Annotated in this window: 223 protein-coding genes, 1 tRNA gene and 2 pseudogenes (2 of these 226 cut by a window edge); 126 read left to right on the top strand and 100 right to left on the bottom strand. The window is 67.0% G+C overall.

Annotated features, from left to right (window positions below; genetic code table 11):
- The 6 genes from OU998_RS03300 to OU998_RS03325 form a co-directional block, all read left to right on the top strand.
- Positions 1–1,091, top strand: partial view of a type II and III secretion system protein family protein gene (locus OU998_RS03300; RefSeq protein WP_267515424.1) — the 3' portion only. 322 nt of this gene lie to the left of the window's left edge; 1,091 of the gene's 1,413 nt are visible here — the last part of the coding sequence; the start codon falls outside the window, past its left edge; it ends in the stop codon at positions 1,089–1,091.
- 8 nt (positions 1,092–1,099) lie between these two features.
- Positions 1,100–1,759 carry a CpaD family pilus assembly protein gene (locus OU998_RS03305; RefSeq protein WP_267515425.1) on the top strand — a complete coding sequence of 220 codons (660 nt, stop codon included), beginning with the start codon at positions 1,100–1,102 and terminating at the stop codon, positions 1,757–1,759.
- Positions 1,760–1,762: 3 nt separating this feature from the next.
- A complete protein-coding gene (locus OU998_RS03310) occupies positions 1,763–3,388 on the top strand; it encodes an AAA family ATPase (RefSeq protein WP_267515426.1) in 1,626 nt (541 codons plus the stop codon).
- A 171-nt stretch (positions 3,389–3,559) separates the two neighbouring features.
- Complete coding sequence (locus OU998_RS03315; RefSeq protein ID WP_420709827.1) at positions 3,560–5,047, top strand: CpaF family protein; 1,488 nt, start codon at positions 3,560–3,562, stop codon at positions 5,045–5,047.
- Positions 5,048–5,051: 4 nt separating this feature from the next.
- The gene (locus OU998_RS03320) at positions 5,052–6,032 is read left to right on the top strand and encodes a type II secretion system F family protein (protein WP_267515428.1); all 981 of its coding nucleotides are present in this window, start codon (positions 5,052–5,054) and stop codon (positions 6,030–6,032) included.
- Positions 6,033–6,042: 10 nt separating this feature from the next.
- On the top strand, positions 6,043–7,023 hold the full coding sequence (locus OU998_RS03325) for a type II secretion system F family protein (protein WP_267515429.1): 981 nt from the start codon (positions 6,043–6,045) through the stop codon (positions 7,021–7,023).
- A 12-nt stretch (positions 7,024–7,035) separates the two neighbouring features.
- Here OU998_RS03325 and OU998_RS03330 read toward each other — a convergent pair whose 3' ends face one another.
- Both OU998_RS03330 and OU998_RS03335 read right to left on the bottom strand, forming a co-directional pair.
- Entirely contained in the window at positions 7,036–7,467 is a 432-nt protein-coding gene (locus tag OU998_RS03330; RefSeq protein ID WP_267515430.1) for an SRPBCC domain-containing protein, read from the bottom strand.
- 41 nt (positions 7,468–7,508) lie between these two features.
- Complete coding sequence (locus OU998_RS03335) at positions 7,509–7,859, bottom strand: hypothetical protein (RefSeq protein ID WP_267515431.1); 351 nt, start codon at positions 7,857–7,859, stop codon at positions 7,509–7,511.
- A gap of 87 nt (positions 7,860–7,946) precedes the next feature.
- Between OU998_RS03335 and OU998_RS03340 the strand changes: the two genes are divergently transcribed.
- Positions 7,947–9,260, top strand: coding sequence for an amidohydrolase (locus OU998_RS03340; protein WP_267515432.1), 1,314 nt, complete (start codon positions 7,947–7,949; stop codon positions 9,258–9,260).
- A gap of 12 nt (positions 9,261–9,272) precedes the next feature.
- Here the strand turns inward: OU998_RS03340 and OU998_RS03345 are convergent, their stop codons facing one another.
- The 3 genes from OU998_RS03345 to dapE all read right to left on the bottom strand — a co-directional run bounded on the left by OU998_RS03345 (position 9,273) and on the right by dapE (position 12,329).
- Positions 9,273–9,728 carry a MarR family winged helix-turn-helix transcriptional regulator gene (locus OU998_RS03345; RefSeq protein WP_267515433.1) on the bottom strand — a complete coding sequence of 152 codons (456 nt, stop codon included), beginning with the start codon at positions 9,726–9,728 and terminating at the stop codon, positions 9,273–9,275.
- 14 nt (positions 9,729–9,742) lie between these two features.
- Positions 9,743–11,038, bottom strand: a complete 1,296-nt coding sequence (locus OU998_RS03350; RefSeq protein WP_267515434.1) for a S41 family peptidase — start codon at positions 11,036–11,038, stop codon at positions 9,743–9,745.
- 103 nt (positions 11,039–11,141) lie between these two features.
- The gene (dapE, locus tag OU998_RS03355) at positions 11,142–12,329 is read right to left on the bottom strand and encodes a succinyl-diaminopimelate desuccinylase (RefSeq protein WP_267515435.1); all 1,188 of its coding nucleotides are present in this window, start codon (positions 12,327–12,329) and stop codon (positions 11,142–11,144) included.
- A gap of 83 nt (positions 12,330–12,412) precedes the next feature.
- Here dapE and OU998_RS03360 point away from each other — a divergent pair, with 83 nt between their 5' ends.
- Positions 12,413–13,678: an MFS transporter gene (locus tag OU998_RS03360; protein ID WP_267515436.1), complete on the top strand. Its 1,266-nt coding sequence runs from the start codon at positions 12,413–12,415 to the stop codon at positions 13,676–13,678.
- A 109-nt stretch (positions 13,679–13,787) separates the two neighbouring features.
- On the opposite strand, the gene OU998_RS03365 is transcribed toward OU998_RS03360, so the two are convergent.
- Positions 13,788–14,813: a 2'-deoxycytidine 5'-triphosphate deaminase gene (locus OU998_RS03365; protein ID WP_267515437.1), complete on the bottom strand. Its 1,026-nt coding sequence runs from the start codon at positions 14,811–14,813 to the stop codon at positions 13,788–13,790.
- A gap of 81 nt (positions 14,814–14,894) precedes the next feature.
- Here OU998_RS03365 and apaG point away from each other — a divergent pair, with 81 nt between their 5' ends.
- Positions 14,895–15,302, top strand: a complete 408-nt coding sequence (apaG, locus tag OU998_RS03370; protein WP_267515438.1) for a Co2+/Mg2+ efflux protein ApaG — start codon at positions 14,895–14,897, stop codon at positions 15,300–15,302.
- Positions 15,303–15,717: 415 nt separating this feature from the next.
- Here the strand turns inward: apaG and OU998_RS03375 are convergent.
- Positions 15,718–16,255, bottom strand: a pseudogene (locus OU998_RS03375) (GcrA family cell cycle regulator).
- 340 nt (positions 16,256–16,595) lie between these two features.
- On the opposite strand from OU998_RS03375, the gene OU998_RS03380 reads away from it, so the two are divergent.
- The 5 genes from OU998_RS03380 (at position 16,596) to OU998_RS03400 (ending at position 21,721) form a co-directional block, all read left to right on the top strand.
- Positions 16,596–17,429: an ABC transporter permease gene (locus tag OU998_RS03380; protein WP_267515439.1), complete on the top strand. Its 834-nt coding sequence runs from the start codon at positions 16,596–16,598 to the stop codon at positions 17,427–17,429.
- 38 nt (positions 17,430–17,467) lie between these two features.
- Positions 17,468–18,397 (top strand): M28 family metallopeptidase, encoded by a 930-nt coding sequence (locus OU998_RS03385; protein WP_267515440.1) that lies wholly within the window; start codon positions 17,468–17,470, stop codon positions 18,395–18,397.
- A 99-nt stretch (positions 18,398–18,496) separates the two neighbouring features.
- Positions 18,497–19,714, top strand: coding sequence for an aspartate aminotransferase family protein (locus tag OU998_RS03390; RefSeq protein ID WP_267516695.1), 1,218 nt, complete (start codon positions 18,497–18,499; stop codon positions 19,712–19,714).
- 181 nt (positions 19,715–19,895) lie between these two features.
- On the top strand, positions 19,896–20,810 hold the full coding sequence (gene argF, locus OU998_RS03395) for an ornithine carbamoyltransferase (protein WP_267515441.1): 915 nt from the start codon (positions 19,896–19,898) through the stop codon (positions 20,808–20,810).
- A 92-nt stretch (positions 20,811–20,902) separates the two neighbouring features.
- The gene (locus OU998_RS03400) at positions 20,903–21,721 is read left to right on the top strand and encodes an EF-hand domain-containing protein (RefSeq protein ID WP_267515442.1); all 819 of its coding nucleotides are present in this window, start codon (positions 20,903–20,905) and stop codon (positions 21,719–21,721) included.
- Here OU998_RS03400 and OU998_RS03405 read toward each other — a convergent pair whose 3' ends face one another.
- Together OU998_RS03405 and OU998_RS03410 are read right to left on the bottom strand one after the other, a co-directional pair.
- The gene (locus tag OU998_RS03405) at positions 21,722–22,519 is read right to left on the bottom strand and encodes a hypothetical protein (protein WP_267515443.1); all 798 of its coding nucleotides are present in this window, start codon (positions 22,517–22,519) and stop codon (positions 21,722–21,724) included.
- Positions 22,520–22,943: 424 nt separating this feature from the next.
- Entirely contained in the window at positions 22,944–23,198 is a 255-nt protein-coding gene (locus tag OU998_RS03410) for a hypothetical protein (protein ID WP_420709790.1), read from the bottom strand.
- Between the two features lie 182 nt (positions 23,199–23,380).
- Between OU998_RS03410 and OU998_RS03415 the strand changes: the two genes are divergently transcribed.
- The 3 genes from OU998_RS03415 to OU998_RS03425 all read left to right on the top strand — a co-directional run bounded on the left by OU998_RS03415 (position 23,381) and on the right by OU998_RS03425 (position 28,168).
- A complete protein-coding gene (locus tag OU998_RS03415; protein ID WP_267515444.1) occupies positions 23,381–26,305 on the top strand; it encodes a hypothetical protein in 2,925 nt (974 codons plus the stop codon).
- Between the two features lie 130 nt (positions 26,306–26,435).
- Entirely contained in the window at positions 26,436–27,359 is a 924-nt protein-coding gene (locus OU998_RS03420) for a sulfite exporter TauE/SafE family protein (protein ID WP_267515445.1), read from the top strand.
- Entirely contained in the window at positions 27,359–28,168 is an 810-nt protein-coding gene (locus OU998_RS03425) for a TIGR02186 family protein (RefSeq protein ID WP_267515446.1), read from the top strand. Before OU998_RS03420 ends, OU998_RS03425 begins: the two co-directional genes overlap by 1 nt.
- Here OU998_RS03425 and gluQRS read toward each other — a convergent pair.
- The 3 genes from gluQRS to OU998_RS03440 are packed head-to-tail and all read right to left on the bottom strand — an operon-like array spanning position 28,152 to position 29,548.
- Positions 28,152–29,012 carry a tRNA glutamyl-Q(34) synthetase GluQRS gene (gene gluQRS, locus OU998_RS03430; protein WP_267515447.1) on the bottom strand — a complete coding sequence of 287 codons (861 nt, stop codon included), beginning with the start codon at positions 29,010–29,012 and terminating at the stop codon, positions 28,152–28,154. The two genes, OU998_RS03425 and gluQRS, sit on opposite strands and share 17 nt — an antisense overlap.
- Entirely contained in the window at positions 29,013–29,303 is a 291-nt protein-coding gene (locus tag OU998_RS03435; RefSeq protein WP_267515448.1) for a type II toxin-antitoxin system RelE/ParE family toxin, read from the bottom strand.
- Positions 29,300–29,548, bottom strand: a complete 249-nt coding sequence (locus OU998_RS03440; protein WP_267515449.1) for a type II toxin-antitoxin system ParD family antitoxin — start codon at positions 29,546–29,548, stop codon at positions 29,300–29,302. Before OU998_RS03440 ends, OU998_RS03435 begins: the two co-directional genes overlap by 4 nt.
- Before the next feature lie 107 nt (positions 29,549–29,655).
- On the opposite strand from OU998_RS03440, the gene OU998_RS03445 reads away from it, so the two are divergent.
- The 3 genes from OU998_RS03445 to OU998_RS03455 all read left to right on the top strand — a co-directional run bounded on the left by OU998_RS03445 (position 29,656) and on the right by OU998_RS03455 (position 31,652).
- Positions 29,656–30,312 carry a DNA-3-methyladenine glycosylase family protein gene (locus OU998_RS03445; protein WP_267515450.1) on the top strand — a complete coding sequence of 219 codons (657 nt, stop codon included), beginning with the start codon at positions 29,656–29,658 and terminating at the stop codon, positions 30,310–30,312.
- Positions 30,309–30,959 carry a trimeric intracellular cation channel family protein gene (locus OU998_RS03450; RefSeq protein ID WP_420709792.1) on the top strand — a complete coding sequence of 217 codons (651 nt, stop codon included), beginning with the start codon at positions 30,309–30,311 and terminating at the stop codon, positions 30,957–30,959. Before OU998_RS03445 ends, OU998_RS03450 begins: the two co-directional genes overlap by 4 nt.
- A 132-nt stretch (positions 30,960–31,091) precedes the next feature.
- Positions 31,092–31,652, top strand: a complete 561-nt coding sequence (locus OU998_RS03455) for an HNH endonuclease (protein ID WP_267515451.1) — start codon at positions 31,092–31,094, stop codon at positions 31,650–31,652.
- Positions 31,653–31,665: 13 nt separating this feature from the next.
- Here the strand turns inward: OU998_RS03455 and OU998_RS03460 are convergent, their stop codons facing one another.
- Positions 31,666–33,279, bottom strand: a complete 1,614-nt coding sequence (locus OU998_RS03460; RefSeq protein WP_267515452.1) for a carboxylesterase/lipase family protein — start codon at positions 33,277–33,279, stop codon at positions 31,666–31,668.
- 259 nt (positions 33,280–33,538) lie between these two features.
- Here OU998_RS03460 and OU998_RS03465 point away from each other — a divergent pair, with 259 nt between their 5' ends.
- From OU998_RS03465 to OU998_RS03500, 8 genes and pseudogenes are all read left to right on the top strand, one after another.
- The gene (locus OU998_RS03465) at positions 33,539–36,397 is read left to right on the top strand and encodes a TonB-dependent receptor (RefSeq protein ID WP_267515453.1); all 2,859 of its coding nucleotides are present in this window, start codon (positions 33,539–33,541) and stop codon (positions 36,395–36,397) included.
- Between the two features lie 54 nt (positions 36,398–36,451).
- Entirely contained in the window at positions 36,452–37,168 is a 717-nt protein-coding gene (locus tag OU998_RS03470; RefSeq protein WP_267515454.1) for a LamG-like jellyroll fold domain-containing protein, read from the top strand.
- A 69-nt stretch (positions 37,169–37,237) separates the two neighbouring features.
- Positions 37,238–38,722, top strand: a pseudogene (uxaC, locus tag OU998_RS03475) (glucuronate isomerase); the annotation flags it as partial.
- On the top strand, positions 38,659–39,639 hold the full coding sequence (locus tag OU998_RS03480; RefSeq protein WP_420709828.1) for a TRAP transporter substrate-binding protein: 981 nt from the start codon (positions 38,659–38,661) through the stop codon (positions 39,637–39,639). The pseudogene uxaC and the gene OU998_RS03480, both read left to right, overlap by 64 nt.
- Before the next feature lie 4 nt (positions 39,640–39,643).
- The gene (locus OU998_RS03485; RefSeq protein ID WP_267515457.1) at positions 39,644–40,141 is read left to right on the top strand and encodes a TRAP transporter small permease; all 498 of its coding nucleotides are present in this window, start codon (positions 39,644–39,646) and stop codon (positions 40,139–40,141) included.
- Positions 40,132–41,412 (top strand): TRAP transporter large permease, encoded by a 1,281-nt coding sequence (locus OU998_RS03490; protein ID WP_267515458.1) that lies wholly within the window; start codon positions 40,132–40,134, stop codon positions 41,410–41,412. Before OU998_RS03485 ends, OU998_RS03490 begins: the two co-directional genes overlap by 10 nt.
- The gene (locus OU998_RS03495) at positions 41,409–42,881 is read left to right on the top strand and encodes a mannitol dehydrogenase family protein (protein WP_267515459.1); all 1,473 of its coding nucleotides are present in this window, start codon (positions 41,409–41,411) and stop codon (positions 42,879–42,881) included. Before OU998_RS03490 ends, OU998_RS03495 begins: the two co-directional genes overlap by 4 nt.
- Positions 42,882–42,884: 3 nt before the next feature.
- Positions 42,885–44,384 carry a UxaA family hydrolase gene (locus tag OU998_RS03500; RefSeq protein ID WP_267515460.1) on the top strand — a complete coding sequence of 500 codons (1,500 nt, stop codon included), beginning with the start codon at positions 42,885–42,887 and terminating at the stop codon, positions 44,382–44,384.
- 2 nt (positions 44,385–44,386) lie between these two features.
- Here OU998_RS03500 and OU998_RS03505 read toward each other — a convergent pair whose 3' ends face one another.
- The 3 genes from OU998_RS03505 to kduD all read right to left on the bottom strand — a co-directional run bounded on the left by OU998_RS03505 (position 44,387) and on the right by kduD (position 48,108).
- On the bottom strand, positions 44,387–46,039 hold the full coding sequence (locus tag OU998_RS03505) for a pectate lyase (protein ID WP_267515461.1): 1,653 nt from the start codon (positions 46,037–46,039) through the stop codon (positions 44,387–44,389).
- A gap of 191 nt (positions 46,040–46,230) precedes the next feature.
- On the bottom strand, positions 46,231–47,328 hold the full coding sequence (locus tag OU998_RS03510) for a sugar kinase (RefSeq protein WP_267515462.1): 1,098 nt from the start codon (positions 47,326–47,328) through the stop codon (positions 46,231–46,233).
- A gap of 21 nt (positions 47,329–47,349) precedes the next feature.
- A complete protein-coding gene (kduD, locus tag OU998_RS03515; protein ID WP_267515463.1) occupies positions 47,350–48,108 on the bottom strand; it encodes a 2-dehydro-3-deoxy-D-gluconate 5-dehydrogenase KduD in 759 nt (252 codons plus the stop codon).
- Positions 48,109–48,313: 205 nt separating this feature from the next.
- On the opposite strand from kduD, the gene OU998_RS03520 reads away from it, so the two are divergent.
- Complete coding sequence (locus OU998_RS03520; protein ID WP_267515464.1) at positions 48,314–48,976, top strand: RpiB/LacA/LacB family sugar-phosphate isomerase; 663 nt, start codon at positions 48,314–48,316, stop codon at positions 48,974–48,976.
- A gap of 66 nt (positions 48,977–49,042) precedes the next feature.
- Here OU998_RS03520 and OU998_RS03525 read toward each other — a convergent pair whose 3' ends face one another.
- The gene (locus OU998_RS03525) at positions 49,043–50,095 is read right to left on the bottom strand and encodes a LacI family DNA-binding transcriptional regulator (RefSeq protein ID WP_267515465.1); all 1,053 of its coding nucleotides are present in this window, start codon (positions 50,093–50,095) and stop codon (positions 49,043–49,045) included.
- 170 nt (positions 50,096–50,265) lie between these two features.
- Here OU998_RS03525 and OU998_RS03530 point away from each other — a divergent pair, with 170 nt between their 5' ends.
- The 3 genes from OU998_RS03530 (at position 50,266) to OU998_RS03540 (ending at position 53,543) form a co-directional block, all read left to right on the top strand.
- Positions 50,266–51,099 carry a 2-keto-4-pentenoate hydratase gene (locus tag OU998_RS03530; protein ID WP_267515466.1) on the top strand — a complete coding sequence of 278 codons (834 nt, stop codon included), beginning with the start codon at positions 50,266–50,268 and terminating at the stop codon, positions 51,097–51,099.
- A gap of 86 nt (positions 51,100–51,185) precedes the next feature.
- Positions 51,186–52,493, top strand: coding sequence for an MFS transporter (locus OU998_RS03535; RefSeq protein WP_267515467.1), 1,308 nt, complete (start codon positions 51,186–51,188; stop codon positions 52,491–52,493).
- Between the two features lie 51 nt (positions 52,494–52,544).
- Positions 52,545–53,543, top strand: coding sequence for an alpha/beta hydrolase (locus tag OU998_RS03540; RefSeq protein ID WP_267515468.1), 999 nt, complete (start codon positions 52,545–52,547; stop codon positions 53,541–53,543).
- Between the two features lie 4 nt (positions 53,544–53,547).
- Here OU998_RS03540 and OU998_RS03545 read toward each other — a convergent pair whose 3' ends face one another.
- The gene (locus tag OU998_RS03545; RefSeq protein ID WP_267515469.1) at positions 53,548–55,497 is read right to left on the bottom strand and encodes a PAS domain-containing hybrid sensor histidine kinase/response regulator; all 1,950 of its coding nucleotides are present in this window, start codon (positions 55,495–55,497) and stop codon (positions 53,548–53,550) included.
- A 208-nt stretch (positions 55,498–55,705) separates the two neighbouring features.
- Here OU998_RS03545 and OU998_RS03550 point away from each other — a divergent pair, with 208 nt between their 5' ends.
- Genes OU998_RS03550 through OU998_RS03595 form a run of 10 tightly spaced genes read left to right on the top strand, consistent with a single transcriptional unit; the run spans position 55,706 to position 65,675 of the window.
- Positions 55,706–56,014, top strand: a complete 309-nt coding sequence (locus OU998_RS03550; protein WP_267515470.1) for an STAS domain-containing protein — start codon at positions 55,706–55,708, stop codon at positions 56,012–56,014.
- Positions 56,011–56,379, top strand: coding sequence for a response regulator (locus OU998_RS03555; protein ID WP_267515471.1), 369 nt, complete (start codon positions 56,011–56,013; stop codon positions 56,377–56,379). Before OU998_RS03550 ends, OU998_RS03555 begins: the two co-directional genes overlap by 4 nt.
- Positions 56,376–58,400, top strand: coding sequence for a chemotaxis protein CheA (locus OU998_RS03560; RefSeq protein ID WP_267515472.1), 2,025 nt, complete (start codon positions 56,376–56,378; stop codon positions 58,398–58,400). Before OU998_RS03555 ends, OU998_RS03560 begins: the two co-directional genes overlap by 4 nt.
- Positions 58,397–58,918 carry a chemotaxis protein CheW gene (locus tag OU998_RS03565; RefSeq protein ID WP_267515473.1) on the top strand — a complete coding sequence of 174 codons (522 nt, stop codon included), beginning with the start codon at positions 58,397–58,399 and terminating at the stop codon, positions 58,916–58,918. Before OU998_RS03560 ends, OU998_RS03565 begins: the two co-directional genes overlap by 4 nt.
- A gap of 24 nt (positions 58,919–58,942) precedes the next feature.
- On the top strand, positions 58,943–60,763 hold the full coding sequence (locus OU998_RS03570) for a methyl-accepting chemotaxis protein (protein ID WP_267515474.1): 1,821 nt from the start codon (positions 58,943–58,945) through the stop codon (positions 60,761–60,763).
- Positions 60,763–61,254: a chemotaxis protein CheW gene (locus OU998_RS03575; RefSeq protein ID WP_267515475.1), complete on the top strand. Its 492-nt coding sequence runs from the start codon at positions 60,763–60,765 to the stop codon at positions 61,252–61,254. The genes OU998_RS03570 and OU998_RS03575 overlap by 1 nt, the downstream gene beginning before the upstream one ends.
- 33 nt (positions 61,255–61,287) lie before the next feature.
- Entirely contained in the window at positions 61,288–63,213 is a 1,926-nt protein-coding gene (locus tag OU998_RS03580) for a methyl-accepting chemotaxis protein (protein ID WP_267515476.1), read from the top strand.
- Complete coding sequence (locus OU998_RS03585; protein WP_267515477.1) at positions 63,213–63,704, top strand: chemotaxis protein CheW; 492 nt, start codon at positions 63,213–63,215, stop codon at positions 63,702–63,704. The genes OU998_RS03580 and OU998_RS03585 overlap by 1 nt, the downstream gene beginning before the upstream one ends.
- Before the next feature lie 35 nt (positions 63,705–63,739).
- Positions 63,740–64,594 (top strand): CheR family methyltransferase, encoded by an 855-nt coding sequence (locus tag OU998_RS03590; protein ID WP_267515478.1) that lies wholly within the window; start codon positions 63,740–63,742, stop codon positions 64,592–64,594.
- A gap of 4 nt (positions 64,595–64,598) precedes the next feature.
- The gene (locus tag OU998_RS03595; protein WP_267515479.1) at positions 64,599–65,675 is read left to right on the top strand and encodes a protein-glutamate methylesterase/protein-glutamine glutaminase; all 1,077 of its coding nucleotides are present in this window, start codon (positions 64,599–64,601) and stop codon (positions 65,673–65,675) included.
- A 51-nt stretch (positions 65,676–65,726) separates the two neighbouring features.
- On the opposite strand, the gene OU998_RS03600 is transcribed toward OU998_RS03595, so the two are convergent.
- From OU998_RS03600 to OU998_RS03625, 6 genes are all read right to left on the bottom strand, one after another.
- Complete coding sequence (locus OU998_RS03600) at positions 65,727–67,505, bottom strand: hypothetical protein (protein ID WP_267515480.1); 1,779 nt, start codon at positions 67,503–67,505, stop codon at positions 65,727–65,729.
- A gap of 103 nt (positions 67,506–67,608) precedes the next feature.
- Positions 67,609–68,076 (bottom strand): hypothetical protein, encoded by a 468-nt coding sequence (locus OU998_RS03605; RefSeq protein WP_267515481.1) that lies wholly within the window; start codon positions 68,074–68,076, stop codon positions 67,609–67,611.
- Between the two features lie 112 nt (positions 68,077–68,188).
- Positions 68,189–68,941: a ligase-associated DNA damage response endonuclease PdeM gene (gene pdeM / locus OU998_RS03610; protein ID WP_267515482.1), complete on the bottom strand. Its 753-nt coding sequence runs from the start codon at positions 68,939–68,941 to the stop codon at positions 68,189–68,191.
- Positions 68,938–71,571 (bottom strand): ligase-associated DNA damage response DEXH box helicase, encoded by a 2,634-nt coding sequence (locus OU998_RS03615; protein WP_267515483.1) that lies wholly within the window; start codon positions 71,569–71,571, stop codon positions 68,938–68,940. Before OU998_RS03615 ends, pdeM begins: the two co-directional genes overlap by 4 nt.
- 145 nt (positions 71,572–71,716) lie before the next feature.
- Complete coding sequence (locus OU998_RS03620; protein ID WP_267515484.1) at positions 71,717–72,133, bottom strand: type II toxin-antitoxin system VapC family toxin; 417 nt, start codon at positions 72,131–72,133, stop codon at positions 71,717–71,719.
- On the bottom strand, positions 72,133–72,372 hold the full coding sequence (locus OU998_RS03625) for a type II toxin-antitoxin system Phd/YefM family antitoxin (protein ID WP_267515485.1): 240 nt from the start codon (positions 72,370–72,372) through the stop codon (positions 72,133–72,135). The genes OU998_RS03620 and OU998_RS03625 overlap by 1 nt, the downstream gene beginning before the upstream one ends.
- Positions 72,373–72,526: 154 nt before the next feature.
- Between OU998_RS03625 and OU998_RS03630 the strand changes: the two genes are divergently transcribed.
- The 4 genes from OU998_RS03630 (at position 72,527) to hisC (ending at position 78,278) form a co-directional block, all read left to right on the top strand.
- Positions 72,527–75,355, top strand: coding sequence for an ATP-dependent DNA helicase (locus OU998_RS03630; protein WP_267515486.1), 2,829 nt, complete (start codon positions 72,527–72,529; stop codon positions 75,353–75,355).
- Positions 75,356–75,421: 66 nt separating this feature from the next.
- Positions 75,422–76,474, top strand: coding sequence for a DUF2125 domain-containing protein (locus OU998_RS03635; protein ID WP_267515487.1), 1,053 nt, complete (start codon positions 75,422–75,424; stop codon positions 76,472–76,474).
- A complete protein-coding gene (locus tag OU998_RS03640; RefSeq protein WP_267515488.1) occupies positions 76,474–77,160 on the top strand; it encodes a hypothetical protein in 687 nt (228 codons plus the stop codon). The genes OU998_RS03635 and OU998_RS03640 overlap by 1 nt, the downstream gene beginning before the upstream one ends.
- Before the next feature lie 14 nt (positions 77,161–77,174).
- Positions 77,175–78,278 carry a histidinol-phosphate transaminase gene (gene hisC / locus OU998_RS03645; protein ID WP_267515489.1) on the top strand — a complete coding sequence of 368 codons (1,104 nt, stop codon included), beginning with the start codon at positions 77,175–77,177 and terminating at the stop codon, positions 78,276–78,278.
- Between the two features lie 21 nt (positions 78,279–78,299).
- Here hisC and OU998_RS03650 read toward each other — a convergent pair whose 3' ends face one another.
- From OU998_RS03650 to OU998_RS03670, 5 genes are read right to left on the bottom strand one after another with little or no spacing between them, the layout of a single operon-like run.
- On the bottom strand, positions 78,300–79,085 hold the full coding sequence (locus tag OU998_RS03650) for a MipA/OmpV family protein (protein ID WP_267515490.1): 786 nt from the start codon (positions 79,083–79,085) through the stop codon (positions 78,300–78,302).
- Between the two features lie 24 nt (positions 79,086–79,109).
- Positions 79,110–79,841 (bottom strand): lysophospholipid acyltransferase family protein, encoded by a 732-nt coding sequence (locus OU998_RS03655; protein WP_267515491.1) that lies wholly within the window; start codon positions 79,839–79,841, stop codon positions 79,110–79,112.
- Positions 79,842–80,495: a YdcF family protein gene (locus OU998_RS03660; RefSeq protein WP_267515492.1), complete on the bottom strand. Its 654-nt coding sequence runs from the start codon at positions 80,493–80,495 to the stop codon at positions 79,842–79,844.
- On the bottom strand, positions 80,492–81,394 hold the full coding sequence (locus OU998_RS03665; protein WP_267515493.1) for a cell division protein FtsX: 903 nt from the start codon (positions 81,392–81,394) through the stop codon (positions 80,492–80,494). Before OU998_RS03665 ends, OU998_RS03660 begins: the two co-directional genes overlap by 4 nt.
- Positions 81,391–82,110, bottom strand: coding sequence for a cell division ATP-binding protein FtsE (locus tag OU998_RS03670; protein WP_267515494.1), 720 nt, complete (start codon positions 82,108–82,110; stop codon positions 81,391–81,393). The genes OU998_RS03665 and OU998_RS03670 overlap by 4 nt, the downstream gene beginning before the upstream one ends.
- Positions 82,111–82,181: 71 nt before the next feature.
- On the opposite strand from OU998_RS03670, the gene OU998_RS03675 reads away from it, so the two are divergent.
- The gene (locus OU998_RS03675; protein WP_267515495.1) at positions 82,182–83,231 is read left to right on the top strand and encodes an MJ0042-type zinc finger domain-containing protein; all 1,050 of its coding nucleotides are present in this window, start codon (positions 82,182–82,184) and stop codon (positions 83,229–83,231) included.
- On the top strand, positions 83,224–83,757 hold the full coding sequence (locus OU998_RS03680; protein ID WP_267515496.1) for a phosphoribosyltransferase: 534 nt from the start codon (positions 83,224–83,226) through the stop codon (positions 83,755–83,757). The genes OU998_RS03675 and OU998_RS03680 overlap by 8 nt, the downstream gene beginning before the upstream one ends.
- A 6-nt stretch (positions 83,758–83,763) precedes the next feature.
- Here OU998_RS03680 and OU998_RS03685 read toward each other — a convergent pair whose 3' ends face one another.
- The gene (locus tag OU998_RS03685) at positions 83,764–85,098 is read right to left on the bottom strand and encodes an SAM-dependent methyltransferase (RefSeq protein ID WP_267515497.1); all 1,335 of its coding nucleotides are present in this window, start codon (positions 85,096–85,098) and stop codon (positions 83,764–83,766) included.
- 209 nt (positions 85,099–85,307) lie between these two features.
- Between OU998_RS03685 and rplU the strand changes: the two genes are divergently transcribed.
- From rplU to OU998_RS03700, 3 genes are all read left to right on the top strand, one after another.
- Complete coding sequence (rplU, locus tag OU998_RS03690) at positions 85,308–85,862, top strand: 50S ribosomal protein L21 (protein WP_267515498.1); 555 nt, start codon at positions 85,308–85,310, stop codon at positions 85,860–85,862.
- A gap of 101 nt (positions 85,863–85,963) precedes the next feature.
- On the top strand, positions 85,964–86,251 hold the full coding sequence (gene rpmA / locus OU998_RS03695; protein WP_267515499.1) for a 50S ribosomal protein L27: 288 nt from the start codon (positions 85,964–85,966) through the stop codon (positions 86,249–86,251).
- A gap of 167 nt (positions 86,252–86,418) precedes the next feature.
- On the top strand, positions 86,419–86,952 hold the full coding sequence (locus OU998_RS03700; protein WP_267515500.1) for a GNAT family N-acetyltransferase: 534 nt from the start codon (positions 86,419–86,421) through the stop codon (positions 86,950–86,952).
- A 1-nt stretch (position 86,953) separates the two neighbouring features.
- On the opposite strand, the gene OU998_RS03705 is transcribed toward OU998_RS03700, so the two are convergent.
- The 3 genes from OU998_RS03705 to OU998_RS03715 all read right to left on the bottom strand — a co-directional run bounded on the left by OU998_RS03705 (position 86,954) and on the right by OU998_RS03715 (position 88,286).
- Positions 86,954–87,151, bottom strand: a complete 198-nt coding sequence (locus tag OU998_RS03705; protein WP_267515501.1) for a hypothetical protein — start codon at positions 87,149–87,151, stop codon at positions 86,954–86,956.
- Positions 87,152–87,253: 102 nt separating this feature from the next.
- A complete protein-coding gene (locus tag OU998_RS03710; RefSeq protein WP_267515502.1) occupies positions 87,254–87,670 on the bottom strand; it encodes a BA14K family protein in 417 nt (138 codons plus the stop codon).
- Between the two features lie 91 nt (positions 87,671–87,761).
- A complete protein-coding gene (locus tag OU998_RS03715; protein WP_267515503.1) occupies positions 87,762–88,286 on the bottom strand; it encodes a hypothetical protein in 525 nt (174 codons plus the stop codon).
- Between the two features lie 214 nt (positions 88,287–88,500).
- On the opposite strand from OU998_RS03715, the gene OU998_RS03720 reads away from it, so the two are divergent.
- Positions 88,501–89,703, top strand: a complete 1,203-nt coding sequence (locus tag OU998_RS03720; protein ID WP_267515504.1) for a threonine ammonia-lyase — start codon at positions 88,501–88,503, stop codon at positions 89,701–89,703.
- Positions 89,684–90,202: an FKBP-type peptidyl-prolyl cis-trans isomerase gene (locus OU998_RS03725; protein WP_267515505.1), complete on the top strand. Its 519-nt coding sequence runs from the start codon at positions 89,684–89,686 to the stop codon at positions 90,200–90,202. The genes OU998_RS03720 and OU998_RS03725 overlap by 20 nt, the downstream gene beginning before the upstream one ends.
- A 273-nt stretch (positions 90,203–90,475) precedes the next feature.
- Here the strand turns inward: OU998_RS03725 and queG are convergent, their stop codons facing one another.
- Both queG and OU998_RS03735 read right to left on the bottom strand, forming a co-directional pair.
- Positions 90,476–91,591: a tRNA epoxyqueuosine(34) reductase QueG gene (gene queG, locus OU998_RS03730; RefSeq protein ID WP_267515506.1), complete on the bottom strand. Its 1,116-nt coding sequence runs from the start codon at positions 91,589–91,591 to the stop codon at positions 90,476–90,478.
- Positions 91,592–91,785: 194 nt separating this feature from the next.
- A complete protein-coding gene (locus OU998_RS03735; RefSeq protein ID WP_267515507.1) occupies positions 91,786–92,325 on the bottom strand; it encodes a DUF2239 family protein in 540 nt (179 codons plus the stop codon).
- A 58-nt stretch (positions 92,326–92,383) separates the two neighbouring features.
- Between OU998_RS03735 and OU998_RS03740 the strand changes: the two genes are divergently transcribed.
- Positions 92,384–92,719, top strand: a complete 336-nt coding sequence (locus OU998_RS03740; RefSeq protein WP_267515508.1) for a GIY-YIG nuclease family protein — start codon at positions 92,384–92,386, stop codon at positions 92,717–92,719.
- Positions 92,720–92,731: 12 nt separating this feature from the next.
- Here the strand turns inward: OU998_RS03740 and OU998_RS03745 are convergent, their stop codons facing one another.
- Together OU998_RS03745 and OU998_RS03750 are read right to left on the bottom strand one after the other, a co-directional pair.
- The gene (locus tag OU998_RS03745; protein WP_267516699.1) at positions 92,732–93,418 is read right to left on the bottom strand and encodes a glutathione S-transferase family protein; all 687 of its coding nucleotides are present in this window, start codon (positions 93,416–93,418) and stop codon (positions 92,732–92,734) included.
- Between the two features lie 43 nt (positions 93,419–93,461).
- Complete coding sequence (locus tag OU998_RS03750) at positions 93,462–94,496, bottom strand: cation diffusion facilitator family transporter (RefSeq protein WP_267515509.1); 1,035 nt, start codon at positions 94,494–94,496, stop codon at positions 93,462–93,464.
- A gap of 164 nt (positions 94,497–94,660) precedes the next feature.
- Between OU998_RS03750 and OU998_RS03755 the strand changes: the two genes are divergently transcribed.
- The 12 genes from OU998_RS03755 (at position 94,661) to OU998_RS03810 (ending at position 104,800) form a co-directional block, all read left to right on the top strand.
- Positions 94,661–95,830 carry a citrate/2-methylcitrate synthase gene (locus OU998_RS03755; RefSeq protein ID WP_267515510.1) on the top strand — a complete coding sequence of 390 codons (1,170 nt, stop codon included), beginning with the start codon at positions 94,661–94,663 and terminating at the stop codon, positions 95,828–95,830.
- Between the two features lie 21 nt (positions 95,831–95,851).
- Positions 95,852–96,652 carry an undecaprenyl-diphosphate phosphatase gene (locus tag OU998_RS03760; RefSeq protein ID WP_267515511.1) on the top strand — a complete coding sequence of 267 codons (801 nt, stop codon included), beginning with the start codon at positions 95,852–95,854 and terminating at the stop codon, positions 96,650–96,652.
- A 200-nt stretch (positions 96,653–96,852) separates the two neighbouring features.
- Complete coding sequence (locus OU998_RS03765) at positions 96,853–97,764, top strand: class I SAM-dependent methyltransferase (protein WP_267515512.1); 912 nt, start codon at positions 96,853–96,855, stop codon at positions 97,762–97,764.
- A 38-nt stretch (positions 97,765–97,802) separates the two neighbouring features.
- A complete protein-coding gene (locus OU998_RS03770; RefSeq protein ID WP_267516700.1) occupies positions 97,803–98,492 on the top strand; it encodes a pseudouridine synthase in 690 nt (229 codons plus the stop codon).
- A 115-nt stretch (positions 98,493–98,607) separates the two neighbouring features.
- Positions 98,608–98,856: a type II toxin-antitoxin system Phd/YefM family antitoxin gene (locus tag OU998_RS03775; protein ID WP_267515513.1), complete on the top strand. Its 249-nt coding sequence runs from the start codon at positions 98,608–98,610 to the stop codon at positions 98,854–98,856.
- Complete coding sequence (locus tag OU998_RS03780) at positions 98,853–99,269, top strand: type II toxin-antitoxin system VapC family toxin (protein ID WP_267515514.1); 417 nt, start codon at positions 98,853–98,855, stop codon at positions 99,267–99,269. The genes OU998_RS03775 and OU998_RS03780 overlap by 4 nt, the downstream gene beginning before the upstream one ends.
- On the top strand, positions 99,266–99,904 hold the full coding sequence (locus tag OU998_RS03785; RefSeq protein ID WP_267515515.1) for a phosphoribosylanthranilate isomerase: 639 nt from the start codon (positions 99,266–99,268) through the stop codon (positions 99,902–99,904). Before OU998_RS03780 ends, OU998_RS03785 begins: the two co-directional genes overlap by 4 nt.
- A 77-nt stretch (positions 99,905–99,981) precedes the next feature.
- On the top strand, positions 99,982–101,184 hold the full coding sequence (trpB, locus tag OU998_RS03790; RefSeq protein ID WP_420709829.1) for a tryptophan synthase subunit beta: 1,203 nt from the start codon (positions 99,982–99,984) through the stop codon (positions 101,182–101,184).
- Entirely contained in the window at positions 101,181–101,639 is a 459-nt protein-coding gene (locus OU998_RS03795; RefSeq protein ID WP_267515517.1) for a hypothetical protein, read from the top strand. The genes trpB and OU998_RS03795 overlap by 4 nt, the downstream gene beginning before the upstream one ends.
- Positions 101,636–102,478 (top strand): tryptophan synthase subunit alpha, encoded by an 843-nt coding sequence (gene trpA / locus OU998_RS03800; RefSeq protein WP_267515518.1) that lies wholly within the window; start codon positions 101,636–101,638, stop codon positions 102,476–102,478. Before OU998_RS03795 ends, trpA begins: the two co-directional genes overlap by 4 nt.
- Positions 102,479–102,488: 10 nt before the next feature.
- Complete coding sequence (locus tag OU998_RS03805; protein ID WP_267515519.1) at positions 102,489–103,379, top strand: acetyl-CoA carboxylase carboxyltransferase subunit beta; 891 nt, start codon at positions 102,489–102,491, stop codon at positions 103,377–103,379.
- 146 nt (positions 103,380–103,525) lie between these two features.
- The gene (locus tag OU998_RS03810) at positions 103,526–104,800 is read left to right on the top strand and encodes a bifunctional folylpolyglutamate synthase/dihydrofolate synthase (protein ID WP_267515520.1); all 1,275 of its coding nucleotides are present in this window, start codon (positions 103,526–103,528) and stop codon (positions 104,798–104,800) included.
- Positions 104,801–104,944: 144 nt separating this feature from the next.
- Here OU998_RS03810 and OU998_RS03815 read toward each other — a convergent pair whose 3' ends face one another.
- Positions 104,945–105,142: a hypothetical protein gene (locus OU998_RS03815; RefSeq protein ID WP_267515521.1), complete on the bottom strand. Its 198-nt coding sequence runs from the start codon at positions 105,140–105,142 to the stop codon at positions 104,945–104,947.
- A 123-nt stretch (positions 105,143–105,265) separates the two neighbouring features.
- On the opposite strand from OU998_RS03815, the gene OU998_RS03820 reads away from it, so the two are divergent.
- Positions 105,266–106,840 carry a GH39 family glycosyl hydrolase gene (locus OU998_RS03820; protein WP_267515522.1) on the top strand — a complete coding sequence of 525 codons (1,575 nt, stop codon included), beginning with the start codon at positions 105,266–105,268 and terminating at the stop codon, positions 106,838–106,840.
- Positions 106,841–106,901: 61 nt separating this feature from the next.
- On the opposite strand, the gene trxA is transcribed toward OU998_RS03820, so the two are convergent.
- From trxA to OU998_RS03835, 3 genes are all read right to left on the bottom strand, one after another.
- The gene (gene trxA, locus OU998_RS03825) at positions 106,902–107,237 is read right to left on the bottom strand and encodes a thioredoxin (protein ID WP_054764133.1); all 336 of its coding nucleotides are present in this window, start codon (positions 107,235–107,237) and stop codon (positions 106,902–106,904) included.
- A 187-nt stretch (positions 107,238–107,424) separates the two neighbouring features.
- Positions 107,425–108,102 carry a bifunctional 4-hydroxy-2-oxoglutarate aldolase/2-dehydro-3-deoxy-phosphogluconate aldolase gene (locus OU998_RS03830; RefSeq protein ID WP_267515523.1) on the bottom strand — a complete coding sequence of 226 codons (678 nt, stop codon included), beginning with the start codon at positions 108,100–108,102 and terminating at the stop codon, positions 107,425–107,427.
- Between the two features lie 163 nt (positions 108,103–108,265).
- Entirely contained in the window at positions 108,266–108,787 is a 522-nt protein-coding gene (locus OU998_RS03835; protein WP_267515524.1) for a hypothetical protein, read from the bottom strand.
- A gap of 170 nt (positions 108,788–108,957) precedes the next feature.
- Between OU998_RS03835 and OU998_RS03840 the strand changes: the two genes are divergently transcribed.
- The 3 genes from OU998_RS03840 (at position 108,958) to OU998_RS03850 (ending at position 110,935) form a co-directional block, all read left to right on the top strand.
- The gene (locus OU998_RS03840) at positions 108,958–109,215 is read left to right on the top strand and encodes an Lrp/AsnC ligand binding domain-containing protein (protein WP_267515525.1); all 258 of its coding nucleotides are present in this window, start codon (positions 108,958–108,960) and stop codon (positions 109,213–109,215) included.
- Between the two features lie 68 nt (positions 109,216–109,283).
- The gene (gene hmgA / locus OU998_RS03845) at positions 109,284–110,579 is read left to right on the top strand and encodes a homogentisate 1,2-dioxygenase (protein WP_267515526.1); all 1,296 of its coding nucleotides are present in this window, start codon (positions 109,284–109,286) and stop codon (positions 110,577–110,579) included.
- Positions 110,576–110,935, top strand: a complete 360-nt coding sequence (locus tag OU998_RS03850) for a hypothetical protein (RefSeq protein ID WP_267515527.1) — start codon at positions 110,576–110,578, stop codon at positions 110,933–110,935. The genes hmgA and OU998_RS03850 overlap by 4 nt, the downstream gene beginning before the upstream one ends.
- Positions 110,936–111,143: 208 nt before the next feature.
- On the opposite strand, the gene OU998_RS03855 is transcribed toward OU998_RS03850, so the two are convergent.
- Positions 111,144–111,530: a DUF983 domain-containing protein gene (locus OU998_RS03855; RefSeq protein ID WP_267515528.1), complete on the bottom strand. Its 387-nt coding sequence runs from the start codon at positions 111,528–111,530 to the stop codon at positions 111,144–111,146.
- A 119-nt stretch (positions 111,531–111,649) separates the two neighbouring features.
- On the opposite strand from OU998_RS03855, the gene OU998_RS03860 reads away from it, so the two are divergent.
- The gene (locus tag OU998_RS03860) at positions 111,650–114,508 is read left to right on the top strand and encodes a tetratricopeptide repeat protein (protein WP_267515529.1); all 2,859 of its coding nucleotides are present in this window, start codon (positions 111,650–111,652) and stop codon (positions 114,506–114,508) included.
- Between the two features lie 34 nt (positions 114,509–114,542).
- On the opposite strand, the gene OU998_RS03865 is transcribed toward OU998_RS03860, so the two are convergent.
- From OU998_RS03865 to OU998_RS03875, 3 genes are all read right to left on the bottom strand, one after another.
- The gene (locus OU998_RS03865) at positions 114,543–114,821 is read right to left on the bottom strand and encodes an HU family DNA-binding protein (RefSeq protein WP_008263548.1); all 279 of its coding nucleotides are present in this window, start codon (positions 114,819–114,821) and stop codon (positions 114,543–114,545) included.
- Between the two features lie 113 nt (positions 114,822–114,934).
- Positions 114,935–115,753, bottom strand: coding sequence for a flagellar type III secretion system pore protein FliP (gene fliP / locus OU998_RS03870; RefSeq protein WP_420709830.1), 819 nt, complete (start codon positions 115,751–115,753; stop codon positions 114,935–114,937).
- A gap of 131 nt (positions 115,754–115,884) precedes the next feature.
- Entirely contained in the window at positions 115,885–116,160 is a 276-nt protein-coding gene (locus OU998_RS03875; RefSeq protein ID WP_267515531.1) for a flagellar biosynthetic protein FliO, read from the bottom strand.
- A gap of 140 nt (positions 116,161–116,300) precedes the next feature.
- On the opposite strand from OU998_RS03875, the gene flgB reads away from it, so the two are divergent.
- The 3 genes from flgB to fliE are packed head-to-tail and all read left to right on the top strand — an operon-like array spanning position 116,301 to position 117,457.
- A complete protein-coding gene (flgB, locus tag OU998_RS03880; protein ID WP_267515532.1) occupies positions 116,301–116,708 on the top strand; it encodes a flagellar basal body rod protein FlgB in 408 nt (135 codons plus the stop codon).
- A gap of 16 nt (positions 116,709–116,724) precedes the next feature.
- Entirely contained in the window at positions 116,725–117,144 is a 420-nt protein-coding gene (gene flgC / locus OU998_RS03885) for a flagellar basal body rod protein FlgC (RefSeq protein ID WP_420709795.1), read from the top strand.
- 10 nt (positions 117,145–117,154) lie between these two features.
- Positions 117,155–117,457 (top strand): flagellar hook-basal body complex protein FliE, encoded by a 303-nt coding sequence (gene fliE, locus OU998_RS03890; protein ID WP_267515533.1) that lies wholly within the window; start codon positions 117,155–117,157, stop codon positions 117,455–117,457.
- 30 nt (positions 117,458–117,487) lie between these two features.
- On the opposite strand, the gene OU998_RS03895 is transcribed toward fliE, so the two are convergent.
- Complete coding sequence (locus OU998_RS03895) at positions 117,488–118,297, bottom strand: metallophosphoesterase family protein (protein WP_267515534.1); 810 nt, start codon at positions 118,295–118,297, stop codon at positions 117,488–117,490.
- A 45-nt stretch (positions 118,298–118,342) separates the two neighbouring features.
- The gene (locus tag OU998_RS03900) at positions 118,343–118,933 is read right to left on the bottom strand and encodes a polysaccharide biosynthesis/export family protein (protein ID WP_267515535.1); all 591 of its coding nucleotides are present in this window, start codon (positions 118,931–118,933) and stop codon (positions 118,343–118,345) included.
- A gap of 208 nt (positions 118,934–119,141) precedes the next feature.
- On the opposite strand from OU998_RS03900, the gene OU998_RS03905 reads away from it, so the two are divergent.
- Together OU998_RS03905 and OU998_RS03910 are read left to right on the top strand one after the other, a co-directional pair.
- Positions 119,142–120,104, top strand: coding sequence for a transglutaminase-like cysteine peptidase (locus OU998_RS03905; RefSeq protein ID WP_267515536.1), 963 nt, complete (start codon positions 119,142–119,144; stop codon positions 120,102–120,104).
- 192 nt (positions 120,105–120,296) lie between these two features.
- Complete coding sequence (locus OU998_RS03910) at positions 120,297–121,439, top strand: cell wall hydrolase (RefSeq protein WP_267515537.1); 1,143 nt, start codon at positions 120,297–120,299, stop codon at positions 121,437–121,439.
- Here the strand turns inward: OU998_RS03910 and OU998_RS03915 are convergent.
- From OU998_RS03915 to OU998_RS03925, 3 genes are all read right to left on the bottom strand, one after another.
- Positions 121,436–122,785, bottom strand: a complete 1,350-nt coding sequence (locus tag OU998_RS03915) for an FAD/NAD(P)-binding protein (RefSeq protein WP_267515538.1) — start codon at positions 122,783–122,785, stop codon at positions 121,436–121,438. The genes OU998_RS03910 and OU998_RS03915 overlap by 4 nt on opposite strands.
- Positions 122,786–122,896: 111 nt before the next feature.
- Positions 122,897–123,808, bottom strand: coding sequence for a WecB/TagA/CpsF family glycosyltransferase (locus OU998_RS03920; protein ID WP_267515539.1), 912 nt, complete (start codon positions 123,806–123,808; stop codon positions 122,897–122,899).
- A gap of 47 nt (positions 123,809–123,855) precedes the next feature.
- A complete protein-coding gene (locus OU998_RS03925) occupies positions 123,856–124,212 on the bottom strand; it encodes a hypothetical protein (RefSeq protein ID WP_267515540.1) in 357 nt (118 codons plus the stop codon).
- A 208-nt stretch (positions 124,213–124,420) separates the two neighbouring features.
- Here OU998_RS03925 and OU998_RS03930 point away from each other — a divergent pair.
- The 8 genes from OU998_RS03930 (at position 124,421) to OU998_RS03965 (ending at position 131,121) form a co-directional block, all read left to right on the top strand.
- Positions 124,421–124,507 (top strand) — tRNA-Leu (locus OU998_RS03930).
- A 232-nt stretch (positions 124,508–124,739) separates the two neighbouring features.
- Positions 124,740–125,354, top strand: a complete 615-nt coding sequence (locus OU998_RS03935; protein WP_267515541.1) for a ribonuclease D — start codon at positions 124,740–124,742, stop codon at positions 125,352–125,354.
- Positions 125,355–125,358: 4 nt separating this feature from the next.
- Entirely contained in the window at positions 125,359–126,027 is a 669-nt protein-coding gene (gene lptC / locus OU998_RS03940; RefSeq protein ID WP_267515542.1) for an LPS export ABC transporter periplasmic protein LptC, read from the top strand.
- Positions 126,024–126,542 (top strand): LptA/OstA family protein, encoded by a 519-nt coding sequence (locus tag OU998_RS03945; protein ID WP_267515543.1) that lies wholly within the window; start codon positions 126,024–126,026, stop codon positions 126,540–126,542. Before lptC ends, OU998_RS03945 begins: the two co-directional genes overlap by 4 nt.
- 37 nt (positions 126,543–126,579) lie before the next feature.
- Positions 126,580–127,374 (top strand): LPS export ABC transporter ATP-binding protein, encoded by a 795-nt coding sequence (gene lptB, locus OU998_RS03950; RefSeq protein ID WP_267515544.1) that lies wholly within the window; start codon positions 126,580–126,582, stop codon positions 127,372–127,374.
- Between the two features lie 991 nt (positions 127,375–128,365).
- Positions 128,366–129,868 (top strand): RNA polymerase factor sigma-54, encoded by a 1,503-nt coding sequence (rpoN, locus tag OU998_RS03955; protein ID WP_267515545.1) that lies wholly within the window; start codon positions 128,366–128,368, stop codon positions 129,866–129,868.
- A 62-nt stretch (positions 129,869–129,930) separates the two neighbouring features.
- Positions 129,931–130,569 (top strand): ribosome hibernation-promoting factor, HPF/YfiA family, encoded by a 639-nt coding sequence (hpf, locus tag OU998_RS03960; protein ID WP_267515546.1) that lies wholly within the window; start codon positions 129,931–129,933, stop codon positions 130,567–130,569.
- 84 nt (positions 130,570–130,653) lie between these two features.
- Entirely contained in the window at positions 130,654–131,121 is a 468-nt protein-coding gene (locus OU998_RS03965) for a PTS sugar transporter subunit IIA (RefSeq protein WP_267515547.1), read from the top strand.
- 9 nt (positions 131,122–131,130) lie between these two features.
- On the opposite strand, the gene OU998_RS03970 is transcribed toward OU998_RS03965, so the two are convergent.
- Positions 131,131–131,379, bottom strand: coding sequence for a DUF1150 family protein (locus tag OU998_RS03970; RefSeq protein ID WP_267515548.1), 249 nt, complete (start codon positions 131,377–131,379; stop codon positions 131,131–131,133).
- Positions 131,380–131,442: 63 nt separating this feature from the next.
- A complete protein-coding gene (locus tag OU998_RS03975) occupies positions 131,443–131,865 on the bottom strand; it encodes an Hsp20 family protein (RefSeq protein WP_267515549.1) in 423 nt (140 codons plus the stop codon).
- A gap of 172 nt (positions 131,866–132,037) precedes the next feature.
- Here OU998_RS03975 and OU998_RS03980 point away from each other — a divergent pair, with 172 nt between their 5' ends.
- Positions 132,038–132,361 carry a YnfA family protein gene (locus tag OU998_RS03980; protein ID WP_267515550.1) on the top strand — a complete coding sequence of 108 codons (324 nt, stop codon included), beginning with the start codon at positions 132,038–132,040 and terminating at the stop codon, positions 132,359–132,361.
- A gap of 67 nt (positions 132,362–132,428) precedes the next feature.
- On the opposite strand, the gene OU998_RS03985 is transcribed toward OU998_RS03980, so the two are convergent.
- From OU998_RS03985 to OU998_RS16995, 3 genes are all read right to left on the bottom strand, one after another.
- The gene (locus OU998_RS03985; RefSeq protein ID WP_267515551.1) at positions 132,429–133,976 is read right to left on the bottom strand and encodes a DEAD/DEAH box helicase; all 1,548 of its coding nucleotides are present in this window, start codon (positions 133,974–133,976) and stop codon (positions 132,429–132,431) included.
- Positions 133,977–134,234: 258 nt separating this feature from the next.
- Complete coding sequence (pgm, locus tag OU998_RS03990; RefSeq protein ID WP_267515552.1) at positions 134,235–135,872, bottom strand: phosphoglucomutase (alpha-D-glucose-1,6-bisphosphate-dependent); 1,638 nt, start codon at positions 135,870–135,872, stop codon at positions 134,235–134,237.
- 116 nt (positions 135,873–135,988) lie between these two features.
- Positions 135,989–136,438 carry a neutral zinc metallopeptidase gene (locus tag OU998_RS16995; protein ID WP_324287975.1) on the bottom strand — a complete coding sequence of 150 codons (450 nt, stop codon included), beginning with the start codon at positions 136,436–136,438 and terminating at the stop codon, positions 135,989–135,991.
- Positions 136,439–136,626: 188 nt separating this feature from the next.
- Between OU998_RS16995 and OU998_RS04000 the strand changes: the two genes are divergently transcribed.
- Complete coding sequence (locus OU998_RS04000) at positions 136,627–137,175, top strand: EF-hand domain-containing protein (RefSeq protein ID WP_267515554.1); 549 nt, start codon at positions 136,627–136,629, stop codon at positions 137,173–137,175.
- Between the two features lie 52 nt (positions 137,176–137,227).
- On the opposite strand, the gene OU998_RS04005 is transcribed toward OU998_RS04000, so the two are convergent.
- Positions 137,228–137,878, bottom strand: a complete 651-nt coding sequence (locus tag OU998_RS04005; RefSeq protein ID WP_267515555.1) for a class I SAM-dependent methyltransferase — start codon at positions 137,876–137,878, stop codon at positions 137,228–137,230.
- Between the two features lie 126 nt (positions 137,879–138,004).
- Between OU998_RS04005 and OU998_RS04010 the strand changes: the two genes are divergently transcribed.
- The 3 genes from OU998_RS04010 to OU998_RS04020 are packed head-to-tail and all read left to right on the top strand — an operon-like array spanning position 138,005 to position 138,798.
- A complete protein-coding gene (locus OU998_RS04010) occupies positions 138,005–138,412 on the top strand; it encodes a hypothetical protein (RefSeq protein ID WP_267515556.1) in 408 nt (135 codons plus the stop codon).
- Entirely contained in the window at positions 138,409–138,606 is a 198-nt protein-coding gene (locus tag OU998_RS04015; protein ID WP_008264044.1) for a helix-turn-helix transcriptional regulator, read from the top strand. Before OU998_RS04010 ends, OU998_RS04015 begins: the two co-directional genes overlap by 4 nt.
- Positions 138,607–138,645: 39 nt before the next feature.
- Positions 138,646–138,798, top strand: coding sequence for a hypothetical protein (locus OU998_RS04020; RefSeq protein WP_267515557.1), 153 nt, complete (start codon positions 138,646–138,648; stop codon positions 138,796–138,798).
- Here the strand turns inward: OU998_RS04020 and OU998_RS04025 are convergent, their stop codons facing one another.
- From OU998_RS04025 to OU998_RS04045, 5 genes are all read right to left on the bottom strand, one after another.
- A complete protein-coding gene (locus OU998_RS04025) occupies positions 138,799–139,644 on the bottom strand; it encodes a DUF3298 and DUF4163 domain-containing protein (RefSeq protein WP_267515558.1) in 846 nt (281 codons plus the stop codon).
- Between the two features lie 11 nt (positions 139,645–139,655).
- A complete protein-coding gene (locus tag OU998_RS04030) occupies positions 139,656–140,654 on the bottom strand; it encodes a UbiA family prenyltransferase (RefSeq protein ID WP_267515559.1) in 999 nt (332 codons plus the stop codon).
- A gap of 733 nt (positions 140,655–141,387) precedes the next feature.
- Positions 141,388–142,170: a GIN domain-containing protein gene (locus tag OU998_RS04035; RefSeq protein ID WP_267515560.1), complete on the bottom strand. Its 783-nt coding sequence runs from the start codon at positions 142,168–142,170 to the stop codon at positions 141,388–141,390.
- Positions 142,167–142,772: a DUF1700 domain-containing protein gene (locus OU998_RS04040; RefSeq protein WP_267515561.1), complete on the bottom strand. Its 606-nt coding sequence runs from the start codon at positions 142,770–142,772 to the stop codon at positions 142,167–142,169. The genes OU998_RS04035 and OU998_RS04040 overlap by 4 nt, the downstream gene beginning before the upstream one ends.
- A complete protein-coding gene (locus OU998_RS04045) occupies positions 142,769–143,155 on the bottom strand; it encodes a PadR family transcriptional regulator (RefSeq protein WP_267515562.1) in 387 nt (128 codons plus the stop codon). The genes OU998_RS04040 and OU998_RS04045 overlap by 4 nt, the downstream gene beginning before the upstream one ends.
- 276 nt (positions 143,156–143,431) lie before the next feature.
- Between OU998_RS04045 and coxB the strand changes: the two genes are divergently transcribed.
- The 7 genes from coxB (at position 143,432) to OU998_RS04080 (ending at position 149,009) form a co-directional block, all read left to right on the top strand.
- A complete protein-coding gene (coxB, locus tag OU998_RS04050; RefSeq protein WP_267515563.1) occupies positions 143,432–144,400 on the top strand; it encodes a cytochrome c oxidase subunit II in 969 nt (322 codons plus the stop codon).
- Between the two features lie 15 nt (positions 144,401–144,415).
- Entirely contained in the window at positions 144,416–146,095 is a 1,680-nt protein-coding gene (gene ctaD, locus OU998_RS04055; protein WP_267515564.1) for a cytochrome c oxidase subunit I, read from the top strand.
- Positions 146,096–146,240: 145 nt separating this feature from the next.
- Complete coding sequence (cyoE, locus tag OU998_RS04060) at positions 146,241–147,218, top strand: heme o synthase (RefSeq protein ID WP_267515565.1); 978 nt, start codon at positions 146,241–146,243, stop codon at positions 147,216–147,218.
- Between the two features lie 3 nt (positions 147,219–147,221).
- On the top strand, positions 147,222–147,401 hold the full coding sequence (locus OU998_RS04065) for a hypothetical protein (protein WP_267515566.1): 180 nt from the start codon (positions 147,222–147,224) through the stop codon (positions 147,399–147,401).
- Positions 147,398–147,949, top strand: a complete 552-nt coding sequence (locus tag OU998_RS04070) for a cytochrome c oxidase assembly protein (protein ID WP_267515567.1) — start codon at positions 147,398–147,400, stop codon at positions 147,947–147,949. Before OU998_RS04065 ends, OU998_RS04070 begins: the two co-directional genes overlap by 4 nt.
- Positions 147,949–148,368 carry an NUDIX domain-containing protein gene (locus tag OU998_RS04075; RefSeq protein WP_267515568.1) on the top strand — a complete coding sequence of 140 codons (420 nt, stop codon included), beginning with the start codon at positions 147,949–147,951 and terminating at the stop codon, positions 148,366–148,368. Before OU998_RS04070 ends, OU998_RS04075 begins: the two co-directional genes overlap by 1 nt.
- A gap of 86 nt (positions 148,369–148,454) precedes the next feature.
- Positions 148,455–149,009 carry an NADPH-dependent FMN reductase gene (locus OU998_RS04080; RefSeq protein ID WP_267515569.1) on the top strand — a complete coding sequence of 185 codons (555 nt, stop codon included), beginning with the start codon at positions 148,455–148,457 and terminating at the stop codon, positions 149,007–149,009.
- A 777-nt stretch (positions 149,010–149,786) separates the two neighbouring features.
- Here OU998_RS04080 and OU998_RS04085 read toward each other — a convergent pair.
- Together OU998_RS04085 and OU998_RS04090 are read right to left on the bottom strand one after the other, a co-directional pair.
- Positions 149,787–150,155, bottom strand: coding sequence for a hypothetical protein (locus OU998_RS04085; RefSeq protein WP_267515570.1), 369 nt, complete (start codon positions 150,153–150,155; stop codon positions 149,787–149,789).
- Positions 150,156–150,642: 487 nt separating this feature from the next.
- Positions 150,643–150,855 (bottom strand): cold-shock protein, encoded by a 213-nt coding sequence (locus OU998_RS04090; RefSeq protein ID WP_008260410.1) that lies wholly within the window; start codon positions 150,853–150,855, stop codon positions 150,643–150,645.
- A 239-nt stretch (positions 150,856–151,094) separates the two neighbouring features.
- Between OU998_RS04090 and OU998_RS04095 the strand changes: the two genes are divergently transcribed.
- The 3 genes from OU998_RS04095 (at position 151,095) to OU998_RS04105 (ending at position 153,681) form a co-directional block, all read left to right on the top strand.
- Positions 151,095–151,289, top strand: a complete 195-nt coding sequence (locus tag OU998_RS04095) for a hypothetical protein (RefSeq protein WP_267515571.1) — start codon at positions 151,095–151,097, stop codon at positions 151,287–151,289.
- A gap of 108 nt (positions 151,290–151,397) precedes the next feature.
- Positions 151,398–152,000 (top strand): GNAT family N-acetyltransferase, encoded by a 603-nt coding sequence (locus OU998_RS04100; RefSeq protein ID WP_267515572.1) that lies wholly within the window; start codon positions 151,398–151,400, stop codon positions 151,998–152,000.
- Between the two features lie 13 nt (positions 152,001–152,013).
- Positions 152,014–153,681, top strand: coding sequence for a putative bifunctional diguanylate cyclase/phosphodiesterase (locus OU998_RS04105; protein WP_267515573.1), 1,668 nt, complete (start codon positions 152,014–152,016; stop codon positions 153,679–153,681).
- Between the two features lie 3 nt (positions 153,682–153,684).
- Here the strand turns inward: OU998_RS04105 and OU998_RS04110 are convergent, their stop codons facing one another.
- Entirely contained in the window at positions 153,685–154,551 is an 867-nt protein-coding gene (locus tag OU998_RS04110) for an MBL fold metallo-hydrolase (RefSeq protein ID WP_267515574.1), read from the bottom strand.
- A 71-nt stretch (positions 154,552–154,622) separates the two neighbouring features.
- On the opposite strand from OU998_RS04110, the gene OU998_RS04115 reads away from it, so the two are divergent.
- The 4 genes from OU998_RS04115 to OU998_RS04130 all read left to right on the top strand — a co-directional run bounded on the left by OU998_RS04115 (position 154,623) and on the right by OU998_RS04130 (position 158,050).
- Positions 154,623–154,955, top strand: coding sequence for an ArsR/SmtB family transcription factor (locus OU998_RS04115; protein ID WP_267515575.1), 333 nt, complete (start codon positions 154,623–154,625; stop codon positions 154,953–154,955).
- A gap of 5 nt (positions 154,956–154,960) precedes the next feature.
- Positions 154,961–155,497 (top strand): rhodanese family protein, encoded by a 537-nt coding sequence (locus tag OU998_RS04120; protein WP_267515576.1) that lies wholly within the window; start codon positions 154,961–154,963, stop codon positions 155,495–155,497.
- Positions 155,498–155,501: 4 nt separating this feature from the next.
- The gene (locus OU998_RS04125; protein ID WP_267515577.1) at positions 155,502–156,284 is read left to right on the top strand and encodes a sulfite exporter TauE/SafE family protein; all 783 of its coding nucleotides are present in this window, start codon (positions 155,502–155,504) and stop codon (positions 156,282–156,284) included.
- 62 nt (positions 156,285–156,346) lie between these two features.
- Entirely contained in the window at positions 156,347–158,050 is a 1,704-nt protein-coding gene (locus tag OU998_RS04130) for a bifunctional protein-serine/threonine kinase/phosphatase (protein WP_267515578.1), read from the top strand.
- 24 nt (positions 158,051–158,074) lie between these two features.
- Here the strand turns inward: OU998_RS04130 and OU998_RS04135 are convergent, their stop codons facing one another.
- Entirely contained in the window at positions 158,075–158,530 is a 456-nt protein-coding gene (locus OU998_RS04135; protein ID WP_267515579.1) for a chemotaxis protein CheW, read from the bottom strand.
- A 385-nt stretch (positions 158,531–158,915) separates the two neighbouring features.
- Here OU998_RS04135 and OU998_RS04140 point away from each other — a divergent pair, with 385 nt between their 5' ends.
- Positions 158,916–159,464, top strand: coding sequence for a MarR family winged helix-turn-helix transcriptional regulator (locus OU998_RS04140; protein WP_267516703.1), 549 nt, complete (start codon positions 158,916–158,918; stop codon positions 159,462–159,464).
- A gap of 27 nt (positions 159,465–159,491) precedes the next feature.
- On the opposite strand, the gene OU998_RS04145 is transcribed toward OU998_RS04140, so the two are convergent.
- Entirely contained in the window at positions 159,492–160,061 is a 570-nt protein-coding gene (locus tag OU998_RS04145) for a YqgE/AlgH family protein (protein WP_267515580.1), read from the bottom strand.
- 118 nt (positions 160,062–160,179) lie between these two features.
- On the opposite strand from OU998_RS04145, the gene OU998_RS04150 reads away from it, so the two are divergent.
- Together OU998_RS04150 and OU998_RS04155 are read left to right on the top strand one after the other, a co-directional pair.
- Positions 160,180–160,665 carry a peroxiredoxin gene (locus tag OU998_RS04150; protein WP_267515581.1) on the top strand — a complete coding sequence of 162 codons (486 nt, stop codon included), beginning with the start codon at positions 160,180–160,182 and terminating at the stop codon, positions 160,663–160,665.
- Between the two features lie 12 nt (positions 160,666–160,677).
- Complete coding sequence (locus OU998_RS04155; RefSeq protein ID WP_267515582.1) at positions 160,678–161,181, top strand: very short patch repair endonuclease; 504 nt, start codon at positions 160,678–160,680, stop codon at positions 161,179–161,181.
- Here the strand turns inward: OU998_RS04155 and OU998_RS04160 are convergent.
- The 5 genes from OU998_RS04160 to OU998_RS04180 all read right to left on the bottom strand — a co-directional run bounded on the left by OU998_RS04160 (position 161,082) and on the right by OU998_RS04180 (position 165,712).
- Entirely contained in the window at positions 161,082–162,935 is a 1,854-nt protein-coding gene (locus tag OU998_RS04160; protein ID WP_267515583.1) for an ATP-binding protein, read from the bottom strand. The two genes, OU998_RS04155 and OU998_RS04160, sit on opposite strands and share 100 nt — an antisense overlap.
- 71 nt (positions 162,936–163,006) lie before the next feature.
- A complete protein-coding gene (locus OU998_RS04165; RefSeq protein ID WP_267515584.1) occupies positions 163,007–164,053 on the bottom strand; it encodes a quinone-dependent dihydroorotate dehydrogenase in 1,047 nt (348 codons plus the stop codon).
- A complete protein-coding gene (locus OU998_RS04170; protein ID WP_267515585.1) occupies positions 164,050–164,394 on the bottom strand; it encodes a DUF952 domain-containing protein in 345 nt (114 codons plus the stop codon). Before OU998_RS04170 ends, OU998_RS04165 begins: the two co-directional genes overlap by 4 nt.
- Positions 164,391–164,912 (bottom strand): SixA phosphatase family protein, encoded by a 522-nt coding sequence (locus OU998_RS04175; RefSeq protein WP_267515586.1) that lies wholly within the window; start codon positions 164,910–164,912, stop codon positions 164,391–164,393. Before OU998_RS04175 ends, OU998_RS04170 begins: the two co-directional genes overlap by 4 nt.
- A 59-nt stretch (positions 164,913–164,971) precedes the next feature.
- Entirely contained in the window at positions 164,972–165,712 is a 741-nt protein-coding gene (locus tag OU998_RS04180; protein ID WP_267515587.1) for a class I SAM-dependent methyltransferase, read from the bottom strand.
- 45 nt (positions 165,713–165,757) lie between these two features.
- Between OU998_RS04180 and gloB the strand changes: the two genes are divergently transcribed.
- Complete coding sequence (gene gloB, locus OU998_RS04185) at positions 165,758–166,486, top strand: hydroxyacylglutathione hydrolase (protein WP_267515588.1); 729 nt, start codon at positions 165,758–165,760, stop codon at positions 166,484–166,486.
- Here the strand turns inward: gloB and OU998_RS04190 are convergent.
- From OU998_RS04190 to OU998_RS04230, 9 genes are all read right to left on the bottom strand, one after another.
- Positions 166,476–167,195 (bottom strand): DUF4908 domain-containing protein, encoded by a 720-nt coding sequence (locus OU998_RS04190; RefSeq protein ID WP_267516705.1) that lies wholly within the window; start codon positions 167,193–167,195, stop codon positions 166,476–166,478. The genes gloB and OU998_RS04190 overlap by 11 nt on opposite strands.
- Before the next feature lie 99 nt (positions 167,196–167,294).
- Positions 167,295–168,020: an acetoacetyl-CoA reductase gene (gene phbB / locus OU998_RS04195; RefSeq protein WP_267515589.1), complete on the bottom strand. Its 726-nt coding sequence runs from the start codon at positions 168,018–168,020 to the stop codon at positions 167,295–167,297.
- 121 nt (positions 168,021–168,141) lie between these two features.
- Positions 168,142–169,203 carry an NAD(P)-dependent alcohol dehydrogenase gene (locus tag OU998_RS04200; RefSeq protein ID WP_267515590.1) on the bottom strand — a complete coding sequence of 354 codons (1,062 nt, stop codon included), beginning with the start codon at positions 169,201–169,203 and terminating at the stop codon, positions 168,142–168,144.
- Positions 169,204–169,278: 75 nt separating this feature from the next.
- Positions 169,279–170,028: a DUF72 domain-containing protein gene (locus tag OU998_RS04205; protein WP_267515591.1), complete on the bottom strand. Its 750-nt coding sequence runs from the start codon at positions 170,026–170,028 to the stop codon at positions 169,279–169,281.
- The gene (locus OU998_RS04210; RefSeq protein ID WP_267515592.1) at positions 170,025–170,333 is read right to left on the bottom strand and encodes a type II toxin-antitoxin system RelE/ParE family toxin; all 309 of its coding nucleotides are present in this window, start codon (positions 170,331–170,333) and stop codon (positions 170,025–170,027) included. The genes OU998_RS04205 and OU998_RS04210 overlap by 4 nt, the downstream gene beginning before the upstream one ends.
- Positions 170,330–170,584 carry a type II toxin-antitoxin system ParD family antitoxin gene (locus tag OU998_RS04215; protein WP_267515593.1) on the bottom strand — a complete coding sequence of 85 codons (255 nt, stop codon included), beginning with the start codon at positions 170,582–170,584 and terminating at the stop codon, positions 170,330–170,332. Before OU998_RS04215 ends, OU998_RS04210 begins: the two co-directional genes overlap by 4 nt.
- Positions 170,585–170,895: 311 nt before the next feature.
- Positions 170,896–171,636, bottom strand: coding sequence for a prephenate dehydrogenase (locus tag OU998_RS04220; protein ID WP_267515594.1), 741 nt, complete (start codon positions 171,634–171,636; stop codon positions 170,896–170,898).
- Positions 171,637–171,772: 136 nt separating this feature from the next.
- On the bottom strand, positions 171,773–173,104 hold the full coding sequence (locus OU998_RS04225; protein WP_267515595.1) for a dihydroorotase: 1,332 nt from the start codon (positions 173,102–173,104) through the stop codon (positions 171,773–171,775).
- A 189-nt stretch (positions 173,105–173,293) separates the two neighbouring features.
- Complete coding sequence (locus OU998_RS04230) at positions 173,294–174,259, bottom strand: glycosyltransferase family 9 protein (protein WP_267515596.1); 966 nt, start codon at positions 174,257–174,259, stop codon at positions 173,294–173,296.
- 100 nt (positions 174,260–174,359) lie between these two features.
- Between OU998_RS04230 and OU998_RS04235 the strand changes: the two genes are divergently transcribed.
- From OU998_RS04235 to OU998_RS04245, 3 genes are all read left to right on the top strand, one after another.
- Entirely contained in the window at positions 174,360–174,590 is a 231-nt protein-coding gene (locus OU998_RS04235) for a hypothetical protein (protein ID WP_267515597.1), read from the top strand.
- On the top strand, positions 174,587–175,132 hold the full coding sequence (locus OU998_RS04240) for a hypothetical protein (protein WP_267515598.1): 546 nt from the start codon (positions 174,587–174,589) through the stop codon (positions 175,130–175,132). The genes OU998_RS04235 and OU998_RS04240 overlap by 4 nt, the downstream gene beginning before the upstream one ends.
- A gap of 89 nt (positions 175,133–175,221) precedes the next feature.
- On the top strand, positions 175,222–176,688 hold the full coding sequence (locus tag OU998_RS04245; protein ID WP_267515599.1) for a response regulator: 1,467 nt from the start codon (positions 175,222–175,224) through the stop codon (positions 176,686–176,688).
- 21 nt (positions 176,689–176,709) lie between these two features.
- On the opposite strand, the gene OU998_RS04250 is transcribed toward OU998_RS04245, so the two are convergent.
- Positions 176,710–178,287, bottom strand: coding sequence for a PAS domain-containing hybrid sensor histidine kinase/response regulator (locus OU998_RS04250; RefSeq protein ID WP_267515600.1), 1,578 nt, complete (start codon positions 178,285–178,287; stop codon positions 176,710–176,712).
- Between the two features lie 58 nt (positions 178,288–178,345).
- Entirely contained in the window at positions 178,346–179,707 is a 1,362-nt protein-coding gene (locus OU998_RS04255) for a glutamate--cysteine ligase (RefSeq protein ID WP_267515601.1), read from the bottom strand.
- Between the two features lie 337 nt (positions 179,708–180,044).
- Between OU998_RS04255 and OU998_RS04260 the strand changes: the two genes are divergently transcribed.
- Positions 180,045–181,004: an IS5 family transposase gene (locus tag OU998_RS04260; RefSeq protein ID WP_267513141.1), complete on the top strand. Its 960-nt coding sequence runs from the start codon at positions 180,045–180,047 to the stop codon at positions 181,002–181,004.
- A 150-nt stretch (positions 181,005–181,154) separates the two neighbouring features.
- Here OU998_RS04260 and OU998_RS04265 read toward each other — a convergent pair whose 3' ends face one another.
- From OU998_RS04265 to OU998_RS04310, 10 genes are all read right to left on the bottom strand, one after another.
- On the bottom strand, positions 181,155–181,898 hold the full coding sequence (locus OU998_RS04265; RefSeq protein ID WP_267515602.1) for a 16S rRNA (uracil(1498)-N(3))-methyltransferase: 744 nt from the start codon (positions 181,896–181,898) through the stop codon (positions 181,155–181,157).
- Between the two features lie 45 nt (positions 181,899–181,943).
- A complete protein-coding gene (locus tag OU998_RS04270; RefSeq protein WP_267515603.1) occupies positions 181,944–182,228 on the bottom strand; it encodes a GIY-YIG nuclease family protein in 285 nt (94 codons plus the stop codon).
- Positions 182,229–182,467: 239 nt separating this feature from the next.
- Positions 182,468–183,631 carry an acyl-CoA dehydrogenase family protein gene (locus OU998_RS04275; RefSeq protein WP_267515604.1) on the bottom strand — a complete coding sequence of 388 codons (1,164 nt, stop codon included), beginning with the start codon at positions 183,629–183,631 and terminating at the stop codon, positions 182,468–182,470.
- A 308-nt stretch (positions 183,632–183,939) separates the two neighbouring features.
- Complete coding sequence (locus OU998_RS04280; RefSeq protein ID WP_267513802.1) at positions 183,940–184,902, bottom strand: IS5 family transposase; 963 nt, start codon at positions 184,900–184,902, stop codon at positions 183,940–183,942.
- Positions 184,903–184,978: 76 nt separating this feature from the next.
- Positions 184,979–186,763, bottom strand: a complete 1,785-nt coding sequence (locus tag OU998_RS04285; RefSeq protein WP_267515605.1) for an acyl-CoA dehydrogenase C-terminal domain-containing protein — start codon at positions 186,761–186,763, stop codon at positions 184,979–184,981.
- Between the two features lie 5 nt (positions 186,764–186,768).
- On the bottom strand, positions 186,769–187,251 hold the full coding sequence (locus OU998_RS04290; protein WP_267515606.1) for a MerR family transcriptional regulator: 483 nt from the start codon (positions 187,249–187,251) through the stop codon (positions 186,769–186,771).
- A gap of 225 nt (positions 187,252–187,476) precedes the next feature.
- A complete protein-coding gene (locus OU998_RS04295) occupies positions 187,477–187,893 on the bottom strand; it encodes a DoxX family protein (RefSeq protein ID WP_267515607.1) in 417 nt (138 codons plus the stop codon).
- Between the two features lie 202 nt (positions 187,894–188,095).
- Positions 188,096–188,317 (bottom strand): helix-turn-helix domain-containing protein, encoded by a 222-nt coding sequence (locus OU998_RS04300; protein WP_267515608.1) that lies wholly within the window; start codon positions 188,315–188,317, stop codon positions 188,096–188,098.
- A gap of 8 nt (positions 188,318–188,325) precedes the next feature.
- Positions 188,326–188,853, bottom strand: coding sequence for a DUF2975 domain-containing protein (locus tag OU998_RS04305; protein WP_267515609.1), 528 nt, complete (start codon positions 188,851–188,853; stop codon positions 188,326–188,328).
- Between the two features lie 119 nt (positions 188,854–188,972).
- Entirely contained in the window at positions 188,973–190,433 is a 1,461-nt protein-coding gene (locus tag OU998_RS04310; protein WP_267516707.1) for a protein adenylyltransferase SelO, read from the bottom strand.
- A gap of 214 nt (positions 190,434–190,647) precedes the next feature.
- Here OU998_RS04310 and nhaA point away from each other — a divergent pair, with 214 nt between their 5' ends.
- From nhaA to OU998_RS04325, 3 genes are all read left to right on the top strand, one after another.
- On the top strand, positions 190,648–191,856 hold the full coding sequence (gene nhaA / locus OU998_RS04315; RefSeq protein ID WP_267515610.1) for a Na+/H+ antiporter NhaA: 1,209 nt from the start codon (positions 190,648–190,650) through the stop codon (positions 191,854–191,856).
- Positions 191,857–192,117: 261 nt separating this feature from the next.
- Positions 192,118–194,766: a TonB-dependent receptor gene (locus tag OU998_RS04320; RefSeq protein WP_267515611.1), complete on the top strand. Its 2,649-nt coding sequence runs from the start codon at positions 192,118–192,120 to the stop codon at positions 194,764–194,766.
- A gap of 288 nt (positions 194,767–195,054) precedes the next feature.
- Entirely contained in the window at positions 195,055–196,329 is a 1,275-nt protein-coding gene (locus OU998_RS04325) for a sugar MFS transporter (RefSeq protein ID WP_267515612.1), read from the top strand.
- Positions 196,330–196,397: 68 nt separating this feature from the next.
- Here the strand turns inward: OU998_RS04325 and OU998_RS04330 are convergent, their stop codons facing one another.
- Complete coding sequence (locus OU998_RS04330; RefSeq protein ID WP_267515613.1) at positions 196,398–196,967, bottom strand: TetR/AcrR family transcriptional regulator; 570 nt, start codon at positions 196,965–196,967, stop codon at positions 196,398–196,400.
- Positions 196,968–197,137: 170 nt separating this feature from the next.
- Here OU998_RS04330 and OU998_RS04335 point away from each other — a divergent pair, with 170 nt between their 5' ends.
- From OU998_RS04335 to OU998_RS04350, 4 genes are all read left to right on the top strand, one after another.
- Positions 197,138–198,346, top strand: coding sequence for an efflux RND transporter periplasmic adaptor subunit (locus tag OU998_RS04335; protein WP_267515614.1), 1,209 nt, complete (start codon positions 197,138–197,140; stop codon positions 198,344–198,346).
- A gap of 3 nt (positions 198,347–198,349) precedes the next feature.
- A complete protein-coding gene (locus tag OU998_RS04340; protein WP_267515615.1) occupies positions 198,350–201,622 on the top strand; it encodes an efflux RND transporter permease subunit in 3,273 nt (1,090 codons plus the stop codon).
- Entirely contained in the window at positions 201,622–203,055 is a 1,434-nt protein-coding gene (locus OU998_RS04345) for an efflux transporter outer membrane subunit (protein ID WP_267515616.1), read from the top strand. The genes OU998_RS04340 and OU998_RS04345 overlap by 1 nt, the downstream gene beginning before the upstream one ends.
- 318 nt (positions 203,056–203,373) lie before the next feature.
- Positions 203,374–204,078: an acyl carrier protein gene (locus OU998_RS04350; protein WP_267515617.1), complete on the top strand. Its 705-nt coding sequence runs from the start codon at positions 203,374–203,376 to the stop codon at positions 204,076–204,078.
- Between the two features lie 187 nt (positions 204,079–204,265).
- Here the strand turns inward: OU998_RS04350 and OU998_RS04355 are convergent, their stop codons facing one another.
- The 7 genes from OU998_RS04355 to OU998_RS04385 all read right to left on the bottom strand — a co-directional run bounded on the left by OU998_RS04355 (position 204,266) and on the right by OU998_RS04385 (position 212,712).
- On the bottom strand, positions 204,266–204,814 hold the full coding sequence (locus tag OU998_RS04355; protein WP_267515618.1) for a hypothetical protein: 549 nt from the start codon (positions 204,812–204,814) through the stop codon (positions 204,266–204,268).
- A 461-nt stretch (positions 204,815–205,275) separates the two neighbouring features.
- Positions 205,276–208,683, bottom strand: a complete 3,408-nt coding sequence (locus OU998_RS04360) for an autotransporter outer membrane beta-barrel domain-containing protein (RefSeq protein ID WP_267515619.1) — start codon at positions 208,681–208,683, stop codon at positions 205,276–205,278.
- A 142-nt stretch (positions 208,684–208,825) separates the two neighbouring features.
- Positions 208,826–209,032, bottom strand: a complete 207-nt coding sequence (locus tag OU998_RS04365) for a hypothetical protein (protein ID WP_267515620.1) — start codon at positions 209,030–209,032, stop codon at positions 208,826–208,828.
- Positions 209,001–209,663, bottom strand: a complete 663-nt coding sequence (locus tag OU998_RS04370) for an RNA polymerase sigma factor (RefSeq protein WP_267515621.1) — start codon at positions 209,661–209,663, stop codon at positions 209,001–209,003. Before OU998_RS04370 ends, OU998_RS04365 begins: the two co-directional genes overlap by 32 nt.
- A gap of 59 nt (positions 209,664–209,722) precedes the next feature.
- Positions 209,723–210,136 (bottom strand): flagellar protein FliS, encoded by a 414-nt coding sequence (locus OU998_RS04375; RefSeq protein WP_267515622.1) that lies wholly within the window; start codon positions 210,134–210,136, stop codon positions 209,723–209,725.
- Positions 210,129–211,820, bottom strand: a complete 1,692-nt coding sequence (gene fliD, locus OU998_RS04380; protein WP_267515623.1) for a flagellar filament capping protein FliD — start codon at positions 211,818–211,820, stop codon at positions 210,129–210,131. The genes OU998_RS04375 and fliD overlap by 8 nt, the downstream gene beginning before the upstream one ends.
- Before the next feature lie 67 nt (positions 211,821–211,887).
- A complete protein-coding gene (locus OU998_RS04385; RefSeq protein WP_267515624.1) occupies positions 211,888–212,712 on the bottom strand; it encodes a flagellin in 825 nt (274 codons plus the stop codon).
- A 191-nt stretch (positions 212,713–212,903) separates the two neighbouring features.
- Between OU998_RS04385 and OU998_RS04390 the strand changes: the two genes are divergently transcribed.
- The 8 genes from OU998_RS04390 to OU998_RS04425 all read left to right on the top strand — a co-directional run.
- Positions 212,904–213,566, top strand: coding sequence for a flagellar hook assembly protein FlgD (locus tag OU998_RS04390; protein ID WP_267515625.1), 663 nt, complete (start codon positions 212,904–212,906; stop codon positions 213,564–213,566).
- Positions 213,567–213,576: 10 nt separating this feature from the next.
- Positions 213,577–214,842, top strand: a complete 1,266-nt coding sequence (gene flgE / locus OU998_RS04395) for a flagellar hook protein FlgE (RefSeq protein WP_267515626.1) — start codon at positions 213,577–213,579, stop codon at positions 214,840–214,842.
- Positions 214,842–215,162, top strand: a complete 321-nt coding sequence (locus tag OU998_RS04400) for a hypothetical protein (RefSeq protein ID WP_267515627.1) — start codon at positions 214,842–214,844, stop codon at positions 215,160–215,162. Before flgE ends, OU998_RS04400 begins: the two co-directional genes overlap by 1 nt.
- Positions 215,159–216,850: a flagellar hook-associated protein FlgK gene (flgK, locus tag OU998_RS04405; protein ID WP_267515628.1), complete on the top strand. Its 1,692-nt coding sequence runs from the start codon at positions 215,159–215,161 to the stop codon at positions 216,848–216,850. Before OU998_RS04400 ends, flgK begins: the two co-directional genes overlap by 4 nt.
- Positions 216,850–217,716, top strand: coding sequence for a flagellin (locus OU998_RS04410; RefSeq protein ID WP_267515629.1), 867 nt, complete (start codon positions 216,850–216,852; stop codon positions 217,714–217,716). Before flgK ends, OU998_RS04410 begins: the two co-directional genes overlap by 1 nt.
- A gap of 281 nt (positions 217,717–217,997) precedes the next feature.
- Positions 217,998–220,958: a TonB-dependent receptor domain-containing protein gene (locus tag OU998_RS04415; RefSeq protein WP_267515630.1), complete on the top strand. Its 2,961-nt coding sequence runs from the start codon at positions 217,998–218,000 to the stop codon at positions 220,956–220,958.
- 208 nt (positions 220,959–221,166) lie between these two features.
- On the top strand, positions 221,167–221,847 hold the full coding sequence (locus tag OU998_RS04420) for a response regulator transcription factor (RefSeq protein WP_324287976.1): 681 nt from the start codon (positions 221,167–221,169) through the stop codon (positions 221,845–221,847).
- 4 nt (positions 221,848–221,851) lie between these two features.
- Positions 221,852–222,360, top strand: partial view of a sensor histidine kinase gene (locus tag OU998_RS04425; protein WP_267515632.1) — the beginning only. It continues 886 nt past the right edge of the window; only the first 509 of its 1,395 coding nucleotides appear in the window; its start codon is at positions 221,852–221,854; its stop codon lies beyond the right edge, outside the window.

Here is a 222,360-nt window from a genome sequence, read left to right on the forward strand (position 1 = left end):
GCACCAGCGCCTTGCAGGACACCCTGACCCGCCTGATCCCGGGCGGTTCCATCCAGGCCGAGGCGGTCAACGACACCATCATTCTGACGGGCACGGTCACCAGCCCGTCCCAGGCCGACCAGGCGCGCCGCGTCGCCGGCGCTTTCGTCAGCGCGCCCGAGAAGGTCATCAATCTGATCGGGGTCACCGGATCCGACCAGGTCACGGTCAAGGCTCGGATCGTCGAGGTTCAGCGTTCTGCGGTCAAACAGTTGGGCATGGACGTCAGCGCCGTGCTGAACACCGTCGGCGACGGCCTGTCGCTGAGCCAGACCTCGACCTTCGCCGTCAACGGCAGCCTGCTGGGCGGCGGCGGCGTCGGCTATTCCGACAGTAGCGGAAACGGCAACAGCTTGTCGGCCACTGTAAAGGCGTTCGAACGCGCCGGCCTGATGCGCACCCTGGCCGAACCCAATCTGACCTCGGTCAATGGCGAGAACGCCGAGTTTTTGGCCGGTGGCGAATACCCGATCCCGGTCGGCCTGTCCGACAACAACGGCACGGCGCAGGTCGGGGTCGAGTTCAAACCCTATGGCGTGCGCCTGGCCGTTCGCCCCATCGTTCAGTCTGAAGGTCGGATCTCGCTGCAACTGTCCACCGAGGTTTCGGAACTCAGCAGCGAGGGCGCCTTCACTCTGGGAGCGGGCTCCTCCACCCTGGTCATTCCGGCCCTGACCGTTCGCCGGGCCTCGACCACGGTCGAGCTGCCGTCCGGCGGTTCGCTGATGATCGCCGGCCTGCTGAGCGAGTCGACGCGCCAGAACGTCGACAAACTGCCGGCCCTCGGCGATGTGCCGGTGCTGGGATCCCTGTTCCGGTCGCGCGACTATCTGTCGGGCGAGACCGAACTGGTCATCATCATCGAGGCCTATCTGGCCTCGCCGACCTCGCCGGGCCGATTGCAGACCCCGGCTGATGGTCTGCATATCGCCAATGACGCCCAGACGCTGCTGTTCGGACAGCTGAGCCGGACCTACGGCACGCCCCAGACCGCAACCGGAGCCGCCACTGGCCCCGGTTGGTCCGGCCCCGTGGGCTATGTGATCGAATGAGCCGTCCCATGATCAGATTCGCCGCCGTCGCCGCCGTCTCGGCCCTGCTGTCGGCCTGCGCCGCAACCGGGTCTACCGGCGCTCCGCCCCTGACCTCTACGTCCCGTTATGTGCTGCAAGTCGAGCCCGGCGTCGATCGCATCGCCCTGGCGGTGCACGCCGACGGCCTATCGACCACACAGCAGGCGGCCTTGGCGGATCTGGCCGTCCGGTTCGCCCAGGCGCGCGCCGATATCATCCGTATCGAGACCCCGACCGGAGACGATCCGGTCGCGCATCAGGTCGCCTGGAACACACGCGACGCCTTGATCGCACGCGGCGTCCCGGCCGAACGGCTCCGTGTCGTCTCCTATGAGGCGCCTGCGGCGCGAGCGCCGATCCTCGCCGGTTTCGAGACCGTTCAGGCGTTCATTCCCAACTGCGCCGCCGCCCAGTCCGTGATGCGGTCGAGCTTCTCCAACCAGCCGTCCTCCGCCTTCGGCTGCGCTGTGACCGCCAATCTGGCCGCCCAGATCGCCAATCCGCGTGACATCGTCGCCCCGGCCGACCTCGCGCCTTCCGACATGGGCCGTCGCGGCAAGGTGTTCGACACCTATCGCGGGGGTGTGAAGACCTCGGCCCCGCAAGAGCCCTTGATCGACGGCGAAATCTCGAAGGCGGTCGACTAGTTCATGACCATCCCTGCATCACGACCGCCTGAACCCTTCGACGATCCCTATGACGTCGACATGGATTTCTCGGAGGCCGCGGCCTTTCCGAGCGAGCCTGTCCGCTCGCCGCTCCAGTTCACGCCCCCGGCGCCTTCGCCGGCGTCCGCTCCGATTGCGGGAGGCGTGGCGCCTCTGACCGCGCCCGTGCCCGGGGCCGTCTTCAATCCCGTCGGCGACATGCTCGCACAGGCCCAGTCGCACCTGGCGCCCGCGCCGCAAGCGGCGCCGGTTCCGTCAGGCCCGGCCGCCTCCGATCTCGCGGCTCCCGATCTTGCTCCCGATCTGGCGCCGTCCAGTTCGGCGCCTTCAAGCCTGGCTCCCGTCGGTCTGGCCCCTGCCGCCAACATCGGCGAAGTGTCGGTGCCGCGCATCGCCATCCACGTCTTCGCCGAACGTCAGGACACCCTGGCGGCGGCCGAGCGCGCCGCCCAGGACCGCCGGCTGTCGCGCGCCACGACCCAGATTCGCATCGGCGGGATCATGGCCGCCGTGGCGGCCTATCAGCATGAGCCGACGCCGCCGCTGATCATCGTCGAATGCCTGAAGGACCCCCAGACCCTGTTGTGGGAAGTTGATCAGCTGGCCGAGGTCTGTGATGCGGGCACCAAGGTGGTGGTCGTCGGCCCGACCAACGACATCCTGCTGTTCCGCGAGCTGATGCGTCGCGGCGTCAGCGAATATCTGGTGGGGCCGCTCCAGCCCCTGCAACTGATCGCGGCCATCGGCGGCCTGTTCAACGACCCGGCCCAGCCCTTCGTCGGCCGCTCCATCGCCTTCGTCGGCGCGCGGGGCGGGGCCGGGGCCTCGGCCGTGGCGCACAATACCGCCTATGCGATCTCGGAACGGATCGGCGCCAACACGGTCATCGTCGACTATGACCTGCCGTTCGGCACCGCCGGCCTGGACTTCAACCAGGATCCGCTCAGCGGCGTCGCCGACGCCCTGGGTCAGCCGGACCGCCTGGATTCGACCCTGCTGGACCGGATGATGGTCCGCTGCACCGACAAGCTCAGCCTGTTCGCCGCGCCCGCCACCCTGGACACCGACTGGGACATCTCGACCGAGGCCTTCGAAGAGGTGACGACGCGCATCCGCTCGACGGCGCCCTTCGTGGTTCTGGACCTGCCGCACCTGTGGTCGCCCTGGATGCGCCGCACCCTGATCAGCGCCGACGAGGTGGTGATCGTGGCCACCCCCGACCTGGCCTCGCTGCGCAACGCCAAGAACATGATGGACCTGATCCGCTCGGGTCGGCCCAATGACGCCCCGCCGCGCCTGGTGCTGAACCAGGTCGGCGTGCCGGCCCGTCCCGAGATCCCGGCCAAGGATTTCGGCGCGGCCCTGGGCGTCCATCCCAGCCTGATCATCCCCTTCGACGCCAAGACCTTCGGCGCGGCCGCCAACAACGGCCAGATGATCCTGGACGCCGGGGCCAAGACCAAGGCGGCCGAGGCCTTCCAGACCCTGGCCCAGATCGTCTCCCAGCGCGAAATCCCGGCCCTGGCCGGCCCCAGGGCCAAGTCGGGCAAGACGGGCGGCGCGACCGAGTCGAAGTCGCTGTTCGCCGGCATGTTCAAGAAGCGCTGACGGGTGTTCGGAAAACGTACAGGTCAGCCCGGCGCCGCGACGGTCCCCTTGCGTCCCGCGGGCGGCGCGACCGATGCGTCCAGCGCCCCGCGCCAGCCGGCACCCGGCGTGCAGACCGAGGCCTTCGCCTTCGGGGGGGCTGACGTCGAGCCGGTGGCCGAGGCGTTCGCCATGGCCGACGCCCCTGCCCAGTTCGGCGGCGCATCTTCCGAGGCGACCGCAGCCGCCAAAGCTGACCGCCTCGACGCCCTGGCCTCGCGCCCAGCGTCGGAAGCGCCCCAACCCGCCGCCGCGCAGGGCGGAAAGCCGGGCGCCGGTCCCAAGGCCACCGCCGGCTTCGAACAGCTGAAGAAGGCCCAGGCGGTCGCCGAGATCGTCCGGGAACAGAGCGACTATTACCACGCCACGAAGACCACCATCTTCAACGCGCTGATGAACACCATCGACCTGGCCCAGCTGGCCCAGCTGGACACCAAGGCCGCATCGGAAGAGATCCGCGACATCGTCGCCGAACTGGTGGCGATCAAGAACGTCTCCATGTCGGTCGCCGAGCAGGAGCATCTGGTTCAGGACATCGTCAACGACGTCCTGGGTTACGGCCCGCTGGAGCCGCTGCTGGCCCGCGACGACATCGCCGACATCATGGTCAATGGCGCCGGCCGGGTCTTCATCGAGGTCGCGGGCAAGGTCCAACTGACCAATGTCCGGTTCCGCGACAACAACCAGCTGATGAATATCTGCCAGCGGATCGTGTCCCAGGTGGGCCGCCGCGTGGACGAGTCGAGCCCGATCTGCGACGCCCGACTGCCCGACGGATCGCGCGTCAACGTCATCGCCCCGCCCCTGGCGCTGGACGGCCCGACCCTGACGATCCGGAAGTTCAAGAAAGACAAGCTGACGATGAAGAATCTGGTGGACTACAAGTCCATCAGTCCCGAGGGCGCGCGCGTCCTGGGCGTCATCGGCGCCTCGCGCTGCAATATCGTCATCTCGGGCGGTACCGGCTCGGGCAAGACGACCCTGCTCAACACCCTGACGGCCTTTATCGACCCGACCGAGCGCGTCATCACCTGCGAGGACGCCGCCGAGCTTCAGCTGCAACAGCCGCATGTGGTGCGTCTGGAGACCCGGCCGCCGAACCTGGAGGGCCAGGGCACCATCACCATGCGCGACCTGGTGAAGAACTGTCTGCGGATGCGTCCCGAACGGATCATCGTCGGCGAGGTGCGCGGCCCCGAGGCCTTCGACCTGTTGCAGGCCATGAACACCGGCCACGACGGCTCCATGGGCACGCTGCACGCCAACTCCCCGCGCGAGGCCATCAGCCGGATGGAATCGATGATCACCATGGGCGGCTACGGCCTGCCGTCCAAGACCATCCGTGAAATGATCGTCGGCTCGGTCGACGTCATCATCCAGGCCGCGCGCCTGCGCGACGGCTCGCGCCGCATCACCCACATCACCGAGGTGGTTGGGCTGGAAGGCGACGTGATCGTGACCCAGGATCTGTTCGTCTACGACATCACCGGCGAAGACGAGCACGGCAAGGTCATCGGCCGCCACCGCTCGACCGGCATCGCCCGTCCCCGCTTCTGGGACCGCGCGCGCTACTATGGGCTGGAGCGCGAACTGGCCGACGCCCTCGACGCGGCGGAGTAGGGACATGTTGCCGATCCTCGCGGCGGTCCTCGCCTTCATCACCATCGGCGGTCTGGGTTGGGTCTTCGTCGGCGGAGACGATTCCTCGGGCCAGGCCGTCAAACGCGCCAAGAGCCTGGGCGAGAACAAGCGCGAGGCCGCCACCGCTCGCAAGGCCGCCGCCGCCGCCAATACGCCCGAGGCGCGGCGCAAACAGATCATGGTCCAGCTTCAGGAAGCCGAGCGGCGCGAGCGCAAGGCGCGCGCCAATATGGCCGCCAAGCTGAAACAGGCCGGCCTGACGATCAGCATCCGGACCTTCTATATCGCCAGCGCCGTCGTCGGCCTGATCGCCGGCTTCGCCGCCCTTCTGGGCGGGCTGAATATCCTGATGGCGCTCGGCGTTGGGGTGATCGCCGGCCTGGGCCTGCCGCGCTGGGTCGTCGGATTCCTGGCCAAGCGGCGGATGAAGAAATTCTCGCTCGAGTTTCCCAATGCGGTGGACGTCATCGTTCGCGGCATCAAGTCGGGTCTGCCGGTCCACGAGTGTTTCAAGATCATCGCCCGCGAGAGCCCCGCGCCCCTGGGGCCGGCGTTCAAGAAACTGGTCGAGGCCCTGGGCGTCGGCATGACGCTGGAACAGGCGCTGGACAAGATGTTCGAACAGATGCCCACGCCCGAGCTGCGCTTCTTCACCATCGTCATCGCCATCCAGCAGAAGACTGGCGGCAATCTGGCCGAGGCCCTGGGCAATCTGTCGACCGTGCTGCGCGCCCGCCGGATGATGGCCGAGAAGGTCAAGGCCCTGTCGTCCGAGGCCCTGGCCTCGGCCGGCATCATCGCCGCCCTGCCGCCGGCGGTCATGACCATGGTCATGTTCTCGAGCCCCAGCTACATGATGATCCTGTTCACCGACATGCGCGGCAACTTCCTGTTGCTGGTCGCGGCCGCCCTGATGAGCCTGGGCGTCTTCGTGATGAAGCGCATGATCTCGTTCAAGATCTGAGGCGGGGACCATGAACGGCTTCATCCGCTTCATCACCGATCCGCAGAACCTGCTCAGCCTCGGCGTGGGCGTGCTGGTCTTCGCCACCGTCCTGACCCTGCTGTCGTCGATGACCGGCGGGGTCAAGCTGGACAAGCGGATGAAGGCCGTGTCCGAACGCCGCGACGAGCTGAAGCGTCGGTCGCGCGCCGCCATCCACAGCGGTCCGGGCGGCCTGCGTCACACCGACGACGGCGGCTTCAAGAAGCGGGTCGTGGACCGGCTGAACCTGACCCAGCTGCTGGAAGATCCCAAGGTCGCCGACCAGATGGCCCAGGCCGGCTATCGCGGGCCGCGCCCCCTGACCACCTTCTACTTCTTCCGCTTCGCCTCGCCCTTCCTCTTCCTGGTGGTGGCGGCCTTCTACATGTTCGTGATCAAGATCGTGGACTGGCCCACGATGCAGAAGATCACCGCCTGTATGGCCGCCGCCGTGGCCGGCTTCTATGCGCCCAACCTGTTCTTGCAGAACCGGATCACCAAGCGCCGCACCTCGATCATGCAGGCCTTCCCTGACGCCCTCGACCTGCTGCTGATCTGCGTCGAGGCGGGTATGTCGATCGAGGCGGCCATCGCCAAGGTCAGCCAGGAGATCGGCACGTCGTCCATCGACCTGGCCGAGGAACTGTCCCTGCTGTCGGCCGAGCTGTCCTATCTGCCCGACCGTCGCATGGCCTATGAGAACCTGGGCAAGCGGACCAATCATCCCGGCGTCAAATCCGTCGCCGTCGCCATGACCCAGGCCGAGACCTATGGCACGCCCCTGTCCTCGGCCCTGCGGGTCATGGCCAAGGAGAACCGCGATCTGCGCCTGTCCACGGCCGAGAAGAAGGCCTCGGCCCTGCCGGCCCAGCTGACCGTGCCGATGATCCTGTTCTTCCTGCCGGTGCTGTTCATCGTCATCCTGGGCCCGGCGATCCTGAACATCATGGACACCATGGCCAAGGGCTGACCAGCCTCTGGATCAGGCTTCCGCCGCCGCCTTCAGCCGATCAACGATGTCCTGGTGGGCGTCGCGCAGGGCGATCCGGTGCTTGTCGTGGAACAGTTCGCCCCTCAGCCCCGCGAACTTGTGCGCCGACGAGATGATGCAGCTGCCCTTGTCCAGCTCCTCGATGTCGATGTAGCGCAGGGTGCGGAACAGGAAGCCCCGGTTCTCGGTCCAGACCAGCCGCACATAGGGCCGCCAGTCGGCCACGCGGGCCGTCGCGGCTCGCTCGGGCTGGCCTGGAAAGGCCTCGCTCAGGCTCAGTTGGCCGCCGAAGGCGATGGCGCCCTCGACCCCCGTCTCATACGGATTCCATTCGCTCCAGCGCGACAGGTCGCTGACCAACGCCCAGATCCGGTCGGAGGTCGCTCGCACGCCGGCGCGTTTCTCGATCTTCGTGTCGTCCATTCCGCCGATCTGGCACGGCTCGGCGGCGGAGGAAAGGCGTCTCAGTCGGGAACGACCACCTTCAGCCGCCGCCCGTCGTCCAGCCCCAGACGCGTCTTGACCTCGAACAGGTCGGCGCCGGCCGGGATGATCAGCAGTTTCTTGGGATGGGCGGCGTTCACCGCCACCACCCCGCCCTTGGGACAGAGGTCGAAACAGTCGGTTCCCGCCACCGTCAGCGCGCCCTTGCGCCCCTTCTTGCCCTTCTTCAGGTGCAGATATTTGCGCAGGGCCTTCTTCAGCGTCAGGTCGCCGTCCGGCCCGAAGCCGCCGTCCAGCTTCTTCGAACACTTGCGACACACCAGCACGACGTCGCGCCACTCGGTCGTCGTGCTCTTGATCGGCTTGGCCATGATTCCAGTGTCGCCGAGCGATGGTCGTTGCACAAGCGGCCCCGGCGCCCCCATCCTGCGACGGTCACGATTTCACAGGATCTTCACATGCGCCGCCTGTTCGCCGTCTCCACCCTGACGCTGCTGCTCGCGGCGGGGGCCGCCCCTGCCCAGGCTCAGGCTCAGGTCGATGCGGCGACCGTGGACGCCGCCGTCCAGCGGGTGACGCCCCAGGTGACGGCATGGCGCCGCGACTTCCACCAGCATCCCGAACTGGGCTTCGCCGAGACCCGCTCGGCCGCCGTCATCGCCGACCATCTGCGCGCCCTGGGGCTTGAGGTCCGCACCGGGGTCGGCAAGACCGGGGTCGTCGGGGTTCTGCACGGCGCCCGTCCGGGCCGGGTCGTGGCCCTGCGCGCCGACATGGACGCCCTGCCTGTGCAGGAGGCGACGGGACTGGACTTCGCCTCCACCGCCACCGGAACCTATATGGGCAATACGGTTCCCGTGGCCCACGCCTGCGGCCACGACATGCACATGGCCATGTTGATGGGGGCGGCGGAAGTCCTGGCCGGGATGAAGGACCAGATCGCCGGCACGGTGGTCTTCATCTTCCAGCCGGCGGAGGAGGGCGCACCTCCCGGCGAACCCAAGGGCGGCGCCGCCCTGATGATCGCCGAGGGCGCGCTGAACAATCCCAAGCCCGAGGCCATCTTCGGCCTGCACGTCGTGCCCGGCCGTCCGGGCAGCGTCTTCTATCGGCCCGAAGGCTTCATGGCCGCCTCGGACCGGGTCGATATCGTGCTGAAGGGCAAACAGACCCACGGCGCCTGGCCCTGGCGCGGCGTGGACGTGATCGCGGTGGCCGGCCAGGTGATCGAAACGGTCAACACCCTGACCGCCCGCACGGTCGATCCGACCACCACCCCGACCGTCTTCACCATCGCCACCCTGAACGCCGGCGTCCGCTATAACATCATCCCCGACAGCGCGACCCTGTCGGGCACGCTTCGCACCTTCGACGTCGCCCAGCGCGACGCCCTGGTCGCCCGCGCCGAGACCGCCATCGACCATGTCGCCGCCGCCTACGGCGCGACCGCCGAGTTCGGCGTCAAACAGAACGCCGCCCTGGTCTTCAACGACCCCGGCCTGTCCGCCTGGCTGGCCCCGGTCCTGACCGAAGCGGCGGGCCCCGGCAACGTCAACCCCGCCACGCCCCCAACCACGGTGGCCGAGGACTTCAGCTATTTCCAGCAGGCCATCCCCGGCGTCTTCTACCACCTTGGGGCCAGTCCTGACGGCGTGGACCCGTCACAGTCCGCCCCGAACCACTCGCCGGAGTTCTCACCGAACGAGAAGGTCTTGCCGCTGGGCGTGAAGACGCACGTCCTGACGGCGCTACGGTTTTTGGAGCGGAGTTAGGCTCTCCATTTTTCAACCCGCCATCCGCTCGCTCAACGGCCGCGCCTTCAGGGATTTGATCGCGCGGCCGATGGTGTCGAACACCGGGCCGGCGTCGGCTTCCATTTCGGCGTAGGCGCGATCGAATTGGTCATCGAGGGCGTCCAGCAGGGCCAGTTGTTCGCGCCCCTTGTCGGTGAGCTCGATCAGCATGACGCGCTGGTCGTCGGGATTGGGACGGCGGCTGACCAGGCCCAGCGTCAGCAATTTCGGCATCTTCTGCTGAATGAGCTGGTGCGAGCGGTCCAGCGCCCGCACCAGATCGGCGATGGAGACGGGGCCCAGGGTCTCGATGGCGGCCATCAAGGACGATGACTTGACCGGAATGACGATGCCGGCGCGCTGAAACACCTCGGCCGACTGTTGCTCGATCAGTTCGCTCAACTGCTCGCTGAGACGGCCCAGGAAGGTTCGGTTCAGCTCGATCATTCGTCCAACAGCTCTCAATCCAGACGGCGATAGACAGCCTTCTCGCCGGATTTCCACACGCGCTCCAGGCTGGAGACGACGCCGTTTTTGCGTACCACCCGGAACCGGTAATCGTCCGTCCCCTGTACCGCAAACAGATCCTCGCCGATCGGATCCAGCGCGAGAACGGAGTGGTCGCGCCAGTGGTAGGCCAGGCCGGTCCGGGTGCGAACGAGGGTTCGACCTTCATAGGCTCCGGCCGCAGCGTCCAAGTCCGTAGAATTGATGGCCTCGCCCGAGAGCGCGAAGGCGACCGGGACCAGAGACCATTGCGCGTCCTTGTCGCCTGCGTCCGCCCGGTTCTGAAGCAGGAACTTCTGCGCCGTCAGCAGGGCGTCCGAAGCCGGTACGGCGAGGTCGGGGATCACGCCGACGCCCTCGAAATCCTGCCCCTTGATCGGATCGCGGATCTGGCCGATCGGCACCTGAAGCATAAAGCGATCGTTCACCGGCACGCGGGTTACTGGATGGGCGCCGCCCGCCGTTCGTTCACCGATCACGGTAGCGCGGCCCAGGCGTTGCAGCGAGAACGCCATCCATTCGGCCGCAGAGAACGAAGTCGATCCCGTCAGCACCACGACCGGAACCGTCCCCGACCTCTGGCCCTGCACGGCGGCCAGGCTCCACTGGCCGCGTTCCACGCGCGTGCCGCTGTCGTTGTAATTATAGTCGAAGAATTCCTGTTCCTTGCCGGCGGGGTAGAGGTAGCTCATCAGGAACTGGGCCATCTCCAGCACGCCGCCGTTGTTGTAGCGAAGGTCGAAGATGATCCCCTTGGCCCCCTCGGCAAAGCGCATGGCTCCGACGGCCGTATCCTGGGCGTACTGAGGGTCGGCGAAGAAGTCGAAGCGGATATAGGCGATATCTCCGTCCAGCCGCCGGGCGTCGCGAAATCCGAAATTGGCCGCCTGTTCGAAGTCGCGCCGGGCCTGGGTCGTCGCGTCGCCTTCGGCTTTCGAAAGGCGGGCGGCGACGACCTCGTCGGGATCGAAGGCGATGGAGAAATGCTGGTCGTTGCTGGCCTTGACCAGCCCCTGCGAGAGGCTTTCCGCGAACGCCTTGCTCTCGACCGGCTCGGCACGAACCCGTGTGGCCAGTTCGGCGGAAAGCGCGGGGACACGGTCGGGATAGACGTAGTTCTGCCGCAGCGTGGTTTCGAGTTGGGACACGACCTCACGCTGCGCCCCTTGATCCAGCGTCTGGGCGGAGACTGAGGTCGGGGCCAGAGCGGCGACGGCGAACAAGGAGAGAGCAAACCGTGAGAACATCATCGACCCATCATGAAACATATTGCGCAATATGTTTCATGATGGGTCGATGTCAATCCGCATTGGCCGGTTGTGGTGCATTTGGGGGCGATGACCGCCGTGTGGACTATAGCCGCTCGAACACCGTCTCGATCACCCGGCGATAGACCGCCGTCAGGGTCTCCAGCTCCGCCGTCGGCACTCGTTCGTCGATCTGGTGCATGGTCTGGCCGACCAGGCCCAGTTCCAGCACCGGGCACAGGGCGCGGATGAAGCGGGCGTCGGAGGTGCCGCCGGTGGTCGAGGCCTCGGGCCGGCGGCCGGCGACGGCCTCGACCGCGTCCTGCACCGCCGCGACGAAGACGCCGGGCTCGGTCAGGAAGGCCTCGCCCGAACACAGGTGCTCCAGGGTGATCTGCAGCCCGGTCTCGGCCTGCATGGCGCCGGCCTCGCGGTTCAGCCAGTCGATCAGGCCGTCCCCCGTATGGCTGGGGTTGAAGCGGATGTTCAGCCGCGCCTTGGCCTCGGCCGGAATGATGTTGGTCGCCGGATTGCCGATGTCGATGCTGGTGATCTCCAGGTTCGACGGCGGGAAACCCTCATAGCCGTCGTCCAGCACATGGTCGTTCAGCCGGCTCATCAGCCGGGCGATCACCGGCGCCGGATTGGCCGCCCGTTCGGGATAGGCGACGTGGCCCTGTTTGCCCGTGACCGTGATCCAGGTGTTCAGCGAGCCGCGCCGCCCGACCTTGATCATGTCGCCCAGATGCTGCGACGACGAGGGTTCGCCGACCACGCAGGCGTCGATCACCTCGCCCTCGGCCATCAGCGTCTCGACCACCCGTTTGGTGCCGTGAAGCGCCGGACCTTCCTCGTCCCCGGTGATCAGGAAGGAGAGGGAGCCTTCGACCTCTCCCTCGGCGAGGATCTGGGACACGGCGGCGACCCAGGCGGCGATCCCGCCCTTCATGTCCACCGCGCCCCGGCCGTACAGGACGCCGTCCTTGACCTCGGCGGTGAAGGGTTGCGACGACCACTGTTCCGACGGCCCGGTCGGCACCACGTCCGTATGGCCGGCGAAACACAGATTGGGCGAGGCGGTCCCGCGCCGCGCATACAGGTTCTCGATCCGCGCATGGACCCCTTCGCCCCCCGGACCTTCGAAGGCCAGCCGGCGGCAGGTGAAGCCCAGGGTCGTCAGATGGCGTTCCAGCACATCCATGGCCCCCTCGTCGGCGGGGGTGACGGACGGAATACGGATCAGATCGCGGGTCAGTTCGACAGGATCGATCACAGGAGTTGATGCGCGGCTCATGCGCCTATGCTTTAGGGACATCGCACGAAGATCGCTACGTCCACCGTGACGGTTCGCCCTATACGAAGGCCTCCCCGAAGACCGTGACCTCAGACTCCACCGACACCGCCCCCTCCAGTCCCCCCTCCAGTCCGTGGGGCATCCGCGATTTCCGCCTGCTGTGGTTCGGCCGCGTGGTCGCCGTGCTGGCGATCCAGATCCAGTCCTCGGCCCTGTTGTGGCAGGTCTATGAGATCGCCCGGCGCGACCATCCGATTGAGCAGGCCAGCCTGTATCTGGGCCTGGTCGGCCTGTGTCAGTTCCTGCCGCTGCTGGCCTTCACCCTGCCGGCCGGGGCCATGGCCGATCGGCGTGATCGCAAGCAGACGGTATGGATCTCCATCCTGGTCGAGGCGGCCTGCGCCGGGTCGTTCCTGGCCATGGCCCTGCACGGAAACCCGCCCCTGTGGGGCCTGTTGGCGGTCGCGGCCCTGTTCGGCGCGGCGCGGGCCTTCCTGGCGCCGGCCAGCCAGGCCTTCCTGCCGATGGTGGTGGGTCGCAAGGCCCTCCCGCCCGCCATCGCGGCCCAGTCCATCGCCTTCCAGACCGGGGCCATCGCCGGCCCGGCCCTGGGCGGGGTGATCGTCGGGGTCAATGTGCCCCTGGCCTATGCGGTGTCGCTGGGCATGTTCCTTTTGGCGGTCGCGGCCTTCATCCTGATCCGCACCAGCGGCAAGCCCGCGCCCCAGGCCAATCCCCTGTCGCCCATCGACTCGGTCAAGGAGGGCCTGGCCTATGTGTGGAAGACCAAGATCGTCCTGGGCGCCATATCCCTGGACCTGGTCGTGGTCCTGTTCGCCGGCGTGGCCCTGCTGACGCCGATCTTCGCGCGCGACATCCTCCACGTCGGGCCCCAGGGGTTCGGCCTGTTGCGGGCCTCGTTCGGGGTCGGCGCCATGGCGGTGGCCATCTATCTGAGCCGTTACCCCATCGTGCGGCACGGCGGCCGGTGGATGTTCGCGGCGGTGGCGGTGTTCGGCCTGTGCACCCTGACCTTCGGCCTGTCCAAGATCGTCTGGCTCAGCGCCCTGGCCCTGCTGATCGGCGGCGGCGCGGACATGATCAGCGTCAATATCCGCCAGACCCTGATCCAGCTGGCCACGCCCGACCATATGCGCGGCCGGGTCTCGTCGGTGTCGATGCTGTTCATCGGCGCCTCGAACGAGCTGGGCGAGGCCTATTCCGGGGTCATGGTGCGGATGCTGGGCGCGGTCGGGGCGGCGGTGTTCGGCGGCTTCGGCGCCCTGGCGGCGACCGGCGCCTGGTCGGCGATGTTCCCCGGGCTGCGGAAGGCGGATCGGCTGACGTGAGTGGGGAGTGAGCGAGGGGTGCTAGTGAGCAAGGGGTGAGCGAAGAGGAGTGCGGCGTCTGCCACATCGGCTCACCTCTTGCTCACTAGCACCCCTCGCTCACCCGACCTCACCACACCCTGAAATGCTTCGACAGTTTCAGGCCCTGGTTCTGATAGTGGCTGCCGCTTTCGCCATACAGGCGGCTGGGGCGTTCGGTCAGGGGTTCGTAGACCAGGCGGGCGACGATCTGGCCGTGTTCCAGCAGGAAGGGGGTGTCGTGGGTGCGGACCTCCAGCACCCCCTTAGACCCCGCGCCATGCGCCTCGTCCGTGCCGAAGCCAGGGTCGAAGAAGCCGGCGTAGTGGACGCGGAACTCGCCCACCGACGGATCGATGGGGGTCATTTCGGCGGCCTGATCGACCGGGATCTCGACATCGTCGGACGAGGCCAGGATATAGAACTCGCCCGGATCCAGCAGCAGCTCGCCACGGCGCAGCGTCAGCGGCTCCCAGAAGTCGCGCGGGTCATGGCCGTCGATATGGTCCAGATCGACCACCCCCGCATGACGACGCCCGCGGAAGCCGACGATGTCGCCGCCTTGCAGATCGACGCCGACCGAGCGGGTCTCCAGCTTGGGCGGATCGCCGGCCTTGAGGCGCAGCTGGTTCAGCCGGGTGCCGGGCCGCACCAGGATGGAGAAGGTCTGGGGCGCGACCTCCATATAGAGCGGCCCGTTATAGCCCTCGGCCACATCGTCGAAACTGGCGCCCTGGTCGGTCAGCAGCCGCACGAAGACGTCGACGCGCCCGGTCGAGCTTTTCGGATTGGCGCGCGCGATCAGGCCCTGGGGCAGTTTCAGCCGCTCTTGCAGGCGCACGATATAGACGCAGCCTTTTTCCAGCACGACGCCCGCATCGGTTATCTCGATGGCGTGCATGGCCACGTCGGCGATCCGCTCCTCGACCTTGCGGCGGCCGGGCAGGAAGGAGGCGCGCACGCGCCAGGCCTGGTCGGACAGGCGCAGGTCCAGGCTGGCGGGTTGGACCTGGTCGGGATCGAACGGGGTGTCGGACGTGATGGCGCCGGTGGCGATCAGCGTCTCGATGGACTGGGCGGGCAGGATGCCGGGACGGGGCGCTTGGAAGGAACTCATGGCGTCTGTCTCACACGGTTTTCTCGACTTGTCTCCAAGTCGCGCTTGCAGCCCGCGCGCGGCGGGGCGAGCATATAGCCCATGCACGATGGTCCTGCCTATACCGCCGAATCGAACGGCATCCTGATCCGGGTCCGGCCCTCCTATCTGGCGGGCCAGTCCGACCCCGACGAAGGCCGCTGGGTCTGGGCCTATCAGATCGAGATCGTGAACCTGACCGGATCGACGGTGCAACTGATGGCGCGCCGCTGGACCATCACCGACGGTCACGGCCATGTCGAAGAGGTGCGCGGCCCCGGCGTGGTCGGCGAACAGCCGGTGATCGAACCGGGCGGCAGCTACGCCTACGCCTCGGGCTGCCCGCTGAGCACGGACAGCGGGTCGATGGTCGGGGCCTATTATATGACGGATGCAGACGGCCGCAGTTTCGAGGCGGAGATTCCGGCCTTCTCGCTGGATACGCCCGATGCGCGGCGGGTGTTGAACTAGGTTCGGCTCCTCATCTTTCGTCATTCTCCGGCGAGCGCAGCGAGACCGGGGAACCCAGCGGCGCGCGTGAGCGCGACCCTGTCGCGGACTCCCTTGTCAGACATTTGTGCGGCGGGCGTATCGCCTTCGGCGCCGCTGGGTCCCCCGATCTGCGCCGCTGAGAGGCGGCTTGTCGTAGGATGACGAAAGTGAAGAACGCTGTAGGCGGATGGGGCTGCGTCAACCCGGATGAACCGCAGCCCCGCCCCCTGGAGTCTCGCCGGCCGCTTGCGCGAACCGGCGAGGGGGAGGTCGGCTCCATAAGGAGCATCTCTTTGTGGCGCTATGTTCGCGACGCGGTCGCTCACGACTTGAGCGCGTTCGTGCGCCCTGCGCGAAGCGCCGCGCTCAAGTAGCGCGAAGCGCGATAGCGCCCTTAGATATAACGCCTAAGGCTGCGGGCCAGGTCGGAGCCGCTTTCCTTGGAGCCACGGCGGACTTGCGGCTGGTAGGCGACGCGGGCGTGTTCGACGCAATAGACGCCTTCCGAGGCGCGGCGGCCGCAGAAGCTGAACTCGCGTGACGACGGGTCGCCGATCGGCCATTTGCACATGTGTGCGCCCAGGGTCATCACCGTGGCCGTGCCCGGCAGATCCGGGATCGGAGCGGGCGCCGGGGCGGCCGGCTGAACCGGCTTGGGCTGGACGGCCTCAAGGCGGCGCGGGGCCGAGGGCTGGGGGCGCCTGGGCGGTGGTCACGGCCGGACGCGGGCGGGTGGTCCGGAAGGTCGTGGCGGTGCGCGCCGGCTGCGACGGGGCGGCCCGGCCCGACAGGCCCAGACGGTGCACCTTGCCGATCACGGCGTTGCGGGTGACCCCGCCGCCCAGTTGTTTGGCGATCTGGCTCGCGGACTGGCCCTCAAGCCAGAGTTTCTTCAGCGCGCCTACGCGGTCGTCGGTCCAGCCTGCGGTCATGCCACCCTCAGCGAGTTTGGATTCAATATCTAGGTTCAGGTTCCCCCTCCGGGGTCTTGACCTACCACTAATCGTAAACCAGCCGTTAAGAGACGCAAGATGTGCGAATCAACCGTCCACAGAAACCAGATATTGAATCTTCGTTAAGGTTAAGGCTGCGGGGGCCGAAAGTGAGCGAGGGGTGAGCGAAGTGAGCAAGCGGTGAGCCAAAGGGGCTGGCGCCGGGCGTAGCCTTCGCTCACCTCTCGCTCACCCCTTCGCTCACTTTTCACTCAGGCCGCGCCGGCTCCATCGCCGCCCGCCCTTGCGAAGACCTGCCCCAAAGCGCATCTGGCGGCCCATGACCGAGACCGCGCCGAACCTGATCTCCACCCGCCCCGCCGGCCTGCCGCAACCGCGTCGCTATCCGGGCGTCAACTGGATTGGGGTTCAGACCCTGTACCTGCGCGAGGTGCGGCGGTTCTGGAAGGTGGGGGCCCAGACGGTGGCGGCGCCGGTGGTGACGACCCTGCTCTATATGCTGGTCTTCGTGGTCGCGCTTCAGGACGCCCGGCCGCCGCTGCACGGCACGCCCTTCGCCCTGTTCGTGGCGCCCGGCCTGATCATGATGGCGGTGCTGAACAACGCCTTCGCCAACGCCTCGTCCAGCCTGATCCAGGCCAAGATCATGGGCACCGCCACCGACTTCCTGACCCCGCCGCTCAGCCCGCTGGAGCTGACCCTGGGCTTTACGCTGGGCGCGGCGACGCGCGGCGCGGTGGTCGGCCTGGTCACAGCCGTGTGCGTCCTGCCGTTCGCGCCCCTGGGCGTGGCCAATGTCTTCGCCATCGTCTGGTTCGCCCTGGCGGCCAGTTTCATCATGGGCATGACCGGCGTGCTGGCCGGCCTGTGGAGCGAGAAGTTCGACCATCTGTCGGCGGTCCAGAACTTCATCGTCATGCCCATGACCTTCCTGTCGGGCACCTTCTATCTGGTCGACAACCTGCCCGAACCGTTCCGGTCGATCAGCCGCTACAACCCCTTCTTCTATCTGATCGACGGCTTCCGCTACGGCTTCATCGGCCATGCCGAGAGCAATCTGACCGTCGGCGTGATCGGCTCGGCCGTGCTGATGGTCGTGATGGGCGTCGTCTGCTGGCTGGTGTTCCGCTCTGGCTGGCGTCTGAAGAGCTAGGCGGCTAACGCTGGCGGATTGTTCCGGGGGATTTCGCCATGCTGTTCCGTTCGCTCGTCGCCGCTGCGGCGCTTTTCACTGCCGCGCCGGTTGGGGCGCAGGACGGCGCCCTTCCCGTTGTCGCCATCCCCGGCCCCAGCGAGGGGCAACTGATCCAGAACGCCGCCTCCGTCTTTGCGGGAAAGACCAACGAGGAACGCCGCGACGCTCTTGTGCGCCTGCTTCGGGTTCACGGCTTGGATCCTGCTGTCCAGACCTTCGAGGGCGGCAACACCCGCACCGGCCCCATGGCCGGGTCGAACGTCGTCGTCACCCTGGGCGACGGCCCCAAGGACATCGTCCTGACCGCCCATTATGACGCGGTGAAGCTGCGCGACGGGTCGATGTCGCAAGGGATCGTCGACAACGTCGGCTCGGTCCTGGCCATGATCGAGGCGATGAAGGCGCTGAAGGGCCAGACCACCGGCCACCGGCTGATCTTCGTCCTGACCGACCAGGAGGAACTGGGCCTGATCGGCGCCAAGGCCTGGCTGGACGCCCATGACAAGACCCGCATCCAGGCCGTGATCAACGCCGACGTCGCCGCCTATGGCCGCACCGTCATGTATGGCGAGAACAATGGCGCCCAGTCCGGCTTTGTCCTGACCGCCCTGCGCAGCCAGTGCGCCGAACAGGGCGTCGACTGCCTCGCCTTCCCCGTCTATCCGCCCAGCGATGACCGCGTCTTCTCCGCCGCCGGCGTCCCGGTGGTCTCGCTGGGAACCCAGGACGCCGTCGGCGCGCACCAGATGTGGCTGGCCTTCAACGGCGGCGAGGACAATGGCCTGAAGGAAGGCTTCGTCCCGCCGGTCTTCCAGCGCATCCATTCGACGGAAGACAAGCTGTCCTATCTGAACGGCGACGACGTGGCCCGTTTCGGCCGCTTCATCGCCGACCTGACCCTGCGGCTGGACCGGGCCCCGCAATAGTCGGAAAGCCCATGGCGCCGGTGTTGACTAACACCGTCGCCCGTCCGACAACGCCTGTCCCTATGAAACCGGCTCCGTCGCGCCTCGCGTCGGGGCCGTATCGCTTTTGGAGGTCTTAGTCCCGTGTCCACGAACCATCTGATGGGTGTCTACAATCGCGCGCCGCTGGAAGTGGAACGCGGCCGAGGCGCCCGACTGTGGTCGACCGACGGGACCGAATATCTCGATTGCGTCGCCGGCATCTCGACCAACGGCCTGGGCCACGCCCACCCCGAACTGGTTCAGGCGGTCAAGGACCAGGCCGAGAAGCTTTGGCACGTGTCCAACATCTTCCGCATCCCGGGACAGGAAGCCCTGGCCGACGCCCTGTGCGAGTCGAGCTTCGCCGACGTGGTCTTCTTCACCAACTCGGGCACGGAAGCCGTCGAGTGCGCCTTGAAGACGGCGCGCAAGTACCACGCCGCCAACGGCGCGCCTGAGCGGATCGACATCTACGGCTTCGACGGCTCGTTCCACGGCCGCACCTATGGCGCCATCAACGCCGCCGCCAACCCCAGCTACACCGAGGGTTTCGGCCCGCCGATGCAGGGCTTCCACCAGCTGAAGTGGGGCGACAAGGCCGCGCTTGAGGCCGCCTTCCGCAACCCGACCACGGCCGCGGTCATCCTGGAGCCCGTTCAGGGCGAGGGCGGCTGCCGCGAGACCTCGGTCGAAGAACTGCGCTGGATGCGCGAGATGGCCGACGAGAACGGCGTGCTGATCATCTTCGACGAGGTCCAGTGCGGCATGGGCCGGAGCGGCAAGCTGTGGGCCCACGAATGGGCTGACATGTCGCCCGACATCATGGCGGTGGCCAAGGCCCTGGGCGGCGGCTTCCCCATCGGCGCCTGTCTGGCCACGGCCCGCGCGGCCTCGGGCATGACGGTCGGCGCCCACGGCTCGACCTTCGGCGGCAACCCCCTGGCCATGGCCGTGGGTCTCAAGGCCCTGTCGCTGATCAACACGCCCGAGCTGCTGGCCAACGTCAACGAGATCGCCGGCTATCTGAAGCAGCAGCTGGCCGGGCTTCAGTCCCGCTTCCCGGACGTCATCGTCGATGTGCGCGGCAAGGGGCTGCTGATCGGGGTCAAGCTGGTTCCGAACAATCGCGAGTTCATGGCCCTGGCGCGCGACACGCAACAGCTGCTGATCGCCGGGGGCGGCGACAACTGCGTGCGCCTGCTGCCGCCGCTGAACCTGACGCTGGAAGAAGCCCGCGAACTGGTCACCCGGTTCGAAGCCGCCTGCGAGGCCGCCCGCGAGAAGTGGGCGGCGTGAGCGTGCCTCTCCCGTCGGGAGAGGGCTTGAGCCTCGCAGAGCGCAGCGATGCGCTAAGGCGAAAGGGTGAGGGCCCGACCTCACCGGCTGAAACCCATCCCTCACCCTTTCGCGCAAGTCTGATCGCCTACGGCGCTCAGGCGCTCAAGCCCACTCCCGATGGGAGAGGCAGGAGGATGCAATGACCCGCCACTTCCTCGACATCCATCAGCTGGACGCCGCCGACCTGCGCGCCATCCTGGACGACGCCCACGCCCGAAAGGCCGCCCGCAAGGGCTGGCCCCAGGGGCGTCCCGACGCCGATGCGCCCGGCCGTGACCGCGTCCTGGCCATGATCTTCGAGAAGAACTCGACCCGCACCCGGTTCAGCTTCGACGCGGCCATCCGCCAGCTGGGCGGCGCCTCGATCATCGCCACAGCCTCGGACATGCAGTTGGGCCGGGGCGAGCCGGTCGAGGACACGGCCCGCGTCCTGTCGCGCATGGTCGACGCCGTCATGATCCGCGCCAACAGCCACGAGGACGTCGAACGCTTCGCCCGCGTCTCGACCGTGCCGGTGATCAACGGCCTGACCGACCGGTCGCATCCGTGCCAGATCCTGGCCGACCTGCAAACGATCGAGGAACATTCCGGCCCGGTCTCGGGCAAGACCATCGCCTGGATCGGCGACGGCAATAATGTCTGCCACAGCTTCATGCATGCGGCGCCCAAGTTCGGCTTCCACCTGAACGTCGCCTGCCCGGCCGAGTACCACCCCGACCTGCGCGACCTAGCCAAGGGCGGAAACGCCGTCACCCTGACCAGCGACCCGCGCGAGGCGGTCAAGGGCGCCGATGTCGTCGTCACCGACACCTGGGTCTCCATGGGCGACCAGGACTATGAGGCGCGCCTGGCGGCGTTCGAGGCCTATGGGGTGGACGAGGCCCTGATGGACCTCGCCGACCCGGACGCGGTCTTCCTGCACTGCCTGCCGGCCCACCGGGGCGAAGAAGTCACCGACGCCGTGATCGACGGCCCCCGTTCCCTGGTCTGGGACGAGGCCGAAAACCGCATCCACGCCCAGAAGGCGGTCCTGGCCTGGTGTTTCGCGGGCTGACGCCGATCTGACGATCGCCAGGCCGCTCCGTGAGCGGTCTGGCTCTTGCTTCCTTCCGGTCACGCTTGTCGCGCCCTGGGGAGGCTGAGGCCATGACCACGATTTCCGCTGCGGGTTCCACCCTCACGCAGCAGCTCTATCAGAAGCTGTTCGACCGCCTGAACATCGACGGCGACGACGCCCTGACCCTCGACGAAATCAGCGCCGTCGATGCTGGAAACGCCAAGGTTTCAAAGGCTTTCGAAACCTTCGACGCCGATGCGGACGGTCGCGTCACCCGCGCCGAGATGACCCCCGCCGACACATTCGGCGCCGACACCCTGAACGCCCTGATCCAGGCCCAGTCGGGGTCGGAATCCATTTCCGATCAGGAATATCTTGCCGACTGGTTTGCCGAAACGGACACGGATGGCGACGGTATGGTGTCGAAGTCGGAACGTGAAGCTTCGGCGGATCTGCGCCGGGCGGCCGCCTATGACGCCGGCTATGCGACCGACCGCGTCCTGATGACCCGACGCGGCGTGGATACAGATCAGCCGCTGTCGGTCGATGACTACGTCGTCGCCCGTCACCTCCTGATCGATCCGTCGCAGATTTCCGAGGTTCCTCCTGAGCTTAAGGCAGAGCTAGAGCGGATGCTGGACAGCAGCCGCGAGGAAACCGGCGCCCCGAGCCCGGAAACGGCGCCCGTCCAGACGTCTCGCGAACAGATCACGGCGGATTGGGCTGAGAGGGCTTCCGGCCCCAATGGCAGCGTCACCTTCCTCAGCCGGGAGATCGGGGATTTGAGAACCGCTGAGGCGGCCCGCATCGCCGCCGCCCCGATGAGCGACGCCCTGGCCGCCCGACTGTTTCAGCAGGCGCTGAACAGCTGGACGCCGGCGGCCGCCAGTCGCGAGACGGTCGCCTGATCAGCGACCGGTCTTGGCTTTCATGGGCGGTGACGCTGTCCACGGACCAAGGGCCAGCACCCCGTCATAGCCGCCGTCGTCGAGCGGGCCGAGGATGATTCCGCGCGCCTCGGCGTCGTAACTGGCCATCGACGGATTTACCCCGCAGGCGTCCTGCGAGCAGTTCCAGGCGAACCCGCCCTGTTGCGCGATCTTCAGGCTCAGGGTTTCGCGCGCCGGCAGGTGCCCCGCCGCTGGGACGCCCAAGTCGGGATAGTCCTCGAGGGCGGTCTTGCGGGCGTGGATATTGCCGGCCAGGCCAATGACCCGCGCGTCGGGACGGCCTTGTCGCGCCTGGCTGAGCAGATAGCCCATGTTCAACTCGTACCAAGCCTGATCCAGGCCTTCGCCCCGCGACAGGCTGCTGGGCTGGAACAGGTGCAGGCTGATATCGCGGCCGGATAGTTTCAACTCGCGCACCCGCATCAGTAGATCCAGCAAGGCCTGGCTGGTTCGTCCGTCCTGCACCGCGCGGTTAAGCAGGGTCGATCCGTCCAGCGTCGCCAGGGCGCCGGCCTCGTCTGGCGCGGCGAGGAAGGCGTCCAGTGTCGGCTGAAGCGTGTCTTCCAACTCCAGGGCCACGACGACCGGCCCCTGTTCACTGGCGGCGCAAGCGATCTCGCTGACCGCCTGTGGGGCTTCGGTCGTGCCGTGAAGCTCCCCGATCATGATCACCCGCTCCGGCCGATCCAGCAGGGCCGAAGTCCCTGCGGGCGGAGAACAGGCCGCGATGGCGGCGGCGGTCAGAAAACCCAGCATTGGATGCCCCCTCAATGTCCTGGATTGTAGCTGAAGCAACCAGAGGGGCGGAATTGTGTCTCAGCCCGGATAAGTGGTCGGCGGGCGGCCCCGATAGGGGAGCGAACCGCCGTCAGCCATCCCAATTCTGAAAGCTAAGGTCCGTCTTTTCAGAGGCCTGAAAATAAAAACCGCGATCAACACGGCGTGGCTGGAGGCCGGGTTATGATCCTGGCCTGGTCTTTGACATCGCCATCGCCCCCTGGACTATTCTTTCGGAGTTCGACTGCGTCTGAACCCGCGCTCCGATGGCGCCGTGCCACTTGCGACGTGAAAAAAGGCGCCTGGAAACATCGGCTTGCGCAAATGGCGCCTGGCACATGTCACCCTGTTTTGGGCGCCGTCTTCTCGTTTGGTGTCTGACGGGCGGCGGCGCTCCTCGCCCTCAGGGGGCGGACACCCAGGGCGGCCGTTCCGCGCCGAACAGGGTGGCCATATGGATCAGCAGCAGCATGGCCAGGGCGGCGGCGCCCAGCATGATGAACCGCCACGGCATCATGCGCGGCCCCTTGAACGGATCGGGCGGCCGCGCCCCGCGCCAGCCGGCGAAGACCATGACGGCCAGGGCGGCGCCCAGCAGGATCAGAGTGTGGATCAGGCTCATGGCGCCGCAGGTGGCCCAGCCGACGGTTGGACGCAAGCCGAACCCCTTACCGAGCCGTTAATCTTAAGCGCGCATTAACCACGCCGCGCCCAGAAATCCCCAGCGGGGCAAGATGTCCACAGGCTGAGGAGTCGCCGCAACATCTAGCGGTTAACCATGCGTTTACACCCTCGATATTGGCGTTATAGCCTGCTTCCCATGGGTCGGGAGCCGAATCAGTGAGCGCAGCGGCGCCTTGGAGCGTAAAGGGTATTGATCCGAAGGCCCGCGAGGTCGCCAAGGATCTTGCGCGCCGCTCGGGCATGACCCTGGGCGAATGGCTCAACTCCATGATCATGGAGGACGAGGACGAGGGGTACGCCACCCTGCCGCGTCGTCCGGCCGCCTCCGAAACCTTCGAACGCCGCGGCCGCAGCCGCCGTCTCGACGACGCCTATGACGCCGGCGACGAGAGCTGGCAGCGGATCAGCGCCTCCATCGACGCCATCGCCGCCCGTCTGGAAGCCGCCGAGCGTCGCTCGACCGTCGCCATCCAGGGCGTGGATCAGGCCGTGTCCGGCCTGGTGCGCCGGCTCGACGGCCAGGACGCCCAGACCAAGGGCCAGGCCCGCCGGATCGACGAGATCTCCGAAGAACTGCGCGAGGGCCACCGCCGCCTGCGCACCTTCGAACGCGACACGGGGCCTCAGGTCCAGGAGGGCTTCGGCAAGGTCGAACAGAGCCTCGGCTCCCTGGCCGGCCGTCTGTACGATATCGAGGAGCGCCAGCGCTCCGGGGTGTCCGAGCTGCGCCAGCGGATGGAGGCGGTCGAGAAGGCCGCCGGACCCGGCGTCGGCACGGACCTGCTGGCCCAGGTCGGCGCCCGTCTCGACCAGGCCCAGAGCCGCACCACCGACGCCCTGAAGACGCTCGAGCGTTCGTTCGCCGAACTGGACCAGCGTCTCCGCGCCGCCGAGGGGCGCGTCGAACCCGAGGGCGTGCGCGACTCCGCCCGCTTCGAGAAACTGGCTGAGACTCTCTCTCGCCAGATCGAGACCAACCGCGCCGAGATGATGCAACGTCTCGACGCCGCCGAGACCGGCGCGCGCATCGACCGGATCGAACAGACGGTCCGCAGCGTCGGCGATCAGTTGAACGCGTCCGAGATCAAGGGCGCCCAGGGGCTGGAGGCCATGGGCCGCGAGGTCCTGAAGATCGCCCAGAACCTGAACGCCCGGGTGCAGACCGTCGAACGCGAGGCCGTCGGCCGCGCCGAGGCCATCACCCGTAGCGTCACCGATCTGGTCAGCCGCAAGGTCGAGGCCGATGTGTCGCGCCACGCTGAACGCGTGGACCAGGAGTTCGCCCGCCACGTCGACCGCGTCGACCAGCGCCTGACCGCCAGCGACGACCGCCACGCCCTGGCGCTCGAGAAGCTGGGCGGCGAGATCACCCGTATCTCGGACCAGCTCAGCGACCGCATCTCCCAGTCCGAGCGCCGCTCGCAGCAGGCGCTGGACGACATCGCGCGCCGCCTGTCGGAAAGCTCGGAAAAGATCGAGCAGCGCTACGACCGCGCCTCCGGCGAACTGGCCGAGCGGATGCGCCTCAGTGAGGAACGCACGGCCCGACTGGTGGCCGAGGCGCGCGACACCATGGATGCGCGACGCCAGACCGCATCCCGCGACGACGCCTCGCTGGACATTCCCGACAGCGAACCGGCCGAACCGACGCGGCGCGCCGTCGCCGAACGCGCCATGACGGCCTCGGTCTCCGCCCCGGTCGAGGGCGACTGGCGCTCGACGGTCTTCCCCGAGGACTCGTTCGACGCGGACGACGACTGGTCCGTCGATCCCGTCTCGCCCGAAGCGGCCATGGCCACGCCCTTCCCAGCCACGGCCTTCCCGGCGGGCCCCTCGGCCGCCGTCGCGTTCGAATCCGCCCAGCCGGAGCCGGCGCCGGAAGTCCAACCCGAGCCTTCGACGTTTGCGGCCGCGCCCGAACCCGCGCCTGAGCCCGAGCCCGTCATCCAGCCCTTCGCCGGCTTCGGCGGCGCCGACGTCGATGACGCCCTGGACGCGACGGCAGGCGGCTTCGCCGCTTCGCCCGCAGCGTCTGCGCCGGTGTCCCACGCACCCGCCGCCCCGCCCGCTGCCCTATCGGACGGCGACGACGACTTCCGCGGCGAGACCGAGTTTGTCGATCCACGCCGGATCCGGGCCAGCATGGGCGCCGCCGCCGCCGCCGGTCGCGCCGCCTCCACCCGCAGCACGATCGACGCCGCCCGCGCGGCCATGATCACGCCGGCCCTGCCGGCCGAGGCCCCGCCCCGCCAGGGCTTCGGCCTGGCGCCCAAGCGCGGCGGCAAGTCTAAGCTGCAGGAGCGGCTGGACAAACAGGCCGCCCGGGACGGATCCACGGTCAAGAAGGCCTTCCTGGCCTCGGTGACGGCCGTGGCCCTGACCGGCGGCGGCTACGCCTTCCTGACCATCGCGGACGGTTCGGGGCTGCCCGATATTCAGCTGCCCGGATTGACTAAGGCGGCCGTAGCGCCAGCCATGACGTCGGACACGCCGATCGCCATGGCCGTCATCCCGACCGATGCGGTCCCGACCTCTGACGCCGGCGCCGCCGAGTTCGAGCGCGCCGTGGGTCGGATCGAAGGCGGCGACATGGAAGGCGTCGACGAGCTGAAGCGCGCCGCCAACCTCGGCTACGCCCCCGCCCAGACCTATCTGGGCCAGCTGTATCTGACCGGCGGAAACGGCGTGTCCGCCAATCCCGCCGAAAGCCGCCAGTGGGGCCGTCGCGCGGCCGAGGCCGGCGATCCGGGCGGCATGCACCTGTACGGGATGCAACTGTACGAAGGCGACGGCGGCGTGGCCAACCAGGCCGAGGGGCTGATCTGGCTGCTCCGCGCGGCCGAGCGCGGCCTGACCGACAGCCAGTACAACGTCGCCCGTATCTACGAGACCGGCGCGGACGGGGTGGCCAAGAACCCGACCGAGGCCCTGAAGTGGTACATGATCGCGGCCCGCAACGGCGATAGCGAGGCCCAGACGGCCGTCAATCGCCTGCGTCCCGCCGCCTCCGCGACCGCCCAGCGCGCCGCCCGCACCGCCGCCGACGCCTTCGTGCGCCAACAGAGCCAGGGCCAAGGTTAGGCTCAGGGTTAGTCGCAGGGTTAGATCTTAAACCTTTGCGCGTACGGGTGGCGGGGCGGCGCCCGCGTCGCTAAAGATCAGCTGTCGCCTTTCGGCGTCTCCCGTTCCGCTCCAGCCGAAGGCGCGTCCTTTGGACATCTATCTGCCGATCGCCGAGGTTTCGGTGAACTGGCCGACCCTGGTGATTCTGGGGGCGGTGGTCGGGTTCGTCTCGGGCCTGTTCGGCATCGGCGGCGGCTTCCTGATGGCGCCGATCCTGGTCTTTTTGGGCATCCCCCCCACCGTCGCCGTCGCCAGCCAGGCCAGCCACGTGGTCGCCTCCTCGACCTCGGGCGTCATTCGCTACGCGGGCCAGGGCGCGGTCGATTTCAAGATGGGCGGGGTCATGGCCGCCGGCGGCGCCCTGGGGGCGCTCGCGGGTGTCGAGCTGTTCCGCTATCTGCGGCTGCTGGGCCAGGCCGATCTGGTCGTGGCCCTGTCCTATCTGATCTTCCTCGGCGTCATCGGCTCCCTGATGCTGCACGAGAGCCTGACCGAGATCCTGCGTCGCCGGCGCGGGGTGGCCGCGCCGCACAAGGACCGGCGCCGGCCCCTGTGGCTGTACGGCCTGCCGCTGAAGATGAAGTTCCCCAAGTCCGGCCTCTATATCAGCGCCCTGCCGCCGTTCGGCCTCGGCGTCTTCGCCGGGGTCCTGTCGGCCATCATGGGCGTCGGCGGCGGCTTCATCCTGGTGCCGGCCATGCTCTATGTGCTGCGGATGCGAGCCGGGGCGGTGGTGGGCACCAGCCTGTTCCAGATCATCATCACTACGGCCATCACCACTATTCTCCAGGCCGGGCGCAACCAGACGGTCGATATCCTGCTGTCCACCATTCTGCTGTTGGGCGGGGTGGTCGGGGCCCAGATCGGGGCGCGCTTCGCCGGCCGATTCCGGGCGGAGGAGTTGCGCGCCGCCCTGGGGCTGATCGTGCTGCTGGTCGGCATCCAGATGGGGCTGGACCTGTTCGTCCGGCCAAGCGACATCTTCCTGCTGGCGCCGGGGATCTCGGACTGATGCTGGCGCTTCCACCTCCTCCGCCCGCGATAGAGGCGCCCGCTCCGGATCGGTCCGAGGCCACGACCGGCGAGCTGCGCGTCGCCGCCGCCCTGACCAATGCCCAGGTGCGGGTCGATTCCAGTTTCACGGGCGCTTCCATCGTCCTGTACGGCGCGGTGTTCAATCCGTCGGACCAGCCGGCGGACGTCGTCGTCGTGGTTCGGGGCCCCGACGCCCCCGTTCGTCTGGTCAAGAAGACCCGCAACATGGGCGTCTGGCTGAACAGCCGTCCCGTCCTGTTCGAGGGCGCGCCGGGCTTCTACATGACCGCCTCGACCCGCCCCCTGTCGGACATCGCGGACTTCGGCCAGCTGCGTCGCCTCGGCGTCGGCGTGGATCATCTGCGCATCGACGCCCCGGAAGAGGCCGGGACCGTGACCCGCTACGGGGTGCGCGACGTGGTCGTCAGCCGTCTGGGCGACGACTATCTGGATTGGCGCCGCGCCGTGATCCGGCTGAAAGAGGCGGCGGCCCTCTATGACACCGATCCCGACGGGGTCGAGTTCGTGGATCGCGGCCTGTTCCGGGCCGAGGTCAAACTGCCGACCGTCGCCCCGACCGGCAAATACTATGCCGAGGTCTGGCTGTTTCAGGACGGCGAGCCCCGGTCGGTGTCGAACATGACCCTGACGGTCGAGAAGGTCGGTCTGGAGCGCGACATCTATGAGTTCGCCCATCGCCGCCCCTGGCTGTACGGCCTGTTGTGCGTCGTGCTGGCGGCCCTGACCGGCTACGGCGCCTCGCGTCTGTTCAGCCGGCGCGACTGAAGCCCAGTTCGGCGCGTAAGGCCTCGGCCGTCAGTCCGCCCGTGCGGAGTTCCGCCAGGGTCGCCGATCGGTCCCGCTTGGCGTAGCGCCGCCCGTCCGGTCCGGTCAGCAGCCGGTGGTGGCGATAGACGGGCGCTGGCCAACCCATCAACGCCTGAAGCAGGCTTTGCACATGGGTCGCCTCGAACAGGTCCTCGCCGCGGATAACGTGGTCGACGCCTTGCAGGGCGTCGTCATGGGTCACGGCCAGATGATAGGCGACGCCCGTATCCTTGCGCGCCAGCACCACGTCTCCCGCCGCGTCGGGTCGCACGGGTAGGACGCCGGTCTCGCCATTCGGGCCCGCGCCCAGTTCGATGAAATGAAGCCCGGTCCAGGCCGCCTCGCCCAGGGCGTCACGCGCTCGATCCAGCGACAGTCGCCAGGCGAAGGGCTGTCCCCCTTCCAGAAGTCGGGCTTCCTCGTCTGCCGGATGCGGCCCCGGCCGCACCGCCTCGCTCGCCCCATGCGGCGCATTGCCGATGTGGTCGAGGATCTCTTTCCGGGTACGGAAACATCGATAGAGCAGGTCACGCGCCCTCAGGGCTTCGATCACCGCAGCATAGTCCGCCAGATGATCCGACTGGCGCCGAACCGGCGTCTCCCAGTCCAGCCCCAGCCAGGCGAGGTCTTCCAGGATGGCGGCCTCATGTTCCGGCCGGCAGCGCGTTGGATCGATGTCCTCGATCCTCAGCACGAACTGCCCGCCCGTCGCCTTCGCCGCCGACCATGCGGTCAGGGCCGAAAAGGCATGGCCCTTGTGTAGGCGGCCGGTGGGGGAGGGGGCGAAACGGGTGGTGAACATCTAGTCGGTCGCGGGATCCAGCAGGCGAGCCCAGTCGCGCGCGGCGTGAAGAATACGGACGACCTCCACCGCCTCAGATATGCGATAGAAGATCAGATAATCGTCTAGCGGGCGTTTTCGCAGGTTCTGAACGCCAGCCTCCGGATAGGCGCGTGGTTGATCAACCAGGCCTTCGCAGGCGTCGAGCAGTTTCAGTACGAAACGCCGAGCAGCCCTCGCGCTATCACGGGCGATGAAGGCTTCGATCTCAGCAAGGTCGCGGGCTGCGGCCCGCGTGATGACCAGCCTCATTGGCCGTCGTTTGCCCAGCGCGCTTTCATTTGCGCCCGTACCTCGTCGATCGTGTGAACCCGACCGGCGTCAGCGTCGTCGATGCCTTCCTGGAGCTTGCCCAGCAAGGCCGCCAAACGGGCCTCATGCTCCTGGACCAGCCGCACGCCGGTGCGCAGCACCTCGCTCTTGGAGCCGTAGCGGCCTTGCTTGACCAGGTTGTCCACCACCTGTTCCAAGGCTCCCAGTTCGACGGTCATGGTCATGGCGCGTGCTCCTTTGATCCAATAATAGTTATTGGCGAACCGCTTTGACAGCCGTTTTACGCCAAGCTCGCATTTCCCAACCGGCGAACCCGCGTCATACAGGTGCAATGCTCGTCGCGCCCACAGCCCAGGACATCGCCGCCGCGCGCCAGGCCCTGGCCGACGCCGACCCCGCCTTGGCGCGCGCTCATGCCCAGACGCCGGCGTTCGAATGGCGTCTGCGGCCCGGCGGCTACGAAGGCCTGTTCCGCATGATCGTGGAACAGCAGGTTTCGGTCGCCGCCGCCGCCTCGATCTGGGCGCGTACCGTCCAGGGGCTGGGCGGAACGGTGACGCCCGAGGCGGTTCTGGCCCATGACATAGACACCTTGCGCGCCTTTGGTCTGTCGGGACAGAAGGCCAAATACGGCCGCGAGATCGCCCTGGCCCAGGCCGAGGGCCGCGTCGATCTGGACCATATGCAGAGCCTGTCGGACGACGACGCCATCGCCGCCCTGACCGCCATCAAGGGCGTCGGCAAATGGACGGCCGAGACCTATCTGATGTTCTGCGAGGGGCGGCTGAACGTCTTTCCGGGCGGCGACGTGGCCTTGCAGGAGGCGATACGTTGGGCCGACCGCGCCGATCAGCGTCCGAACGAGAAACAGGCCTATGTCCGCGCCGAGATCTGGCGGCCGCATCGCGGGGTGGCCGCGCATCTGCTGTGGGGATGGTATGGGGGCGTCAAGCGCGGTGAGATCGTGCTGGAGGCCCTGACCCCGTGACGCCGATCGACCCTGCCCTGACCGAGCCCCTGCGCGACCCCCGCACGGTGCTCGCCGCCCTGGACTTCGCCGGGGTGGCGGTGTTCGCGGCCACCGGCGCCCTGGCCGCCGCGCGCGAGAAGCACGACGTCATCACCTTCGCCTTCTTCGCCGCGATTACGGGGGTCGGGGGCGGCACCCTGCGCGACCTGCTGCTCGGCCTGCCGGTCTTCTGGGTGCAGGACTGGCGCTATATGGCCGTCTGTCTGCTGGCGGCGGTGGCTATCTGGCTGATCGGTCAGCGCGACTGGCGGTTCCGCGCCCTCCTGTGGCTCGACGCCGTCGGCCTGGGTGCTTACGGCGTCATGGGGGCGGCCAAGGCCGAGGCCGCCGGCGCTCACCCGCTGATCTGTATCGTCATGGGCACCCTGACGGCCTGTTTCGGCGGGGTGGTGCGCGACATCCTGGCGGGCCAACCGTCGATCCTGCTGCGGCGCGAGATCAATGTGACCGCAGCCATACTGGCGGCGACCCTCTATATCATCCTGCGCATCCCCGAGGCGCCGATCTGGCCCGCCGCCATCGTCGCCGCCCTCGCCGGCTTCATGCTGCGCGCCGGGGCTCTACGCTGGGGCTGGACCCTGCCGGGCTTCCCGGAACGAAATTGAGCCCGTTTCGTCGCCTGTTCGTCATGGCGGCGTCTTCGAATCGGGCGTAGGCTGGACGCCTCGGACTTAGGGAAGGAGACGCGTCTTCAATCCTGTAGCTTCCATACCCCCCGCCGCGAACGGGAGGACCTGATGCAGGTCCTCCACCGACCGCCGTCGGGCTTTCCCGCCCTGGTTCTGAACGCGGACTTCCGGCCGCTGTCCTACTACCCGCTGTCGCTCTGGCCGTGGGAAGAGGCGGTCAAGGCGGTCTATCAGGACCGGGTGGACGTGGTGTCGCTGTATGACAAGGTGGTCCGGTCTCCGTCGATGGAGATGCAACTGCCCAGCGTCATCGCGCTGAAGAACTATGTCGATCAGGATCGAAGCCCGGCCTTTACCCGTTTCAACGTCTTCCTGCGCGACGGCTTCGCCTGCCAGTACTGCGGGGAATCCACCGAGCTGACCTTCGACCATGTCATCCCGCGCTCGCACGGCGGCCGAACGACCTGGGAGAACATCGTCGCCGCCTGCGGCCCCTGCAACCTGGCCAAGGGCGGGCGCACGCCGCGTCAGGCCCTGATGCCGATCCGCCGCGAGCCTTATCGCCCCAACGCCTGGCAGCTTCAGGACGCCGGCCGGCGCTTCCCGCCCCACTATCTGCACCAGAGCTGGCTCGACTACCTCTACTGGGACATCGAGCTCGAACCCTAGGTTTGTCGGCGGCTCAGGTTCCGGGCTGGATATAGGGGATGGCCGAAAAGAACTGACGCTCGTCGCCGCGCGGATCGTCGGCCATCTGCGGGGTCACGTCGAACAGCATCGTCTGGCGGCGCGGCAGCTCGTATCGGTCCCAGTGCGGAAGTCCGGCGTGGTTCGGATCGCCATCCCGCGCCAGGGCGACGAAGGCCTGGCGCATCGCGTCAGACACGGTCTGTGCGCCGGGGCCGTTCACGCGAGACTCAGGCGAGGTCACATTGTCGAACACCAGGGGGATGTCGGCCGTATGGAAGGCGCCCTTGCGGCCTGACGGCATCGTGCCCGGATAGTCCAGTTGGTAGACCCAGGCGGGGGCGCCGGCGCGAGCCCGTTCTTCCGCCTCGATCACCGCGCCGCGCCAGGAGCGTCCGGCTGTGGTGGCGGCGATCAGCACCTGGTCCGGAGACCAGTCGGGCTGCATGGCGCGATAGCCGGCGATCACCGCCTCAGGCGTGATGTCGATCCGCATGACGCCGGGCGTCAGCCGCGTGGCCAAGGTGTCCCAGGTCAGGCCGATGTTCTTGGGATCGTCGCCCATGAAGCCCAGGGTCTCTTCGCGGGTATTGCCGATGATCATGGGGATCAACCGGCCTTGAGGCGCAGCGTCGGGATAGAAGGGGTGACGGGGCAGGGTGCGGAAATCGAGCACCGGGCCGAAATAGAGACCGCCGAAGCCCAGGATCGGGTCTTCGGTGGTCTGGGCCTCCAGCAGTCGTTCGACCGGCAGGGTCGCGGCTTCCGCCGCGCGATCCGGCGTCAGGCCCAGCGCCTTCAGCCAGGTCGTGGCGCGGGTCGTGGCGTTGATGGGGCCGGAGGCGGTGACCTGCTGGCCGCTCATGGTCGCGGCGCGGTGGAACAGGCCCTGAGCGGCGGGCGTCGCCATCAGGGTGGCGATCTTGGCCCCGCCGCCGGACTGGCCGAACAGCATAACTCGGTCGGGGTCGCCGCCGAAGGCTGCGATATTGTTCCTGATCCAGCGCAGGGCGAGGATCAGGTCCAGTTGGCCGACATTCCCCGAATCCTCGAACCCCGGCGCCAATCGCGCCAGATAGGCGTAGCCGAAGACGTTCAGCCGATGGTTCAGCGTCACCACCACCACATCGCCGTGCTCTGACAGGCGAGATCCGTCGTAGAGCGGGTGACTGCCAGAGCCGGTCGCATAGGCGCCGCCGTGGATATAGACCATGACTGGACGTCGCCCGGCGTCGGTCGCCGGGGTCCAGACGTTCAGGAACAGACAGTCCTCGCCCTGGTTCGGCTCGCTGCCGCGCTGGGGACTGGCGGCGCCGAATGTGGCGGCAGGCGCCGGATCGCGCCAGGGCGTCGGCGGCACAGGCGGTTGAAACCGTTTCGTGGGCGCGCCGTATCTCAGGCCTTTGAAGACGCTGATCGCCTGCTGGCGAACCCCGACGACCGGCCCGGCCTTCGTCTGGACGCGGGGATCGCCCGCTCTGGATGCGCCAAGAACGGAGCCGGGCAGGGCGGCCGCCGCCAGACCCGTCGCCAGACCTGTCGCCAGGGCCGTGCGGCGGCTGATGGGCGTGGGGCGGGTTCCGGTGTGGACGTCGTGGGCTTGGGTCATTTCGCTTCCTGTCCTTGGTCGGCGTCTGTCGCGCCGTTCCGTCATGGGCTTTCGTTTCGGTCGACCCGCCGAAGATGTCCAACGCGAGACTGTCCGCCTCCTTCTTGCCATGGGGCGGCAAGTGTGCGTACAACTTCTATGACACCGGTGGCAGCAATCTGGCAAACCAGAAACTGACACCGGTGTCGCCCGCCAGCAGCGGGCGGCGAAACGGGGGCGGAACGATCCCCGAGCGCCAGACCTGGGAGGAGATTTGAAAATGAACCAACGCCACAAATTCGTGCGTCGCGCACTGACGACCACCGCTTCGCTGGGGGCGCTGACCCTGGCTGTCATGGCGCATGACGCCGCCGCGCAGACCGCTCAACCGGCCTCGCCCGCAGCCGACGACGCCACGGAAGTGGGCGAGATCGTCGTCACCGGCTTCCGCGCCAGCCTGCAGAACGCTCTGAACATCAAGCGCCGCGAGGCGGGCGTCGTCGATGCGATTTCCGCGGAAGATATCGCCGACTTCCCCGACACCAACCTGGCTGAGTCGATCCAGCGTATTCCAGGCGTCTCCATCGACCGGGACGCAGGCGAAGGGCGCAGCCTGACGGTGCGCGGGTTGAGCTCGGAGTTTACCCGCACCCGCATCAACGGCATCGAAGCTCAGGCCTCGACCGGCGCGACAGACTCCTCGGGCGGCGTGAACCGGGGCCGGGGCTTTGACTTCAATGTCTTCGCCTCCGAGCTGTTCAACAACATCACTGTGCGCAAGACGTCTTCGGCTGAGGTCGAGGAGGGGTCTCTGGGCGCCACCGTGGACCTGAGAACCAGCCGTCCGTTCGACAAGATGGGCTTCCAGGGCGCGATCTCGGGCCAGTACGGCTATAATGACCTGTCCGAGGACTGGAGCCCGCGCTTCGCCGCCCTGGTCTCCAACACCTGGGCCGACGACCAACTCGGGGCCTTGTTCTCCATCGCCTACAGCGAGCGTGACAGCCTTGAAGAAGGTTTCAGCTCCGTGCGCTGGGGCCCCGCCAGCGCCGACGGCGGCTTCCAGAACGGCAGCGTTCTGACCAGCCCGACGACCACCTACCACCCTCGCATCCCACGCTACGGCAGCCTGGAGCACAGCCAGGAACGCCTGGGCGCGACCCTGTCCTTGCAGGCGCGGCCGGGGAACGGGCCGACCCTGTTCACCATGGACATGCTGTATTCGAAGCTCGACTCGACGCGCACCGAGAACTTCCTCCAGGCCTGGTCGCTCAGCCGCGGCGCCGACCAGGGCGGCAAGCCTCAGGTCGATATCGTCGATTTCGAGATCGATCCGGATACGGGCGAAATGATCTACGCCCGTCTCGATGACATGGACATCCGCAGCGAGTCGCGGTTCGACGTGCTGGAGACCGAGTTCAAGCAGATGACCTTCGCGGTCGAGCATGAGTTTTCGGACCGTATGCGCTTCAGCGGTCTGGTCGGTCGCGCCGAGTCGAGTTTCGGCAATCCGGTGCAGGTGAGCGCCATCATCGACCGCCAGAACGTCGACGGCTATTCCTACGATTTCCGCGAGAACCGCAATCTCCCGGCGATCAACTGGGGCTTCGACGTCACCGACCCGGCCCAGTGGTCGATCGTCGGTCCGACCGGCGCCCAGCCTCGTTCGGAGCTGCGCTCCAGTTCGAACTTCCAGGAGAACGTCTATACGACCGGCGAAGCCAGCCTGGAGTTCGAACTGAGCGATAGCCTGACGCTGAAGGCCGGCGTCAGCCGCAAGGAGTATGAGTCGAGCAGCCGCGCCTTCGCGCGCCTGGCCAACGGGGCCCCGGCCTTGCCGGCGGGCGTATCGATGGCCGATGTGACGAATCTGCTGGAGGGGTTCGGCAATAATCTGGACCTGCCCGCCGGTTCAGCCACCTCATGGATTCGCCCGGATCTGGGCGCGCTCCAAGAGGCGTGGAATTACCAGTGCAACTGCAACACCGGGGTTGCGGGCGGCGACTTCCGACTGATCGGTCTGGACGGCAACACCTCGACCTACGGCAACTGGCGCGACGTGACGGAAAAGGACACCGGCGCATTCGTGCAGGCCGACTGGGACACCGAGATCATGGGGGTGCCGTTCCGCGGCAACGTGGGCGTTCGTCAGGTCAAGACCGAGGTCGAGGCCTTGGGCTATTCGAACGTCGGCGGCGTGGCGACCCCGGTGACGGGCGAGAACGAATATGAAGACACCCTGCCGGCCCTGAACATCGCCATCGAGCCGATGGACGATCTGATCGTTCGCTTCGGTGCGGCCAAGGTGATGTCGCGGCCGCCCGTGACCCAGTTGGTTCCGGTCTTCACGCTGAGCGCCGTGGGCGCCGCCAGCAATACGGCTTCGCTGGGCAATGTCGAACTGGAGCCCTACCGCGCCAAAACCTATGACCTGTCGGTCGAATATTATTTCGCGCCCGAGGCCCTGCTGTCCTTCGCCTATTTCTACAAGGACATCTCGACCTTCGTGCAGACGGCGCAGCAGACTCTGACCTATGCCGATCTGACGGCGCTGAACCCCATCGCCTTCCCCGCGACGACCGCGCGGCCGGCGACCTCGACCTATGTCTTCAGCACGCCCACAAATACCGAGGGCGGGCCGCTGAAGGGCTTCGAGATCAGCTATCAGCAGACCTTCAGCTTCCTGCCCGGTCCGTTCTCGAACCTAGGCACGCTGCTGAACTACACCCATGTCGAGTCGGAGATCGACTACTGCACCACGCCGAGCTGCGCCGTCATCGTGACCGAGGATTTGGTGAACCTGTCGCCTGAGGCCTGGAACGCGACCCTCTATTACGACGATGGCAAGTTGAACGCTCGGATCTCGGCCGCCTATCGCGACGGCTATTATCAGAACGTCCCCGGCTCGAACGGCGGCGCCGGCCTGATCCCCTTCCAGGGCAAGTCGGAAACGACGACGATCGACGCCTCGGCCTCCTATAACCTCACTGAAAATCTGAGTATTTCGGTGGAAGGTCTGAACCTGACGGACGAAGAAAACCGCCAGAACCATGGCGATCTCGGCGAGTCCCGTGACAGCACCTTTGTCTATCACCACACCGGCCGTCAGCTCTACGTGGGCGCGCGCTACCGGTTCTGATTGCGAGGGCGCCGCTCATTCGGCGCCCTCCTTCCCCTGCCTGGGAGAGACGAGATGATCACAAGGCGCGCCGCCGCCGTCGGCCTGGGCCTTGTGGCTGGTGGATGCACGACGATGGGGGGCGCCGCCGTCTCGCAAAACGGCGCCCGAGAGGGGGCGCGGGTCTGGACCTTCGACAATCTGCGCCAGATCGACGGGTTTGCCGTGCATGTCGAGGGCGCGCCGGCCCTGGTGGAAACGCCTTGGGGAAACGGGGTCCGCTTCGACGGTCAGGATGACGCCTTGTTCCTGGACGCTCATCCCCTCGCGGGCGCGGCGGAGTTCACCTTCGAGGCCCTGTTTCGGCCCGAGGGCGGCGCGTTCGAACAGCGGTGGTTCCATCTTCAGGAGATCGGGCCCGATGGAACGCCGACCGACACCCGAATTTTGTTCGAGATCCGGACCCGTGACGGCGAATGGTGGCTGGACGCCTTCGCCAAGGGGCCTGGCTATAACCACACCCTGATCACCGAGGCCAAGCGGTTCCCGGTCGGGCGTTGGTTCCATGTGGCCCAGACCTTCGGCGACGGCCTCTACAGCAGTTTCATCGACGGGGTTTTGCAGGATCAGTCGCCTCTGGCCTTCAAGCCCCAGGGCGAGGGGCGCTGTTCTGTCGGCTGTCGCTACAACCGGGTCAGTCCCTTTCGGGGCTCTGTCCGCGCCGCCGCGTTTGACCGGCGAGCGCGGCCGCCCGCCGCCTTCGTGCTGCCGAGCGCGAGACCTCCGACCTAATCGCCTCGCCTGTATTGGTAACCGGCGGCCAATCTTCCCATAGGTCGCTCGGTTTCGAAGGGTTCCCTTATGCCGCATCCTCTTCGTCTCAACCCGGACCGCCTGTTCCCGGCCGACGCCGACACCCGCACGATGGCGCGGCGTCTGTATGCCGAGATCAGGGGCCTGCCGATCATCAGTCCGCACGGCCATACGGACCCGAGCTGGTTCGCCTTGAACGAGCCCTTCGCCAATCCGGCCGAACTGTTGATCACCCCCGACCACTACGTCTTTCGCATGCTGCACTCGCAGGGGATGGCGATGGAAGACCTGGGCGTGCCCCGCGCCGATGGTGGCCCGGTCGAGTCCGATCCGCGTGCGATCTGGCGCCGGTTCGCCGAGAACTATCACCTGTTCCAAGGCACGCCGTCGCGGATGTGGCATGACTGGGTCTATGCTGAGGCTTTCGGCATAGACGTGCGCCTGTCGGCCGAGACGGCGGACCATTATTACGACGTCATCGACGCCGCGCTGAAGACTGACGCCTTTCGGCCTCGCGCCCTGTTTGATCGCTATAATATCGAGGTCCTGACCACGACCGAGAGTCCGCTCGATACGCTGGATCACCACAAGACCATCAAGGCGTCGGGCTGGAAGGGGCGGGTGCTGACCGCCTATCGCCCCGACCCCGTGCTGGATCCGGATTACGAGGGCTTCCGCGACAATCTGAAGGTCCTGGCCGAACAGACTGGGCGCGATACCCTGTCGTGGGACGGCTATCTCCAGGCGCTGCGCGACCGCCGCGCCTTCTTCATCGCGATGGGCGCCACCTCGACCGACCACGGCCACCCGACCGCGTTTACGGCCGACCTGTCGAGGACCGAGGTCGAGGCCCTGTTCAAGCGCGTCTCGACCGCCCCGGCCTCGGCCGCCGACGCCGAACTGTTCCGCGGACAGATGCTGACCGAGATGGCCGCCATGTCGATCGAGGACGGTCTGGTGATGCAGCTTCACCCCGGCAGCTTCCGCAATCACTCGGCCACCGTCTTCAACCGTTTCGGACGCGACAAGGGTTGCGACATCCCGACCCGGACCGATTACGTCCGGGCGCTGAAGCCGCTGCTGGACCGGTTCGGGTCGGACACCCGCCTGTCGCTGATCCTCTTCACCCTGGACGAGACCGCCTACAGCCGCGAACTGGCGCCCCTGGCCGGCCACTATCCCGCGCTGAAGCTGGGGCCGAGCTGGTGGTTCCACGACAGTCCTGAGGGGATGCGGCGCTTCCGCGAACAGGTCACCGAGACGGCCGGATTTTACAACACCGTCGGCTTCAACGACGACACCCGCGCCTTCCTGTCGATCCCGGCCCGTCACGACGTGGCCCGGCGGATGGATTGCGGCTTCCTGGCCCGGCTCGTCGTCGAGCACCGAATAGAGGAAGACGAGGCGCACGAGGTCGCCCGCGCCTTGACCTATGCTCTTGTGAAGCAGGCGTACAAGCTATGACACCGATCCCGACACGACGCGCCGCCCTGGCCGCGCCCCTGCTGCTGGGTGCTGCGGCCTGCAGCCAAGCGATCGGGGAACGTCCCCTGCGCGGCGCGGACACCCACGCCGCCGGCTATCCCACCGTCCAGGCCGTCGATTATTTCGGCGAACTTCTGTCCAAACGCACCGACGGACGCTTGCGCCTGCGCAACTACCCCGGCGGTCAGCTGGGCGGGGAGGGCGACACCCTTGAGATCACCATGTTCGGAGGCCTGGATCTGAACCGGGTCAATCTGGCGCCGCTCAACGTGATCGAGCCCACGACCTTCGTTCCGGCTCTGCCCTTCCTGTTCCGGTCCACCGACCACATGCGCCGGTCCTTGGACGGTGCGCCGGGCCGCGCCATCCTTCAGACCCTTCGGCCCCACGGTCTGATCGGTCTGTGCTTCTACGATTCCGGCCAGCGGTCCTTCTACAACCGGCTCCGCCCTGTTCGGACGCCCAAGGATCTGGCCGGGATGAAGATTCGGGTGCAGCCCTCGGACCTCTACGTCGCCATGGTGCGGGCCCTGGGCGCCAATCCCACGCCCATTCCCTTCGGCGAGGTCTATCAGGCCCTGGTGCAAGGCGTGGTGGACGGCGCCGAGAACAATATGCCGTCCTACGACGACACGCGGCACCACGAGGTGGCGCGCTATTTCACCGCCACCGGCCACGTCATGGCGCCCGAGGTCTTGGTGATGTCCCAGCGCACATGGGATCGGCTGACGCCGGCCGACCGGGATCTGGTCAGGACCTGCGCCGATGAGAGCGTGCCCTATATGCGCGGCCTCTGGGACGCCCGCGAGGCGACGTCCCGCGCCAAGGTGATCGCCGCCGGCTGCCAGTTGATCGAGGACGTGGACGTCGAACCGTTCCGCGCCCTGATGGCCCCCGTGTGGGAGCGGTTCGTCGTCACAGACCTGCAAAAGCGGCTGGTCCGCGACATCCAGGCCATGGAGTAGGCTGATGCTGTCCATACTCTCCGTCCTTTCCCGCTGGATCAGCCGCCTGACGCTGGCGTTCGCCGCCGCCGGCCTGGTGGTCATGACGGCCGTCATCGGCTGGCAGGTCTTCGCCCGCTATGTGTTGAAGGACTCGCCGGCCTGGGCCGAGGCCGCATCCCTGGCCCTGATGGTCTGGTTCATTCTGCTCGCCGCCGCCGTGGGGGTGCGTGAGCAGTTCCATATCGGCATGACAGCAGTGACCGACGCCCTGCCGCCAGGCCTCGCCAAGCTCACGCGCGCCCTGTCCCTGTTGATCGTGGGTGGCTTCGGCGCCGCCATGGGGGTTTGGGGCGGCGAACTGGTGATGCGCACCTGGCACATCGAGATCGCGACCCTGGGGATTTCTCGCGGATTTAGCTACCTGCCCCTGCCGATCGCGGGCTGGCTCATTGTCTTTTTCTCAATCGAACATCTGATCGCCGAGTCCCGCGGCGGAAAGGTTGAACCGCTATGGAGCTGACGCTTCTCCTCGGAACCTTGCTGGTGCTGCTCCTGTTGGGCGTGCCGGTGGCCTTCGCCCTGGGCGTCGCCTCCCTGGCGACCTTCATCTATATGGACATCGCGCCCCTGGTGGCCTTCCAGCGCATAGCGGCCGGGGTGAACGTCTTCGCCCTGATGGCCATTCCCTTCTTCATCTTCGCCGGCGACCTAATGCAGCAGGCAGGCATCGCGGACCGGCTGGTGCGGGTGGCGAACGCGGCGGTCGGACGTATTCGGGGCGGACTGGGACCGGTCAATGTGGGCGCCTCAATGATGTTCGGCGGCGTGTCCGGTTCGGCGATCGCCAGCGCCTCCGCCCTGGGCTCGACCCTGATCCCCATGATGAAGCAGCGCGGCTACGACGCCGACTACTCGGTCAACGTCACCACCACGGCGGCGATCACCGGCCTGCTGATCCCGCCGTCGCACAATATGATCATCTATGCGGCGGCCGCAGGGGTCTCCATCTCGGTGGCGGACCTGTTCATGGCGGGGCTTGCGCCCGGTCTCGTCACCGGCCTGATCCTGATGGTTGTCGCCTGGCTGGTGGCGGTGAAGCGCGGCTATCCTCGCGGCGAGTTTCCCGGCTGGAGCGCCTTCGTCCGCGCCTTCATCGACGCCATTCCCGGCCTGCTCACCGCCGTGATCATCTTCGGCGGCATCCTGGGCGGGGTCTTCACCCCGACGGAAAGCTCGGCCGTGGCGGTGATCTACACCCTTGTGGTCGGCTTCATGGTCTATCGCACCCTGTCCTTCCGAGGCTTCATCACCGCCGCCGTGAATGCGGTGAAGACCACGGCCATGGTCATGTTGATCATCGGCTCGGCGGCGGCCTTCGGCTGGCTGCTGGCCCTGAACGAAGCCCCTGAGCAGTTGGCGGGCCTGATGCGGATGGTCTCGGACAATCCCATCATCATCCTGCTGATGATCAACATCATCCTGCTCCTGCTCGGCACCTTTATGGACATGGCGCCGCTGATCGTGATCACTTCGCCCATCTTCCTGCCTGTGGCGATGGAGGCAGGCATGGATCCGGTGCAGTTCGGCGTCGTGCTGATGCTGAACCTGGGCATCGGCCTGGTCACTCCGCCCGTCGGTTCAGTGCTCTTCGTCGGCTGCGCCGTCGGTAAGATCCGGGTCGAGGATACGGTCAAGACCATGTGGCCCTTCTATCTGGCCCTGATCTTCTCCCTGATGCTGATCACCTATGTACCCGCCTTCTCCATGGCTTTGCCAAACCTGCTGCGATGATCGAAAGACTGTCTGAGGCCCGCCTCGGCGCCCTGCCGTCGATCGTCGCGCGCCCGGCCTATGACCGCGCGGCGGTCGGGATCGGGGTGGTCCATCTGGGCGTCGGCGCCTTTCACCGGGCGCATCAGGCGGTGGTGTTCGACGACGCTCTCGCGGCCGGCGACCTGCGCTGGGGCGTGCTGGGCGCCTCGCTGCGGTCGTCCGGCGTGCGTGATCAGCTGAACCCGCAGGACGGCCTCTACACCCTGGTGGTCCGTGACGGGGCGGAGGAGCATCTGCGGGTGATCGGGGCCGGTCGCGGCGTTCTGGTCGGGCCGGAAGATCCCGCAGCCCTGGTCGCGGCCATGGCCCGCCCGGACGTCCATATCGTCACCCTGACCGTGACCGAGAAGGGCTATCGACTCGATCCGGCGACGGGCGATTTGCGGTTCGACGACGCGGATGTGGCCGCTGACCTTGCGGATATCGACGCCCCCCGAACGGCGCCCGGCTTCATCGTCGCGGCGCTGCGGGCGCGAAAGGCAGCGGGCCTGAAGCCCTTCACCGTCATCAGTTGCGACAATCTTCCCCACAATGGAAAACGCATCCGCGCCGGGGTCATCGCCATGGCTCGCCGGATCGACCCGTCGCTGGCCCATTGGATCGAGGTCGAGGGCGCCTTCCCTCAGACCATGATTGACCGGATCGTCCCTGCGACCACGGCCGACGACATCGCCGGCCTGGCCGTCCGCCTCGACGTCATCGACCAGGGGATGGTCAAGGCCGAGCCCTTCACCCAGTGGGTGATCGAGGACTGGTTCGCGGGCGAACGGCCGGACTTCCCCTCGCTCGGCGTGCAACTGACCGACGCGGTCGAGCCGTGGGAAAACGCCAAGCTGCGCCTGCTCAACGGCGCTCATTCGGCGATCGCCTATCTGGGCGCCCTGTCGGGCTATGAGCATGTCCACGAGGCCGTCGCCGTCCCGGCCTTCCGCGCCTATGTCGAGGCTCTGTGGGACGAGGCGCAGACCACGCTGAACCCGCCGCAGGGCCTGGATATCCCGACCTATCGCGATGCGCTTATGGCGCGTTTCTCCAACGCGGCCCTGATGCACCGTACGCGCCAGATCGCCATGGACGGGTCGCAGAAACTGCCTCAGCGGCTGCTGGCCGGCGCCGCCGAACGTCTGGCGGCCGGGCAGGGGATCAAGGCGCTGGCTCTGGGCGTCGCCGCCTGGATGAAATGGCAGTCCGGTGTGACCGAAGGCGGCGAGGTCTTCATCGTCGATGATCCGCTGGCGGCCAAGACCGCTGAGCGGCTGGAGGGCGTCGATGACGACCCGAGCCGTGTCCTGGCCCTGCTGGGTTTGTCTGAAGTCTTTCCGACCCGCTTGGCGGACGACAACCGGTTCGCGGTGGCGGTCACAGACGCCTATCTGTCGCTCAGCCGCAACGGCGCGGTCGAAGCCGCGCGTTTGGCGGTGGAGTAAATCATGTCCCGCGTCCTGATCCTCAACCCCGTCGACGACGTCGCCATCGCCCTGGATGACATCGCGACCGGCGATACGCCCGACGGCCTGGACGCCCCCGCGCGGGCCGATATCGCCACGGGGCACAAGATCGCCCGGCATGCGGTGGAGGCGGGCAGTCTGGTCCGCCGCTATGGCCAGGTCATCGGTCGCGCCAAGGCGGCTATCGCGGCCGGAGATCACGTCCACGTCCACAACCTGGCCATGGCTGACGATGGGCGAGAGGCGGAGGTCGGTGCTGACCTGCGTCCACCCACGCCGTTGTCGGGCGCAAGCTTCAACGGCATTGTCCGCCCGGATGGTCGGGTCGGCACCCGCAACTACGTGGGCGTCCTGACCAGCGTGAACTGTTCGGCGACGGTCGCGCGCCGTATCGCCGACGCCTTCCCGGATTCAAGTCTGCCCCAAGGCGTGGACGGCGTCGTCGCCTTTACGCACCAGGGCGGCTGTGGCGGTTCTTCGCTCAGCAGCGACGTGACCCTGTTGCAGCGGACCCTGGCCGGCTACGCCCGTCATCCGAACTTCCACTCCATCCTCATCGTCGGCCTGGGGTGCGAGGCCAATCAGATCCCCGCCTGGCTGACCAGCCAAGGTCTGGAGGCGGGCCCGCATCTGCGCGCTCTGACCATCCAGGAGGCCGGCGGCACCGCTCGCGCCATCGAGGCCGGGGTCGCGATCGTCCGCGATCTGGTCGTCGAGGCGGCCAAGATCGAACGCCGGCCCGTGTCCGCGTCGCACCTGACCGTCGGGTTGCAGTGCGGCGGCTCGGACGGCTGGTCCGGCGTCACGGCCAATCCGGCCTTGGGCGCTGCGGTGGATCTACTGGTCGCCCACGGCGGTTCGGCCATGCTGTCCGAGACGCCCGAGATCTGGGGCGCGGAACATTTGCTGCTGCGGCGCGCGGCGTCTCAGGAGGTGGCGGACAGGCTGAACGCGCGTCTGGACTGGTGGCGCGACTATGCCGAGCGGCATCAGATGGAGCTGAACAATAACCCCTCGCCGGGCAATCTGAAGGGCGGTCTGACGACGATCCTGGAGAAGTCGTTGGGCGCGGTGGCCAAGTCGGGGTCCACCCCCCTGAACGATGTGATCGGCTATGCGCAGCCGCTGCAGGCCAAGGGGCTCAGCTTCATGGACAGCCCCGGCTATGACCCCTGCTCGGCCACGGGCCAGATCGCCTCGGGCGCCAATCTGATCGTCTTCACCACGGGCCGGGGCTCCGTCTTCGGCGCCAAGCCCGCGCCTTCGATCAAGGTCGCCTCCAACGCCAAATTGGCCAACTGGATGGACGAGGATATGGACATCGACGCCTCGCCCGTCCTGACCGGGACCAGCCTGGCCGAGGTCGGCGCGGCCATCTTCCAGAAGATGCTGGACGTGGCTTCGGGCGAACCGTCCAAGTCTGAAGCCCTGGGCATCGGCGACAATGAGTTCGTGCCCTGGCAGGTGGGGGCCTATCTCTAGGCTTACGCGCCCAGAGCCTCGATCAGGTCGCCCATGTTGCGGATGAAGACGGCGGTCGAGACCCCCTCGACCGGGAAGTCGGTCTGATAGGGCGAGGTGTCCCACAGATCCCCGACGCGGGTCATCTGATACTCGCCGCCGGTCACCGCTGTGGGCGACGGACCCTTGTAGGGGTTGGAGGTCGTGGTCAGCGGTGTGGACCAATAGCCGCGCGCATTCAGGCCTGCCATCACCTCGGCGGCGCGGTTGGCGTGCGGACGGCTCAGGCGCCGCGCATCGCTGGACATGTCCCAGACGTCCACGTCCTGAAGCGTGAAATATCTCGGCAGGTTCAGCGAGCCAGGGCGGGCCTTCAGCGGTGAACCGCGCGTCGCCTCCTCGACGGACAGGGCCGACAGGCGTGCATATTCGGCGCGCAGGGCCGGGGTGTCCACGTTGCGGAACGAGCCGTAGTGGACGATCAGATTGGTCGGATTGTCGTCGGCGTAATACTGGCCGTTGGCGATGTTGGAGCCGCGCCGGTGGATGTAGATCGGGGTGTTGGCGCCCTCGAGGACGAACGTCGGATGCGTCCGGCCCGGCGTGTTCAGCGGCGGCTTGGTCGCGACCTGGTCCAGCCAGTCCATGGCCTCGGGCAGGCGGGCCAGATATTTGCGGTCGCCGGTCAGGCGGTAGAAGCCCAGCATCGACTTGATGTTCGTCCCTGTCGCATGGGTGACGAAGGCCTGGGGCTCGATGGTGCGGGCGCCGGCCGGCTTCAGCGTGTCAGGGAAATGTTGCAGGCCCCACGCCGGTTGCGGCTGCGGCTGCTGGGTCTTTACGAAGATGTCCATGCCGCGGTGGATGGCGTCCAGCACCCTGGCGTCGCCGCGACCGTTCCGGGCCAGGCCGTGATAGGCGTAGATCAGGAACTCCAGGTTCTCGCCCGCCACATCGTCGTTGAAGGTGATGTAGGGGGTGTAGTCGGCGTGCCCGTGCAGGCCGCCGTTTTCGACGAAGGGATAGCGCTGGGGCCAGCCGCCGTTGGCGTACTGGCTGTCCAGAACGAAGCGGATCGCCTTGTTCAGCGGCGCCAGATATTTGCGGTCCTTCTTCTCCAGATAGACCCGCAGCAGCAGCTGCGACGCCTCGGCCGTGCCGGCGTCGTCGAAGGTGGCGTTGCCATAGTAGTGGTGGAATTCCTCCAGCCGCCAGGCGTTGGCGGCGACCGTGGCGTACCACTGTTTCAGCGAGTCTTCGCCGGCGGTGTCGATGACATAGTTCCAGCCGCCGGCCGGGTGCTGGCCCCGGATCAGGGCGTCGGCGGCGGACTTGGCGGCCTCGTAATAGAAGGCGTCGCCGGTGGCGTGATAGGCGTCCAGGTAGAGGTGGCCCATGGTGGCCGTACCGGGCGGCTGGACCCAGATCATGGTCGGGCCGGCCTCCAGTTCCCCCCAGCGGCGCGAGAAGTCGGGCAGGTATTGCCAGACGTAGCCGCCTTGCACAGCGGCCTCCTCGACCATGAACCGGGCGGCGCGCTTCATGGCGTCCAGAACGGCGGCGCGGTCGGGCGAGGCCTGGGCGCCGGCGGGCAGGGCGGGGGCCGAGGCGGCGACGAAGGTGGCGGCGGCGCCGGCGGCCAGCAGGGCGCGACGGTTCATGGACGGTGCGGGCATGGGAACTCCTGGGTGACCTCTCGACCGGCTCTTGGCGACCGTTTCGAGGGCGGACTGAAGCATGATTGACACCGGTTTCCTAGTCCCGGCGGCAATTGGTCCGTCAACGACCTTGCCCCGGTTTGAAGGCATGGAGAAGCCGCGCAATACCTGGACAATAGCTGGAGAAACCCTGGAGATAATTTCCAGCTCTATCGTCGGATATCGAACCCATTATCCTGCATTGCGGCGTGGACATCCTCCGCCGAAAACAGGTTGAAGTCGCCGGGGACGGAGTGTTTGAGGCCGGCGGCGGCCAGGCCGAAGTCGAGGGCCTGTTGGTCCGTCCATCCGCTCCACAGGCCGAACAGGACGCCGGAGGCGAAGGCGTCGCCGCCGCCGACGCGGTCGATGACGCCGGCCAGCTGAATGGCCTCGGCCTGGGTCTCGATCACGCCGTCTGGGCTGCGGGTCAGCATGACGGCGGACAGGGCCTGGTCGGCGACGCTGTCCTGGACGCGCAGGGTGCAGGCGATGCGTTGCAGGCGGGGGAAGGCGGCGAAGGCGGCGGCTGCGGCCCGGCGACGGCGCACGGCGGGATCGGGATCGTCGAACCGGGTCTTGAGCACCAGGGCGAAGTCGCGGTCGTCGGCGAAGGCGAGCGTGGCGCCGGCCAGCATCCGGCCCAGGGTGGCGGGCGGATCGCCGTCCCACTGCTCCCACAGCTTGCCGCGGAAATTGCCGTCATAGCTGACCTTGACCCCCTTGCGGACAGCGGTCTCGATCAGGGCGACGGCGGCGGCCGAGCCGTTCGGCCCCGTCGCCGGGGTCACGCCCGAGGCGTGCAGCCATTCGACCCCGTCCAGCAACTGGTCCCAGTCGAAGGCGGTGTTCACATGTTCGACGAAGGCCGAGCCGGCGCGGTCGTACAGAACCTCGGACGGGCGACGCACCGCGCCGGGCGTCAGGAAATACAGCCCCATCCGTCCCGGCTTGAACACCACGGGCGAGGCGTCGACCCCGTGTTTGCGCACCTCGTCCCGCGCCGCGCGGCCCAGGGGGTTGTCGGCCAGGACGGTGGCCAGGCTGGTCGGGGCGCCGAACTGGGCCAGGGACACGGCCACGTTCGCCTCGGCCCCCGCCGGACGGACCGTCAGGGCGGGGGACTGGAGCAAAAGCTCGTTCTGGTTCGGCGAGAACCGCAGCAGCATCTCGCCGAAGCAGAGGATTCGTCCACCCTTTTGGGGGCCTATGCTCGCGACGCGGTCGCTCGCGGCTTGAGGCCCCGCCGGGCTGTCGGTGTGGGTCATGCGTACAGGCTTAGCCGTGTCTCAGCGCGCCTGCCAGCCGCCGTCGACCGGCAGGATGGCGCCCTGGACATAGTCCGAGGCCCGGCTGGCCAGGAAGACGGCGGCGCCCCCCAGATCCGACGGCTCGCCCCAGCGGCCGGCCGGAATCCGGCCCAGGATCTCGGCCGAACGGACCGGATCCTCGCGCAGGGCCTGGGTGTTGGCGGTGGCGAAATAGCCGGGCGCGATGGCGTTGGCGGTGATGCGGTGGGGCGCCCACTCGTTGGCCATCAGCTTGGTCAGGCCGGCGACGCCCGACTTGGAGGCCGTATAGGAGGGCACGCGGATGCCGCCCTGGAATGACAGCATGGAGGCGATATTGATGATCTTGCCGCCGTCGCCCTGTTTGATGAACAGGCGGGCGACCGCCTGGCTCATGAAGAAGACGGTCTTCAGATTGATGTTCATCACCAGGTCCCAGTCGGCCTCGGTGAAGTCCACCGCATCGGCGCGGCGGATCAGGCCGGCGTTGTTCACCAGGATGTCGATCCGGCCCATGGCCGCCAGGGCTTCCTCAACCACCCGTCCGACCGGCTCGATCGAGGTCAGGTCGGCGCTGACGGCATGGGCGCGACGGCCCATGGCCTGAACCAGGGCGACGGTTTCGTCGGAATCGGACAAGGCGACGGAGACGATGTCGGCCCCGGCCTCGGCCAGAGCCAGGGCGATGCCCTGCCCCAGGCCCACATTGCCGCCGGTGACCAGGGCGACCTTGCCGGTCAGGTCGAATGGGTTGCTCATGACAGGTACGTTTCCTCTCAGATCTATTTCAGGCGCCGGAACGGACCCGGCTTGTCTGTGTTGGTAACCGGTGTCATATACCGATGCAAACGCTTAGACCATAATCGAAAACACAGGTTCGCCGCTTCGGCTGCTTCGTCGCACCCGAGGGCCCCGACGTTTGTGATAGGGTCGGTGGCGCTCGTCATACCCAGGAGAATCCCCCATGAAGATCGCGCTCATCATCGAAAACAGCCAGGCCGCCAAGAGCGAGACTGTGCATGCCGCCCTGACCGCCGTCGCCGAGCCGATGGGGCATCAGGTGTTCCACTACGGAATGTACGCCGCCGACGACAAGGCGTCCCTGACCTATGTCATGAACGGCCTGCTGACCGGCATTCTGCTGAACTCGGGCGCCGCCGATTTCGTGGTCACCGGATGCGGGACCGGCATGGGCTCCATGCTGGCCTGCAACAGCATGCCGGGCGTCTTCTGCGGCCTGGTCATCGACCCGACCGACGCCTTCCTGTTCGGCCAGATCAACGACGGCAACGCCATCTCCATGCCCTACGCCAAGGGCTTCGGCTGGGCGGCGGAGCTGAACCTTCAGGACGTCTATCGCAAGCTGTTCGAGGGCGAGCGCGGTCTGGGCTATCCGCGGGAGCGCGCCGAGATCATGCGCAAGAACCGCGGCATCCTGAAGGATCTGAAAGCCGTGACCTGCAAGGACATGCTGACGGTTCTGAAATCCATCGACCAGGATCTGCTCAAGGCGACCGTGGCGGGTGAACGCTTCTCCGAATACTTCTTCGCCAATGCGACGGACCAGGGCATTCGCGACTATCTGAAGAGCGTCGTCAGCACTTCGCCGGTGCTTGAAACGGTCTGATCGACCAGGGGGTGTTCGGTGCGTCGGAGACCGCGCGCCGAACACCCCTCTCATCGACGGGTTCGGTCAGTCGCTCAACGGAATCGCTGACTTGCGCCCAACAAGCGCCGGGCGAACCGGCTGCTGCTGTAGCTCGGCCGGATCGACGCCGCGCAGGGGCGCCAGAAGCTTTTCGGCCGCCATCCGCCCCATGTCGCGAATCGGAAGCCGGACCGAGGTCAGGTTCGGCCAGACACGCGCCGCCATCGGCAGGTCGTCGAAACCCACCACCGAAAGGTCGCGCGGCAGTTCGAGGCCGCGCTCGCGGGCGGCCTGCATGACGCCGATGGCCATGTCGTCGTTCAGGGCGAAAATGGCGCTGGGGGGCTTGGCCAGGGAGAGAAGCGCGTGCCCTGCCTCGACCCCGGATTCGAACGTATAGGCGCCCTTGAAGTCGAGGTCAGGGTCCAGCGGGATGCCGCGTGCGGCCAGGGCGTTGACGAACCCCTTGCTGCGAACGGCCGAGGAACGGAACAGGTCCGGGCCGCGCACCAGGCCGATGCGGCTGTGCCCCAGGTCCGCCAGATGATTGGCCGCTTCGGCGGCGCCGACGCCGTCGTTCGTCACCACCATGACCTCGGGCTCGTCCAGAGCCACAGAGGCGATGCGGACATAGGGGCAGTCCAGTTCGCGCAGCAGGTCGATGACGTGTTCGTCCTCGGACACCGAGGGCGGCATGATGACGCCGTACAGGCGCTGGCGCTCGACGAAGCCGCGAATATCTTCCAGCAGGGTCGGCGAATTGCGGTTGCAGGGATGGACGACCAGCTCCAGGCCCGAACCCTTGAGGGCGTCCAGAACCCCCTGCTGCATGTTCACGACATAGGTCGGACTTGGATTGTCGTAGATCAGACCGATCAGGAACGAGCGGCGGAAGGCGAGGCCGCGCGCCTGGGGATCGGGGGTGAAGCCCAGGTCCTTGATGACGGCGTTGACGCGTTCGCGCGTGTCCTCCTTGACGAAGGGCGACTGGTTGATGACCCGCGAGACTGTCTTCTTGGAGACCCGGGCCTCGCGCGCGACGTCATTGATGGTGGCCCGCTTTCCCGGCTTGCCGGCGCGCGGATCGTCTTGAGCCAAGGTCCGGCTCCTTCCTTCTTGTCGAACCCCAGCCATAGCCGCGACTCGCCTCCGACGCCATGGGCCTGTTCTAAACCGGATTGACACCGGTTTCCTTCGTCGCTCTTATCGAAGCTTGTTCAAGAGGCCACGGTTGTGATTTCCATCCCCCTATCCGCGAGCGGCGCACAATGAGCGCGACTCCCGTCACGATGTCCGGCGACGACTTGACCGCCGAAGCGACGGCCATCGCGCAACAGTTCGTCTCGGCCCGCCTGGCCCGGCGCTGCACGCCGGACTATCCAGGCCGTATTCCGCAGACCATGGCTGAATCCTACGCCATTCAGGACATCGCCATCGGGCTGGCGCCCGATACGGTCGTGGGCTGGAAGGTCGGCGGGGTGCCGCCGGCGCAGCGGCCGAAGCTGGCCGTGCACCGGCTGGCCGGCGCCATCTTCTCCGCCAATGTCTGGCCGGCGAAGGCCGGTGCGGCCACGCCCCTTCCCGAGATCGAAGGCGGATTCGCCGCCGTCGAAGCCGAGTTCATCGCGCGGATCGGGACGGGCGTGGACCCCGCCAAGACCGAATGGACCATCGACGAGGCACGGGCCGTGATCGACAAGGTCTTCGTCGGCGTCGAACTGGCCGGCAGCCCCTTGTCGGCGATCAATGACCTGGGCTCGGCCGTGGTGGCGTCGGACTTCGGCAACAACGGCGGACTGGTCGTGGGCCCCGAGCTGGAGGACTGGCGCGATACGCTGGACGATATTCAGGTCGAGACTGTCATCAACGGCGCCAGCGTCGGCGTGGGCGGTTCGCCGTCGCTCGAGGGCGGGGCGATGGAATCCGTGCGGTTCCTGCTGGAACACTGTGCGCGCTGGGGCCGTCCGCTGACGGCCGGAATGCTGGTCTCGACCGGCGCAGTCACCGGCGTTCACCGGGTCCACGCCGGAGATCAGGCCGTGTGCGTGTTCAAGGGTATCGCTGAACTCCAATGTTCGGTCGTGAGGGCCGAAGCGAAGTAAACATCATCTGGCGCTGAACCCGTTCACCCTCGAGGTCGAACTAGAAGACGGGGCGCGCCGAGGAACATCAGGAACGGGTAAGAGTCATGACTGACGCGTCGAGCACAGGTCCGATCAAGATAAAGGCGCCTTCGCCGGGCAAGTACCGGTGGGTGATCGTGTGGCTGCTGTTCGCCGCCATGGTCATCAACTATGTCGACCGGCAGGCCATCGGCGTGCTGAAGCCGACGCTGATGACCGAGTTCGGCTGGACCGAGACGGACTATGCCGACATCATCTTCTGGTTCCAGGCCTCCTATGCGGTCTCCTATCTGCTGTGGGGCCGGATCGTCGATAAGATCGGGGCGCGTTGGGGCTTCGGTCTGGCCTTCATCATTTGGCAGATCGCCTTCATTTTCCACGCGGGCATCCGCGGCATGGGCGGGGCTATAGCCGCGCGTGTGGCCCTTGGAATCGGCGAGGGCGGCGGCTTCCCCGCCGGCATCAAGGCCGTCACCGAATGGTTCCCCAAGAAGGAACGCGCCTTTGCGGTCGGCATATTCAACGCCGGCACCAATATCGGCGCCATACTGACGCCCATCCTCATTCCGCTGATCGCCACCGTCTGGTTCGGCACGCGTGAGAATCCCGCCTGGGAAATGGCCATCATCATCTTGGGGCTTGCCGGTCTGATCTGGGCCCCGATCTGGTTCTGGCTCTACAAGCGGCCGCGTGAACATCCGCGCATCACGCCGGCTGAACTGGCCTGGATCGAACAGGACACGCCTGATCCCGTCGAGAAAGTGGGTTGGTTGAAGCTGCTGACGGTCAAGGAGACCTGGGCCTATGCGCTGGGCAAGTTCCTGATTGACCCGATCTGGTGGTTCTTCCTGTTCTGGCTGCCGGGCTTCCTCGGCTCGCAATACGACCTGGACCTGCTGACCTTCGGCCCGCCGCTGATCGCCATCTATCTGCTGTCTGATTTCGGTTCGGTGGGCGGCGGCTGGCTGTCGGGGCAGTTTCTGAAGCGGGGCATGAGCCTGGGCGCGGCGCGCAAGCTGACCATGCTGATCTGCGCCCTGGCCGTGGTTCCGGTCGCCTTCGCGGGCATGGCTTCCAGCGTTTGGCTGGCGGTGCTGATCATCGGCGTGGCCACAGCTGCGCACCAAGGCTTTTCGGCCAATCTTTACGCCATGCCGGGCGATGTCTTCCCGCGTTCGGCGGTCGGTTCGGTCGTTGGCATCGGCGGAATGGTCGGCGGTATCGGCGGCATGGCCATGGCCAAGTACGCGGGCTATGTGCTGGATAAGATCGGCAGCTATACGCCGATCTTCGTGGTGGCGGCGTCGGCCTATCTGATCGCCCTGCTGGTCATCCATCTGCTGTCGCCGAAATACGCGCCGGCCAAGGTCTGATCCCGCAAGCGGCCGGGATGTCCCGGCCGCTGCCTTCCTTGGGGCGGTGACATGAAGATAGAACGCAGAAGCCTGCTGGGCTTGGCCGCCGTGGCGGCGGCGGGCGCCGCTCGTCCAGCACTGGCTTGCCAAGCCGTCGGCGCGCCCTCGGCGTCCGCTCTGGCGCCGCCCGACCCTGCCGAAGTCATTCGGCTCTGGCCGAACGGCGCGCCGGGCGGGGAGGGGGTGTCCGTCACTCCCATCGTGCCGGAACGATCGACCGACCCGGCCTTCCATGACCGATACGCCCAGTACACGACGGACCCGATCCTGACGGTGTTCCGTCCAGAGCGACCGAATGGGTCCGCCCTGCTGCTGATCCCCGGCGGCGGCTATCGCTGGGCGGTGCTGGACAAGGAGGGGTACGACGTCGCCCGCGTCTTCGCCGCATCGGGCACGACCTGTTTCGTCCTGCGCTACCGACTGCCGGCCGACGGCTGGGCCGCCGGAGCGGACGCGCCCTTGCAGGACGCCCAACGCGCGCTTCGCCTGATCCGAAGCCGTTCGGCCGACTATGGCGTGAACCCCGCCAAGATCGGCGTGCTGGGGGCCTCCGCCGGCGGCCATCTGGCGGGTCTGGCCAGTGTCAGGACGGATGCGACCTATGATCCGGTGGACGCGTCCGACACGGTTTCGCTGCGGCCCGACCTGACGGTGCTGATGTATCCCGTAGCGACCATGGCCGATCCGTTCGTCCACGCCGGATCCCGCGCCCATCTGCTGGGCGATGCGCCGTCGGCCGAGCGTGTCGCCGCCTATTCCCTAGAGCGGATGGACTGGACCGGCGCGGCGCCGGTGTTTCTGTTGCACGCCATGGATGACGGCGCCGTGCCGGTGGAGAATAGTCTTCTGCTCTTATCTAAGCTGAAGGCCGCCGGCGTTCCGGCCGAGGCGCATCTGTTCCAGGAAGGCGGACACGGGTTCGGCGTCCGCCTGATCAGGGGGCGACCCGCCGAAGTGTGGCCTGACCTGGTCCGGGCGTGGGGCCGGCGGCTCGACTTTGCTCTTTAGCCGGTCAGGCCGCTGAGATGGTCCAGGCGAGATTCGCGTCCGTATCCTGACCGCAAGACGGCAGTAGGGCCTGGATCTCGCTGAGCAGCAAGTCGAGCGTGAACGGTTTGCCCATGTGCCGATCGGCGCCGGCCTTGCGGGCGGCCTCCATGTGTTCAGGCTGGGTGTTGGCGGTCAGCATGATGATGGGGACGGGGGGCTGCGACGCCTCGCGTTCCGCCTGTCGAATACGGGCGACCGCCGTGATGCCGTCCATGCGGGGCATCTGGATATCCATCAGGATGACATCGAAGCGTTCGCGTTGCGCGGCTTCCAACGCCTCGACTCCATCTACGGCGGTGGTGATGTCCGCGACGGTTTCCAGGATCATCTCAAGGATCCTGCGGTTGGTCGGATGATCGTCGGCGACGAGAACGCGCCACCGAGCTGCGGGCAGGGCTGCCGGCAGGGCGGCGGGCCCAGGCATCGCCTCGGTCGGGGGCAGATCCAGCCAGAATAGGGAGCCCCCGGTCTCGCGGGGGGCGGCATCGACCACGCCCCCGAGTCTACGAGCGGCTTCTCGGGCGAGGGACAGGCCCAACCCCATGCCGCCGAACGTGCGGGTGAGGGCTGAGTCTTGCTGGTGGAAGGCCGTGAAAATGGCCTCCTTCATAGCGGGGTCGAAGCCGATCCCCGTGTCTATGCAGGCGAAACGAAGACCTCCGCCGAGGCGCGGCCCAACGGCGAGGCGGATATCGCCGCGGTGAGTGAACTTGACGGCGTTGTCGAGCAGCGGAACCAGAACCCGCTGCAAGGCGGCGGCGTCGCCCGTAAAGACGCGGGGAAGATCCGGAGACATCGCGACGCTGAACTTCAGTCCCTTGGCGACGGCGGCGTCTCGATAGGGATGGGTCAAACGCTCGATCAGTTGCGTGAACTGACAGGTCTCTGAATGGGGGGCGGCCTCGTCGCCATCGAGTTGCGCGACAGCCAATAGATCCTGGAACCGATCCTGGAGGGCGGCGGCGGAGGATCGGATCATGGCCGTCACCTCTTGAACGTCAGGTGTGCTGGATCGGGCGGCGAGCAAATCGGCGCCGGCGATGACGCCGTTCAGCGGGGTGCGGATTTCGTGACTGATGTTGCTGACGAAGGCGCTGCGGGCCTGATTGGCCTGTTCCGCCGCTTTCAGGGCGGAACGCAAGGCGTCCGCGTCGCGGTGCTTCTGGGTGATGTCCTCGGTCAGGCCGATTAGGTGGCGCACGCCCTCATCGTCGTAGGTGGCGACCTTGGTGGCGGAGAGATGACGTAGTCCGGTGGGCGTCGGCACCTCGTGCACCGCTGACTGTGAGCCCAAGCCGGGCGCAGCGTCGGCCGCCCATTTCGCGAAGGCGGGCTGCAGCACTTCGGCGGCCAGCAGGCCGTTGAGGCCGTCGAACTTCCCGAATAGGTTTTCCGCCGCGCGGTTGGCCAGGATATAGCGGCCGGATCGTGCGTCCTTAACCGTAAGGGCCAGAGGCAGAACGTCGATGACGGTGTTCAGAAAGGCGGCGGCTTCCGTTTCGGTCGTTACGTCCTCAGCCTTGACCAGAAGACGTATGATGCGGCCGGTCTCGTCACGCACGGCGCTGACCGTCGTGTCCAGATAGGCGGCGTCCAGGTGATCCTTGGAAAAGCGCGTCCGGAAGGCGAACGCCCGACCGTCCTGCGCCTCCTCCACCCCCCGCTCGATGGAGGAGCGACAGTCGGCGGGCCAGGCGTCAAGCCAAGCCATTGTATGGGGGGGCGGCTCATCCGGCTGAAAGCGGCGGGCCGCCGGATTGATGTGGACGATCCGACCCTGCGGGTCCAGCAGCCAGATATAGGCGGGCGAGGCGTCGGCGATCTGCGCGTGAAACCGGTCGCCTTCGTAAGGCGAGCCGTCCTCAACATCCTTGTGTCGAGCGCCCGCAGCCTGTGCGTTTGAATCGATCAATTCTGAACCCCGTCAGCCCTTCTGGCATTTGGGAGCTTTGGCAGACCAGAGTGAAATCTAGGTTAAGCACATCCTTGCGTTGCCAAAGGTAAGGCTAACGGCAAAGCTAGGTATAATTGCGTATAAGCGCCTTGATGCTGATTTAACCGCGCTCGTCAAACATGTCTCCATTACGCGTGGCAGTAGGCCGCGCTTGTAGGGACGGGGCATGACGAAACGTTTGTCTATCGATGCTGCGCTGGTGGTGAAGAACGCCGCTGTCATCCGGCAGTCGATTCTCGACGCCTTTGAAGAGGACGACACGATCAGCCTCGACCTCGTTGACGATCAGAGCGTCGATTTGTGCGGTTTGCAGCTGATCGAGTCCGCTCGGCGCCAGGCCCGCGCTGTGGGAAAGACCCTGGTTCTTGAACGTCCCGTAACCGGTTTCAGGCCTGTGCTGGAAGCCGCCGGCTTCCTGACGGACGCCGCCTCAGATGATCTTCAGTTCTGGCTTCACGAAGGACCCGCTCAATGACCGCTTCGATTCTCACGGTCGATGACTCGCCCAGCATCCGCGTCGCGCTGAAGATCGCGCTGACGAACGCCGGATATTCGGTGGTCGAGGCCGTCAATGGCGCCGAGGGTATCGAGAAAGCCAAGGCCAGCGCCTTCGACCTGATCATCACCGACCTCAATATGCCGGTTATGGACGGCCTGACCATGATCGAGGAAATGCGTCGCATGCCCGATCAGATGGGCGTGCCGATCGTCTTCCTGACCACAGAATCCGACGAAGGTTTCAAGGCTCGGGCCAAGGCCGCCGGAGCCACGGGGTGGCTGACCAAACCCTTTGACCCCGATCAACTGGTGCGTGTCGCCAAGAAGGTGCTGGGCAGATGAGTGACGAAGCCATTGCCGTCTTCCAAGTGGAAGCGAGAGAAAACCTTGAGTTGATCGAGCAGGGGCTGCTGGATCTGCTGGACCAGCCCGATGATCGCGACCTGGTCGACGCCGTGTTTCGCGGGCTTCACACCCTGAAGGGGTCCGGGTCGATGTTCGGCTTCGACGCCCTGGCCGGTTTCACCCACCACTGCGAGACGGCCTTCGATAGGGTTCGCAAGGGCGAGGTGGCGGCGACGACCGATCTGGTCTCGGCCGTTCTGGCGGCGCGGGATCATATGCGCCAGCTGATGGAGGACCCGTCGGGCGACCACGGCGCGGCGGGCGACCTGCTGTTGGCCGATCTGGAACGGGCCGTCCAAGAGGCTGACGGCGCGGGCCCTCCCGCCGTCGTGACGCCGGCCCTGACGACATGGCGCATCAAGTTCGATCTGCCGACCAACGCCTTCAAGAACGGCTCCAATCCTCTCGCCTTGCTGGCCGAGCTGCGTGAGATGGGCGAGGCCCGCGTCGTGGCCGACGTCTCGCGGGTGCCGCCGCTCGGCGAGATCGACCCCACCGACCACTATCTGGCCTGGGACGTAACCCTGACGACCGATCAGGACCGGGCGGTGATCGAGGACGTCTTCATCTTCGTCATCGACGACATGAATCTTTCGATCGAGGCGCTGGACGAGACGGCGCCGGCCGTGACCGATCTGACTGAAGCCGCGCCGGCTCTGGCCGTGACGGAGGCCGTCAAGCCTTCGGCGCCGGAGGCTGACATGACGCCGCGAGGGCCGGCCAAGGCTCCGACCGCTATCGCCAATGACCAGGCCGACGCCGGCGCCGCCAAGACCGCCAAGGCCGTCGAGAGCGTGCGCGTGCCCGCTGATCGTCTGGACGAACTGATGGATCGGGTCGGCGAACTGGTTATCGCGCAATCGCGCCTGACCCAGATTTCCAACTCCGGAACCGACACCGCCCTGCGCGCCGTGTCGGAAGAGATCGAGCGGCTGTCCGGCGAACTGCGCGACACCATGATGGTGCTGCGCATGGTGCCGGTCGCGACCCTGTTCGGTCGGTTCCGTCGCCTGGTCCACGACCTGGCTCGCGAGACCGGCAAGGTCATCGATCTGTCGACCGACGGCGAGACGACCGAGATCGACAAGACGGTCATCGAACGTCTGGCCGACCCTCTGGTCCACCTGATCCGTAACGCCGCCGACCACGGGCTGGAGACGGCCGAGGAACGGGCCGCCGCCGGCAAGCCGGCGACCGGTCGCATCCGTCTGTCGGCCCATCAGTCCGGCGGCGAGGTGGTGATCACCATCCGCGACGACGGCCGGGGCATCGACCGCGACCGCGTCCGCGCAAAAGCCGAGTCTCATGGCTTGATCGAACCGGGCGCCACGCTCAGCGATCACGACCTGCTGCAGATGATCTTCCACCCCGGCTTCTCCACGGCGGCGGCGGTGACCAATCTGTCCGGTCGCGGTGTCGGCATGGACGTGGTCAAGCGCACCATCGAGGGGCTGCGCGGCTCGATCGACATCACCAGCCGCCTGGGCGAGGGCGCAGAGGTATCGCTGCGTATTCCGCTGACCCTGGCCATTATCGACGGCCTGCTGGTCCGTGTCGGCCAGGGCCGCTACGTCATCCCGCTGGGCGCCGTCGAGGAATGCCTGGAACTGTCGCTGGACGAAGACCTGCGCTCGCGCGGTCGCAGCTTCATCTCGCTGCGCAACAGCCTAGTGCCCTATCTGCGCCTGCGCGAAATGTTCGAGACCGGCACCCCGCCCGAACTGCACCAGAAGGTCGTTGTCGTCTCGACCGGGACCGAGCGGATCGGCCTGGTCGTCGACCAGATCATCGGCGACCACCAGACCGTCATCAAGTCGATGTCCAAGCTCCATTCCGGCCTGCCGACCTTCTCGGGCGCGACCATCCTGGGCGACGGCGGCGTGGCCCTGATCCTGGATGTCGGCCACCTGGTCGCCAAGGGCCAACAGCAGGAGGCGCAGATGCGTGAGGCCATATGAGCACCCAGACCGAACTCGCCACCGCCCCCGGCTGGACCGGCGCCGAACAGGTCGAGGTCCTGACCTTCGAGTTGAACGGCGAACTGTTCGCCCTTCACGCCGTCGGCGTGCAGGAGATCATGGACCTGACGCCCGAGACCGTGGTGCCCGGCGCCGGCGCCTTTGCGGGCGCCGTGATCAACTTCCGCGGCAAGGTCATTCCTCTGGCGGATCTGCGCGTCGCCTTCGGTCTTGAGCGGAACGCGCCGACGATCGACAGCCGCATCGTGGTCATCGAGATCGAACTGTCCGGCGAGCCGACTCTGGTCGGTCTCCGCACCGACAAGGTTCACGAAGTCACCACCCTGGCCCGCGCCGACTCCGAGGCGCCGCCCAGCGTCGGCATGCGCTGGCGGCCCGAGTTCATCCAATGCCTGGTCAAGCGGGGCGGCGAATTCATCGTCGTTCCCGACCTCCAGACCATCTTCAATCAGCAGCAGGACGCCCGCCAGCCGGTCGCGTCCGCCACGCGTCATTGACCGGCTTTTCGAGGGAATTTGAGTATGCGTTTCACCATTAAAGCCAAATTGGCCGTCGGCTTCGGGATGATGATCATCCTGCTCGTCGGCATCGCCGGCCTGGGCATCTATAGCCTGGGCAGCCTGAACCAAGCGATCACCCAGGTGGTCGATGGACCCGCCAAGCGGCTCGAAATTTCGCAACAAGCCAACATACGTCTGCTTGAGGCGATCCGTGCTGAAAAGAACCTGATTCTGTCGACCTCCGCTGAAAACGCGGAACGCCAGATCGCGCAGGAAGCGGAATCTCGCGAGGCCATGGCCGAACTGCTGGCGATGGGCAAGGAAAAGGCGGTTGAGACAGCAAAGCCGGATTGGCAGCGACTGGAAGCTCTGTTGTCGAACATGACGACTCTGCAAGCGCGGATGGCCGAAATGGTCGCAGCCGGCCAGACGGCGGAAGCGGCCGCCCTGTCGTCGGGGGAGGCCCGCAACAACGCCAATGAAATGACCGAGTTGTTCCAGAAGATCGTCAATCGGAACCAGGGCAACATGGTGAAGGCCGCCGAAGACACGGCCAAACAGTATGCCGACACCCGCAACCTGGTAATCGGCCTCACCCTGGCCGCCCTGGCCATCGCCGTGGCCTTCGCCCTGTGGATCGCCCTGGGCATCAGCGCGGGTCTCAGCCGTCTGATGACCGTGGCCGACGCCGTCGCCATCGGCGATCTGGACGAGCGGGTCGAGATCAAGTCGAACGACGAGATCAAGGATCTGGTCAACGCCTTCAACCGCCTGACCGATAATCTGAAGGCCACCGCCACCATGGCCGACGAGATCGCCAACGGCGACCTGACGGTCCAACCCAAGCCGCTGTCGGACAAGGACACCCTGGGTCTTTCGCTTCAGTCCATGGTCGAACGCCTGCGCGGCGTCGTCACTGACGCCCTGTCGGCCGCTGACAATGTCTCGGGGGGCAGCCAGGAGCTGTCGGCCACCTCGGAACAGATGAGCCAGGGTGCGACCGAACAGGCCGCCGCCGCCGAGCAGGCCTCGGCCTCGATGGAAGAAATGGCCGCCAACATCAAACAGAACGCCGACAACGCCGCCCAGACCGAGAAGATCTCGCGCCAGTCGTCCAAGGACGCCGAGGCCAGCGGCGAGGCGGTCAACCGCGCGGTGGACGCCATGCGCACCATCGCCGAGAAGATCGGCATCGTGCAGGAGATCGCCCGCCAGACCGACCTGCTGGCCCTGAACGCGGCGGTCGAGGCCGCGCGCGCCGGGGAACACGGCAAGGGCTTCGCCGTCGTCGCCTCGGAAGTGCGCAAACTGGCCGAACGCAGCCAGACGGCCGCCGCCGAAATCGGCGCGGTCTCGGGCGACACCGTCAAGGCGGCCCAGGAAGCCGGCGAGATGCTGCAACGCCTGGTGCCGGACATCCGCAAGACCGCTGAACTGGTGTCCGAGATCAGCGCCGCCTGCCGCGAACAGGACGTCGGCGCCAGCCAGATCAATGACGCCATCCAGCAACTGGACAAGGTGACCCAGCAGAACGCCGGCGCGTCCGAGCAGATGTCGGCCACCTCCGAGGAACTGGCGGCCCAGGCCGAGGAGCTGCAGACCTCGATCGCCTTCTTCCGCACCGATACGGCGGGCGCTCGCGCCGGTCGCGCCCCGGCCCGTGCTCCGGCCCGCGCCTCGACCTTCAAGCCCGCCGCCAAGCCGGCCGGTCGTCCCGTCGCCAAGGCTGCGCCGGCCAAGCCCAGCGTCCACGCCCAGCAGGCGCGCGCCAAGGGCTTTGCTCTGGACATGACCACCGGCGGCGCGGACGCCGAGGACATGGACTTCCGGGAGAGCGCCTGATGGCTGAAGCCGCAGAGGGCCAGTATGTCGCGTTCGGTCTGGGTGACGAGGTCTTCGCCGCCCCGGTCGGCCTGGTGCGGGAAATCCTGACCTATCAGGCCCCCTCCCGCATCCCCAACGGTCCCGACTATCTGCTGGGCCTGACGGACGTGCGGGGTCGGGGCGTGCCGACGGCGGATCTGCGGATCCGCCTGGGCATGACGCCGGTCGAGCCGACGCTGAACACCCGTATCCTGGTGCTGGACATCCCGCTGGAGGACCGGACCCTGAGCCTGGGTCTGGTCGCCGACCGGGTGTTCGAGGTCACGGCCTTCACCGCCGACCAGATCGAGCCTTCGCCCGACATCGGCGTCAAATGGCGCTCGGACTATATCTCGGGCGTCGTCCGCCGCGACGAGGGGTTCGTCGTCCTGATCGATCTGCCCCGACTGTTGTCCAGTACGGACGCCGTCTCACTGGCGTCCTTCTCCGAAGTCGACCGCGCGGCCTGATGGTCGCCGACAGTACCCTGAAAGAGTAAAACGATGCGCGCTACAATTAAGATGAAGCTAGCCGGCGCCTTCGCCGCTGTTCTGGCGATCTCCCTGATCCTCGGGATCGTGGGCGTCCTGGAGATGGGCCGCGTCAACGATCAGTCGACGATCATCGCCGAGAACTGGATGCCGAGCATTGATGCGATTCACCGTATCAACAAGGAGACGTCCGACTTCAGGGTGGAGCAGTATGCACATATCATATCGACCGATCCGGTCCGTATGGAAGCGGTCGAGAACGACATTGCCGCGACACTGAATGCGATCAAAATCAGCCGAGAAAAATATGAAACTCTGATTTCGTCGGACTCGGAGCGCTCTCTCTACAATCAGTTTGCGGACAGGTATGAAAACTATCTGCGGGATGGAGAGCGGGTGCTCAGCTTGTCCCGCGCGAATGAGAATGCGGCGGCCGCCCAGGCCATGTTGGCCAGCGAGCCTCTCTATGACGACCTGTCGGCGGATCTGGTCAAGCTGGTGAACCTCAATGTCGAAGGCGGCCAGGCCGCCAGCCTCGAAGGCGACGATATCTTCGACAACGCGCGCACCCTGTTCATTGCCCTGGTCATCGTGGGTCTGATCATCGGCGTGGCTGCGGCCTTGTGGATCTCGCGCACTGTCACCCTGGGCCTGCGCAAGATTTCGACGGCGATCGACGCGGTCGCCATCGGCGATCTGAACCAGGACGTCGCGGTGACGACCAATGATGAGATCAAGGATCTGGTCGTGACGGTCAACCGCATGACCGCCAACCTCAAGGCAACGGCCGCCATGGCCGACGAGATCGCTCAAGGCGACCTGAGCGTTCAGCCCAAGCCGTTGTCAGACAAGGACACCCTGGGCATTTCGCTGGAAAGAATGGTCGTCAATCTGAGGATCACCGCTGCCATGGCCGACGAGATCGCCAACGGCGACCTGACGGTCCAACCCAAGCCGCTGTCGGACAAGGACACCCTGGGCATTTCGCTTCAGTCCATGGTCGAGCGTCTGCGCGGCGTCGTCACCGACGCCCTGTCGGCCGCTGACAATGTCTCGGGGGGCAGCCAGGAACTGTCGGCCACCTCGGAACAGATGAGCCAGGGCGCGACCGAACAGGCCGCCGCCGCCGAACAGGCCTCGGCCTCGATGGAAGAAATGGCCGCCAATATCAAACAGAACGCCGACAACGCCGCCCAGACCGAGAAGATCTCGCGCCAGTCGTCCAAGGACGCCGAAGCCAGTGGCGAGGCGGTCAACCGCGCGGTGGACGCCATGCGCACCATCGCCGAGAAGATCGGCATCGTGCAGGAGATCGCCCGCCAGACCGATCTGCTGGCCCTGAACGCGGCGGTCGAGGCCGCGCGCGCCGGGGAACACGGCAAGGGCTTCGCCGTCGTCGCCTCGGAAGTGCGCAAGCTGGCCGAACGCAGCCAGACGGCCGCCGCCGAAATCGGCGCCGTGTCGGGCGACACCGTCAAGGCGGCCCAGGAAGCCGGCGAGATGCTGCAACGCCTGGTGCCGGACATCCGCAAGACCGCTGAACTGGTGTCCGAGATCAGCGCCGCCTGCCGCGAGCAGGACGTCGGCGCCAGCCAGATCAACGAGGCCATCCAACAACTGGACAAGGTGACCCAACAGAACGCCGGCGCGTCCGAGCAGATGTCGGCCACCTCCGAGGAACTGGCGGCCCAGGCCGAGGAACTGCAGACCTCGATCGCCTTCTTCCGCACCGATACGGCGGGCGCTCGCGCCGGTCGCGCCCCGGCCCGCGCCTCGACCTTCAAGCCCGCCGCCAAGCCGGCCGGTCGTCCCGTCGCCAAGGCTGCGCCGGCCAAGCCCAGCGTCCACGCCCAGCAGGCGCGCGCCAAGGGCTTCGCCCTGGACATGACCACCGGCGGCGCGGACGCCGAGGACATGGACTTCCGGGAGAGCGCCTGATGTCCGGGGCCGCCGAGGGCCAGTATGTCACCTTCAGCCTGGGCGACGAGGTCTTCGCCGCCCCGGTCGGCCTGGTGCGGGAAATCCTGACCTATCAGGCCCCCTCCCGCATCCCCAACGGTCCGGACTATCTGCTGGGCCTGACGGACGTGCGGGGTCGGGGCGTGCCGACGGCGGATCTGCGGATCCGCCTGGGCATGACGCCGGTCGAGCCGACGCTGAACACCCGTATCCTGGTGCTGGACATCCCGCTGGAGGACCGGACCCTGAGCCTGGGTCTGGTCGCCGACCGGGTGTTCGAGGTCACAGCCTTCACCGCCGACCAGATCGAGCCCTCGCCCGACATCGGCGTCAAATGGCGTTCGGACTATATCTCGGGCGTGGTGCGTCGCGACGAGGGGTTCGTCGTCCTGATTGATCTGCCCCGACTGTTGTCCAGTACGGACGCCGTCTCAATGGCGTCCTTCTCCGAAGTCGACCGCGCGGCCTGATGGTCGCCCGACGTTTTATCTGAAAGAACACGGCCTTGTCACAAGCGGCGCTAGAACGGACCGCCCCGATCATCGATCAGATCAGCGCTCGGAATTTCGAGCGTCTGGCGCGCTATATCTATGAGTACAGCGGCATCAAGATGCCCTCGACCAAGCGCACCATGCTGGAGGGGCGGCTGCGGCGTCGTCTGCGTGTCACTGGCTACCCCACCTTCGACGACTACTGCGACTATCTGTTCAAGGAGGACGGGCTGGAGGCCGAGTCCGTCTTCCTGATCGATGCGGTGACGACCAACAAGACCGACTTCTTCCGCGAACCGCGGCATTTCGACTATATGGCCAGTCACGTCCTGCCTGAACTCAAGGCCGCCGAGGTGCGTCGGATCCGCGCCTGGAGCGCCGCCTGTTCGATGGGGGCCGAGCCCTACACCATGGCCATGGTCATGCAGAAGTTCGCAGACGAACAGGGCGGGCCGGACTACCAGATCCTGGGCACGGACCTGTCGACCGATGTGCTGGAAACGGCGCTGCGCGGCGTCTATCCGAACGAGATGCTGACGCCGGTGCCGGCCGATATGCGCCGCTGGGTCATGACCTCGCGCGACAGCACGCGCCGCGAGGGCCGGATCCACCCATCCTTGCGGGCGAAACTATCTCTTGCCAGGGTGAACCTGATGGACGAGGCCTATTCGGTCGGCGATCCGTTCGACATCATCATGTGCCGTAACGTCATGATCTATTTTGACAAACAGACTCAGGCCAAGGTGTTGAAACGCCTGTGCGATCGGTTGAAGCGCGGCGGTCATCTGTTCATCGGCCATTCCGAGAGCATCACCGGTATCGAACTGCCGCTGGTCACTGTGGCCAACACCGTTTTCAGAAAGATCTGACCCCATGCCCAAGGTCCGCGTCCTGGTCATCGACGACTCGGCCAGCGTTCGCCAGACCCTGGTCGATATTCTTTCCGCCGATCCCGGCATCGAGGTCATGGGCGTGGCCTCCGACCCCTTCGTCGCCGCCCGCCGTATCGCCGAGGATGTGCCGGACGTCATCACCCTGGACGTCGAGATGCCGCGCATGGACGGCATCACCTTCCTGCGCAAACTGATGGCCCAGCGGCCGATCCCGGTGGTCATGTGTTCGTCCCTGACCGAGGCGGGTTCCGAGACCCTGATGCAGGCGCTGGAAGCCGGCGCCGTCGATATCATCCTGAAGCCCCGCATCGGGGCGGCTGACCATCTGGCCGAGAGCGCCGACCGTATCCGCGACGTGGTCAAGGCGGCGGCGCGCGCGCGCCTGGGCGCGCGGCGCACGACGACGCGCAGCCTGGATCCGGGCACCAAACTGACCGCCGACGCCATGCTGCCGCCGCCGACGGGCGCCGCCATGGCCCGCACCACCGAGATGGTCGCCTGTCTGGGCGCCTCGACAGGCGGGACCGAAGCCCTGCGCGAAGTGTTGCAGGCTCTGCCGGCCAATGCGCCGGGCATCATCATCGTCCAGCACATGCCGGCAGGCTTCACCGCCGCCTTCTCGAAGCGGCTCAACAGCCTGTGCGAGGTTGAGGTCAAGGAGGCCCAACACGGCGACCCCGTACTGCGGGGGCACGTCCTGATCGCGCCGGGTGACAAGCACATGCTGCTGGAACGCCACGGCGCGCGCTATCAGGTGGCGATCAAGGATGGACCGCCGGTGTCGCGCCACCGCCCCTCCGTCGATGTCCTGTTCCGCTCCGCCGCCCGTGCGGCCGGCAAAAACGCCATGGGCGTGATCATGACGGGCATGGGCGATGATGGCGCGCGAGGGCTGCTTGAGCTGAAGGAGGCCGGCGCCATGACCTTGGCTCAGGACGAAGCGACCTCGATCGTCTTCGGCATGCCCAAGGAAGCCATCGCGCGCGGCGCCGCCCAGAAGGTTACGGCGCTGGAGCATATCGCCCGCGAGATCATGGCCGTGGATCGGTCCAGATAGGACCAGGGCCTAGGCCCGCGACCCGGGCGACCGGGACGTCGGGGTTTCATCTCAGAACAGCAGGTCGTCGAACTCGTCGACCGCCTCGGCGGCTTCGGCCGGGACATCCGCCGTCACGCCGTCCTGCCCGGTCTCGGCCCGGTCGGCCTCGCTGAAGACCGCGTGGGCCGCGTGAATGGTCCGTTCGCGCGCCATGGTGTAGCAGCGCCCGATCTCTGTCAGGGCGGCGTCCACCACGCCGGCGATATCCGTCAGGTCGTCCACGACCGGTCCGGCGGCCTCGGCCAGGGCGGTGGCGGCGGTGTGCAGGGCGTCGCCCAGATCTTCCTGAAGTCCCAGCTGGCCCGAGGCCTGGGCCAGGGAGCGTGTGGTCTCTTCGCCCTGGGCGCCCAGGCCGACCAGATCCTGTTCGACAACATCGGCCGCGCGACGCAAGTCCTCGTGGACGCGATTGAGGCGGCTCGCGTCGAGTTGCGGGCCTTCCGGCTCGGTCTCCGACACGCTTTGCGCCAGTTCGGCCAAGGATTTCAGCGAGCCCAGCGTCTCGTCGGCGGCGTCTTCCAGCTGGCTGGCGTGGCTGCTCAACTCGATGGCGATGACGCTCAACGGCTTGCCGATGTCGCCCAGCCTGTTGCAGCGCAGGCTGCTGTTGATCGCCATCTGCTGGATGTCGCGTTTGACCTTCTGGATGGCGTCGACGCGCCGCGCCAGGGCCTCGACGGAGGAGACGGTCTCACCGCTGATCCGCTGGGCGTTGGTCATGGCCGCCGTCACGTCATCGACCAACAGGCCGGCGCGACCCAGGCTGACTTCGAGGTCGCGCAGATCTCCGCCCTTGTCAGACAGGCCGTGTATGACCATCAGCTGGGTCGTGTCCTTGGCCATGCCGGCCAGGTTCTGCGTCACCTTGGCGGCTTCGGCTTCGAAGTCGGTGGCGATATCGGCCATCTGGTCGGCCACCATGTGCAGCAGCCGGCGCTCGGCGCGATCCCGCGCCTCGGGCGAGAGATCCGCTTCGGCCACGGTGCGGGCCGAGACCTGGATGCCCAATTGAACATGTTCGATCCGCTGGCGGGTGATGTCGCCGATCTGCATCGCCATCAAGGCCTTGCCGACCTTCATCTGGATGTCGCGTGCGATGGCCGCAACGGAAGCCGCCACCTCGGCGATGCGGGCGTGATGGACCCGAAGGGTTTCGGCGTCGACCGCCAGCTTGTCCGGCACCGCAGGGATCAGCTGCTTGTACTTCCCGCCCAAACCCTGTTCGAATGTCAGTGCGCCGTCCAACTGGCCGGTCAGTCGCTTCAGTTCGTCGGCCAGTTCGTCCAGTTGCGACACGCCGAAGTCCAGTTGCTGACACATGCGGTCGGCGAAGCCGGCGAACTCGTCGGCAGCGCGTATGGTCGAGCCGGCGGTGATCTTCACGTTCAATGCGAAGGCGCGCAGATAGCGCAGCGTCGTGCGCATCGTGTCGATGTCTTTGTCCAGCAGGGCGCTGGCGGTTTTCAACTGGTCCAGATGCGTAACGCGGCGCTTCTGGGACTGAGGCAGGGCGTTAAGGCCCGCAGCGGTCGCCAGCAGGTCGTTGCTGGTCCGGGAAACGGAATCGATGTTCAGGGTCAGTCCCAGCCGATCAAGCGCCTCGATCAGGCCGCCGATCATCTCCAGCGAGCCGGACAAGCGTTCTCCGGCGGCCGAAAAACGGCTCTCGACTTGCGCGCGGGCCGCCTCAAGCTGGTCCGTCACCTCGGACGCAACGATGGGCGCCCCTTCGGTCGTGACGAAGCTTTCGTCTGAGATCGGGTCGAGAAGTTGCGCATTCGCCTGCATGAACGGTCTCGTTCTGAGAGTCATGACGGGAGATTATCCACGACATGAAAATCTTAGGTAAACGGAGGCGGCGGGTCTGCCGTAACCTCCGGTTGAGTGGCGGTCAGGCCCGGCGAATGCGGCTGGCGGAAGCAGAACTGGGCGCTGTCGAGGGTCTGGCCCGACGGCGACGGCTGAACGCCGAAGCCTGGGCCAGCGTCAGGTTCGGGTGCCGTCGCGCGGCGTGACGCACCTGCTCGACGAAGCCGGGCAGCCAGGCGGCGGCGGCTCCGGCCGCGCCGGCGAGGAAGTCCCCCATCGAAACGCTGCGGCCCGTGAAGAACTGCAGACCCTCGGCGGCCAGTGCGGCGGCGATAACGAAAATGACGAGATCATCGCGGCGACGGCTCGGCGCGATCAGGAACAGCCCGACGGTCACTGCGTAGAAGGCGATGGCGTGGGCGGCCTTGTCGTTCAAGCCGAACGCCTGCTCCAGGCCCTGAAACGGACCGAGCATCAGCACGCACATGCCCGTGGCGGCGAAAATAAACAGCAGGCGAGCGGCGAGGATGATGCGGCGCGACGTAAGCATGAAGGAATGGCGTCCAGGACGTTGATATGACGTCATCCTGCACGGGCCTCCCCAAGATGCGGTGAAGCGACATACTGAACAGTTTACGAACAGCTCCGGCGAGGCCGCAGTCTCAAGGCAGTCTATTCCAGGCGATGGCGTGGACCTTGTCGCGACCGAGGACGGCGGCGAGGGGGGGCGTGGTGAACAGATCCGCGATCGCAGGGTCGCGCACGCTGAGGCCGCCGGTGAAGGCGCCGAAGGCGGGCAGAATGATCCGAGAGCCGTCCGTGACGAAACAGGGCCGGCGCACGCCGCGCCCATAGCCGACGACGCGTGCTGCGGGATGAAGGTGACCCGCCACCTCGCCATGGCGGTCGTCGGCAGCTGTCAGCGCCTCGGGTTCGTGGGTCAGCCGCAGGCCGCCTAGGGGCAGATCGCCGACGATCCGACCGGGCAGCGAAGATGACAGACTGGCTTGGTTCGCTAGGGCTTCGCGGTCGTGATTGCCCTCCAGCCACAGCCAATCTCGCCCGGAAGACAGCCGGTGGAGCCGGTCCAGATCGTCGCCCGCCATCCGCCCGATGGCCTTGGCGTCATGGAAACTGTCGCCGAGCAACACGACCATGGCGGGATCCAGATCGGCGATCTCGGCCTCCAGCCGGTCCAGAGTGGCGCGGCTGTCATAGGGCGGCAGCATCTGGCCGCGCGCGGCGAAGGCCGAACCCTTTTCCAGGTGAAGGTCCGCCACGATCAGGGCGCGGTAGGCTGGAAGCCACAAGGCGCCGGAACAGCGCAACACGCAGGTTTCGCCCGCGATCTGAACCCGCAGCGAACCGCAGGGCTTGCGGGCGGGGGACAGGGTCTGGCGCAGGGCGGCGTTCATGCCGCGTCCTCGTCCATGACTTCGGCGATCAGATGTTCGGCGCTTTCGTCCAAAATCATCTCCGCAGCGTCTCCGCCGACTCGTTCGCGCCCGATCTGCACCAGGACCGGCACGCAGAAGGGCGAGGGACGCGTCAAGGGCTGATGTCGGATCCGGCCCTCGATCCGCGCCAGCATCTGGCCCAGGCGCGCCACGTCCAACAGGCCCGAGGCGGCGTCGGCGCGGGCGGTCTTTAGCAGCAGGTGGTCGGGCTGGTGGCGGCGCAGCACGTCATAAATCAGGTCGGTGGAGAAGGTCACCTGCCGTCCGGTCTTTTCGGCGCCGGGCTGGCGGCGCTCGATCAAGCCGGAGATCAGGGCGCAGTTGCGGAAGGCGCGCTTCATCATGAAGCTTTCTTCCAGCCAGGCCTCCAGGTCGTCGCCCAGCATGTCCGACTGGAACAGGGCGTCCAGGTCGATCCCGTCCATCGGCTTGATCGACCAGATGGCCAGCGAATAGTCGGTGACGACGAAACCCAGCGGCCCGACGCCCAGCCGGTCCAGCCGGCGGGTCAGCAGCATGCACAGGGTGGTGTGGGCCAGATTGCCCTCGAACGGATAGGCGACCAGGAAGTGCCGGCTGCCGCGCGGGAAGGTCTCGACCAGCATGGATTCGGCGTCGGGAATGACCGAGCGCTCGGCCTGAAGCTCCAGCCACTCCTGAACGTCGGGCGGCAGGACGCGCCAGTGGTCGCGGTCCTGGATCATGGAGCGCACCCGGTCGGCCAGCGAGGTGGACAGGGGGAATTTCGACCCGCCCCAGGACGGGATCTTGGGCTCCTTGTCATTGGCGTGGCTGACCAGGGCGTCGGTGCCGACAATGCCCTGAAAGGCCCAGACCTGGCCGGCGAACAGGAAGGTGTCGCCAGGCGTCAGCTGTTCGAAATACCATTCCTCGGCCTCGCCGACCTTGCGGCCCGCAACCAGCTGGCGCGAGGCCCCGCCGCGACGGCCGGCCACCCGCACATTCAGGGTTCCGGCCGAGACGATGGCGCCGACGTTCATCCGGTGCCGCTGGGCGATGTCCTTGGTTCGGGCCTTCCAGCGGCCGTCCGGGGTGCGGACAATCCGGGCGAACCGGTCGTAGGTGCGCAGCGCATAGCCGCCGGTGGCGACGAAATCGACCACCGCCTCGAACTGCTCCCAGGTCAGGTCGCGATAGGGGCCGCAGCCGGTGATCTCGTCGTACAGGGCCGGCATGTCGAAGGCTTCGGAACAGGCGACGCCCATGATGTGCTGGGCCAGGGTGTCCAGGGTGCCGATGTGGATCGGCTCCCAGTCGAAGGCGTTGTCGGCCACCGCCTCGCGCGCCGCCTGGCATTCCAGCATTTCGAACCGGCTGGCCGGCACCAGCAGGGCGCGCGACGGCTCGTCCAGCCGGTGGTTGGCGCGGCCGATCCGTTGGACCAGACGGCTGGAGCCCTTGGGCGCGGCCATCTGGATGACCAGATCGACGTCGCCCCAGTCGATGCCGAGGTCCAGGGTGGAGGTGCAGACGACGGCGCGCAGATCGCCGCGCGCCATGGCCGCCTCGATCTTGCGCCTTTGCTCCGCCGCGAGCGAGCCGTGGTGCAGGCCGATGGGCAGATTGTCGTCGTTGATCGCCCACAGCTGCTGGAAGACAAACTCCGACTGCCAGCGGGTGTTGACGAAGATCAGGGTCAGACCGGCGCGCTGGATGGCGGTGTAGACCTCGGGGATGGCGTGCTGGCCGGTGTGGCCGGCCCAGGGCACCTTGCCCTCGGAGATCAGGACATCGATGACGGCCGGGGCGCCGGGGTCGCCACGGACCAAGATAACCCCTTCTCCCCTTGCGGGAGAAGGTGGGCCCGAAGGGCTCGGATGAGGGGGCGGTTCAGCCTCGACGGCGGGCGCCGGTACGTTCGGAAGCAACCCCTCATCCGTCTCGCTCCGCGAGCCACCTTCTCCCGCAAGGGGAGAAGGAATTCGGGGCGCCAGCCACCCCCGGATCAGGTCCGGGTCTTCGATGGTCGCGCTAAGACCCACACGGCGCATCTGGGGAGCGAAGCTCTGTAGCCGCCCCAGCCCCAGCGACAGCAGATCGCCGCGCTTGCCGCTCCAGATCGCGTGCACCTCGTCCAGCACGACGCATTTCAGATCGGCGAAATAGGATCGAGCCCCCTCCCAGGCGCAGAACAGGGCCAGCTGTTCCGGCGTGGTCAGCAGGATGTCGGGAGGGAAGTCGCGCTGACGCTGGCGTTTGGACTGTTTGGTGTCGCCGGTCCGCGTCTCGACATGGATGTTCAGCCCGATCTCGCGGATCGGCGTCATCAGATTGCGCTCAACGTCGGTGGTCAGGGCCTTCAACGGCGACAGATAAAGGGTGTGGACGCCCGACCCTGGCCCCGTCTGCGGCCTGGGCCCGCGTTCGGCCAGATCGATCAGACTGGGTAGAAACCCGGCCAGGGTCTTGCCCCCGCCGGTCGGGGCGACCAGCAGGGCGTGTGCGCCTGCTTCACCCGCTGCAACCATCTCCAGCTGATGCCGCCGGGGCGACCAGCCGCGCCCGGCGAACCAATCGGCGAAGAGCGGCGGAAGCGTCGTCACTCCGCCGATTGCTCGAACTGACATTGTCCGTCTTCACCCCAGCGACCGCCAGAGTCGAGGCACGCATCTTGAGCAACGAACTCGCTGGTTCCCAGCCGCCACATCAGTATCGTGACGCCAATAAAAGGCGTCAATGCGACTAGCGGTGCGATGCGTCGTGCCCTGCGCATCATTCGCTCCAAGGCGATAGAATGCGGCATCCGCTATGCTCGAAATGCCGAGTGTTACGTGTGACTACTGTCAGGCCGTGGACGTGAGCCGTCGCCGCGATCAACTCGTCCGTCATTTCCGACGGGCGGCCCAAGGTGCGAGCAGTTTCGGCCAAAGACGCCCAACGCTCTGTGACCTCCAGATCGACTGGCAGAATGCGTGCGCCATACCGTAGGATAAGATCCGTCAGCCAGTAGTCTAGATCGTCGCGGCGCCGCCCCGGCTCCAATCGCACGATGCCGCGTCGCAGCTCGCCCACGGTGATGACGCTGAGATGCAGGTCCGACAGCAACTGGTCGGCCAGCCATGCAATAACCCCCGCATCAGGACGCGCGCGCTTGGGTTCGCTGATGACGTTGGTGTCGAGCAGGAACATCAGAAGGGATCGATTTCCCTCGCCGGTCGGCGGTCGCGTTCCAGATCGACGCCCTCGAGAGAGGGGCCGTTCAGCAGCCAGTCCTTGAAGTCGCGCGACGCTCGCGGGTCTTTAAGGCGGCGGAAATCTTCGGCGGAGAGGACGACCGCTGCCGCCTCGCCGTGCAGCGAAATCTCTTGGGGACCTTCAGTCCGAGATCTCCGAATGACCTCGGAAAAGTTGTCTTTGGCCTTCGCCACGCTCCAACTCATTCTCCGCATCTCCAATCTGGCTACCGTGTATGGCCATACTCTTGCTGAGCCTTTTGGTCAATGAAATGTTCTCGTTCCGTTTCGGCTCCGAGATCGCTATCTATCGGTCGTGTCCGACGAATCCGTCATTGCAGAATCCCGCGTGAGCGGCGCTGAGCCCTGGCTCGATCTGCCGCCGGCGCTCGCCACCCCGCCGGGCGCGGGGGCGGTGTGCGATGAGGCGGGATCGAGGAAGATCGGGCGAGGGGCGGCCGAGGGCTTGTTTACCGGCGGGGCCGTGCTGGTGGCCCATGCCTCGCTGACGGCGCGGCGGCTGGGGCTGACGCCGCCGCCTCGATCCGGCGAGCTGATGGATGTGCTGGAGCTGTACGCCTTCGTGCGGCCTGCCCAGTTCTGCGCGCCGTCGCCGACGGGGTTGTCCCTGTCGCTGGGCTTGGCGGAGCCGAAGTCGCCCGAGGCGCAGGCGGCGGCGTTGCGCGAGGCGGCGGCCGTGCTGCTGCGTGAACTGGCGGCGGCCGCCTATCCGGAACGAGAGGCCGCCTATGTTCTGGCCTTGACGCTGCAACGCGCCGGCTGGGCCTGGGGCGAGCGGGCGGTGCAGGCCTTGGAGGCCGGCGGGGTGCGGCCGCGCCAGCATCGCGGGTCGGGCCTGGACGTCTGGAGCCGGCTGTCGGAGTGGGAGGACGAGGCGCCGCGCGGCGAGGCCGGCTCAACCCCCGTCGACAGCGAGAGCGCGCGCATCCGCCTTGCCAAACTGCTTCAGGCCTCGGGTCTGGACGAGACACGGCCGACCCAGTCCGACTACGCCGCAGAGGCCGCCTTCGCCTTTTCGCCGCGCAATGAGGAGGGGCGGCCGCGCGTCCTGCTGGCCGAGGCGGGCACCGGTACGGGCAAGACCCTAGGCTATCTGGCGCCGGCCTCCCTGTGGGCCGAGCGGAACCAGGGGGCGGCGTGGATTTCGACCTATACGCGGGCCTTGCAACGCCAGATCGACCGGGAAAGCCATGCTCTGTGGCCCGACCCGGAAGAGCGCAAGAAGAAGACCGTCATCCGCAAGGGGCGCGAGAACTATCTCTGCGTCCTCAATCTTCAGGACATGGTTCAGGCGGCCCAGTTGGGGAACGGCGACTTGATCGGCCTGGCCCTGGCGGGGCGCTGGGCCTTGCATACGCGCGACGGCGACATGACCGGCGGGGATTTCCCGGGCTGGCTGCCCGGCCTGTTCGCCATGGCGCCCGCCCATGCGGCGGGGGCGGCCAATCTGGTGGACCGGCGGGGCGAGTGCGTCCACGCCGCCTGTCCCCACTATCGCAGCTGTTTCGTCGAAAAGACCATCCGCGCCAGTCGTCGGGCGGACCTGGTCATCGCCAACCACGCCCTGGTCCTGACCCAGGCCGCGTTCGACGGCGCGCGCTCGGCGCGGGGCCAGAAGCAGGACGGCGAGACCGCGGCCCTGAAGCGGATCGTCTTCGACGAGGGCCACCATCTGTTCGACGCGGCCGACAGCGCCTTTTCCGCCTGTCTGTCGGGCCAGGAAGCGGCCGAGCTGCGCCGCTGGATACGCGGTCCTGAGGGGCGAGGCCGCCGCGGTCGCGGTCTGGAACAGCGGCTGGGTGACATGGTCGGGGACAATGAGGCGGCGTTGAAGGCCTTGCAGGACGCCATCCGCGCCTCGGCGGCGCTTCCGGGCGAGGGTGTGTCGGGTCGGGTCGCTCCGGCCTCGGGCGAGGTCAACCCCATCGGTCCTATCGAGGCCTTTCTGGCGGCAGCTCTGGATCAGTTGCGGGCGCGCACGGCCGAGACCAACACATACGGCGGGCCGGAGTTCGGCATGGAGTGCGCGCTGAAGCCGGTGACCGATCCGGTGGCCGAGACCGCCCGCGCGGCGGCCCAGGCCCTGGCCGCGCTGGAGGCGCCGCTGCTGGCCCTGTCGCGGCACCTGGAAGACATTCTCGACGACGAGGCGGCCGAGCTGGACGGAGCGCAACGGTCGCGGATCGAGGGGGCGCTGCGCGGTCTGGACCGGCGGGCGCGGATGACCCTGCCGGGCTGGCGCTCGATGCTGGCGGCGCTGGAGGACGGCGGGGATCAGCCTGATCCGGACTTCGTCGATTGGCTGTCGGCCGAGACCGCCTTCGGCCGCATCCATGACGTGGCCCTGCGCCGCCACTGGATCGATCCGACCGTGCCGCTGGAAGCCGCCGTGATCGTGCCGGCGCACGGGGTGCTGGTGACCTCGGCCACCCTGTCCGACCCGTTGCAGGAAGACCCGTTCGACCTGGCCCGTCTGCGGACCGGATCGGCCCGGCTGATCGAGCCGCCGCGCACCCTGAAGGTTGAAAGTCCGTTCGATTACGCCGCCAACAGCCGGGTCATCGTCGTCAACGACCTGATCAAGGATGATCCGCGCCAGACGGCGGCGGCGATGCGCGAACTGTTCCTGGCGGCCGGGGGCGGGGGGCTGGGCCTGTTCACCGCCATCCGTCGGCTGAAGGCGGTCTATGAGCGGCTGGGTCCGGACCTGGCGAAGGCGGGGGTGCCGCTCTACGCCCAGCACGTCGATCCGCTGGAGGTGGGCGCCTTGGTGGACATGTTCCGGGTCGAGGAGAACGCCTGTCTGCTGGGCACCGACGCGGTGCGGGACGGGGTGGACGTGCCGGGGCGGTCCCTGCGCGTGCTGGCGTTCGACCGCGTACCCTGGCCGCGCCCGGACCTGCTGCACAAGGCGCGGCGCGAACGACTGGGCGGCCAGTTCTCGCAGGGCAAGGGTTATGACGACGCCCTGGCCCGCGCCCGCATAGCCCAGGCCTTCGGGCGGTTGATCCGACGGGGGGACGACAAGGGCGTCTTCCTGATGCTGGACGCCGCCACCCCGACGCGGCTGTTCGCCAGCCTGCCGCCGGGGACCGAGGTGCAGCGGATGGGCCTGGCGGACGCGGTCGAGACGGTGCGGGCCTTTCTTGCGACCTGATCCTTGGACCCGTTGCGACCTTGCTGACAGTAGCGAGCAAGCCGTCGCATCGATTAAGAAGACCGCATGACTGATCTTCCGACCAAGCGACACAGCCGAGCGAGCCTATATGCGCCCTTCATCCTGGCGCTGGTCGCCCTGGCGGCGTGGACGGGCTGGTGGTTCTATCTGACGCGTCAGATCGACGCCGGGCTCGAGGCCCAGGCTGTGGCGTTGCGCGAGCAAGGATGGGAGGTCCGCTACGCCGACAAGCGGATCGTGGGCTGGCCCTTCCGCGCGAATGTCAGATTGACCGATGTGACCATCGCCGCCCCGTCCGGCCACGCCGTCGCGGCGCCCGCGTTGAACGCCGAGGCCAACGCCTATCAGCCGACTAAATGGGTCATCGTCGCACCTGAAGGCCTGACCCTGACCCGCGCGGGCAAGGGCAAGGTGGCGGTCACGGGCGACGCCATCCGCATGAGCGCCAGCGGCATCGATCAACGCTGGCCCAATCTGGCGCTGGAGCTGGTCAATCCGGTCTTTGCCGCCCAGGCCGACGGCGAGCCCTTCCCCATCGCCCGGGCCGCGCGGATCGAATTCTATTCCCGCCCCCATCTGGAGGGCTCGACCGCGCCGAGCGACGACATCGACGTGATGTTCCGCCTGGTGGACGGTCAGGGACGCCGCGACGGCCCGGTCGAGGGCTTCGCCCAGGACGGTCAACTGACCACCCAGCTTGAGGCGACGATCGGTCGGGCGGACCTGCTGAAGGTCGGGGACGCGGCCGGGGTCTTCTCCCAATGGACCAAGGGCGGGGGGACGTTCCGCAAGGTGCGGGGCGACCTACAGGCGGGCGACAGCCGCGCCACCTTGAGCAGCGAGGTGCTGAAGGCCGATGCGAACGGGCGACTGATGGGCCAGGTGGCCCTTCAGTCTCAAAAGCCTCTGCCAGCCCTGTCCGGCCTGCTGGAGTCGCGCCAGGGGTCGGTGAACCGGGGCGGCGCCGCCGGGGCTGCTGCAGTCGCCGGGGCCGATGCCGCCGCCGGGCGCGAAGACATGGCGCTGACGGTCATTTTCCGGGATGGACGCACCTGGCTGGGGCCCTTCCCCCTGGCTCCCGCGCCCAAGCTGTTCTGATGGGACTGCTGGAAGAACCCCAGGACGACGCCGTCCTGTCGGCGCTGGACCGAGCGGTGGTCGAGGCGGTGCGGGCCAGGGTCGCCGCCGGTCCGCGCGATCGGTTTGACGCTGCGGTGCTGGCTTTGCGCGAGCTCTCGGCGGACGTCGGCCCTGTCGAGCGGTCGGCGCTGAAGGCCTTGTGGGGGCGGATCGAGGCGGCGACGGGACCGTCCTTGGTGACATGCGGTGGTCTGGCCCAGGCCTTGGCGACCGATCGATATGGCCTTGGGGCCCGCCCCCTTTCGGCCGACGAGGCCCTGAAGGCGGTGGAAGGCGGCTCTCGCGCCATGCTCGACCTGACGTCGGATCGGCCCTGGTGGGGGCGGCTGCTGGCGCGCCCCGAACTGCGGATCGTCGCCGCCCTGCCGGACGACGGGCGCGCGCGGCCTCAGGCTTTTCTGGTGTCCAGGGAAACCTCGGGCCCGACGGGGGGCGACCGCACCTTCTGGGTCACCGACAGCGGCTGGTCCGAGACCAAGATCGTCGAGGCCCTGGGCGAGGCTGGGCTGGTCGCCGATCCCCTGGCTGCGGCGGGCGGCTTGAAGCTGTTCGTGTTGACGGGCTATGTGCAGGCCGAGGACGGGCGGCTGAACAATGCCCCCGGCCGTCTGACCGGCGTCATCGGCGCCGCCCCCATCTTCTGAGTTCAAGGCTTTCTATGACTGACGCGCGCGCGCCCCAAGCCCCCCAGGCAAAGCCCGGCATCCTCGACATCGCCCCCTATGTCGGCGGCAAGTCGTCCATCGCCGGCGTGGCCGAGCCGATGAAACTGTCCTCGAACGAGAACATGCTGGGCGCGGGTGAAAAGGCGCGCGCGGCCTATGAGGCCGCGATCAAGACCATCCATATCTATCCGGACGGCCGCGCGACCAAGCTGCGGGGCGCGGTGGCGCAAAAGCATGGGCTGGAGCCCGAGCGGCTGATCTTCGGCAACGGCTCGGACGAGGTCTTCGCCCTGCTGAACCAGACCTATCTGACGGCGGGCGACAATATCGTCTGCGGCCAGTACGGCTTTCTGGCCTACCGGATCAGCGCCCTGGGCTGCGAGGCCCAGGTCAAGCTGGCGCCCGAGCCGAACTTCAAGGCCGAGGTCGACGCGCTTCTGGCCCAGGTCGATGACCGGACGAAGATCGTCTATGTCTCCAACCCGTCGAACCCGACCGGCAGCTACAACACCGGCGAGGAGATTCGCCGCCTGCATGCCGGCCTGCCGGCCGACGTCATTCTGGTGATCGACGAGGCCTATGCGGAATATGTCGTCGAGGCCGACTGGGAGACCGCCTTCCCGCTGGCCAAGGACGCGGCCAACATCGTCGTCACCCGCACCTTCTCCAAGATCCATGGCCTGGGCGGCCTGCGCATCGGCTTCGGCTACGCGCCCTTGGCGATGGTCGAGGCGATGGACCGGATCCGCCTGCCGTTCAACGTCTCGGTTCCGGGGCTGGAAGCTGCGGCTGCGGCCGTGGGCGACGAGGCGCACCAGCAGGCGTCGCGCGACCTGATCACGGCCTGGAAGCCGCGCCTGACCCAGGCCCTGCGCGGCTTCGGCTTCGAAGTCCTGCCCAGCGCGGGCAACTTCGTCCTGGTGCTGTTCGACGCCGCCGAACGCGCCGCGGCCGCCAGCGACTATCTGAACGCCAAGGGGATCATCGTCCGGGGCGTCGGCGGTTATGGCCTGCCGCAAGGCCTGCGCATCACCATCGGCACCGAGGATCAGAACCGCGCCGTCATCGACGCGCTGAGCGAGTTCGCGGCGACCTGACCGGTCGCCGCTGTTTCGCCGTCAGCCGCCGAAGCGACGGGCGAAGAAGACGCCCGTGCGGATGGTGTCGTCTTCTTCCGACAGGGGGCTGTCGGCCACGTCGCCCAGGCGGCGCTCATAGTTGATCAGGGCGCCGGCGCCCCATTTGTCGTTGATCGGAACCAGCAGGAACAGGCTGGCGCCGGCGCCTTGCAGGCCGCTGCCCGGCGAATAGGCGTCGATGCCGTTGCGGGCGGCCTCTGCGGCGCTGACGCCGTAATAGGCGTCGGCCAGCTTGGCGTCGCCGCCGCGCGCATAGACCGAGAGGTTCATCAGGCCGATCGGCGTCACGCGCTGGTGGCCGACCGAGGCGTAGTATTCCGTGCCCTCGCTGACGTCCGTCACATCGCGGCTGACCCGGCCGCCGACCACGATATTGCCGGGCAGCCGCTTGAAGGCGTAGGCGGCGACATCGGCGCCGAAGTCGGGGCGGTCCAGGTCCAGGCCTTCAATGTCCTCGGGCGAGAAGCGCGGGCGCAGTTGCAGGCCGGCGCGGAAGTCGTCGGTCTTGATCGCGTTCCAGCCCAGGCCGTCGATGGCGCTCAGATAGACCAAGTCGCGATAGTTGGCGGACACCCAGGGCACGACCTGGGTTTCTGAGCCCGTGTCGCCGCCGCTGTCCTTGCTGTAGAGGGCGCCGACGCCGAGATCGACGGTCCAGCCCTCGGGCGCAGGGCGCAGCTGCTCATAGGGCTGGGACTGGGCCAGGGCGGAGCCGGCGAAGGCGGTGGCGGCGACGGCGGTCAGGGCCAGGAGACGCAGGGACATTGGGGGTTCCTAATATAGGGGTGGTCAGCCCATACGTTCGAGCGGGGCCTTTGGCTCCAACAAGGCTGCAGATGCCGTCTCAATGCGACTTTCCAGCAACGCCATCATCGCCCCGCGCTTCAGCCCGGCGGGGATCGGCTCCAGGAATTCGAACACCACCTTGCCCGGATAACGGCGGAAGCCGTGGGCGGGCCAGTGGACGCCGGAGTTGGTGGCGACGGGCCAGCAGGGGCCTTCCAGATCGCGATAGATGGCGGCGACGCCGGGCTTGTAGTCGCCGGGGACGCCGGGGTCGTTGCGAGTGCCCTCGGGGAAGATGACGATCTGCCGACCCTCGGACAGGCGCTCGCGGGCCTGACGCGTCATGTCCTTCAGCGCCTTGGCGTGGCCGGCGCGGTCCACGGCGATCATCTTGGCCTTCCAGGCGAACCAGCCGAAGAAGGGCAGGGGCATCAGCTCCTTCTTCATGACGAAACAGGCGTCGGGCAGGACCGCCAGAAGGGCGACGATGTCCAGCATGCCCTGGTGTTTCGACGCGATCAGGGCTGCGCCCGAGGGCGCATGCTCCAGCCCCCGCACTTCGACCTTCACCCCGGCGATCCAGCGCAGGCCGAACAGGACGACCTTGGCCCACAGCTTGCAAACCCCCTGGGCGTAGCGGTGGGGTCCGAGCAGGGCCGGGGACAGGCCGACGGCGACGATCGGCATCGACAGATAGAGCCAGGCGGTGAAGAGCAGGGAACGCAGGGTGTTCACTTAGGCGGGCGCCTTTTCGGGGGGAAGATCGGAGACAGGGGTGTCGGACCCAACGTCGGTCGCGGGGGCGTCGCGGCTGAGGCGACGCACGCCCTCGCGACCCAGGGCGGCCAGATATTTCATGTATTCCAGCGTCATCCGACGCGCCGTCACCGTCGCGCGCCACCAATGCCGGTTGTCCAGCGACGGCGTTGAGACGGCATAGGGCGTCAACTTCACGCCCGGCAGCTGGCCGCGGATCTCCACCAGCGAACGGGGCATATGATAGTCGGAGGTGACGACGATCAGGTGGCGGTAGCCCTTCGAACGCGACCAGGCGGCGATCTCCTGGGCGTTGCCGACGGTGTCCTCAGCCTCAAAACCCAGGTCCACGCAGCAGTTGAACAGGCGGCTGGAGCCGGGGGTCAGCTCGCGCAGCTCGCGACGACGGACTTCGCGGTTGACGCCCGAGATCAGGACGCGCTGGCCCTTGCCCTGTTCCAACAGGCGGATGGCGGCGTTGACCCTCTCGGCCGACGGGCCGGTCAGGGCCACGATGGCGTCGGCGGCGACGGGATCTTCGGCGGGGGTCAGTTCGCGCACCCGGTGCGCAAAGGCGAACAGGCCGACCAGCCAGATCAGGACGACGATGCCGACAACGACGAGCAGCCTCATGCCTTCCTCCTGCCTGAGCCCAGCACCTGCATGGCGGCGAATCTGGCCGCGACAAGCGCCACCGTAGCCGCCAGCAGCGGACATGGCGAGAGCAGCAGCAGGTCGCCCCAGGTCACCGGCAGAGCCTGGGACAGGCCGTCCGAACCGCCGAGGAACCGCAAAAAGGCCAGCAGCAGGGCGGCCGATCCCGCGCCTATGGCGCCGGCGCCGGCGGCGATCAGGGCGAACCGCCGCTGGAACAGCCAGGCGATGCGTCCATCGGTAGCGCCGTTCAGGCTTAGGGTCTCGATCACGCCGCGTCCCGCCGCGAGGCCGGCGCGGGTGGCGTAGGCGATGGCGGCGGCGGCGGCGAAGGCGGTGGCCAGGAAGGCGGCGGCGGCCAGGGTTGTGATCAGGGCGGCCGAGCGTTCGACCTCGCCGCGCCACAGGCTGTGATCATCGACCGTGGCGTCCAGCCCGGCCTCGGCCAGGGCGCGGCTCAGGGTCACAGGGCTGGCGGGGGCGTCGGGTTTCAGCCGCACCGTCACCAGATGCGGCAGGGGCAGATCCGGCAGCACCGCGTCGCCCAGCCAGGGGCGCAGCAGATCCTCGGCCGCCTTGCGGTCCAGGGCCGCCGCCTCTTCGACCCCTTCGACCCCCGACAGGGTTTCGGCCGCGCGGGCGGCGGCGGTGTCGCCGCTTTCGCCGACGCGGGGACGGACCTGGACCGTCGCTTCGGACCCCAGCTGGCGCGCCCAGCCATGGGCGGCGCGGTCGGCGGCGGAGGCGGCGACGGCGGCCAGACAGGCCAGGAAACACAGTACGGCGATGACCGTCATCAGCCAGGGCTCGCCAGCGGCGGCGGGCGGCAAGAGGCCGGGGCGTCCCCTCGACAGGCGGAAGTCGGACAGCCGGATCATGCCGCAGCCCTTTTGGCCTTGCTGAGCCGGCCCTGGTCCAGCCGCAGCACCTGCGCGCCCGAGCGTTCGGCCAGGGCCTGATCGTGGCTGGCGATCAGGACGGTGGCCCCCAGACGGTTCAGCGACTGGAACAGACGCAACAGCTTGTCAGCCATGACGGCGTCCACGCTGCCGGTCGGTTCGTCGGCGACGATCAGGCCAGGGCGGGTGATGACGGCGCGGGCGATGGCCAGACGCTGTTTCTCTCCGCCGGACAGGGCCGGGGGGCGGGCGTCCATTCGGCGGCCCAGGCCGACCCATTTCAGCATTTCTTCCACATCGGCGGCGTAGTCGGCCTCGCGCCCGCCCGCCAGTCGCAGAGGCAGGGCGACGTTGTCGAAGGCCGACAGATGGTCCAGCAGACGGAAATCCTGGAACACCACCCCCATGCGGCGGCGAAAGGCCGGGATGTCGCGTCGGTCGATATCCGACACATCGGCGCCGAACAGACGGATGCTTCCTGTGGTCGGTCGGTCGGCCAGGGTCAAAAGCCGCAATAGCGAAGACTTTCCGGCTCCGGACGGTCCGGTAAGGAAGTGGAAAGAGCCTCGCGTCAGAATGAGGTTAACGTCTCGCAGCACGTCGGGCGCGTCCGCATAGCCGAAACCCACGCCCGACAGGCGGACGGTCTCGGTCACGGGGGCGGCATCGGCGGCGCTGGTTGGCGAGGACGGCATAGAGTTTGTTTCAGGGACAGGGCGCGAAATCGCGCCTTACAGGAGGGGGCGAGAGCCTCGCAGTCAGCCACATGATACTGACCTGCCCCGCCTGCGCCACCAGCTATTTTATTCCCGACGACGCCGTGGGCGCGAACGGGCGCAAGGTGCGTTGCAAATCGTGCGGCGAAGTCTGGCGTGCGACCAGCGATGAACCCCTGGAATTGAACGTCGCGCCCGAGCCCCGCGTCATCTCCACGCCCGAGCCGGACGCCGCCTCCGAGCCCGCCAGCCTGGCCGAGACCCCGGCGCCGGAACTGCCCAAGGCCTTCCGCGCCCGCGCCGAACAGCAGCGACGCCTGCGTCGCGCCGCCACCCATGGCGTGGTCTGGGCGGGCCTGGCCAGCGCCTTCATCGGCGTGATCGTCTCGGCCTTCCTGTTCCGGGTCGAGGTGGTCGAGGCCTTCCCACGCGCCGCCGCCGCCTATGCCGCCGTAGGGACGCCCGTGAATCCGGTCGGCCTGGACTTTGAGGCCATGACCGCCAAGGAGGTCGCCACCCATCCGGGGATGGTTCTGGTCTCCGGCGCCCTGCGCAACGTCCGTGACGCCGAAATCGTGGCCCCGCCCGTCCGCGTCGCCCTGCTGGACGAGCACGGCGCGGAGGTCGGGTTCAAGATTGTGGCCATCGACGCTGCGCCGGTCCTGCCGGGCAAGGTCCAGGGGTTCGCCGTCCTCATCCCCGATCCCGGCGGCCATGCGGCGGACATCGGCGTCAACTTCGTGACGGCGGACGCGTCCCACGCCAAGCCTGCCAAGGGCCACGGCTCTGAAGATCATGCGGCGCCGAGCAAGGCTCATGGCGAGGGGCAGGGCGAGGCTCATGGTGACGATCACGCCGCGCCGGCCCATCCCCCGGCTGATTCTCATGCGCCGGATGCTCATGCGCCGGTCGATGCTCATCCTGCGGCGGACCATGCTCCCGCCGACGCCCATGCGGAGCTTGCACCCGCCTCCAACGGCCTGCGTTCGGCCGTGGCGCCGGGGCTCAGCGGGCGCGGCGCGGGCGCTCCGATAGAGGCCCGCCCCATTCCCGTGGTGGACAGAGGTCGTGGCGAGGCGGTATCCGCCGTGCATGGCTGATCTTTCTCCCGCGCCGACCGTCCTTCTGGCCGAGGCCGACATCGCCCGCGTCGTCGCGGATCTCGCCGCACGCATCGCGCCGGTCATCGACGATGAGACGGTTGCGGCCGTGCTGTTGACCGGAGGGCTGTGGTTCGCCGCCGACCTGACCCGCGCCTTGTCGCGTGTCGGCCGCAATGTCCGTTTCGACGCCCTGTGGCTGACCTCCTATGGCGACGAAAAGACCAGCCGCGGCAAGATCGACGTCTATGCGCCGTTCCAGCGGCCCATCGCCGGCCGTAAGGTGCTGATCCTCGACGACGTCTTCGACACCGGCCTGTCCCTGGCCGAGGCAGTGCGGATCGCCCGCGAGGGCGGAGCGTCCGACGTCCTGACCTGCGTCTTCGCCCGCAAGCCCTGGCCTGCCCCGCGCGCCCCCGAGCCGGACTTCGTCGGCTGGGAGGCCCCGAACCGGTTTCTGGTCGGCTATGGCCTCGACAACGCCGGCGGATTGCGTGGCCTGCCGGACATCTGCGCGCTGGACTAGTCGCTTTTAGGGATAGAGGGAGGCTCGGTTCAGCGGCAATCCCGACTTACCGGCGCGTCGCTTCTGGGCCACCGTCTGGTAGACGAGGATGGAGCCGCGTTCGAACCCCTTGGCGCACATGGCGAAGAAGATCAGCCATAGGCGGGTGCGCTCTTCTCCAACCATGGCTATGGCCTCGTCCCTGCGGGCCATCAGCCGGCGGGACCACTCTGCGGTGGTGGCCTGGAAATGTTCGCGCAGGTTCTCGACGTCCAACACCTCGAAACCCAGACGGCCGAGGTTGGTCACGGTCATGCCGATGGTGTCCAGCTCTCCGCCCGGGAAGATGAAGCGGCCGATTGTGCGCGTTGCGGTCGTCTGGGGGGTGATGTTGCCGATATCGCGGCCGCCGCGCCGGACTGAGGCCTGGTGGAAATACAGGCCTCCGGGCTTCAGCAGGCGATGCATTTCCAGGAAATGGCGGTCGTGGTTGGCGAAGCCGACGTGTTCGAACATCTCCACCTGGCTGACGGCGTCGAACTGTCCGGTCATCTCCAGGTCGCGATAGTCCTTGAGCTCCAGGGTGATCCGGTCTTGCAGGCCGAGGCGGGCGATCTTGGCGTTGGCGAAGGCGAGCTGTTCTTCCGACAGGGTCACGCCGTGGACCTTGACGCCATAGTGCCTGGCCGCCCAGCACGACAGACCGCCCCAGCCGCAGCCTATGTCGAGCAGGGTTTGACCGGGTTTGAGGCGGAGCTTCCTGCAGATCAGGTCCAGCTTGCGGGTCTGGGCGTCCTCCAGCGACTGGTCTGCGTCGGCGTAACAGGCGCTGGAATAGACCATCTCCGGGTCCAGGAAGAGGCCGTAGAAGTCGTTGCCGACATCATAGTGGAAGGCGATGAAGTCCTTGTCCGTGCGGGCGGACTTGTCCTTACGCTGGCCGGCCTCGCCGGTGGGGTCATAGGCGGCGTCGCCGACGGTGCGGGCCCGGCCCGCCAAAAGGAATGGGATCAACGCGCGCGCGATCAGCCATTTATCGACCCGGCGCGGCAGGTGGACCGCGCGGCCGTGGTTCCAGCGATCGGCGGCTTCCAGGGGCGAGCCGCCCTCGATGCGTATGTCGCCCGTCGCGTAGAGCTCAAACAGGGTCATGAGGCCGGGCTTCAGCACCAGCCGGCGTACGGCGGAGGGAGAGGACAGCACGATGCGGATGTCGTCGCGGGCGTCGGGGCCCAGAGGAAGGATTTCGCCGGTCCAGAGCTGCAACGACAGATCGGCCTGCAGATGTCCCGCAATATGCGCAACGATCCGACGCGCGGCGGCCGTGCGCGAATCCTGGCCGCCCTTAGCGACGGTGGTCATGTGATCTTGTCCCCGAATTTCATGCAGGGCGCGACCTTACCGGATTGGTCGAGCGGCGCTAGATGATGGGGCGAAATGCTGCGACGCCTGAATTTCCGCCGTGTGCAGCGTTGACTCCGAGACGCCCTTCCGTATATGTCGCCGCTCTTCGCCCCCGGGGGTCTCTCCGGAGGGCGTCTTCATTTTTGCGTTTGCGCTGAGGCTTCAACATGTACGCGGTGATCAAGACCGGCGGCAAGCAGTACCGGGTCCAACCGGGCGATACGATTGTCGTCGAAAAGCTCGATGGCGACGCCGGCTCGGAGCTGAAGTTCGACAGCGTCCTGATGCTGGGCGGCGACAAGGGCGTGACCCTGGGCGCTCCCCTGATCGACGGCGCCTTCGTCGGCGCGACCCTGGTCGAAACCCGCAAGGGTGAGAAGATCAAGATCTTCAAGAAGACCCGTCGTCAGGGCTATCGCCGTACGAACGGCCATCGCCAGATGGAATCGGTCCTGCGCATCACCGGCATCGAAGGCGCCGGCGAGACCGCCAAGTGGGACGGCAAGGTCGATCTGACGACCAAGGCCGAGATCAACCTGCGGGCCCGCAATCTGGCCACCCGCGGCGCGACGTCTGCTCTGGGTTCGACCGAGACGGTCGTGACCGACGTGGACGGTGCCGAGATCAAGGGCGTCGTGGTCGAGAGCTCGGCTCCCGCCAAGAAGGCCCCGGCCAAGAAGAAGGCTGCGCCCAAGGCTGAAGCCGCCGGCGACGAAGCCTAAGACATTCACCGGCGCCTCACAGCGCCAGACCAGTTAAAAGAGAGACGTCCTCAAGTAGGCCGAAAGGCCGGTAGGACACTCAGGAAAGACGGAGCGGCAAGATGGCTCACAAGAAATCCGGTGGTTCGTCGCGTAACGGTCGCGACTCCGAGTCGAAGCGCCTGGGCGTGAAGAAGTATGGCGGCGAGCGCGTGCTGGCCGGCAACATCATCGTGCGCCAACGCGGCACCACCTTCCACCCGGGTGAGAACATCGGCATGGGCCGCGACCACACCCTGTTCGCCCTGACCCACGGCGCGGTGAAATTCACCAAGAAAGCCGGCGGCCGTTGTTACGTGTCGATCCTGGCGGCGAATGACGACGCCGCTCAGGCGCTCGCCGCCGAGTAACGCAGTCTGGAAATCTCCGGATCGCGTTGCTCCTCCAAGCAGCCGATCCGGACCAGGGAAGATATTCCGCGGGGAGTCTGGATCACCAGGCTCCCCGTTTGCGTTTCCCCGCCTCGAAGACCGTCCGAGCCCTCCAAGGAGGCGGTCACTGAGAGAGGCGATCGCTCATGTGCGTCATAGAAACCTCCCCCGTCGTCGAGACGCGGCGTCTGGTGCTGCGCGCGCCTGCGCCGCAGGACGCGCCCCGGATCGCGGCCCTGGCCAATGATCTGGACATTGCGCGGATGACCAAGCGGATGCCGCATCCGTTCCGCGTCCAGGACGCCGACGACTTCGTGTTGCAGGTCGCGTCCCAGGATCCGGCGCGGGCCAATACCTTCATCATCGAGCACGAGGCGGCGGGACCGGTCGGGGTCATCGGCCTGTTCGAGGGCGAGGATCGCGTGCCTGAAGCCGGCTACTGGATCGGGCGGGAGTATTGGGGGCGGGGCTTCGCCACCGAGGCCCTGGACGCCGCATTGGTCTGGGCCAGTCGCAAGTGGAAGCGGCGGGCCCTGGTGGCGGGGCATTTCGCCGACAATCCGGCGTCGGGCCGGGTGCTGGAGAAGGCCGGCTTTCTCTACACCGGCGAGACGCGTCGGTCGTGGAGCCGGGCGCGGCGGGCCGAGGCCGACACGCGGATGATGGTCTGGCTGGCCTGATCTAGCCGGCGGCCAGACCAGGGCCGAAGACGGCGGCGGCGCCCAGGACGCTGGCGATCAGCATGGCTGCGGCCCCGGCGACGAAGGCCGTCGCCGTGCGGGCGCGACGGCGCCGCGCGCCGCCGGCGCGGTATTTGCGGATCAGGATCATGGGGCCTCGGGTAAAGGCCTCGGACCCGATGATGTTGTGCTGGGACAAGAAGGCGCTCCCCGACTGTCTCGTGAGCGGGGATCTGTCCGGGGTCGGAGTGGTCAGAAGATGGCGATCCGCGTTACCGGGGTCGCATCTTCGTGAGCGGGGTCAGCCGCAGAAGACGAACCGCCCGTCATAGGTCCGGTAATAGCCGCTGGCGGGATCGTAGGAGCGGTAGGCGCTGCGGCACCAATCCATGCGCCGCACATCGCGGTCGCCATGGCCATAGGTCGAGCCGCCGCCGGGATAGACCAGGTCTGGCCGGCCGTAGGCGCCGGGATAGACGCTGGGGCCGGACCCATAGCCGGAGACTCGGTAGCGGCGCGGATGGGCCGGCCTCTGGTCCCGCCAGGCGGCGCCGCAGTCTGTGCGGCCGGCGTCCCAATAGGCGTCGCAGCGATAGTCGCCCGGTCGGTCGGCCTGACCGTGGAAGTCGTAGCGGGTCGGGGGCTCATGCCAAGTCTGGGCCACGGCCGGGGCGGAGGACAGGGCCGTGGCGACGGCGGCGATCAGGGCGAGTCTCATGAGGGATCCCCAGGGCGGCCGAGGGCCGGGGCGGATGGGAACGCTTACTGAAGACGCTTACTGGAGACGCATATGGGACAGGCTTACCGAACTAGAGCGTCACATTGACGACGCGGCCGCCCCGGGTATCAACGCGCCGCATCAGCACCAGGGGGGCTTCGTCGCCGGTGCGGACCGGGACGATCAGGAACCAGCCGCCGTCGGGCAGGCCGCTGAAGCGGAAGCGACCGTTCTCGCAGGGCACGGAACGGACGAAGCCGCTGTAGTTGGCGTTGGCGTCCGGCACGGTGCGGGCGCGGACAACGGCGGCGGGGACGGCGGCGCGATCAGTGGAGCCATACAGGGTGCGGAAGCGGGCGCGGGTATAGGGGGTGTCGGGCGTCAGGCCGGCGGAGGCGACGCAGCCGTAGGTCTTGCCGTCCTGCATATAGGCGATGCGGCCTTCGATGGCGGCCTGGCCCGAGCGTTCCGACCAGGCGAAGTCCGCCGTGTTGAAGGCGGCGGGGCCGCCGACGGGGGTTCCCGTCGGGAAGGTGGTCGGGGCGCAGGCCGACAGGGCGGCGGCGGCCAGGGCGGCGGCGAGAACGGCGCGGGGGGCGAGGGGACGGATCGACATGGGCTTCCTCCGGAAATCCGGTCCGCCCTGGGGGAGGCGGGGGCCGGAGTGATCGTGGACCGGTCGCGGGGGTGCGACGGCCCTCTATCGCACGAGCGACAACGCCTGTTCCACGGTCAAGGTTGCACCCTCTGGACCAGGAACCGACAAAGCGCGAAAGAGGCGGGAGAATTCGTCGGGCGCGCCGCCCGGCCGCCTGTACTGGAGTGCGCCCATGACCGTCACCTTCGCCGATATCGAGGCGGCCCGAGGCCGAATCGCCGGTCAGGTCGATCGCACTCCGACCCGCTACTCGCGCAAGCTGTCGCAGCTGACCGGGGCCGAGGTCTGGGTCAAGTTCGACAATCTGCACTTCACCGGCAGTTTCAAGGAACGCGGGGCGCTGAACCGGCTGCTGATGCTGAGCCCGGAGGAGCGGAAACGGGGCGTGGTGGCGGCCAGCGCCGGGAACCATGCCCAGGCCCTGGCCTATCACGGCGGGCGGCTGGGGGTGCCGGTCACCATCGTCATGCCGGAGGGGACGCCCTTCGCCAAGATCAACGGCACCCGGTCGCACGGGGCGACCGTGGTGATCGAGGGGCTGGACTTCACCGGCTCGACCGAGGAGGCCAAGCGGCTGGAGGCGGAGAAGGGCTTCATCTTCGTCTCGGCCTTTGACGACGAAGGCATCGTGGCGGGCCAGGGGGTCTGCGCCATCGAGTTCCTGGAGGACGCGCCGGACCTGGAGGCCCTGATCATTCCCATCGGCGGGGGCGGTCTGATCGCGGGCTGCGCCATCGCGGCCAAGGCGATGAAGCCGGACATCAAGGTGTTCGGGGTCGAGGCGGCGCGATACCCGTCCTTTACGGCGCGCCGCGCCGGCAAGCCGCCGGTCTGCACCGGCCAGACCATCGCCGAGGGCATCGCCATCAAGGCGGTGGGCGAGATCCCCTTCGCCCTGGCCGATCCGCTGGTGGACGAGGTCTTCGTCTGCGAGGAGGCGGACTTCGAACGGGCGGTGGCCCATTACGTCACCTATGAGAAGACGGTGTCGGAGGGGGCGGGCGCCGGCGGCCTGGCGGCCCTGCTGGCCTACCCCGAACGGTTCAAGGGGATGAAGGTCGGACTGGAGCTGTGCGGCGGCAATATCGATGCGCGGATGCTGGCGGTGGTGCTGAACCGCGAGATGGTCCGTGAACGGAGACTGATCGTCTATCGCATCCTGGGCGACGACCGGCCGGGCATGTTGTCGGCCATGGCGGCGGTGATCGGAGGCCTGGGCGGCAATATCATCGACGTGGTCCACAACCGTCTGGCCCTGGACGTGCCGGCCAAGGGCGCCGAGTTCGACATCATGGTCGAAACGCGCGATAGCGCCCACGCTGACGAGATCGGCGAGGCCTTGAAGGAACGCGGCTATGAACTTCGGATGGGGTAGGGCGGCGCTGGTCGCGGCCTTCTTGCTGGCGGGCTGCGGCCGGTCGGAACCGGTCGATCCGAATGCGGGCAAGGCCGAAGCGGCCGCCTTCCTGGAGAAGAACGCCAAGGCGGAGGACGTCGTGACCCTGCCGAGCGGGCTTCAGTACCAGGTGGTTCAGTCGGGTGCGGCCGGCGGCGTCAGCCCGGACCGCAACGATCTGGTCAAGGTCGATTACGAGGGCAAGCTGGTCGATAATACCGTGTTCGACAGCTCGTTCGCGCGCGGGGCGCCGGCGGTGTTCACGCCCGAGGAAGTGGTGCCCGGCTGGACCGAGGCCTTGCAGAAGATGCGCGTCGGCGACGAGTGGATCCTGTTCGTGCCGCCGGCCCTGGGTTACGGCGAGGTCGGCGGGGGCAGCGATATTCCGCCTAACGCCGTGCTGATCTTCCGGCTGAAGCTGCTGGATGTGGCGCCGGTGCCGGGCGGCGGATCGGGCGTCGGGACCGGTATGGGGTGAGTGAAGGGCGTCTCCTTCCTGCTGTGTGGGGAGGCGCCCAGACATGACGAAAGAGGAAAAGCGCCGCAGATTGTCGGCAACCACGGAGACGAGGTTGGCACTGTAAAATTGCGTGCCAAGGGCGCCAAAGGCGCCATTTGTGTCAGGCGCAGGCTGAAACGCTGAGGACGATGTCAAAGACCGGACCGGATTATATCCCGGCCTGGACCTAGGCGAGATAAAAGCGCGAACCGAATTCCAAGTCTCTGAAAACGCGTCTCTTTCGTTCATAAATTAGGCGCGCAAGCCCTGCCATTCGCGCAAAACCTGGGCGTCGGTTTCGTTCGCGGCCTGGGCCAGGGCGGCGAAATCGGCCGGAGCCATCAGGCGCGACAGGGCCCAGACGGCGGCGCCGCGCACCAGGGGGGCGGGGTCGGCCAGCAGGGCCTGGGTCGGGGTGATCAGGGTCGGGTCGTTGGAATTGCCGACCGCATAGAGGACGTTCCTCAGGAACCGGTCGCGGCCGATCCGCTTGACCGGGCTCTTGGTGAACAGGGCGCGGAAGGCGGCGTCGTCGAGCGCCAGCAGGTCGGCCAGGCGCGGGCTTTGGAAGGCGGGGCGGGGCGCCAGCCGGATCTCGCGGGCTTCCTGGGCGAACTTGTTCCAGGGACAGACGGCCAGACAGTCGTCGCAGCCATAGATGCGCGATCCGGTCAGGGTGCGGAACTCGACCGGCCAAGGCCCGGCGAATTCGATGGTCAGGTAGGAGAGGCAGCGCCGGGCGTCGAGCTGGAACGGGGCGGGGAAGGCGTTCGTCGGGCAGGCGTCGAGACAGGCGGTGCAGCGGCCGCAGTGTTCGGTCTCGGCCGCGTCCGGTTCGATCTCGGCGGCGGTCAGGATCGTGCCCAGGAACAGCCAGTTGCCGTGGGTGCGGCTGAGCAGATTGGTGTGTTTGCCCTGCCAGCCCAGGCCGGCGCGCTGGGCCAGGGGCTTTTCCATCAGAGGGGCGGTGTCGACGAAGACCTTGATGTCGGCGCCGTTGCGGGCCGCGATCTGACCCGCCAGCTGTTTCAGCCGGCCCTTGATGACCTCATGATAGTCGTCGCCCCGCGCATAGACCGAGATATAGGCGGCGGAACGGTCGGCCAGCTGGTCCAGCGGATTGTCGTCTGGGCCGTAGTTCATGCCCAGGACGATGGCGGTCTTCGCCTCGTCCCACATGGCGGTGGGGTGCTGGCGGCGGTCCAGCGTCGTTTCCATCCATTCCATGTCGCCATGCCGGCCCTCGTCCACGAAATGGCGCAGCCGCTCGCCCGCCGGCCAGGCCTCGGCGGCCGAGGCGAAGCGGCAGACGTCGAAGCCGAGCTCGGTCGCGCGCTGGCGGATGAAGGTTTTCAGGCGGTCGGGCACGAGGCGGGGGATAGCACGAAATCGGGCGAGGAAGACCTTCCCCCGCTTGCGGGGGAAGTGTCAGGCCGTGGCGCGAAGCGACACGCCTGACGATGGGGGAAGTTTTCTTTTGAGCAAGACTCCCCTCTCCGACCCTGGCCCGCTGCGCGGACGACGGGCCACCTCTCCCGCAAGCGGGAGAGGGTCTGGAGCGGTCACTCGGTCGATGCGGCGCCGTCGAACAAGTCCAGAATCTGGCCCTGGATGTCCGTGGGCCACGGCGCGATCAGGGCGGCGAGCCGGTCGCGGTCTGCGGCGAACAGGGCGCGGCTGGCCTCTTCGAAATCGGGGGCGTCGCCGGCCATTTCGACCATGAAGCCATAGGCGGCGTCGGTGCGACGGCGGCGGGCGTCGTCGTCCGCGCCGGTCTTGCGGGCCTGGTCCACCAGACGTCGCAGGGTGGCCGAGGCGCCGCCCGGCTGGGCGGCCAACCAGTCCCAGTGGCGAGGCAGCAGGGTGACCTCTCGCGCCGCGACGCCCAGGCGCGGACGGCCGCGCTTGGGAGCGGGAGCGGGTTCTGTCTCGCGGAGGTCCAGGTCGACCGGCCGACCGGTCGCCAGATCGAACACGCGCAGCGCGGCTTGAGGTGAGGCCGCCAGGGCCTTGCGGAAGGCGGCGACCACAGCGGCGTCCGAACCTTTGGCGATGCGGCGGGGGCCGTCGAACAGAACCAGATCGCGATCTTCGTCGTTCATGTATTTACCCGGATAAAATTAGCTGTCATGTTTATACCCGGATAAATAAGAGAGCGCCATGACCCAGACAAGCCGCAAGAGCCTGATCGCCGAATACAAGGAGCGGCCGACCATCGCCGGGGTCTATGCCGTGATCTGCAACGCGACGGGCCAGGTCTGGGTGGGCAAGAGCCGCCACATCGACACCGAACAGAACGGGATGTGGTTCGCGCTGCGGCACGGCGGCAGCCCGTACCGGTCGCTTCAGGCGGCCTGGAAGGCGCATGCGCCCGAGGATTTCCGGTTCGAGCAGTTGGACCGCCTGCCGGAGGATATTTCCGACCTGCGGCGCAAGGATGAGCTGGTCACTCGGGCGAAGCTGTGGATCGCGCGATTGGGTGCGGAGGCGCTTTAGGGAGCTTTTCCCTTAGAAATCCAGATCCGCGTACCAGGCCGACGGGGGCACGCCGACGAAGCGGTCGGCTAGCAGGGGGCGGAAGCAGGGGCGGGATTTGAGCTTGGAGTACCAGGTCTTCAGCGCGGGCCAGTTGGCCCACTGGATCTCGCCGAAATAGTCGAGGACCGACAGGTGGGCGGCGGCGATCAGGTCGGCTTGGCTGAGGCGGCGGCCGGCCAGCCAGTCGCGGGCGGCGACAAGCTCTTCCAGCATGGCGAGGTGGGATTTCAGGGCGTCGCGGCCGTGGCGCAGGGCGCGGGCCTCGGGCGGGCCGAGCTTGAGCAGGGGTTTCTCCATCCGCTCGTGCAGCAGGACGGCGTCGACCTCGTCGGTGAAACGGCGTTCGAACCAGCCGGTGAGGCGGCGCGCCTCGGCCCGTTCGGCGGCGTCGGCGGGCAGCAGGAGGGGGGCTTTCTGCTGGTCCTCGATCCAGCCCAGGACGGCGGGAAGCTCGCACAGGGTCAGGGGGCGGCCGCGGTCGGTGGTCTGGACCACGGGCGGCAGGCCCGAGGGGTTCAGATCGTTGACGGGGCAGTCGTCCTCCCACGGACGAACCGGGGTGTCGGTCCATTCGATCCGCGCCTCGCCCAGGGCCAGACGCGCGGCGCGCGAGGCGGGCTGGAAGGCGAAATGGAACAGGACGCTGGATTCGGACATCACCGCTTCATGCGCCGACATCCGTTAATGTCCGTTTACCGGATCAGGACCAGGGGCCCTTTCGCCCGGGCTGAGCGGCGGATGAGGCGGGGGCTGACGATGTCGTATCGGGCGTCGAACCCGGTGTCGGGGCTGCGATCTGGGCCGCGATCTGGGCCGAGATCTGGGGACGAACGCCGCGCGGGTCGGCGTGGATCAGGATGTCGGCGCTGGGAAAATGGCTGAGGATGCGGTTCTCGGCCTCGACGACGATGGCGTGGGCGGCGTCCAGCGTCAGGTCCGGATCCAGATCGACGTGCATCTGGACCATCATCACCGATCCGACCATGCGGGTGCGCAACTGATGAACGCCCGAGATACGGGGGTCGGCCAGGACGGCGTGGGTGACGGCGCTGCGGTCGGCCTCGGGCACGGCGCGGTCCAGCAGGTGATCGGCGGCGGCCTTCAACATGCCGGTCGCGCCCCAGAACAGCCAGACGGCGACCACTAGGCCGGCGGCGGCGTCCAGGCCTGGCGCTTTCAGGAAGGCGCCCGAGATCACCCCGATCAGCACCACCAGATTGGCCGCCAGATCGGCGGCGTAGTGGGCGCGGTCGCCGGCGACGGTCATGGACCCGGTCTTCTTCAGCGCCCGGGTCTGCATCCAGACCAGCCAGGCGGTGAGGGCGATGGAGACGATGATCACCCCGGTCGCCCAGCCGCCCGAGGTGACAGGGCGTGGGTCGAAGATGCGATGAAGCCCCTCCCAGCCGATGAAGACGGCTGAGGCGAAGACCAGACCGGCCTGGACCAGGGCGGCCAGGGCCTCGCCCTTGCCATGGCCGTAGCGGTGGTCTTCGTCCGGGGGGGCGGCGGCCCAGCGGACGGCGTAGAAGGCGGCCAGAGACGCGACCAGATCCAGCACCGAGTCCGTCAGGCTGGCCAGGATGGAGACCGAACCCGAAGCGCCCAGAGCGAAGGCCTTGAGCGCGATCAGCGCCACGGCGACCCCGACCGACAGCCGCGTGATGCGCCGGGTCGCCAGATGGGCGTCCTCGATCGGCGTGGGCGCGGGCGGAGGGGCGGGCGGCGTCGTCATCAGGCGCCCTTGTCGCGCAATCAGGGCGGAAAGCCAACCGGGGGAACGCCAGAGCGGCAAATCGAGCGCCCCAACTGGATCAAGCGGAACGTTAGCGTTAAGGACACGAAACGGCGCTATGTCGGTTTCCGTTCTCTACTTGTGGCATCGGTCGTGGAGACGACATGAGCGCTGACGAACGTTGGATCGCGAGAAGCGAGGCCCTGACCCGACTGGGGGTGAAGGCCCAGACCCTGTACGCCTATGTCAGCCGGGGCCGGATCGCGGCGCGGCCGGACCCGACTGATCCCCGACGCAGCCTGTACGCCGTGTCCGACGTCGCGCGGATGTGCGGCGAGGGCGGGGATGCCGAGGCGGCCGAAGTGCGCGCGCCGCTGATGGGCGCGGCGGCGCGGGGCGAGGCGGACATCCAGTCGTCGGTGTCCCTGATCGTGGATGGACGGCTGTTCTATCGCGGTCTGGACGCGGTCCAGATGTCCGAAGCCGCCACGGCGGAGGCGGCGGCGCGAACCCTGTGGGACGCGCGCGAGGCTGATCCCTTCGCCGAACTGAAACCCCGGATCGACCCGATCGTCGGCGGCGCGACCCAGAGGCGGGTGCTGGCCGTGCTGGGCCGGCGCGCCATCGAGGACCGGTCGTCGCGGGCGCATGACGCGGCCAGTCTGAAGCGCGAGGCGGCCTCGCTGCTGAGCGAGGTGGTGGACAGCGTGTCCGGGCCAGGGCCGCGCCTGTATCTGCATCAACGTCTGGCGCGCGGGTTCAAGACGGCCGAGCGCGACAGCCATCTGCTTCGTCGGGCCCTGGTCCTGGGCGCGGAGTGCGGTCTGGACGAGGCGGTTCTGGCGGCGCGGGCGGCGGCCGGCGGCGGCGCGCCCCTGGCCGGGGCCGTGCTGGCCGGGGTGACCACCCTGTCGGGCCGGGCCCTGACCGAGATGGACGAGGTGACCGCCTATGTCGGCGAGGCGCGGCGTGATCCGGACGGGGCGGCCCGCCGCTGGATCGGGCTGCGGGGCGGCGTGCCCGGTTTCGGCGTGGCGGCCGAGTTCGGCCGGGTCGATCCGCGCGTCGCGGCTCTGCTCGATCCGGCGGACCTGCCGGCCGATCTGAAGGCGGTGTGGACCGAGGGCGAGGCGGCGGGGGGGCAGGGGGCGAGCTTCGCCCTGGCCCTGGCCCTGATCGCGCGGCGGCTGGACCTGGGGCCGACGGGGGCGGGCGACCTGCTGGTGCTGGGGCGTCTGGCGGGTCTGCTGGCCCATGCGGTGGATCAGGCCACGGACGGCTCGCCTATCCGGGCCAGATTGCGCTATGTGGGACCTGAGCCGGGCTCCCACTGACACCGGCTCTGCGGGGATCACATGTCTGACTGGCTTGCGGCGATCATTCTCGGTCTGGTCGAAGGACTGACCGAGTTCATTCCGGTGTCCTCGACAGGGCACATGCTTCTGCTCGGCCATTTCATGGGCTTCGAGAGCTCGGGCAAGACGTTCGAGATCGTCATCCAGCTGGGCGCCCTGCTGGCCATAATCAGCGTCTATTTCAAGCGGCTGTGGACCCTGGCGACGCGCTGGCCGTTCGATCCGGAGGCGCGGCGGTTCCTGATCGGCCTGTTGCTGGCGTTCGCCCCGGCCGTGGTGATCGGCTTTTTGGCCTATGACTTCATCAAGACCGTGCTGTTCGAAACGCCCCAGGTGATCTGCGTCGCCCTGATCGTCGGCGGGGTGATCCTGCTGGCGCTGGACCGGATGGACAAGCGGCCCCAGTGGCTGGACGCCAACCAGTATCCGATGCGAATCTATTTCCTGATCGGCCTGTTCCAGTGCCTGGCCATGATCCCCGGCGTGTCGCGCTCGGGCGCCACCATCGCCGGCGGCCTGCTGCTGAAGACCGACAAGCGGTCGGCGGCCGAGTTCAGCTTCTTCCTGGCCCTGCCCACCATGGGGGCGGCGGTGGCCTATGACCTGCTGAAGAACCACAAGACGCTGGATTTCAGCGACGTCGGCCTGATCGCGGTGGGCTTCCTGGTGGCCTTCCTGACGGCCCTGGTGGTGGTGCGGTTCCTGCTGGATTTCGTCTCCAAGCACGGGTTTGCGCCCTTTGCCTGGTGGCGGATCGTGGTCGGGGTGGTCGGGCTGGCGCTGTTGCAGGCGGGGTTCTGAGGCTCTTCGCCCGTCATCCTAGGCCTTGTGCCTAGGATCCATAAACACGAGCCTGTGTCGTGGGGCAGGTCTGAAGACTGAGTGAAATCGGACGCACCGGGCGTATGGATCCTAGGCACAAGGCCTAGGATGACGGTGCATGGGGATGGGGAAGGCGTGAGCGGCTGGCGATTTTCGTCCCCAACCTCTAAGGGGCGGGCATGACCACGCTTCTTTACGGCCGACCGCCGGTCGTCTTCGATCCGCCCAGCACTGGAGCGGGCGCCGCGATCCAGACCTCGCCCCTGATCCCCGGCTCCACCGCGCTTGAGACCGTGCCCGAGGGTTCGGTCGACGACATCATGATCTACGCCCCGCCCGGCGTGCTGGAGCGGCGCTACACCCTGGCCCTGGCGCTGAGGGCGTTGAAGGTCGGGGGGCGGCTGGATGTGATGGCGCTCAAGGACAAGGGCGGGTCGCGGCTGAAGAAGGAGCTGACCGGCTTCGGCGTCGAGGTGGGCGAGACGGCCAAGGCGCACCATCGCCGCTGTATCGTGATCAAGCCCGAGACGATGGCCGGGATCGACGCGGCCATAGCCGATGGCGCGGCGCGGATCGTGCCGGGGCTGGAGGCCTGGTCGCAGCCGGGCATATTCGCCTGGGACCGGATCGACGCGGGCTCGGCCCTGCTGGCGCAACATATGCCGGCGCTGAAGGGGGCGGGCGTCGATCTGGGTTGCGGCTATGGGGCGCTGGCGACGGTGGCCCTGCGGTCGCCGGCGGTGACGTCGTTGTGGCTGATCGACCTGGACCGCCGGGCGGTCGAGGCGGCGCGGAAGAATGTCGAAGACCCGCGCGCGAACGTCGAATGGGCCGATGTGCGGACGATGGCGGCTGAGGGTGAACTGAACTTCGTCGTCAGCAATCCGCCCTTCCACGACGGCGGGGCCGAGGATCGCCGGCTGGGCCAGGCGTTCATCCGCAAGGCGGCGGAGCTTCTGAAAAAGGGCGGTGTGGCCTGGATCGTGGCCAACCGGCATCTGCCGTATGAGGCCGAGCTGAATGCGGCGTTCAACCGGGTGCGGCTGGTCGCGGACGCGGGCGGGTACAAGCTGTTCGAGGCGGTGAAGTGAAGACCCCCACCTCCCGCGTCGACCGCCTGCTGGGGTCAATGGGCTACGGCTCGCGGGCCGAGATGGCGCGGATGGCCAAGGCCGGGGGGATCGTGCTGGACGGCGCGGACCTGACGGACGTGTCGAAGCGGATTCCGGTGACACGTGACCTGCCGATGCGGATGGAGATCGACGGCGAGCCGCTGGACCCGGTGCAGGGTCTGGTCATCCTGCTGAACAAGCCGCTGGGCATGACCTGTTCGCACAAGGAAGAAGGGGCGCTGGTCTATGACATCCTGCCGGGACGTTGGCGGGCGCGCGATCCGGCCATCTCGACCATAGGGCGGCTGGACAAACAGACCACGGGTCTGCTGCTGCTGACCGATGACGGCGACCTGTTGCACCGGGTGATTTCGCCCAAACGCCATGTGGGCAAGGTCTATCGCGCCGGGCTGGCGCGGCCGCTGGTCGGAACCGAGGGCGCGCTGTTCGCCTCGGGCGAACTGGTGCTGGAGGGCGAGGACAAGCCGCTGGCGCCGGCGGTGCTGGAGGTGGTGTCCCCGACCGAGGCCCTGCTGACGGTGACGGAGGGCCGCTATCACCAGGTGCGGCGTATGTTCGCCGCCGCCGGCAACCATGTCGAGACCCTGCACCGCGAACGGCTGGGCGGCCTGACGCTGCCGGCCGATCTGGCGCCGGGCCAGTGGCGGCTGCTGACGCCGGAGGAGATCGCGTCGATCTTCGCCTGAGCCGAGCGGCGGCTGACGATCCATGCGGCGATGACATGTGGCGAATTCTGACGGCGTTATTTACCTCGGGTAGCAGGCCTTTGTGGTCCGGTCCCGAAGACGATATGATAGCGCCATGAGCCACTATTCGGTGACAGAAGCACAGGCGGACTTGGCCCGTCTGATCGAGGCCGCCGAGCGGGGCGAGCCCGTCATCATCGACCGCCCTGATCCGGACGTCGAGGTGAAGATCGTGGCGCGGCGTATCCGCCCCGATGGGCCGCACGATATCGAATGGCTGAGATCTGTGCGCGTCCAGCCGCGTCGTGGGCCGGTGAATACGGCTGCGGCCCTGGCGGAAATGAAGGAAGAACGCGGTCGGTGAGCGTCTATCTGGACGCCAGCGTCATCGTTCCCTTGTTCGTGCAAGAGAAGACGAGCGAGGCCGTGCTCGCCTGGATGGCGTCTGTCGATAGGGCGATCGTGTCCGATTGGGCGATCGCCGAGGTGTCGTCGGCCATGTCGCATCACGTCCGCCGCCGAAGCCTGGATCCCGACGAACGCGATCTGGCCGAGACCAAGTTCAACATCTGGCTGGATCAGGCGGCGGCTGTGAGAGAGGTCGAGCCCGAGGATGTGATGGCCTGTCGCTTCCTGCTGCACCGGCATGCGCGATTGCGGACGCCGGACGCCCTGCACCTGGCCATCGTGCAGCGACTGAAATGCGATCTCGCCACCTATGATCGTGATCTGGCCGAGGCCGCTCTTCGGGATGGGGTAAAGGTGATCGCGCCATGACGGCCATCAAGATCTGCGGCCTGACCACCGCCGACACCCTGGACGCCGCCCTGGACGGCGGGGCGGACTTCGTGGGGGCGGTGGTGTTTCCCAAGAGCCCGCGCCATCTGGCGCCCGAGGCGGCGGCGCGTCTGTTCGAGCGGGCGCGGGGGCGGGCGAAGATCGTGGCGGTGACGGTCGATCCGGACGACGGCTTGCTGGAAGAGATCGCGCGGACGCTGAAGCCCGATTTCATCCAGTTGCACGGATCAGAGACGCCGGCGCGGGCGGAAGGCGTGCGGGCCTTGACCGGGGCGGGGGTGATCAAGGCCCTGCCGATCCGGCACGGCGACGATTTCGCCGCCGCCGACGAATGGGACTATCACGCCGACCATCTGATGTTCGACGCCAAGCCGCCGGAGGGGTCGGTCCTGCCCGGCGGGGTGGGGCATAGTTTCGACTGGACCCTGTTGGCGGACCGGGCGTTTCGCCACGACTGGTTCCTGGCGGGCGGGCTGAATCCCGACAATGTGGCCGAGGCGCTGCGGATCACCGGGGCGCCGATGGTGGATGTGTCCTCTGGCGTCGAAAGCGCGCCAGGTGTTAAGGACGCCGACCGGATCGCGGCCTTCATCCAAAACGCGCGCCGGACGTAATTACGACGCCTCCCTGCGTGAAAGTTGGACTCGTGAACGCTCAAACCCCCATCCAAGCCCTACCCACTGGTCAGCCGTTGTCCAACGCCTACGCCTGGCCGGACGCGCAGGGTCGGTTCGGTCCCTATGGCGGGCAGTTCGTCGCCGAGACCCTGATGCCGCTGATCCACGAGCTGGACGCGGCCTATAAGGCGGCTCGGGCGGACCCGAGCTTCCAGGCTGAGCTGGACGGCTTCCTGACCCATTATGTCGGGCGCGAGAGCCCGCTTTATTACGCCGAACGCCTGACCGAACATTTCGGCGGGGCGCGGATCTGGCTGAAGCGCGAGGACCTGAACCATACGGGCGCGCACAAGATCAATAATTGCATGGGCCAGATCCTGCTGGCCCGCCGTATGGGCAAGACGCGGATCATCGCCGAGACCGGCGCGGGCCAGCACGGCGTGGCCTCGGCCACCGTCTCGGCGCGGTTCGGCCTGCCCTGCACCGTCTATATGGGGGCTGTGGACGTGGAGCGGCAGCAGCCGAACGTGTTCCGCATGCGCCTGCTGGGGTCCGAAGTCTTCTCGGTCACGGCCGGCGCCGCGACCCTGAAGGACGCGATGAACGAGGCGATGCGCGACTGGGTCACGAACGTTTCGGACACCTATTACATCATCGGCACGGCGGCGGGTCCGCACCCCTATCCGGCCATGGTGCGCGACTTCCAGTCGGTGATCGGCAAGGAGATCAAGACCCAGTCGATGGCCCGGATGGGCAAGCTGCCCGAGGCCATCGTGGCCTGTATCGGCGGCGGATCGAACGCCATCGGCGCCTTCCACCCCTTCATCGACGACGCGGCCGTGCGGCTGATCGGGGTCGAGGCGGCGGGCCATGGGCTGGACACGCCGGACCACGCGGCCTCGCTGAAGGGCGGTCGATCGGGCGTGCTGCACGGCAACCGGACCTATCTGTTGCAAGACGACGACGGCAATATCGTCGAGGGCCATTCGATTTCGGCCGGTCTGGACTATCCGGGCATCGGGCCGGAACACGCCTGGCTGCATGATATCGGCCGGGCCGAATATCGCTCGGCGACCGACAATGAGGCGCTGGAGGCCTTCCAGCTGTGCTCGAAGCTGGAAGGCATCATCCCGGCGCTGGAACCGGCCCACGCCCTGGCGCGGACGGGCGAAGTGGCGCGCGAAGTCGGCAAGGGCGGCGATATCGTCCTGTTGATGTCGGGCCGCGGCGACAAGGACATCTTCCAGGTCGCCAAACATCTGGGAGTGGAACTGTGATCCGTAGTCTGCTGGCGGCGACCGCCGCGCTGAGCCTTTCGACCGCCGTTCAGGCCCAGACGTCCGCGCCTGCGCCTACACAGGTCCAGCCCGCCGATGTCGCCCTGCTGCCGGGCGCGCAGCTTTCGCCCGATTGCGGCGGCCTGAACAATCTGGCCGGCCGGGCCTGGTGCGTCACCGCCCCCCTGGGTCAGGTCGGCGCCCTGGCCGAAGCCTATATCGCCGATCTGGCGACCAAGGGCTGGCTGGCGGCGGGCGGCGACGAGAACCGCGTCGTCCTGATCAAGCGCCGCGAGGGCGGTGGTTGCGAAGGCATGCAGATGGTCGCCTTCTACGACACCACCAAGACCGCCGTGGCCGAACTGCCCGGCTATCTGGGCTTCGCCGTCGTGCCGGGCGATGTCTGCGCCCAAGCCGCTGCTGAGAAGCCCGTTTCGGAAACCACGCCGCAATGACCACCGCCCTTATCGACGCCTGTTTCGCCGCGCTGAAGGCCGAGGGCCGCGCGGCCTTTATTCCCTATGTGATGGGGGGGGATCCGTCGCGCGAGGAGGCGCTGGAGCTTCTGCGCGGCCTGCCCGCCGCCGGGGCCGACATCATCGAACTGGGCTTCCCGTTCAGCGATCCTATGGCCGAGGGGCCGCCGATCCAGCGGGCGGCGATCCGGGGGATGAAGGCCGGCTTCGGCCTGCGCACCACCATGGATCTGGCCAAGGAATTCCGTAAGGGCGACGACGTCACGCCCATTATCCTGATGGGCTATCTGAATCCGATCGAGAGCCTGGGATACGACGCCTTCGCCGCCTATGCGGCCGACTGCGGCATCGACGGGCTGATCGTGGTGGACTGCCCGCCGGAAGAGGCCGGGCCGTTGATCGCGGCGCTGGACAAGGTGTCGATCTCGCTGATCCGTCTGGCGACGCCGACCTCGGACGACGAACGGCTGAAGATCGTGGTCCAGGGCACTTCGGGCTTTGTCTATTATGTCGCCGTCGCGGGCGTGACGGGGGTCAAGGAGGCGAACGCCGAGGTGGTGGCGCCGGCGGTGGAGCGGGTGCGCAAGGCGTCCGGTCTGCCGGTCGCGGTCGGCTTCGGGGTCAAGACGCCCGAGCGGGCGGCCGAGATCGCGCGGGTGGCCGATGCGGTGGTGGTCGGTTCGGCCCTGGTGGACGAGGTGGCGGCCGCGCTGGAGGCCGGCGAAGCCGTTGCGCCGCGCGTCCTGGCCCGGGTCAAGGCGCTGGGCGATGCGGTTCGGTCGGTGCGGACTGGTGCATCCCTGGCGGAAACCGTCTAAGAGCCCGCCCATGATCGACAAGAGCAAACCCCAGGAGAAGCGCGGCGGCTGGCTGAGCCGTTTCGCGCCCGGCGTCCGCAAGATCGTGTCGCGCCGCGACACCCCCGACAATCTGTGGGTCAAGGACCCCGATACCGGCGAGATGCTGTATCGCTCGGACCTTGAGGCCTCGCTGTGGGTGACGCCGTCGGGCCGCCATATGCGGATCGACGCGCCGACGCGGCTGAAGGCCACCTTCGACGGCGGCCAGTATGAGTCCATCGACACGCCGGACGTGCCGGAAGATCCGCTGAAATTCTCGGACGGCAAGTCCTACAAGGATCGCCTGAGCGCGGCGCGCAAGGCGGCGGGGCGCAAGGACACCATGGCCATCGGCTATGGCGTCGTCGGCGGCCAAGAGGCCGTGGTGATCGTTCAGGACTTCACCTTCATGGGCGGGTCGCTGGGCATGGCGGCCGGCGAGGCCTTCATCAAGGCCGCGCGCGAGGCCGTGGCCCGCAAGGTTCCGATGATCTGTTTCACCGCCGCCGGCGGCGCGCGGATGCAGGAAGGCGCCCTGTCGCTGATGCAGATGGCGCGCACCACCCTGGCCATCCAGGAGCTGAAGGCGGCGACCCTGCCCTATGCCGTGGTCCTGACCGATCCGACGACGGGCGGGGTGACCGCCTCCTACGCCATGCTGGGCGATGTGCATCTAGCCGAGCCGGGCGCCCTGATCGGCTTCGCCGGTCCACGCGTGATCGAGGCCACCATCCGCGAGAAACTGCCGCCGGGCTTCCAGCGCGCCGAATATCTGCAAGAAAAGGGCATGGTCGACCGGGTGGTCGTCCGCGCCGACCTGCCGCGTGTCCTGGGCCAGATCCTGTCCATGCTGATGGGCGGCGCGCGCGCAGCGGCCTGATATTTTATCTCGTCATCCTAGGCCTTGTGCCTAGGATCCATAAACACCGACGGCAGGGCCGGTGGCTCTATGCTCGACACCGGGCGTATGGATCCTAGGCACAAGGCCTAGGATGACGTTCGGAGTGGGACGAACAAGGCGTGGCGATGGACCCCATTTCAGAACGTCTGCGCGCCCGACATCCGCAGCGGATCGATCTGTCGCTGGATCGGATGAAGGCCCTGTGCGCGGCGCTCGGCGATCCGCAGCATCGGTTGCCGCCGGTGGTTCATGTCGCGGGGACGAACGGCAAGGGGTCCACTGTGGCCATGATCCGGGCCATCGCCGAGGCGGCGGGTCTGAAGGTCCATGCCTATACCTCGCCCCATCTGGTGCGGTTCAACGAGCGGATCCGGCTGGCGGGGCGGTTGATCGAGGACGATCAGCTGAACGCCATCCTCGACCGGATCGAAGGGGTCGGCAGCGAGGCGACGGTGTTCGAAAGCACCACCGCCGCCGCCTTCCTGGCCATGGCCGAGACCCCGGCCGACCTGGCCATAATCGAGGTCGGACTGGGCGGGGTGCTGGACGCCACCAATGTGATCGAACGGCCGCTGCTGAGCGTGATCGCGCCGGTCGACTATGACCATGCCGAGTTCCTCGGGACGGATCTGGCCGGCATCGCTGCCGAGAAGGCCGGGGTGCTGAAGTCTGGGGCGCCGGGCGTGATCGCGCGCCAGCAGGAGGCGGCCATGGCGGCCATCGAGCGCGCCGCCCTGGCGGTGCATGCCCCCCTGACGGTCATGGGGGTGGATTTCGACGCCTGGGCCGAGCGGGGCGGGATGGTGTTCCAGAACCAGGAGCGGTTCCTGGACCTTCCGGCGCCGGGGCTGGCGGGCGCGCACCAGATCGACAATGCGGGGGTCGCGGTGGCGGCGGCGCTGGAGCTGGACCTGCCCGAGGCCGCCATTGCGCAGGGGCTGAAGACCGTGCGCTGGCCCGCGCGGCTGCAACGGATTTCGGCCGGTCCTTACGGCGATGCGGCCAAGGCGGCCGACGCCGAACTGTGGCTGGACGGGGGGCATAATCCCCATGCCGGGCGGGCGCTGGCGGCGTTCTTGGCCGAGCGTCAGGCGCGGGCGCCGCGTCCGCTGGCCCTGATCTGCGGCATGCTGTCGAACAAGGACGCGGGCGGTTTCTTTGCGGCCTTGAAGGACAGCCAGGCGACGGTCTTCACCGTCGGCTTCGACGGGGCGGCGGCGGATCCGGCGGCCCTGGCGGCCGTGGCGCGCGGCCATGGACTGGCGGCGACGCCGGCGGGGTCGGTCGGCGAGGCGGTGAATATGGCGCTGCGGTTCGGCGCGGGACGGGTGGCGATCTGCGGGTCGCTGTATCTGGCGGGCGAGGTGCTGGGGGCCAGCCGCGAGACCTGGCCGGAGTGACGTCGTCTCCCGCCCCTTCATGGGGAGGGATGATCGCGCAGCGATCAGGGTGGGGCCCGAAAGGGCGTGAGCGAGGTTCTGACTGCCCCACCCCGGCTGCGCTCCGCTTCGCCGCCCCTCCCCATGAAGGGGAGGGAGAGTTTTCTACTTGCTCATCCAGGGGCGGGACTTGCCGGCGGCGATGCGGGCGTTCTGTTCGCGTTGGAAGCGGCCGCCGCGCGGGGCTTGGGGACGGGCGTCGAGCGCCGCCTTCTTCAGGCGCAGGGCGCGTTGGACGGGGGTTTCGTCGGAGGGGGCGGGGGCGGGGGCGGACGGGTCCGGGGTTTGATCGTCTTGGCTCATGGGGCCTGACCTATCACACTGGGGCAGGCTTCGTCCCGAAGACGTGAAGCCGCGGCCCGGCGACCCGGTTGCTGGGCATTGTTGTTAGCGCTACCAAAAGAAAAACAACAACGGATGGAAACCATGGATCGGATCAAGATGTCAGGTCGTGCGGGGTTGGCCCTGATCGGGGCCTTGGCGATGCTGGCGGGGCCTGCGGTGGCGCAGAGCGCTCGACCCATCGTGGTGGACGCCCGAGGGGCGACGACGCCGCGCGACCGAATGGCCGACTTCTCGGTCGGGGCCGACTATCCCGGAACGACCGGCCGCGAGGACGCCCTGGCCCAGTTGCAGACGGTGCGCGACGAGCTGGGCTTCCGCTACATCCGCTTCCACGACATCTTCCACGACGACATGGGCGTCTATCGCGAGGTGGACGGCCGGCCGGTCTATGACTGGACCCGCATCGATCAGCTTTACGACCGGATGCTGGGCATGGGGATCAAGCCCTTCATCGAACTGGGCTTTACGCCGGATGCGATGAAGACCTCGGACCAGACCATCTTCTACTGGAAGGGCAATACCTCCCATCCGCAGCCGGAGAAGTGGAGCGGACTGATCGACGCCTTCGTGCGCCACCTGATCGACCGCTACGGCGCCGAAGAGGTCCGGTCCTGGTATTTCGAGTTCTGGAACGAGCCGAACCTGGCCGGCTTCTGGGAAGGGGCCGATCAGGCCGCCTATTTTGACTACTACGGTCGCACGGTCCGCGCCATCAAGGCGGTGGATCCGGCGTTGAGGGTCGGTGGTCCCGCCACGGCCGGCGCGGACTGGGTCCCGGAATTCCTCGCCTATGCCGAGCAGCACCACCTGCCGGTCGACTTCATCGCCACCCACACCTATGGCGTCGAAGGGGGCTTCCTGGACGAGAAGGGCGAGGGCGATAACAAGCTGTCGCGCGCGCCGGACGCCATTGTTTCGGATGTCCGCAAGGTGAGGGGGCAGATCGAGGCCTCGTCGCGACCCGGCCTGCCGTTGTTCTTCACCGAATGGAGCACCAGCTATAATCCGCGCGACCCGATCCACGACGACTATTTCGGCGCTTCCTATATCCTGACCAAGCTGCGCGAGAGCGAGGGCCTGGTTCAGGGCATGAGCTACTGGGCCTTCAGCGACCTGTTCGAGGAGCCGGGGGTGCAGACCAAGCCTTTCGACGGCGGCTTCGGCCTGATGAACCCGCAAGGGCTGCGCAAGCCGACCTTCTTCGCCTACAAATATCTGAACAGCCTGGGCGACCGGGAGCTGCCCACCGGCGACGCCCAGAGCATCGCGGCGCTGAAGGGCGAGACGGTGCAGGTGCTGGCCTGGCGCTATGAACTGCCGGACCAGCCGATCAGCAACCGGCCCTTCTTCCGTCAGGTGCGCGAGCCGTCGGCGGCGGCGCCGCTGGACATCGTGGTTCAGAACCTGACGCCCGGCGTCCACCGCGCGGCGGTGCGGCGGGTCGGGTTCCAGTCCAACGACGCCTATACGGCCTATCTGGAAATGGGGGCGCCGGCGGCGCTGGACGCCGCCCAGTTGCAGCGGCTGAACGACCTGACGCGCGATACGCCCGAGGTGCAGTCCGTCACCGTCGGGGCCGACGGGCGGGGACGGCTGAGCGTGCCGATGAAGACCTATGACGTGGTGCTGGTGGAGATCGATCCGGCCCGTCCGTAAAACGAAAACGCCCGCCGGTCGGAACCGGCGGGCGTTTGATCTTCAGCGACCCATCAGGGGATCAGGCGTCGGCCTTGACGCCCGCCTCGGCCAGCCATTCGACGATCTTGCCCTTGGGCATGGCGCCGACCTTCATCGAGGTCATCTGGCCGTCCTTGAACAGCATCAGGGTCGGGATGCCCTTCACGCCCAGCTTGGACGGGGTCAGGGGGCTGTCGTCGATATTGATCTTGGCCACCGTGACCTGACCGCCCAGTTCGTCGGCGATCTGTTCCAGCGCCGGGCCGATCTGTTTGCAGGGGCCGCACCATTCGGCCCAGAAGTCCACCAGGACGGGGGTGGAGGATTTCAGGACGTCGGCGTCGAAGCTTTCGTCCGTGACTTTTACAGTCGCCATCAATGGCTCCTTGGCGCGCCGGCGCTCGGCCCACGGGGCCTTGCTGCTCGAGCGCAGGTTGAAATTGTCCGGTCTGTCCGGGTTCAGCCGCAGATGTGGGAGCGAATCGCGGCTAATTCAACTCCCGCCATCGACCGCGTCCGCGCGCCTGCTCCGTCGCCGTCGGGCTTGTCCCGGGGCGGGCGGCTTAGCCCTTCGACGCCCGGAACGCCGCCACGGCGTCCACGGTCGCGCGGACCTTGGCCTCGATGGCGGCCCAGTCGCCCGACTTGACCGCCTCGTCCGTCACAAGCTTCGATCCCATACCGGCGGCCACGATGCCGGCGCCGAACCATTTGGCGATGGAGGCTTCATCGGGGTCCACGCCGCCCGTCGGCATGATCTTGACCCAGGGCATCGGTCCCTTGACCGCCTTGACGAAGTCCGGGCCGCCGACCGACGAACCGGGGAACAGTTTGACGATGTCGCAGCCCAGCTCGTGCGCCTCGCCGATGTCCGTCACCGAGCCGCAGCCGGGGAAATAGGCGACCATGCGCCGGTTGCAGACCTTGGCCACATCGGGGACCAGGCAGGGGCTGACGACAAAGCGCGCGCCCCGGTTCAGATAAAGCGACGCCGTGCCGCTATCGACCACCGAGCCGATGCCCAGCACCACATCAGGGTCGGTCTTGATCAGTTCGCGATTGATCTCGCCGAACAGGTCGCAGGCGAAATCGCCGCGATTGGTGAACTCGACCACCGGCGCCCCGCCGCGCGCACAGGCCCGAATGACGTTCAGGCTGACCTCGGGATCGGGATGATAGAAGACCGGGCAGACGCCCTGGGTCTCGAGCGCCTGAAGCACGCTGACGCGATCATGGGCCATGTCTTAATCTCCGCCTGTCCCGACCCGCGCCGGAACGCCTGTGTTGCACCGACCGGTCGCCCGGCCTTCACGCCTTGCTTATCCCAGCCGCCGCCGAAAACGAAAGCGGCTGGGCGGGCTTTGGCGCGCGGCGGCGGAACATATTGTTTCACTGTGGCGCTCCTCACCCCGGCGCGCAGGCCGTCCGCGTCAGCTCATAGGCGGCGAAGCCTTCCTCCGTCCCCGCGCTGTCCTTCATCGTGATCGTCCACTTCAGCCCCGCCGGCCCCAGGGTCCAGCGGTTGATGAAGCGGGCGTCGGGATAGGCGTAGGCGACCTCGAACCCATCGGCTGTCGGCGCGCCCGCTCCCGTGGCCGTATAGTCGCCGCCGAAACTGTCGGCCCAGAAGGCGGAGATGGTCTCAGCCGCGCCCTCGGGCGTCGACTTTCCGCCGAAGATCAGGTGGGCCGCATACCGGTCGGCGGGGTCGGTCGTCGCCTCGCTGTCGGCCTCGATCAAAAACAGGGCGCCGTCGGCGATGGGGCTGGCGGCCAGCCGGATCGTCACCGGCTTGCCCATCACCGCGCCTGCGCCCTGCCAGCATCCGGCCAAGGCCGTGACCTGCGACGGCACGACGGCGGCGCCCGGCTCCTGAACGGCCGATCCCACAGTCAGGGCGGCGATTATTCCAGCGAGGACAGACATGGCGACTTTTCCAGAGGCTTAAGCTTGACCATGGGCCTAGCACGCCCGCGCAAAGTCTGCGCCATGTCCGCGTCGGGGGCAGGGCGCCGATTTTCCCATCGGCCGGCCCGCCGTCTTCGACGCCGCGTCCAAAAGGGTTTAGGAGGCGGCCAGCAACAGGAGCCCCCGCCATGATGACCGCCATCTTCGTCTTCATCAAAACCGAGCTGGGCTACGCCAATGACGTGGCCGCCGACATCGTGGATAATGTCGAGAACGTCTCAGAGGTCTATTCCACCTCGGGCCAGCATGATCTGCTGGCCAAGTTCAACCTGCCGCGCGACGCCGACATCGGGACCTTCGTGACCAAACAGGTCCAGACCCGCCCGCATGTCCGCGACACCTTCACCGTCATCACCTTCTCGCCCTTCCTGCCGTCCAAGGGCTGAGCGGTCCCTCGCGACAGGGTGACGCTGGCGCAGCGGGGGGCTAAACCGACGTCATAGGGAGACACCACATGACGCGACCCAACGCGCCCGCCTATCAAACCGGCTTCGGCAATCATTTCGCCACCGAGGCCGCGCCCGGCGCCCTGCCCGTGGGCCAGAACTCGCCGCAGAAGACGCCGATGGGCCTGTACGCCGAACAGTTGTCCGGCACGGCCTTCACCGCCCCGCGCGCCGAGAACCGACGCAGCTGGCTGTACCGCCTGCGCCCCTCGGCCCAGCACGGCCCCTATGCGCCCTTCGATCAGGGGCGGGTGCGTTCCGGCCCCTTCGACGAGACCCCGCCCAATCCCAACCGGATGCGCTGGGACCCTCTGCCCATCCCCGAGGCCCCGACCGACTGGATCGAAGGTCTGGTGACCTATGGCGGCGCCGGCGAGCCCGACGCCGGAACCGGCGCCGGTATTCACCTGTACGTCGCCAACCGGTCGATGACCGACCGGGTCTTCTACGACGCTGACGGCGAACTGCTGATCGTGCCCCAGCAAGGCGCGCACCGCTTCGTCACCGAGATGGGGGTGATCGAGGCCGAACCCGGCCACCTGGTCCTGATCCCGCGCGGCGTGCGTTTCCGGGTCGAGATCGACGGACCCGTTCGGGGCTATGTCTGCGAAAACTACGGCAGCCCGTTCCGCCTGCCCGACCTGGGGCCGATCGGCGCCAACGGCCTGGCCAATCCACGCGATTTCGAGACGCCCGTCGCGGCGTTCGAGGACGTGGATCGCCCGACCCAGTGCGTCCAGAAATACGGCGGCCGTCTGTGGGCCACGACCTTCGATCACAGCCCGCTCGACGTGGTGGCCTGGCACGGCAATCTGGCGCCCTGCCGCTATGACACGGCGCGGTTCAACACGATCAACACCGTCAGCTACGACCACCCCGATCCGTCGATCTTCACCGTCCTGACCAGTCCGTCCGAGACGCCCGGCACGGCCAATATCGACTTCGTCATCTTCCCGCCGCGCTGGATGGTGGCCGAGCACACCTTCCGCCCGCCCTGGTTCCACCGCAACGTCATGAGCGAGTTCATGGGCCTGGTGACCGGCGCCTATGACGCCAAGGCCGGCGGTTTCGCTCCCGGCGGCGCCAGTCTGCACAACCGGATGAGCGGCCACGGCCCGGACCAGGCCAGCTACGAGGGCGCGATCAATGCGGACCTTCAGCCGCACAAGATCACGGACACCCTGGCCTTCATGTTCGAGACCCGGGCCCCGATCCGGGTCACCAAATGGGCGTCGGAATCACCGCAGATGCAGCTGGACTACGACGACGTCTGGTCGGGCTTCGCCAAAGGGCAGGTCAAATGATGCGCATCGCCCTCATCGCCGGCGTCGCCCTTCTGGCGGCCGCCTGCACCCCGCAAACTACGGCCGGCTCGGACGCCCCGATGCAGAGCGCCGAGGCCTCGGCCTGCGCCACGCGCGGCGGCACGCTGAAACAGGTCGGGCGGATGCAATCCTGGCAGTGCGTCATCAGCTACGCCGACGCCGGCAAGCGCTGCACCGACGGCGACCAGTGTCAGGGCGATTGCCGCGTCGAGGGCAATACCGGCATCGAGGCCGGCGCGACCACGGCCGGGGTCTGCCAGGCTGACAGCGACCGCTTCGGCTGTAATACGCCGGTCGAGGACGGCAAGGCGGGTTCGACCCTCTGCATCGACTGAGGCGGGAGGTTCAGCGGACCACGCCCCCCATTCTCGTCATCCTCGCCCTCTAAGGCCTCAATCCTCACCCTCTAAGGCCGTCATCCTCGCCCTTGTGGCGAGGATCCATACTCCCGGTGCATCCGCAGGGCGTTCCCTCGTTGAGACCGGGATTATGGATCCTAGGGACAAGCCCTAGGATGACGGCGTGAGCGGGGGAATCCTACCCTCAATCCCCGTGCTTGCCGTTGCTGGAAAACTCAGGCGGCGCCGCCTTGTGCACATACTGCTCCGCCACCAGCCAGGCCTTGAACGGCCGCAGGCAGCCCAGGCACATGACGATCAGGATGGGCAGGGTGACGACCGCGTGCACCCAGATGGGCGGCTTGACGCTGAAGTCGAACACCATCAGCAGGATCATCCCGACCACCCCGACCGCCGTCATGACGAAGAAGGCGGGACCGTCCGCCGGATCGGCGAACCCGTAGCTGAGCCCGCATTTGGGGCAGGATTCGCGCAGGGTCAGATACCCCCGGAACAGGGCGCCTTCGCCGCAGCGCGGGCAGCGGCAGGCCAGGCCGGTTTTCAGGGTGCTCAGGCGCGGATAATCGGTCATGGGCGCATCATGGGCCGGATCGCGCGCGGTGTCGCGGGGACGAACCGCCCTGTTCGCCGAATTCGGGTCGATGTCGGTTAACGGTGATTAAAGAGCTTGTGAGGCAAGTCTCCACGGATATGTCCGGGACCTCGCACAGCAAGCGCTTCCTGAAGTCGACCGTGGCCGCCGCCGCGGCCGGCGCGGTCGCCTTTGCGCCCCTCGCGCCCCTGGCGAAAGAGGTGAGCCGGTCCAGCGATCCGCTGTCGATCAGCGTCGGTCAGGCCGGAGAATTCACCCGGGTCGAATTCGGCGGCGTCATCGGCGTGCGCAGCCAGGTCCGGCGCGAAGCCGACAAGGTCATTGTCCGCCTGGGCGTCTCGGCCGCGCCCGACGTCTCGCGCCTGCGGGTCGATCCGCCGGAAGGGGTCAAGGCCGTCGAGACGCGGATGGCGCGGGGCGGGGCCACCGATCTGGTCATCACCCTGGCCGAGGGCGCCGACGCCCGATCGGGCGTCGCCGACGGCGCCGTCTGGCTGAACCTCTATGCGCCCGGCAAGGCGCCCGAGCCGACGCCGGAAGAGCGGGCCGCCCTTGTCAATTCCGTCGTGCCCGTCCGCGCCGTCTCCTCGCCCGAGAAGACCGTCCTGACCTTCCAATGGGGCGCGCCGGTCGGCGCCGCCGTCTTCCGTCGCGGCGAGGCCGTCTGGGTCGTGTTCGACACCGCCGCCAAGATGGACCTGACCGGGGCCAAGGCCCTGGGGCCGGCCAAGGACGCGCGCTGGGCCGCCGGACCTGACTATACCGCCGTCCGTATCGCCGCGCCCGACGGTCTGCCCGTCGTCGCCGAGGGGCAGGGCGGAACCTGGACCGTGACCATCGGCGGTCCGCCCGCCGGCGCCTCGGGCGTCGAGATCGACCGTTCGGAAGACGGCTCCGCCAGTCTGGTGGCGCGGATGGCCGGGGCGACCAAGACCGTCTGGCTGACCGATCCCCTGGTCGGCGACCGTTTCGCCGCCGTCACCGCCCTGGCGCCCGGCAAGGGGTTTTCGGGCACGCGCAGCACCGTCGATCTTACCCTGATCCCCACGGCCCAGGGGTTGGCGGTCGAAACCGCCACTGACGACCTGAAGATCGAGGCCGAGGGCGACCTGGTCACCCTCAGCCGTCCCCAGGGCCTGACCCTGTCGCCGCCGTCCGCGACCCTGGACGCGGCCGATCAGGAGGGCGACGCGCCGAAGGCCGCGGCCCACCCGTCCCTGATCCTTGAGGAATGGGCGTTCGTCGGCGAGGACGGCTTTTCCGAAATCTACCGCCGTCTTCAGGACGCGGCGGCCCAGGAGACCATCGCCGGAACCGACAACCCCCGCGCCCCCATCGCGGCGCGGATGGCCCTGGCCCGGTTCCTGGTCGGGTCGGGCCTGAACTACGAGGCGATCGGCGTCATCAACGCCCTGATCGCCAAGGCCCCCAATATGCAGGGCGAGCCCGAGGTGCGGGGCCTGCGGGGCGCCGCCCGTGTCGGCGTCGGCCGACTGGAAGAGGCCCAGGTCGATTTCGCCGGCTCGGCCCTGTCCAATGATCCCTCCGCCAAGGTCTGGCAGGGCTATCTGGCGGCCGAACGGGGCGACTGGGAAGAGGCGCGGCGGGCCTTCGCCGCCGGCGCCTCGGTCATCGACGACTTTCCCAAGGAATGGCGCGCCCGCTTCGGCGCCGCCCACGCCATGGCCGCCATCGAAACCAACGACCTGCCGGCCGCCCGCCAGCTGCTGGACTATGTCTTCAGTCAGAACGCCTCGGCCGCCGACCAACTGACCGCCCGCGTGGTTCAGGCCCGCCTGTTCGACCTGTCCGGCGACAAGGCGCGGGCGCTGGCGGTCTACAAGGCCGTGGCCCGCGCCCCGTTGGACGGCATCGCCACCCCGGCCAAACTGGGGGCCATAAATCTCGAGATGGAAAAGGGCGTCCTGACGCCGGACCAGGCGGCCCAGCAGCTGGAGCTGCTGAAGTGGCGCTGGCGCGGCGACGCGACCGAGCTGGCGGTCATCCGCAAACTGGCGGATCTCTATCTGCAACAGGGCCGCTATCGCGAAGCCCTGGACGCCCTGCGCGGCGCCGGCAAACGGATGGCGGGCGTGCCCGGCGCGGCCGAGATCCAGACCGATCAGTCCAACGCCTTCCGCGCCCTGTTCCTGGAAGGCGCCGCCGACGGCCTCCAGCCGGTCCAGTCCCTGGCGCTGTTCTATGATTTCCGCGAACTGACCCCCATCGGCGCCGACGGCGACGAGATGGTGCGGCGTCTGTCGCGTCGTCTGATCGACGTCGATCTGCTGGACCAGGCCGCAGAGCTGCTGAAATATCAGGTCGACAACCGTCTGGACGGGGTGGCCCGGGCCCAGGTCGCCACCAATCTGGCCACCGTCTATCTGATGGATCGCCAGCCGGAGAAGGCGCTGCAAGCCATCTGGGGCTCCCGCACCACCCTGCTGCCGACCGCCGTCAACGCCGAACGCCGGGCGCTGGAGGCCCGCGCCCTGATGGATCTGGGCCGCTACGACCATGCGCTGGAAGTGCTGGACAAGGATCAGTCCGGCCCGGCGCGCGAGGTGCGCGGCGACATCTTCTGGAAACAGCAGAAATGGGCCGAGGCGGCGCCCCTCTATGAGGCCCGACTGGGCGATCGCTACAAGCAGGGAGCCACGCCCCTGACCCCGGTCGAGGAAAGCTGGCTGATCCGCGCCGGCGTCGGCTATTCGCTGACCGGCAATCGCGCGGCGCTCGACCGGCTGCGGGGCCAGTATTCGCCCTTCGTCGCGCGGGCCCGGTCGGCCAACGCCATCCGCGTGGCGCTGGACGACGATCTGTCGGGCGTGGCGGGGGTCGCCGATTTCTCGGGCCTGTCCGCCAATGCGGACACCTTCGTCGGCTGGGTCAACGCGGCCAAACAGGACTTCAGAAAAGAAACGGGCGGGAATCGCCCAGCGACTCCCGCCCGTTGATCAGCTAATCGGTCCCCGCAGGGACCGAAAAACCTTAGCCGTTGACGGCGTCCTTCAGCGGCTTGGAGACGCGGAAGCGAACGGCCTTGGAGGCGGCGATCTTGATGGTCGCGCCCGTGGCCGGGTTGCGGCCTTCGCGCTCGGCGCGGGCGGCGGTGTCGAAGACGCCCAGGTTCGAGATGCGCACGTCGCCGCCGGCCTTCAGGCTGGCGTGGATGTTCTCGACGATGGCGGTCAGCACCTTGCCGGCGTCGGCCTGCGAGACACCGGCGTCCTTGGCGACGGCGGCGATCAGTTCGGCTTGAGTGGTCATAAGAAACATTTCCAGTGTTAGTCGCCCGATTCAGGGCGAGGACTGAGGGATCAACACGGATTTCTCCCGGTATTGCAAGCCGGTAAAAGGCGCAAAGCCTTATAGGGCGGGGATTATCCGGTTCCGGACGCCCGCTGGAAGCTCTCGACCAGGCTTCCCGCGACCAGTCTCCAGCCGTCCACCAGCACGAAGAAGATCAGCTTGAAGGGCAGGGAGACCACCACCGGCGGCAGCATCATCATACCCATGGACATCAGCACGCTGGCCACCACCAAGTCGATGACAAGGAACGGAATAAAAAGAAGAAATCCGATCTCGAACGCCTTCTTCAACTCGCTGATCATAAAGGCCGGAGTGACCACCCGCAGGGGCAGGTCTTGCAGGTTGGTCGGGGCCTCGACGCGGCTCAATCGGGTGAACAGGGCCAGGTCTCCGCGGTCCACCTGGGCCAGCATGAAGGTTTTCACAGGTTCCGACGCCGCATCGAAGGCCTGGGGCAATTCCATCTGCTGATCCAGCAGCGGACGGATGCCCGAATCATAGGCGTCCTGCCAGGTCGGGGCCATGACGATGGCGCTCAGGAACAGGGCCAGGGACACCAGAACCGCGTTCGGCGGCGATTGCTGCATGCCCAGGGCCGTCCGCAACAGCGACAGAACCACGACGATTCGCACGAAGCTGGTGGTCATGATGACGATGGACGGCGCCAGCGACAGCACCGTCATCAGCCCGACCAACTGCACCACCCGCTGGGTCAGGCCTGCGCCCGTTCCCAGGTCGATGTTCAGCGACGATCCCCCCGCCGCCGCATCCTGGGCGAAGGCCGCCAGCGGCCAGGCCAGGCAGACCAGGGTGGTGAACAGCGACAGCAGGGCCGCGCGCTTCAGCTCCGACGCGGCGGGAACTCCAAACATCTTCTCCCTCCCCTTCATGGGGAGGGACGGCGAGGCGCAGCCGAGCCCGGGTGGGGCAGTCAAAGCCTCGCTCCCGCCCCTTCGGGCCCCACCCCGATCGCGACGCGATCGCCCCTCCCCATGAAGGGGAGGGAGAATGCCGGGCCCCTTCACTTGAAGATCTCCGTCTGGCGCGGCTCGATCAGCTCGCGCCCTTCACCCAGCAGGATCAGTCGCTCTTCCTCGTCGATTCGCACCAGGACCAGCCGCCGCGCGGGGTCCAGCACCAGGGTCTCGACCACCTGCATCCGCCGCTCGCCGCGCTGGGCGTTCAGCTTCGCCATCAGCTGCGGGGCATAGCGGCGCGCCGCATAGGCGGCCAGGCCGATCAGGCCCAGGGTGAAGGCCAGGCCGAAGACGGCGCGGGCGAGATCGAGGAAATTCATACGCTTGAGGCCCCGCGCTGTCGGCGCTGTTGCCTAGAGTCTTAACCAGCACGGTTAACGATCAGTTTAGATAACGGCCTGTTAACCATAGGGGCGGCATTTTCTGCCCATCGGGCGCATCCGCGCCACGGGAGATCGCCATGGGCGTCGCCGACATTCCGCTGCTGGGGCAGATCAAGGGCCGGCTGGGCTGGCTGGACGAACGCCAGCGGGTCATCGCCGAGAACGTCGCCAACGCCGATACGCCGGGCTTCGTCGGCCGCGATCTGAAACAGCCGACCGACTTCGCCGCCGCCCTGCGCTCGGGCGGGGGGCTCCAGGTGGTCCGCACGAACCGCGCCCACATCGCCCCCGCCGTCAGCGCCCCGCGCTTCGACGCGTCCAAGTCGCCGGACTCCGAGACGACCCTCGACGGCAATTCGGTCGTGGTCGAAGAGCAGATGCTGAAGATGGCCGAGAGCCGCATGGCCTATGACGCCGCCATCGGCTTCTACCAGAAATCCATGTCCATGATCCGCATGGCCGCGCGCAAGCCCGGCGCGGGCTGAAACGAAGGACTGATCCATGCCTGATCCCATCCCCCCCTCGAACAGCGCCATGGCGGTGGCGGCCTCGGCCCTCAAGGCCCAGCAGTCGCGCATGCGCGTGATCGCCGAGAATATCGCCAACGCCCAGTCCACCGCCCGCACCCCCGGCGGCGAGCCCTATCGCCGCCAGATCCCGGTCTTCCAGGCGCGCGAAGTCGATGGGGCGACCGGCGTCGTCCTGGCCGAGGTTCGGCCGGATCAGAGCGACTTCAATATGGAGTATGATCCCTCGCACCCGGCCGCGAATGAGCAGGGCTATGTGATGCGGCCCAACGTCAACACCCTGGTCGAGTCCATGGACATGCGCGAGGCGCAGCGCGCCTACGAAGCCAATCTGAACGTTATCGAGACGGCGCGGTCGATGGACAGCCGCACCCTCGACCTCATCAAACGCTGAGGGCTAGGCTATGAATCCGATGATGGCCGCCCGCGCCTACGCCGCCGTCCAGGGCTCCGCCATGCCCACGGCGGCGCAACCGCCCGCCTCCGGCGACAACGGCTTCGCCGACCTGGTCAAAAACGCCATGACCGACATGACGCAGCAGTCCAGGGCGGCCGAGACTCAGATGACCCAGTCGGTCCAGGGCAACGGCAACCTGATTGATGTCGTCACCGCCCTCAGTTCGGCCGAGGCGTCTCTGGAAACCGTGATCTCCGTCCGCGACCAGGTGATTTCCGCCTATAAGGAAATCATGGCCATGCCGATCTGATCGGCGACACGTCCTAGACGAAAGGCCGCGTCAGAGCGGTCGGCGGCTCAACGTCACCTGACTGCCGGAGGCGGCCGTCTGAAGCAGTTCGCGCGTTTCGCCCTCCAGCCTCAAAGCCGTCAGCACGCCCGTGGCGTAGGCCCCTGTGTCCAGGCCGATCCGGCGGTCGTCTGCATGAACGGCCTCGGCGGGCGTGTGGCCGTGAACCACAACCTGCTCAAAGGGGGCGGGATGGTGCAGGAAGGCCTGACGCACCCACATCAACTGCTGAGGGTCCTGACGATCCAACGGCACGCCCGGTTGAGCCCCGGCATGGGCGAAGAAATAGTCCCCCAGGGTGAAACTGTATTCCTGGGCGGCGAGAAACGCGCGCTGACGCTCGTCCACGGCCGCGTTCAGGGCCTCGCAGGCGGCGGCCCAGCCGGCGGCGTCGGTCTTGTCGAACGGCGGACTGACGCCATACGAGGCCAGGGCCTCGCGACCGCCGTAGTCGCACCAGCCCGGTCCCATGTCAGGATCGTTCAGGAAGGCTTCCATCCGATCCTCGTGATTGCCACGCAGGAAGTGCAACTCGAACATGCCGCGGCTGCGCAGGCTGGCCAGCAGGTCGATCACGCTCTTCGAGTCCGGCCCCCGGTCGATATAGTCGCCCAGGAAGATCAGCAGCTTGCGACTGGCGGGCGTGGCGTTCAGATCCGCGATCATCGCCTCGACCAGGGGCGACAGCAGGTCCAGCCGCCCGTGGATATCCCCCACCGCCCAGGCCACGGCGCCATCAGGAGCCGAGGCTCTGCGGCGCGCGGGCTCCGAAGAGCGACGGTTGAACAGTTTGGCGAACATCCCCCTTAGATCAGCAACCGCAGGGGGCTTGGCAAGCCTGTCGCCTCAGAAGAAGCGCTCGCCGATGCGGATCGTGTCGCCCGGCGCCACCTGGGTCGCCGTCGTCAGCGGATAGGCCTGCTCGCCGGTCCCGTCGGCGCGCTTGATGTAAACTTGACGGGTATTGGCCCGATAGGTGAAGCCTTCCGCCGTGGCCACCGCGTTCAGAACCGTCAGATTGTTCGTGTAGGGATATTCCCCCGGCTTGTTGACCTCGCCCAGGATATAGAAGGGGCGATAGTTCAGCACCTCGGCCGAAACGCGCGGCTCGTTGATATAGCCCTTCTTCAGGGAATCGGCGATCTCGGTTTGGAACTCGGTGATGGTCAGGCCCGCAGCCTGGACCTCGCCGATCAGGGGCATGGAGATGCGGCCGCTGCCGCCGACGATGAACTCGCCGGTCAGGCCTTCTTCGCCATAGACGTTGACGCGAACCTTGTCGGCGGCGCCCAGACGATATTCAGGCACGGTGCGGACGACGCTGGGATCCACGGGCGTATCGGCCAGCCCGGCTGCGGCCAGGGGGCTCGTGCCGCACGCGGCGACGGTGAACATCAAGGTGAGCCCCAACAGGGCCGCACTCAACCAATTCCGCATGATCGTCATCCTCGCTTCTCCCCAGCATAGCGCAAGCCGTCGGATGTTTCCAAGGCGGTGCTTGCGGCGCCGCAGCAAAGATCGGGCCGAAGATGAAAAGACGCTTAATGCGGCTGAAACCAATCTTCTACAGCCCCGCTAAACCGTACTTCTAAGGCTCATATTGATATGGCTCGGGCAGGGTGGTCCCATGAAACAGGGATCGCCCATGTCGATTGTCCGCTCGCCGCGCCACCCCGGCGTGATCGGCGCCGCCGTCTTCGCCGCCGCTGTCTTCGTTTCGGGGGCCGCCGTGGCGGGTCCCCGGCCCGCCGGTCCGGCGCGCATGCCGATCGGCGCCGTCGTTGGGGCGCCGTCCGGCTTCCTCGACTTCTGCGAACGCTCGCCCCGCGACTGCCTGGCTCCGGGCGAGCGGGTGAACCTCGCCGAGATTCGCGCTCGCGCCAATTCCCTCTATTGGGCCGGTGTTTTCGGACGCACTGAACAGGTGGCCTCCAGCCGCCCGGCCGCGACGCGCCCGGCGGCGAACGCCAACGGCTTCGACTGGAGCCGCGTCTTCCCTCAACGCGCCGCCGCCGCGCCCGCCGTTCCGGACCCCCGTCGCGAAGGTGTCGCTGTGGCGATGGAAGATGTCGCCACGCCGGCCGTCGAAGCCGGCGCCGCCCAGGGCGATGCGGCCCCGTCAGCCGAGGATTTCGGCCGCGACGTTTCGGCGCGGGTCAGGGATCTGGACCGGTCTTGGGCCCGTCCCTCCGTGGTCAAGACCGCCCCGGTCATCGCCTTGTCGGACAGTGACTGGAAGGCGATCAGCGACATCAACCGCCAGGTCAATCGCCAGATCCGCAGCGGCTCGGACGCCCGGGTCTATGGCGTCGGCGACTATTGGACGGTGCCGAACGGCGACCGCGCGCGGGGCGACTGCGAGGACTATGTCCTGGCCAAGCGCCGCGCTCTGGTTCGCGCCGGCTATCCGGTCGGCGCCCTGTCCATCTCTGTGGTCGAGACCCGCTGGGGCGAGATCCACGCCGTGCTTCTGGTGGCCACGGACCGGGGCGATTACGTCCTGGACAATCTGACCGGCCGCATCTCGCGCTGGGATCAGGCCGACTATAAGTGGCGCGAGCGTCAGGCCCCCGGCAAGACGTTCGAATGGGTCCGCATGGCGGGCTGAGTCCGCTTTCCGGAAGATTTCGCGCTCCCGTCCTGATACACTTGCGCCTAGCACTGGGTCGAAACGGCACAGGGCGGCGTGGCGCCTCAAGGTTCATCACTCTCCAGGCGACGTCGCCATCGCGGCGCCGCACTTGCTGTGTGAACTGATCGGACGCCCCGCGCGGCCCGCGTCCCCTCTGCCGGAGCAAGAATGACTTTCGACCGCGACACGCCTCCCACGCCGCCGCCCTTCGCTGGACCGCGCAGCCCACGCGGACCGGTCAAGCCAAACGGACCGCGCCGGTTGCGACTGCGGTTCCGGCGGATTCACGTCATCGGCGTCGCGCTTCTGGTTCTGGCGTTGGCGATCGTCGCTGTGGTCGTGATCCGATCCCAGGGCGTCGCAGGCGGCGCGCGCCCCGGCGCTCGACAGACGGCCCTGGCGCAGGCGCCGGCCGGCATGCAGCAGATGGTGGACACCACCCTGGCCCCGGATGACATCCGCCCCATCACCCCGGACGAGGCGCGGGCCTTCAACGCCGCCCTGCCGTTCTCGACCCTGCCCATCCTTTCGGCCAAGCCCTTCATCATGCCGGCCGACAAGCTGGAGGACTATGCGCGTGCGCTCGATTGCCTGACCGCCGCCGTCTATTATGAGGCGGGCGGCGAGACGGCCCTGGGGCAGGCGGCGGTGGCCCAGGTGGTGGTCAACCGCATGCGGCACCCGGCCTATCCCAAGACGATCTGCGGCGTGGTCTTCCAGGGCTCGGAACGCGCCACGGGGTGCCAGTTCAGCTTCACCTGCGACGGCGCCATGACCCGTCCGCCTTCGCCCGAGGGCTGGGCGCGCGCCCGTCTGGCCGCCGGCGGCGCCCTGAACGGCTTCGTCGCCCCCGGCGTCGGCATGGCGACCCATTATCACACCGACTGGGTCGCGCCCTATTGGGCCGAGCGTCTGGTCAAGATGCGCCAGATCGGAACCCATATTTTCTACCGCTGGGGCGGGGGCTGGGGCCTGCCGCCCGCCTTCACCGGCCGTCACGCGGGCGTCGAGCCGACGATTGCGAAGATGGCGCTGGTCGCCACGCCGATCGACCCGCTGGAGCTGGACGATCCCTTGCTCGCGCCGCCGCCGCCTGTTGTGGTCGCCATGGCGCCCCCGCCAGCACTGCCCTCAATCGCGGCGCCGCCTGTTCAGGCCCCGGTCACGCCAAAGCCTGCGATAGCGCCGGTCTCCAGCGCTCCGCCCCCGCCGACGGCGGCGACGGCCCGCCCGACCGTGGAGAATCCGCTGACGACCACGCCGGGCGAATCTCAGTCTCGCCGCCGCTCCCGGATCGCCGCACCGTCCTAAAGCGGCGCGGACTGCGCCAAGCCTGCGGTCAAGGTGGCGGCCAGGTCGCGGGCCTGGCCCCGCAGGTCGGGGACCGCCGTCATTTCCCAGAAGGCGCCGCGCGTCATCGGTCCTATGGCGTAAAGGCCCGCCGCCGGTTCGCCGGCGGCGTTTGTCAGCCGCCCCGCCTCATCGACCTCCAGGCCCAGGCCCAGGGGATCGGGCCGGCCATATCCCTTGGCCAACAGGTCGCGGATGACCGGCTCGGCGCTATGCTGGATCACCCCCAGGGGGCCGGTGCAGTTGATCACCAGATCGAACCGGTCGCGGATTGGCCGCCGACGATGGCGCGGACGCCAGGACGCCTCGACCGTCCCGCCGTCGAGCACCGCGCCGGTCAGCTTGCCCGCCAGCACCGTCAGTTCGCCCGAGGCCAACAGGGACGCGATCTCTCGCGCCGTTCCCGGCGACATCCGGTGACGATGCACGTCCCATACGGGGCGCAGGTGGCGCAGGAAGCGTCGCTTCTGCTCAGGCGTCCAGCCGCGCCACAAGATTCGCGCGTTCTGTCTCAGCCGGTCGAACACCGCCCGCCAGTCGTGGGTCCGGGTCGCGTCCCGCACCTGGCCCAGAACCTCGGCGGGGCCGCCCGAGAATTCGCCAGAGAAGGGCTGCGGCGGGACCGTGGCGTGGCCGCGCGGCAGCAGGCCGTGGCGCGACAGGGCCGTGAAACGCCGCCCCGTGCGTCGCAGGGTCAACACCGCGTCCACCATGGTCAGGCCGGACCCGATCACCAGTATGCTCCGCGCCGCGCCGATGCGCTCGACGTCGATCCGCCAGGGATTGTCGACATAGGCCGACGAGGCCAGGACCGCCGCATCGATCCCCGACGGCGAGGCCGGCTCCAGATTGCCCAGAGCCAGGATCACGGCGTCGGCCGTCACGACCTGATCGCCGACGACGATGCGCCAGCCCGCCGCTTCAGCCTCGATCGACCGCGCCTCGCCCCGGACCAGGGTCAGCCGCTCCGCCGCTCCATCGCGGGCCTCGTCCAGAAGATGGCGTAGATAGTCGCCGTACATGCCGCGGGTGATGAACCCGTCCTGCGCGCGCCACGTCGGCTGTTCCGCCAGCCAGTCGGCCAGATGTCCCGGCTGATCGGGAAAGGCGCTCATATTGTCCAGGCGGACGTTCAGCAGATGGCCGGGGTTGCCGGTGTCATAGGCGACGCCGGGCCCGAAGGCGGCGCGCCGTTCGATCAGGCTCACCCGAATCGCTGGGCAGTGTCTCAGCAATTGGATCGCCGTGAGCAGGCCGCTGAAGCCCGCGCCGACGATGGCGACATGCGGTCCCTGGTCGTGCGGCATCTGCGCTCCCGGTTCGAGCCTCCCTGCGGAGGCGCTCCGCCCTTAACAGGCCGGGCGGCGAAGGGGTTCGATCGTGGCCATAAATTCCTATTCAACAAGTAGGAATATCTATCAGGCGCCGCGCGGAAAATTATCGACGGGCGGGGCGCCGAAGTCCTCGCTCCGCCGGGCCGTCTTGCCGACCATGCGACGCCGCGCCGCGCGCAGGTCGCGGATCGCCAGAGGGATCAGGGCCCAGGGTTCGACGCAATAGCGGGTGAACAGCCGACGCGGGTTCTGCACCAGCCGATAGGCCCATTCGACCCCGGCCCGGCCCATCCAGCGGGGCGCCGGCGTCTGGGTTCCGGCCTCATAGTCGAAGGCCGCGCCGACCGAGAAGATCACGCAGTCGGGCAGGGCGTCGAACACCGCCAGGGTCCACAGCTCCTGACGCGGCATGCCCATGCCGACGAACAGGATATGCGGCTTGAACGCCTGGATCTCGGCGACGATCTCGGCGTTGTCGGCCGAGCCGGGCGTAGCGTCGAAAAAGCCGTGGCGGGTGCGGATCTCGGTCTTGGGATAGCGGGCGCCCAGGCGTCGCGCCGCCTCTTCGCCCACGCCCGGTTCGCCGCCGACCGACATGACGCGCCATCCCTTGCGGTCGGCCACGCTCCAGAAATAGTCGCGCCAGTCCAGATAGGTGCAGCGGTGAAAGCCCCGGCTGTGCAGGCCCAGGGCCCGCGAGAACCAGATCATCGGCGTCGAATCGACCTCGATCAGCTCGGCCTTGTCATAGAAGGCCCGCAGCTCCGGCTGTTTCTGGATCAGATACAGGCTGTGCAGATTATGGTTGGCGATCAGGCTCTTGCGGCCCTCGGCCACGGCGTCCTGAACATGGTGCAGCACTTCTTCGGGCTTCACCAGATCGACCAGCTGGCCGAACATATGCACCCGCTCGCGCCGCCGCCGCCGCTTGCGATAGGCCGCGCGCGGGCAGGAGCGACGCTCTGTCGTCGGGGATGTCAGGGACGCGTCCGCCATGCCCCATCCATAGGGGGCAGGCCTCAAAGCGGGGTAAGCGAACAGGCTTAACGCGCCGAAAACAGGTCCGGTCTCGCCCGCTCGGCCCAGGCGCGCAGGGCGCTGGCCGCCGCCACGCCCACCCCGTCCGCCATCAGGTCGAACAGATTGGCCGACCGTCCGCTGAGCCCCTGAACCGCCTCGACGCCTGCGCCCAGGGCCAGGGCCAGCAGGGCGGTGCGCCAGATCCCCAGGCTGGGCGCGATCAGGGTCAGGCAGACGGTGATGATGAAGAAGCCGATGGCGTGCGCCGGCTTGTCGCTCAGGCCGATACCCTCCTCGGCCCCCTGGAAGGGGCCGAGCATGGCGACGAACAGGGCCAGCAGCGCCAGGACGGCGCCGCCGCGAAGGACGGTCAGAATCACGGGCGCACCGATCAAGGGGAGGGAGAAGGCGCGGAAAACAAAAGCCACCCTAGGCGCGGACCCGCCGAATGGCCACCCGCCGGGGCCTTTGGCCGCGCTTGCGAAATAAAACCGACCTCCGACGAAAAATCCCTGTTGACCCCGCCCGGACCCTCCCTTAGAGGTCCGCGCCTTCCCGATGGAAACGCCGCAAGGCGCTGCCGACGGGGCCCAGATGGCGGAATTGGTAGACGCGCTGGCTTCAGGTGCCAGTGGCTTAACGGCCGTGGAGGTTCGAGTCCTCTTCTGGGCACCATATTATGAACGGCGTCGTGTTTTCGGACACGGCGCCGTTTGCTTTTTGGGCCTACCGCCTCGCGCGCGGCGCTCGACTGCTTGAGGCTATTTTCGTTTTGGGGCCTATCGCCTCGCGCGCGGCGCTCGACTGCTTGAGGCCGTTTTGTGAATGCGGACGGCGTCTGCTTGAGGCCCGTCCGTCTCGCTGTAAGCCGTTTCGTCCTGTCCCCCAGCCGTGTAAGAACCAGACCATGACCGTTTACCTGCACGAGGGCGACCTGCCCGACGACCTGGACCTGGGGTCCGACGTCGCCATCGATTCCGAGACCATGGGCCTGCGCTTCCGCCGCGACCCCCTGTGCGTGGTCCAGCTGTCGTCCGGCGACGGAAACGCCCATGTCGTGCGCCTGAACCGCCCCGCCTACGACTGCCCCAATCTGAAGCGTCTGCTGACCGATCCGGCGGTGACCAAGATCTTCCATTTCGGCCGCTTCGACATCGGCATGTTCCTGCTGCACCTGGGGGTCGAGACGCGGCCGGTCTATTGCACCAAGATCGCCTCCAAACTGGCCCGCACCTATACCGACCGCCACGGCCTCAAGGACGTGGTGCGCGAGACGGTCGGCGTCGACCTGTCCAAGGCCCAGCAGTCGTCCGACTGGGGCGCGGCCGAACTGACCCAGGCCCAGCTGGACTACGCCGCCTCGGACGTCCTCTATCTGCACGCCGCCCGCGCCAAGCTCGACATGATGCTGGCGCGCGAAGGCCGCACCGAACTGGCGGCCCGCTGCTTCGACTTCCTGCCGGACCGTTCGGCGCTCGATCTCGCCGGTTGGGACGAGATCGACATATTCGCCCACAGCTGATCCCGTGACCGCCCCCCGCGATCCGACCGGTCATAAAGGCGACGCCGCCGACGAGGCGCGGGTGGTCCTGGCCGGCGCGCGCTGGCGGGCGCATTCGCGGCGGGTCAAGCTGTTCCGCCGCGTCCTGCCCATCATCATCCTGATGCTGGCGGGCGGTGTCCTGACCTGGACCGTGTTCCGCACCGTCATGTCGGGGGTCGAGCGCAAGGCCAGTCAGGGCCAGGAGATCCGCCTGGACAAGCCCCTGTTCCACGGCCAGGACGCGCAAGGCCGCGCCTTCACCGTCGGCGCCCAGGGCGCGATCCGCGATCCCTCCACCGGCCATTTCCGCCTGGTCGGCCCGGCGCTGAAGCTGAACCTGGGCGGCCGCAGGGTCACCGAAATGACCGCCGATGGCGGCACCTATGACGAACAGGCCAAGACCGTGACCATCGGTCCGAACGTGCGGATTTCGGACGGCGGCTCCGGCTTCGTCCTGACCACGCCCGAGGCCGTGGTCGACACCTCGACCGGAATCATCACGGGTTCACGGGGCGTTCAGGGCGCGGGCCCTATTGGAACCATCAGCGCTTCGTCCTATGCGATCTATGATCAGGGCGAGCGCGTGGTGTTCAAGGGCTCTGGCGACACCAAGATCAGCGGCACCATCAATCCCTCGGGATCAGGCGAATGACGGCGATGACATTGAAAACCCAATACGCCCGAAGCGTCGCGGCTCTGGCGGCCCTGACCCTGCTGGCCCTGCCGGCCGTGGGCGACGCCCAAAGCGCGCGCACCACCTCCAACCAGCCGATCGCCTTCGGGGCGGATGACGGCGAACAGGGCGTGGATCGCATCAGCCTGCGCGGACGCGCCGAAATCACCCAGGGCCAGAACCGTCTGCGGGCCGAGGCCATCACCGCCTTCCGCGACGCCCAGGGCCAGTTCACGCGGGTCGAGGCCACCGGAACCGTCTATTTCGTCACCCCGACCCAGACGATGCGCGGCGACCACGCCGTCTATACCCTGTCGAACGGCGAGCTGGTCGTGACCGGCAATGTCATCTTGAACCAGGGCAAGAACGTCCTGACCGGCGGTCGGCTGACCTATAACGTCAACACCGACGCAGCGACCATGTCGGGCGCCCCGCGCGGCGCCGGCGCCGGCAGCCGTATCCAGGGCGTCTTCTATCCCGACGGAACCAACTGAGGCTCAGGCCCCGGTCAGCTGAGCACGGATCCAAGATTTGGCCCGCAAGGAACTCTCCGCCCTGAACCTGTCTGACCGGCCTGCGGCAAAGCCCGCGCCGGCGGTTCCGGCTGCCGAAAAAGGACTGCGGGTCCGCAACATCGCCCGCGCCTTCGGCCAGCGCCAGGTCGTGCGCGACGTCTCCCTGACGGTCCAGCGCGGCGAGGTCGCGGGCCTGCTCGGCCCTAACGGCGCCGGCAAGACCACCTGTTTCTACATGATCACCGGCCTGATCCCGCCGGATTCCGGGACGATCTGGCTGGACGGCGAGGACATCACCGGCCAGCCCATGTACCAGCGCAGCCGCATGGGCCTGGGCTATCTGGCCCAGGAGGCCTCGATCTTCCGCGGCATGACGGTCGAGCAGAACATCAAGGCGGTGGTCGAGCTCAACCATCCGCGCGATCAGCTGGAGGCCGAGACCGACCGCCTGTTGAACGAACTTCACATCGACCATCTGCGTCACGCCCCGGCCACCGGCCTGTCGGGCGGCGAACGTCGCCGGGTCGAGATCGCCCGCGCCCTGGCCGGCCGGCCCTCCTTCATCCTGCTGGACGAACCCTTCGCCGGCATCGATCCCCTGGCCATCGCCGACATCCGTTCGGTCATCCGCTATCTGGCCAGCCAGGGCATCGGCGTCCTGATCACCGACCACAATGTCCGCGAGACCCTGGACATCACCGACCGCGTCTCGATCATCTCGGGCGGCTCGGTCCTGTTCGAAGGCACGGCCGACGAAGCCGTCAACGACCCCGAGGTCCGCCGCGTCTACCTGGGCGAAAACTACGCCTGACAAGCTCACCTCCCCCCGCGCCTTCGCGCGCGGAGAGGTGACTTGCTCCTCAGACCCTCCCCCGCTTGCGGGGGAGGTGGGCCGGCGTCCGCGCAGCGGACCAGGCTCGGAGGGGGGAGTGTCGCCAAAAAAAGACTTCCCCCATCGTCAGGCGTGTCGCTGCGCGCCACGGCCTGACACTTCCCCCGCAAGCGGGGGAAGGTCTGTGATCGCCACATCCACCTCCCCGTCGGCGAAGGCCGGCGGGGAGGACAGGCGGGAGCGTCAGCGAGCGCCAGGAGGGGGCGACTCGGTCTCAGACGCTGGCCCGGTCATCACCGCCGTCGGAGTCGCCCCCGCCTGGTCGCTACGCGACCGGTCCTCCCCACGCGCCTTCGCGCGCGGAGAGGTGAGCCAGCGCGCACAATGACGCTGCCTCCCTATCAAAGAATTCAACGCCCTAACAAAATCTCGCCCCCCGCTTCTCACCACCCCTCAAAACCCCCGCATAATACCCCCGGTCTCGTCGCTAGGAGGGCTCGTAAGGCCTGCGACCTTGCGGCGGCGGGAGCGTAGGGATCAGGGGCGGGGGTGGGATTCCCTCGCGCCGCATGACGGTGCATCGGTGGGCTCATCCCGCGCAGAAACGTCGGCGGAGGACACGGGGTTAGGAACCCGGTCGCACTCGGGACGGTCCTTCGCAGGGATCGCCGACCTGACGCTGGCCTTGGGGAAGAGGCATCACAACTGCCGCTTCAATATCCCCGGCCGGCAGAAACACCCTGCGCGCGGAGCGTCTGTCTTCGTCGAAACGGTAAAAACTAATCCATCCCGGGCGAGGCCCGGCGCTCCGTCCCGCCCTCCACTCGCGATGGGCCTCCAACTTCGCAGCTGAGGCGCGAGGGGGCTTCTGCACACCCGTGTTCCGATATTTGTCGGGCGTTAACCAATAGGCCGCCATTCTGCACAGCAAGTTCCGGGCCAGTTCGGCGCGCGGAGGGGATTTTCGAACGTGATCGGGCAACGTCTAGAGATCAGACAGGGGCAGGGGCTGGTCATCACGCCCCAGCTGCAGCAGGCGATCAAGCTGCTGCAACTGTCGAACCTCGAGCTTGAGGAGTTCGTCGAGGCCGAGCTGGAGCGCAATCCCCTGCTGCAACGCGACGAGCCGGAAGGCGATGGACCCGAGGCCCCGGAGAAGATGTCCGATGCGGCGTCCGACGGCGAAATGTCCTTCGGCGACGGGGTCGGCCAGGATTCCGTCGCCTCGATGGACGCCGGGTCCGACGACGTCTACGGCGACGCCGCCCCCGGCGAACGCACCAGCGACCGCATGACCGACGAGGCCCAGCCCGGTCTGTCCGACTGGTCCAGCGCCGGCAAGGGCGGCCAGGTCTTCGAAGGCGACGGCGAACGGCCCGACGCCCACGAGCTGACCCTGTGGGAGCATCTTCAGGCCCAGGCCTCCTCGGCCGGCCTGTCGCCTGCCGACCACGCCATCGCCCTGACCCTGATCGACTCCACCGACGAGGGCGGCTATCTGCGCGGCGAAATGGCCGAGTTCGCGGATCGCCTCGGCGTCGGCCTGGATCGGATCGAGGCGGTCGTCGCCGTCTGCCAGGGGTTCGAGCCGACCGGGATCATGGCCCGTTCGGTGCCCGAATGCCTGAAGCTGCAACTGATCGAGCGCAATCGGTTCGACCCGGCCATGGGCGCCCTGCTCGACAATCTGGACCTGCTGGCCCGGCGCGACCTGGCCGGCCTGAAGAAGGTTTGCGGCGTCGACGCCGAGGATCTGACCGAGATGATCTCGGAGCTGAAGGCCCTGACCCCGCGCCCCGGCGCCGGTTTCGGCGGCGAACCGGCCCAGACCGTGGTGCCCGACGTCCATGTCCGGCCCGATCCGGCCGGCGGCTGGCGGGTCGAGCTGAACGCCGACACCCTGCCGCGTCTGTTGATCGACAAACGCTATCACGGCCTGGTCCAGGCCGGCGCCCGGTCCGACACCGAAAAGACCTTCGTCGCCGACTGCGCCGCCCAGGCCAGCTGGCTGGTCAAGTCGCTGGACCAGCGGGCCAAGACCATTCTGAAGGTCTCGTCCGAGATCGTGCGCCAGCAGGACGCCTTCCTGGCCTTCGGCGTCGAATTCCTCCGGCCGCTGAATCTGAAGACCGTCGCCGACGCCATCGGCATGCACGAATCGACGGTCAGCCGCGTCACCTCGAACAAATATGTCTCGACCCCGCGCGGGGTGTTCGAGCTGAAATTCTTCTTCACCGCCGCCATCCAGTCGGTGGACGGCGCCTCGACCCATTCGGCCGAAGCCGTCCGTCACCGGATCAAGGCGATGATCGATGGAGAGGGCGTGGACGGCGACGTTTTGTCCGATGATCGGATCGTCGAAATCCTTAAGGAGACGGGCATAGATATAGCCCGTAGGACGGTCGCCAAGTATCGGGAAGCCTTGAGGATTCCATCCTCGGTCGAACGCCGCAGGATGCTTAAGACCGCCTGAAGCGTGACCACAAATCGGTGATCTCGATTGACACCAAATGAGAGCGGGAGCGTTCTATCCGTATGCAAGTCCAAGTCAGCGGCAAGCAAGTGGATGTCGGCGAAGCGTTAGGCTCGCGCATCTCCCAGGAACTCGAAGACGGGGTCGGAAAATACTTCGCCCGCGGCGGTGACGACGCCGAGGTCGTGGTGTCGAAAGACGGCCACAACTTCAAGGTGGACTGTTGGGTCCGCCTCGCGTCGGGCCAGACCCTGGTGACGACCGGCATGGGCGGCGACGCCCATTCGGCCTTCACCGAGGCGCTGGACCGGCTCGAAAAGCGCGTCCGTCGCTACAAGCGCCGGCTCAAGGATCACCACATCGGGCCCAAGGGCCTGTCGCCTGAAAAGACTGAAAACGCCGCCCGCGAAGTCGCTCGCAGCATCGTGCTGCGGGATCCCGACAGCGTCGAGGACGACGTCTTCGGCGACACCGGCGACAACGACGGTCCGCCCCCGGTGGGCATGGTCATCGCCGAGACCGAGCACGAGATCCGCACCATCACGGTCGGTCGCGCGGTGCTCGAGCTGGACATGACCGGCTATCCGGTCGTCCTCTTCCGCAACGCCGCCCACGGCGGCCTCGCGGTGGTTTACCGCCGGCCCGACGGCAACGTCGGCTGGATCGATCCGGAGCGCACCAAGAAGACGAACGGGCACTAGGTTAACGGCTCAGTTTGACTTTGTCGCGGGAGCCTCTAAAGGGGCGCCCGCGACCCCCAGTCGCTTATCTAGAGTTGGGCTACCATGGACATCGCAGATCTGCTTGCGCCGAACGGCGTGGTGCTGCGCGGCGGCGCCTCTTCCAAGCGACAGGCGCTTCACGCCGTCGCCGAAGCCGCGTCCATGGCCCTGGGCATCGATCAGGGTCGTATTTTCGAAGCCCTGCTTGAACGCGAGGCCCTGGGTTCGACCGGCCTGGGTTCCGGCGTCGCCGTGCCCCACGCCCGTCTGACCGAGATTGACCGGGTCACGGCCGTCTTCGTTCGCCTGGATTCGCCCGTCGCCTACGATTCGGTCGACGATCGTCCGGTCGATCTGCTGCTGGCCCTGTTCGCTCCGCCCAAGGACGGCGCCGAACATCTGCGCGCCCTGGCCGCCGTCTCCCGGGCTCTCCGCTCGCCCGAACTCCGCGAGCAACTGCGTCAGGCGCAGACGGTTGACGCGATCAAGGCTCTGTTCGTCAAGGATCAGGCCCCCGCCACGGCGGCCTGACCCACCGCCTCAGTGAACTGAAACCGGCTCCAGCTCATGGGCCACGGCGGCGGCGAAGGCCGTCTCGCGGTCAAGCATCACCGCCAACCGCTCTCCATCGGCGCTGTGGACGGCGTACAGCGATTGATTGGGGGCGAAGGCGATGTCCTTCATCTCGACCGCTTCTTCCAGCAGGTCGGCCGCCTTCACCTCGCGCACATAGACGAGATCGGGCGCGCCCATTCCTGCAAAGTCTTCCTTGGTCATCATCGGCGTCATTAGGACCGCCTCCTTGAAATTTACAACGCCCGGATCGCCGGGCGGTTCGGACAGTCGCGCTTTTCAGCCCGCCGTGATGGGAATCCGCCGCACCTGACGCTCGGCCTCGGGGCGGATCAGGTCGACGTGCAGAAGACCATGCTCCAACCGGGCGCCCTGGACCTCAAGTCCGTCGGCCAGGACAAAGCTGCGGACGAAGCCGCGGGCTGCGATGCCGCGATGCAGGAAGGCCTGTTCGCCCTTGGCCGCGTCGTCGCGCTTGCCGGCGATGGTCAGTTGCCGCCCTTCCAGAGTGATGGCCAGTTCATCGGGTGCGAACCCGGCGACGGCCAGGCTGATTCGCACGCCCGCATCGCCGATCTGTTCGACGTTATAGGGCGGATAGCTTTCGGCTGCGGCCTTTGCGGCGCGGTCGATCAGGGTGCGGGTATGGTCGAAGCCCAGCAGGAAGGGGCTGTCGAAAAGAATGGTGCGGGTCGTCGTCATCTGGGTCCTCTGCAAAGCGACCGACCGTCGGCCTCCCGCAATCGGCAAGGCTCCCGGTCACAGATGAAGATGGGGGCGGAAAGGGGTGGGATCAACCATCAGGCGTCGGTCATCCCAATCCCGTCAACAGACAAGGATGACGGCGTTGGAAAAGGCGGCATAAGAAGCCCGCATGAAACCGGCTCTCATATACCCGCTCGCAGCGCTGGCGGAGATCGCCGGCTGTTTCGCCTTCTGGGCCTGGCTGAAGCTGGACCGCTCGCCGCTGTGGCTGGCCCCGGGCGTGATCTGTCTGATCGTCTTCGCCGGACTGCTGACCCTGGCCCCCAGCGACGCGGCGGGCCGGGCCTTTGCGGCCTATGGCGGGGTCTATATCTGCGCGTCTCTGGTCTGGATGTCGGTGGTCGAAAAGACGCCCCCCGACCGCTGGGACTTGATCGGCGGCGCGGTTTGCCTGATCGGGGCCGGGATCATCCTGTTCGGCCTGCGCGAATAGGGAAATCTCAGCTGAGTTGGACGGGGTCCAACTCAGCTGATTTCGCACTGGGTAAACGCGTTGGGGGTCAGGCCTTGGCGGCGCCGCCGCTATAGCCCTTGCCGCCGTTCGACGGGCGACGACGGGGACGGCGCTTCATTTCGCCTTCCGCCGGCTTGGCGTTGTCGTTGATTGACGGCACGCGCTCGCCGGCCAGGGGGTTGTAGGCGCGTTCGGGACGCGGGGCCGCCGGGGTCTCGCCGGGACGGTTGCGACGCTGACGGTGCGGCTGGCCGCCGCCTTCAGGGCGCACGCCGTCGCGATGCGGGACGCGGCTGCGTCCACGACCACCCCGACCTTCACCACGGCCGCCTTCGCCCCGGTCGCCGCCTTCGCGTTCCGGCATGGTCGCCTTCTTGCCAACGCCGGTCGCCATGATGGTGGCGTCCAGTTGGCCCAGGGCCTTGTCGTTGCGACGGTCGATGGCCGGGATCTTCTGGCGGGTGACCTTTTCGATATCCTTCAGCAGCTTCATCTCGTCGCCGGCGACGAAGCTGATGGCGGTGCCGTCGGCGCCCGCGCGGGCCGTCCGGCCGATGCGGTGCACATAGGCTTCCGGCACGAAGGGCAGTTCGAAGTTCACGACGTGCGAGACGCCGTCCACATCGATGCCGCGCGCGGCGATGTCGGTGGCGACCAGGACGCGCAGCTTGCCCTTTTTGAAGGCTTCCAGCGTGCGCTCACGCTGGGGCTGGCTCTTGTTGCCGTGGATGGCGCCGGCCTCGACGCCGCCCGCTTCCAGATAGGCCGCGACCTTGTCGGCGCCGTGCTTGGTCTTGGTGAAGACCAGGCAGCGCGTATAGGCGGGATCGCTGAACATGTCGGTCAGCAGGGCGCGCTTGCGGCCCTGTTCGACGTAGATCACCGACTGGTTGATGCGCTGCACTGTGGTCGACTGCGGCGTGACCTGGACCTTGACCGGATCCTTCAGCAGTTCACCCGCCAGCTTGCCGATCTCGCTCGGCATGGTCGCCGAGAAGAACAGGTTCTGGCGGCGGGCCGGCATCTTGGCGACGATCTGGCGGATCGGCTTAATGAAGCCCAGGTCCAGCATCTGGTCGGCCTCGTCCAGCACGAAGATTTCGGTCTGCGACAGGTCGAGCGTCTTCTGCTGGATATGGTCCAGCAGACGGCCGGGCGCCGCGACCAGGATGTCGAGGCCCTGTTGCAGGGCGCGTTCCTGGCCGCCGTACTTAACGCCGCCGAAGATGACGGCGACCCGGAAGCCCAGGTGGGCGCCATAGGCCTTGAAGCTGTCGCCGATCTGGGTGGCCAGTTCGCGCGTGGGGCTTAGAACCAGAACCCGCGTGGTGCGCGGCACCGGCGGAGTGCGGTTCTCGGCCAGGCGGTGCAGGATCGGCAGGGCGAAGGCGGCGGTCTTGCCGGTGCCGGTCTGGGCGATGCCCAGCAGGTCCTTGCCCAGCATGACGTCGGGGATGGCCTTTTCCTGGATCGGGGTCGGCTTGGTGTAGCCTTCCGAGGTCAGGGCTTGGAGAAGGGCCTTGTTCAGGCCCATGGATTCGAATGTGGTGCTCACAGCAGTGTCTTTCGCGTGCGGCAGAGCGCTTTCAGCCATGGCATGACGCCTTAGGGCCGCGCACCGCCAGTCCCGGCCGGGCTTCGGAATGAAGCCTGCGGGGTGGATCGGGCGCCGCCCCGCGTGTCCGGGCAGCGAATGAACTTGAGGGGCCGGCGGCTTCTACAGACAGGTCCGAAAAGGACCCACACGCGCTGGAGACGCCGGAGATCGCGATTGTGCGACGCAGCGCAAATGGGCGCTTATCCGCACAAAGTCAAGCCGACGCGCTGTGGCCTGGGCGGGCGCGCCGGATGCCTAGCTTGCCAGGGCGGCCGCCACCACGGTCTTGGCCTCGGTCTGCACCTGGACCAGATGGTCCGCGCCGAGGAAGGATTCGGCGTAGATCTTGTAGACGTCCTCGGTGCCCGACGGACGGGCGGCGAACCAGGCGTCGGCGGTGACGACCTTCAGCCCGCCGATGGCCTCGCCGTTGCCGCTGGCCTTGGTCATGATGTCGACGATCGGCTGGCCGGCCAGGGTCTGGGCGGTGACGTCGGCAGGGCTGAGAGCCGCCAGACGCGCCTTCTGGGCGCGGTCGGCCGGGGCGTCGATCCGAGCATAGGCGGGGGCGCCGTACTGGCCGGTCAGGCCGGCGTAAAGCTGGCTGGCGCTCTGGCCCGTGCGGGCCTGGATCTCGGCGGCGAGCAGGCAGAGCAGAAGCCCGTCCTTGTCGGTGGACCAGACGGCGCCGTCGCGGCGCAGGAAGGAGGCGCCGGCCGATTCCTCGCCGCCGAACCCGACGGTTCCGTCCAGCAGGCCGGGCACGAAATGCTTGAACCCGACCGGCACCTCCAACAGGCGGCGGCCCAGGCCGGCGACGACGCGGTCGATCATCGAAGAGGACACCAGGGTCTTGCCCACGGCCACGTCCGCGCCCCAGCCTGGCCGGTTGGCGAACAGGTAGGCGATGCTGACCGCCAGGAAATGATTGGGGTTCATCAGCCCGCCGTCGGGCGTGACAATGCCGTGGCGATCGGCGTCGGCGTCATTGCCGAAAGCCACGTCATAGGCCGATCCGCCCTGCATCATCCGGATCAGATTGGCCATGGCGCTGGGCGACGAACAGTCCATCCGGATCTTGCCGTCGGCGTCCAACGGCATGAAGGCCCAGCGCGGATCCACGGCGTCATTGACCACGGTCAGATTCAGACGGTGCCGGTCGGCGACCTCGCCCCAGTAGGCGACGGCCGCGCCACCCAGGGGATCGGCGCCGATGCGCACGCCGGCGTCGCGAATGGCGTCCAGGTCCAACACGCTGGGCAGGTCGTCGATATAGGCGGACAGGAAGTCAAACCGACCCGCCGCAGCATAGGCCTTTTCGAACGGGACGCGCTTCACATCGACCAGGCCGCCCTCGATCAGTTGGTTGGCGCGCGCGGCGATGGCGGAGGTGGCGTCGCTCCCGGCCGGACCGCCCGAGGGGGGGTTGTACTTAATGCCGCCGTCGCGGGGGGGGTTGTGCGACGGGGTGATCAGAATTCCGTCGGCCTGACGCGCGTTGGCGCGGTTGTAGGTCAGGATGGCGTGCGAGACGGCGGGGGTCGGGGTGAAGCCGTCGCGGGAATCGATCAGCACCTCGACGCCGTTGGCGATCAGCACCTCCAGCGTCGTGCGCCAGGCAGGTTCGGAAAGCCCATGTGTATCGCGCCCCACGAACAAGGGCCCGGTGATCCCCTGCGCGGCCCGGTACTCAGCGATGGATTGCGCGATGGCCAGGATGTGAGCCTGATTGAAGGCGCCGTCCAGGCTGGATCCGCGATGGCCTGAGGTGCCGAATGCGACCCGTTGAGCGGGATCGGCCATGTCGGGCCGCCCTGAATCATAGGCGCCGAGCAGGGCGTTGAGATCGATCAGGTCTTCCGGGAGGGCCTGTTGGCCGGCGCGAGCATGCATGCGGAGTCCATCCGTCTGAACAGTGGGGTGGTCATAGGGGCCGAGGCGGCGGGGAGGCGGTCGGCGTCTCATTCATGAGTGACATTTGCGACGTGGGATTGAAACCCCGTAAAGGTTCAGCTTTCGCTGAAGGTGTCGCAGGCGGCGGGGGTGCATGACTGATAGCAGCGCGGCAACCATGCAACCCTCTGGGCTGAGAAGCCGTGGGTGAAGCTCTCGGGAGAGACCCGCGCACCCCTGCGGCGCTGCAAGGTGTCGTCGCCGATGGCCGGGGAGGCCAGGCATAGGGTGGCGTCTGACCTAGGGTCGCAGAAGCCCAACCCGAGGCGATCAGAGCTAGAATGGGCGCTAGACATCTCATGAGACTTCAGATGGGGAGAAGCTCGCCCCACGCCAAGCGGCGCTCCGAGTTTGTTGCAAAATTGAAATAAGCGATATAAAACAGCTCTTTGCGGGAAGTTTACAATAGATCTTGCAGGGTCGTTCGTGGCGGGACGCGCGGCCTTAGGTCGGGTGGGACTCCGTCGCCTCCGATCAGGAGTCAGGAATGTCGGTATCTTCCGCATCCTCGGCCTCTGCCGGTCTGTCGCTACAGGCCCTACGCGGCCTGTTTCAGACCCAGAGCGCCGAATCCACTGGGCAAACTTCGCCTAGCGAGGGGCTGTTCAGCCCCAGTCAGGGGACATCCTCGTCCCCACCGCCGCCCGCCCCGCCCCAGGCAAGCTCGGCCTCAAGTGGCCTTAGTTCGGACACAATGTCCGCACTTCTCGAAAGCCAGGAGACCGCCTCCACGGGGCAGGATCTGATCAGCAGCCTGATCTCGGACCTCGATTCCGACGGTGACGGCGGGCTGAGCCTGACTGAGATTGGTGACGCGCTCGGCGTTTCCGACACCTCGGAAATTTCTGACGCCTTCGCTTCGCTGGATACTGATAGCGATGGCGTGATGAGCGCCGAGGAGCTTGAGACCGGGCTCCAGGCCATGGGGCCGCCGCCTGGGGGACCGCCTCCCGGCGGGGGCGCGGCGCCGGCCTCGGCGGAGGAGACGACCGAGACTGTTTTCGACGCCGCTGACACCAATGAGGACGGCACGATCAGCATGGAGGAGTTGATGGCGTCGCTGAGTGAGGATGACTCTTCAGCCATCAGCGACACCTTTGCGGCTGTGGACACCGACGGCGACGGCGGGATCAGCAAGACCGAACTCACCTCGGCCTTCGAGTCCATGATGGCCAAACAGGTCGAATCCTATGGCAGCTGGGCCTCCGAGGAAGCCACCGGCAGCCTGATGGCGGCGGCCTGACGTCAGACCCAGGGGCGAGATCGGCGGGGCGGCGACGCCCCGCCGATTGTCCTTAGGGCAGAGCCCAAACGGAGGCGCGCTTGATCTCCTGGTCCTCCAATTCTCGCGTGGTGGGCACCCTGTATTCGGCCAGGAAGTCCAGGCCGGAACGGGGGAAATAGGTGCGGCCCGGATCGCCGATCAGGACGCGGGTTCCGGCGGTGCGGGCTTTAGCCAGCCAGGCCAGCACCGCCTCCGTCATCGGTTTTTCATAGCAGATGTCCCCGGCGCAGATGACGTCGACCGCAGGCGGCGGCCTGTCGAGCAGGTTCTGACCGGTGAAGTCCAAGGCCACGTCATTGGCCCGGGCGTTGGCGGCGACGGCGGCCTGACAGAAGGGGTCGATGTCGGCGCACAGAACCGAGGCGGCGCCGGCCTGCATGGCGGCGACGCCGACCAAGCCCGAGCCGGCGGCGAAATCCAGCACCCGCTTGCCCGTCACCTCGTGCGGATTGTCCAGCAGATAGCGGCTCAGCGCCTGACCGCCGGCCCAGGCGAAGGCCCAGAAGGGCGGCGGCAAGCCCAGTTCGCCCAGTTCTTCCTCCGTCATGCGCCAGATCGGCGTGATCTCGTCCGCCAGCCAGAGCGAGATCTCCGGCGCATGGGGCACGGGCTGGAGCCGCGTATTGGCGCGGATGAAGGCGGCGGGGTCGGGGATGGTCATGGCGTCAGGGTAGCGGTGCTGACGTCGCGGCGACAGCGCGGCGACGCAGTAATGTTAGACTTACAAAAAGTCAGGTTGACATGACATTTGGCTGATGTCAGGTTCGCCTTACACAAGGAGGCGGACATGCTGTCTTTCGGAAAATCGACCACCCCGGCGCACCGGCGATACGTCATTCGCATGATGGCGTTCACCATCCCCTATGTGGCCATTTGCGTGGCCATGATGACGACCGACGCCTTTGACGAGGTGATGGGAAAGCCGGCGGCCTGGCTGTTGGCGGCGGCGGTTTCGGCGCCGGTGATCGGCCAGATCTGGGCCGTTCTGGCCTTGATGCGGGAAAGCGATGAGTTCGTGCGCGGCGTAACGGCGAAACAGTTTATCGTCGCCGCCGGCCTGACCCTGGCGATCGCGACCTTCTGGGGCTTTGGCGAGAGCTTCGCCGGGGCCCCGCATATCGAGACCTGGCTGATCGTGCCCCTGTTCTGGGGCCTGTACGGCCTGACCGCGCCCTTCATCCGGACCAGCCGATGAAGAACCGGCTGAAACTGCTGCGCGTCGAGCGCGGCTGGACCCAGGAGCAGTTGGGCCAGGCGCTGGGCGTGTCGCGACAGGCGGTGATCGCCCTGGAGACCGAGCGGCACGATCCGTCGCTGGACCTGGCCTATCGCATCGCGGCGGCCTTCGACCGACCGGTCGAGGAGATTTTCGAGAACCCGCACGCCTGAGGGCGGCGGACCAAACCTAAAATCCAAGGGAGACATCCGATGTTCGACGCCTTCTTCAAGGCGCGCCCGCGCCTGCGCGCCGCTCTGTTCGGTCTGGCGGTCTGCACCCCGTCGTTCGTGGTCGGCGTCACTGCGGCCTTCGCCCAGCCGCAGCGGTTTGCTGAGCTGGTGGATCAGTTCCTGGCGGATTGATCAGCCTCCTTTGGGCGTCACGTCCCCGGCCTTGACCAGCGCGCCGGCGAACTCGTCGGCGTAGGCCGGGTTGAGCAGGGCGCGGAAGACCGACTGGGGCACGGCGATCCGGTAGGGGCCGTCCGAATAGGGGCCGATCTGATAGGCGCCGATCAGGAAGATCACCCCGCCCGCCTTGCCCGGCGTGGTGCTGGGGGCCAGGACGAAGGGGGTGGAGACGGCCTTGGGACAGGCCCACATCTTGCCGTCCAGGTTCGCCGTTTCGGAACCCGGAGAGCGGGCCTGTTTGGCGGCGTTGGCGGCGTCGCACAGGGCCTTGTTCAGACCGGACAGGTCGGCGCCGGGGCGGAACAGATCGGCGAAGCCGAGCTGTTTCTTCATCGCCTTGTCCCAGAGCACGGCCGAGAAACTGGTGTTGGGGTGGGCGCCGCCGGCGTATTCGGAATCGGTGCGGGACAGGCTGAACAGCTTGCCGGTCTCGGCGCCGGGGTCGAAGGCGATGGTCTTCTCATAGGGGTTGGACCCGCCGCCGGCCTCGGACAGGTCGGCCTGGGCGCCTTCGGAGAACTGACGCAGATCGCGCACGGCGGCGGCGTAGAGGGGGGCGTGCAGGTCCGGCTTGGACTTGATGGCGTCCGGCAGGGTCAGTTTGACGCTGGCGTACTGGGTCTTGGACTCGAAGCCCATCGGGGCGCCGGCCGTGGCGGGATTGACCGGGGCGGCGGCGGTCGGGGCGGGCGAGGGCGCCTCGGCCTTGTCCTCGCGACGCTGGCAGGCGGCCAAGGTCGCAGAAAGGGCGGCGGTGACTGCGGCGGACAGCAGCAGGATGCGAACGGTGGAGGTCATGGAGGGCTCCTTCACAGGCCGAGGGATCCGAGGGCGAGGGCGGCCAGCAGGATGAAGCCGGCCTCGCGGTTGGACTTGAACAGTTTCAGGGCGAGGACGCCGTCGGTGCGGTCGAGGCGGAGGACTTGGCGGGCCAGATGGGCGGCGTAGAGGGCCAGGCCCAGCCAGAACAGCGGGCCGAGGCCGGCGGCGAGGCCGGCCAGGGCGACGAGGATCAGGCTGATACCATAGAAGACGGCGACGCCGGGGCGGACGGCCGAGGCCAGGCGGCGGGCGGAGGATTTGACGCCGACCATGGCGTCGTCCTCGATGTCCTGAAGGGCGTAGATGGTGTCGTAGCCCAGGGTCCAGAAGACGCCGCCGAGCCAGAGAAGGATGGCCGTGAGGGCGGGGCGAACGAGGACGCAGTCGGAGCAGGGGATGCTCGAAAGAGCGAGGGCTTGCCGGTCCATCATAGCGATGATCGCCGTCACAGCGGCGAAATACCCCATCAGGGCGCCCCAGTTGAAGGTCATGCCCAGCCAGGCCTGGGGCCACCAGGTGATGCGCTTCATAAAGGGATAGGCGGCGACCAGGGCGAGGGAGCCGACGCCGAGACCGATGGCGACAGGACCGAGGGTCAGCAGGATCAGCAGGCTGATCAGGCTGCAACCGACGACGAAGGCCCAGGCCTGTTTGACGCTGATCAGGCCGGCGGGGATGGGGCGGAGCGCGGTGCGGGCGACCTGGGCGTCGAAGTCGCGATCGACGATGTCGTTGAAGGCGCAGCCGGCGGCGCGCATCAGACAGGCCCCGACGCCGAAGCCGACGAACAGCCACAGATCATAGAGGCCGGGCGCCTGCCGATACTGGGCCAGGGCCAGGACGATGCCCTGCCAGCCGGGCAGGAGCAGCAGCCAGACGCCGATGGGCCGGTCGAACCGGCCCAGCTTCAGCCAGGGTTTCAGCCGCTCCGGCGCATGGCGATCCACCCAGTTGGCGCCGGCGTCGGGAAGGGGGGCGGAGGTCATGGGCATGGCTTAGCCGGAATGGGGGACAGGGTGAAGGCGTGCGGGATCGTCTTCGCGCTTTCGCTGCGAAGTGTGGAGGGCGGGACGGAGCGCCGGGCCTCGCCCGGGATGGATTAGTTTTTACCGTTTCGACGAAGACAGACGCTCCGCGCGCAGGGTGTTTCTGCCGGCCGGGGATATTGAAGCGGCAGTTGTGATGCCTCTTCCCCAAGGCCTGCGTCAGGTCGGCGATCCCTGCGAAGGACCGTCCCGAGTGCGACCGGGTTCCTAACCCCGTGTCCTCCGCCGACGTTTCTGCGCGGGATGAGCCCACCGATGCACCGTCATGCGGCGCGAGGGAATCCCACCCCCGCCCCTGATCCCTACGCTCCCGCCGCCGCAAGGTCGCAGGCCTTACGAGCCCTCCTAGCGACGAGACCGGGGGTATTATGAGGGGGTTTTGAGGGGTGGTGAGAAGCGGGGGGTGAGATTTGTGTAAGGGGTTGGAATCGTTGGGGTGGAGGCAGCGTCATTGTGCGCGGTGCGGCGTCCGGCTTTCCCTTCTCCCCTTGCGGGAGAAGGTGGCCGAGCGGAGCGAGGTCGGATGAGGGGTTTTCCGACCGAAGGCGCTGCTCAGCTTGCTCCGACGCTGAACCGACCCCTCATCCGGCCCTACGGGCCACCTTCTCCCGCAAGGGGAGAAGGAGAAAAACCCTCTCCCGCAAGCGGGAGAGGGTCTGGGAGGTGAGCGTCTTCAGTTCTGGTACACGTCGCCGGAACCGGCGATTTCGCTGGTCAGTTTGGCCGGGCGGGTGGCCAGGGAGACGTCGCCGGAGCCGGCGATGCTGACCTGGACGTCGCCGGTGGGGGCGATGTCGGCGTCGCCGGAGCCGGCGATGTCGACGGTGGCGTCCTTGGCGTTCAGGGCCCGGAGATCGGCGTCGCCCGAGCCGGCGATGTCGATGTCGAGGGCGTCGGTGCGGCCGGCGGCGACGACATCGGACGAGCCGGAGATCGACAGGGTCATCGAGGGCTGATCATAGCCGGTGATGGCCAGGTCGCCGGAGCCGCTGGAGGCGAAGCGGCGGACATTGGGCGCCGTGACGACGACGCGCAGTTCGTCGCGTTCCGACCGGGCGGAGAAGTTTCCGCTGTTCCAGCCGAACACGACCCGTTCGTCGCCGTCGCCCAGGGACAGGCGGCCGTCGGTCAGGGTGACCCGGTCGGTCAGGCCCTTGGGCCCGGTGACGACCACGGTATTGGCCGGGCCCTGGACATATTCGACGTCGATGCTGGATTCGATGTCGAGGGTCTCGCCGCCGGTCCAGGCCAGGGTGCGGGTGGTGAAGGGGCCGAGATCGTCGGTCCCGCCGCCCTTGACCCGTTCGAAGCGGATGGTTTCGCCGTTGTCGTCCTTGATGGTCCAGGCCCAGCCGTGGCGTTGCAGGTCGTGGCCGCCGAGGGCGATGGCCCCGCCCAGGGTGACGATGCAGAGCACCAGGGCGGCGCCGGCGATGATGAACAGTGTGCGGATCATAGCGAGCCTCCCGTGCTCGAGACGTTGGATTGGGTTTCGGCTTGGGGCTCAAGCGCCGGCTTCAACAGGCGGTAGTGCAGGCGGGCGTACCAGACGATCCCGTTGATCAGCCAGACCGTGACGATGCTCAGCAGGGCGCCGATGAAGACGGCGCCGGCCATCAGGCCCAGCCCCATCAGGATCGCAGCGAACGGACCGCCGGGGAAGCCCGCGAAGGGCCCGGCCACCATGATGCCGCCGCCCGAGATGAACAGGGCGATGGCGGCGATGAAGAAGCCGAACAGGGTCCCGACCACGCCCATCAGAATGGGCAGGAGGATCAGGATGTCGATGGCCCCCAGGCCCAGGACGGCGAAGACGGCGGCGGCGGCGGCGGAGGGGTTCTTCTCCTGGCGCCAGCGCTGGATCCCGGCCTCGGCCTTCAGCTCGCGGGCCAGCCGGCCCGGATCGCCCAGGGCGGCGGCCACCTCGGCCTCGGTGCGGCCGGCGGCCAGGCCGTCGGCGAAATGGGTCTCATAGTCGGCGACGATGTCGGCCGCCGTGGCGGTCGGCAATCCGACCAGGCCGCTTCTGAGACGGGCGATGAATTCCGCACGCGTCATTGTTCCGTTCCCTCCGGTTGAACGTCGGCCGCCTGGGGCGCCGGCGTCTGGACTGTGGTTGCGTCGCTGGCCAGGACGGCGTCGACGGCTTGGGTGAAGGCCGACCATTCGACGGTCTGGGCGGCGAGGGCCGTCCGTCCGGCGTCGGTCAGGCGATAATATTTGCGGGACGGGCCGGACGAGGATTCGACCAGATAGGTCTCGACCTGTCCGTCCGACTGCATCCGCCGCATCAGGGGGTAGATGGTGCCTTCGCCCATATCGATCGCGTCCGACAGGCGGCTGGCGATCTCGTAGGCGTAGCTGTCGGCCCGGTTCAGAAGCGCCAGGACGCAAAGTCCCAGAACCCCCTTCTTCAGCTGTATCTCGATGGTTTCGGTCACCTCGATGTCTCCTTTGATGGAGATTGAGTACGACAAGGTACCTTGTGACGCAAGGTACCTGTTTAAACATGACGAAGGTTTAATCCAACGGAGTTCGGCGAGGAGGGTCAGTTTGGGGCGAGTTTGCGGCGGAGGCGGCGCGGATCGCTTGGCAAGCGAGGGGCGATCCGATAGGGACTCACAGAAGTGCCGGGTGGATCAACATGCCCATGTAAAGACTTGCGATCCACTCGCAAGTCTCTGCTGTAAAAGACAATATAGGGACTTCGTATGGGAATGGGGACACGAGCCCTGGGAAGAGCGAAGGCAGGGGCGAAGGCGGGGGCTACGGCCGTCGGGATCGCGCTGTTCTCGGCCGCGCCGACCTGGGCGCAGGATCTGTTGGGTCAGCCCACGCCGGGCGGCATCGACTTGCAGCCGGGCGCCGCGCCGCTGAAGCATGACGCCATCTGGTTCCACAATATCGTGCTGATGCCGGTGATTACCGGGATTACGTTGCTGGTTCTGGCCCTGCTGGCCTGGATCGTGTTCCGCTACAACAAGAAGTCCAATCCGACGCCCGCGCGTTGGAGCCACAACACGACGGTCGAGGTGATCTGGACCGTGCTGCCGGTGGTGATCCTGGTCTTCATCTCCCTGTTCTCGTTCCGGCTGCTGTTCGCCTATCACGACATGCCCGAGCCGGATCTGACGGTGAAGGTCACGGGCAACCAGTGGAACTGGGCCTATGAATATCCCGACCAGGGCGTGGCCGAATATATCTCCAACATGGTGCCCGAGGACGAGCTGGGCGAGCGCGGCCTGTCCCACGCCGTCTATCGTCTGGCGGCGGACGAGCCGATGGTGGTGCCGGTCGGCAAGACGGTGCAGCTGCTGATCACCGCATCCGACGTCATCCACGCCGTGGCCCTGCCGGCCTTCGGGCTGAAGACCGACGCCGTGCCCGGCCGGGTCAATAAGACCTGGTTCAAGGCCGAACGCACCGGCGTCTTCTACGGCCAGTGCTCGGAACTGTGCGGCGTCGACCACGCCTTCATGCCGATCCAGATCAATGTCGTGACCCAGGCCGAGTTCGAACGCTGGATCGCTTCCAAGGGCGGGTCGATGACGCCGAAGACGGCCGAGGCCGCGCCCGGCGCAACCACCGCCCAGGTCGAGGTCGCCGCCCCCACCGCCCAGACGGCGACGACGCCGACCGCTCAACCCGCTCCCGCCGCGGCCCCCGCCGCGCCGGCCGCCCAGTAAGAGGCGAGCAGTTCCATGGCTGACGCAATCATCTCGACCCGCGACACGCTGCACGCGCCCGAGGCCCATCACCACGACGACCACAAGCCGGGCTTCTTCACCCGCTGGTTCCTGTCGACCAACCACAAGGACATCGGCACCCTGTATCTGATGTTCGCCATCATGGCGGGCGTGGTCGGGGGCGCCCTGTCGGGCCTGATCCGCTGGGAACTGGCCGAGCCGGGCATCCAGATCTTCCGCGAAGGTTCGGGGGTCCAGCTGCTGGGTCTCGTGGAGCAGTCCAAGCACGGCTATAACGCCACCGTCACGGCCCACGCCCTGATCATGATCTTCTTCATGGTCATGCCCGCCATGATCGGCGGCTTCGGCAACTGGTTCGTGCCGATCATGATCGGGGCGCCGGACATGGCCTTCCCGCGCATGAACAACATCTCCTTCTGGCTGCTGGTCGCGGCCTGGGTGCTGCTGGTGCTGTCGATGTTCACCGACGGCGGGCCGGGCAAGGGCTTCGGCGGGGGCTGGACGGCCTATCCGCCGCTGTCGACCACGGGCCACGTCGGTCCCGCCTTCGACCTGGCCATCTTCGCCCTGCACGTGGCGGGCGCCAGCTCGATCCTGGGGGCGATCAACTTCATCACCACGATCCTGAACATGCGGGCGCCGGGCATGACCCTGCACCGGATGCCGCTGTTCGCCTGGTCGGTGCTGATCACCGCCTTCCTGCTGCTGCTGTCGCTGCCGGTGCTGGCGGGGGCGATCACCATGCTGCTGACCGACCGCAACTTCGGCACCCACTTCTTCGATCCGGCCGGCGGCGGCGATCCGGTCATGTACCAGCACCTGTTCTGGTTCTTCGGCCACCCGGAGGTCTATATCCTGATCCTGCCGGGCTTCGGCATCATCAGCCACATCGTCTCGACCTTCTCGAAGAAGCCGGTGTTCGGCTATCTGGCCATGGCCTATGCCATGGTGGCCATCGGCTTCGTCGGCTTCATCGTGTGGGCGCACCACATGTACACGGTCGGGATGAGCATCAATCTGCGGGCCTATTTCATCGCCGCGACCATGATCATCGCCGTGCCGACCGGGGTGAAGATCTTCAGCTGGATCGCCACCATGTGGGGCGGGTCCATCAGCTTCAAGACCCCCATGCTGTGGGCCATCGGCTTCATCTTCCTGTTCACCGTCGGCGGGGTGACGGGCGTGGTCCTGTCGAACGCCGGCATCGATTACAGCCTGCACGACACCTATTATGTCGTGGCCCACTTCCACTATGTGCTGTCGCTGGGCGCCGTCTTCGCCATCTTCGCGGGCTTCTACTACTGGTTCGAGAAGATGTTCGGGGTGAAGTACAACGAGTTCCTGGGCGCGACCCATTTCTGGATCATGTTCGTGGGCGTGAACCTGGTGTTCTTCCCGCAGCATTTCCTGGGTCTGCAAGGCATGCCGCGTCGCTATATCGACTATCCGGACGCCTTCACCCTGTGGAACCAGGTCTCGTCCTGGGGCTATGTGATCACCATCGTCGGCGTGGTCGTCTTCCTGGTCATGCTGGCCGAGGCCGCCATTCGCCGCCGGCCGGGCGTGGCCAATCCGTGGGGCGAGGGCGCGACGACCCTGGAGTGGACCCTGTCCTCGCCGCCGCCGACGCACCAGTTCAACGAACTGCCGGTGGTCAAGGACGACGCGCACTAACGCCCGTCCGTCGGCCTCGGGCCTGTCCCGAGGGCGACGGCGGACCTCAATATACGACGAGGGCCTCGGGCGTCATGTTCGAGGCCCTTTTCGTTTCGCTGAGACCTCGAGTCTCGGGACAAGCCCGCGGCTGAGGGTGTAGAAGATGACCATAGTGACCCCGACAGACCTTGATCGCCCCGTCCTCTCGACCGCCCAGCCGGAAGACTTTTTCCAGCTGCTGAAGCCGCGCGTCATGTCGGTGGTGGTCTTCACCGCCGCGACGGGGCTGGTCATGGCGCCGGGATCGATGAACCCGCTGGTCGCCGCCATCGCCATCCTGTGCATCGCGGTGGGCGCAGGCGCCGCCGGGGCGCTGAACATGGCGCTGGAGGGCGAGACCGACGCCCTGATGCGGCGCACGCGCGGTCGGCCGGTGGCGGCGGGGCGGGTGCGAAAGAATGACGCCATGGCCTATGGCGTGATCCTGAGCCTGTTCTCGGTCATGCTGCTGGGCATGAACACCAACTGGTTCGCGGCCGGTCTGCTGGCCCTGACCATCGTCTATTACGCCGGCTTCTACACCCTGCTGCTGAAGCGTCGGACGCCGCAGAATATCGTCATCGGCGGGGCGGCGGGCGCCTTTCCGCCGGTGATCGGCTGGGCGGCGGCGACCGGCGACGCGCCCTGGCAGGCCTGGCTGCTGTTCCTGATCATCTTCCTGTGGACCCCGCCGCATTCCTGGGCCCTGGCCCTGTATTCGGCCGGCGACTACGCCAAGGCGGGGATCCCGATGATGCCGGTGGCGCGGGGGGCCAAGTCCACGCGGTTGCAGATCCTGATCTATTCGCTGATCTTTGTGGCCTCGGCCGTGGCGCCGGCCCTGGTGGGCATGGGCGGGCTGATCTATGCCGCCGTGTCGGTCGCCGGGGGGCTGGCTTTCCTCGGTTTGGCCTGGCGGCTGTTCCGGTCCCGTGCGGGCGACGAGCCGGACAAGGCCGACACGGTGGGACGCGAGGCCGCATTGTATGATGTGAAGGCCCAGGCCAAACCGGCGCGTGACCTGTTCGCGTTTTCGATCCTGTATCTGGTCGCCCTGTTCTCGGCCTTCCTGGTCGAGGCTGTGGCCGGCCTGGGAGCCTGAGCCATGCGTCTGAGCCCTGAGGAACTGCGCGCCCGCAAACGGCGCAACGTCTGGATCGCGGCGGCCCTGGTGGCCTTCATCGTCCTGGTCTTCACCACCACGGTCCTGCGCCTGCAACAGAACCAGGCGGCCGAGCGCGCCCTGTTGCAAGGTTCGACGCCAGCGGGGGCGGCGCCGCGATGAACAATCCCGGCCGCAAGAACCTGATCGCCTTCGTCTGCGTCCTGGGCGTGATGGGGATGACCGGCGCGGCCTTTGCGGCGGTGCCGCTTTATCGGATGTTCTGCCAGGTCACCGGCTTTGACGGCACGGTGCGCCGGGCGGACAAGGCGCCGGACAGGGTGCTGGACCAGACGGTGCTGGTGCGGTTCGACACCAATGTGCGGGGCGGCCTGCCCATGAGCTTCCGCGCCGAACAGACGACCCAGAGGGTGCGGGTCGGGGCGACGGGCCTGGCCTATTTCGACGTCACCAACACCTCGGACCAGCCGATCCAGGTGCGGGCCGGATACAATGTCGTGCCGGAATACACCGGCCCCTATTTCCAGAAGCTGCAGTGTTTCTGCTTCCAGGATCAGACCCTGGCGGCGGGCGAGACGCGTCAGTTCCCGGTCCAGTATTTCATCGCCCCCGAACTGGCCACCGATCGCGAGGCCAAGGGCGCGCGCGAGATCACCCTGAGCTACACCTTCTATCCGTCGGTCGATGCGCCGACGGGGCCGAAGGCCTGATGGGGCGACCCGGCGTCGATTTTCCCGGCGTCGGCTGCGGACTGGTGATCCAGCGGGCCGATGGGCGGGTGCTGCTGTGCAAGCGGCTGAAACCGCCCGAGGCGGGGCATTGGAACATTGTCGGCGGCAAGGTCGATCACATGGAAATCTCCGCCGAGGCCGCGCGTCGCGAGGCGGAGGAGGAGAGCGGGCTGACGATCGGCGCGGTCGAATTCCTGTGCCTGTCGGAGGAGATCATTGCGGCGGACCGCCAGCACTGGGTGTCGCTGATCTATCTGGCGCGCGACTTCACCGGCGAGCCGTGGCTGACCGAGCCGGACAAGCTGTCCGAGATCGGCTGGTTCGCGCTGGACGACCTGCCCCAGCCGCTGTCGGTGTTCGCGAAGACGGCGTTCGCGGCGTTGAAGGCGCGGGGTTAGCGCGGGTTGGGAGGGGGGGAAGGGAACATCCGGCGTCGTGATCTGTTATGCTGGCGCTTGAACCCTCTCACCCCGGAGCGCCCCCCATGTCCGTCCGCGTCGCCCTGATCGTCGGCAGCCTGAGAGAAGGCTCCTATTCCCGCGCCATCGGCCTGGAGATGAAGGCTCTGGCCGCGCCAGGGCTGGAGGTGGAGTTGGTCGAGATCGGCGATCTGCCGCTGTATAATCCCGACCTGGACACGGACGCGCCGCCCGCCGCCTGGGCTCGGTTCCGGGCGGAGATGGCGGGGGTTCAGGCCGTGCTGTTCGTGACGCCGGAATACAATCGCTCGATCCCCGGGGCGCTGAAGAACGCCCTGGACGTCGGTTCGCGCCCCTATGGCCACAGCATCTGGTCGGGCAAGCCGGCCGCCATCGTCAGCGTCTCGCCCGGCGCCCTGGCCGCCTTCGGCGCCAACCACCACCTGCGCCAGCCCCTGGTCTTCCTGAACATGCCGACCATGACCCAGCCCGAAGCCTATCTGGGCGGCGTCGCCGACCTGCTGGACGAGCACGGCAAGCTGAAGAACGAGGGGACGCGGGACTTCCTGAAGGGGTTCACGGATGCGTTCGCGGGGTGGATCGAGAAGACGAGGGGGTGAGGCGGTTGACTTAGTCTGATTGACGGAGCGGAAGCCGTTTCTCTTTTCGACCCGTTGCGAACCCTCATGCTGTTCGGTTTGGCGCGCTTTAATGATCGTTCAAGTTCATGCTCGCCATACCGGTCGGGCATAGGAAGGCGGTTTGCATGTTTGAAAAGATTGCGAGCAAGCTCGGCTACCTCACGAAGCCGAGGGCCTACGAGCAAGCGGTCTTAAACGCATGCGGAGATTCGCTAGGGCCAGAGGATCGGGCGGCTTTCACTGAACATCTCCGACTGTCTCGGGGACTTCAAAGATCAAACAATGATCGGGTCGCGATCATCGCTGTGAGGCGGTCGAAGGCTCGACTGAAGTTCAATGTGTCTAAAGATACCTGCATCTACGCATGCCGCTTAAAGAACGACGCGTCCGGGTTCTCTTGCCGTGCGCAAATATATGTCTCCGCCCTCGGCTATCTAGCTACACTCGAATTTCACAAGCCGCCTGAGAATCTTGGGACGGGACCATTCTCCTTCCATCCCGTGAAGTCGCGGCAGTCCGTCACGGTAGAGATCGACGCTGAAGAGCACGGCCCAGCCCGAAGCCTTATCTGGGCGGGGTCGCCGACCTGCTGGACGAGCACGGCAAGCTGAAGAACGACGGGACGCGGGACTTTCTGAAGGGGTTCACGGATGCGTTCGCGGGGTGGATCGAGAAGACGAAGGCGTGAGGCGGTTGACTTAGTCTGATTGACGGAGCGGAAGCCGTTTCTCCTATCGACCCATTGCGGACCTCTACCTATTCTCCCAACGCGAGCGAAAGCCTCTCCCTCACGTCCGACGGGAGAACTTCCCGAGACGCGCTGAGCAAAATCAGGTCTGCCTCTGACCAGACCTTTTTCCGAGTAATGGAGCCTGTGATTGACACATTTTCCAACACCAGCTTCGTAAGGCTTAGTCCACGTCCCTCGAGTGCCGACGAGAGGTAACAAAGTTCAACCTCGTTCATACCGCGTACGGCCTCTTGGAGGTCCGCAAGCACGTATTTCGTATCGCGGTCACTCAGAGCGGCCAGTTCATCGGGGGTGAACATGGGCTGATCCGCGTGGAACTCGACCATGGTCGCGGAGAGGGCATCAAGCGCAAGCTTTCGTTCGTGCGGTTCCATAAGGCACCTTCGGCTATGGAAGGTTTGGTTTCCACCCGTAGTTGACGTCTACCGGGACCACTTTGTGAGGTGGGCGCCGATGTCTGCTTTCGGCGGCAAAGCCCATGATCGAAATCGACCCGTTGCGGACCTTGGCGCTCTCTTTCCCCTTTCGTCATCCTCCGGCAAGCCGCCTCTTGGCGGCGCGGACCGGGGGACCCAGCGGCGCCGAAGGCGATGCGTCCGCCGCAGGATGCTGAAAGGGATAGTCCGCGACAGGTTCGCGCTCCCGCGCGCCGCTGGGTCCCCCGGTCTCGCTACGCTCGCCGGAGGATGACGAAAGTGGAGAAAACGCCGCTCTGCGAGCTGATCAGTCCGGCGACTTTTTCAACGATATCCACCCCTAGCCGAAGTTCGAAACGTCTTCTTTAGGCATCCAACCGAACCCCAATTGAAAACGGCGGCTCCTTTCGGAGCCGCCGTCGCCAAATCAGCTGTGAAGCTGAAATCAGCCGATGGTTTGCAGCTGGCCAGCGGATTCCTTGCCCGAACGCTTGTCGCGTTCCAGCTCGTAGGAAACCTTTTGGTTTTCATCCAGGCCGCGCAGGCCAGCGCCTTCAACGGCCGAGATGTGGACGAAGACGTCCTTGCCGCCGTCGTCGGGTTGGATGAAGCCGTAACCCTTGGTGGGGTTGAACCATTTAACAGTGCCGGTAGCCATTTTGAGACCTCCGTTAGCAGTTGACCGAGGGAACGTCCGTTCGGCCTGTCGGGTCTGAATGGGAGCGGCCTGGACTCGTGCGTTCGCAGAGAGAGTGGGCGTTACGCAGAGAGATCGACGAGCTCTATGTATTCAGGTCTTTGAGACAAATGCAAGCGCGGCCGCAGAGAAGGATATTTCCGGGTATGGAACGGTCCAGCTTGGCGCGCGTTGTTGGAGGATACGGAAAGGCAATATCCATGAACCGCATCCACGTTGTGGAGCGCGCCTACCAGCTCGCTCGCTCGCCCGATTGTCTGAACACCGGCGATGTCGTCAAGGCCCTGTCCGCCGGGGGCTATTCCAGCGCGGAGCTGTCGCACTTTCAGGGCAGCGCGATCCGCGCGGACCTGAACCGCATCTGCAAGATGCCGGTCGAGACCGAGGCCGCCTGACCAGGCAGGCCGGCTTTGGCCGGCGTCGCCGGAAACAATACGCCGTCGCCGATCAGATTCCCGTGCGTCTGTCGCCAAGCGGCCGATGGCGCGCTAGATTGCGGGTCGATGGCCCTCCTGGACTGGATGAGCGATGTAGCCGGACCGGTGGTCCGGGGCGACGGCGTGCTGTTGAGGCCGCCGCGGGCGTCCGACTATTCGGCCTGGTCCGCCCTGCGCGACGGGTCGCGCGACTATCTTCAGCCGTGGGAGCCGGCCTGGCCCGACGACGACCTCAGCAAGGCGGCGTTCCGGCGTCGGCTGTCGATCTATGGGCGGGAGATGGAGCTGGGCAACGCCTGGCCCTTCTTCGTCTTCGTCGACGGCGGCAAGACGCTGGTCGGCGCCGTCACCCTGTCGAACGTGCGGCGCGGCGTGGCCGAGACGGGCACCCTGGGTTACTGGATCGGCCAGCCCTACGCCGGGCGCGGCCATGCGACGGCGGCGATGCGTGCGGTGGTCGCCTACGCCTTCGAGCGGTTGAAGCTGCACCGGCTGGAGGCGGCCTGTCTGCCGACCAACCAGGCCTCGCGGCGGGTGCTGGAGAAATCCGGCTTTCGAAACGAGGGTTTGGCCCGAGCTTATTTGAAAATTAACGGCGAGTGGGCAGATCATCTGCTGTTCGGCCTCGTCGAGGACGAGATTGATCGCGGCGGTCGGACGCCGTCATGAGAGGGCGACAGCTTTGAACGCGCGACCCCGATCCCTGGCCTGGGACGCCACGAGCGCCATTGAGGCGCTGGCGGCCGCCGACACGGCCCTGTGGGTGTGGACGCCCGCCCTGGATCAACTGCGCTTCACCGGGGCGACCCGCGCTTTGGGCCTGGGGCCCTTGGCGCCGGAATGTTCGGGCGCCGGCTTCGTCGCCTCGTCCATGCCGCAGGACCGGTCGCTGGCCGAAAAAATGCTGAAGCCGCAGGAGGAGGGGACCGAGATCGCCGTGCGTCTGCGCATGCGCGGATCCGAGACCTGCCTGTGGCGGGGGGTCTGGCTGGAGGACGGGCTGCGCTCCGCCGGGGTGGTGGCGCTGGAGACCAAGTTCGCCGGCTCGGACCGGGACGTGCTGACCGGTCTGCTGGATCGCCGCGCCTTTATCGCGCGGGTCGGCGAGGCGCTGACCCAGCCGGGCGAATACGAGATCGTGGTCGGCGACGTCGATCGTCTGCGCCGCCTGAACGAAGCCCTGGGCCACGAGCGGACCGACCTGGTGCTGTCGGCCCTGGGCTCGCGCCTGGCTGCGGCCTTCGCCAAGGAGACCTCGCCGGCGCGGATCGGCGAGGACGAGTTCGCCGTCATTGTGCCCAAGACCGCGTCCCACGCCAGCTATCGCCTGCGCGAGGCGCTGGAGCAGCCGCTGCGGGTCGCGGGCTTCGACATCTATCCGACGGTGTCCATCGGGGCCGTGGTGGTCGAGGGCGGGCCGGACGCGCCGGACGCCTCCGAACTGCTGCGGCGGGTCGAACTGGCGGTGGAATCGGCCAAGGGCGCCGGGCGCGGCGGGTCGGCCGCCTATGGCCGGGCGCTGGAGAGCGACAGCCTGAGCCGCCTGGCGCTGGAGGCGGATCTGAGGAACGCCTTCGTGCGCGGCGAGATCACCCCCTTCTTCCAGCCGATCGTCAATCTGAAGACCGGCGCCGTGGCGGGGTTCGAGGCCCTGGCGCGCTGGCGCCACCCGCGTCGCGGCCTGGTGCCGCCGGACGAGTTCCTGGGCCTGACCGCCGATCTGGGCATGATGAACGACCTGGGCCTGCTGATGATGACCCAGTCGGCGCGGCAGCTGGCCGAATGGATCCAGCGCCATCCCCAGGCCGGCAAGATGTTCTGCAGCGTCAACCTGTCGGTCGGCGAGATCGAACGCCCGCACCTGTGCGAGGATGTGGCGCGGATCATCAAGGAAAGCGGCCTGCCCAAGGGGGCGCTGAAGCTGGAAGTGACCGAGGGCGACATCATGCGCGACACCGCGCACGCCGCCGAGGTGCTGCAGTCGCTGAAGGATGTCGGGGCGTCGCTGGCGCTGGACGATTTCGGCACCGGCTTCTCGTCCCTGTCGTATCTGGCGCGCCTGCCGTTCGATACGCTGAAGATCGACCGCTATTTCGTGCTGACGATGAACAAGGACGAGGGTTCGGCCAAGATCGTCAAGTCGGTTGTCAACCTGGGCCGCGACCTGTCGCTGGAGGTCGTGGCCGAAGGGGTGGAGAACGCCGAACTGGCCGCCCTGCTGCTGGAGGCCCAGTGCCACTACGGCCAGGGCTTCGGCTATGCGCCGGCTCTGCCCGCCCAGGAGGCCGAGGTCTATCTGGCCGAGAGCCTGGCGGACGGCACGGCGCCGCTGAAGCAGCGGTCGGCCTAGGCCTCAGATCACGTTCAGCGGCAGGCGCAGATAGCGTTGGCCCCCGGCGTCCGGCGGCGGGAGGTCGCCGGCGCGGATGTTGACCTGGAGCGAGGGCAGGATCAGCTGGGGCGCGCCCAGGGTGGCGTCGCGGGTTTCGCGCATGGCCACGAACGCCTCCTCCGAGATCCCGCCGCCTATGTGGATGTTTTCAGCGCGCTGTTGGGCGACGGTGGTTTCGAAGCGGTAGTCGGTGCGGCCCTGCGGCAGATAGTCGTGGCCGACGAAGACGCGGGTGTCGTCGGGTAGGGCGAGCAGGCGCTGGATCGACCGATACAGGGTGCGGGCGTCGCCGCCGGGGAAGTCCGTGCGGGCCGTGCCGTAGTCCGGCATGAACAGGGTGTCGCCGGTGAAGACCGCGTCGCCGATCCGGTAGCTGATACAGGCGGGGGTGTGGCCGGGCGTGTGGATCACCTGGACCGACAGGTCGCCCAGAGCGAAGACGTCGCCGTCGCCATACAGGTGATCGAACACCCGGCCGTCGCTGCGCACGTCGTCGGCGCCGAACAGGGGGGCGAAGGTCGACTGGACCTCGGTGATATGGGCGCCGATGCCGATGGAGACGCCCGTCGCGCGCCGAAGATGGGCGGCGGCCGTCAGATGGTCCGCATGGGCGTGGGTCTCGAGCGTCAGGGCCAGGGTCAGGCCCGCCGAACTCAGCGCCGCCATGACGGCGTCGATGGATCGGGTCGAGGTGCGGGCCGAGGCGGCGTCGAAATCCAGGACCGGGTCGATGATCGCCGCCATGCCGGTGGCGGGGTCGCTGACCAGATAGGTCACAGTATGGGTCGCGGGGTCGAAGAAGCCGCGAACTTCGGGGTGTTGGGCCATGGGGAAGGCTCCTTTCGCGCCTCAACATATTAGCTATTGCTAATTTAGCAAGTGCTCATATATTGCGGCTCATGATCGACCTTCACACCATCGGACTTGAGCGTTTCCAGGCCAGCGCAGGCGAGGCGGCGGCGATGCTGCGCGCCCTCTCCAACGAGAAACGGCTGATGATCCTGTGTCAGTTGGGCGAGGGCGAACTGTCGGTCGGCCAGCTGCTGCCGTTGGTCGGCCTGTCGCAGTCGGCCCTGTCCCAGCATCTGGCCAAGCTGCGCGACGAGGCCCTGGTGTCCACGCGGCGCGACGGCACGACCGTCTTCTATCGCGTCGCCGATCCGGCCGTCCTGAAGGTGATCGCCGTCCTGGCCGAAATCTATTGTCCCCCTGTTGCTCCCGAAAAGGAATGAGCCTGATGACCGTCCTGACCCCCTTGTCCCCCGCCGAGGTCTCGCGCCGCCTGACCGAAAACAGCGCCGTCCTGATCGACATTCGCGAACAGGACGAATTCGTCCGCGAACATGTCGCCGGCGCGGTCCATGCGCCCCTGTCCAGCTTTGAAGAGTCCGCGCGCACCCTCGCGGACGGGCGCGACGTGATCTTCACCTGCCGAACCGGGAACCGGACCGGCGTCAATTGCAATCGCCTGGCGGCCCAGGTGCCGGGCCAGGCCTATGTGCTGGACGGCGGCCTGGACGCCTGGAAGGCGCAAGGCCTGGCGATCCGCACCGACCGGTCCAAGCCCATCGAACTGATGCGGCAGGTCCAGATGGCGGCCGGGGGGCTGATCCTGATCGGGGCGGGCCTGGGGCTGCTGGTTCATCCCGCCTTCTGGGGCCTGTCCGCCTTTGTCGGCGCCGGCCTGTTGTTTGCGGGGACCACCGGGTTCTGCGGCATGGCGCGCCTGCTGGCCGTCATGCCCTGGAACAGAAGCGCGGCTGGGGTCGCCTGACGCCATGAGCACCGACCTGCTGGCGCTGAGCCTCGCCGCTGTCAGCGGCGGCGTCGTCGCCCTGCTGCTGACCCTGTTCGGCGGCGGCGGGTCGGTGCTGGCCGTGCCCCTGCTGCTCTATCTCGTCGGCGTCAAAGACCCGCATGTCGCCATCGGCGTCTCGGCGGCGGGGGTGTCGCTGAACGCCCTGACCGCCCTGGCCGGCCAGGCCAAGGCCGGGCGGGTGCGCTGGCCCTGCGCCACCCTGTTCGCCGTCACCGGGGCGGCGGGCGCCTGGTTCGGGTCGTCCCTGGCCAAGATGATCGACGGCCATCAGCTTCTGTTGATCTTCGCCGTCGCCATGGCGGCCGTGGGTTTGTCCATGCTGCGGCCCAAGCCTGTCGTCGTTCGCGCCGAGCCCCGGCTCAACTGGGCCATGTCGCCCAGGATCGGCCTGGCCGGGGCGGGGGTCGGGTCGGCGGCGGGCTTCTTCGGCATCGGCGGCGGGTTCCTGATCGTGCCCGGCCTGATGGCGGCGACGGGCATGAGCCTGGCGACCGCCCAGGCGACGTCCCTGCTCAGCGTCGCGGCCTTCGGGGCGACGACGGCCGGCAACTACGCCCTGTCCGGCTGGATCGACCCGGGTCTGGTCGCGGCCATGACGGTCGGCGGGGTGGCGGGGACGGCGGCGGGCCTGCCGCTGGCGCGGCGGCTCGGCGCAAAGGCCGCTCTGGGTCGTGTCCTGTTTGCGGGTCTGATCCTGCTGGTCGCCGTCTATGTCGCGGTTCGGGCGATCATGGCCTTGTGAGGCGAGCGGTCTGAGGCGCAAGGCGCTAGCCATCGGCTGACAATTCACTGACACTCGTCGCCATGACCGACGCCAGACTGGAAATCGCCGCCGGTTTCGCCACTGCACAGGGGCCGAAGGCGGACAATCAGGATTTCGGCGGCGTGCATCTGGGCACGCCGGCCGAGCAGCGCGAGCATGGGGTCATCGCCGTGATCGCCGACGGGGTGTCGGGGTCCAAGGCCGGACGAATGGCGGCCGAGCTGACGACGCGCAGCTTTATCGACGGCTATCTGGATCAGAACCCGCTGAACGGCATAGCCGCCAACGGGATCAAGGCGCTGCGGGGCTTCAACCGCTGGCTCCATGCGCGGGGCCGGATCGATCCGACCATGGAGGCGGCGGCGACCACCTTCACCGCCCTGATCCTGCGCGGGCGGGAGGCGGTGGCGCTGCACGTGGGGGACAGCCGGGCCTGGCATTTCCGCGACGGAGTGCTGACGCGGCTGACCGAGGATCACACCCGGGCGCAGCAGGGGCTGAGCCATGTGCTGTACCGCGCCGTCGGGATCGAGGCGGACGTGAAGCTGGACGTGCGCCATGTGGAGCTGCACCCGCACGACCGGCTGCTGCTGACCACGGATGGGGTTCATGGAGTGCTGTCGGACGCTGCGCTGGCGCGGTTGCTGGCGCGGCGTGGATCGCCGGACGCGGACGCCCAGGCCATTCTGGCCGAGGTGGCCGAGATCGGGGCGCGCGACAACGCCACGGCCCTGGTCATCGACGTCATGGCGATCGGGGCGCCCGACTGGGAGGCGATCACGGCCGAGGCCGAGGGGCTGGCCATCCTGCCGCCGCCGAAACAGGGGCAGACGGTGGACGGGTTTCATCTGGAGCGGCTGGTCGCCGACGGGCGCTATACGCGGCTATTCTTGGCGCGGTCCGGCGACGCGCGGTCCGGCGAAGAAAGGGTGGTGCTGAAGTTTCCCAAGCCTGCGGCCGTGTCGGAGCGGGGCGCGCGGACGGCCTTCCTGCGCGAGGCCTTTATCGGGCGACGCATCGACAGCCCCTTCGTCGGCAAGGTGCTGAGCCTGGATGCGGGACGCCAGAGCCGGCTCTATATCGTCCAGCCCTTCTATCAGGGGCAGACCCTGCACGCGCGGCTGGCGGAGGACGGGCCGTTCGAGATCGCCGAGGGGATCGGCGTGGCCCTGGGGCTGGCGCGGGGGGTGGCGGTCCTGCACCGGGCCGGGGTGATCCACCGCGACATCAAGCCGGACAATGTGATCCTGGAGGCGAACGGCGGGCTGAAGCTGGTCGACCTGGGCGTGGCGCGGCTGAAGCGGGCCGAGGAGTTCGCCGAGGCCGAGGCGCCCGGCACCCCCGGCTTCAAGGCGCCCGAGATGTATGACGGCGAGAGCGGGAGCGCCGCCACGGATCAGTTCGCCCTCGGCGTGACCTTGTATCGGCTGTTCACGGGGACCTATCCGTGGGGCGAGGTGGATCCGTCGGACGCGCCGCGCTTTGACCGCGCCCCGGTATCGCTCGGGCGCCGTCGCCCGGACATACCGGCCTGGTTGGAGGCCGCCGTCATGCGCGCCGTCGCCGTCGATCCGAACGAGCGGTTCGAGGACGTCGAGGAGCTGATCCATGTGCTGGAGACGGGCAGCGCCGCCGCCGCCCCCGCGCCTCGCCCGCTGTCGCTGATGGAGCGCGACCCCGTGCGGTTCTGGCAGGGCGTATGCCTGTTTCTGGTGGTTCTGCTGATGGTCGCCCTGGCGACGTGATCGTCCGAGCTTAGAGACGGCGGCTCAGGCGGCCTCGGCCATCGGGGGCAGGACGTTGTCCAGATCCAGCAGACTGATCATCTCGCCGTCGACGGCGAAGATGCCGGCGATCACGCCGGGGCCGCCGACGCAGTCGCCGAGTTCGGGCGTTTCTTGACGCATGGCGTCATCCAGTTCGACGATGTCGGACACGGCCTCGACCAGCAGTCCGACCGTCCGCGAACCGCATTTGACCACCATGATGGCGTGCCGCGCCGACGGCTCCTTGGTCGGCAGACCGAGACGCGCCGCCAGGTCGATGATGGGCAGGACCAGGCCGCGAAGATTGACGACGCCCTTCATATAGTCCGGCGCTTGCGGCAGGGGCGTGGTCGGAGTCCAGCCCCGGATTTCCAGAACCGAGGTGATGTCGATGCAGAACGCCTGCTCTCCGACGCGAAAGCCGACCAGTTCACGACGGCCGCCCTTGGAAACTGTCATCTCAGAACGCCTCTCTATTCGCTGCCCAACCGGCCGCCCGGATTAATCGCGTCGGACAAACCCGCTGCGACTCCTCCATTCGGCCCAAGTGTCGCGCAAGCGCCTAGCGATTTCGTTAATGCCGAGAACCATCTGTACGGCGACAAAACTAAGTCACCGCATTTGCGATCACTCATTCAAGGCGAATTTGTGTAAACAAGTATTGAATATGCCACTACGTATTATGGTTGCCTGGCTAACTGAAGCTTAGTGTCCGTGATTGGTTAATTTTCAACCGACAGGGTATGTGCGCTTGCGAAACTACAGCTGTCCGACTAGGTGATTCTGCGTAAATTTTACGAGGCGACTCAGCCAGCCTCGTGTGGGGCGGGTACGAATTCTTTCAATGTCTGATAGTGTCCAAGTAGATGGTGGGAATGACTTAATTCGACTTTCTGGCTCGAGCCTGGGCGAAGGAAGTCGGGACGCGGTCCAGATTCTTATCAAGCAAAGGATCGCGCTCATCTCCCGCCGCTGGTCCACGCGCGCGAGCCGGCTTTTCAAGGCCTATGGATTCACGAACGCGCAGAGGGCGCCGCTTCATCTCTTGAAGCATGCGCCCCAGGGTCTGACGCAGTCCGAACTCGCCGATGGATTGCAGCTGTCGGAGCCGACGCTGTCGCGGCGTGTGACGCGGCTGCTGGCCGACGGCCTGGTGTCGAAACACCGCCTGCCCGGCGACGGACGCGCGAACCTGATCAAGCTGGAGCCTGCGGGCCTGAAGGCGCTGGATGGGTCGGAAAACACGGCCGCCCTTGACCGAAAACTGTTGTTCCAGGGGCTGTCGACCGAGGATCTGGGGGCCGCCTTGCGGGTGTTGGACGTCCTGGCGGCGCGGATGGAAGATCCCCTCGAAAGCGAGATCGAGGCCGAGGCTGAACTCACCGCCGTCTGAGGCGCCCGCCTCACAGGTGAGCGTGTCTTAAGCCCGCCCGCCCTGGCTGGACAACCGGCCGGCGTCGACGCCCATCTGGGCCAGGGCGCGCGCCCATTTGGACTCGTGGTCGCCGTCGAAGATCAGATCCAGGTCGGCGTCCGCGGTCAGCCAGACATTGTCAGCCAGCTCATCCTCCAACTGGCCCTCGCCCCAGCCGGCGTAGCCGAGCAGCAGGGTCGAGCGACGCGGGCCGGAGATCTCGTCGGTCATGGCGGCCAGGGCCTCGCGCGTGCCGGTCATGGCCAGGCCGTCGCCGAAGGGCAGGGTGTCGGCGCCGACGCTCCAGTCGTCGGTGTGAAGCACGAAGCCGCGCTCGCGCTCGACCGGCCCGCCCATCAGCACCGGGCGGCCGATCGCCTGTTCGGGCGCCGGGGCGTCCAGCTTGTCCAGCACAGTCTTCAGATCGACGCCCTGGGCTGGGCTGTCGAGGCGTAAACCCATGGCGTGATCCGGCCCATGGGCGCAGATCAGTATGACGGCGTGTTCGAACCGGGAGTCGCCGATGCCGGGCATGGCCACCAGAAGACGGCCCGTCAGGGATGAGGCGTCGGTCATGATAACCATATCATCGGGTGCGAAACGGCCTGACGCAAGGCGCGTTGACGCTTGCAGCGGCGGCCGGGGCGTCTATCTGTCTCGGGCGCATCCAACCAACCCCGCGCGGAGAGACCTCATGACCATCCAGATCGGCGACCGCATCCCCGACGCGACCTTCGCCCAGGCGACCGCCGAAGGCCCCAAGCCCGTCAACACCGCCGACATCTTCGCCGGCAAGACCGTGGCCCTGTTCGCCGTTCCGGGCGCCTTCACCCCAACCTGCTCGGCCCGCCACCTGCCGGGCTTCAAGGACAATCTTGAGGCCATCAAGGGCAAGGGCGTCGATGTGGTCGCCTGTATCTCGGTCAACGACGCCTTCGTCATGAAGGCCTGGGCCGAAAGCCAGGGCATCGAGGACGAGTCCATCCTCATGCTGGCCGACGGCAACGGCGACCTGACCCGCGAACTGGGTCTGGTGCTGGACGGCTCGGGCTTCGGCCTGGGGCAGCGGTCGCAGCGCTATTCCATGCTGGTCAAGGACGGCGTGGTCGCCCAGCTGAACATCGAGCAAGGCGGCGAGTTCAAGGTGTCGTCGGCTGAACATCTGCTGGCCCAGCTCTGATCTGATGAACGAATGACCGACGTCTTCACGCCCGAACAACGCAGCGCCGTGATGCGCCGCGTGAAGGGGCGGGACACGTCGCCGGAACTGGCCGTGCGCAGGATTCTGCGCGCGGCCGGGATCGGTTATCGGCTGGGCGGCCTGGGTCTGCCCGGCAAGCCGGATGTGACGATGAAGGGGCGCAGGATCGCGCTGTTCGTCCACGGCTGTTTCTGGCACGGCCACGACTGCCCGCGCGGGGCGCGCCGCCCCAAGGCCAATGCCGAATACTGGAGCGCCAAGATTGGCCGCAACCGCGCGCGCGACGGCCGCGTGGCCGCCGATCTGGCGGCGGCGGGCTGGCGGGTTCTGACCGTGTGGGAATGCGAACTGCGCCGGCCGGATCAGGCCGAACGACTGGTCGCCGCCGTCAGAGATCAGGCGGCGACGGTTTCGGCCGCAGCGGCCGTCTCGTCCAGCACATGCTGCAAGGCGCCGAGCAGGGCCGGCGGCGTCAGGGGTTTGGAGACGAAATAGGCCATGCCGGCGGCCTGGCAGGCGGCGACGTCTTCGGGGGCGGTGTCGGCGGTGACGGCGACGACCGGGGTGCGGGCGTTGGGGCCTGCGCCGGCGCGCAGGCGACGGGTGGTCTCGCGGCCGTCCAGCTCCGGCATGCGGACATCCATGAAGATGACGTCGAACACGGTCTCGGCGCAGCGCTGCAGAGCGATCAGGCCGTCGGCGGCCGTGACGATGTCGCAGCCCAGGGGCTGGAGGATCAGCTGCACGGCGCGGCGATTGATGTCGTGGTCGTCCACGACCAGCACGCGCAAGGGGCGGTCCTGATCGTCTTCAGGCGTAACGACGGGGACGTCTGCGACAGGCGTCGGCGCAGCCCTTTCCAGCGATGTCAGGGCCTGGGCGATGTCGAGGCGGCTTTCGTCGATCGTGGTCGGCGTCGCGGCGGCCTCCTCGGTGCGCGGGAGCATCAGGGAGACGGTGAAACAGGCGCCCTGACCCTCGGCGCTGCGCGCCGTCAGGCGACCGCCCATCAGTTCGACCAGGTCGCGACTGATCGCCAGCCCCAGGCCGGATCCGCCGTGACGGGCGCTGACGCCGTCGGCCGTCTGGTCGAAGGGATTGAACAACCGCGTCAGCTGCTGATCGGTCAGCCCCGGTCCGGTGTCCTGGACCTCAAGCAGCAGGCAATAGCCGGAAGGTTCTTCCAGCCAGGCGTCCATGCGCAAGGTGATCTCGCCGCTCGGCGTGAACTTCACCGCATTCGACAGCAGATTGTTCAGCACCTGACGGATGCGCATGGAATCGCCCTGGACGCCGCGCGGCATGCGCGACGCGCCCTCGACCCGCAGTTTCAGCCCCTTGGCCTCGACCGGGCCGCGCCAAAGACGAAGCGTCTGGGCCAGCACGGCCCGCAGATCGAAATCGACGGCCTCGACCGTCATTCGTCCGGCGCCGATCTTGGTGTGATCCAGCAGATCGTCCAGCAGGGCCTTCATCATCAGGCCTGCGTCGGTAATCAGAAATGTGGTGGATCTCGACTGCGGGTGCAGGCTCTGAAGCTCGGCGGCGCCGGTCAGGATTGCTCCGATGGGGGTGCGCAGATCATGGCCGATGGCGGCGAGAAAGGCGGTGTGCGCGACCAGATCCTGCTCAGCCTTGAGACGAAGGGCTTCGGCTTCTGCGTGGGCGCGAATCTGATTTTCGGTCGCTTCGCTCATCCGCTGCCAGCTGATGATGGTGAAGAAGGCGACCAGGATGACGGCGGCCGCCGCCGTCATCACTATGGGCGGCGGGGCGCCGAAGGCGGCGGCCTGGAAGGGAACCGCCAGCAGATACAGCATCGGCGGCGCCAGAGACGCGGCGAGAACCGACTTGGACCGCGGCGAGTTGATCATTGAGAACAGCATCAGCGCCGGCAGCATAAGAGTCGCGCAGACACCGCCCATCGGGCCTCCGATCAGCCACATCGGAATCGACAGACTGCCGAACACCGAGGCGCTGGTGAACAGGATCAGGCAGGTGGTGATCCTGCGCCCCAAGGAGATTTCGGCGATGTTCCGACGCGGTGAAGGGAGCGCGAGCCGTTCCAGACCCTGCACCAAAATATAGGCGGCGAACCAGGCCAGGCAGATCCGCCAGCCGACCATGGGCATGACGACCAGGCCCACGGCGGCGCCCATGCCGACGCGCTGAAGCAGCGTGCCGCGACGGTGGCGGGCGGCCACGGCCCAGCCGCTGTCGGCGATCTCGTCGGTGGGCGTCTTGGACATCCAACTTCCCGCAACGCGAACCGTGTTCGTTCGCCTGCGCGCACTAGACGTCAGATGGGCCTAACGCTCCGTCAACGGGCGGCGACGACAGCCTCTGAAATCGAAGAAAATCCATCCGCGCGCAGCCGCGACGCCAGATCCCGCTTGATCCGCGCCACCAGGCCTGGCCCCTCGTAGATCAGGGCCGAGTAAATCTGGACGGCCGAAGCGCCCAGGCGAATCCGGGCATAGGCCTCGGCGCCGCTGGCGACGCCGCCCACCGCGATCAGGGGCAGACGGCCCTGAGCGGCCTCGACCGCAGCGCGCAGGGCCTTTTCCGCAAAGGGCCGGATCGGCGCGCCGGACAGGCCGCCCGTCTCATGCGCATCGGACGATCGCAGGCTCTCTGGTCGTTCCAGGGTGGTGTTGGACACGATCAGGCCGTCGATCCGGTGCGCCAGCGAGGCCTCGACGATCATGCCGATCTCGTCGGCGACCAGATCGGGCGCGATCTTCAGGAAGACCGGGACGCGCGCGGTGGTCTCGGTCGGACGGGCGGCGTCGATCCGACCCAGCAGATCGTCCAGCTGTTCCCGCCCCTGCAAGGCGCGCAGGCCGGGCGTATTGGGCGAGGAGATGTTGACGGTGAAATAGGAGGCGCGGCCGGCCAGGCGTTGCAGGCCGGCGACATAGTCCGCAGCCTTGTCGTCCGTATCCTTGTTGGCTCCCAGGTTGGCGCCGACGACCACGTTCGACGGGCGGCGATCCAGCCGGGCGGCGAAAGCCTCCAGGCCTTCATTGTTGAAACCCATCCGGTTGATGATCGCCTGATCCTCGGTCAGGCGGAACAGGCGGGGCTTGGGATTGCCGGGCTGAGGGCGGGGCGTGACCGAGCCGCATTCGACGAAGCCGAAGCCCAGCCGCGACAGGCCGCGCAGGGCCTCGCCGTTCTTGTCCAGTCCGGCGGCCAGGCCGACGGGATTGGGCAGGGCCAGTCCCGCCAGCGTCGTGTGCAGGATGGGATCGTCGGCGGCGGGCTCCGGCAGGGGAACGAAGGCCAGACCCTTGATCGCCAGCTGGTGGGCGGTCTCGGGATCGAGGCGACGCAGGGCGGCCGCGCCGAGGTCGAACAGGCTCATTGTCCGTCCTCGATGATCATCGCCCCGTCGTCGGCGACCGCAAAGGCGCGCGTCGCCGTGACGGCGGCCGCGGGCAGGGGGGCGTACAGATGTGGAAACAGATCGCCGCCGCGCGACGGCTCCCAGATCAGTTCGTCTCCGAACCGCCGCAGGTCCACGGTGAGCAGCACCAGATCGGTTCGACCGGCGTAATGGCGGCGCGCGGTTTCGACCAGTTGCTCGCCGGTCGACATATGGATGTAGCCGTCCGCCAGATCGACGGCTGATCCCTCGTAACGCCCTTCGGCCAGGGCGGCGCGCCATTCGGCGGCGGCGAGAATCTTATAGGCGGTGTCGGTCATGCGGCGCCGCCCTGGCCGAGCGGAGGCAGGCCACGCGGCGTGATGAAGCCCTCGTAAGTGCAGCGGCCGGCGACATCGACGGTGAACAGGGCGGCGGCAGCGGTCGGGAAGCCCCCGGCCAGGCGTTCCAGAATGGCTGGGGAGGCGGCGCTCTCGCTCAGATAATCGCCGGCCAGAACATGGACGCCCGGATTATGAGCCAGGACCAACAGGCAGCCGGCCTGATCCTCGTTGTCCTCGACGAAGCGGCGCAGCACCTCGGCCGGGGCGTTGTAGAGCCGGGGCTCCTCGCGCACCTCGACGTCGCCGAGGGCGTCGTGCATCTGTTCCCAGGTCTGGCGGGTGCGCGTGGCCGATGAGACCAAAGCCAGGTCGGGCTTCAGACCGCGCTCGGCCAGGGCCCTGCCCATCAGCTGGGCTTCGCCGCGCCCCACGGCGGACAGGGGGCGGGTTTCATCGCCGCCGGACGGGCTGGAGCCCTCGGCCTGGGCGTGTCGCATGAGGATCAGTCGGTGCATGGGCTTCGCCATAAGGCCGTTCGAGTTCGGCGACCAGATGGGTCGGGCTCAACTCCCCGTCAGCGCGGCCAATCGGGCGTGACGGAGGCGGCGGGCTGGGGCGTCAGGGCCGGTTTGGCGGGAACCCGCTGGGCGTGGCCGCTGGGGCGGATGCGGGCATAGGCCTGACGCGAGGCCTCCAGCAGGATCAGCCCCGCCGTTCCGGGCGCGACCCGGCGTCCGACCTGTTCGAAACCGTCGGCGAGGGGCAGAAGCGGCGTCCAGGGCGGGACATACAGGGTCTGGGACCAGGCCGCCGGCTCCAGCCCCGCCTCGCGCACCAGCCGCTCCAGCTGGCCCCGGGTGAAGGGGCGGCCGTGTCCGAAGGGGGTGTTCTCGGCCCGCGCCCACATCCCGCCGCGCGCGGCTGCGGCCAGGATGATGCGTCCGGTGGGGGCCAGGGCGCGCACCGCCTCCAGCAGCAGGGCGGCGGGATCGTCGGCTTCTTCCAGAGCGTGGACCAGCAGAATGCGGTCGAAGGATCCGGCGGCGAAGGGTAGGCGGCGGTCATCGACCAGAAGGGTGCGGTTGCGCCCCACGCTGGGCCAGTGTTCGACGCCCTGTCCGCCCGGCATGGCCGCGACCACGCGACGGGCGCCGACGAAGGCGTCCAGCCAGGGCGTGGCGTAGCCTATGCCCAGCACGTCGCAGTCGGGCGTCTCGCCCCAGGCGTCCTCCAACCGCCGCGCCAGAAGGCGCCGCACCAGCGCCCCGGTCGGTTCGCCGTAGAAGGTCCGAAGCTCGTCGATGCTGCGCCGCATGGATCCACCATAGGCCGGGTCGAGGCTCGCTGCTAGAATGTGATCATGACCCTGGATGTCCACCTGTTCCCCTGCCGCAGCGACAATTACGGCTTTCTGGTCCGCGACGCGGCCACCGGCGTGGTGGCCACGGTCGATACGCCGGATGCGGCGCGCATCCTGGAGGAACTGGAGACCCTGGGCTGGGGTCGGCTGGACCTGATCCTGAACACCCACTGGCACCCGGACCACACCGAGGGCAACGAACGACTGAAGGCCGAAACCGGCTGCGAAATCGTCGGGCCGGAGGAGGTGCGCCGCGTCGCGCCGCTGGATCGGGTGGTCGCGGACGGCGACGGGGTCATGGTGGGCGAGACCCGGTTCGAGGTCACGGCTACGCCCGGACACACCCTGGGGCATGTGGTGTTCCGCTCGGTCGAGGATCAGCTGGCCTTCGTCGGCGACACCCTGTTCGCCCTGGGCTGCGGTCGGCTGTTCGAAGGCACGCCGGAGCAGATGTGGGCCAGCTTGCGCACGCTGGCCGCCTGGCCCGAGGCGACCGTGATCTGGTGCGCCCATGAATATACGGCCTCGAACGCCCGCTTCACCCTGAGCCTGGACGACCGGCCCGAGACCCGGGCCCACGCCGAGGCGATATTTGCGAAGCGGGAGCGGGGCGAGCCGACTGTGCCGACCACCATCGGCGCAGAACTGCGGTTCAATCCGTTTCTGACAGCGGTCGATGCGGCCCAGTTCGCCGTGCGTCGGGCGGCGAAAGACGGCTTCAGCGGCTGAGGACGTCGTCCGCGACCGCGCGAACGATCAGGGCCGAGGACGGGCGGCCGGCCACGCCGGCGCGGGGCACGATCACGATACGCAGGACGCCGCGAGAGAAAGTCGCTTGTGGCCCCCGACCCTGGTCGGCGATCTCGATGCGGCGGATCTTGTCGGCCTCGCGCCGCAGGGTCGGCGAGCGGGACATGCGGGCGATGGCGTCCACAGCGGTCGACAGGGCGTCGGCGGCGACGGCTTCCGAGCCCGGCTGGATGTTCACATCGACGACCACCAGTCGGCCCAGGGCGCGACTGGCGCGTTCGCTCTGGCGAATGATGTACTGCCACAGCTGGACCGCCGTAAGGCCGGGGGCCAGCAGGGGGGCGGCCTCGCCGGACGGCGAGACGGGCGACCCTTGGGGCGCGGTCGTCGTGTACAGGGTCATGCGACCGTCGGCCGTGACGCGCAGAACCTGGTCGCCGTTGTCGTTGCGATAGACGATGTCGCCGCGCGGTGCGGGCGTAGCGCGCAACACCCAGATCTCGGTCGAACGGTCGAACCGCAGCAGGGGGCGCGCCCCCGTCACATCCAGCACGAACCCCTGACCCGTGCCCGAGACATAGCGGGCCGACGGTTCCAGGTCGCGGCGCGACTGGGCGTGGCAGTCCGACGGCAGGACGGCGGGCGCGGCGACGGATAGGCCGAGGCCCACGACGGCTGCGAAGGCCATCGCGGTCACGCGAGGCGATTTTTTCGCCCAAGCCGTTTCCGTCAACTTCATGAGACTGTGGATGAAACCGTCACACGGCGGATTTTGGGCGAAGGTCGTTCACCCCACCAGGTATTGGCCGCCGTTCAACGACAGTGTGCAACCTGTGACATATCCGGCACGCTCTCCGACCAGCCAGGACACCATGTCGGCGATCTCCTCGCCCTTGCCCAGCCGGCCGACGGGGATCTGTGCCACGATGGATTCCAGCACCTTGGGGTCCATGGCGCCGACCATTTCAGTGTCGATATAGCCGGGCGCGATACAGTTGACGGTCACGCCCTTGCGCGCATTCTCCAGCGCCAGGGCCTTGGTGAAGCCGATCATCCCGGCCTTGGCGGCGGAATAGTTGGTCTGACCCACCTGGCCCTTTTGACCGTTGATCGAGGAGATATTGACGATCCGGCCGTGGCCGCGCTCGCGCATGCCGTTGATGACCTGGCGGGTGGTGTTGAAGACGCTGTCCATGTTCACGCGGATCACGTCGGACCACTGGTCGTGGCTCATCTTGTGGAAGAAGCCGTCGCGGGTGATGCCGGCGTTGTTGATCAGGATATCGACCGGGCCCAGCTGGGACTCGACCTCGCCCACGGCGCGGGCGCAGTCGTCGAAACTGCCGACATTGCCCTTCACCACAATACAACCCAGGGCCTGGGCCGTGGCCTGGGCGGCTTCGTCATTGCCGGAGTAGCCGGCGGCGACGCGAATTCCGTCTTCCGTCAGGCGCTGCACGATCGCCTTGCCGATTCCCCGGGTCCCGCCGGTAACGAACGCCACACGCGCCATCGTTGCTTCCTTGTCCCTGCACGCTCGTCTGATGCGAGCCCTCCCCGAGAGGTTTAACCACGTCTCGGTTGTAGGCAAAGCCCGTTTCCTTTGCGGAAACCAGGCTTGATGTCGCGGGTGATCAGGCGGCCATCTTCTCCATGTCGATGACGAACCGGTAGCGGACGTCGGACTTCAGCATCCGCTCATAGGCCGTGTTGATCTGGTCCGGCGCGATCGTCTCGATCTCGCAGGCGATGCCGTGTTCGGCGCAGAAGTTCAGCATCTCCTGGGTCTCGGCGATGCCGCCGATCAACGAGCCGGCGATGCGGCGACGACGCCACAACAGGGGCACGGCATAGACCGGCAGGCCCTCGGTGGTCAGGCCCAGCATGACCATGGTCCCGTCGCGGGCCAGCAACTGAACCTGGCTGGAGATCTCGTGCGTGGCCGAGACGGTGTTGATGATCAGGTCGAAGCTTTCGGCCGCCGCCTTCATCGCCGGCTTGTCCGAGTTGATCAGGAAATGTTTGGCGCCCATCCGCTCGGCGTCGGCCTTCTTGCGGTCCGAGGTGGACAGGACCGTGACCTCGGCCCCCATGGCCGCCGCCAGCTTGACCGCCATATGGCCCAGGCCGCCCAGGCCGATGACCGCCACCTTGGACCCCGGACCGACGCCCCAGGTCTTCAGCGGCGAATAGGTGGTGACGCCGGCGCACAGCAGGGGGGCGGCGACGTCCAGCGGCAGGCTGTCGGGGATGGACAGGACGAAATGCTGATCGACAGTGATGTGGTCGGAATAGCCGCCCTGGGTGATGGTCTCGGCCGTGCCGCCCTTCGTATCCTTGGCGCCATAGGTGCCGGTGAAGCCGGGCACGCAATACTGCTCCAGACCTTCCTGGCAGGACGAACATTCGCGGCAGCTGCCGACCATACAGCCGACGCCGACACGGTCGCCTTCCTTGAAGCGGGTGACGTTGGCGCCGACGGCCTTGACCACGCCGGCGATCTCGTGGCCGGGGACCAGGGGATAGGGGGCCGGGCCGGTCTCGCTGCGGGCCATGTGCAGGTCGGAGTGGCAGATGCCGCTGAACTTGATGTCGATCAGGACGTCGTCCGGGCCGGGATCGCGCCGTTCGAAACTGTAGGGGGTCAGGGGCTTGTCAGCGGCGGTCGCGGCGAAGGCGCGTGTGGCGATCGGCATAGGGGAAGTCCTTCAGGCCTTGGGGGCGTGGGCGACAGATGTGGCCCGAGACGACCGGCCGCAAGGCGGGCGGCGCTATTTCAACTGGGCGATCAGCGCCTGGGCCGCCGCCGGGTTCCGCACCTTGGCCCCCGATATGAAATAGGCGAAGACCGCGCCGCGTTCGGCCCAGGCCTTGGCCTGGTCGGCGACGGCGGCCAGTTCGGCGGCGGTCATGCCGGTCGGCTCGTCCTCGCGGCTGGACATCAGCCGGGCGTAGGTAAAGTCGGCGGTGGCCTCGTCGATCTGGGGCCAGGTCGGCTCCTCGTCATCGACGGCGTAGACGATGGCGACGCCGTATTTGCGGGCCAGGTCGTAGAACTGTTCGGTGGCGAAGCTCGGGTTGCGGACCTCCAGGGCGTGACGCAGGCGGACGCCGTCCTTCTCGGGCGGCAGCAGTTTCAGGAAACCCTCGAAATCCTCGGGGTCGAACTTTTTCGTGCCCATGAACTGCCAGTTGATCGGGCCCAGCCTGTCGCCCAGTTCGGTCAGGCCCTGGGACAGGAACCGGTCGAAACTCTCGCCGCCCTCCGACAGGATCTTGCGATTGGTGCAATAGCGGCTGGCCTTGACCGAGAAGACGAAACCGTCGGGCGTCTCGTCGCGCCATTTGCGCCAGGAGTCGGGTTTGAAGGTCGAGTAATAGGTGCCGTTGATCTCGATACTGGTCAGTTTCGACGCCGCGTATTCCAGCTCGCGCTTCTGGACCAGGCCCTCGGGATAGAAGACCCCGCGCCACGGCTCGAAGGTCCAGCCGCCGACGCCGATGTGGATGGGGTGGGTCATGGCCAGTCGCTTCCCAGAGGTGAGGTCGTCCAGTCCTCGCGTGCGCTGCGGATGCGGAGGACAGCGACGATATCGTCGATGTGTTCGTAGATGATGACGTGAGCGCCGTAGGGCTGGACCCTGACGGAAGGCTGGATATCCGTGTGCAACCGGCCCGTATCGGGGAACAGGAGCAACTGCTGCAACTGGTCTTCCAAGCCCGACAGATAGGTTTCGGTCTGGCGGGCGCCGAACATTTCCAGGCCCTGCCAGAAAATCAGGCGCAGATCCGCTTCGGCGTCTTCGCTCAGCCGCAGGCGGGTCACGCCGCGCCCTTGCGTCTTTCGAATTCGGCGCGGACTTCCTCGAAGATCTCACGTGGGGTCTTTTCGCTGATCCCGCCGGCGCGCGCCTCGTCCACCAACCGCTGCATATTGGCGATCTTCTCGGCCCTCACCTGTTCGCGGCGGATCAGGTCGCGGACGACGTCCGAGGCGTTGGCGTAGCGGCCGGATTTCGCCTGTTCCTCGACCCAGGCCTTCATCGGGTCGGGCAGGGAGATGTTCATCGTCGCCATGGGGTCTGCTCCTGTCTGGGGAGAGTGGCGTATTGGCAAACTTTGTCAATTGCTGCTGAAGGCGCCGACGAGAGCCACTTCTTTCGTCATTCCGGGCGAAGCGCAGCGGAGACCCGGAATCCCTCGTCATCCTCCGGCCCGCGAAGCGGGACCGGGGGAGGCGCCGAAGGCGAAATCTATCCGACGCTCGCTGTTTGAAGATCGAATCCGCGACAGGTTCGCGCTCTCGCGCGCCGCTGGGTTCCGGGTCTCCGGGCCAAGAGGCCCTTCGCCCGGAATGACGAAAGAGAAGAGAGGTCCACTGGGAGCCCTCACCCCGCGTCCAGATCCCCCCGCGCCGCGTCCGCCAGGGCGAAGAAGCGGTTGCGGACTTCGGCGGCGAAGGGGTTGTCGCGTTCGATGGCGCGGAAGACGGCGGGGCTGTCGTGGCGGACCATGTCCACGGCCTGCATCAGCCGGTCGAAACTGGCGGTGGTCATGCGGGTGGGCAGGGGCTCCATGGCCAGCAGCAGGCGGGCGATCAGATGGGTCAGGCCCTGGACCGTGGCGGCCTCGCGGTCGTGATCCTCGGGGCTGACCTGGAACACCTTCAGGGCCAGGGCGCGGCGGCAGAAGGCGGCGACGCGGCGGGCGTCGCGTTTGGCGCGCACTTCGCAGACGGCGATGCGCAGGCCGGCGATGCCGTGCTTGCCGCTCTGGGGGCCGAACAGGGGGTGGGTTCCGACGATCCGCACGCCGGAAGGCAAAAGCTCGGCCATCAGCCGGGCGGGTTTGACCTTCACCGAGCCGACGTCGATCACCAGGGCGTCGGGGCGCAGGTGAGGGCGGATTTCGGTCAGGGAGGCGGCCAGGGCCTCGACCGGGACGGCCAGGATGATCGTGGGACAGGCGGCGGCGGTCGCCAGGTCGGTCAGGGTCGCGTGGTCGTCTGTGTCCGTGGCGGCCGGGTCATGGGCCTGGATGTCGAACCAGGGCGACAGGTGCCGCGCCGTCAGCCGCCCGAAGGCGCCGAAGCCGATCAGGCCGAGGCGGGGTTTGGCCAAGGGAGTCACGCCCCCCTCCCCACGTCCGTCATCCTAGGCCTTGTGCCTAGGATCCATAGACTCCGTCGAGGATGGTGCGCACCGGCGAACACCGGGCGTATGGATCCTCGGGACAAGCCCGAGGATGACGAAAGAGAAGAGAGGCTCACAGGGTCTCCATGAACCGCACCGGCCGACCGTGGGCCGCGCCGATCAGTTCGCCGTCCTGCATCACCACCCGGCCGCGCACGAGGGTGGCCATGGGCCAGCCGGTGGCCTCGAAACCGTCGAACGGGGTCCAGCCGCAGCGCGACGCCTGCTGGTCATGGGTGATGGTGCGTTTGGCCTTCAAGTCGACGATGGTCAGATCGGCGTCATAGCTGACGGCCATCCGGCCCTTGTTGGCCGTGCCGAACACCCGCTGGGCGCCGGCCGAGGTCAGGTCGATGAACCGCTCCAGGCTGAGCCGCCCCTGGGCCACATGGGTCAGCATCAGGGGCACCAGGGTCTGGACCCCCGGCATGCCCGAGGGCGAGGCCGGATAGGGTTTGGCCTTTTCCTCCTTGGTGTGCGGCGCATGGTCGGACCCCAGCACGTCGGCGACGCCCTGCTGCATGCCCCACAGCCATAGGGCGTCCACATGCTCCTGCGACCGGATCGGCGGGTTCATCTGGGCATAGGCGCCCAGCCGTTCATAGGCCTCGGGCGCGGCCAGGGTCAGGTGTTGCGGCGTGATCTCGACGGTGGCGACATCCTTGTGGAAGCGTAGGAACTCCATCTCGTCCTTGGTCGTGACGTGCAGGACGTGGATGCGGGCGCCCGTCTCCTGGGCCAGGCCGACCAGGCGGCGGGTCGAGCGGATGGCGCTCTCGGCGTCGCGGACCTCGGGGTGGCTAGTCCAGTCGCCGGTGCGGGCCAGGCCGCGCCGTTCGACCAGTCGGTATTCGTCCTCGGAGTGGAAGGTGGCGCGGCGGCGCACGTTCGACAGAACCTTGCGCACCCCCTCGTCGTCGGCGATCAGCAGGTCCCCGGTCGAGGCGCCCATGAAGACCTTGACCCCGCAGCAGCCGGGCAGCCGCTCCAGCTCGCCCAGATAGTCGGCGTTCTCGTGCGTGCCGCCGACGTAGAAGGCGTGGTCGGTCCACATCCGGTCCTTCGCCCTTGCCAGCTTGTCGGCCATGGTGTCGGGGTCGGTGGTGTTCGGGTTGGTGTTCGGCATTTCGAACACGGCGACGACCCCGCCGAGAGCCGCCGCGCGCGAGCCGGTCTCCAGGTCTTCCTTCCACTCCAGGCCCGGTTCGCGGAAATGGACCTGGGTGTCGATGACGCCGGGCAGGACGGTCAGGCCGGTCGCATCAAAAGTCTCGCCGCCCGAGGCCTGGGACAGGTCGCCGATGAAGGCGATCTTGCCGTCGATCACCCCGACGTCGGCCCGGCCTCGCCCGGCGTGATTGGCCACCTCGCCGCCACGGACGATCAGGTCATAGGTCTGGGTCATGGGGCGGGCTCCGATGCGGATAGATGTCCGCCAGGGTTCTACAGACCCGCTCATCCCCGCGAAAGCGGGGATCCAGCGCTTTGGGCGATCAAGTGTCTGGAGTGATCGTGATCAAGCAATCTCAGCCGCCGTGTCCTCGCGAAAATCCTGGGTCCCCGCTTTCGCGGGGATGAGCGGGTCTGAGTGAACCTAACTTCGTTCCTTCAACACCCGCAGCGCCGCCTTCAGCACCCGCTCCCACGGCAGGTCCATCATGTGCTGGATCGCCTGGTTCAGCCGGGGATCCAGGGTCTTGAACTCTTCAAACGAACGCGGGCCGCGCACGGAAACGCCCTTCCACGGGCCGCGCGTCGTCTCGTCGGACGGGCCGAACACCGCCACCACCGGCGCGCCCGAGGCGGTGGCCAGATGGGTCCAGATCGAGTCCGCCCCGATGTACAGCCGGGCCTTCGACAGGGCCGCCACCGTCTGGAGTCGCGTCAATTTGCCCTGAAGCTCGATCACCCGCGCGCGCGGCGCGGCGTAGCGGATCGTGTGCGCCGCCTCGCGGTCGATCTCCTCGCCGACCAGCATCAGCCGCCCGCCCGCCAGAGGACCGTCGTCGGCCAACAGCCTGGTCGCCACCTTGGCGTAGCGTTCGGCGGGCCAGCGCCGGCCCATCCATTCGACGCCGGGGCCGATGGCCAGGATAGGGCCGTCGCCGCCCCCGGTCGGGATCAGGGCCTCGACCTGAGCCATCGTCAGATCCGAGACGTGGATGCGCGGCGTCGGCGCCTCTTGCGGCTCCATCTGCAGCACCGCCGCCGCCGCCTCGACCGCATGCAGACCCGGCGCGTCCTTGCCGCGCACCGCCCGCTTGTGGCGCCTCAGCCGGCCCGACAGGGTCGAGCCGCGCATATCGACGACCAGGCCCCATTTGGTCCCGCGCACCTGGTTCCACAGGGCGATCCAGTCGAAATGTCCCTCGCGCTCCAGCACCAGAAGCCGGTCCAGGCGCGGCGTATCGGCGAACAGGGGGGCGCTGGCGGCCGAGCCGACGATGGTGAAGGCGGCGTTCGGCAGGCTTTCGACCAGATGGGCCAGAACGCCCGAAGACAGCACGGCGTCCTCGGCGTCGGCTTCGGCGATATAGAGGATGGGAAAGCGCCCGATCATCCGTGAGCGTCATACAGGGATTCTGTTCGCGATTCACCGTCAAACGCCCGTATCCACAGGCAGGTTTCCCGCACGGACGCGATGGGATAGAGCCACGGCCATGACGCAAGCCCCCCATCCGGCGCCCGATCCCGCCGCCGCCGCCGCCCTGGAACGCTTCAAGGCGCAGCGGGTGACGGCCATCTATCGCCTCGACCTGATCGCTCAGGGCGCGACCATCGCCTATGAGGACGGCACGCCGGTGGACATGGCGTCTGAAAAGACGCGGCTCGAGGCCGTGGTCGCCGACATGGACCGCCGCATCGCCAAGCTGGAGCGGACAGGCGGGTGAGCCTGCCCCTGCTGCCGGATCGGACCTGCGGGCCCTGCGTCGAATGCTGTCGCGCCATTCCGCTGGATCTGCCCGAATTGGCCAAGCCGACCGGCGAACTGTGCGCCTATTGCGTCGAGGCCGCCGGCTGCTCGGTCCATGCGATCCGGCCGAACACCTGCCGGGTCTGGTTCTGCCTGTGGCGGGTGGTCGAGCTGTCGGACGACTGGCGGCCCGATCTCAGCGGGATCATCGTGCGGCCCGACGGGATCGAGGACGGAATCATAACCCTGTATGTCGTGCGCCCGTCCGACTTTCTGGCCTCGCCGGACCTCTTCGCCACCGTGGCCGGCTGGATCGCCGAGGGGATCGAGGTGGCGCTGAGCATTCCCGGACCGGTGGGAACCTACCCCGCGCGCGCTGTCGTCACCGACTGGCTGCGACCGGCGATTGAGGCGGGCGACCCCGCCGCCTTCCTGGGGCGGGTGCTGCGGTCGCTGGACAGGCTTGGGGACCATGATTTTCAACCCGACGGCGTCGTGGCGCGATACGGCGTCGTTTGATCGTCGACAGGCGTTTTTGGGCAGATAAGCGCCTTCCCCTAGGCGGTGCTTAGCCGATCATTAGCCCTTTTCCTGATACCGCAATCTCCTTGATCGACGTCCAGAAGGGACGCGCCGTGCCTATGCAGGATTGGGACGACCTGCGTCGTCCGATATGGTTGTTCGACCCCGCCAGCCGGCGCGGCGTCTACGCCAATCCGGCGGCTCTGGAACTGTGGGAAGCAGATAGCCTTGAGGCGCTTCAGGCGCGGGGTTTCGGCCAGCTGTCGCCGGCCGCAGAGGCCCGCGTCGAAAGACTGATGCGCGAAACCGCCGACGGCGCCGCTGTCTGCGAACAGTGGACCTTCTATCCCAACGGCCACCCCGTGTCGGTGTCGGCCGTGATCTCGACCTATCATCTGGAAGACGGCACGCCCGTGATGTTGCTGGAGGCCTCGCCGCTCATCGCCGACGGCGAGCAGAACCGCGCGACCGAGGCCCTGCGCCATACCTCCACCCTGATCAGTCTGTTCGACCCGGAAGGGCGGCCGATCTTTTCCAATCCCGCAGCCTTCTGGGCCTATGGCGCGAGCGATGGTTTTGCGGCGCGTTTCGCCGAACCGGAACGCGCCCAGTCGCTGTTGGACGCCGCCCTGGCCGGAAGGGCCGTCAGCGACGTCTGCCAGGTGGTCACGCGCGAAGGCCTGCGTTGGCATCAGCTCGACGTGCGACAGACGACCGACGCCGCCACGGGCCAGGTCGCCGTCCTGCTGGACGAACATGATGTGACGGCGCGCATACTGGCGGAACAGGCCCGCGCCGCCGCTGAGCAGAAGGCCGCCATGGCTGAGGCGCGCCAGGTCTTCCTGACCGACATGTCGCATGAACTGCGCACACCGCTGAACACGGTGATCGGCTTCTCGGACCTGCTGGCGACCAGCGGGCTGAATGAGAAACAGGCCGCCCACGCCGCCCGCATCAACGACGCGGGTCAGCGCTTGCTGGCGGTGGTCAATGAAATGATCGATCAGTCCGTGCGCGACGCCGAAACGGCGGATGGCGCGGCGTCCCAGGCGGTCGCGGCCGAACCTGAGCTGTCCGCAGGTTCGGCGGTGGTCGAGCCGGGTTCAGACCTGGTCCCGGAGGGGGCGGCGGGTCGGCTCGGCGGACCTCGCGTCCTCTATGTGGACGATCACGACAGCAACCGGGCGCTGGTGGTCGCGGTGCTGGACGCCCAGGGGATCGTCTGCGCCACGGCTGAGGACGGCGCACAGGGGCTGGAGGCCGCCCGCACGGGCGACTGGGATCTGATCCTGATGGACATCCAGATGCCGGTCATGGACGGAATCGCCGCCACCCGCGCCATCCGCGCCTTGCCGGGCCATCGCGGCGCCACCCCCATCGTCGCCCTGACCGCCAACACCCTGGGCGAACAGAAGGCCGAATACGCCGCCGCCGGAATGGACGGCTGTATGGCCAAGCCGATCAATATCGTCGAACTGACCCATATGGTGCTGAGCTGGATCGGCAGCGACTGGCGCCGGATCGATACGCCTCTGATCTCCGCCGTCGCCTGACGCCGGCGCGCCGGCTCAGTCTCAGGCCGCCAACACCGACTGGATGCCCGCCAGCAGATTGGCGGCGGTGATGGGTTTGGGCACATGAATATCCGCGCCCGCCTCTATGGCCTGGTCACGGTGCTGGGCCATGGCGTTGGCGCTCAGCATGATGATCGGCGTATGGGCGTTGGCGGCGCGGGCTGATTCCAGCGCGCGAATTCGACGCGTCGCCGACAGTCCGTCCATGCCCGGCATCTGCATGTCCATCAGGATGACGTCGAACCGGTCTGTTTCGAACGCAGCGACGGCCGCGGCCCCGTCCTCGACGGTGATCAGTTCGACCGGATGGCCGGCCAGGATCAACTGAACCACGCGCTGATTGGTCGGATGGTCCTCCGCCAGCAGCACTCGGATGGTGCGCATCGGCTGGGCGATCTCAGATGCTCTGGCGCGTTCGCTGGCGACATAGTCCGAAAGCGAGGCGCTGCGCGCCAGGGGGATTTCGACCTTGAAACGGCTTCCGACGCCGGGCGTCGACTCGGCCGTGATCCGTCCGCCCATCATCTCGACCAGGGCCCGGCAGATCGACAGGCCCAGACCTGTGCCGCCGAAGCGTCGGGTAATGGTGGCGTCCGCCTGGCTGAACCGATCAAACAGCCGGGCGGCGTGTGCGGCGTCGAAGCCGACGCCCGTATCGCTGATGTCCACGATCAGATGGTTCAGGCCGTCCTGGTCTTCGTCCAGAGCGATCCGAACAGCGACCTCGCCCTGATGAGTGAATTTGACGGCGTTGGACAGCAGGTTGCTGATGACCTGGCGGATGCGGGTGCTGTCGCCGATGAAGACGCCCCGCGCCGCTTCGTCGCGGATGACCTCGAACCTCAGCGCCTTTTCGTCAGCGCGCACGCGCATCACTTCCAGCGGCGCGTCCAGGGCTTCGTCCAGGTCGAACGCGCGGGTTTCCAGCGTCAGTTCGCCCGCTTCGATCTTGGAGACGTCGAGGATGTCTGAAACCAGTCGCTCCAGGGTGACGCCGGACGACCGGATCAGATTGACCATCTCGGCCTGTACCGGGTCCAGGGCGGTGCGCGACAGGGCGTCGACGATGCCGATCACTCCGTTCAGCGGTGTCCGGATTTCATGGCTCATATTGGCCAGGAAGTCGGACTTGGCGCGGTTGGCCGCCTCTGCGGCGGCCTTGGCCTCAAGCAGGGCCTGTTCGTGGGCGACCTTCTGGGTCACATCCCGCGCGACGGCGTAGATGCGGTCGCCGAAACGACGGGCGCGCCATTCCAGGGTGACGTAATGCCCGTCCTTGTGCCTGTAGCGGTTGGTCTGACCGAGAGCCGGTTCGTCTAGTCCCCGATGGGTGACCTCCTGGATGGCCCGGCGCGTGGCCTCGAGATCATCGGGATGAATCAGGCTGATCAGCATGACGCCCACCAGTTCTTCCGCGTGATAGCCGAGCACGGTGAACCAGGACGGGCTGGCTTTCAGCACCGGGCCGTTGATGTCGCGCACGATCAACAGATCCAGGGACACATCGAAAAATGTGTCCAGATCCACGTCGTGCGTGGCGCTGGGCGCGAACGGGTCTGTGATCGAGGCGCTGATCATTGCGGGGCTATCCTTAGGGGGCTCACCTTACAGCCCGCTGGTTAAGGACGCCTTGTCTTTAGTAGGCGAAGTCGGCGTAGATCCGCTTTAAGTCGCCCTGCCAGGCCCCGTGATACAGGTCCAGCAAACGCTCGGCCGGCGTCACGCCGCTGTCGGCGATGTCCTCCAGCTCCGACAGATAGCCGCGCTCGTCCACCATGCCGCCCGAGAAGCGCGCGCGGTTCTTCAGCCCCTGTTTGGCGATGTTCACCAGGTCCACCGCGATGTCGCGCACGCTGCGGCCCGCCACCTCGGCTTTCAGGCCCAGGCGGGTCACGTCGCGGCGCAGGCGTTCGTGGTCGGCGATGTCCCAGTCCTTGACCAGGTCCCAGGCGGCGGCCAGCGACGGGGCGTCGTACAGGACGCCGGCCCACAGGGCGGGCAGGGCGCAGATCCGGCTCCACGGGCCGCCGTCGGCGCCGCGCATCTCCAGATAGGCCTTCAGCCGCACCTCGGGGAAGAGGGTGGTCAGATGGTCGTTCCAGTCCTTGATCGTCGGATATTCGCCGGGCAAGGCGGGCAGTTTGCCCGCTTGGAAGTCGCGGAACGACTGGCCCGAGGCGTCGATGTATTTTCTGTCGCGCTTGGCGAAATACATTGGGGTGTCCAGGGCATAGTCGGCATAGCGCTCAAAGCCGAACCCATCCTCGAACACAAAGCCCAGCATGCCGGTGCGGTCAGCGTCGGTGTCTGTCCAGACATTGGCGCGGGCCGACAGGAAACCGTTCGGGCGGCCCTCAGTGAAGGGCGAACAGGCGAACAGGGCGGTGGCGATGGGCTGTAGCGCCAGCGAGGTGCGGAACTTGGCCACCATGTCGGCTTCTGAATCGAAGTCCAGATTGGCCTGGATGGTGCAGGTGCGCAGCATCATGTCGAGGCCCAGGTTCCCGACCTTGGGCATATAGGCCCGCATGATGTCGTAGCGGCCCTTGGGCATGACCGGCACCTGTTCGCGGGTCCACAGCGGGTCGAAGCCGGCGCCCAGGAAACCGACGCCCAGCTGGTCGGCCACCTGCTTGACCTCCATCAGGTGCTGGCCGGTCTCGGAACAGATGTCGTGGATGGTCTTCAGCGGGGCGCCGGACAGTTCGAACTGGCCGCCTGGCTCCAGGCTGACCGAGGCGATGAAGCCCTCGTCATTGCGACGTTCCAGCCCGATCAGGACGCCATTCTCCTCGACGCGCGACCAACCGAAGCGTTGCAGGCCTTCCAGCATGGCCTTGATGCCGTTCGGCCCCTCATAGGCGGGCCGGCCCAGGCTGATCTTGTCGAAGCCGAACTTCTCGTGCTCGGCGCCGATCCGCCATTCGTCCTTGGGCTTGGCGCCCTTGGACATGGCTTCGATCAGGACGTCCCGGCTCAGCGGCGCGTTGTCGGTCATGCGTCAGGTCCCCTCCGGCGCATCTGTGAGCGACCGTGTGTCGCGGCTAGATGGGAGAGGATGAGGCCGGGCTCAAGGGGGCAGGCCTCGTCTTATTCCCTCTCCCAACGGGAGAGGGCTTGAGCGCACGAGAGCGAAGCGATCGTTCTGGCGCGAAAGGGTGAGGGTTACGGTGTGCGACTTGGCCCACCGCCCGACCCTCATCCGGCCCTTCGGGCCACCTTCTCCCAACGGAGACCTCTGCGAAACATTTGGGGTGTTGCGGGGATGTGATTCCCAGCGGGGCGGGGTCGTGATTCTCTATCTGTGACGGGATCCGTAGAAGCGAGGGGCGGTTATGGCCGATCAGCAGTTGAGCTTGGCTGAGACGTTGGTCGATCCGAGATTGGGGACGAACGCGCGACTGGACGCCATTGGCAAGGTGATCGACTGGGCCCCGCTGGAGAAGCTGGCCGAGCAGGTCCATGCGGGCAGGTTGGGGCGCAAGCCCTACCGGGCCAGCGCGATGATCCGGGCTTTGTATCTGCAGATGCTCTACGGCCTTTCGGACCCGGGCTTGGAAGAGGCGCTGACCGATCGCCTGTCGTTCCGGCGCTTCTGCGGGCTGGGCCTGGATGAGGCGACGCCGGACGAGACGACGATCTGCCGGTTCCGCCTGACGGCGGCCAGGAAGGGGGTGATGCAGGCCTGTTTCGAGGAGGTGAACCGCCAGTTGGACGCGCGGGGCCTGATCGTTCGCAGCGGCACGCTGATGGACGCCACCCTGCTGGCGGCGGCGTCGCGCAAGCCCGACATCAAGCAGGGCGCGGGCGCGGGGCTGGAGCGCGAACCCGGGGCCAGCTGGACGCGCAAGAACGGCAAGAGCCACTTTGGCTATCGGCTGCACGTGGCCACCGACCAGGGCTTCAACCTGATCCGGGCCGTGGTGCTGACCCCGGCCCATGTCGGCGAGAGCCTGGTGGCCGAGACGCTGATCCAGGGCGACGAGAAGGCGGTCTATGCCGACAAGGGCTACGAGCACAAAGGACGGCGCGCCCGATTGAAGGCACGCGGGTGCAAGGATCGCATCTGCCACCGCTCGCACAAGCACCAGAAGGCCTTGCCCTACTGGCAGACCCAGAGGAACAAGCTGATCGCCAAGCGCCGGGCCGTGGTCGAGCAGGTGTTCGGAACTGCCCGGCGGGTGTTCGGCTACGCCCGCGCCCGATCAACCAGCTTCGCCGTGAACCTCGCCGACATCTTCCGTCTGGCCACAGTGTTCAACCTACGCCGCGTCGCAGGATTGCCGGCGACCTGACAGCCGAGTTGCGTCCAACGCCCAGCCAAGGCCGCCGACAACGCCCCAACAGGCGATCAACATCGCCTGTCCGACAGACCCGTGACCTCGGCGACGAGACCCTCCCAGTCAAATGCCTCATTCCGCAGAGGTCTCCAACGGGAGAAGGGACTATTTTTCCCAATCGCCCACCGCCGCCTGCCAAAGGCTCATGGCGGCGATGGCGGCGGTGTCGGCCCGCAGGATGCGCGGGCCGAGCGACACGGCGGTGGTGAAGGGCAGGGATCGCAGGCGCTCGCCCTCTTCCGGCGAGAAACCGCCTTCAGGGCCGATCAGGATGGACCATTTTCGGTCTTGGGGCCCCTCTCCCGCGTCGCGCAAGGCCGACATCGCCGGCGCGCCGCCGGTCTCGTCGCAGAACATCAGCCGGCGGCCAGAATCGGGACTGGCCTCCCACCCGTCCAGCAGGGCGTCCAGCTTCACCGGATCATCGACCGGGGGCACGTCCAGGCGACCCGTCTGTTCGGCGGCCTCCTCGGCGATGGCGTCCAGCCGGTCCAGGCGGATACGGTCGGCGTTGGTCCGTTTGGTCAGGACCAGCCGCACCCGGCGCGCGCCCAGTTCGGCGGCCTTTTCGACGATGGTCTCGACCCGGGCCTTCTTAACGACCGCAACGATCAGCTCCAGATCGGGACCATAGGTCTGGGGCCGCACCTGTTCTTCGGCCCGCAGGATCACGCCCTTCTTCAGGACTTCGGCGATGGTGCAGCGCCATTCGCCGTCGCGGCCGTTGAAGACCAGCAGCTCGTCCCCGAGCTTCAGCCGCATGACCTGGGTCAGATAGCGCGACTGGTCGAGGGTGGGGGCGACGGGGGCGGCGGCGGCCAACACGGCCTTCACATGTAATCGTATCATCTCAAATCCGCTCATCCCCGCGAAAGCGGGGACCCAGTGAGAGCCTCAGAACAGGTCATCGAATAGATCACGCCAGCCTGGATTCGATTTCTCGATCAGCTCCAGCTTCCAGACGCGGTTCCATTTCTTGATCCGGCGCTCGCGCACGAACGCCGCGTGGCGTGTCGGATGCGCTTCGAACCAGACCAAGTTGGCGCAGCCATACTTGGCGGAAAAGCCTTTGAACAGTTTGTCCCGATGCTGGGCGGTGCGGAGGATGATGTCCTCGGTCGAGCCGGTGTAGAGGGTTCCGTTGCGGCGGCTGGCGACGATGTAGGTGAAGAAGGCCAACGGCGTGCGTCCCGAAAGCACTGGGTCCCCGCTTTCGCGGGGATGAGCGGAAGGAGGGTGTCAGCTATCGTCAGCCTGGGCCGAGGCTAGGGCCTTTGCGGCCTTGCGCTCACCTTTCCAGAAGGCGCGCTTGGCCCATCGAAGGTGTTTCCACCATTCGTTCTGAGGCGTGAGAATGTCCTTCTTTACGGTTGCCATGCCACAACCATAAATCATTGTTCGCCGTGTGTCGCCTGCCTTTACAGCGTCCGCGCGATCAAGAGCTTCATGATCTCGTTGGTGCCGCCGTAGATGCGCTGCACCCGCGCGTCCTTGTACAGCTGGGCGATGGCGTACTCGTTCATATAGCCATAGCCGCCGTGCAGTTGCAGCATCTCGTCGATGGTCTCGCCCTGGATGTCGGTGACCCAGTATTTGGCCATGGAGGCGGTGGCGGCGTCGAGCTGGCCCTTCAGGTGCAGGCCGATGCAATGGTCGACGAAGACCTTGGCGACGGTCAGTTTCGTCTTCACCTCGGCCAGCTTGAACTGGGTGTTCTGGAAGTCGATGACCCGCTTGCCGAAGGCCTTGCGCTCCTTGACGTAGGCGAGCGTCGCCTCCAGGCCGCGCTCGGCGGCGGCGACGCCCTGGACGGCGATGTTCAGCCGTTCTTGCGGCAGTTGCTGCATCAACTGGACAAAGCCCTGGCCCTCGCCCCCGCCGATGATGTTGTCGCCGGGGACCTTCACCTCATTGAAGAACAGCTCGGAGGTGTCGTTCCCCTCCATGCCGATCTTGTGCAGGTTCCGGCCGCGTTCGAAACCTTCCGCCCCGTCCGTCTCGACCACGATCAGCGACGTGCCCTTGGCGCCCTCGGCCGGGTCGGTCTTGGCGACCACGATGATGAAGTTGGCCAGTTGGCCGTTGGTGATGAAGGTCTTGGAGCCGTTGACGACATAGCCGTTGCCGGACTTGACCGCCGTGGTCTTGACCCCTTGCAGATCTGAGCCCGCGCCCGGTTCGGTCATGGCGATGGCGCCGACCAGTTCGCCGGACTGGAGACGCGGCAGCCAGCGCGCCTTCTGCTCCGGCGTGCCGTAATGCCAGATGTAGGGGGCGACGATGGCGTTGTGCAGCGAAATGCCGAAATGGTCCGCGCCCTTCCAGCCCAGCTGTCGCATCAGCACCACCTCGTGCCGATAGTCGCCGCCCATGCCGCCGTCTTCCTCAGGCATGGACAGGCCCAGCAGGCCGTCGGCCCCGGCCTGGCTCCACAGGTCGCGGGGCACGCTCGAGTTGGCGATCCAGGACTGGACCTTCTCGGGCGGCGCGTGCTCGTCGATCCATTTGCCGACGCTGTCGGAGAAGAGGGTGATCTCCTCTTCGCGCATGAAATCGGGGTCGGGGCTGCCCAGCACGTTCATCGGTTAACTCCGCTTTTCGAGACCCTCTCCCAGAGGGAGAGGGCTTGAGCGCACGGCGGCGATAGCCGTCGTCCTTGCGCGAAAGGGTGAGGGGTTCCTGCGAGAGTCGGTGAGAGGCTAACCCCTCACCCTTTCGGCTTGCGGATCGCTGCGCTCTCCGAGCCTCAAGCCCTCTCCCTCTGGAGACCTTTGCGTAAGCCTGTTGTTGGCCGGGGCTCTTGATAGGCGTGGCGCTGAGGATGTGTTTGGGGGCTGGATCGGAGGGGTGCGGTTGGTTTTAGGCGGGCGTCTCGCCGATCTGATGGGCTTCAGGCCAGCAGCATCGCCGCCTTCCTGAGATTGAAGGCTATGCACAGCAGTCTGAGCTGGAGGCGGTTGGCCTCCAGGCCTCGGTATCGGACCCGGCGATAGCCGTAACTGCGCTTCAGGGTTCCGAACACGCGCTCGACGGCGGCGCGGACAGGACCGATCAGCCGGTTGCGAACCGCCTGCCAGTGGGGGAGTCCGTCCTGATGCTTGTGGCTGCGGTGCAGGATGCGATCCTTGATCCCGGCGGCCTTGAGCCGACGTCGGCGACCCTTGTGCTCATAGGCCCGATCGCCATAGACGGCCCGCTCGTCGCCGCAGATCAACCGATCCGCCGTCTCGCTGTCGCTGACCTTCGCCGAGGTCAGTTCAGCGCGCCGGATCAGCCCCGACCCCTGATCGACGCCCATATGAGCCTTGTAGCCATAGTGAGACCGACCGTTCTTCATGGTCCAGTCCGCGTCCGGATCGGTTGTCCCACGTCGGCCCAGGCCTGCCTCGCGCGACGGCCGAGCCACCGCAGCCTCCACCAGGGTCGCGTCCATCAGCGTCCCCGACCTGACCACTAGGCCCCGCGCCTCCAACTGGCGACCGATCTCCTGAAACAGCGCCCCGTCCAGACCCCGGTCACGCAAGGCCTTGCGGAACCGGCTGATCACCGAATGGTCCGGCGCCCCCTCGTCCAGACCCAGGCCTACAAACCGACGAAAGCTGAGGCGGTCTCCCAGAGCCTCTTCGAGCCCCGGGTCCGACAGTCCGTACCACTGCTGTAATAGCAAGGCCTTCACCATCGTCAGAGGCGGCCAAGACGGTCGACCCGACCGGGCCGAATAAACCTCCGACACCAACCGCTCCACCGCCGTCCAGTCGAACACCGAGCCAATCCGCTCAAGCTGCTCGTTGCGACCCAAACTCGGCGAAAGCCAGGCTTCGCTCAGGTGACCCTGTCCGCTTGACCGATGCATGAGCCGTCTCCTTCTCAAAGGAGTGAATCACCGAACCGCAGTTATGCAAAGGTCTCCGACGGGAGAGGGTGGCTCCTCAGAACGCCTCGGCCGGCATGGCCATCAGCACGTCTGCGCCGGTCTTCATCTTCGCCAGGTGCGCGCCGGCGTCGGGCAGGATGCGCTCGACGAAGTAGCGGCCGGTCTGGAGCTTGGTGGCGTAGTAGGGGTCGGTCGAGCCGGCCTCGACCTGGGCCTGGGCGACCTTGGCCATCTGGGCCCACATATAGGCCAGAGCCGTCAGGCCGAAGACGTTCAGATAGTCGGTCGAGGCGGCGCCGGCGTTGTCCGGATTGGCCATACCGTTCTGCATCAGCCACATTGTGCCTTCCTGCAGCTTCTTCTTGGCCTCGGCCAGGCCGTCGACGAAGGGCTTGATGGCCTCGTTCGATCCGTTCTCGGCCACGAAGGCGTCGATCTCGCCGAACCAGGTCATGATGGCCCGGCCGCCGTTGGCGGGCAGCTTGCGGCCGACCAGGTCCAGGGCCTGGATGCCGTTGGCGCCTTCGTAGATCATGGTGATGCGGGCATCGCGCAGATACTGCGAGGCCGGGAAGTGTTCGGTATAGCCCGAACCGCCGTGCACCTGCATGGCCAGCGACGCGACATGGAAGCCCTTGTCGGTCAGATAGGCCTTCAGGACGGGGGTCAGCAGGCCCATGTAATCCTTGGCCTTGGTCGCCACCGCCTCGTCTTCCGACTTCTCCAGATCGGCGTGCAGGGCGGTCCACAGGATGAAGGCCTGGCCGCCTTCGACGAAGGCGCGGGCCTCCAGCAGCATGCGGCGCACGTCGGGGTGGACGATGATCGGGTCGGCGGGGCCTTCCGGGTTCTTGGGTCCGGTCAGGCTGCGGCCTTGCAGGCGGTCCTTGGCGAACTCGGCGGCGGCCTGATAGGCGGCCGTGCCGATGGCCAGGCCTTGCAGGCCGGTGCCCAGGCGGGCCTCGTTCATGACCACGAACATATTGTTCATGCCACGGCCTTCTTCGCCCAGCAGCCAGCCCTTGGCGCCGTCATATTGCATGACGCAGGTGGCGTTGCCGTGGATGCCCATCTTGTGCTCGAGCCCGGCGCATTCGAGGCTGTTGCGCTCGCCCAGCGAGCCGTCCTCGTTGACCAGATATTTGGGCACGACGAACAGGGACAGGCCCTTGATGCCCGGAACCGCGCCTTCGATACGGGCCAGGACGGTGTGGATGATATTGTCCGAGAAGTCGTGCTCGCCCGCCGAGATCCAGATCTTCTGGCCGGTGATCGAGAAGCTGCCGTCGTCGTTGCGCACAGCCTTGGTGCGGACCATGCCCAGGTCCGTGCCGCACTGGGGCTCGGTCAGGTTCATCGTGCCGGACCATTCGCCCGACACCATCTTGGGCAGGTATTTGGCCTTGATCTCTTCCGAGGCGCTGGCCTTGATGCCGGCATAGGCCGAGGCCGTCAGGCCGGGATACATGGAGAAGGCCGCCGAGGCGCCGGTCGTCATCTGGCCGAAGGCCGAGGCGACGATGCTGGGCATGCCCTGGCCGCCATATTCCGGATCAGCAGCCAGCGCCATCCAGCCGGCTTCCGACATGGCCTTATAGGCTTCCTTCCACCCCTTTGGCCCGGTCACCACGCCGCCCTCGGACCAGTGGCAGCCTTCCTTGTCGCCGGGATTGTTGATCGGGGCGATGACTTCGTCGGCGAACTTGGCGCCTTCCTCCAGGATCTGGTTGACCAGGTCCGATGAGACGTCCTGGAAGCCGGGCTGGTTGGTGTAGCGATCGATTTCCAGCACTTCATTCAGGATGAAGGTGAAATCGCGGACGGGCGACTTGTAGGCCATGGGGGTCAGGCTCTCGCTTTGAAGGGGTGGTGGTGGTCGTGGTTGAGGCGCGCGCGCAGCAGCTTCTCATAGTCTTCGGCGCCGGGCAGCAGGTCGGGGCGGTGTTCGCCCAGCTTGGACTCCATCCAGGCGCAGGCGTCCTCCGCCGTCTGGATCGCGCCCTCGATGTCCTCCAGCTGCTGTTTCAGCGTCTCGATCTGGGCGCGGTGACGCCGCAGGGCCACCGCCATCTGGTGGACGTTGTGATCCTTGCGGTCATACAGGTCCAGCATCTCCTGGATTTCCTGCAAGGTGAAGCCGATGCGGCGGCCTCTCAGGATCAGTTTCAGCCGGGCGCGGTCGCGGGCGTCATAGACGCGCGTCTGACCCTTGCGGGCGGGCGTCAGCAAGCCCTTGTCCTCATAGAACCGGAGGGCGCGGGCCGTGGCGTCGAACTCGCGGCACAGCTGGCGGATGGAATAGGTGCGGTGATCGTCGGCGGTGGCCATGTGGGCACCATAACTTTACGTGCGCGTAAAGGAAAGGCTTTACGTGCGCGTAAGGGTAAGCTTCGCCGAGTGCGCTTCAGGCAAAGAAAAGCCCGGAGCCTTGGGGGGAAGGACTCCGGGCGCGACGGCCGGGGCACGAGGGGGGAGAGGGTCCCGGCGATCGATCTTGGTGCGGCCCTGTCGTGAAAGGGTTAGGGGCGCGAAAGGGTTTGGGCCGCGAAAGGCTCAGGCCGTGCGGCGGCCCAGGAACACCGACAGGGTGAAGCCCAGCAGGACCAGGTTGACGACCGCCAGGCCGATATCCTGGCTCAGGGCGTGGATGACCAGCATGATCGACTCCAGCACGACCAGTCCGGCGGAGGCGGTCAGAAGCAGGGGGCGGCCGACGCGCCAGGACACCAGGGGCGCCAGGACGCCGAGCGCCAGGACCAGCTCGACCATGCCCAGGCCGCGCACCATGTTCTCGGGCGCCATGGCGGGCCAGCCCATCAGGGTGATCAGATTGGTCATCGGCTCAGTCAGCTTGGCATAGCCGGCGGCGATGAAGAACATCGCGATCCAGCCCTGAAAGGTCCAGAGGGTGACGTTCTTGTACACGGCGCGCGTGCGGGACTGGGCGACGGGGAGGTGGGTGGTGGTCATCGGGGAGGGCCTGATTGGTAACAGTTGCGATATCGGATTGAGCGGCTCCGTTCGCAAGGGGGGATGTAGCGCCCCTTTTGCTGTTTGTCATCAGGCGATGACATCAATCGATGACATCAGTTGATGACTTTATGTTTCAAGGGGCGGCGCGATTGCCCCGATTCGCGCCGCTCCCGCAACGGCCGGGATGAAATCCTGCGGATCAGGCTTCGTCCGGCTGCGGCCCCGGCGTCTGGACGATCAGGTCGCCGGGCTGGCAGTCCAGCTCTCGGCACAGGGCGTCCAGGGTCGAAAAGCGGACGGCGCGGGCCTTGCCGGTCTTCAGGATGGACAGATTGGCCAGGGTCAGGCCGACACGGTCGGACAGTTCGGTCAGGGACATGCGGCGCTCGAGCAGCAACCGGTCCAGCTGGATCATGATCATGGCGCGCCTCAGACCGTTGTCAGCTGTTCGTCGCGCATGGCCGCCCCCTGGCGGAACACCTCGGCCAGGATGAAGACCACCAGTATGCCCAGCCAGGATCCGAGGTCGAACTTGTAGTCGATCGCGGACTGGCCGATGGCCTGGGGCGCGACGAAGACCAGCATCAGGGCTGTCAGCTGGATGCCCAGCAGGCCGAAGCCGACGGCCTGGAGCCGTTTGACATTGGCCAACTCGAAGGCGTCGCCTTGGTTCACCGACAGCAGGATCCGCCGCAGCCGGTTGATGATCCACCAGGTGAAGCCGCAGGCGAGGAACATGCCCAGAATGGTCAGGCGTTCGGGCAGACCCAGAACAGTGGTCGTGTCGTTCGGCGCATCCTTCAATCCGTCTATGAGGCCGGCGGCGAAGTCGGGCGAGACCAGGCTGAACAACAGCGCGCCGGCCGAAGCCACGGCCGCCAGCATGACGAACACATTCATAAAGCCCAGCAGCCACCGCAGCGCGCTGGCGGCCGAATATTTGCCTACGAGTTTCATCCGATAGCCCTCCATCTGGGTCGCCCTCCGCGACGCCTTAGTGACTATCGATATGGTCTTATCGATAAACGGGCAAGGTCATTATCGATAAACGAGATGAAGCTTTCGTAAGGTTCGGCTCAGGCGATGAAACCCCAGGCCGTGCGGGCGGCTTCCAGCCGGGCCAGCTTGGCGTAGAAGGGCGCCCAGTCGTCGCCGGCGTCGATGGCGGCCCAGATCGCCTCCACCTCGTCGATCAGCATCTCCTCGGGCTCGCGGGCGGCGAACATCGGGTGTTCCAGACGTTCGATCCGGTCCGGCTCGTGCTCCATCAGGGCGAAGCGGAAGGCGTCGAAGGCTTCGCCCTGGTACAGTTTGGCGCGCGGCCCCGACAGGGCGCGGGCCGAGGAGGCGAAGCCGCCGAACCAGTCGAAGAACAGCGGCTCCCACCGCAGGGCCTCACCGCCTTCGCGCAGCAGGGCCAGGGTCGCATCGACCAGTCTCTGGTCCGCCGCCTCGCCCAGGCTCAGCACGCCCAGCCGCATCAGGAAGGCCGCGCGCAGTTCGCGGATATAGGCGGGGCCGAAACTGTTCAGGGCGTCGGTCAGGGGCTCGGCCTCGGCGACCAGTTTCAGACAGCCGGCCAACTGGGTCAGGTTCCAGAACACCGCCTCGGGCTGGCGCGCAAAGGCGTAGAGGCCGTTCTGGTCGAAATAGGCGGCGGTGAAGGCCGGGTCGTATTCGGGCAGGAAGCGCCAGGGGCCATAGTCGAAACTCTCGCCCGTGACGTTCAGATTGTCGGTGTTCAGCACCCCGTGAACAAAGCCCGCCGCAATCCAGCGCGCCGTCAGTTTCGCCGAGACCTCGACGATGGCGCGCAGCAGGCCGGGCGCGTCCCCGGCGGCGACCGTCGGGTGATACAGGCTGCGGACGTGTTCGATCAGCGCCTCGATCTGATCCACGCGGCCCAGATAGGCCGCGCGTTGGAAGGTCCCGAACCGGATGTGGCTGTGCGACAGGCGAACCAGCACGGCCGAACGGGTCGGCGACGGCTCGTCTCCGCGCTCCAGCGCCTCGCCGGTTTCGATCAGGGAGAAGGCGCGGCTGGTGGGCACGCCCTGGGCTTCCAGCATGGACGCCGCCAGCACCTCCCGCACCCCGCCCTTCAGCGTCAGCCGCCCGTCGCCGCTGCGCGACCAGGGCGTCGTGCCGGACCCCTTGGTGCCCAAATCAAGCAACCGGCCTGAGGGCTGTCCTTGCCTATCGCCGCGCTCGCGGAGCGCGGCTGCTTGAGGCGTTTCGCGCATCTGCGCCGCCAGAAAACCCCGCCCGTCGCCCAGGTCAGGATTGTAATGGCGAAACTGGTGGCCGTGATAGCGCATGGCCAGCGGGCCGGGCTGACCCGGCAGGGGCGCGAACCGGCCGAAGGCGGCGATCCATTCGGCGTCGCTCAGGCTTTCCAGACCGACTTCGGCCGCCGCACGATCATTGCGGAACCGTAGCAGCGTCTGTGGGAATTCCGCTGCGGCGACGGCGTCGGCGAAGTCCGGTCCCAGATCGAAGACGCGCGGTTCGGGGCGGTAGGCGGGGGAGGGGGGCATGGGGGCTAGGTGCGACGGCCGCCTCTGTTGCGCAAGCCGCATATGGTCCCGGTTTTGGTTGAACCTCTCGCCCACCCCCGTATTATCCACCTTAGCCATCAGGTCGCTCCGTGCGGCCAGGCCGGCGTCGCCTCCCAGAGAGATGACGAATCCGGTCCGACGCCCGTCGATAACCTGGCGTCACGACAGCTCATCCTTTTGATCGGAGGCCGCCGTGGCGCGCAAATTTACTCTCGACTTCCTCAAGACCGAGGCCGCATCCGGCTCGGCCCTGGCCCTGGCGGCCATCGCCGCCGTCATCGTCGCCAACTCGCCTTGGTCGGCGGACTATTTCGCCTGGCTGAAGAGCGAGCACGTGCTTCAGCTCGGCCCGATTCGGCTGGAGGAGACGATCTCCGACTGGATCAAGGAAGGCCTGATGGCGATCTTCTTCCTCGTCGTGGGGCTGGAGATCAAATACGAGATCGTGCGCGGCGAGCTCAGTGATCCGCGCAAGCTGACGACCCCGGTGCTGGCGGCTCTGGGCGGCATGGCTGGGCCTGCGGCTGTCTATCTGCTGCTGTCGGGGACCATGGGGGCGCCGCACGCCGGCTGGCCCATTCCCCTGGCCACCGACATCGCCTTCGCCCTGGCCATCTTCGGTTTCGTCGGCAAGGGACTGCCGTCGTCGCTGCGGGTCTTCCTGCTGACCCTGGCCATCGTCGACGACCTGGGCGCCATCGCCCTGATCGCGGTGCTGTTCAGCGAGGGCGCCAACTGGACGCCGCTGTTCTGGGCGCTAGGCCTGATCGTCGTCGGGGGCCTGGCTGCGCGCCTGGTTCGCGTCCCGACGCCCTTCTGGGTGATCGGTTTCGCGGCCGTCTGGTATCTGACGGTTCTGTCGGGGCTCAGCACCTCCCTGACCGCCGTGGCCTTCGCCATGATCGTGCCGATCAAGGCCCGCAAGGAGGACCGCCAGAGCCCGCTGAAGGAGGCGATCCACGACCTGCATCCGTGGAACGCCTATCTGGTCCTGCCGCTGTTCGCCTTCGCCAAGGCCGGGGTCTCCTTCGCCGGTCTGACGATGGAGCAGGCGTTCGCGCCCCTGGTCATCGCCATCGCCCTGGGCCTGTTCTTCGGCAAGCAGATCGGCGTCTTCGGCGCCGCCTGGCTGGCTTCGGCGCTCAAGATCGGCGCCCGCCCGACCGACGCCAGCTGGCTTCAGGTCTATGGCGTTTCTCTGCTGTGCGGCGTGGGTTTCACCATGAGCCTGTTCATCGGCGTCCTGGCCTTCCCCGGCGCCGTGGATTCGCCCGAACAGATCGAGGTCAAGCTGGGCGTCATCGGCGGCTCGATTCTGTCCGCTGTCGCGGCGGCGATCGTTCTGGGGTTTGCCGGACCAGGCAAGGCTCGGTCTGCGCACGGTGTCGTCGGGGGCGAATAGCCCCCGATATCGGGTCGGAGCAGGCAATCTCCGTGTAATTACTGACGTTACGTCAGCATTTTATGTCTCATCCTTGTCACAGGAAGGTCCAACTGCGGCGAAAAATCGTCGCGGGTAACAACGCTCGCTTGTACGCCGAGGCGAAGCGGGCTTAGCCTCTGCCGTATTGAGCGCGTCTCCACGTAGAGGCGGGCCGAATGGGAACTAGGAAACGCTGCGGTCGCTCCGCGCGACCGGGCTTCAGAGCCGGGAGGACGCTTCGTGCGCCACACTAACCGCTATCTCAGGACCACCGTGTCCGCCGCCGTCGTCGGCGTCGCCGTCTTCGGCTTCGTCGGGGGCTTCGCCGGAATGGCCGCCGCCCAGGAAGCGCCGACCACCATCGACGACATCATCGTCACCGCCCAGAAACGCGAACAGAGCCTGCAGGACGTGCCGATCGTGGTCACGACCCTGTCGCAGGAAATCCTCGACGGCGCCGGGGTCCAGGACATCAAGGATCTGCAGATCCTGACGCCCGGCATGACCGTCACCTCGACCCAGTCCGAAGCCTCGACCACGGTCCGCATCCGCGGCGCCGGCACGGTCGGCGACAACCCCGGCCTGGAATCCTCGGTCGGCGTGGTGATCGACGGCGTCTATCGCTCGCGCAATTCGGTCGGCTTCGGCGATCTGGGCGAACTGAGCCGCATCGAGGTGCTGAAGGGCCCGCAGGGCACCCTGTTCGGCAAAAACACCTCCGCCGGTGTCATCAACATCATCACCGAACGCCCGTCGTTCAATCCGTCGGTCTCGGCCGAACTGACCGCCGGCAACTACGGCGCCATGGGCGGCTCGGTCTCGGCGACCGGCCCGCTCAGCGACATGATCGCCGGCCGCATCTTCGTGGCGCACCGCGAGCGTGACGGCTTCTACAACGTCAACCTCGGCGACGGCCCCCGCACCCTGACCGAGGACAATACCCAGGACTACTGGACCGGCCGCGGCCAGCTGCTGATCTTGCCCAGCGACGAGGTGTCGATCCGCCTGATCGCCGACTACACCAAGCGCGAGGAATACTGCTGCTCGGCGGTCCAGACCCGCGTCGGCCCGACCCAGGCCTTCATCGCCGCCCTGACCGCGCCGAACGGTTCCGGCCAGGCCGCGCCCGTCGCCGGCTTCGGCACGGTGCCCTTCAGCCGCACCGCCTATTCCAACCGCGAGACCCCTCAAGAGATCGAGGACATGGGCCTGTCGGCGGAAGCCACCATCGACCTGCCCAGCCTGAACGCCACCCTGACGTCCCAGACCTCGTGGCGCGACTGGTCGTTCCAGCAGGGGATGGACCTGGACTATACGGGCGCCGACATCCTCTATCGCGCCAACGACGGCTCGAACGGCTATGGCGTCGACAACCTGACCCAGGAATTCCGGCTGGCCGGCACGACCGACAAGTTCGACTGGCTGGTCGGCCTGTTCGCCACCAAGGAAGGCGTCTATCGCGACGACTCCTATTCCTATGGCGCGGATTACAACGGCTTCGCCTCCTTCCTGCTGACGGCGTCCCTGCCGGCTTCGGTCGGTGGCCCGAGCCCGAGCCGACTGGGCTGCTTCACCAATCCGCAGGGCTTCCTGGTCACCGCCGCCGCTCCCAACACGCCGCTTTGCGTCGTGGGCGCCGTGGCGCCCAGCGCGAGCGCGCCTCTGTTCTCGGCCGGCAAGGCCTATGAAGACCACTATTCCCAGAAGTCCGAGTCGGTCGCCGTCTTCACCAACAACACCTACCGTGTGACCGAGGCTTTCGACATCAATCTGGGCCTGCGCTACACCTATGACAGCAAGCGGCTGCTGGGCTTGCAGGACAATCTGGGGACCAATGGCGCGGCCTGCGGCGGCGCTCTGGCTAACCAGAGCTCGGCCAACCGCGCCGTGTCGCTGATCCCCGGAACCGTGAACGTCGGCACCCCGGCGGCCGCAGTGGGCCTGCTCTGCCTGCCCTGGTCGAACCCGCTCTACGACAATCGCCGGATCCAGGAGAAGTTCAGCGACACGGACATCAGCGGCACCATCAAGGCGTCGTACCGGATCAACCCGTCCATCATGGGCTATGTCTCCTACGCCCGCGGCTACAAGGGCGCCGGCTATAATATGGACCGGGTGCAGACGGGGGTGACGCCCGACGCCTCGCTGTTCTTCGACGCCGAGACGGTGGACAGCTACGAAGCCGGGGTGAAGACGACCCTGTTCGACCGCACCATGCTGTTGAACCTCACCTACTTCGATCAGAAGTTCGAGAACTTCCAGCTCAACACCTTCCTCGGCACCGCCTTCGTGGTGGAGTCGATCCCCGAACTGACCTCGCGCGGCGTCGACGCCGACATGGTCTGGTTCACCCCGGTCGAGGGCCTGTCGTTCCAGGGCGGCGTCACCTACACCGACGCCAAATACGGCGACTTCACCGCCGCCGACCTGTCGAACGCCGCGCGCTTCCCGCAACTGTCCCTGTTGCCGGGCGCCCGCGCCTCGTTCGCTCCGGAATGGTCGCTGACCGGCGCCCTGGCCTTCGACCGCTCGCTGGGCGGCGGCCTGCGCGGCGGCTTCAACCTGTCGGCCAAATATTCGACCGACTACAACACCGGTTCGGACCTGCTGCCGTACAAGGACCAAGAGGCCTTCACCGTCGTCAACGGCCGCATCACCATCGGTTCGGAAGACGAGCGCTGGACCGTCGACATCTGGGGCCAGAACCTGCTGCAGGAAGAATACACCCAGGTGGCCTTCGCCGCCCCGCTACAGGGCACGGCCTTCACCAATACGACGACGCCCCAGGCGAATGGCACCTACTATAATATCGCCACCGACACCGCGACCTACAACGCCTACCTGGGCGCGCCGCGCACCTGGGGCGCGACGCTGAAGGTCAAATACTGATCGTCCAGCCGCCCGGCCGTAAGGCCTAAAAGGTGGAACGACGAAGGGCCGACCGGGCGACCGGCCGGCCCTTTTTCTGTTCTTCGGATTGGCGAGTGTGGCGGGGGACGCCGAGAAACAGGCGCTTGCCAGCAGGAACACGAAGGCGGCGGCTCATGTCCTGCGCCAAAGTTTGGTTACAGTCGGCGTTTTTCCGCTGGACGGCGTGCGCCGGATGACCGAACCAAGGCGACCAGAACCGCGCGGGGAAAGCGCGGCCGTTCCTAGTTTCGTTCGCAAGGGGGAATCATGTCCGCTCCAGAGGCCACAAAGCGCCAGGGTACGACCCTGGCCTTCGCCTATGTCACCACGCTCTTCTTCGCCTGGGGGTTCGCCACCTCGCTGATCGATCCGCTGATCGCGGCGGTGAAGCGGGTGTTCGATCTGAACAACGCCGAGGCCTTTCTGACGGCTTCCGCCTGGTTCATCGCCTACGGGCTGATGTCCCTGCCGGCGGCGGCGGTGCTGGGGCGACTGGGCTATAGCCGTTCGATCATCGGCGCCCTGATCGTCATGGTGGCGGGCTGTCTGATCGTGCCGGCCGCCACGGCCGCCGACTGGTATCCCGGCGTGCTGATCGCCCTGTTCGTGATCGCCTCGGGCGTCACCCTGCTACAGGTCGCGGCCAATCCGCTGGTCGCCGAACTGGGCAGCCGCAAGGGCGCGTCCAGCCGCCTGAACCTGTCGCAAGCCTTCAACTCCCTGGGCACCACGGTCGGTCCGTGGCTGGGTTCGCACGTCCTGCTGACGGGGGGCGTCTTCGCCGCCGGCGCCGTGATCACGGCCGCGACGCGCAGCCAGTCGTTGCGCAGCATCGATATGGCCTTCCTGGGCATGGGCGCCTTCTTCGCCGTCGTCGCCTTCTTCATCTTCACCGCACGCAAGAAGATCAACGCCGCGGCCCCAGCGACGACCGAGGCGGTCTCGCCTCTGAAGGCCCTGTCCTCGCCCTGGGCGATCTTCGGCGCCCTGGCGATCTTCCTGTACGTCGGTTCGGAAGTGGCCATCGGCGGCATGCTGACCAACTTCCTGGAAAGCCCGGACATTCTGAACGCCCCCATCGAAACGGCGGGCAAGATGGTCGCCCTCTATTGGGGCGGCGCCATGGTCGGCCGGTTCATCGGCTCGTGGGTGCTGTCGCGGGTCTCGCCCGGCGTCGTCCTGGCTTGCTGCACCGTCGCCGCCGCCGCGCTCTGCCTGCTGGTCAGCCAGATCGGTGGACCGACGGCGGCCTATGCGGTCCTGTCCATCGGCCTGTTCAACTCGATCATGTTCCCGACTATCTTCACCCTGACGCTGGAGCGCTCGACCGCGCCGACCTCGGCGACCTCGGGCCTGCTGGTCTTCGGCATCATCGGCGGCGCGCTTCTGCCCCAGGTGGCGGCCCGTATCGCCGACGTCGCCGGCGCGCTTCAGCCGGCCTTCCTGGTGCCTATGGCGGGCTATATCGGCCTGACGGTCTTCGCCATCGCCTGCGTCCGCACCAAGGCCACGGCCGAGGTGACCACGACCGCCTCGCACTGAAGGCGGGTCATCGGACAAGACAAAGGGCGCGGAGGGCAACCTCCGCGCCCTTCTTCATGTCAGGGGGATCAGCCGTCGATCAGGGACTGAAGAATGGGCGCCAGTCGGTCGCGCATCTTCTCGCACTCGGCCTGTTCGATGTTGAAACTGCCGCCGCCCAGTTCGCGGCTGACCGACATGCCCATGATGAAGCCCGCCAGCAGCCGTGCCCTCACCGTGGCGTTCGGCCCGCTGAGCCAGTCTTCCAGAGGGCCGAAGAATCGTTGGGTGCAACTGGTCTGCACCATCTCCGACGCCTTGGCCGAACCGATGGAGCGCAGCATGATCGACATGCCCTTCAGCTTCTCGGCCTTCTTGGGCTCGAAGACGATCTCATGCGCCACGCGCCGGCCGAAATCGGCCTTTTCGCCGGACATCAGGGCGCTGCCGTCGCCGCAGCTGTCCAGCGCGGCCAGGAACAGGTCGTCCTTGGATCCGAAATAGCGGCTGATCAGGGCCGCATCGACGCCGACGTCCCGGGCGATGTCGCGCATGCCCACGTCGTCATAGCTCTCGGCCGCGAATCTTTCGCGTGCAGCGTCAAGGATGGCCGAGCGCGTTGCAGCGGCGTTCCTCGGGCGGGAGCCGGGACATAACAAGGGGACGAAACTCCACAGAACAATAACCGTAGATCACATATGGCTTTGTCAACGCCTGTTGACAAGCGTCACGACGCCCAGCATTAAGTCACCACGCGTTGACAAGGCCGACTCCCCATCGGCCTCGGTCCGCACGACAGGGATTTACCTCCGACAGGGAGATTGCGCAGATGCGCGGGCTGAAGATTGCGGCCGTGTCCGTCATGGTGACGGGTGCGCTATATGGTTGTTCCCCAAAGGCCGAAGGCCAGGCGCCCGGCGGCGCCCCGCCTGTGACAGTGGCCACGCCGCTGCGGCAGCAGGTGGTGGACTGGGACGAATTCACCGGTCGGTTCGAGGCGGTCGAGAGCGTGGACGTTCGCGCCCGCGTCGGCGGCTATGTCCAGGCCGTCCACTTCCGCGACGGTCAGATGGTCCAGAAGGGCCAGCTGCTGTTCACCCTGGACCCGCGTCCGGCCCAGGCCGCTCTGGCTCAGGCCCAGGCCCAGGTGGCGCAGATGCAGTCGCAGCTGACCCTGGCCCGCGCCAACCTGGCCCGCAGCGAGACCCTGCTGGCCTCGCAGGCGGTGTCCAAGGCCGAGTATGACGCCAACAAGGCCGCGGTCGATGCGGCCGTGGCCAATATCGCCGCCGCCAATGCGGCCGTGCGGACGGCTCAACTGGATCTTGAATACACCCGTGTCACGGCGCCGACCTCGGGCCGCGTCTCGGATCGTCGCGTCGATCCGGGCAATCTGGTCGCGGGCGGCTCCTCGGCCGGCGACATCCTGACCACCATCATCTCGGGCGGTCCGATCCACTTCGTCTTCGACGGGTCGGAAGCGGTCCTGCTGAAATATCTGCGCGACGGCGGCGCCGCCAACGGCGCCCCGGTCCGCATCCGCCTGCAAGATGAAAGCGGCTTCTCCCGCACCGGCCGCCTGGACTTCTCGGACAATGCGCTGGACACGTCTTCGGGCGTCATCCGCATGCGCGCCATCGTCCCGAACGGCGACGGCTTCCTGCGTCCCGGCCTGTTCGGCCGCGCCCAGGTCGCGGGCGCCGGCTCCTACGACGCCCTGCTGGTGCCCGACACCGCCATCGGCACGGATCAGTCGCGCCGCATCGTCTCGGTCGTCAACGCCGACGGGTCGGTCACGGCCAAGCCCGTCCAGCTGGGGCCGATCGTCCAGGGTCTGCGTGTGATCAAGTCGGGCCTGGCCCCGACCGACCGCGTGATCATCGCTGGTCTCCAGCGCGCCGCCCAGCCGGGCTCCAAGGTCACGCCCAAGAACGGCCGTATCGCCCCCGTCGCCGAACAGGCGTCGGACGCGCCGGTCACCCAGGCGGCGCCGGCTTCGACCGGTTCGTTCGCCAGCAGCTTCTCCACCGGCGACTAAGCCATGAACATATCCCGCTTCTTCATCGACCGGCCGATCTTCGCGGCCGTGATCTCGGTGGTGATCACCATCATCGGCGTCTTCGCCTATCCGCTGCTGCCCCTGTCGCAGTATCCGGAGATCGCGCCGCCGACGATCACCATCAACGCCACCTATCCCGGCGCCTCGGCCGAGACCCTGGCTGAAACCGTCGCCGCCCCCATCGAGCAGGAGGTGAACGGCGTCGAGGACATGCTGTACATCACCTCCTCGTCCACCTCGGACGGGGCGGTGGCCATCACCGTCACCTTCCAGCCCGGCACCGACCTCGACGCCGCCCAGGTGCTGGTCCAGAACCGCGTCTCCCTGGCTGAACCCCGTCTTCCCGACGCGGTCCGCCAGACCGGCGTCGTGGTCAACAAGGCCGAGAGCGGCTTCCTGATGGTGCTGGGTCTGACCTCGCCCGACGGCTCGCTCAGCAACGACTATGTCGGCAACTACGGCAACTCGACCCTGCGGGACCGCCTGCTGCGGCTCGAGGGCGTGGGCGCGGTCCAGGTCTTCGGCGGCGGCAACTATTCGATGCGGATCTGGATCGACCCGGCCAAGGCGGCCGAGCGCAACCTGACCGGCCCCGACATCGTCGCCGCCCTTCAGGCCCAGAACGTCCAGGCCGCCGCCGGCTCGATCGGTCAGCCCCCGTTCGCGAACAACGCCTCGGCCTTCCAACTGCCGATCCAGGTTCAGGGGCGTCTGACCGATCCCGACCAGTTCTCCAACGTCGTCCTCAAGACCGACAGCGAAGGCCGCGTCACCTATCTGCGCGACGTGGCGCGGATCGAACTGGGCGCCCAGGATTACGGCATCCGCGGCTTCTTCGACGGCGAGCGCGGCGTCGGTCTGGCCATTGTTCAGCAGCCGGGGGCCAACGCCCTGGGCACCGCGGAACGCGTCCTGGCCGAGGTCGAGGCCGTCCAGGCCGAACTGCCCGCCGGCATGAAGCTGTCCGTCCCCTATAACCCGACCGAATTCGTCGCCGCCTCGGTTGAGTCGGTTCAGCACACCCTGGTCGAGGCCGTCATCCTGGTCGTGATCGTGGTCATGATCTTCCTTCAGACCTGGCGCGCGGCCATCATTCCCATCGTGGCCATTCCGGTCGCCCTGGTCGGCACTTTCGCGGTGCAGCTGGCCCTGGGCTATTCGATCAACTCCCTGTCCCTGTTCGCCCTGGTCCTCGCCGTCGGCATCGTCGTCGATGACGCCATCGTCGTGGTCGAGAACGTGGAGCGGGCCATCAGCGAAGGCCTGTCTCCAAAGGAGGCCGCCTATCGATCGATGCAGGAGGTCTCCGGCGCCCTGATCGCCATCGGCCTGGTGCTGGTGTCGGTGTTCGTGCCCACCATGTTCGTGCCCGGCATTCCCGGCATCTTCTATCGCCAGTTCGCGGTGGTCATCGCCTCGGCCTCGGTCATCTCCCTGTTCGTGTCGCTGACCCTGTCGCCGGCCATGGCCGCCCTGCTGCTGAAGCCGCACAAGACGGACCACGAGAAGGCGCGCAAGCCGGGCGTCCTGGGCTCCGTCGTCTATTACGGCGGCTGGGCCGGGCGTAAGTTCAACGAGGGCTTCGACTGGCTGTCGGATCGCTACGGCCGTCTGACGGCGCGCCTGGTGCGCACCGTCGGCCTGGTCCTGATCATCTACGCCGGTCTGCTGGGCCTGACCGCCTGGCGTCTGGTCGACACGCCGTCGGGCTTTATTCCCGAGCAGGATCAGGGCTTCCTGATCGGCATCGTCCAACTGCCGGCCGGCGCCTCGCTGGATCGCACCGAAGCGATCATGCAACGCGCCAGCCAGATCATCCGCGACACCAAGGGCGTCGACGGCACCGTGGCCTTCGCCGGCCTCGACGGCGCCAGCTTCTCGTTCGGCTCCAACGCCGCCACCATCTTCGTGCGTCTCAGCCCCTTCGAGGACCGGACCAAGCAAGAGGCGGCCGCGGCCCTGGCCGGGGCCATCACCCAGGCCACGGGTTCGATTGAGGACGCGCAGATCTTCGTCATCGCCCCGCCGGCGGTCCAGGGTCTGGGCAACGGCAACGGCTTCAAGATGATGATCCAGGACACCTCGGGCGCCGGCTACCGCGCGCTGGAGGGGGCGACCTTCGCCATGATGGGCGCCGCCGCCCAGGCCCCGGATCAGGTCAGCCAGGTCTTCTCGACCTACAATACCGGCTCGCCGCGCATCGCCGCCGACGTGGATCGTGACAAGGCGCTGATGATGGGCGTTCAGCCCAGCGCGGTGTTCGACACGCTCGGCGTCTATCTGGGTTCGTCCTATGTCAACGACTTCAACCTGCTGGGCCGCACCTACCGGGTGACCGCCCAGGCCGAGCCCCAGTACCGCGACGACATCGCCGACATCGCCAATCTGAAGACCCGCTCGTCCAGCGGGGCCATGGTGCCGATCGGTTCGGTGGCCAACCTGGTCAATGACTCGGGTCCGTCGCGGATCGTCCGCTACAACCTGTTCCCCGCGTCCGAGCTTCAGGGCAATGCCGCCCTGGGCGTCTCCTCCGGCCAGGCGTTGCAGGTCATGGAGCAGATGGCGACCAGCACCCTGCCGCAAGGTTTCACCTACGAGTGGACTGAGCTGGCCTACCAGCAGAAGGCGGCCGGATCGGGCGCGACCATGATCTTCCTGATGGCCGTGGTCTTCGTCTTCCTGGTGCTGGCGGCCCAGTATGAAGCCTTCACGCTTCCGCTGGCGGTCATCCTGATCGTGCCCATGTGTCTGCTTGCGGCCATCATCGGCGTGAACCTGCGGGGTCTGGACAACAACATCCTGGTCCAGATCGGCCTGGTCGTTCTGATCGCGCTCGCGGCCAAGAACGCCATCCTGATCGTCGAGTTCGCCAAACAGGCGGAAGAGGAAGAGGGCATGAACCGCTTCGACGCGGCCGTGCACGCCGCCCGCAGCCGTCTGCGCCCGATCCTGATGACCTCCTTCGCCTTCATCCTCGGCGTCGTGCCGCTGATGCTGGCCACCGGCCCCGGCGCCGAAATGCGCCAGTCGCTGGGCACGGCGGTCTTCTCCGGCATGCTGGGGGTGACCTTCTTCGGCCTGATCTTCACGCCGGTCTTCTATGTCGTGACCCGTTGGCTGTCGTCCAAACTGCCGCAAGGCAAGACGCCGACGCCGAAGTCCGGCGGGGCCGAGAACGTCCGATACGATCAAACTTCCAGCCTGACCGATCCCGATGCGCCGGCTCCGGCCACCGGGCGGGGAGGGGACATCTGATGACCCGCACCAAGACCCTCAGCTTCCTGACCGCCGCAGCCGCCAGCGCCTTGCTCGCCGCCTGCGCGGTCGGGCCCCGGGCGCCCGCCGCCGACCTGCCTACAGCCGGGACGGGCGCCTTCATCGGCTCCGCCTCGACCACGGTCTCGACCGCTCCGGCCCGCGACGACTGGTGGCGCCTGTACGACGACCCGACCCTGGACGGCCTGATCCGTCAGGCCTTCGCCGAGAACAACGAGCTCGAGGCGGCCTTCGCCAACCTGCGCGCGGTTCGGGCGTCCCTGTCCGAGGCCCGCGTCGGCCGCTTCCCGACCACCACCGCCAGCGCCCAGGCCCAGCGCAGCCGCGCCTCGGCCGCCGCCTCCTCGGTTCTGGAGGCGGACGGCAAGGCGCCCGAGGTCGACACCTATGACGCCGGTCTGTCGGCCAGCTACGAGGTCGATCTGTTCGGCCGCGTGGAATCGACCATCCGCGCCGCCCGCGCCGACGCCCGCGCGGCCGAGGCGGCCCTGGCCACGGTCCAGGTCTCGGTCGCGGCCGAGACGACCCGCGCCTATGCCGACGCCTGCTCGGCCAACGCCCAGATCGCGGTGGCCGAACGGACGCTGGGGCTGCAACGCAACACCGCCAATCTGACCCAGACCCTGCTCGACGGCGGGGCGGGCACCGGTCTGGACGTGGCCGGCGCCCGCGCGGCCCTGGCCCAGACGGCGGCGACCCTGCCGACGCTGCGCGCGTCGCGCAACGAGGCCCTGTACCGGTTGGCGACCCTGACGGGCGTCACCCCGGCCGAGGCCAGCCAGGCCGCCGCCGCCTGCGTCCGGCCGCCGCAACTCAGCCGGCCGATCCCGGTCGGCGACGGCGCCGCCCTGCTGGCGCGTCGTCCCGACGTGCGTCAGGCCGAGGCCAATCTGGCCGCCGCCGCCGCCCGCGTGAACGTGGCGACGGCCAATCTGTACCCGCAGATCAGCCTGGGCGGCTCCATCGGCTCCACCGCCCTGGACACCAGCGAACTGGGCGATGACCAGAACTACCGCTTCAGCTTCGGTCCGCTGATCAGCTGGTCCTTCCCCAACGTCTTCGCCGCCCGCGCCCAGATCAAGGCCGCCGACGCCCGCTCCGACGCGGCCCTGGCGACCTTCGATCAGACGGTTCTGACGGCCCTGCAAGAGACCGAAACGGCGCTCAGCAACTACGCCAACGAGCTGGACCGCCGTGCGGCCCTGACCGAGGCGCGGGATCAGGCCGCCCGCGCCGCCACCCTGTCGCGTCAGCGTTTCAACGCCGGCGCCGACAGCTTCCTCGTGGTGCTGGACGCCGAACGCACCCAGGCCGCCGCCGACGCCGCCCTGGCCCAGTCGGACGCCCTGGTCACCACCTACCAGATCGCCCTGTTCCGCGCCCTCGCCGGCGGCTGGCAGGCCGACAGCTGATCGAAGGCTCCGCTCCCTCGCGCAGGCGAGGGGCGGGGCGTTCATCCCACCTCCGTCATCCTCGGGCTTGACCCGAGGACCGGAGGGGCCGCCGCATTGCGTCTGCGGCGCGCGCACAGCCCGATCCGCATCCGATCCTCGGGTCAAGCCCGAGGATGACGGGGTGAAGGTGTCCAATCCCGCTATCGTCTGTCCCCGCCACGCCTTTCGTCGCCCCCACTCACACTGCGGCGTCAGCAAACTTGGCCGCGGCGCCAGGAAGCGGACATACCGACGGGCTGGAAAGGGGGGAAGGCGGACCTTGCCGATAGAGCCGGTTTGAGCGACGTTCTGTGTATGATCGCGACTCCCGCCCCATTGACGACGCTCGGGTTAGCTGGCGATGGCGATGACCTCGACGTTCTGGTCGCGATTGAACGGTCGTTCGGCCTTTCTTTCAAGGACGAGGAAACTTCTTCCTGGGAGACCGTAGGCGACTTTTACGAAGCCGTTCTGAGCAAGCTCGCCACGACGGCGATACAAGGCAAGTGCTCGACTTCGATGGCGTTCTATGACGTGCAGCGGTTTTTACGGAGCAGGGGAAGCGCCGGTGTTATCCGCCCGTCGACAAGGCTCAGGGACCTAACGCGAATACGTCAGGCTGCCGTGCTGAAAGCGTTGGCTCAAGAGACGGAAACGGCGCCTGTTCCTTTGACCTTGGGGTGGAAGACTTTTCCGGGGATCGCGCTGCTGATATTCGGCATTGCTGGCCTTCTAGCCTCTCATTCCCCGATCATGGCTGTTCTTTCGGCTATGGGAATTGTTGCGGGCTGGGTTGTCATGCGCTCTGGCGTCGCATCATTCGGAACGACGTCCGTTGGCGATCTTTCGAGCGAAATCGCGCGGTCCAACTTTGCCGTTTTCGCCGCAAAGGGCGCTGACACCCGGCCGACGACAGTCTGGCGGATATTTCGAGATTTGCTAGCGCGGGAAGCCGGCGTTCGTCCGGAGTTGATTTCCCGCCAGACAAGGTTGTTGGCGTAGCGCCGCGCAGACCATCCCAACGTCGCATATGGGTCGATCTACGACATGGGCGTTAGGCGCGGAAGCCGGCATCGGCGCCAAGACCGGACTGTCGTTTTTTAGCTCGATCGGAAAGACGGATTCTGGCCCCCACGCTTGCCAGACCCTTACCGGCCGCACGCCGATCCGCTTCCCCCCCAACCGAAGCCTACCCCGCCCTCCGCGTGCAGCGGCGCTGGTGAGCGATGCCCTTGAGAAAGCCGCGGCGCACCAAGCCGGCGTGGATCGCCGCCTGAACTTCCCGATCATGGGCCGCCGCGCCCGACAGGCGACGCACCCAGCTCCTCAGGGGGATGAAATCCGTGGCGGTGTCGCGAACCATGTCGAGCGCGGCGTTGGCGGCCTGGTCGCCTGTGCCGGTCGCCGGCGGCTCCTGGTCAACGTCAGGGCCGAGGGCCTCGTCCAAGGCGTCGATCTGGGCGATGACGGCCGAGCAACGTTGCAGACCCGTCGTCGCATAGGGGGCGCGGCGCGCGGCGATCAGAATCTCGGGCACCTCCTGTCGCCGCAGGTTGAGATCGTCCAGCGGCGCCGTCGCCGCCTGGCCCACGCCGTCGCCGAATGTCTTTCCGCCCTGGGACGCTTGATCCCGGTTCAACTGTACGCCCGATAGGCCAGGCATGGAGGCGCAGGCCCCGAGGCCGGACAGGCCCAAGGCCAGGATGGGCAGGACGACGAGGCGACGGGCGAATTTCAAAGGAGCATTCCAGACGTGACGATAGCAGACACAGCGTTCTGGTTGCAGGACAGTTCCGGCGGTCGCCTTGATCAGGCGCAAACCCTTGCTGTCGAATGGTCGTCTGAGCGGAAAGCGAGCGTCAGGAGGGCGGGGTGACAACGAAGCGGATCATGCTCCATTGATACCGCTCCGCGCCGCCGGCTATCCTAATTTTGAAAAAGAACCGTCGTTGTTTCAGGTGGTTGGCAACCGGCCGAGGCCTTTTACCTAGCGCTCCCCGGATCGGTGTTAGGCTGCTGTTTCGGTCTTTGACATGTCCATCGCCTGCGCACAGCCCGCCCAGAGGGCGGGCCGCCCGATCCGCACAATTGCACCCCCTTGCACAGTGCAATTCGGAGCGAGTATTTTCCGGCTATAAAACAATGATATAGCCGGAAATTGCACTCTATTGCACTGGTTTTTCCGGGTCCGATCAGCCCCTAGAACAGGAAGGTCGCCCGCAGCAGGAAGCTGTAGCGGACATAGTCCTCCAGCAGCTGGGCGTCGCCCGAGACGGTCAGGCTGCTCAGGCCGTTGGCCAGGGTGATGCCCAGGCCCAGCACCGGCCCGCCGCCGCTGATCGGCTCGCCGGTCAGGGTGAAGCTGTCGCCGCCGCTGATGTAGCGGGCGGTGGTCGCGTCATAGTCGGCGGACAGGATCTCCTTCCAGCCCAGCTTCAGCTCGGGCCTGAACATCTGGTCGCGGCCCAGGCCGTAGCCGATCTTCAGCGCGGCGGTGGCGCTGGCGACGTGGCCGTCGCGGCCGTCGATCTCCAGGTCGAAGGCGTCGCCGCCGCCGGACTCGCGGCGCGAGCCTTCCGACAGGCTGAAGTATTCGGCATAGGCCTCGGGCCGCAGCGACAGTCGCCCGAACCGGCGCTCATAGGAGAAGCCGCCGGCGGCCGACAGCGTATAGCCGTCCCAGTCCGCGTCCGTGCTCAGATAGATGTCGTCGCCCACCAGGGTGCGGGTGCTGTTGAACATGGCGTAGCCGACGGCGCCCCGCGCCCAGCCGGTCCAGCCGTGGCCCTGGGCGCGCCAGTACAGACCCAGTTCCAGCAGGTTGGACGACAGTGTCTCTTCGGCCTCCGACTCCGGATCCTGGATGTCCGAAGAGGCGAAGGCGACCGAGACGCCGACCGCGCCCTTGTCGGTCATCTTCTCATAGCCGCCGGCGACGCCGAAGCCTTCCGAGCGATAGCCGTAGGTGTCGGTCTTGTCCTTGTCCTCGTAGAAGTTGATCTCCTGCACCCAGCCGCTGACCTCGCCGACGGCGGCGGTGCTGTTGCGGTTCGCCAGGGCCTGGGTCACGGCCTCGACCCCGCTGGACAGGGACATCAGCGTGCCGCCGGAATGGTCCGGCAGGGTCTGCTCGTACAGGTTCATGAAGTCTTCGCGGGTCGCCTGGTCCAGGAAGGCGTCCATCACGTCTTCGTCGCGGCTCAGGGCGCTGTAGAAGGCGCTGTAGGCCGCCGTCTCCACGCCGGACAGCTCCATCTCCGTGGTCGTGCGCTTGCGCAGGTTCACGTCGATCGTCCCCGCCGCCTCGTCGGCCGACAGGGTCGAGACGATCATATAGGGCGAGTTGCCGGTCAGGTCCGTGCCCTGCACGGCCCCGTAGGACAGCGACCCGGCCGTCACCAGGCGCACGGTCTCGCCGTCGTCATCGACCAGCGAGTCCAGGTGCAGGCTGATCGTGGCGCCGTCCGCGAACACGGCCGCCCCCGACACCACATAGTCGCCCACGGTCCCGGCTTCTGGATCGACGGTGAAGTACAGTTCGCCGCTCTCGCCGACCGTCAGGCTGGTCAGGTTCAGGGTTTCGCCCTGAAGCCCCTGCAACACCCCGTCGATGATGTTGATGTCCAGCAGGCCGTCCTCGTCCGACAGGGAGCCGCTATAGGTCGCGCCGCCGTCGATGGAGAAGCTGTCCGACCCCGAGCCGAACGAAATGTCGCCGACCACATAGCCGTTCTGGATATCAACCGTGTCGTCGCCCGATCCCAGCAGGATGTCGCCGACGATATAGGGTTCCGAGGCGTCGGCGACCCCGTCGTTGTCGTCGTCGTTGTCGTCGTCGTCGTCGGCGTCCAGGATGCCGTCGTCGTCGTCGTCCGGGTCCTCGTCGTCATACAGGCCGTCGCCGTCATAGTCCGACAGCAGATTATTGGCGGCCGCCGACTGGGTGATGGTCACGCCCGTGGTGTTGGCCGAGAAGTCGATGGCGATGGTCTTGCCCGTGATCTCTTCGTCGTCGGTCTCGTCGTCGTCGTCATTGTCGGTCGCGATGATGTAGCTGACGATGCCGCCGGTGTTGGTCAGGCTGGTGACGGTGCCGCTTTCGTCGCGGATGGCGACGGCGTCCCCGGCCTCGCCGTAGATGTAGGACGAGATGGTCCCGCTGTTGTTGATGCTGGACAGCGAGGCGTCGTCGTTGATCAGCACGGCCGTGGCGGTGTCCACAGCTTCTGTCGTCGCGGTGGCGGTGATCGAGCCGCTGTTGACCAGCGTGGGGGTCGAGGCGCCCGAGGCGAGCCGCAGCGCGGTGGCGTTCGCCTCACTGGACCCGGCGGTGATCGAGCCGTCGTTCAGTATGCCGCCGTCGATCACGGTCGAACCGGTCCCGCCGCCGATCAGAACGGCCGTCCCGTTGATGTCGTCGAAGATGCCCGAGGCCGTGATCGAGCCTTCGTTGACCAGGCCGTAGCCGCTGTCGCCATAGGCGCTGATGACGATGTCGCCCGTCTCGGCGCCGATGGCCAGGGCGGGGGCGGCGCCATAGGTGGTGATGGAGGACGTACCCTCATTCTCGTCCAGGATGCCGTCGCCGTCGCGGTCGTCGTCGTCAGAGTTGATCGTGCCGTCGCCGTCGTCGTCCTCGTCGCCGTTGGTGACGCCGTCGCGATCGTCGTCGCCGTCTTCGCCGTCGGAGTCGTCATACGAGGGCGCGGCGCCCAGCAGAATGCCGCCGCCGACGCTGGCCGAGACCTGAACGGCCGACCCGGCCTGGAGCAGATCGTCCGCGTCGAGGTCTTCCAGATAGAGGCTGTCGTTGGACAGATCGACGTCATCGGCGTCATCCTCGTCCAGGTCGGCCAGGGACGTCGGCTGATAGGTGTAACGGTAGCCGTTGCTGGAGATCGAAGATTGGATCTGCAGCGCGCCGGACACGGTGTTCTCGACCGAAACCCCGACCGAGCCTTCGCCGGTCACCGAGACCGAACTGCCGCTCAGCAGGATGTCGCCGTCCACATCGCCTGCGATCCGTATGCCGACGCCATTGTCGCCGGTCACGGACACCGAGCCGAGCACGGTCAGATTGCCGGCCAGGCTGCTTTCGATCGATATGCCGGCGGAATCATTGCCCTGAACGGCGATGCTGCCGGTGTCCTCAACGGTAATGTCGCCGGTGCGGACGCCCTCTCCGGCGACGCGAATCCCGTACCGGTCGCTGCCGCTTGCGAAAGCACCGTCGGTGTCGCCGTCGTCGTCCTCGTCCTCGTAGCTGTCGATGTCGTCGGTGATCGAGATGCCGCCGCCCATCGTCAGATCGCCGGTTTGACCCGCCTCCAGCAGAATGCCGGTGTCGCCGTCCTCGGCCTCCTCCATCGTGATCAGAGAGCCCTCTTCCAGCACGATGTCATTGTCGGAATCGCCCGTGATCGCCACGCCGCCTGTCATTACGACAGAGCCGTCCTCGGACACGGTCACGTCCGCCGCCGAACCGCTGGAGGCCGTCGAGGTCAGTATGGGGGCGGTCTTTTTGGACCCGATGTCGACCTGGGCATGGGCGGCCGAAGCCAGCACGAGCGGCGCAATGGCGGCCGCTGTGGCGAACCTTGAAAGCATGTTGAGCAAATATCCCGACGACGACATTGTCGGGGCCCACAGTTCTTGGTCCCGGTGGCGGTTGTGCGGTGAACTTATTTCGACGGTGAAGCGCAGTCGTTCAGGCTTGCGCCGTCGTATTTCCTCTCCGACGCAATCGGCGCTAGGGCGCGGTCGCTGAGGTCGTCTCCCAGCGTGGCGCGGGTGTTGCGTCCACGCGCAGCGACGCCTCGGTGGCGGCGGCGAACAGGTCCTTTGCCGCGTCCGACACGGAGATCAGGTCCAGCGCCGGTTCGGCGAGTGTCGAGGGCCAGACGCTGAGGTCAGGGCCCAGGCGGTCAAGCGTGGCGTGCAGTTCGGTCAAGGTCATGGGTCCAGATCTTCTTCTGTTTCCGTAGGTCTTCCCGGAGCGCCATTCTGCCTCTTTTAAGCAGAGAACGCACCGAGTTTTCAGTGGCCGCCAGCCGCGCCATGATTTCCGGCACGTCGGCGTCCTCGAAGTAGTGCAGGCTCAACACCCGTTGCTGCGCCGTCGGCAGACGAAGCAGCGCCGCGCGCAACCGGTCGGCGGTTTCCTGGCGGGTGATCAACTCCTCGGCGTCAGGGCCGACGCCGGCGCCGACGCCGAAGTCCTCCACCGCGGCGCCCAGCGCTTCGGCTTCCGTCGGCGTGTCGCGCCTGCGTCTGCGGTGGTCGATCGAGCGATTGATCAGGACCCGGTGCAGCCAGGTGGTGAAGCGCACATCGCCCGGGGTCCAGCCGCCCCGCTTCCACAGCGAGAAGAAGACTTCCTGCACCACATCGTCCGCCTCCACCTCGTCGCCGAGGATGTTGCGGCAAACGGCGTGCGCCATTCCCCGATGGCGTTCCATCAAGGTTCGCAAGCAGAGATCGTCGCCAGCGCGCATGGCCTCATAGAGCTCCTGGTCGGACGCGACGGCACGATCGGCGATCGGTACGATGTTCGGGTGATTGAAGGCGAGAAGTACGGACGAGTGCATGATCAATACCTGCGTTAGGTCGATCAAAGCAAAGCAACGTGCGTGCCAAAGCGAAATTGTTACTGTATTGAATTGTTCTCAGGTCTTTGTTGCGGTCGAGATATATTGATGATCGATCTGACCATGTTCTGAATTGGATCGGTCACGTTTGACCACTCCCTGTTGCGCTTCGGAAGCATTCCAATGCGGCGGACCGCGCGCTGGGTGCGGGTGTAGAAGCGCTGGAGGTCGACCCCGTCAGGCCCCGCCGCTGCGAAATCCATGTGGAGTTTCAAGGCGCTGATGATTTGGCTGGCGACCCCGAGATGGAAAACCATCTCATCCAGCCGATTTTTCTCATCGGCAGATCTTGCCGAGGCGACAGCCGAGTAGAGCTTCTGGTGCAAGGCCAGGGCGACCTCGGTTGGGCTCAGCGCCAACTGGCTGGTGGCGCGATAGCCGGCGATGGCGCGGGAATAGGCGGCGTTACTCATCATCATCACTCGATCCGAGGATGGCCTCGATCTGCTCTTGCAGCAGACGCGCGGCTTCCAGTTCGGCTTCCATGTTTGCGTATTTGGTCACGAGCTTGGTCCGATAGGTCTCGGCGTCATCGCGGATCTTGTCCGAGCGGTCCGAGAGGTCGGTGTTGATGTCGGTCAGGGAGTCGATCCGTTGCTGGATCAGGCTGCTCGAGCTGTCGTCGAACTGCTCCAACGTCTTAGCCAGCATGTTTGCGAAGCCCTGCTGGATCGAAACGGAGATGTCGCCGCTGGTCGCTGGGGACAGGGTGAAGCTGATCCCTTCGTAGATCGACCCTTCCGCCCCCACGAGGCGCGAGCCCGAGACGGTGAAGGCGGCGCTGTCGCCGTCGGCCGAGACCGCCGTGATCGCCCCGGTCTCATCCGTAGTGATGGTTAGGGTGAAGGCCAGCGAGCTGGTCGTGTCGTTCGCCAGCAGTTTCAGATTGCTGTCCGAGGTCGAAAAATCGGTCTCGAAGAAGCTTTCCAGGTCGTCGAGGTTGGACAGGATGGCGTCGTTCAGCGCTGTCTCGTCGCTGAGTTCCAGCAGGCCGTCCGACGTCCAGGTGATGCCCATGTCGCTGAACATGGTGATGTCGTCTGAAGCGGCAGCGCTGCCCGTGTTGATCAGGGTCTGCAGGGTGGAGTTCAACATCCGCATGACCGAGTCCGCGAACAGCACGGCGTCCTCGTCCGCGCCGCCGTCCGAAGATACGGCCGACTGGTCCAGTATGTACTGTTTGAGGGCGTTATAGGCGTCGACGAAGTCCGTGATCGCCGTCTTCACCGCTGAAGAATCGGTCGATACGGTCAGGGTCACAGCGCCGTCGGTCACGCCCGACAGGGACAGGCTGACGCCGTCGATGACGTCGGTCAACTCGTTGGTGTCACGCGTGACCGTGGCTCCATCCACGGTGATGATTGACGGCTGGGCTTCGCGCAGCACATTGGCGAAGGCGCCTGTGTCGTCGGTCAAGCCGATCGCGAGAGCGACGTCGTCGCCGGACACGGTTGAGAGGACGATCGTCTGGTTGGTGTCGGAGGCCGACAGCACCAGCTGGACGGTCGAGGAATCCAGTTGGATCAGCGAAGCCTGGACCCCGGTCGTGTCGCTCTGGGCGTTGATGGCCTTGGCGAGGTCGCTGAGGGTCGTGGTCGCCGTCACAGTGATCTCGACCGATTCCCCGCCATCGACGCCGAGCGACAGGACGCCCTCGACACCGATGGCGTCGGTGGAGGAGCCGGACGAGGCGCTGACCTTCATCGCCTGGGCCAGTTGCTGGACTTCGATTTCGTAGTCGCCATTGATGGCGTCGCTGGTGACGTCGACGGCCAGGCCCGTGACGGTGTCGCCTGAACTGCTGGCCAGCGCGGCGCTGCGGGAGTCGAACGAGTTTTCGGACCCCAGGCTGGAATAGTTGGGCAGGGCCAGCCCCTCGATGGCGTCGGACACCGCCGCGACCAGGGTCTGGATTTCCTCATAGGCCGCAATCTTGGCCTCGTTGGCCGTGACCTTGGCGTCGATGGTGTCGGCGCGCGCGGTCTTTTGGGCCACGGCCGCCTCGATCAGGGAGTCCGTGTCGAGGCCTGATGCGGTCGAGGTTATGTAGCTGGCGCCGCTGCTGGTCGAGACACCGGCTGTTGAGGTTGTGGTCATGGGATGATCCGGCGCACGATCCTGGAGATCAAAGGGAACGGGCGGGGGCTAGCCCCCGCCCGCGCTGTCATTGCAGCAGTTTGAGCAACGACGACGACATGCTGTTCGCCTGGCCCAATGCCGCGATGGCGGCCTGCGTCAGGGTGGACAGGTTCGTGTAGTTGGTCTGTTCCGCGGCCAGATCGACGTCCGAGATGGCCGATTTGGCGGCCTCAAGGTTCTCGAGCGAAGTGTCGATGACACTCGCCCGATAGTCGAAGCGTGACAGGCTTGCGCCCACCTCCGCCCGAGCCGTCGAGATGGTGTTGATCGCCGTATCCACCGCGGTCATCGCCGTGGCGGCGTTGGTCGAGGTGGTGACGTCGGTTGAGTTAACCGCCAGATCCGTCGTCGTCACGCCGTCGATGGTGACCGTCAGCGTATCGGTGCTGGCGGTGCCCAGAAGGAATGAGACCCCGGAGGCGAAGTCGCCGGTGCCATTCAGCAGAGCCGAGCCATTGAAGTTGGTCGACGACGCGATGTCGTCGATTTCCTCGACCAGCTGCTGGTACTCTGCATCAATGTTCGCCCGTCCAGCGTCATCGACCGAGCCCGATTGGGACTGGGCCGTCAGCGACTTCATGCGTTGCAGGATGTCGCTGATCTGCGACAGGGCGCCGTCGGCCGTCTGAAGCACGGCGGTTCCCTGTTGGGCGTTGATGGCGGCCTGTTCCATCACCACGATGTCCGCGGAGATATTGGTCGAGGTGGCGAGGCCGGCGGCATCGTCCTTGGCGCTCTGGATGCGTTGTCCGCTGGACAGTTTCGCCAAGGAGGCGGACTGGGCGGCGGAGTTGGCGTTCAGATAACGCAGGGCGGTGTTGGCGGCGGTATTGGTTGAGATACTAGGCATTCTTTCCTCATTCTCTCCAGACTGAACACCGTCCGACGAACGCCGGACGGGAAGGCCACGGCGCTTTCTGGCCCCGACCTTCAGCAGAGAAACGGAGCGACCCCGCCAAATGGGGCGCTGAAATTTTGTGCGCCCCATCGGCGCGCCTCGCCTCGTTGAAGCCGTGACATCCACTGGCTTCGGCGAGACCCATGACCTCGGTAAATGTGACGGCCACAACGGCTACGGCGGCGGCGACCACCTCGTCATCGTCGTCCGCCTTGTCCATCGACATGGACGAGTTCCTGGGGATCCTGGTCACCCAGCTGCAGAACCAGAATCCGCTCGAGCCGACCGACGTCACCGAGTTCACCAACCAGCTGGTCGGCTACGCGCAACTGGGTCAGCAGACCTCGACCAACGAGACGCTGGAAAGCCTGTCGTCGTCCCTGACCTCGATGCTGACGACCCAGAGCGCCGGCTATGTCGGCCAGAAGGTCGAGTACGACGGCGCCATGGCCCCGGTTCAGGACGGCTCCGCCAGCTGGACCTACACCCTGGACGGCGACGCTTCCTCGACCGCGCTTGTGGTCACCAATCAGGACGGCGACGTCGTGTGGAGCGGGACCGGCGAGACCGGCGACGGCGAGCACGGCCTGTCGCTGAGCCTGTCCGACATGAGTGACGTCGCCGAGGGCGACATCCTGACCCTGACCTCGGTCTCCACCAACGCTGACGACACGTCTGCGTCAAACGCCGTCACCGCCTTCGCCACCCTGGATGCCGTCGTCTTCGAAGACGGCGTCACGACCTACCAGGCGGGCGACGCGGTCATCGATCCATCCGCCGTCCTCGCCTTCTACGGCCAGGCCTGAGGAACATCCCATGAGCCTTTCCGCCTCCCTTTCCTCGGCCGTTTCGGGTCTGACGGCCCAGAGCGCCGCCCTGTCGGCGATCTCCGAAAACATCGCCAACTCTTCGACCACCGGTTACAAGACCAAGGAGACCTCGTTTGAGGCCTTGGTCAGCGCCAGCATGAAGTCCAGCGCCGCCGCCGGCGGGGTGACCACGTCGATGAGCCGCGCCATGTCGGTTCAAGGCACGATTTCGACCAGCGCGACCGAGACCAACCTCGCGATCAACGGCTCGGGCTATTTTATCGTCGCCGACAACACCTCCGGCGCGACGTCCGACCTGGCCTATACGCGCAACGGCAGCTTCTCGACCGACGCCTCCGGCTATCTGGTCAACTCCGAGGGCTATTATCTTCAGGGCTATCCGACCGACGAGGACGGCAATGTCATCGGCGGCGGCAGCTCGGGCCTGGAGGCGATCAACCTCTCGAACCTGACTAGCCCGGCTGAGGCCACTACGACTGTGAGCGTTTCCGCCATCCTTCCGGCCGAGGCGGAGGTGGGAGACACCTTCACCTCCACCGCTTCTGTCGTCGATAGTCTCGGCGCCACCAATATTGTCGATCAGACCTGGACCAAGACCGACACCAACACCTGGACTCTGACGACCGGCAATCCCTATTCGGCCACGACGGGCGAGGAGACGGGAACGGCCAGCGCGACCACGATCACGATCACCTTCGACAGCAACGGGCTTCCCGCCGCTATCAGTCCCGATCCTGCGGATGTGACCTTCTCCTTCACCAACGGCGCTGCGGACGCCACGGTGGAAATGGATCTAGGCGAAATCGGCTCCTCGTCAGGCGTCACCCAGTCCGACTCCGGCGGCAATGACCCCACCCTCACCGTCAACAGCATCTCCAACGACGGCATCGTCGCGGGGTCTTTGACCGGCGTCTCCATCACCGACGGCGGCGAGGTCGAGGCGACCTTCAGCAACGGCCTCACCAAGGTCATCTACCAAGTGCCGGTCGCGACCTTCGCCAACTCGGAAGGCCTGACCCAGGTCTCGGGCACGACCTTCAAGGCGACGAACCTCAGCGGATCGGCGACGATCAATCTTTCGGGCGTCGGCTCCTCGGGCAGTATCGTGGCCAGCGCCCTGGAAGGCTCGACCACGGACACCGCGACTGAGTTCAACAAGATGATCGTGGCCCAGCAGGCCTATTCCGCCGCATCGCAGGTCGTCGGCAGCGTCAAGGACATGTTCGACACCCTGATCTCCGTGGTGCGCTGATGGACGAGATCGGCCGCATCGTCGAACGGGCCGGGCGCTCGCGGCGCACCGGCTTCGATCGCCCGATCGTCGAAAGCTATGAACAGGCTGCGGCGATCGCCCGTGACCTGGCCGAGCGGCTTGCGACCTTGCCTTGGTCGGACAAGGCCCTGCTGATCAGCGACGTGAGATTGCTTGAAACCGCGCTGAAGCGCCGTGCCGATACGCTGCGGGCGGGCATGACCGAAACCTCCGCCGAAATCATCCGTCTCAATCGCGGGACGGGGGCGGCGGGCGCCTATGCCGCCGGAGGGCGGCTGGGCGCACGGAGGCGGACATGAGCCTGTCCGGGGCCCTCGCCAATGCGACCGCCGCACTGACGACGTCCCAGTATCAGGTCTCGCTCAGCACGACCAACGTCGCCAACGCCAGCACCGACGGCTACACCACCAAGACCTATTCGGCGACGTCCCAGACGGCCACCCTGGCGCTCTCCACCGGCGAGCTGTCGCGCGTCACCGACACCTATATGCAGAAGTCGCTGATCACCAGCAGCGCCTCGGCCGGCTACGCCGAGACCATCGACAGCTATATGACTCGCTACGACACCCTGTTGGGCGACACCTCCAGCGACGGCGACATCGCCAGCCTGACGTCGGCGTTGTCGACCACTCTCACCACCCTGGCGTCGGGCACCGGCGACACTGATGCGGCGGCCGTGGTCAGCGCGGCGGCCGAACTGGCGGATGGGCTTCGCACCTTGTCGTCGGGTATTCAGGACCTTCGATCCGACGCCGACGCCGCCATCGCCACCACGGTCGACGAGATCAACGCGCTTCTGGTCGACATCGATTCCCTCAACGATCAGATCGTGGCGGGGCAGGGGGACCAGACCAGCCTGGCGGATTCCCGGGACACAGCCTTGCAGGCCCTGTCGGCTCTGGTCAGCGTCACCAGCTATACGGACGCGTCCGGGCGTCTGAACATCTACGCCGGTGGACAGATGCTGGTCGGAACGACGGTCAGCACTCTGTCCTTCACCCCCTCGGGGTCGGTCTCGGCTGACTCCACATATCCGACCAACCTGTCCGGCGTCAGCGTCAACGGGCGAGACGTGACGTCCAGCCTGACCGGCGGCGAACTGGGCGCGCTGATTGACCTGCGCGATGAAGCCCTGCCCGCCGAACAGGCGGCGCTGGACAGTCTGGCGGCCACCCTGATTTCTGCGATCAACACCGCGGCGTCGACGGGGGCCGCCGCCCCGCCCGGAACTCTTACCTCGACCACCGCCGTCACGGCGGCCACGCCCCTGTCGCTGACGGGAAGCCTGGGGGTCGTGCAATCGACCACGGCCGGCGTCGCTACGGCGATTGACGAGATCGACCTGTCGTCAGTGACGACGGTCGGCGAACTGATGGACGCCCTGAACAGTCTCGACGGCGTTTCGGCCAGCATCGTGGACGGCAAGCTGACGATTTCCAGCAGTTCGGGCGGGGTGACCCTGGATTCGTCCCTCGCCCTGACCGCTGACGGGGAGACCCTGTCCGACTGGATGGGTTTCAATGACGTCTTTTCCGGAAGCGACGCCTCGACCATCCGAGTGACCGCCGCCCTGTCGGCGGACCCAAGCCTTCTGGCGGCGTCCAGTCTGGATACGTCGGCGGCTGTGGGCCAGAGCGCCGTCGCCTCGGGCGGAACGGGCGGGGCGACGGCCCTGATGGCGGCCCTGACCGAGGACCGCTCTTTCGCCGCGTCCGGCAATCTGTCGGCGCGCAGTCGCAGCCTGGTGGATTATGCGACCGATGTGCTGTCCGGCGCCGCGACGACCGTATCGACGGCGGCCAGCACGGCGTCCAGCGCCACGGCCCTGCGCGACGGCTACGCCAACAGCCTGAGCAACGCCACCGGCGTGAACCTGGACGAGCAGACCGCCCTGGTCAGCCTGTATCAGCAACAGTACGAAGTCTCCGCCCAGCTGATGTCGGCCATCCAGGCGATGTACGACGCCTTGATCAGCATGGTGTCCTGATGGTCGGTCGGGTCTCCACCTTCAGTCAGACCCTCTATGTCCTGAACCGCAGCCTGGAGAGCCAGGCGCGGCTGGCGGATGTTCAGGCTCAGACTGCGTCCGGTCTGAAGAGCGACACCTTCGGCGGTTACGGAACATCGACCAGCGCCATCGCCCGCCAGGAAAACCAGATCGCCGCCGCCGACGCCGAGGCGGCCAGCGCCACAAGCGCCCTGAACGTGGTCGAACAGGCCTATTCGGCCTTGGGCTCGATCTCTGACCTGACCGAGACCATCCTGTCGTCGCTCGCCACCTATGGCGAAGACAGCACCACGCTCGCCTCCCTGGCCAGCGGCTGGCTGGACGATCTTCAAAGCCTGCTGAACAGCACCTATGGCGATCAGGCCCTGTTCGCCGGCGACGCCCTGGACGCCGATGCGGTCGATCTCGACGCCTGGGATGCGACGGACGCCGACGCCTATTACAATGGCGGCGGTTCGGCCCGGGCCTATACCACCTCGGACGGCCAGGTCCTGGCCCTGTCGGTGACCGCAACGGACCCGGCGCTGAGTGGACTGATCGACGCCTTGAAGGGCCTGGCGGCTGGCACGACGTCCAGCGGGGACGCCCTCGACGCCGTGCAGACTGCGTCGTCCGGCATCGGCGTCCTGCGCGCTTCCCTGTCTTCCAATGCGTCGCGTCTGGAGCGGATATCCGAACAGGCCACGGCCCGCAGCGACACCCTGACCTCCGTGGTCAGCACCTTGAAAGAAGCCGATCTCGCCGAGGCGTCGGTCCTCGCCACCCAATACGAGACCCTGCTCCAGACCTCCTATTCGACCCTGAACATCCTGATCTCGATCAAGCTGTCCGACTATCTGCGATAAGTAGGTTAGTGGGATCAAGATGACGGCGATATTTTGGTATCGGCTGCGTAAAATTTCTTACACTTGTCGGTAATGCGGCGCGTCAAGAAGTGCGTATATACGTAGATATTGTTTTGTTGTTTCATCATCTCTGAATAAAACCGTCACCATGAAGTCGCATCATTGTTCATAAACTGTCGTTCCGGCAGGTTTTGCTCCACATAAGTCGACTTAAGGCCTCAATGCGCTGCCGATCCATTTGTGGTTCGAGCTAGTATCATTTTGAAGGGCCGATCGAGAGCATGATCGATTTCAAGCAGCATTTGTTGGGCACCACGTTCGTCGTTGGTCTGGTTTTCCTGTCCGCGCCGGCCTGGGCGCAGACACAGACAGGGACGAACACTTCGGGTGACAAGGCCGATGACGACGCCGCTGCAGTAGAAGAGGTCGTTGTCGTGGGTTCGCGGCTACGGCGCGACAACTACAACTCCGCGTCGCCGGTTCAGGTGGTTACGCGAGAAGATGCGACCCTTGCCGGCTTCGCCTCGACCACGGAATTATTGCAAAGCACGGCCGTCACCCAGGGCACGTCACAGGTCAACAACGCCTACGGCGGCTATGTCACCAACGGCGGGCCGGGCGCGAACACCCTGTCGCTGCGCGGCCTGGGCGCCGAGCGTACCCTGATTATGTTGAACGGGCGTCGCGTATCGCCGGCCGGTTCGCGCGGTTCGGTCGGTTCGGCCGACCTCAATGTTCTGCCATCGGCCATGATTGAGCGGATCGAGGTGCTGAAGGACGGCGCGTCCTCCCTCTACGGATCGGACGCCATCGCCGGGGTGGTCAATGTCGTGACCCGCAACGACCTGGACGGCGTGACTGTCGAGGGGCAGTTCAACGCGCCGATGGACGCCGATGGCGCGGGCCAGCAGAAGCGCTACTCCATCGTCGGCGGAACCCACGGCGACCGTTGGAGCCTGTCGGGCTCGGCCGAATATTATCAGCGCGACGAGCTGACCCTGGGCGATCGCGACTTCACCCGCTGCCCGACCGACAATTATCTGGACGGCTCGGACTATATCGACCCGCTGACCGGCAAGTCGAAATGCTATTCGCTGAACTCCGCCGGCGTGACGATCAATACGATCGGCACCTCTTATATGACGGGCGTCGCCGCCGACGGCACGACGGCGACGAGCTTCAACCGGTGGCGTCCTAATTCGGCTGTGACCACGGGTCTGGTCGGGTACGAGGGCGTCGGCGGCACGGGCACCAACACCAGCGTTCGCGACACCTATGATGCGGACATGCTCAACGAGTCGCTGGTTTCGCCGGTGGAGGTCGCGACCCTTTATCTGCAGGGCTCTTATGATCTGCACGCGCTCGGCAATGCCGAGGCCTATGGCGAGTTCCTCTATAATCAGCGCAAGTCGTCGCAGACGGACTATCGTCAGCTGGTGCTGGACTACGCGGTCGGCAGCCCTCTGATCCCCGACAACCTGTCGAGCAGCGTGTACAGCACGTCCGATCAGGGCCTCAACCTCGGTCAGGCCGTAGGCGTCCGCGCCTTCATCGGCTACGGCAACACGACCTCGACCCAGCAGGTGGACTTCACCAAGGCCGTCGGCGGCATCCGGGGCGATTTCACGCCTCTGGCCGGCTGGCGCTATGACGTCTCGGCCAGCTATTCGCGTTCGGACTCCGTCTATACCAGCGAACAGTTCCTGATCGACCGGCTGCAAAACAGCCTGGACGTGGTGGCCAACAGTGACGGCACCTTCTCCTGCGCCAGCGGCGCCGAAGGTTGCGTCGCCGCTCCGGCTCTGAACAGCAAGACCCTCGCCGGCGAACTGCCCGCCGATTGGCTCGGCTATGTCATGACCGACGTGACGGGCCGCACCCTCTATGACGAGGCCGTCCTTTCGGCCAGCATCGACGGTCCCTTGTTCACCTTGCCGGCCGGCGAGGTCGCGGTCTTCCTGGGCGCCGAGTATCGTGAGATGTCGATTGAGGACATTCCCGGCATCGATATGCAGACCTCGAACGTCTACAACTACTCGACTTCCGCTATCACTCGAGGCGACGATTCCGTTTGGGAAGTGTTCGGCGAGGTCGAGGTCCCGCTGCTCCGAGACGTGCGTTTCGCGCAGAACCTGACGTTCAGCGCCTCGGGTCGGTACACGGACTACGCCTCGTACGGTGACGACACGACCTACAAGGTCGGCTTGGTCTATCAGCCGGTCGATTTCCTGACCTTCCGCGGCAGCTACGGCACCTCCTATCGTGCGCCCGCCCTGTTCGAACAATTCGTCGGCGCCACCTCGGGCTATCTGAGTTCGTCCTACGACCCTTGCAACAGCTATGGGGACACAGGCACGGACGCCCGTGTCGCAGCCAACTGCGCCAGCGAAGGCCTGGCTGGGACTTACCAGCAAACGTCCAGCGTGGCAGTGGTGACGTCCGGCGGCGCCGACAATGGGCTTGAGGCGGAAACCTCGACCAACCTGACGGTCGGGCTTATCCTGAAGCCGAAACTGCCGGACAGCTGGGGCGAACTGGCCTTCGCCGTCGACTACTATGAAATCGAGGTCGACAACGGCGTTGATCGGATCGGCGCCAGCAGCATCCTGAGCCTCTGCTACGCCTCCTCCAGCGCCGACTTCGCGGCGGGCAACGGTTATTGCTCGCTGGTTGATCGCGACTCCGCGTCGAACGCGCTGACGGTGTCTGACAGCTACGTCAATGTCGCCACCGACGTGGTCAAGGGCATCGACTATACGGTGCGCTATCGTAAGCCTGTCGGTGTGGGTACGGCGCTTGTCGATCTGACGGTGACCCAGATGATCGAGCGCTACACCACCTTGTTTGCGGACGACCCCATCTATGACGAGGTCGGCACCATCGGCACGCCGGAGTACACGGCCACAGCCAACTTCTCCTATGCCTGGAACCAGTGGAACCTCCACTACGGCCTGGAGTGGATCGACGGCATGGGCTACGACACCTACTACAAAAAATACTACGGCTATACGTTGTCTAGCTTGGGCTACGACGCCGAAGTCGGCGCCTATCTGACCCAGAATGTCTCGGTTCGTTACGAGGCCGATGATTGGACGGTGACGGTCGGGGTTCGCAATCTGACCAACAAGACGGGTGACGAAGTCTCCGCAGGCGTGGTCGATATGGTGGGGAATGTGCCGCTGTATTCGGGCTACGACTATGTGGGCCGTACAGCCTTCATCAATCTCAGCAAGTCCTTCTGAGACGGCAAGGGGCGGCGGATTTATCCGCCGCCCTTTTTCATGTCCCGGCCGCACGAAAGTGAGCGTTTGACAGGTGCCGGAACATAAATTCGCTCTCAGTGACCGCTAATAAAGGGTTTGCGAGGCAGGTATGTTTCCGTTCTGAAACAAACGGCCGTTTAAACGAGGGTCATTGATGTTGGAAAACAGCGCCTCCCGGATATTGGTCGTGGACGACGATGCGGGCATCCGCGACGTCCTGGGCGACTATCTGTCACAACACGGATTCATCGCCTATCAGGCCGGTTCGGCCAGCGAAATGGATGAGGTCCTGGCCAGCACCCCGGTCGATCTGATCGTCCTGGACATGATGATGCCGGGCGAGGACGGCCTGTCCGTCTGTCGCCGGATGTCGGGCAAGGGCGCGCCGATCCTGATGCTGAGCGCCATGAGCGAAGAGACGGACCGGATCGTGGGTCTGGAACTGGGCGCCGCCGACTATATCGGCAAACCCTGCAATCCCCGTGAACTGCTGGCGCGCGTCCGTGCGGTGCTGCGGCGCCAGGATACGGTTCAATCGCCGATGTCCGGCACGGTCGTCACCTTCCTGGGCTGGCGTCTGGACCGGGTGCGTCGCGAGATCACGACGCCGAGCGGACAGGAAGTCTCGCTGTCGCGCAGCGAGTTCGTCATGCTGGAGATGCTGGTCGAGAACGCCGGCCGCATCGTGCGTCGCGAGCAGCTGCTGGCCCACGCCCGCGCCGCCGGCCGTGACGTCAACGAGCGCGCCATGGACGTCCAGATCAGCCGGCTGCGTCGCAAGCTGAACGAGGAAGACAGCAAGGAGCTGATCGTCACCGTGCGCGGCGAGGGCTATCTGTTCGACGCCGTGGTCGAAAACGAACACTGACGCCATGCGGCGTATGCGGCCACCGACCGTCCTGCTGCAGGTGGCCCTGATCGCTGTGGTGGCGGTCATCGCCACCCAGTTGACGACAATGACGATCGTCGTCCTGGCGCCGGCGCCCCGGCCGGCCGGCTATACGCTTGCGGCCGCCTCGTCCGCGCTGCAGGGAGCCCCGGCGAAGAGCGAGGACGGGCGCCCGCTGCGGCGGAGCCTCAAAGCCGCCGCGCCCTTCGAACAGGAACGCGATCCGTTGGCCGAAGCCCTCTCGCGTGGTCTTGCTTCGGAACTGGGGCGCGAGGTTACAGACGTCCATGTGCGGATGGACCGGGCGGGACGTCCGCTTTGGGCGCGACCGCCTGGTCCAAGTGATCGCGAGCCTCGCGATCCCCGTAGACCTTTGCGGCCCGGCGAATGGTTGGGCGGCGTGCGGTTCGGCATCACATCGAACCAGATCGCCTTTCCGCCCTTCCGGGCCGCGGTCCGTATGAACGACGGTCAGTGGTCGGTGATCGCGCC

It is taken from the genome of Brevundimonas sp. SL130 (genome assembly GCF_026625805.1).
In the GTDB taxonomy this organism is placed as follows: Bacteria; Pseudomonadota; Alphaproteobacteria; order Caulobacterales; family Caulobacteraceae; genus Brevundimonas.

What these genes read in the sequence shown, in the direction of transcription:
- OU998_RS03305 (WP_267515425.1), top strand. Translation starts at nt 1,100, where the DNA reads ATGATCAGATTCGCCGCCGTCGCCGCCGTCTCGGCCCTGCTGTCGGCC.
- OU998_RS03310 (WP_267515426.1), top strand. Translation starts at nt 1,763, where the DNA reads ATGACCATCCCTGCATCACGACCGCCTGAACCCTTCGACGATCCCTAT.
- OU998_RS03315 (WP_420709827.1), top strand. Translation starts at nt 3,560, where the DNA reads ATGGCCGACGCCCCTGCCCAGTTCGGCGGCGCATCTTCCGAGGCGACC.
- OU998_RS03320 (WP_267515428.1), top strand. Translation starts at nt 5,052, where the DNA reads ATGTTGCCGATCCTCGCGGCGGTCCTCGCCTTCATCACCATCGGCGGT.
- OU998_RS03325 (WP_267515429.1), top strand. Translation starts at nt 6,043, where the DNA reads ATGAACGGCTTCATCCGCTTCATCACCGATCCGCAGAACCTGCTCAGC.
- OU998_RS03330 (WP_267515430.1), bottom strand. Translation starts at nt 7,467, where the DNA reads ATGGACGACACGAAGATCGAGAAACGCGCCGGCGTGCGAGCGACCTCC.
- OU998_RS03335 (WP_267515431.1), bottom strand. Translation starts at nt 7,859, where the DNA reads ATGGCCAAGCCGATCAAGAGCACGACGACCGAGTGGCGCGACGTCGTG.
- OU998_RS03340 (WP_267515432.1), top strand. Translation starts at nt 7,947, where the DNA reads ATGCGCCGCCTGTTCGCCGTCTCCACCCTGACGCTGCTGCTCGCGGCG.
- OU998_RS03345 (WP_267515433.1), bottom strand. Translation starts at nt 9,728, where the DNA reads ATGATCGAGCTGAACCGAACCTTCCTGGGCCGTCTCAGCGAGCAGTTG.
- OU998_RS03350 (WP_267515434.1), bottom strand. Translation starts at nt 11,038, where the DNA reads ATGATGTTCTCACGGTTTGCTCTCTCCTTGTTCGCCGTCGCCGCTCTG.
- dapE (WP_267515435.1), bottom strand. Translation starts at nt 12,329, where the DNA reads ATGAGCCGCGCATCAACTCCTGTGATCGATCCTGTCGAACTGACCCGC.
- OU998_RS03365 (WP_267515437.1), bottom strand. Translation starts at nt 14,813, where the DNA reads ATGAGTTCCTTCCAAGCGCCCCGTCCCGGCATCCTGCCCGCCCAGTCC.
- apaG (WP_267515438.1), top strand. Translation starts at nt 14,895, where the DNA reads ATGCACGATGGTCCTGCCTATACCGCCGAATCGAACGGCATCCTGATC.
- OU998_RS03380 (WP_267515439.1), top strand. Translation starts at nt 16,596, where the DNA reads ATGACCGAGACCGCGCCGAACCTGATCTCCACCCGCCCCGCCGGCCTG.
- OU998_RS03385 (WP_267515440.1), top strand. Translation starts at nt 17,468, where the DNA reads ATGCTGTTCCGTTCGCTCGTCGCCGCTGCGGCGCTTTTCACTGCCGCG.
- argF (WP_267515441.1), top strand. Translation starts at nt 19,896, where the DNA reads ATGACCCGCCACTTCCTCGACATCCATCAGCTGGACGCCGCCGACCTG.
- OU998_RS03400 (WP_267515442.1), top strand. Translation starts at nt 20,903, where the DNA reads ATGACCACGATTTCCGCTGCGGGTTCCACCCTCACGCAGCAGCTCTAT.
- OU998_RS03405 (WP_267515443.1), bottom strand. Translation starts at nt 22,519, where the DNA reads ATGCTGGGTTTTCTGACCGCCGCCGCCATCGCGGCCTGTTCTCCGCCC.
- OU998_RS03425 (WP_267515446.1), top strand. Translation starts at nt 27,359, where the DNA reads ATGCTGGCGCTTCCACCTCCTCCGCCCGCGATAGAGGCGCCCGCTCCG.
- gluQRS (WP_267515447.1), bottom strand. Translation starts at nt 29,012, where the DNA reads ATGTTCACCACCCGTTTCGCCCCCTCCCCCACCGGCCGCCTACACAAG.
- OU998_RS03435 (WP_267515448.1), bottom strand. Translation starts at nt 29,303, where the DNA reads ATGAGGCTGGTCATCACGCGGGCCGCAGCCCGCGACCTTGCTGAGATC.
- OU998_RS03440 (WP_267515449.1), bottom strand. Translation starts at nt 29,548, where the DNA reads ATGACCATGACCGTCGAACTGGGAGCCTTGGAACAGGTGGTGGACAAC.
- OU998_RS03445 (WP_267515450.1), top strand. Translation starts at nt 29,656, where the DNA reads ATGCTCGTCGCGCCCACAGCCCAGGACATCGCCGCCGCGCGCCAGGCC.
- OU998_RS03455 (WP_267515451.1), top strand. Translation starts at nt 31,092, where the DNA reads ATGCAGGTCCTCCACCGACCGCCGTCGGGCTTTCCCGCCCTGGTTCTG.
- OU998_RS03460 (WP_267515452.1), bottom strand. Translation starts at nt 33,279, where the DNA reads ATGACCCAAGCCCACGACGTCCACACCGGAACCCGCCCCACGCCCATC.
- OU998_RS03465 (WP_267515453.1), top strand. Translation starts at nt 33,539, where the DNA reads ATGAACCAACGCCACAAATTCGTGCGTCGCGCACTGACGACCACCGCT.
- OU998_RS03470 (WP_267515454.1), top strand. Translation starts at nt 36,452, where the DNA reads ATGATCACAAGGCGCGCCGCCGCCGTCGGCCTGGGCCTTGTGGCTGGT.
- OU998_RS03485 (WP_267515457.1), top strand. Translation starts at nt 39,644, where the DNA reads ATGCTGTCCATACTCTCCGTCCTTTCCCGCTGGATCAGCCGCCTGACG.
- OU998_RS03490 (WP_267515458.1), top strand. Translation starts at nt 40,132, where the DNA reads ATGGAGCTGACGCTTCTCCTCGGAACCTTGCTGGTGCTGCTCCTGTTG.
- OU998_RS03495 (WP_267515459.1), top strand. Translation starts at nt 41,409, where the DNA reads ATGATCGAAAGACTGTCTGAGGCCCGCCTCGGCGCCCTGCCGTCGATC.
- OU998_RS03500 (WP_267515460.1), top strand. Translation starts at nt 42,885, where the DNA reads ATGTCCCGCGTCCTGATCCTCAACCCCGTCGACGACGTCGCCATCGCC.
- OU998_RS03505 (WP_267515461.1), bottom strand. Translation starts at nt 46,039, where the DNA reads ATGCCCGCACCGTCCATGAACCGTCGCGCCCTGCTGGCCGCCGGCGCC.
- OU998_RS03510 (WP_267515462.1), bottom strand. Translation starts at nt 47,328, where the DNA reads ATGACCCACACCGACAGCCCGGCGGGGCCTCAAGCCGCGAGCGACCGC.
- kduD (WP_267515463.1), bottom strand. Translation starts at nt 48,108, where the DNA reads ATGAGCAACCCATTCGACCTGACCGGCAAGGTCGCCCTGGTCACCGGC.
- OU998_RS03520 (WP_267515464.1), top strand. Translation starts at nt 48,314, where the DNA reads ATGAAGATCGCGCTCATCATCGAAAACAGCCAGGCCGCCAAGAGCGAG.
- OU998_RS03530 (WP_267515466.1), top strand. Translation starts at nt 50,266, where the DNA reads ATGAGCGCGACTCCCGTCACGATGTCCGGCGACGACTTGACCGCCGAA.
- OU998_RS03535 (WP_267515467.1), top strand. Translation starts at nt 51,186, where the DNA reads ATGACTGACGCGTCGAGCACAGGTCCGATCAAGATAAAGGCGCCTTCG.
- OU998_RS03540 (WP_267515468.1), top strand. Translation starts at nt 52,545, where the DNA reads ATGAAGATAGAACGCAGAAGCCTGCTGGGCTTGGCCGCCGTGGCGGCG.
- OU998_RS03550 (WP_267515470.1), top strand. Translation starts at nt 55,706, where the DNA reads ATGACGAAACGTTTGTCTATCGATGCTGCGCTGGTGGTGAAGAACGCC.
- OU998_RS03555 (WP_267515471.1), top strand. Translation starts at nt 56,011, where the DNA reads ATGACCGCTTCGATTCTCACGGTCGATGACTCGCCCAGCATCCGCGTC.
- OU998_RS03560 (WP_267515472.1), top strand. Translation starts at nt 56,376, where the DNA reads ATGAGTGACGAAGCCATTGCCGTCTTCCAAGTGGAAGCGAGAGAAAAC.
- OU998_RS03565 (WP_267515473.1), top strand. Translation starts at nt 58,397, where the DNA reads ATGAGCACCCAGACCGAACTCGCCACCGCCCCCGGCTGGACCGGCGCC.
- OU998_RS03570 (WP_267515474.1), top strand. Translation starts at nt 58,943, where the DNA reads ATGCGTTTCACCATTAAAGCCAAATTGGCCGTCGGCTTCGGGATGATG.
- OU998_RS03575 (WP_267515475.1), top strand. Translation starts at nt 60,763, where the DNA reads ATGGCTGAAGCCGCAGAGGGCCAGTATGTCGCGTTCGGTCTGGGTGAC.
- OU998_RS03580 (WP_267515476.1), top strand. Translation starts at nt 61,288, where the DNA reads ATGCGCGCTACAATTAAGATGAAGCTAGCCGGCGCCTTCGCCGCTGTT.
- OU998_RS03585 (WP_267515477.1), top strand. Translation starts at nt 63,213, where the DNA reads ATGTCCGGGGCCGCCGAGGGCCAGTATGTCACCTTCAGCCTGGGCGAC.
- OU998_RS03595 (WP_267515479.1), top strand. Translation starts at nt 64,599, where the DNA reads ATGCCCAAGGTCCGCGTCCTGGTCATCGACGACTCGGCCAGCGTTCGC.
- OU998_RS03600 (WP_267515480.1), bottom strand. Translation starts at nt 67,505, where the DNA reads ATGCAGGCGAATGCGCAACTTCTCGACCCGATCTCAGACGAAAGCTTC.
- OU998_RS03605 (WP_267515481.1), bottom strand. Translation starts at nt 68,076, where the DNA reads ATGCTTACGTCGCGCCGCATCATCCTCGCCGCTCGCCTGCTGTTTATT.
- pdeM (WP_267515482.1), bottom strand. Translation starts at nt 68,941, where the DNA reads ATGAACGCCGCCCTGCGCCAGACCCTGTCCCCCGCCCGCAAGCCCTGC.
- OU998_RS03615 (WP_267515483.1), bottom strand. Translation starts at nt 71,571, where the DNA reads ATGTCAGTTCGAGCAATCGGCGGAGTGACGACGCTTCCGCCGCTCTTC.
- OU998_RS03620 (WP_267515484.1), bottom strand. Translation starts at nt 72,133, where the DNA reads ATGTTCCTGCTCGACACCAACGTCATCAGCGAACCCAAGCGCGCGCGT.
- OU998_RS03635 (WP_267515487.1), top strand. Translation starts at nt 75,422, where the DNA reads ATGACTGATCTTCCGACCAAGCGACACAGCCGAGCGAGCCTATATGCG.
- OU998_RS03640 (WP_267515488.1), top strand. Translation starts at nt 76,474, where the DNA reads ATGGGACTGCTGGAAGAACCCCAGGACGACGCCGTCCTGTCGGCGCTG.
- hisC (WP_267515489.1), top strand. Translation starts at nt 77,175, where the DNA reads ATGACTGACGCGCGCGCGCCCCAAGCCCCCCAGGCAAAGCCCGGCATC.
- OU998_RS03650 (WP_267515490.1), bottom strand. Translation starts at nt 79,085, where the DNA reads ATGTCCCTGCGTCTCCTGGCCCTGACCGCCGTCGCCGCCACCGCCTTC.
- OU998_RS03660 (WP_267515492.1), bottom strand. Translation starts at nt 80,495, where the DNA reads ATGAGGCTGCTCGTCGTTGTCGGCATCGTCGTCCTGATCTGGCTGGTC.
- OU998_RS03665 (WP_267515493.1), bottom strand. Translation starts at nt 81,394, where the DNA reads ATGATCCGGCTGTCCGACTTCCGCCTGTCGAGGGGACGCCCCGGCCTC.
- OU998_RS03670 (WP_267515494.1), bottom strand. Translation starts at nt 82,110, where the DNA reads ATGCCGTCCTCGCCAACCAGCGCCGCCGATGCCGCCCCCGTGACCGAG.
- OU998_RS03675 (WP_267515495.1), top strand. Translation starts at nt 82,182, where the DNA reads ATGATACTGACCTGCCCCGCCTGCGCCACCAGCTATTTTATTCCCGAC.
- OU998_RS03680 (WP_267515496.1), top strand. Translation starts at nt 83,224, where the DNA reads ATGGCTGATCTTTCTCCCGCGCCGACCGTCCTTCTGGCCGAGGCCGAC.
- OU998_RS03685 (WP_267515497.1), bottom strand. Translation starts at nt 85,098, where the DNA reads ATGACCACCGTCGCTAAGGGCGGCCAGGATTCGCGCACGGCCGCCGCG.
- rplU (WP_267515498.1), top strand. Translation starts at nt 85,308, where the DNA reads ATGTACGCGGTGATCAAGACCGGCGGCAAGCAGTACCGGGTCCAACCG.
- rpmA (WP_267515499.1), top strand. Translation starts at nt 85,964, where the DNA reads ATGGCTCACAAGAAATCCGGTGGTTCGTCGCGTAACGGTCGCGACTCC.
- OU998_RS03700 (WP_267515500.1), top strand. Translation starts at nt 86,419, where the DNA reads ATGTGCGTCATAGAAACCTCCCCCGTCGTCGAGACGCGGCGTCTGGTG.
- OU998_RS03710 (WP_267515502.1), bottom strand. Translation starts at nt 87,670, where the DNA reads ATGAGACTCGCCCTGATCGCCGCCGTCGCCACGGCCCTGTCCTCCGCC.
- OU998_RS03715 (WP_267515503.1), bottom strand. Translation starts at nt 88,286, where the DNA reads ATGTCGATCCGTCCCCTCGCCCCCCGCGCCGTTCTCGCCGCCGCCCTG.
- OU998_RS03720 (WP_267515504.1), top strand. Translation starts at nt 88,501, where the DNA reads ATGACCGTCACCTTCGCCGATATCGAGGCGGCCCGAGGCCGAATCGCC.
- OU998_RS03725 (WP_267515505.1), top strand. Translation starts at nt 89,684, where the DNA reads ATGAACTTCGGATGGGGTAGGGCGGCGCTGGTCGCGGCCTTCTTGCTG.
- OU998_RS03735 (WP_267515507.1), bottom strand. Translation starts at nt 92,325, where the DNA reads ATGAACGACGAAGATCGCGATCTGGTTCTGTTCGACGGCCCCCGCCGC.
- OU998_RS03740 (WP_267515508.1), top strand. Translation starts at nt 92,384, where the DNA reads ATGACCCAGACAAGCCGCAAGAGCCTGATCGCCGAATACAAGGAGCGG.
- OU998_RS03745 (WP_267516699.1), bottom strand. Translation starts at nt 93,418, where the DNA reads ATGTCCGAATCCAGCGTCCTGTTCCATTTCGCCTTCCAGCCCGCCTCG.
- OU998_RS03750 (WP_267515509.1), bottom strand. Translation starts at nt 94,496, where the DNA reads ATGACGACGCCGCCCGCCCCTCCGCCCGCGCCCACGCCGATCGAGGAC.
- OU998_RS03755 (WP_267515510.1), top strand. Translation starts at nt 94,661, where the DNA reads ATGAGCGCTGACGAACGTTGGATCGCGAGAAGCGAGGCCCTGACCCGA.
- OU998_RS03760 (WP_267515511.1), top strand. Translation starts at nt 95,852, where the DNA reads ATGTCTGACTGGCTTGCGGCGATCATTCTCGGTCTGGTCGAAGGACTG.
- OU998_RS03765 (WP_267515512.1), top strand. Translation starts at nt 96,853, where the DNA reads ATGACCACGCTTCTTTACGGCCGACCGCCGGTCGTCTTCGATCCGCCC.
- OU998_RS03770 (WP_267516700.1), top strand. Translation starts at nt 97,803, where the DNA reads ATGGGCTACGGCTCGCGGGCCGAGATGGCGCGGATGGCCAAGGCCGGG.
- OU998_RS03775 (WP_267515513.1), top strand. Translation starts at nt 98,608, where the DNA reads ATGAGCCACTATTCGGTGACAGAAGCACAGGCGGACTTGGCCCGTCTG.
- OU998_RS03785 (WP_267515515.1), top strand. Translation starts at nt 99,266, where the DNA reads ATGACGGCCATCAAGATCTGCGGCCTGACCACCGCCGACACCCTGGAC.
- trpA (WP_267515518.1), top strand. Translation starts at nt 101,636, where the DNA reads ATGACCACCGCCCTTATCGACGCCTGTTTCGCCGCGCTGAAGGCCGAG.
- OU998_RS03805 (WP_267515519.1), top strand. Translation starts at nt 102,489, where the DNA reads ATGATCGACAAGAGCAAACCCCAGGAGAAGCGCGGCGGCTGGCTGAGC.
- OU998_RS03810 (WP_267515520.1), top strand. Translation starts at nt 103,526, where the DNA reads ATGGACCCCATTTCAGAACGTCTGCGCGCCCGACATCCGCAGCGGATC.
- OU998_RS03815 (WP_267515521.1), bottom strand. Translation starts at nt 105,142, where the DNA reads ATGAGCCAAGACGATCAAACCCCGGACCCGTCCGCCCCCGCCCCCGCC.
- OU998_RS03820 (WP_267515522.1), top strand. Translation starts at nt 105,266, where the DNA reads ATGGATCGGATCAAGATGTCAGGTCGTGCGGGGTTGGCCCTGATCGGG.
- trxA (WP_054764133.1), bottom strand. Translation starts at nt 107,237, where the DNA reads ATGGCGACTGTAAAAGTCACGGACGAAAGCTTCGACGCCGACGTCCTG.
- OU998_RS03830 (WP_267515523.1), bottom strand. Translation starts at nt 108,102, where the DNA reads ATGGCCCATGATCGCGTCAGCGTGCTTCAGGCGCTCGAGACCCAGGGC.
- OU998_RS03835 (WP_267515524.1), bottom strand. Translation starts at nt 108,787, where the DNA reads ATGTCTGTCCTCGCTGGAATAATCGCCGCCCTGACTGTGGGATCGGCC.
- OU998_RS03840 (WP_267515525.1), top strand. Translation starts at nt 108,958, where the DNA reads ATGATGACCGCCATCTTCGTCTTCATCAAAACCGAGCTGGGCTACGCC.
- hmgA (WP_267515526.1), top strand. Translation starts at nt 109,284, where the DNA reads ATGACGCGACCCAACGCGCCCGCCTATCAAACCGGCTTCGGCAATCAT.
- OU998_RS03850 (WP_267515527.1), top strand. Translation starts at nt 110,576, where the DNA reads ATGATGCGCATCGCCCTCATCGCCGGCGTCGCCCTTCTGGCGGCCGCC.
- OU998_RS03855 (WP_267515528.1), bottom strand. Translation starts at nt 111,530, where the DNA reads ATGACCGATTATCCGCGCCTGAGCACCCTGAAAACCGGCCTGGCCTGC.
- OU998_RS03860 (WP_267515529.1), top strand. Translation starts at nt 111,650, where the DNA reads ATGTCCGGGACCTCGCACAGCAAGCGCTTCCTGAAGTCGACCGTGGCC.
- OU998_RS03865 (WP_008263548.1), bottom strand. Translation starts at nt 114,821, where the DNA reads ATGACCACTCAAGCCGAACTGATCGCCGCCGTCGCCAAGGACGCCGGT.
- fliP (WP_420709830.1), bottom strand. Translation starts at nt 115,753, where the DNA reads ATGAAGGGGAGGGAGAAGATGTTTGGAGTTCCCGCCGCGTCGGAGCTG.
- OU998_RS03875 (WP_267515531.1), bottom strand. Translation starts at nt 116,160, where the DNA reads ATGAATTTCCTCGATCTCGCCCGCGCCGTCTTCGGCCTGGCCTTCACC.
- flgB (WP_267515532.1), top strand. Translation starts at nt 116,301, where the DNA reads ATGGGCGTCGCCGACATTCCGCTGCTGGGGCAGATCAAGGGCCGGCTG.
- flgC (WP_420709795.1), top strand. Translation starts at nt 116,725, where the DNA reads ATGCCTGATCCCATCCCCCCCTCGAACAGCGCCATGGCGGTGGCGGCC.
- fliE (WP_267515533.1), top strand. Translation starts at nt 117,155, where the DNA reads ATGAATCCGATGATGGCCGCCCGCGCCTACGCCGCCGTCCAGGGCTCC.
- OU998_RS03895 (WP_267515534.1), bottom strand. Translation starts at nt 118,297, where the DNA reads ATGTTCGCCAAACTGTTCAACCGTCGCTCTTCGGAGCCCGCGCGCCGC.
- OU998_RS03900 (WP_267515535.1), bottom strand. Translation starts at nt 118,933, where the DNA reads ATGCGGAATTGGTTGAGTGCGGCCCTGTTGGGGCTCACCTTGATGTTC.
- OU998_RS03905 (WP_267515536.1), top strand. Translation starts at nt 119,142, where the DNA reads ATGTCGATTGTCCGCTCGCCGCGCCACCCCGGCGTGATCGGCGCCGCC.
- OU998_RS03910 (WP_267515537.1), top strand. Translation starts at nt 120,297, where the DNA reads ATGACTTTCGACCGCGACACGCCTCCCACGCCGCCGCCCTTCGCTGGA.
- OU998_RS03915 (WP_267515538.1), bottom strand. Translation starts at nt 122,785, where the DNA reads ATGCCGCACGACCAGGGACCGCATGTCGCCATCGTCGGCGCGGGCTTC.
- OU998_RS03920 (WP_267515539.1), bottom strand. Translation starts at nt 123,808, where the DNA reads ATGGCGGACGCGTCCCTGACATCCCCGACGACAGAGCGTCGCTCCTGC.
- OU998_RS03935 (WP_267515541.1), top strand. Translation starts at nt 124,740, where the DNA reads ATGACCGTTTACCTGCACGAGGGCGACCTGCCCGACGACCTGGACCTG.
- OU998_RS03945 (WP_267515543.1), top strand. Translation starts at nt 126,024, where the DNA reads ATGACGGCGATGACATTGAAAACCCAATACGCCCGAAGCGTCGCGGCT.
- hpf (WP_267515546.1), top strand. Translation starts at nt 129,931, where the DNA reads ATGCAAGTCCAAGTCAGCGGCAAGCAAGTGGATGTCGGCGAAGCGTTA.
- OU998_RS03965 (WP_267515547.1), top strand. Translation starts at nt 130,654, where the DNA reads ATGGACATCGCAGATCTGCTTGCGCCGAACGGCGTGGTGCTGCGCGGC.
- OU998_RS03970 (WP_267515548.1), bottom strand. Translation starts at nt 131,379, where the DNA reads ATGACGCCGATGATGACCAAGGAAGACTTTGCAGGAATGGGCGCGCCC.
- OU998_RS03975 (WP_267515549.1), bottom strand. Translation starts at nt 131,865, where the DNA reads ATGACGACGACCCGCACCATTCTTTTCGACAGCCCCTTCCTGCTGGGC.
- OU998_RS03980 (WP_267515550.1), top strand. Translation starts at nt 132,038, where the DNA reads ATGAAACCGGCTCTCATATACCCGCTCGCAGCGCTGGCGGAGATCGCC.
- OU998_RS03985 (WP_267515551.1), bottom strand. Translation starts at nt 133,976, where the DNA reads ATGGCTGAAAGCGCTCTGCCGCACGCGAAAGACACTGCTGTGAGCACC.
- pgm (WP_267515552.1), bottom strand. Translation starts at nt 135,872, where the DNA reads ATGCATGCTCGCGCCGGCCAACAGGCCCTCCCGGAAGACCTGATCGAT.
- OU998_RS16995 (WP_324287975.1), bottom strand. Translation starts at nt 136,438, where the DNA reads ATGCGGAAGATACCGACATTCCTGACTCCTGATCGGAGGCGACGGAGT.
- OU998_RS04000 (WP_267515554.1), top strand. Translation starts at nt 136,627, where the DNA reads ATGTCCGCACTTCTCGAAAGCCAGGAGACCGCCTCCACGGGGCAGGAT.
- OU998_RS04005 (WP_267515555.1), bottom strand. Translation starts at nt 137,878, where the DNA reads ATGACCATCCCCGACCCCGCCGCCTTCATCCGCGCCAATACGCGGCTC.
- OU998_RS04010 (WP_267515556.1), top strand. Translation starts at nt 138,005, where the DNA reads ATGCTGTCTTTCGGAAAATCGACCACCCCGGCGCACCGGCGATACGTC.
- OU998_RS04015 (WP_008264044.1), top strand. Translation starts at nt 138,409, where the DNA reads ATGAAGAACCGGCTGAAACTGCTGCGCGTCGAGCGCGGCTGGACCCAG.
- OU998_RS04020 (WP_267515557.1), top strand. Translation starts at nt 138,646, where the DNA reads ATGTTCGACGCCTTCTTCAAGGCGCGCCCGCGCCTGCGCGCCGCTCTG.
- OU998_RS04025 (WP_267515558.1), bottom strand. Translation starts at nt 139,644, where the DNA reads ATGACCTCCACCGTTCGCATCCTGCTGCTGTCCGCCGCAGTCACCGCC.
- OU998_RS04030 (WP_267515559.1), bottom strand. Translation starts at nt 140,654, where the DNA reads ATGACCTCCGCCCCCCTTCCCGACGCCGGCGCCAACTGGGTGGATCGC.
- OU998_RS04035 (WP_267515560.1), bottom strand. Translation starts at nt 142,170, where the DNA reads ATGATCCGCACACTGTTCATCATCGCCGGCGCCGCCCTGGTGCTCTGC.
- OU998_RS04040 (WP_267515561.1), bottom strand. Translation starts at nt 142,772, where the DNA reads ATGACGCGTGCGGAATTCATCGCCCGTCTCAGAAGCGGCCTGGTCGGA.
- coxB (WP_267515563.1), top strand. Translation starts at nt 143,432, where the DNA reads ATGGGGACACGAGCCCTGGGAAGAGCGAAGGCAGGGGCGAAGGCGGGG.
- ctaD (WP_267515564.1), top strand. Translation starts at nt 144,416, where the DNA reads ATGGCTGACGCAATCATCTCGACCCGCGACACGCTGCACGCGCCCGAG.
- cyoE (WP_267515565.1), top strand. Translation starts at nt 146,241, where the DNA reads ATGACCATAGTGACCCCGACAGACCTTGATCGCCCCGTCCTCTCGACC.
- OU998_RS04065 (WP_267515566.1), top strand. Translation starts at nt 147,222, where the DNA reads ATGCGTCTGAGCCCTGAGGAACTGCGCGCCCGCAAACGGCGCAACGTC.
- OU998_RS04070 (WP_267515567.1), top strand. Translation starts at nt 147,398, where the DNA reads ATGAACAATCCCGGCCGCAAGAACCTGATCGCCTTCGTCTGCGTCCTG.
- OU998_RS04075 (WP_267515568.1), top strand. Translation starts at nt 147,949, where the DNA reads ATGGGGCGACCCGGCGTCGATTTTCCCGGCGTCGGCTGCGGACTGGTG.
- OU998_RS04080 (WP_267515569.1), top strand. Translation starts at nt 148,455, where the DNA reads ATGTCCGTCCGCGTCGCCCTGATCGTCGGCAGCCTGAGAGAAGGCTCC.
- OU998_RS04085 (WP_267515570.1), bottom strand. Translation starts at nt 150,155, where the DNA reads ATGGAACCGCACGAACGAAAGCTTGCGCTTGATGCCCTCTCCGCGACC.
- OU998_RS04090 (WP_008260410.1), bottom strand. Translation starts at nt 150,855, where the DNA reads ATGGCTACCGGCACTGTTAAATGGTTCAACCCCACCAAGGGTTACGGC.
- OU998_RS04095 (WP_267515571.1), top strand. Translation starts at nt 151,095, where the DNA reads ATGAACCGCATCCACGTTGTGGAGCGCGCCTACCAGCTCGCTCGCTCG.
- OU998_RS04100 (WP_267515572.1), top strand. Translation starts at nt 151,398, where the DNA reads ATGGCCCTCCTGGACTGGATGAGCGATGTAGCCGGACCGGTGGTCCGG.
- OU998_RS04110 (WP_267515574.1), bottom strand. Translation starts at nt 154,551, where the DNA reads ATGGCCCAACACCCCGAAGTTCGCGGCTTCTTCGACCCCGCGACCCAT.
- OU998_RS04115 (WP_267515575.1), top strand. Translation starts at nt 154,623, where the DNA reads ATGATCGACCTTCACACCATCGGACTTGAGCGTTTCCAGGCCAGCGCA.
- OU998_RS04120 (WP_267515576.1), top strand. Translation starts at nt 154,961, where the DNA reads ATGACCGTCCTGACCCCCTTGTCCCCCGCCGAGGTCTCGCGCCGCCTG.
- OU998_RS04125 (WP_267515577.1), top strand. Translation starts at nt 155,502, where the DNA reads ATGAGCACCGACCTGCTGGCGCTGAGCCTCGCCGCTGTCAGCGGCGGC.
- OU998_RS04130 (WP_267515578.1), top strand. Translation starts at nt 156,347, where the DNA reads ATGACCGACGCCAGACTGGAAATCGCCGCCGGTTTCGCCACTGCACAG.
- OU998_RS04135 (WP_267515579.1), bottom strand. Translation starts at nt 158,530, where the DNA reads ATGACAGTTTCCAAGGGCGGCCGTCGTGAACTGGTCGGCTTTCGCGTC.
- OU998_RS04140 (WP_267516703.1), top strand. Translation starts at nt 158,916, where the DNA reads ATGTCTGATAGTGTCCAAGTAGATGGTGGGAATGACTTAATTCGACTT.
- OU998_RS04145 (WP_267515580.1), bottom strand. Translation starts at nt 160,061, where the DNA reads ATGACCGACGCCTCATCCCTGACGGGCCGTCTTCTGGTGGCCATGCCC.
- OU998_RS04150 (WP_267515581.1), top strand. Translation starts at nt 160,180, where the DNA reads ATGACCATCCAGATCGGCGACCGCATCCCCGACGCGACCTTCGCCCAG.
- OU998_RS04155 (WP_267515582.1), top strand. Translation starts at nt 160,678, where the DNA reads ATGACCGACGTCTTCACGCCCGAACAACGCAGCGCCGTGATGCGCCGC.
- OU998_RS04160 (WP_267515583.1), bottom strand. Translation starts at nt 162,935, where the DNA reads ATGTCCAAGACGCCCACCGACGAGATCGCCGACAGCGGCTGGGCCGTG.
- OU998_RS04165 (WP_267515584.1), bottom strand. Translation starts at nt 164,053, where the DNA reads ATGAGCCTGTTCGACCTCGGCGCGGCCGCCCTGCGTCGCCTCGATCCC.
- OU998_RS04170 (WP_267515585.1), bottom strand. Translation starts at nt 164,394, where the DNA reads ATGACCGACACCGCCTATAAGATTCTCGCCGCCGCCGAATGGCGCGCC.
- OU998_RS04175 (WP_267515586.1), bottom strand. Translation starts at nt 164,912, where the DNA reads ATGCACCGACTGATCCTCATGCGACACGCCCAGGCCGAGGGCTCCAGC.
- OU998_RS04180 (WP_267515587.1), bottom strand. Translation starts at nt 165,712, where the DNA reads ATGCGGCGCAGCATCGACGAGCTTCGGACCTTCTACGGCGAACCGACC.
- gloB (WP_267515588.1), top strand. Translation starts at nt 165,758, where the DNA reads ATGACCCTGGATGTCCACCTGTTCCCCTGCCGCAGCGACAATTACGGC.
- OU998_RS04190 (WP_267516705.1), bottom strand. Translation starts at nt 167,195, where the DNA reads ATGGCCTTCGCAGCCGTCGTGGGCCTCGGCCTATCCGTCGCCGCGCCC.
- phbB (WP_267515589.1), bottom strand. Translation starts at nt 168,020, where the DNA reads ATGGCGCGTGTGGCGTTCGTTACCGGCGGGACCCGGGGAATCGGCAAG.
- OU998_RS04200 (WP_267515590.1), bottom strand. Translation starts at nt 169,203, where the DNA reads ATGCCGATCGCCACACGCGCCTTCGCCGCGACCGCCGCTGACAAGCCC.
- OU998_RS04205 (WP_267515591.1), bottom strand. Translation starts at nt 170,028, where the DNA reads ATGACCCACCCCATCCACATCGGCGTCGGCGGCTGGACCTTCGAGCCG.
- OU998_RS04215 (WP_267515593.1), bottom strand. Translation starts at nt 170,584, where the DNA reads ATGGCGACGATGAACATCTCCCTGCCCGACCCGATGAAGGCCTGGGTC.
- OU998_RS04225 (WP_267515595.1), bottom strand. Translation starts at nt 173,104, where the DNA reads ATGACCCAGACCTATGACCTGATCGTCCGTGGCGGCGAGGTGGCCAAT.
- OU998_RS04230 (WP_267515596.1), bottom strand. Translation starts at nt 174,259, where the DNA reads ATGATCGGGCGCTTTCCCATCCTCTATATCGCCGAAGCCGACGCCGAG.
- OU998_RS04235 (WP_267515597.1), top strand. Translation starts at nt 174,360, where the DNA reads ATGACGCAAGCCCCCCATCCGGCGCCCGATCCCGCCGCCGCCGCCGCC.
- OU998_RS04250 (WP_267515600.1), bottom strand. Translation starts at nt 178,287, where the DNA reads ATGATCAGCGCCTCGATCACAGACCCGTTCGCGCCCAGCGCCACGCAC.
- OU998_RS04255 (WP_267515601.1), bottom strand. Translation starts at nt 179,707, where the DNA reads ATGACCGACAACGCGCCGCTGAGCCGGGACGTCCTGATCGAAGCCATG.
- OU998_RS04260 (WP_267513141.1), top strand. Translation starts at nt 180,045, where the DNA reads ATGGCCGATCAGCAGTTGAGCTTGGCTGAGACGTTGGTCGATCCGAGA.
- OU998_RS04265 (WP_267515602.1), bottom strand. Translation starts at nt 181,898, where the DNA reads ATGATACGATTACATGTGAAGGCCGTGTTGGCCGCCGCCGCCCCCGTC.
- OU998_RS04275 (WP_267515604.1), bottom strand. Translation starts at nt 183,631, where the DNA reads ATGAACGTGCTGGGCAGCCCCGACCCCGATTTCATGCGCGAAGAGGAG.
- OU998_RS04280 (WP_267513802.1), bottom strand. Translation starts at nt 184,902, where the DNA reads ATGCATCGGTCAAGCGGACAGGGTCACCTGAGCGAAGCCTGGCTTTCG.
- OU998_RS04285 (WP_267515605.1), bottom strand. Translation starts at nt 186,763, where the DNA reads ATGGCCTACAAGTCGCCCGTCCGCGATTTCACCTTCATCCTGAATGAA.
- OU998_RS04290 (WP_267515606.1), bottom strand. Translation starts at nt 187,251, where the DNA reads ATGGCCACCGCCGACGATCACCGCACCTATTCCATCCGCCAGCTGTGC.
- OU998_RS04295 (WP_267515607.1), bottom strand. Translation starts at nt 187,893, where the DNA reads ATGACCACCACCCACCTCCCCGTCGCCCAGTCCCGCACGCGCGCCGTG.
- OU998_RS04300 (WP_267515608.1), bottom strand. Translation starts at nt 188,317, where the DNA reads ATGATCATGATCCAGCTGGACCGGTTGCTGCTCGAGCGCCGCATGTCC.
- OU998_RS04305 (WP_267515609.1), bottom strand. Translation starts at nt 188,853, where the DNA reads ATGAAACTCGTAGGCAAATATTCGGCCGCCAGCGCGCTGCGGTGGCTG.
- OU998_RS04310 (WP_267516707.1), bottom strand. Translation starts at nt 190,433, where the DNA reads ATGCCCCCCTCCCCCGCCTACCGCCCCGAACCGCGCGTCTTCGATCTG.
- OU998_RS04325 (WP_267515612.1), top strand. Translation starts at nt 195,055, where the DNA reads ATGTCCGCTCCAGAGGCCACAAAGCGCCAGGGTACGACCCTGGCCTTC.
- OU998_RS04335 (WP_267515614.1), top strand. Translation starts at nt 197,138, where the DNA reads ATGCGCGGGCTGAAGATTGCGGCCGTGTCCGTCATGGTGACGGGTGCG.
- OU998_RS04340 (WP_267515615.1), top strand. Translation starts at nt 198,350, where the DNA reads ATGAACATATCCCGCTTCTTCATCGACCGGCCGATCTTCGCGGCCGTG.
- OU998_RS04345 (WP_267515616.1), top strand. Translation starts at nt 201,622, where the DNA reads ATGACCCGCACCAAGACCCTCAGCTTCCTGACCGCCGCAGCCGCCAGC.
- OU998_RS04360 (WP_267515619.1), bottom strand. Translation starts at nt 208,683, where the DNA reads ATGCTTTCAAGGTTCGCCACAGCGGCCGCCATTGCGCCGCTCGTGCTG.
- OU998_RS04365 (WP_267515620.1), bottom strand. Translation starts at nt 209,032, where the DNA reads ATGACCTTGACCGAACTGCACGCCACGCTTGACCGCCTGGGCCCTGAC.
- OU998_RS04370 (WP_267515621.1), bottom strand. Translation starts at nt 209,663, where the DNA reads ATGCACTCGTCCGTACTTCTCGCCTTCAATCACCCGAACATCGTACCG.
- OU998_RS04375 (WP_267515622.1), bottom strand. Translation starts at nt 210,136, where the DNA reads ATGAGTAACGCCGCCTATTCCCGCGCCATCGCCGGCTATCGCGCCACC.
- fliD (WP_267515623.1), bottom strand. Translation starts at nt 211,820, where the DNA reads ATGACCACAACCTCAACAGCCGGTGTCTCGACCAGCAGCGGCGCCAGC.
- OU998_RS04385 (WP_267515624.1), bottom strand. Translation starts at nt 212,712, where the DNA reads ATGCCTAGTATCTCAACCAATACCGCCGCCAACACCGCCCTGCGTTAT.
- OU998_RS04390 (WP_267515625.1), top strand. Translation starts at nt 212,904, where the DNA reads ATGACCTCGGTAAATGTGACGGCCACAACGGCTACGGCGGCGGCGACC.
- flgE (WP_267515626.1), top strand. Translation starts at nt 213,577, where the DNA reads ATGAGCCTTTCCGCCTCCCTTTCCTCGGCCGTTTCGGGTCTGACGGCC.
- OU998_RS04400 (WP_267515627.1), top strand. Translation starts at nt 214,842, where the DNA reads ATGGACGAGATCGGCCGCATCGTCGAACGGGCCGGGCGCTCGCGGCGC.
- flgK (WP_267515628.1), top strand. Translation starts at nt 215,159, where the DNA reads ATGAGCCTGTCCGGGGCCCTCGCCAATGCGACCGCCGCACTGACGACG.
- OU998_RS04410 (WP_267515629.1), top strand. Translation starts at nt 216,850, where the DNA reads ATGGTCGGTCGGGTCTCCACCTTCAGTCAGACCCTCTATGTCCTGAAC.
- OU998_RS04415 (WP_267515630.1), top strand. Translation starts at nt 217,998, where the DNA reads ATGATCGATTTCAAGCAGCATTTGTTGGGCACCACGTTCGTCGTTGGT.